The organism is Leptolyngbya sp. KIOST-1 (assembly GCF_000763385.1).
In the GTDB taxonomy this organism is placed as follows: domain Bacteria; phylum Cyanobacteriota; class Cyanobacteriia; order Phormidesmidales; family Phormidesmidaceae; genus Nodosilinea.
In genome coordinates this window covers 3599910-3830595 of the sequence record NZ_JQFA01000002.1, presented here as the reverse complement: position 1 = coordinate 3830595, position 230686 = coordinate 3599910, and the positions used below count along the sequence as shown (strand labels likewise).

General features: G+C 56.5%; 207 protein-coding genes, 3 tRNA genes, 1 other RNA gene, 6 pseudogenes and 3 riboswitches (2 of these 220 only partly in view). Of the genes and pseudogenes, 108 read left to right on the top strand and 109 right to left on the bottom strand.

Going from position 1 to position 230686, the window contains the following annotated elements; all coding sequences use genetic code 11:
* Positions 1 to 817: the 5' portion of a hypothetical protein gene (locus tag NF78_RS16930; RefSeq protein WP_156119809.1), read on the bottom strand. Its footprint begins 164 nt before the window's first position; only the first 817 of its 981 coding nucleotides appear in the window; its start codon is at positions 815 to 817; its stop codon lies beyond the left edge, outside the window.
* Positions 818 to 1263: 446 nt separating this feature from the next.
* Between NF78_RS16930 and mobF the strand changes: the two genes are divergently transcribed.
* Together mobF and NF78_RS16920 are read left to right on the top strand one after the other, a co-directional pair.
* Positions 1264 to 4605, top strand: coding sequence for a MobF family relaxase (mobF, locus tag NF78_RS16925; RefSeq protein WP_052050576.1), 3342 nt, complete (start codon positions 1264 to 1266; stop codon positions 4603 to 4605).
* Between the two features lie 143 nt (positions 4606 to 4748).
* On the top strand, positions 4749 to 5660 hold the full coding sequence (locus NF78_RS16920; protein ID WP_035988151.1) for a DUF5996 family protein: 912 nt from the start codon (positions 4749 to 4751) through the stop codon (positions 5658 to 5660).
* A 141-nt stretch (positions 5661 to 5801) separates the two neighbouring features.
* Here NF78_RS16920 and NF78_RS16915 read toward each other — a convergent pair whose 3' ends face one another.
* Positions 5802 to 7946 carry a peptidase domain-containing ABC transporter gene (locus NF78_RS16915; protein WP_035988149.1) on the bottom strand — a complete coding sequence of 715 codons (2145 nt, stop codon included), beginning with the start codon at positions 7944 to 7946 and terminating at the stop codon, positions 5802 to 5804.
* A gap of 1117 nt (positions 7947 to 9063) precedes the next feature.
* Here NF78_RS16915 and NF78_RS16910 point away from each other — a divergent pair.
* The 4 genes from NF78_RS16910 (at position 9064) to NF78_RS33545 (ending at position 15516) form a co-directional block, all read left to right on the top strand.
* The gene (locus tag NF78_RS16910) at positions 9064 to 10479 is read left to right on the top strand and encodes an HlyD family efflux transporter periplasmic adaptor subunit (protein ID WP_052050575.1); all 1416 of its coding nucleotides are present in this window, start codon (positions 9064 to 9066) and stop codon (positions 10477 to 10479) included.
* 175 nt (positions 10480 to 10654) lie between these two features.
* Positions 10655 to 13540, top strand: a complete 2886-nt coding sequence (locus NF78_RS16905) for a helicase-related protein (RefSeq protein ID WP_052050574.1) — start codon at positions 10655 to 10657, stop codon at positions 13538 to 13540.
* 57 nt (positions 13541 to 13597) lie between these two features.
* Positions 13598 to 14686, top strand: a complete 1089-nt coding sequence (locus NF78_RS16900) for an IS481 family transposase (RefSeq protein ID WP_052050573.1) — start codon at positions 13598 to 13600, stop codon at positions 14684 to 14686.
* Positions 14687 to 14724: 38 nt separating this feature from the next.
* Positions 14725 to 15516 carry a transposase gene (locus NF78_RS33545; RefSeq protein WP_412768526.1) on the top strand — a complete coding sequence of 264 codons (792 nt, stop codon included), beginning with the start codon at positions 14725 to 14727 and terminating at the stop codon, positions 15514 to 15516.
* A 6-nt stretch (positions 15517 to 15522) separates the two neighbouring features.
* Here NF78_RS33545 and NF78_RS16890 read toward each other — a convergent pair whose 3' ends face one another.
* The 7 genes from NF78_RS16890 to NF78_RS16870 all read right to left on the bottom strand — a co-directional run bounded on the left by NF78_RS16890 (position 15523) and on the right by NF78_RS16870 (position 23907).
* Positions 15523 to 16314 (bottom strand): IS5 family transposase, encoded by a 792-nt coding sequence (locus tag NF78_RS16890; RefSeq protein ID WP_035988147.1) that lies wholly within the window; start codon positions 16312 to 16314, stop codon positions 15523 to 15525.
* Positions 16315 to 16699: 385 nt separating this feature from the next.
* Positions 16700 to 17659 carry an isopenicillin N synthase family dioxygenase gene (locus NF78_RS29675; protein ID WP_072016106.1) on the bottom strand — a complete coding sequence of 320 codons (960 nt, stop codon included), beginning with the start codon at positions 17657 to 17659 and terminating at the stop codon, positions 16700 to 16702.
* A gap of 21 nt (positions 17660 to 17680) precedes the next feature.
* Positions 17681 to 18406, bottom strand: coding sequence for an amino acid ABC transporter ATP-binding protein (locus tag NF78_RS29670; protein WP_072016105.1), 726 nt, complete (start codon positions 18404 to 18406; stop codon positions 17681 to 17683).
* 7 nt (positions 18407 to 18413) lie between these two features.
* Positions 18414 to 19076 (bottom strand): ABC transporter permease subunit, encoded by a 663-nt coding sequence (locus NF78_RS16885; RefSeq protein WP_035988145.1) that lies wholly within the window; start codon positions 19074 to 19076, stop codon positions 18414 to 18416.
* Positions 19073 to 19855: a substrate-binding periplasmic protein gene (locus NF78_RS16880; RefSeq protein WP_197064862.1), complete on the bottom strand. Its 783-nt coding sequence runs from the start codon at positions 19853 to 19855 to the stop codon at positions 19073 to 19075. The genes NF78_RS16885 and NF78_RS16880 overlap by 4 nt, the downstream gene beginning before the upstream one ends.
* Before the next feature lie 225 nt (positions 19856 to 20080).
* Entirely contained in the window at positions 20081 to 21799 is a 1719-nt protein-coding gene (locus NF78_RS16875; protein ID WP_035988140.1) for a hydantoinase B/oxoprolinase family protein, read from the bottom strand.
* A gap of 41 nt (positions 21800 to 21840) precedes the next feature.
* Positions 21841 to 23907: a hydantoinase/oxoprolinase family protein gene (locus tag NF78_RS16870; RefSeq protein WP_035988138.1), complete on the bottom strand. Its 2067-nt coding sequence runs from the start codon at positions 23905 to 23907 to the stop codon at positions 21841 to 21843.
* A 754-nt stretch (positions 23908 to 24661) separates the two neighbouring features.
* On the opposite strand from NF78_RS16870, the gene NF78_RS30435 reads away from it, so the two are divergent.
* Positions 24662 to 24916: a DUF4113 domain-containing protein gene (locus NF78_RS30435; protein WP_035988135.1), complete on the top strand. Its 255-nt coding sequence runs from the start codon at positions 24662 to 24664 to the stop codon at positions 24914 to 24916.
* Complete coding sequence (locus tag NF78_RS16860; RefSeq protein WP_035988133.1) at positions 24894 to 25118, top strand: hypothetical protein; 225 nt, start codon at positions 24894 to 24896, stop codon at positions 25116 to 25118. The genes NF78_RS30435 and NF78_RS16860 overlap by 23 nt, the downstream gene beginning before the upstream one ends.
* 73 nt (positions 25119 to 25191) lie before the next feature.
* Here NF78_RS16860 and NF78_RS29660 read toward each other — a convergent pair whose 3' ends face one another.
* Positions 25192 to 26499: a bifunctional 3,4-dihydroxy-2-butanone-4-phosphate synthase/GTP cyclohydrolase II gene (locus tag NF78_RS29660; RefSeq protein WP_225885324.1), complete on the bottom strand. Its 1308-nt coding sequence runs from the start codon at positions 26497 to 26499 to the stop codon at positions 25192 to 25194.
* Between the two features lie 531 nt (positions 26500 to 27030).
* On the opposite strand from NF78_RS29660, the gene NF78_RS16855 reads away from it, so the two are divergent.
* The 6 genes from NF78_RS16855 to NF78_RS29650 all read left to right on the top strand — a co-directional run bounded on the left by NF78_RS16855 (position 27031) and on the right by NF78_RS29650 (position 34507).
* Positions 27031 to 28500 (top strand): sodium:solute symporter family transporter, encoded by a 1470-nt coding sequence (locus NF78_RS16855; protein ID WP_035988131.1) that lies wholly within the window; start codon positions 27031 to 27033, stop codon positions 28498 to 28500.
* Between the two features lie 60 nt (positions 28501 to 28560).
* The gene (locus NF78_RS16850) at positions 28561 to 29064 is read left to right on the top strand and encodes a hypothetical protein (protein WP_156119808.1); all 504 of its coding nucleotides are present in this window, start codon (positions 28561 to 28563) and stop codon (positions 29062 to 29064) included.
* A 21-nt stretch (positions 29065 to 29085) separates the two neighbouring features.
* On the top strand, positions 29086 to 31215 hold the full coding sequence (locus tag NF78_RS16845) for a LysR family transcriptional regulator (protein WP_156119807.1): 2130 nt from the start codon (positions 29086 to 29088) through the stop codon (positions 31213 to 31215).
* 45 nt (positions 31216 to 31260) lie between these two features.
* On the top strand, positions 31261 to 31791 hold the full coding sequence (ssuE, locus tag NF78_RS29655) for an NADPH-dependent FMN reductase (RefSeq protein WP_072016166.1): 531 nt from the start codon (positions 31261 to 31263) through the stop codon (positions 31789 to 31791).
* A gap of 59 nt (positions 31792 to 31850) precedes the next feature.
* Positions 31851 to 33173, top strand: a complete 1323-nt coding sequence (locus tag NF78_RS16840) for an LLM class flavin-dependent oxidoreductase (RefSeq protein WP_035988126.1) — start codon at positions 31851 to 31853, stop codon at positions 33171 to 33173.
* A gap of 323 nt (positions 33174 to 33496) precedes the next feature.
* Positions 33497 to 34507, top strand: a complete 1011-nt coding sequence (locus NF78_RS29650) for a YeiH family protein (RefSeq protein ID WP_072016103.1) — start codon at positions 33497 to 33499, stop codon at positions 34505 to 34507.
* A gap of 109 nt (positions 34508 to 34616) precedes the next feature.
* Here the strand turns inward: NF78_RS29650 and NF78_RS16835 are convergent, their stop codons facing one another.
* The 4 genes and pseudogenes from NF78_RS16835 to NF78_RS31240 all read right to left on the bottom strand — a co-directional run.
* The gene (locus NF78_RS16835) at positions 34617 to 34922 is read right to left on the bottom strand and encodes an IS66 family transposase (protein WP_197064861.1); all 306 of its coding nucleotides are present in this window, start codon (positions 34920 to 34922) and stop codon (positions 34617 to 34619) included.
* 50 nt (positions 34923 to 34972) lie between these two features.
* Complete coding sequence (locus NF78_RS16830; RefSeq protein WP_052050570.1) at positions 34973 to 35557, bottom strand: IS1634 family transposase; 585 nt, start codon at positions 35555 to 35557, stop codon at positions 34973 to 34975.
* 66 nt (positions 35558 to 35623) lie between these two features.
* Positions 35624 to 35992: a hypothetical protein gene (locus tag NF78_RS28380; RefSeq protein ID WP_156119805.1), complete on the bottom strand. Its 369-nt coding sequence runs from the start codon at positions 35990 to 35992 to the stop codon at positions 35624 to 35626.
* A 245-nt stretch (positions 35993 to 36237) separates the two neighbouring features.
* Positions 36238 to 36405, bottom strand: a pseudogene (locus tag NF78_RS31240) (ISKra4 family transposase); the annotation flags it as partial.
* A gap of 34 nt (positions 36406 to 36439) precedes the next feature.
* Between NF78_RS31240 and NF78_RS16825 the strand changes: the two are divergent.
* The gene (locus NF78_RS16825; protein WP_035984475.1) at positions 36440 to 37258 is read left to right on the top strand and encodes an FHA domain-containing protein; all 819 of its coding nucleotides are present in this window, start codon (positions 36440 to 36442) and stop codon (positions 37256 to 37258) included.
* Between the two features lie 83 nt (positions 37259 to 37341).
* Here NF78_RS16825 and NF78_RS16820 read toward each other — a convergent pair whose 3' ends face one another.
* From NF78_RS16820 to NF78_RS29640, 3 genes are read right to left on the bottom strand one after another with little or no spacing between them, the layout of a single operon-like run.
* Positions 37342 to 37551: a hypothetical protein gene (locus tag NF78_RS16820; protein WP_035984476.1), complete on the bottom strand. Its 210-nt coding sequence runs from the start codon at positions 37549 to 37551 to the stop codon at positions 37342 to 37344.
* A gap of 11 nt (positions 37552 to 37562) precedes the next feature.
* A complete protein-coding gene (locus NF78_RS16815; protein ID WP_052050568.1) occupies positions 37563 to 38219 on the bottom strand; it encodes a hypothetical protein in 657 nt (218 codons plus the stop codon).
* 41 nt (positions 38220 to 38260) lie between these two features.
* Positions 38261 to 38491 (bottom strand): helix-turn-helix transcriptional regulator, encoded by a 231-nt coding sequence (locus NF78_RS29640; RefSeq protein ID WP_072016101.1) that lies wholly within the window; start codon positions 38489 to 38491, stop codon positions 38261 to 38263.
* A 149-nt stretch (positions 38492 to 38640) separates the two neighbouring features.
* Between NF78_RS29640 and NF78_RS31880 the strand changes: the two genes are divergently transcribed.
* Positions 38641 to 39150: a nucleoside triphosphate pyrophosphohydrolase gene (locus NF78_RS31880; protein WP_197064860.1), complete on the top strand. Its 510-nt coding sequence runs from the start codon at positions 38641 to 38643 to the stop codon at positions 39148 to 39150.
* 120 nt (positions 39151 to 39270) lie between these two features.
* On the opposite strand, the gene NF78_RS16805 is transcribed toward NF78_RS31880, so the two are convergent.
* The 5 genes from NF78_RS16805 to NF78_RS16785 form a co-directional block, all read right to left on the bottom strand.
* A protein-coding gene (locus tag NF78_RS16805) for an IS1 family transposase (protein WP_156119804.1) occupies positions 39271 to 40267 on the bottom strand; the annotation gives its coding sequence in 2 pieces (ribosomal slippage) (positions 39271 to 39906 and positions 39908 to 40267; 996 coding nt in all).
* Between the two features lie 36 nt (positions 40268 to 40303).
* Positions 40304 to 40939 (bottom strand): hypothetical protein, encoded by a 636-nt coding sequence (locus NF78_RS16795; RefSeq protein ID WP_156119803.1) that lies wholly within the window; start codon positions 40937 to 40939, stop codon positions 40304 to 40306.
* A gap of 180 nt (positions 40940 to 41119) precedes the next feature.
* On the bottom strand, positions 41120 to 41641 hold the full coding sequence (locus NF78_RS31235; protein WP_156119802.1) for a hypothetical protein: 522 nt from the start codon (positions 41639 to 41641) through the stop codon (positions 41120 to 41122).
* 3 nt (positions 41642 to 41644) lie between these two features.
* A complete protein-coding gene (locus NF78_RS16790; protein ID WP_035988118.1) occupies positions 41645 to 42748 on the bottom strand; it encodes a helix-turn-helix domain-containing protein in 1104 nt (367 codons plus the stop codon).
* Positions 42741 to 43070 (bottom strand): type II toxin-antitoxin system RelE/ParE family toxin, encoded by a 330-nt coding sequence (locus NF78_RS16785; protein WP_035988116.1) that lies wholly within the window; start codon positions 43068 to 43070, stop codon positions 42741 to 42743. Before NF78_RS16785 ends, NF78_RS16790 begins: the two co-directional genes overlap by 8 nt.
* Positions 43071 to 43441: 371 nt before the next feature.
* Between NF78_RS16785 and NF78_RS16780 the strand changes: the two genes are divergently transcribed.
* The 13 genes and pseudogenes from NF78_RS16780 to NF78_RS16725 all read left to right on the top strand — a co-directional run bounded on the left by NF78_RS16780 (position 43442) and on the right by NF78_RS16725 (position 55393).
* The gene (locus tag NF78_RS16780; protein WP_035988114.1) at positions 43442 to 46126 is read left to right on the top strand and encodes a type I restriction-modification system subunit M; all 2685 of its coding nucleotides are present in this window, start codon (positions 43442 to 43444) and stop codon (positions 46124 to 46126) included.
* Entirely contained in the window at positions 46123 to 47442 is a 1320-nt protein-coding gene (locus tag NF78_RS16775) for a restriction endonuclease subunit S (RefSeq protein WP_035988111.1), read from the top strand. Before NF78_RS16780 ends, NF78_RS16775 begins: the two co-directional genes overlap by 4 nt.
* Before the next feature lie 49 nt (positions 47443 to 47491).
* Positions 47492 to 47704: a hypothetical protein gene (locus tag NF78_RS16770; protein WP_035988109.1), complete on the top strand. Its 213-nt coding sequence runs from the start codon at positions 47492 to 47494 to the stop codon at positions 47702 to 47704.
* Positions 47701 to 48087, top strand: coding sequence for a type II toxin-antitoxin system VapC family toxin (locus NF78_RS29635; protein ID WP_072016100.1), 387 nt, complete (start codon positions 47701 to 47703; stop codon positions 48085 to 48087). The genes NF78_RS16770 and NF78_RS29635 overlap by 4 nt, the downstream gene beginning before the upstream one ends.
* 5 nt (positions 48088 to 48092) lie before the next feature.
* Complete coding sequence (locus NF78_RS16765) at positions 48093 to 49883, top strand: type I restriction endonuclease subunit R (RefSeq protein WP_263970624.1); 1791 nt, start codon at positions 48093 to 48095, stop codon at positions 49881 to 49883.
* Positions 49884 to 50829: 946 nt separating this feature from the next.
* A complete protein-coding gene (locus NF78_RS29625; RefSeq protein WP_318655477.1) occupies positions 50830 to 51180 on the top strand; it encodes a BrnT family toxin in 351 nt (116 codons plus the stop codon).
* Positions 51181 to 51261: 81 nt separating this feature from the next.
* Positions 51262 to 51855, top strand: a complete 594-nt coding sequence (locus NF78_RS33025; protein WP_263970623.1) for a hypothetical protein — start codon at positions 51262 to 51264, stop codon at positions 51853 to 51855.
* A gap of 84 nt (positions 51856 to 51939) precedes the next feature.
* Positions 51940 to 52012: transfer RNA gene (locus NF78_RS16755), tRNA-Phe, on the top strand.
* Between the two features lie 218 nt (positions 52013 to 52230).
* Entirely contained in the window at positions 52231 to 52737 is a 507-nt protein-coding gene (locus NF78_RS16750; RefSeq protein ID WP_035990053.1) for a hypothetical protein, read from the top strand.
* Positions 52738 to 52802: 65 nt separating this feature from the next.
* Positions 52803 to 53950, top strand: a protein-coding gene (locus NF78_RS16740) for an IS3 family transposase (RefSeq protein ID WP_156119801.1) whose coding sequence is annotated in 2 segments (ribosomal slippage) — positions 52803 to 53058 and positions 53058 to 53950 — 1149 coding nt in all. Because the reading frame shifts where the segments join, the coding sequence is not laid out codon by codon here.
* Positions 53951 to 54053: 103 nt separating this feature from the next.
* A pseudogene (locus NF78_RS16735) lies at positions 54054 to 54323 on the top strand (integrase core domain-containing protein); the annotation flags it as partial.
* Between the two features lie 63 nt (positions 54324 to 54386).
* Positions 54387 to 54674 carry a hypothetical protein gene (locus NF78_RS16730; protein ID WP_156119800.1) on the top strand — a complete coding sequence of 96 codons (288 nt, stop codon included), beginning with the start codon at positions 54387 to 54389 and terminating at the stop codon, positions 54672 to 54674.
* Positions 54675 to 54709: 35 nt separating this feature from the next.
* Positions 54710 to 55393 (top strand): M48 family metallopeptidase, encoded by a 684-nt coding sequence (locus NF78_RS16725; protein ID WP_035988100.1) that lies wholly within the window; start codon positions 54710 to 54712, stop codon positions 55391 to 55393.
* Positions 55394 to 55491: 98 nt separating this feature from the next.
* Here the strand turns inward: NF78_RS16725 and NF78_RS16720 are convergent, their stop codons facing one another.
* A complete protein-coding gene (locus tag NF78_RS16720) occupies positions 55492 to 55713 on the bottom strand; it encodes a hypothetical protein (RefSeq protein ID WP_035988098.1) in 222 nt (73 codons plus the stop codon).
* A 581-nt stretch (positions 55714 to 56294) separates the two neighbouring features.
* Here NF78_RS16720 and NF78_RS16715 point away from each other — a divergent pair.
* The 12 genes from NF78_RS16715 to NF78_RS16675 all read left to right on the top strand — a co-directional run bounded on the left by NF78_RS16715 (position 56295) and on the right by NF78_RS16675 (position 66286).
* Positions 56295 to 58409 carry a DNA phosphorothioation system restriction enzyme gene (locus NF78_RS16715; RefSeq protein WP_081972664.1) on the top strand — a complete coding sequence of 705 codons (2115 nt, stop codon included), beginning with the start codon at positions 56295 to 56297 and terminating at the stop codon, positions 58407 to 58409.
* Positions 58410 to 58481: 72 nt separating this feature from the next.
* Complete coding sequence (locus tag NF78_RS16710) at positions 58482 to 58718, top strand: hypothetical protein (protein WP_035988096.1); 237 nt, start codon at positions 58482 to 58484, stop codon at positions 58716 to 58718.
* 61 nt (positions 58719 to 58779) lie between these two features.
* Entirely contained in the window at positions 58780 to 59562 is a 783-nt protein-coding gene (locus tag NF78_RS16705; protein ID WP_035988095.1) for a DUF4058 family protein, read from the top strand.
* Entirely contained in the window at positions 59559 to 59729 is a 171-nt protein-coding gene (locus tag NF78_RS31875; RefSeq protein WP_197064859.1) for a hypothetical protein, read from the top strand. Before NF78_RS16705 ends, NF78_RS31875 begins: the two co-directional genes overlap by 4 nt.
* On the top strand, positions 59726 to 61801 hold the full coding sequence (locus tag NF78_RS16700; protein ID WP_035988093.1) for an AAA family ATPase: 2076 nt from the start codon (positions 59726 to 59728) through the stop codon (positions 61799 to 61801). The genes NF78_RS31875 and NF78_RS16700 overlap by 4 nt, the downstream gene beginning before the upstream one ends.
* A gap of 21 nt (positions 61802 to 61822) precedes the next feature.
* Entirely contained in the window at positions 61823 to 62116 is a 294-nt protein-coding gene (locus NF78_RS29620) for a nucleotidyltransferase family protein (RefSeq protein WP_072016099.1), read from the top strand.
* A complete protein-coding gene (locus NF78_RS33540) occupies positions 62113 to 62310 on the top strand; it encodes a HepT-like ribonuclease domain-containing protein (RefSeq protein WP_072016098.1) in 198 nt (65 codons plus the stop codon). Before NF78_RS29620 ends, NF78_RS33540 begins: the two co-directional genes overlap by 4 nt.
* Positions 62311 to 62371: 61 nt before the next feature.
* Complete coding sequence (locus tag NF78_RS16695; RefSeq protein ID WP_156119798.1) at positions 62372 to 62719, top strand: DUF2281 domain-containing protein; 348 nt, start codon at positions 62372 to 62374, stop codon at positions 62717 to 62719.
* Positions 62720 to 62722: 3 nt separating this feature from the next.
* Positions 62723 to 63184, top strand: a complete 462-nt coding sequence (locus tag NF78_RS16690; protein WP_035988088.1) for a hypothetical protein — start codon at positions 62723 to 62725, stop codon at positions 63182 to 63184.
* A 141-nt stretch (positions 63185 to 63325) separates the two neighbouring features.
* Positions 63326 to 63778: a DNA phosphorothioation-associated protein 4 gene (locus tag NF78_RS16685; protein WP_035988086.1), complete on the top strand. Its 453-nt coding sequence runs from the start codon at positions 63326 to 63328 to the stop codon at positions 63776 to 63778.
* A gap of 26 nt (positions 63779 to 63804) precedes the next feature.
* Positions 63805 to 64758: an HNH endonuclease gene (locus NF78_RS16680; protein WP_035988083.1), complete on the top strand. Its 954-nt coding sequence runs from the start codon at positions 63805 to 63807 to the stop codon at positions 64756 to 64758.
* A 76-nt stretch (positions 64759 to 64834) separates the two neighbouring features.
* Positions 64835 to 66286 (top strand): hypothetical protein, encoded by a 1452-nt coding sequence (locus tag NF78_RS16675; RefSeq protein ID WP_052050567.1) that lies wholly within the window; start codon positions 64835 to 64837, stop codon positions 66284 to 66286.
* A 92-nt stretch (positions 66287 to 66378) separates the two neighbouring features.
* Here the strand turns inward: NF78_RS16675 and NF78_RS16670 are convergent, their stop codons facing one another.
* The gene (locus NF78_RS16670) at positions 66379 to 66606 is read right to left on the bottom strand and encodes a helix-turn-helix domain-containing protein (RefSeq protein WP_035988079.1); all 228 of its coding nucleotides are present in this window, start codon (positions 66604 to 66606) and stop codon (positions 66379 to 66381) included.
* Between the two features lie 111 nt (positions 66607 to 66717).
* On the opposite strand from NF78_RS16670, the gene NF78_RS16665 reads away from it, so the two are divergent.
* The 5 genes from NF78_RS16665 to dndD are packed head-to-tail and all read left to right on the top strand — an operon-like array spanning position 66718 to position 69152.
* Positions 66718 to 67023, top strand: coding sequence for a hypothetical protein (locus NF78_RS16665; RefSeq protein WP_035988077.1), 306 nt, complete (start codon positions 66718 to 66720; stop codon positions 67021 to 67023).
* An 11-nt stretch (positions 67024 to 67034) separates the two neighbouring features.
* The gene (locus tag NF78_RS28375) at positions 67035 to 67292 is read left to right on the top strand and encodes a hypothetical protein (RefSeq protein WP_052050566.1); all 258 of its coding nucleotides are present in this window, start codon (positions 67035 to 67037) and stop codon (positions 67290 to 67292) included.
* A 44-nt stretch (positions 67293 to 67336) separates the two neighbouring features.
* Positions 67337 to 67657: a nucleotidyltransferase domain-containing protein gene (locus tag NF78_RS16660; protein WP_035988075.1), complete on the top strand. Its 321-nt coding sequence runs from the start codon at positions 67337 to 67339 to the stop codon at positions 67655 to 67657.
* Positions 67654 to 68055 (top strand): HEPN domain-containing protein, encoded by a 402-nt coding sequence (locus NF78_RS16655; protein ID WP_052050565.1) that lies wholly within the window; start codon positions 67654 to 67656, stop codon positions 68053 to 68055. Before NF78_RS16660 ends, NF78_RS16655 begins: the two co-directional genes overlap by 4 nt.
* Positions 68052 to 69152 (top strand): DNA sulfur modification protein DndD, encoded by a 1101-nt coding sequence (gene dndD / locus NF78_RS16650; protein ID WP_225885323.1) that lies wholly within the window; start codon positions 68052 to 68054, stop codon positions 69150 to 69152. The genes NF78_RS16655 and dndD overlap by 4 nt, the downstream gene beginning before the upstream one ends.
* On the opposite strand, the gene NF78_RS16645 is transcribed toward dndD, so the two are convergent.
* From NF78_RS16645 to NF78_RS16620, 6 genes are all read right to left on the bottom strand, one after another.
* Positions 69075 to 69746, bottom strand: a complete 672-nt coding sequence (locus NF78_RS16645) for a phosphoadenosine phosphosulfate reductase family protein (protein ID WP_225885322.1) — start codon at positions 69744 to 69746, stop codon at positions 69075 to 69077. The two genes, dndD and NF78_RS16645, sit on opposite strands and share 78 nt — an antisense overlap.
* Positions 69747 to 69904: 158 nt before the next feature.
* On the bottom strand, positions 69905 to 70237 hold the full coding sequence (locus NF78_RS16640; protein WP_052050564.1) for a DUF4870 domain-containing protein: 333 nt from the start codon (positions 70235 to 70237) through the stop codon (positions 69905 to 69907).
* 270 nt (positions 70238 to 70507) lie between these two features.
* The gene (locus NF78_RS16635) at positions 70508 to 71341 is read right to left on the bottom strand and encodes a DUF1963 domain-containing protein (protein WP_035988073.1); all 834 of its coding nucleotides are present in this window, start codon (positions 71339 to 71341) and stop codon (positions 70508 to 70510) included.
* Positions 71342 to 72144: 803 nt separating this feature from the next.
* Entirely contained in the window at positions 72145 to 72513 is a 369-nt protein-coding gene (locus NF78_RS16630; protein WP_035988072.1) for a zinc ribbon domain-containing protein, read from the bottom strand.
* A gap of 5 nt (positions 72514 to 72518) precedes the next feature.
* Complete coding sequence (gene fmdA, locus NF78_RS16625) at positions 72519 to 73751, bottom strand: formamidase (RefSeq protein ID WP_035988069.1); 1233 nt, start codon at positions 73749 to 73751, stop codon at positions 72519 to 72521.
* A 177-nt stretch (positions 73752 to 73928) separates the two neighbouring features.
* Positions 73929 to 74705, bottom strand: coding sequence for an SDR family oxidoreductase (locus NF78_RS16620; RefSeq protein WP_035988067.1), 777 nt, complete (start codon positions 74703 to 74705; stop codon positions 73929 to 73931).
* A 730-nt stretch (positions 74706 to 75435) separates the two neighbouring features.
* Between NF78_RS16620 and acpP the strand changes: the two are divergent.
* From acpP to NF78_RS33015, 3 genes and pseudogenes are all read left to right on the top strand, one after another.
* A pseudogene (gene acpP / locus NF78_RS32485) lies at positions 75436 to 75645 on the top strand (acyl carrier protein); the annotation flags it as partial.
* Between the two features lie 247 nt (positions 75646 to 75892).
* Positions 75893 to 76150, top strand: a complete 258-nt coding sequence (locus NF78_RS33020; RefSeq protein ID WP_263970622.1) for a hypothetical protein — start codon at positions 75893 to 75895, stop codon at positions 76148 to 76150.
* Positions 76147 to 76434, top strand: coding sequence for an REP-associated tyrosine transposase (locus tag NF78_RS33015; RefSeq protein ID WP_263970621.1), 288 nt, complete (start codon positions 76147 to 76149; stop codon positions 76432 to 76434). Before NF78_RS33020 ends, NF78_RS33015 begins: the two co-directional genes overlap by 4 nt.
* Positions 76435 to 77000: 566 nt before the next feature.
* On the opposite strand, the gene NF78_RS16605 is transcribed toward NF78_RS33015, so the two are convergent.
* A complete protein-coding gene (locus NF78_RS16605) occupies positions 77001 to 78473 on the bottom strand; it encodes a PLP-dependent aminotransferase family protein (protein ID WP_035988064.1) in 1473 nt (490 codons plus the stop codon).
* 220 nt (positions 78474 to 78693) lie between these two features.
* Here NF78_RS16605 and NF78_RS16600 point away from each other — a divergent pair, with 220 nt between their 5' ends.
* The 4 genes from NF78_RS16600 (at position 78694) to NF78_RS16585 (ending at position 81353) form a co-directional block, all read left to right on the top strand.
* Positions 78694 to 78990, top strand: coding sequence for a hypothetical protein (locus NF78_RS16600; protein ID WP_035988062.1), 297 nt, complete (start codon positions 78694 to 78696; stop codon positions 78988 to 78990).
* A gap of 162 nt (positions 78991 to 79152) precedes the next feature.
* Entirely contained in the window at positions 79153 to 79974 is an 822-nt protein-coding gene (locus NF78_RS16595) for a YdcF family protein (RefSeq protein WP_035988061.1), read from the top strand.
* A 39-nt stretch (positions 79975 to 80013) separates the two neighbouring features.
* Positions 80014 to 80802: a PhzF family phenazine biosynthesis protein gene (locus NF78_RS16590; protein ID WP_035988059.1), complete on the top strand. Its 789-nt coding sequence runs from the start codon at positions 80014 to 80016 to the stop codon at positions 80800 to 80802.
* Positions 80802 to 81353, top strand: a complete 552-nt coding sequence (locus NF78_RS16585; RefSeq protein ID WP_035988057.1) for a GNAT family N-acetyltransferase — start codon at positions 80802 to 80804, stop codon at positions 81351 to 81353. Before NF78_RS16590 ends, NF78_RS16585 begins: the two co-directional genes overlap by 1 nt.
* An 18-nt stretch (positions 81354 to 81371) precedes the next feature.
* Here the strand turns inward: NF78_RS16585 and NF78_RS16580 are convergent, their stop codons facing one another.
* On the bottom strand, positions 81372 to 82688 hold the full coding sequence (locus NF78_RS16580) for a TetR/AcrR family transcriptional regulator (RefSeq protein WP_052050563.1): 1317 nt from the start codon (positions 82686 to 82688) through the stop codon (positions 81372 to 81374).
* Positions 82689 to 82862: 174 nt separating this feature from the next.
* Here NF78_RS16580 and NF78_RS16575 point away from each other — a divergent pair, with 174 nt between their 5' ends.
* Positions 82863 to 83723: an acyl-CoA desaturase gene (locus NF78_RS16575; RefSeq protein WP_035988055.1), complete on the top strand. Its 861-nt coding sequence runs from the start codon at positions 82863 to 82865 to the stop codon at positions 83721 to 83723.
* A 119-nt stretch (positions 83724 to 83842) separates the two neighbouring features.
* On the opposite strand, the gene NF78_RS16570 is transcribed toward NF78_RS16575, so the two are convergent.
* A complete protein-coding gene (locus tag NF78_RS16570; protein ID WP_035988053.1) occupies positions 83843 to 84163 on the bottom strand; it encodes a (2Fe-2S) ferredoxin domain-containing protein in 321 nt (106 codons plus the stop codon).
* 248 nt (positions 84164 to 84411) lie between these two features.
* Here NF78_RS16570 and NF78_RS16565 point away from each other — a divergent pair, with 248 nt between their 5' ends.
* On the top strand, positions 84412 to 84663 hold the full coding sequence (locus tag NF78_RS16565; RefSeq protein WP_052050562.1) for a hypothetical protein: 252 nt from the start codon (positions 84412 to 84414) through the stop codon (positions 84661 to 84663).
* An 88-nt stretch (positions 84664 to 84751) separates the two neighbouring features.
* On the opposite strand, the gene purQ is transcribed toward NF78_RS16565, so the two are convergent.
* Both purQ and purS read right to left on the bottom strand, forming a co-directional pair.
* On the bottom strand, positions 84752 to 85447 hold the full coding sequence (purQ, locus tag NF78_RS16560) for a phosphoribosylformylglycinamidine synthase subunit PurQ (protein ID WP_035988051.1): 696 nt from the start codon (positions 85445 to 85447) through the stop codon (positions 84752 to 84754).
* A 12-nt stretch (positions 85448 to 85459) separates the two neighbouring features.
* Positions 85460 to 85735, bottom strand: a complete 276-nt coding sequence (gene purS, locus NF78_RS16555) for a phosphoribosylformylglycinamidine synthase subunit PurS (protein ID WP_225885321.1) — start codon at positions 85733 to 85735, stop codon at positions 85460 to 85462.
* A gap of 84 nt (positions 85736 to 85819) precedes the next feature.
* Here purS and NF78_RS16550 point away from each other — a divergent pair, with 84 nt between their 5' ends.
* Positions 85820 to 86212, top strand: coding sequence for a Fur family transcriptional regulator (locus NF78_RS16550; RefSeq protein ID WP_035988048.1), 393 nt, complete (start codon positions 85820 to 85822; stop codon positions 86210 to 86212).
* Between the two features lie 221 nt (positions 86213 to 86433).
* On the opposite strand, the gene NF78_RS16545 is transcribed toward NF78_RS16550, so the two are convergent.
* Both NF78_RS16545 and glgX (NF78_RS16540) read right to left on the bottom strand, forming a co-directional pair.
* Positions 86434 to 87423 (bottom strand): glycosyltransferase family 8 protein, encoded by a 990-nt coding sequence (locus NF78_RS16545; RefSeq protein ID WP_035988047.1) that lies wholly within the window; start codon positions 87421 to 87423, stop codon positions 86434 to 86436.
* 178 nt (positions 87424 to 87601) lie between these two features.
* Complete coding sequence (gene glgX, locus NF78_RS16540) at positions 87602 to 89728, bottom strand: glycogen debranching protein GlgX (protein WP_035990034.1); 2127 nt, start codon at positions 89726 to 89728, stop codon at positions 87602 to 87604.
* 523 nt (positions 89729 to 90251) lie between these two features.
* Here glgX (NF78_RS16540) and NF78_RS16535 point away from each other — a divergent pair.
* The 5 genes from NF78_RS16535 to eno all read left to right on the top strand — a co-directional run bounded on the left by NF78_RS16535 (position 90252) and on the right by eno (position 97247).
* Positions 90252 to 91661, top strand: a complete 1410-nt coding sequence (locus NF78_RS16535) for a hypothetical protein (protein ID WP_035988044.1) — start codon at positions 90252 to 90254, stop codon at positions 91659 to 91661.
* Positions 91662 to 91835: 174 nt separating this feature from the next.
* The gene (locus NF78_RS16530) at positions 91836 to 92966 is read left to right on the top strand and encodes a saccharopine dehydrogenase family protein (RefSeq protein WP_035988042.1); all 1131 of its coding nucleotides are present in this window, start codon (positions 91836 to 91838) and stop codon (positions 92964 to 92966) included.
* A 719-nt stretch (positions 92967 to 93685) separates the two neighbouring features.
* Complete coding sequence (locus NF78_RS16525) at positions 93686 to 94633, top strand: hypothetical protein (RefSeq protein WP_156119797.1); 948 nt, start codon at positions 93686 to 93688, stop codon at positions 94631 to 94633.
* Positions 94634 to 94854: 221 nt separating this feature from the next.
* Complete coding sequence (locus NF78_RS32480; protein WP_035988040.1) at positions 94855 to 95289, top strand: DUF2188 domain-containing protein; 435 nt, start codon at positions 94855 to 94857, stop codon at positions 95287 to 95289.
* A gap of 659 nt (positions 95290 to 95948) precedes the next feature.
* Positions 95949 to 97247, top strand: coding sequence for a phosphopyruvate hydratase (gene eno, locus NF78_RS16515; RefSeq protein ID WP_035988038.1), 1299 nt, complete (start codon positions 95949 to 95951; stop codon positions 97245 to 97247).
* A 289-nt stretch (positions 97248 to 97536) separates the two neighbouring features.
* On the opposite strand, the gene NF78_RS16510 is transcribed toward eno, so the two are convergent.
* Entirely contained in the window at positions 97537 to 97722 is a 186-nt protein-coding gene (locus NF78_RS16510) for a hypothetical protein (RefSeq protein ID WP_035988036.1), read from the bottom strand.
* 93 nt (positions 97723 to 97815) lie between these two features.
* Positions 97816 to 100017, bottom strand: a complete 2202-nt coding sequence (locus NF78_RS16505; RefSeq protein WP_035988033.1) for an alpha/beta hydrolase family protein — start codon at positions 100015 to 100017, stop codon at positions 97816 to 97818.
* 146 nt (positions 100018 to 100163) lie between these two features.
* Here NF78_RS16505 and NF78_RS16500 point away from each other — a divergent pair, with 146 nt between their 5' ends.
* On the top strand, positions 100164 to 102668 hold the full coding sequence (locus NF78_RS16500; RefSeq protein WP_052050559.1) for a CHAT domain-containing protein: 2505 nt from the start codon (positions 100164 to 100166) through the stop codon (positions 102666 to 102668).
* 56 nt (positions 102669 to 102724) lie between these two features.
* Positions 102725 to 104029 (top strand): YegS/Rv2252/BmrU family lipid kinase, encoded by a 1305-nt coding sequence (locus NF78_RS16495; RefSeq protein ID WP_035988031.1) that lies wholly within the window; start codon positions 102725 to 102727, stop codon positions 104027 to 104029.
* Here the strand turns inward: NF78_RS16495 and mgtE are convergent.
* Complete coding sequence (mgtE, locus tag NF78_RS16490) at positions 104026 to 105414, bottom strand: magnesium transporter (RefSeq protein ID WP_035988030.1); 1389 nt, start codon at positions 105412 to 105414, stop codon at positions 104026 to 104028. The two genes, NF78_RS16495 and mgtE, sit on opposite strands and share 4 nt — an antisense overlap.
* A 571-nt stretch (positions 105415 to 105985) precedes the next feature.
* Positions 105986 to 106389, bottom strand: a transfer-messenger RNA (tmRNA) gene (gene ssrA / locus NF78_RS29605).
* A gap of 329 nt (positions 106390 to 106718) precedes the next feature.
* On the opposite strand from ssrA, the gene NF78_RS16485 reads away from it, so the two are divergent.
* Complete coding sequence (locus NF78_RS16485) at positions 106719 to 107159, top strand: hypothetical protein (RefSeq protein WP_035988028.1); 441 nt, start codon at positions 106719 to 106721, stop codon at positions 107157 to 107159.
* 124 nt (positions 107160 to 107283) lie between these two features.
* Here the strand turns inward: NF78_RS16485 and rpmA are convergent, their stop codons facing one another.
* From rpmA to phnD, 6 genes and pseudogenes are all read right to left on the bottom strand, one after another.
* Positions 107284 to 107562, bottom strand: a complete 279-nt coding sequence (rpmA, locus tag NF78_RS16480) for a 50S ribosomal protein L27 (protein ID WP_035988026.1) — start codon at positions 107560 to 107562, stop codon at positions 107284 to 107286.
* A gap of 148 nt (positions 107563 to 107710) precedes the next feature.
* Positions 107711 to 108016, bottom strand: a pseudogene (gene rplU, locus NF78_RS16475) (50S ribosomal protein L21); the annotation flags it as partial.
* A gap of 159 nt (positions 108017 to 108175) precedes the next feature.
* Positions 108176 to 108988 (bottom strand): phosphonate ABC transporter, permease protein PhnE, encoded by an 813-nt coding sequence (gene phnE, locus NF78_RS16470; RefSeq protein ID WP_035988021.1) that lies wholly within the window; start codon positions 108986 to 108988, stop codon positions 108176 to 108178.
* Complete coding sequence (phnE, locus tag NF78_RS16465; RefSeq protein ID WP_035988019.1) at positions 108988 to 109794, bottom strand: phosphonate ABC transporter, permease protein PhnE; 807 nt, start codon at positions 109792 to 109794, stop codon at positions 108988 to 108990. The genes phnE (NF78_RS16470) and phnE (NF78_RS16465) overlap by 1 nt, the downstream gene beginning before the upstream one ends.
* A complete protein-coding gene (gene phnC, locus NF78_RS16460; RefSeq protein ID WP_035988017.1) occupies positions 109791 to 110603 on the bottom strand; it encodes a phosphonate ABC transporter ATP-binding protein in 813 nt (270 codons plus the stop codon). Before phnC ends, phnE (NF78_RS16465) begins: the two co-directional genes overlap by 4 nt.
* Before the next feature lie 239 nt (positions 110604 to 110842).
* A complete protein-coding gene (gene phnD, locus NF78_RS16455; RefSeq protein ID WP_072016095.1) occupies positions 110843 to 111898 on the bottom strand; it encodes a phosphate/phosphite/phosphonate ABC transporter substrate-binding protein in 1056 nt (351 codons plus the stop codon).
* Between the two features lie 303 nt (positions 111899 to 112201).
* Between phnD and NF78_RS16450 the strand changes: the two genes are divergently transcribed.
* The 4 genes from NF78_RS16450 (at position 112202) to NF78_RS16435 (ending at position 116075) form a co-directional block, all read left to right on the top strand.
* Positions 112202 to 113155: a GDSL-type esterase/lipase family protein gene (locus NF78_RS16450; protein ID WP_035988014.1), complete on the top strand. Its 954-nt coding sequence runs from the start codon at positions 112202 to 112204 to the stop codon at positions 113153 to 113155.
* A 120-nt stretch (positions 113156 to 113275) separates the two neighbouring features.
* Positions 113276 to 114343 carry a DUF4268 domain-containing protein gene (locus NF78_RS16445; protein ID WP_035988011.1) on the top strand — a complete coding sequence of 356 codons (1068 nt, stop codon included), beginning with the start codon at positions 113276 to 113278 and terminating at the stop codon, positions 114341 to 114343.
* An 11-nt stretch (positions 114344 to 114354) separates the two neighbouring features.
* On the top strand, positions 114355 to 114846 hold the full coding sequence (locus NF78_RS16440) for a YchJ family protein (RefSeq protein WP_035988009.1): 492 nt from the start codon (positions 114355 to 114357) through the stop codon (positions 114844 to 114846).
* 383 nt (positions 114847 to 115229) lie between these two features.
* Positions 115230 to 116075: a lysophospholipid acyltransferase family protein gene (locus NF78_RS16435; protein ID WP_225885320.1), complete on the top strand. Its 846-nt coding sequence runs from the start codon at positions 115230 to 115232 to the stop codon at positions 116073 to 116075.
* A 19-nt stretch (positions 116076 to 116094) separates the two neighbouring features.
* On the opposite strand, the gene NF78_RS16430 is transcribed toward NF78_RS16435, so the two are convergent.
* The 3 genes from NF78_RS16430 to NF78_RS16420 form a co-directional block, all read right to left on the bottom strand.
* Positions 116095 to 116166, bottom strand: a tRNA-Thr gene (locus NF78_RS16430).
* A 12-nt stretch (positions 116167 to 116178) separates the two neighbouring features.
* A tRNA-Tyr gene (locus NF78_RS16425) sits at positions 116179 to 116260 on the bottom strand.
* Positions 116261 to 116485: 225 nt separating this feature from the next.
* Positions 116486 to 116863 (bottom strand): hypothetical protein, encoded by a 378-nt coding sequence (locus tag NF78_RS16420; protein ID WP_052050558.1) that lies wholly within the window; start codon positions 116861 to 116863, stop codon positions 116486 to 116488.
* Positions 116864 to 116953: 90 nt separating this feature from the next.
* Between NF78_RS16420 and NF78_RS16415 the strand changes: the two genes are divergently transcribed.
* A complete protein-coding gene (locus NF78_RS16415) occupies positions 116954 to 117277 on the top strand; it encodes a DUF6439 family protein (protein ID WP_035988004.1) in 324 nt (107 codons plus the stop codon).
* 43 nt (positions 117278 to 117320) lie between these two features.
* On the opposite strand, the gene NF78_RS16410 is transcribed toward NF78_RS16415, so the two are convergent.
* From NF78_RS16410 to NF78_RS16390, 5 genes are all read right to left on the bottom strand, one after another.
* Positions 117321 to 117770, bottom strand: a complete 450-nt coding sequence (locus tag NF78_RS16410) for an ATP-binding protein (protein WP_035988002.1) — start codon at positions 117768 to 117770, stop codon at positions 117321 to 117323.
* Between the two features lie 488 nt (positions 117771 to 118258).
* Positions 118259 to 118921, bottom strand: a complete 663-nt coding sequence (nblB, locus tag NF78_RS16405) for a phycobilisome degradation protein NblB (RefSeq protein ID WP_035988000.1) — start codon at positions 118919 to 118921, stop codon at positions 118259 to 118261.
* A gap of 191 nt (positions 118922 to 119112) precedes the next feature.
* Entirely contained in the window at positions 119113 to 119577 is a 465-nt protein-coding gene (locus NF78_RS16400; RefSeq protein WP_035987998.1) for a CBS domain-containing protein, read from the bottom strand.
* Between the two features lie 60 nt (positions 119578 to 119637).
* Positions 119638 to 120669, bottom strand: a complete 1032-nt coding sequence (locus tag NF78_RS16395) for a M42 family metallopeptidase (protein ID WP_035987996.1) — start codon at positions 120667 to 120669, stop codon at positions 119638 to 119640.
* A 100-nt stretch (positions 120670 to 120769) separates the two neighbouring features.
* Positions 120770 to 122485: a choice-of-anchor I family protein gene (locus NF78_RS16390; protein ID WP_052050557.1), complete on the bottom strand. Its 1716-nt coding sequence runs from the start codon at positions 122483 to 122485 to the stop codon at positions 120770 to 120772.
* Between the two features lie 355 nt (positions 122486 to 122840).
* On the opposite strand from NF78_RS16390, the gene NF78_RS16385 reads away from it, so the two are divergent.
* Complete coding sequence (locus NF78_RS16385) at positions 122841 to 124298, top strand: phospholipase D-like domain-containing protein (RefSeq protein ID WP_225885319.1); 1458 nt, start codon at positions 122841 to 122843, stop codon at positions 124296 to 124298.
* A 365-nt stretch (positions 124299 to 124663) separates the two neighbouring features.
* On the top strand, positions 124664 to 125233 hold the full coding sequence (locus NF78_RS16380; protein WP_225885318.1) for a hypothetical protein: 570 nt from the start codon (positions 124664 to 124666) through the stop codon (positions 125231 to 125233).
* A 309-nt stretch (positions 125234 to 125542) separates the two neighbouring features.
* Here the strand turns inward: NF78_RS16380 and NF78_RS16375 are convergent, their stop codons facing one another.
* Positions 125543 to 126961 (bottom strand): amidohydrolase family protein, encoded by a 1419-nt coding sequence (locus tag NF78_RS16375; protein ID WP_035987991.1) that lies wholly within the window; start codon positions 126959 to 126961, stop codon positions 125543 to 125545.
* A 181-nt stretch (positions 126962 to 127142) separates the two neighbouring features.
* Here NF78_RS16375 and NF78_RS16370 point away from each other — a divergent pair, with 181 nt between their 5' ends.
* Entirely contained in the window at positions 127143 to 127376 is a 234-nt protein-coding gene (locus NF78_RS16370; protein WP_081972736.1) for a nucleotidyltransferase family protein, read from the top strand.
* Positions 127366 to 127698: a DUF86 domain-containing protein gene (locus NF78_RS16365; RefSeq protein WP_035987988.1), complete on the top strand. Its 333-nt coding sequence runs from the start codon at positions 127366 to 127368 to the stop codon at positions 127696 to 127698. Before NF78_RS16370 ends, NF78_RS16365 begins: the two co-directional genes overlap by 11 nt.
* A gap of 48 nt (positions 127699 to 127746) precedes the next feature.
* Here NF78_RS16365 and NF78_RS16360 read toward each other — a convergent pair whose 3' ends face one another.
* Positions 127747 to 128778, bottom strand: coding sequence for an aromatic ring-hydroxylating oxygenase subunit alpha (locus NF78_RS16360; protein WP_035987986.1), 1032 nt, complete (start codon positions 128776 to 128778; stop codon positions 127747 to 127749).
* 104 nt (positions 128779 to 128882) lie between these two features.
* On the opposite strand from NF78_RS16360, the gene NF78_RS16355 reads away from it, so the two are divergent.
* Complete coding sequence (locus tag NF78_RS16355; RefSeq protein ID WP_035987984.1) at positions 128883 to 129128, top strand: type II toxin-antitoxin system HicB family antitoxin; 246 nt, start codon at positions 128883 to 128885, stop codon at positions 129126 to 129128.
* Positions 129128 to 129349: a type II toxin-antitoxin system HicA family toxin gene (locus NF78_RS33535; protein WP_035987982.1), complete on the top strand. Its 222-nt coding sequence runs from the start codon at positions 129128 to 129130 to the stop codon at positions 129347 to 129349. The genes NF78_RS16355 and NF78_RS33535 overlap by 1 nt, the downstream gene beginning before the upstream one ends.
* 25 nt (positions 129350 to 129374) lie before the next feature.
* Here the strand turns inward: NF78_RS33535 and NF78_RS16345 are convergent, their stop codons facing one another.
* The 4 genes from NF78_RS16345 to NF78_RS16330 form a co-directional block, all read right to left on the bottom strand.
* A complete protein-coding gene (locus tag NF78_RS16345) occupies positions 129375 to 130439 on the bottom strand; it encodes an aromatic ring-hydroxylating oxygenase subunit alpha (protein ID WP_035987980.1) in 1065 nt (354 codons plus the stop codon).
* Between the two features lie 213 nt (positions 130440 to 130652).
* Positions 130653 to 131489, bottom strand: a complete 837-nt coding sequence (locus NF78_RS16340; RefSeq protein WP_052050556.1) for an ABC transporter permease — start codon at positions 131487 to 131489, stop codon at positions 130653 to 130655.
* Between the two features lie 182 nt (positions 131490 to 131671).
* Complete coding sequence (locus NF78_RS16335; protein WP_263970620.1) at positions 131672 to 132472, bottom strand: ABC transporter ATP-binding protein; 801 nt, start codon at positions 132470 to 132472, stop codon at positions 131672 to 131674.
* Positions 132473 to 132517: 45 nt separating this feature from the next.
* Positions 132518 to 133603, bottom strand: a complete 1086-nt coding sequence (locus NF78_RS16330) for an ABC transporter substrate-binding protein (RefSeq protein WP_035987975.1) — start codon at positions 133601 to 133603, stop codon at positions 132518 to 132520.
* Positions 133604 to 133841: 238 nt separating this feature from the next.
* On the opposite strand from NF78_RS16330, the gene NF78_RS16325 reads away from it, so the two are divergent.
* Positions 133842 to 134561, top strand: coding sequence for a GntR family transcriptional regulator (locus NF78_RS16325; RefSeq protein ID WP_035987972.1), 720 nt, complete (start codon positions 133842 to 133844; stop codon positions 134559 to 134561).
* A 320-nt stretch (positions 134562 to 134881) separates the two neighbouring features.
* On the top strand, positions 134882 to 135076 hold the full coding sequence (locus NF78_RS16320) for a hypothetical protein (RefSeq protein WP_035987968.1): 195 nt from the start codon (positions 134882 to 134884) through the stop codon (positions 135074 to 135076).
* A gap of 54 nt (positions 135077 to 135130) precedes the next feature.
* On the opposite strand, the gene gntK is transcribed toward NF78_RS16320, so the two are convergent.
* The 3 genes from gntK to rsgA all read right to left on the bottom strand — a co-directional run bounded on the left by gntK (position 135131) and on the right by rsgA (position 139993).
* Complete coding sequence (gene gntK, locus NF78_RS16315) at positions 135131 to 136693, bottom strand: gluconokinase (protein WP_035987966.1); 1563 nt, start codon at positions 136691 to 136693, stop codon at positions 135131 to 135133.
* 196 nt (positions 136694 to 136889) lie between these two features.
* Complete coding sequence (locus tag NF78_RS16310; RefSeq protein ID WP_035987964.1) at positions 136890 to 138242, bottom strand: GntP family permease; 1353 nt, start codon at positions 138240 to 138242, stop codon at positions 136890 to 136892.
* A gap of 692 nt (positions 138243 to 138934) precedes the next feature.
* Complete coding sequence (rsgA, locus tag NF78_RS16305) at positions 138935 to 139993, bottom strand: ribosome small subunit-dependent GTPase A (RefSeq protein ID WP_035987962.1); 1059 nt, start codon at positions 139991 to 139993, stop codon at positions 138935 to 138937.
* A 436-nt stretch (positions 139994 to 140429) separates the two neighbouring features.
* On the opposite strand from rsgA, the gene NF78_RS16300 reads away from it, so the two are divergent.
* The gene (locus NF78_RS16300) at positions 140430 to 140759 is read left to right on the top strand and encodes a hypothetical protein (protein WP_197064858.1); all 330 of its coding nucleotides are present in this window, start codon (positions 140430 to 140432) and stop codon (positions 140757 to 140759) included.
* A gap of 169 nt (positions 140760 to 140928) precedes the next feature.
* A riboswitch (TPP riboswitch) is annotated at positions 140929 to 141024 on the top strand.
* Between the two features lie 111 nt (positions 141025 to 141135).
* Positions 141136 to 142671, top strand: coding sequence for a sodium:solute symporter family transporter (locus NF78_RS16295; protein ID WP_052050555.1), 1536 nt, complete (start codon positions 141136 to 141138; stop codon positions 142669 to 142671).
* A gap of 66 nt (positions 142672 to 142737) precedes the next feature.
* Here the strand turns inward: NF78_RS16295 and NF78_RS16290 are convergent, their stop codons facing one another.
* Entirely contained in the window at positions 142738 to 144180 is a 1443-nt protein-coding gene (locus NF78_RS16290; RefSeq protein ID WP_197064857.1) for an arylsulfatase B, read from the bottom strand.
* A gap of 252 nt (positions 144181 to 144432) precedes the next feature.
* Between NF78_RS16290 and NF78_RS33265 the strand changes: the two genes are divergently transcribed.
* Positions 144433 to 145425, top strand: a complete 993-nt coding sequence (locus NF78_RS33265; RefSeq protein ID WP_081972661.1) for a helix-turn-helix domain-containing protein — start codon at positions 144433 to 144435, stop codon at positions 145423 to 145425.
* Positions 145426 to 145606: 181 nt separating this feature from the next.
* Here the strand turns inward: NF78_RS33265 and NF78_RS16280 are convergent, their stop codons facing one another.
* Positions 145607 to 146098 carry a DUF4383 domain-containing protein gene (locus NF78_RS16280; RefSeq protein WP_052050681.1) on the bottom strand — a complete coding sequence of 164 codons (492 nt, stop codon included), beginning with the start codon at positions 146096 to 146098 and terminating at the stop codon, positions 145607 to 145609.
* Positions 146099 to 146244: 146 nt separating this feature from the next.
* Here NF78_RS16280 and NF78_RS31230 point away from each other — a divergent pair.
* Positions 146245 to 146655 (top strand): annotated as a pseudogene (locus NF78_RS31230) (IS1 family transposase); the annotation flags it as partial.
* A 36-nt stretch (positions 146656 to 146691) separates the two neighbouring features.
* Here NF78_RS31230 and NF78_RS16275 read toward each other — a convergent pair.
* Positions 146692 to 148176, bottom strand: a complete 1485-nt coding sequence (locus NF78_RS16275; RefSeq protein ID WP_035987956.1) for a glutamate synthase subunit beta — start codon at positions 148174 to 148176, stop codon at positions 146692 to 146694.
* A 259-nt stretch (positions 148177 to 148435) separates the two neighbouring features.
* Between NF78_RS16275 and NF78_RS33530 the strand changes: the two are divergent.
* A pseudogene (locus tag NF78_RS33530) lies at positions 148436 to 148702 on the top strand (DUF4258 domain-containing protein); the annotation flags it as partial.
* Entirely contained in the window at positions 148692 to 148925 is a 234-nt protein-coding gene (locus NF78_RS16270) for a YgiT-type zinc finger protein (RefSeq protein WP_035987954.1), read from the top strand. The pseudogene NF78_RS33530 and the gene NF78_RS16270, both read left to right, overlap by 11 nt.
* Positions 148926 to 148994: 69 nt before the next feature.
* On the opposite strand, the gene NF78_RS16265 is transcribed toward NF78_RS16270, so the two are convergent.
* From NF78_RS16265 to gltB, 4 genes are all read right to left on the bottom strand, one after another.
* The gene (locus NF78_RS16265; RefSeq protein WP_035987952.1) at positions 148995 to 149648 is read right to left on the bottom strand and encodes a peptidase M15; all 654 of its coding nucleotides are present in this window, start codon (positions 149646 to 149648) and stop codon (positions 148995 to 148997) included.
* Positions 149649 to 149662: 14 nt separating this feature from the next.
* Positions 149663 to 149986, bottom strand: coding sequence for a helix-turn-helix domain-containing protein (locus NF78_RS16260; protein ID WP_035987950.1), 324 nt, complete (start codon positions 149984 to 149986; stop codon positions 149663 to 149665).
* 15 nt (positions 149987 to 150001) lie between these two features.
* Positions 150002 to 150358, bottom strand: a complete 357-nt coding sequence (locus tag NF78_RS16255) for a type II toxin-antitoxin system RelE/ParE family toxin (RefSeq protein WP_035987948.1) — start codon at positions 150356 to 150358, stop codon at positions 150002 to 150004.
* Between the two features lie 120 nt (positions 150359 to 150478).
* Positions 150479 to 155116, bottom strand: coding sequence for a glutamate synthase large subunit (gltB, locus tag NF78_RS16250; protein WP_035987946.1), 4638 nt, complete (start codon positions 155114 to 155116; stop codon positions 150479 to 150481).
* A gap of 594 nt (positions 155117 to 155710) precedes the next feature.
* Between gltB and NF78_RS16240 the strand changes: the two genes are divergently transcribed.
* Entirely contained in the window at positions 155711 to 156832 is a 1122-nt protein-coding gene (locus tag NF78_RS16240; protein WP_035987943.1) for a hypothetical protein, read from the top strand.
* Positions 156833 to 156860: 28 nt separating this feature from the next.
* On the opposite strand, the gene NF78_RS16235 is transcribed toward NF78_RS16240, so the two are convergent.
* From NF78_RS16235 to NF78_RS16215, 5 genes are all read right to left on the bottom strand, one after another.
* Positions 156861 to 157982 (bottom strand): hypothetical protein, encoded by a 1122-nt coding sequence (locus tag NF78_RS16235; RefSeq protein ID WP_156119796.1) that lies wholly within the window; start codon positions 157980 to 157982, stop codon positions 156861 to 156863.
* Positions 157983 to 158102: 120 nt separating this feature from the next.
* Positions 158103 to 159353: a SpoIID/LytB domain-containing protein gene (locus NF78_RS16230; protein WP_225885317.1), complete on the bottom strand. Its 1251-nt coding sequence runs from the start codon at positions 159351 to 159353 to the stop codon at positions 158103 to 158105.
* 247 nt (positions 159354 to 159600) lie between these two features.
* Positions 159601 to 161331, bottom strand: a complete 1731-nt coding sequence (locus tag NF78_RS16225) for a glycosyltransferase (RefSeq protein ID WP_156119795.1) — start codon at positions 161329 to 161331, stop codon at positions 159601 to 159603.
* Positions 161332 to 161652: 321 nt separating this feature from the next.
* The gene (locus NF78_RS16220; protein ID WP_035987939.1) at positions 161653 to 162321 is read right to left on the bottom strand and encodes a hypothetical protein; all 669 of its coding nucleotides are present in this window, start codon (positions 162319 to 162321) and stop codon (positions 161653 to 161655) included.
* Between the two features lie 148 nt (positions 162322 to 162469).
* Complete coding sequence (locus NF78_RS16215) at positions 162470 to 162886, bottom strand: nuclear transport factor 2 family protein (protein WP_035990002.1); 417 nt, start codon at positions 162884 to 162886, stop codon at positions 162470 to 162472.
* Between the two features lie 106 nt (positions 162887 to 162992).
* Here NF78_RS16215 and NF78_RS16210 point away from each other — a divergent pair, with 106 nt between their 5' ends.
* On the top strand, positions 162993 to 163892 hold the full coding sequence (locus NF78_RS16210; RefSeq protein ID WP_035987937.1) for an ABC transporter ATP-binding protein: 900 nt from the start codon (positions 162993 to 162995) through the stop codon (positions 163890 to 163892).
* A gap of 46 nt (positions 163893 to 163938) precedes the next feature.
* Here NF78_RS16210 and NF78_RS16205 read toward each other — a convergent pair whose 3' ends face one another.
* Together NF78_RS16205 and NF78_RS16200 are read right to left on the bottom strand one after the other, a co-directional pair.
* Positions 163939 to 165153: an MFS transporter gene (locus tag NF78_RS16205; protein WP_035987935.1), complete on the bottom strand. Its 1215-nt coding sequence runs from the start codon at positions 165151 to 165153 to the stop codon at positions 163939 to 163941.
* A gap of 66 nt (positions 165154 to 165219) precedes the next feature.
* Complete coding sequence (locus NF78_RS16200; RefSeq protein ID WP_035987933.1) at positions 165220 to 166527, bottom strand: hypothetical protein; 1308 nt, start codon at positions 166525 to 166527, stop codon at positions 165220 to 165222.
* 672 nt (positions 166528 to 167199) lie between these two features.
* Here NF78_RS16200 and NF78_RS16195 point away from each other — a divergent pair.
* Entirely contained in the window at positions 167200 to 168006 is an 807-nt protein-coding gene (locus NF78_RS16195) for an SDR family NAD(P)-dependent oxidoreductase (RefSeq protein ID WP_035987930.1), read from the top strand.
* Between the two features lie 66 nt (positions 168007 to 168072).
* On the opposite strand, the gene NF78_RS16190 is transcribed toward NF78_RS16195, so the two are convergent.
* Positions 168073 to 168519: a Fur family transcriptional regulator gene (locus NF78_RS16190; protein WP_035987927.1), complete on the bottom strand. Its 447-nt coding sequence runs from the start codon at positions 168517 to 168519 to the stop codon at positions 168073 to 168075.
* Between the two features lie 448 nt (positions 168520 to 168967).
* On the opposite strand from NF78_RS16190, the gene ilvD reads away from it, so the two are divergent.
* Both ilvD and NF78_RS16180 read left to right on the top strand, forming a co-directional pair.
* Positions 168968 to 170863 carry a dihydroxy-acid dehydratase gene (gene ilvD, locus NF78_RS16185; protein WP_035987925.1) on the top strand — a complete coding sequence of 632 codons (1896 nt, stop codon included), beginning with the start codon at positions 168968 to 168970 and terminating at the stop codon, positions 170861 to 170863.
* Positions 170864 to 171088: 225 nt separating this feature from the next.
* Positions 171089 to 171883, top strand: coding sequence for a hypothetical protein (locus tag NF78_RS16180; protein ID WP_035987922.1), 795 nt, complete (start codon positions 171089 to 171091; stop codon positions 171881 to 171883).
* 779 nt (positions 171884 to 172662) lie between these two features.
* Here the strand turns inward: NF78_RS16180 and NF78_RS16175 are convergent.
* Positions 172663 to 173568: a M48 family metalloprotease gene (locus tag NF78_RS16175; protein WP_035987920.1), complete on the bottom strand. Its 906-nt coding sequence runs from the start codon at positions 173566 to 173568 to the stop codon at positions 172663 to 172665.
* 144 nt (positions 173569 to 173712) lie between these two features.
* Here NF78_RS16175 and NF78_RS16170 point away from each other — a divergent pair, with 144 nt between their 5' ends.
* Positions 173713 to 174315, top strand: a complete 603-nt coding sequence (locus tag NF78_RS16170; RefSeq protein WP_035987917.1) for a Uma2 family endonuclease — start codon at positions 173713 to 173715, stop codon at positions 174313 to 174315.
* Positions 174316 to 174444: 129 nt separating this feature from the next.
* Positions 174445 to 174714 (top strand): UPF0175 family protein, encoded by a 270-nt coding sequence (locus NF78_RS16165; protein WP_197064856.1) that lies wholly within the window; start codon positions 174445 to 174447, stop codon positions 174712 to 174714.
* A gap of 157 nt (positions 174715 to 174871) precedes the next feature.
* On the opposite strand, the gene NF78_RS33525 is transcribed toward NF78_RS16165, so the two are convergent.
* The 8 genes from NF78_RS33525 to NF78_RS16130 form a co-directional block, all read right to left on the bottom strand.
* Complete coding sequence (locus tag NF78_RS33525) at positions 174872 to 175108, bottom strand: S24 family peptidase (protein ID WP_225885357.1); 237 nt, start codon at positions 175106 to 175108, stop codon at positions 174872 to 174874.
* Positions 175109 to 175202: 94 nt separating this feature from the next.
* Positions 175203 to 175556, bottom strand: coding sequence for a hypothetical protein (locus NF78_RS16160; RefSeq protein ID WP_156119794.1), 354 nt, complete (start codon positions 175554 to 175556; stop codon positions 175203 to 175205).
* Positions 175557 to 176439: 883 nt separating this feature from the next.
* Complete coding sequence (locus NF78_RS16155; RefSeq protein ID WP_035987909.1) at positions 176440 to 176907, bottom strand: DUF1348 family protein; 468 nt, start codon at positions 176905 to 176907, stop codon at positions 176440 to 176442.
* Between the two features lie 105 nt (positions 176908 to 177012).
* Entirely contained in the window at positions 177013 to 177456 is a 444-nt protein-coding gene (gene cynS, locus NF78_RS16150; RefSeq protein ID WP_035987907.1) for a cyanase, read from the bottom strand.
* A gap of 291 nt (positions 177457 to 177747) precedes the next feature.
* Positions 177748 to 178632 carry an ABC transporter ATP-binding protein gene (locus NF78_RS16145; protein WP_035987905.1) on the bottom strand — a complete coding sequence of 295 codons (885 nt, stop codon included), beginning with the start codon at positions 178630 to 178632 and terminating at the stop codon, positions 177748 to 177750.
* Entirely contained in the window at positions 178629 to 179468 is an 840-nt protein-coding gene (gene ntrB, locus NF78_RS16140; RefSeq protein WP_035987903.1) for a nitrate ABC transporter permease, read from the bottom strand. The genes NF78_RS16145 and ntrB overlap by 4 nt, the downstream gene beginning before the upstream one ends.
* Before the next feature lie 127 nt (positions 179469 to 179595).
* Positions 179596 to 181167 (bottom strand): ABC transporter substrate-binding protein, encoded by a 1572-nt coding sequence (locus NF78_RS16135; RefSeq protein WP_225885316.1) that lies wholly within the window; start codon positions 181165 to 181167, stop codon positions 179596 to 179598.
* A gap of 293 nt (positions 181168 to 181460) precedes the next feature.
* On the bottom strand, positions 181461 to 182249 hold the full coding sequence (locus NF78_RS16130) for a response regulator (RefSeq protein WP_035987899.1): 789 nt from the start codon (positions 182247 to 182249) through the stop codon (positions 181461 to 181463).
* Positions 182250 to 182692: 443 nt separating this feature from the next.
* Between NF78_RS16130 and NF78_RS16125 the strand changes: the two genes are divergently transcribed.
* Both NF78_RS16125 and NF78_RS16120 read left to right on the top strand, forming a co-directional pair.
* Entirely contained in the window at positions 182693 to 183916 is a 1224-nt protein-coding gene (locus NF78_RS16125; RefSeq protein ID WP_035987896.1) for a PAS domain-containing sensor histidine kinase, read from the top strand.
* A 144-nt stretch (positions 183917 to 184060) separates the two neighbouring features.
* A complete protein-coding gene (locus NF78_RS16120; protein WP_225885315.1) occupies positions 184061 to 186361 on the top strand; it encodes a glycoside hydrolase family 10 protein in 2301 nt (766 codons plus the stop codon).
* Positions 186362 to 186386: 25 nt separating this feature from the next.
* Here NF78_RS16120 and NF78_RS16115 read toward each other — a convergent pair whose 3' ends face one another.
* Positions 186387 to 186818 carry a pentapeptide repeat-containing protein gene (locus tag NF78_RS16115; RefSeq protein WP_035987892.1) on the bottom strand — a complete coding sequence of 144 codons (432 nt, stop codon included), beginning with the start codon at positions 186816 to 186818 and terminating at the stop codon, positions 186387 to 186389.
* Between the two features lie 303 nt (positions 186819 to 187121).
* On the opposite strand from NF78_RS16115, the gene NF78_RS16110 reads away from it, so the two are divergent.
* Positions 187122 to 187529: a GNAT family N-acetyltransferase gene (locus NF78_RS16110; RefSeq protein ID WP_035990000.1), complete on the top strand. Its 408-nt coding sequence runs from the start codon at positions 187122 to 187124 to the stop codon at positions 187527 to 187529.
* 40 nt (positions 187530 to 187569) lie between these two features.
* Here the strand turns inward: NF78_RS16110 and NF78_RS16105 are convergent, their stop codons facing one another.
* From NF78_RS16105 to NF78_RS16090, 4 genes are all read right to left on the bottom strand, one after another.
* Complete coding sequence (locus NF78_RS16105) at positions 187570 to 188517, bottom strand: pseudouridine synthase (protein ID WP_035987890.1); 948 nt, start codon at positions 188515 to 188517, stop codon at positions 187570 to 187572.
* A 298-nt stretch (positions 188518 to 188815) separates the two neighbouring features.
* A complete protein-coding gene (locus NF78_RS16100; RefSeq protein ID WP_035987887.1) occupies positions 188816 to 189526 on the bottom strand; it encodes a J domain-containing protein in 711 nt (236 codons plus the stop codon).
* Positions 189527 to 189569: 43 nt separating this feature from the next.
* On the bottom strand, positions 189570 to 190637 hold the full coding sequence (locus NF78_RS16095; RefSeq protein ID WP_035987885.1) for a bifunctional transcriptional activator/DNA repair enzyme AdaA: 1068 nt from the start codon (positions 190635 to 190637) through the stop codon (positions 189570 to 189572).
* A 102-nt stretch (positions 190638 to 190739) separates the two neighbouring features.
* Positions 190740 to 191198 (bottom strand): protein tyrosine phosphatase family protein, encoded by a 459-nt coding sequence (locus NF78_RS16090; protein ID WP_156119793.1) that lies wholly within the window; start codon positions 191196 to 191198, stop codon positions 190740 to 190742.
* 67 nt (positions 191199 to 191265) lie between these two features.
* Here NF78_RS16090 and NF78_RS16085 point away from each other — a divergent pair, with 67 nt between their 5' ends.
* From NF78_RS16085 to NF78_RS16075, 3 genes are all read left to right on the top strand, one after another.
* Complete coding sequence (locus tag NF78_RS16085) at positions 191266 to 191847, top strand: thioredoxin family protein (protein ID WP_035989996.1); 582 nt, start codon at positions 191266 to 191268, stop codon at positions 191845 to 191847.
* A gap of 6 nt (positions 191848 to 191853) precedes the next feature.
* Positions 191854 to 192762 carry a phosphate/phosphite/phosphonate ABC transporter substrate-binding protein gene (locus NF78_RS16080; RefSeq protein ID WP_225885314.1) on the top strand — a complete coding sequence of 303 codons (909 nt, stop codon included), beginning with the start codon at positions 191854 to 191856 and terminating at the stop codon, positions 192760 to 192762.
* Positions 192763 to 193099: 337 nt separating this feature from the next.
* A complete protein-coding gene (locus NF78_RS16075) occupies positions 193100 to 195145 on the top strand; it encodes a protein kinase domain-containing protein (RefSeq protein WP_052050552.1) in 2046 nt (681 codons plus the stop codon).
* A gap of 27 nt (positions 195146 to 195172) precedes the next feature.
* Here NF78_RS16075 and thiC read toward each other — a convergent pair whose 3' ends face one another.
* The 9 genes from thiC to glnT all read right to left on the bottom strand — a co-directional run bounded on the left by thiC (position 195173) and on the right by glnT (position 205973).
* Positions 195173 to 196543, bottom strand: a complete 1371-nt coding sequence (thiC, locus tag NF78_RS16070) for a phosphomethylpyrimidine synthase ThiC (RefSeq protein ID WP_035987881.1) — start codon at positions 196541 to 196543, stop codon at positions 195173 to 195175.
* A gap of 174 nt (positions 196544 to 196717) precedes the next feature.
* A riboswitch (TPP riboswitch) is annotated at positions 196718 to 196813 on the bottom strand.
* Between the two features lie 168 nt (positions 196814 to 196981).
* Positions 196982 to 197164 (bottom strand): hypothetical protein, encoded by a 183-nt coding sequence (locus NF78_RS28370; RefSeq protein ID WP_052050551.1) that lies wholly within the window; start codon positions 197162 to 197164, stop codon positions 196982 to 196984.
* An 89-nt stretch (positions 197165 to 197253) separates the two neighbouring features.
* Positions 197254 to 199323: a glycogen debranching protein GlgX gene (gene glgX, locus NF78_RS16065; protein ID WP_035987879.1), complete on the bottom strand. Its 2070-nt coding sequence runs from the start codon at positions 199321 to 199323 to the stop codon at positions 197254 to 197256.
* A gap of 182 nt (positions 199324 to 199505) precedes the next feature.
* The gene (locus tag NF78_RS16060) at positions 199506 to 200171 is read right to left on the bottom strand and encodes a hypothetical protein (protein ID WP_035987877.1); all 666 of its coding nucleotides are present in this window, start codon (positions 200169 to 200171) and stop codon (positions 199506 to 199508) included.
* A gap of 139 nt (positions 200172 to 200310) precedes the next feature.
* Complete coding sequence (locus NF78_RS16055) at positions 200311 to 201459, bottom strand: aromatic ring-hydroxylating oxygenase subunit alpha (protein ID WP_225885313.1); 1149 nt, start codon at positions 201457 to 201459, stop codon at positions 200311 to 200313.
* A 101-nt stretch (positions 201460 to 201560) separates the two neighbouring features.
* Complete coding sequence (locus NF78_RS16050; RefSeq protein ID WP_035987875.1) at positions 201561 to 202334, bottom strand: ABC transporter ATP-binding protein; 774 nt, start codon at positions 202332 to 202334, stop codon at positions 201561 to 201563.
* A gap of 152 nt (positions 202335 to 202486) precedes the next feature.
* Entirely contained in the window at positions 202487 to 203323 is an 837-nt protein-coding gene (locus tag NF78_RS16045; protein WP_035987873.1) for an ABC transporter permease, read from the bottom strand.
* 140 nt (positions 203324 to 203463) lie between these two features.
* On the bottom strand, positions 203464 to 204516 hold the full coding sequence (locus NF78_RS16040) for an ABC transporter substrate-binding protein (RefSeq protein WP_035987871.1): 1053 nt from the start codon (positions 204514 to 204516) through the stop codon (positions 203464 to 203466).
* A gap of 95 nt (positions 204517 to 204611) precedes the next feature.
* Complete coding sequence (gene glnT / locus NF78_RS16035; RefSeq protein WP_035987868.1) at positions 204612 to 205973, bottom strand: type III glutamate--ammonia ligase; 1362 nt, start codon at positions 205971 to 205973, stop codon at positions 204612 to 204614.
* A gap of 84 nt (positions 205974 to 206057) precedes the next feature.
* Positions 206058 to 206198, bottom strand: a riboswitch (guanidine-I (ykkC/yxkD leader).
* Positions 206199 to 206396: 198 nt separating this feature from the next.
* Between glnT and NF78_RS16030 the strand changes: the two genes are divergently transcribed.
* The 3 genes from NF78_RS16030 to NF78_RS16020 all read left to right on the top strand — a co-directional run bounded on the left by NF78_RS16030 (position 206397) and on the right by NF78_RS16020 (position 209569).
* Positions 206397 to 206819 (top strand): Npun_F0494 family protein, encoded by a 423-nt coding sequence (locus NF78_RS16030; RefSeq protein ID WP_035987866.1) that lies wholly within the window; start codon positions 206397 to 206399, stop codon positions 206817 to 206819.
* A 149-nt stretch (positions 206820 to 206968) separates the two neighbouring features.
* Positions 206969 to 208459, top strand: a complete 1491-nt coding sequence (cobQ, locus tag NF78_RS16025; protein ID WP_035987864.1) for a cobyric acid synthase CobQ — start codon at positions 206969 to 206971, stop codon at positions 208457 to 208459.
* Positions 208460 to 208642: 183 nt separating this feature from the next.
* Positions 208643 to 209569, top strand: a complete 927-nt coding sequence (locus NF78_RS16020; RefSeq protein WP_052050550.1) for a carbohydrate ABC transporter permease — start codon at positions 208643 to 208645, stop codon at positions 209567 to 209569.
* Positions 209570 to 209646: 77 nt separating this feature from the next.
* On the opposite strand, the gene NF78_RS28365 is transcribed toward NF78_RS16020, so the two are convergent.
* From NF78_RS28365 to trmD, 3 genes are all read right to left on the bottom strand, one after another.
* The gene (locus NF78_RS28365; protein WP_052050549.1) at positions 209647 to 210033 is read right to left on the bottom strand and encodes a hypothetical protein; all 387 of its coding nucleotides are present in this window, start codon (positions 210031 to 210033) and stop codon (positions 209647 to 209649) included.
* A 498-nt stretch (positions 210034 to 210531) separates the two neighbouring features.
* On the bottom strand, positions 210532 to 211011 hold the full coding sequence (gene ispF, locus NF78_RS16010; protein ID WP_035987863.1) for a 2-C-methyl-D-erythritol 2,4-cyclodiphosphate synthase: 480 nt from the start codon (positions 211009 to 211011) through the stop codon (positions 210532 to 210534).
* Between the two features lie 124 nt (positions 211012 to 211135).
* Entirely contained in the window at positions 211136 to 211864 is a 729-nt protein-coding gene (gene trmD, locus NF78_RS16005; RefSeq protein ID WP_081972658.1) for a tRNA (guanosine(37)-N1)-methyltransferase TrmD, read from the bottom strand.
* A gap of 177 nt (positions 211865 to 212041) precedes the next feature.
* Between trmD and NF78_RS16000 the strand changes: the two genes are divergently transcribed.
* A complete protein-coding gene (locus NF78_RS16000) occupies positions 212042 to 212860 on the top strand; it encodes a cyanophycinase (RefSeq protein WP_035987861.1) in 819 nt (272 codons plus the stop codon).
* Positions 212861 to 212868: 8 nt separating this feature from the next.
* Here the strand turns inward: NF78_RS16000 and NF78_RS15995 are convergent, their stop codons facing one another.
* A complete protein-coding gene (locus NF78_RS15995) occupies positions 212869 to 214980 on the bottom strand; it encodes a serine/threonine-protein kinase (protein ID WP_035987858.1) in 2112 nt (703 codons plus the stop codon).
* Between the two features lie 240 nt (positions 214981 to 215220).
* Positions 215221 to 216099 (bottom strand): EamA family transporter, encoded by an 879-nt coding sequence (locus NF78_RS15990; RefSeq protein ID WP_052050548.1) that lies wholly within the window; start codon positions 216097 to 216099, stop codon positions 215221 to 215223.
* A 235-nt stretch (positions 216100 to 216334) separates the two neighbouring features.
* Here NF78_RS15990 and NF78_RS15985 point away from each other — a divergent pair, with 235 nt between their 5' ends.
* From NF78_RS15985 to NF78_RS15975, 3 genes are all read left to right on the top strand, one after another.
* On the top strand, positions 216335 to 217045 hold the full coding sequence (locus tag NF78_RS15985; protein WP_263970618.1) for a DUF456 domain-containing protein: 711 nt from the start codon (positions 216335 to 216337) through the stop codon (positions 217043 to 217045).
* A 625-nt stretch (positions 217046 to 217670) separates the two neighbouring features.
* A complete protein-coding gene (locus NF78_RS15980; protein ID WP_072016094.1) occupies positions 217671 to 220481 on the top strand; it encodes a caspase family protein in 2811 nt (936 codons plus the stop codon).
* A gap of 193 nt (positions 220482 to 220674) precedes the next feature.
* Positions 220675 to 223440: an AAA family ATPase gene (locus NF78_RS15975; protein ID WP_035987855.1), complete on the top strand. Its 2766-nt coding sequence runs from the start codon at positions 220675 to 220677 to the stop codon at positions 223438 to 223440.
* 541 nt (positions 223441 to 223981) lie between these two features.
* Here the strand turns inward: NF78_RS15975 and NF78_RS15970 are convergent.
* Positions 223982 to 224206 carry a photosystem II protein, Psb35-related gene (locus NF78_RS15970; RefSeq protein ID WP_035987853.1) on the bottom strand — a complete coding sequence of 75 codons (225 nt, stop codon included), beginning with the start codon at positions 224204 to 224206 and terminating at the stop codon, positions 223982 to 223984.
* Between the two features lie 475 nt (positions 224207 to 224681).
* On the opposite strand from NF78_RS15970, the gene NF78_RS15965 reads away from it, so the two are divergent.
* Positions 224682 to 225242, top strand: coding sequence for a pentapeptide repeat-containing protein (locus tag NF78_RS15965; RefSeq protein ID WP_052050547.1), 561 nt, complete (start codon positions 224682 to 224684; stop codon positions 225240 to 225242).
* Positions 225243 to 225312: 70 nt separating this feature from the next.
* Here NF78_RS15965 and NF78_RS15960 read toward each other — a convergent pair whose 3' ends face one another.
* A complete protein-coding gene (locus NF78_RS15960) occupies positions 225313 to 226044 on the bottom strand; it encodes an MlaE family lipid ABC transporter permease subunit (protein ID WP_035987850.1) in 732 nt (243 codons plus the stop codon).
* A 729-nt stretch (positions 226045 to 226773) separates the two neighbouring features.
* On the opposite strand from NF78_RS15960, the gene NF78_RS15955 reads away from it, so the two are divergent.
* The 4 genes from NF78_RS15955 to NF78_RS28360 form a co-directional block, all read left to right on the top strand.
* Positions 226774 to 227772, top strand: coding sequence for a hypothetical protein (locus NF78_RS15955; protein ID WP_035987847.1), 999 nt, complete (start codon positions 226774 to 226776; stop codon positions 227770 to 227772).
* 84 nt (positions 227773 to 227856) lie between these two features.
* Entirely contained in the window at positions 227857 to 228234 is a 378-nt protein-coding gene (locus tag NF78_RS15950; protein ID WP_225885312.1) for a hypothetical protein, read from the top strand.
* Between the two features lie 94 nt (positions 228235 to 228328).
* Positions 228329 to 228805, top strand: a complete 477-nt coding sequence (locus NF78_RS15945; protein ID WP_225885311.1) for a hypothetical protein — start codon at positions 228329 to 228331, stop codon at positions 228803 to 228805.
* Positions 228806 to 228887: 82 nt separating this feature from the next.
* Positions 228888 to 230686 carry the 5' portion of a hypothetical protein gene (locus tag NF78_RS28360; RefSeq protein ID WP_052050546.1) on the top strand. The gene runs 298 nt beyond the window's last position, so 1799 of the gene's 2097 nt are visible here — the first part of the coding sequence; its start codon is at positions 228888 to 228890; its stop codon lies off the right edge, out of view.

Sequence of the window (230686 nt, the reverse complement as noted above, 5' to 3'; positions counted from 1 at the left end):
ACCCCAGCTCTGTGAAATAAGCACTCAGCCGCGACCTAAGGATCGACGACGCCCCGCCGCTGATGATCACCTCGGTATTCACCGCTGCGAGCTGGGGCATGACCTGGTCTTGCCAGTAGGTCAGCACCGCCTGCCAGTAGGTATCGAGGCAGGCCGTCATCGGGTCACTGAAGTCAAACAATCGCCCCCGCGCCACCGAGAGCTGTTGGGGTTGGTCGGATGCGATCGCCGCCATTAGAAAGCCATAATCGGGCTGCGTTACCCCGGCAGATCGCGCTGCCTTCTCAAACATCGACCAAAATCCCGGCCCGTTGGAATTTGACCCCGCCGCTCGCAACGAGCCGCCGTCGAAGCACAGCACCGACAGATTGCGGTGACCCATCATCACAATCAGGGTGCGGCGCTGGTTGATGTCCTGCCCCACCGCCTCTAACTCACCCTTCCGGTTCAAGTACAGCCCAAACCCCTCAGGGAACGCCTGCATCGTCAGCCCTACCTGCAACGGCTCTCCCCGAAACCGAAACCCGCCCTGGCAGATGGCCTCCACCTGAGTACGGATCGCATCGCGAGTGCCCAACTCGGTCAAGGGCAAGGCCAACCACAGAATCGCCTCAAAGGAAGATGGTAACGACTCCAACTCAGCCACTACCCCCAGCGCCGCTGCAATCTTGTAGGCCGCCAACTCAGACTTATTGGCGCGAATACTGTTGGACTCCAAGCAAGTCTTCGCCGACTCCCCCACCAGCACCACCTGATCATCCAACTCCAGCCAGGCTGAATCTTGGGGACGAGTACTGCCTCGAAATTGGGTTAACACTGCTTGGGATAAATTGGGAGCAACTTCTGCACCCATCCAGAGAGGCAATGTAGCTCCTCCTCCCACCCGATAGAAGACCTTCGAAGCTGACGATCCGAGGTCAGCCACCATCAAAACCTTTGGTTTTTCATTTAAAGCGTGCGGCATAGGCCGTTCCAAACGCGACATCCCCACCATAGACCACCCTTGCAGAAATGGGAATATATGGGATGTCAATATTCGTAAATTTTGCCCAAAATGCCAAAACAGGGATAGTATGGGAATTAAGTTTCGGGTCCTGTATCCGAGTGCTGCGCCCCTGTCGGGGGCTTCGCGGAGAGGCCACACAGTACGCCAAGGTTTTGGCAAAAACCGGGCAATGGCTCTCCCTAAAGGGTTTCTACCGCTTTTGAAGACGCTATCGCTTTCGCTTCAGGGTGGCGTCATGTTTTTAACCCAGCTTCTCCATGCTTTCCACGAGCAACCTCTCTGCGGCTCAGGCGGAGACCTATTACACCCACGAGGACTATTACTCGGCAGAAGAAGCCGCTCACCCGACAAAGTGGGTGGGCAAAGGAGCTGCGTCGTTGGGTCTGGCTGGGGTTGTCAATCAACAGGAGTTCAGCCAGATGCTTTCTGGGCAGGCTACGGATGGGCAGTCCCTAACCGGAAAAGTGGTTGACCCAGAAAAGCGGCGGGCGGCAACAGACTTTACCTTTAGTGCCCCCAAGAGCGTCAGCATTGCGGCCCTGGTGCAGCAGGACGAGCGGGTGTTGGAGGCCCATCATCAGGCGGTGGCCAAGGCTTTATCAGTACTGGAAGAGCGGTATGCCCAGACCCGAATTTCGACGGAGGCGGGGCGGACGAAAGTGACGACCGGCAGTATTGCCGCAGCAGTGTTCACCCATTCCACCAGCCGGGAGGCGGAGCCGCAGCTGCACAGCCATTGTGTGGTGATGAATGCGACGCAGTTGGCGGATGGGCGGTGGTTTAGCTTGAGCAATGAACGTGCGATCGCCAACCAAAAGCTCCTGGGCCAGATCTATCAGAATGAGCTGGCAGTCATGCTCCAGCAGCAGGGATACCAGATTGATCCCAAGGCTCACGGTCAGTTTGAGTTGGTGGGGTATTCGCCGGAGTTGCTGAAGGCCTTTTCGACCCGTCGACAGCAGATTCTAAAGCTGATTGAAGAATGGGAGGCGACGGGGTCTGAGAACAACCGGGCGATGCGGGAGACGGCCACGCTGGTGTCGCGGAAGCGGAAGCCCAAGGAGGTGGACGAGGGGCTGTTACAGCGGGGGTGGAGTGCCCTGATTCAGTTGAAGGGGTTGGAATTACCGGAGCTACCAAGAGGCATAGCCCAAGCAATCATCGATCAGCCATCGGCTACCTCTGTAATTGATGCTGCGATTCAGCACTGCGGGGAGCGGGAGTCGGTGTTTCGGCAGACGACGCTGGAGCGGTTTGTGTTTGAGCACGAGTTGGGGGTGCAGAGGTTTGAGGCGATTGAGGGCGCGATCGCCGACAGCCCGGAACTGATCCGGGTTGCCGACGGCAAGTTCACTACTCAAACTGCCCTCAATCTTGAACTCAACACGATCCGCTTAATGCAGCAAGGTCGGGGACAGGAGGATGCGATTGTCCCCAGTGGTACCCAGATAGAGAGCCTGGTGAGCCACTCGTTGAACCCGGAACAGCAAAACGCGGTGGTAATCGCAGCGACCACACCCGATGCGGTGATGGCGTGGCAAGGGGTAGCCGGGGCAGGTAAGACTTATGCGTTGAGTGTGTTGAAGGATCTGGCTCAGGCCGAGGGATACATCATTCGAGGGTTGGCTCCTAGTGCTGAAGCGGCCCATGTTTTGGGAGAGTCGCTGGGGATTGAAACCACGACCGTAGCGGGCCTGTTAGTCTCTGATACGCCTGATCAAACACCTCAACCAACACTCTGGATTGTGGACGAGGCGGGGCTGTTGAGCATGAAAGATGCTTATGCCCTGTTGCGACGGGCGGCATTGGAACGGGCCAGGGTCTTGCTGGTAGGCGATACCCGTCAGCTATCAGCGGTTGAGGCGGGTAATCCTTTCAAGAGCTTGCAGGCGGGCGGGATGGCGACCGCTTATCTGGAGACTCATCGGCGGCAGCGGAATGGGGTGCTGCGATCGGCTGTGGAGCTAGTGGCTCAGGGGCAGGTCAGTGAAGGCATTGAGCTATTGGCCCAAGCGGGCTACGTCAAAGAAGAGGCTCAAGCTCAGTCGAGGATTCAGCAGGTGGCCACCGATTACCTTGCACTGACGGTAGAGGAGCGGGAGGCCTCGCTGGTGCTGGCGGGGACGAATGTGGAACGGTTGGCTCTGACTCAGGCGATGCGATTGGGGTTACAGGATGAAGGGGCTTTGGGCGCGGATGGCTTTGTGATGCAGAGCTTACGCCGCAAGGATTTGACCACGGCGCAGGCCAGTTATCTCAAGGCCTATGCACCAGGCGATGTGCTGGTGCCGATTCAGGATTATCGGAAGCAGGGGTTGATCAGAGGCGAGCAGTACCGAGTGATCGCGGTGAATTCTGAAGATCAACAGGTGGTGCTGGAGACTCCGGGGGGATCGGTGCTGCTAGTTGATCCGGCAGCGTGCCCTCGTAAGACGGCGTACACAACACAAGCCATTTCGGTGGCGGTGGGCGATCGATTCAAATGGACACGCAATAACCCCAAAGCCGGAATTCGCAATGGACAGGGATTTGTGGTGATGGGGCTGGAGGTTGATGGGACAGCGGTGATTCGAGATGGGGCAGGCCAAACCTCCACTATCAATCTCAACGGGAATCAATATATCGACTACGCCTGGGTGAGCACCACCTACAGCAGCCAGGGCAAGACGGCGGAGCGGGTGCTGGCCCTGCTGGGCGAAACGACCAATCGAGAAGCGTTTTACGTGGCGATTTCTAGAGCCAAGCGGGAGGTGACCCTGTACACCACCAGCCAGGCCGACTTGGTGCGGTTGGCCCAGGTGTCGCGGGCCAAGGAGAACGTGAGTGATTACGTGCCTTTAACTCAACAGGTTATTAACCATGGACAATTACTCGAACGGGAACAACGGCAACCAGAACCTATCCCCGGCTTTGACCCCAGAGCAGTGGGAGAACGTATTGGCCAGCGTGTTGCAGAGCAGCTTAGAGCCGCTACGGGCCGAGACTTGCATGAACACTCAGCGGGTGCTGCACCTGGAAGATCACGTTCAGACTCTTGGAGAGGATTTGGCGATGTGGCCGCGACATTGGAACCAGAGCTTGGGGCGCTTGGTCGCGCAATTGCAGCGTATCGTCAGCGACGAAACTTCGTCCGATGCGCAGGCGACCTTGCAGGAGCAGTTGCGGCGGCTAATTGCGGCCTTGAGCAGTTGGAACGGGCAGCTCAAGACCGAGCTGGCCTTGCAGCAGCAGTTGATCGCCTCACTAGAGCAGTTGGAAGGACGGTTGGAAGAGAGCAGCACAGGGTAGAGGCCCAGGAACTGCCAAAGGTGAATTCGAGGGAGCAGCTCTTGGCGCAGTGGGAACAGTATTCGGCGGGGCTGCCGTTAGTGAGTTTGGAGTTGCGGGTGGCGCAGCGGGCATTGCGGGATGGGTGCTCGGCTAAGGAGGTGGCGCTGATGCTGGTGGCGGGGAGTGAGACGGTGAGGCTGATCTATGACAAGCAAGGTAGGAAAGAGGCGATCGCCTTTGCCCAGCACATAGTTACTGTTGCTAGTCCACACCGCACCTCATCTACAGTTACGAAGCACAACAGCCGTGGACTAGAGTTAGGCGATTGAAGCGGCTGTGGAGCCTTTTAGTTTTGAATCATAGCTGAGGTGGGTAGAACGATCGCCTTCTCAACCCCTATGGTGAAGTAGCATAGCAATCAAGCTGCCTGGCAAGCTTTTCTGAGTTTGCTTGACCTTTTTTGGAAACCGCTATGCCGCATCTCTGGCCGCCGCTGAGTCTGGACGACTGGCAAGACACCTGCACCACGTTGCACCTGTGGACGCAGATTGTGGGCAAAATCCGCTTGGTGCAAACGCCGTGGATTAACCACTCGTGGCATGTGCCACTATACGTGACGGCGGGGGGGCTGACGACGGGCACCATCCCCCACGATGACCAGATTTTTCAGATCGACTTCGACTTTTTTGACCACCAGTTGCGCATTGTCACCAGTGCGGGGCAGAAGCGATCGGTGGCCCTGCAACCGCGAACCGTGGCGGACTTTTACCGGGCGGTGATGGCGGCTCTGGGGGAGTTAGGGGTTGCTGTGCGCATCCATACCACCCCGAACGAAATTCCAGACGCGATACCCTTCGAGCAGGATGATACCCATGGGGCCTACGATGCCGAGGCGGCCCAGCGGTTTTGGCGGGTGCTATTGCAATCTGACCGGGTATTCCGCGAGTTTCGCTCCCACTTTTGCGGCAAGGTCAGCCCGGTGCATTTTTTCTGGGGCAGTTTTGATCTGGCGGTGACGCGGTTTTCGGGGCGGTCTGCGCCGCCGCATCCGGGGGGCGTACCCAATCTGCCGGACGATGTGGCTCAGGAGGCTTACTGCCAGGAGGTCAGCAGTGCTGGGTTTTGGCCGGGTACCGGCCTGGGCTACCCAGCGTTTTATTCCTACGCCTACCCAACACCGGAGGGGTTCAAAGACGCCACTGTGAAGCCGGAGGCGGCGTTTTTCCATGAGGGATTGGGGGAGTTTGTTTTGCCTTATGAGGCGGTGCGTAAGGCGGCTGACCCAGACCAGGCGCTGCTAGGGTTCTTGCACAGCACCTACGAGGCGGCGGCAGATTTGGCAGGGTGGGATGTCGCTGGGCTAAAGCAGACCTGGTTTAAGTGAGGGTGGTTTGTGGGGCTGGAGGTGAAGATTAAGGTGTGCGATTGCCCATGAAGTTGGAGGGCTGATTATGCTGATTTTTTCCATTTAATAACGAGTTGTGCCGCTGGAGCACTGATGAGGAGAAAATATAAAATGATCTCGTCATGGATTAAGAAAACTTAAGTGGTCACCTTCCATAGTCTGCAAATCTTTCGGGGTGCCTTGAAGCTTGACGCTGCCCTGCTCAAGGAAAACAACCCAATCAGCCCGCTCAATCACTCTAGGGCGATGGCTTATCAAAATTGTAGTTTTCCCTTGACGTGAAGCCAAGAGCTGATCCAGCATTTCTGCTTCACTGATGGGATCAAGCCCAGCTGTTGATTCATCTAAGATAAGAATAGGCGGATCATTCACAATTGCCCTTGCTACTGCGAGTCTTTGCCTTTGACCACCTGATAAGTTAGCTCCAAATTCCCCCAAAACAGTTTGATACTTATCTGGCAATTTACTAATAAATTCATCTGCTCCTGCAACTTGGCAAGCGTAAACGATTTTCTCAAAGGTGATAGTTGGAGAGCCGAGCCGAAAGTTCTCGATAATTGAACGGCTCCAAAAATGAGGTTCCTGGGGTATAAGCATAACCTGCTGGCGTAAGCAGTCTAGTGCCAAGTCTTCTAGATTAAAGACTCCAATCCGAATGTTGCCAGATTGGTAGGGATAAAGTCCTGAAACTAGTTTTACTAGAGAGCTTTTGCCACATCCGGAGCGCCCGACAATGGCAGTCACCTTGCCACCTAGAATCGTTAACGAAAAATTATCGAGTAAATCGATTCGACCTGCGTGATGAAAGGTTAAATCAGTTAGAGATATATCTACATCATCTCGAATTTGGACAAAGGCTTTACTGTCGGTTTCATCACTTTCTGATGGAGTATCAATGACCTCAGATAATCTTTGAGTAGCTGTTTTAGCTTGTGTAAATTCATCAGAAAAATCAATTACAGCACCGAAAAAACCAAGGAAGCTGCCGCTCATGCTACTGAAGGCAAGGAGCTGGCCAATACTCATTTCTCGCCCGATTACTAAACTGCTACCAAACCAAAGAAGTACAACACTGCCGATGCCAGAGACTAAACTGGAGAATGTGCCATTGATAATGCCGATCTGTGCCGTGCCATAAACTAGTCGGGAAAGACGGCCAAAACGGCTTTGAAGCTCTTCCCAAAATTGCTGCTGCGCGGCTGTAGTTTTCAGTGTTAATGCTCCTTTGAAGATTTCGACTAATATACCTTGATTCTCTGCGTCTAACACCATGATGGTACGAATTTTTTGCTGTAAAGCAGGCAGAAATATAAATGTAGTAATAGTGCTAACTACAGCCAGAAGAAGTACTACTATCACTAGCTTCCAGCTATAAAATACCATCAGTCCTAAGGAAATCAGGGCAATGAAGAACTGACTAGGTAAGGTAATGACGGTTTGTGAGACGAGCTGGTTTATTTGCTGAATGTCTTGTAGACGGCTAATAACCTCTCCGCTCCGTCGGGCTTCGTAGTAACTTAGAGGTAGGCGAAGAATCTTACGCCCAAACTCCATGACCAGACCCAATTCTAAACGTTGGGCAAATTGAGTGATCAGATTAGCTTGCACTACGCTGAGAGCACTACTGACCAGGTTCATAACGATGATGGCGATCGCAACTCCCCTAAGTAAATGAGAGTCACCGCGAATCAACACATCATCAGTTAGAATTTGGATCAGAAACGGGGAGGTCAGCGACAGTATACCGAGCACCAAATTGATCAGTAAAGACTCAAATAGAATGCCTCGATAGGGAAAAATTCGCTTGAAGAAACGCCCAATCCCATGAACTTTATCTTCTACCTGCTGAGAGAACCGGTCTGGATCAGGTTCAAGTAACAGCATCATGCCATCAGTCCAACCTGCAACTAACTCTTGCTCTTCTAGATGACGAATTCCTACGGCTGGATCGGCGATAATATACTTTCCACGTCTTTTACCATACAACACCACATAGTGATTACCCTTCCAATGAATGATTGCCGGAAGAGTTACTTCACTCATTCTTTGAAGAATGGCGGGTGAAGCCTTGACAGAACGGGCATTAAAGCCCAATGCCTCCGCGCCTCTCCGAAGCCCTAAAAGAGTTGTACCTTGCTTGCCTGTGCCTACGATTTCCCGAAGTCGGCTCAGCGCATATGCTTTTTTGTAATGCTTTGCCACTGTTGCAAGACAAGCCGCGCCGCAATCTTCTTCGCTATGTTGCTGTACACACTGGTATTTCATAGATGGTGTTGCATTACTTTAGTCTCTAGTTTTCCCATAAAATATAGAAAGGTACCTAAGTAACTAGGTACCTTTCAAAAGGAGATGAGACAGAGAAAAAGCTTTAGCTTAAACTGGAAGATGAAGCAAATACATCAACGTGCCATTGCCCTGCCAGTTTGTGGATCCCTGCTATTACACTTTGCTCTTTCTTTCTCACTTTTAACTTTGTTACACTGACCTGAGTTGGAATAGTAAATCTGCTTGTACTGATTGAATGTGTACTTAGCTACCTGACCCCAAGCCCATCTCTGCCATCCTCCTTGAATTTGAGCTTCCTCATCACTAGACAGTTCTACAAATAGTGAATCGTCTTTGAAGGTTTGCATATATCCCTCTAATGATTGTCCAAAGTTACTTGTAAAAGCGTGTTGACTAGTATCAGGATGTCCTTAAAACTTCCTTCCACCAGTGTAATCCCCACTATAGATTACGCTCTTGTCCTAAGAGTAGCTACTAAACACAGACATCTACATTGTAAGATTCACGGATTTTAGCAGTAATTAGGTTTATTTTTCCTTTATAAAGAAGCCACTTGTGCCGCAGTTTCACTACAGGAGCTATGCCTCAGCATTTCAAAATGCCTTTTGCGTAAGGGGTTTATAACTTTACATTTGCCTGCAAAATATGCTTAAGCAAATATACTTAGGTGATATCATTTCATTTTGAATGCTCAAAAGGCGTTAATCATTGTTTCGGCTACTCAGACAAGTAAGAGTCCTCCGGAAGTTGTAGCCTTTATGAAACAGCGCTTTGGAGCTCAAGGCACTGGCCTGCTAAAGTAGGACGGTTTTTAGAACGCCTGCTGCACAAGGGTTCTGAGCAACGAGAAATCAAGGATCATACTTTTAGAGACCAGTGCCGAGCTCAATAGCTCAGATGAGCTAAGTGGGTGAGCCTAATTAAACGTAGCCCTGAATCGCTGAAAGCCTTGCCGTGCCGTGATTGTCATGTTGATTATTTAGGTCTACCTACTTATCCATAAGTGGCCGTAGGTGGCCGAAACGATGACAGAGGCTGCTCGAAGATACCTGAGATGGGTACTCTAGTCTCAGAAGACTGCCACATCTCAACTCCTATGACTAATTACTCCAGTTCAGAATTCTCTTATCTCAACTCAAAAGAAAAAATTGAAGCGGGAGGAGCGGAAGCTTCTCTGCAAAAAGATTCTCAGATTACGGAGCAAGAGTTTGTCATTCCTCTAGATAACGATGAATTTATTCCGTCAGTAAGTCGCTGGGTAACGTTGGGGGGTGCTTTCCTGCTGAGTACAGTTGGAATTGGGGTTGGTTTAGCAGCCATAACACCCTTCCCAGACACTGTGCGAGCATCTGCTTCAGTCCGCCCGGATGGAGAGGTGAAAATTGTGCAAGCAGCAACAGAGGGTATCATTGAAAAACTAGAGGTAGAAGAAACTCAGAAGGTTGAGCAAGGGCAGGTCATTGCCCGCATTGATGATTCACGCTTACGAACCCGCAAGAGCCAGTTAGAAAACAGTATTCAGCAAGGGCAGATCCAAATCCAAATGCTAGATACTCAGAGAATGAACTTAAGTTCTCAAATTGCTGCTGAGCAGAATCTGATGGCTCGAAGTATTACATTAGCCCAAGCTGAACTAATTCGGATTGAGCGCGAATACACTGATAAGCAAGCAGTCGCAGTCAAAGAGGTTCAGGAAGCAGAGGCACATGTAGCGTCTGCTAAAGGAGAATTTGAAGCATGGGAGAGGTTAGGCAAAGAAGGGGCCGCAGCACAAGTAGAGGTGGAAAGTAAACGTCAAGCTTATATCGCAGCGCAAGCTAGATTAGAACGAGTCCAAACCACTCTCAATCCTACGTCTGCCACAGTTTCTGTTGCTCAAGAACAGATCGCTCAATCTAGAGCGAGAGGCGAATCCATATCAGCAACTCTACAACGAGATGTAGGAGCATTGCTTCAACAAAAAGTCCAGATTCAAGCTCAAGTCAGCAAGGATCAAAAAGAAATTCAACAAGTTATTAATGAATTGAAAGACACCATTGTTCGTGCTCAGACAGATGGAACTATTCTGAAAATGGACATTCGTAATGAAGGACAATTTGTTCGTCCGGGCGAAGTAATAGCCCACATTTCACCTCAAGATACTCCTTTAGTAATCAAAGCACGGGTATCGCCTCAGGATATTGGCAAGGTTAAAGTTGGGCAAGAAGTGAAGATGCGCGTATCTGCCTATACTTATACAGATTATGGAACCTTAGATGGCAACGTTATTTCTGTAGCTGCTGATGCCACAGCGCCACAAGCGCAACCCCAAGAACCTTCTAAGGCCAGTCCTGAATCTTCTGTTTCTCCCTATTTTGAAATTACGATTCAGCCTAAACAGACTTATTTGAGAAAAGGCGATTATAAGCATGAGATTCAGGCAGGGATGGAGGTGCAAGCAGATATTATTTCTCAGAAAGAAACTGTTCTAACTTTCATCTTAAGAAAGGCAAGATTATTAATGGGAGTTTAAAATTTAGTTGTTGAATTGGTTTCTTGGTGGATGGCGCAGCACAACAAATCGTTGCAGCAGCAAAATGAAAATGATTAATAAAGATGGAACAATGTTGATATTTGACTAATGTATCAGCCTGGGAACCCTGGAGCTTGGATAGCTAGGAAAGCACCTAGGGAGGGAAACAGCACCGATGGAAACTGGTGAGCAACTCAGCCTGCTACGTCAAATCGAAGACGTTCAGGCAAACCCCAATCTCAGATTGCCTGCCCACGATCGCTTCCCTCACAACCATAATCGCCACACCGTTAAGTCGGTCGTCTTTCCAGACCTGCTTAGCTCCCATCGCCCCCTCATCATCAGCGGTTACACCTCCCTGAGCATGATGATCGAGTTTCTGGCCGAATGCCACCAGAAGTTGCAAGCAGACGAAAATGCCTTCGACACCATCCAAATCCTGATTGGCAACGAGCCACATCCTACCCAGCGCACCACCTTTCGCCTCAAAGACAGCAACCTGGCGACCGAAGTTCAACGCTACTGGCTAGAGGAGCGAGGAATTTCCATCTTCCTCTGTGCCAAAGTGATTGTGGCCATCGAACTCCTCCGCAGCGGCAAGGTAGAAGCCCGACTCTCCAATCAATCCCGCCCCCTCCATGCCAAGATTTTCCGAGGAGATGAGGCCATTACCCTCGGATCAAGCAACTTCAGCCAGTCCGGCTTAGAACTCCAACACGAGGCCAATAGCCGCTACCAGCGGGAAGCAGAACCCGAGCGCTATCAAGAAGCCTGCCAGATGGCCGAGAGCTACTGGGAGCTAGGGCGCGACTACCAGGCAGAACTCATCGAACTGCTGGAACTGCTGTTGAGCGTCGTCACCTGGCAAGAAGCCATGGCCAGAGCCTGTGCCGAACTGCTGGAAGGTGATTGGGCCATTCGGTATACCCAGGGCCTACAATACAGCGATGAAGCCGCCCTCTGGCCCTCTCAATACCAGGGAATTGCCCACGCCCTGTGGGTGATTGAGAACGTTGGTAGTGTCCTGGTGGCTGACGCCACCGGTTCTGGCAAAACTAAAACCGGTGCCCATCTAATTCGCAGCGTGATGCAGAAGATGTGGAGTACCGGTCGCATCAAGACGGAAATTCCCATCCTGCTGTGCCCGCCGAGCGTAGAAGCCTCCTGGCAAGAGGAGTCCCAACGGTGTGGACAGAATACCCTCACCTGTTCCCACGGCCTGTTGAGCAACACTACCGAAGACAAGCGAGAGGATGTCCTGCGCCTCATCCGCCGTGCCCAGGTGCTTGCTGTTGATGAAGCCCATCGCTTCTTAAACCTCAAATCCACCCGGACTCGACAGCTGTTCAACAATATTGCAGACCATGTGCTGCTGTTCACGGCTACCCCCATCAATCGTGGCCCCTTGGACTTAATTGCCATTGTCGATTTGCTGGGGGCCGACAACTTTGATGATGACTTGCTAGATACCCTCAGCCGTATTCGGCGGCGTCGAGGGGAAGACATTGCCCAGGCCGAGCTAGAGAAAATCCAGCGGGCCATTCAACGCTTTACGGTACGGCGAACCAAGACCATGCTGAACCGGATGATTGAGAGCAATCCAGAGGCATTTAGAAATAAGCATGGGGTGCCGTGCCGCTATCCCAAGCATGTCACCGATGTCTATATCTGCGATCGCAATACCGCCACCGCCAATAAAGACCGCCAACTGGCCGCACAAATTCGGGAAACCGCTGCTCAGCTCAAAGGCATCCAGTACGTTCAAAAACCGATAGAAGTGCCCGACTTCTATGGGGGAACCCACGAACAATATCTGGAAAGTCGGCTGAGCAGCGCCGCTGCCCTGGCCATGTACTACGTCATGGCGAGCCTGAGATCCTCCCGAGTCCGTCTTATCGAGCTGATTAGGGGGACAGAATTTGCCAAGACCTGGGGCAAGATTTCGACCAGGGTCAAGACTCAGGAGACTGGCAATGTGATCAGCGGCCTACAGGAGAAAGCCGGTAAACCGGCCCAGCAAACCCTGGATATTCCAATGCCCGAGTGGCTGACCGATCCAGAGCAGCATGAGGTGGCTAGCCAGGACGAAATTCGCCTGTATGAGCGCATCGAAGCGCTGGTCAACCAAATGTCGGATGGTCGAGAAGCGGTCAAAGCCAAGAAGCTGACGGACTTATTGAAAAAACATGGCATCGTCATCGCCTTTGACAAAAGCCTAATAACTCTAGCGGATATTCATGATCGCCTCCGTCAGCACCAGGGTTGTGAGGTGATGATTGCGACGGGCACCAGCAAAGCGGAAAGAGACAAGGCTAACCGGGCCTGTCAACTGGGGTCTCAGCGAAAAGGCGTCATTCTGCTCTGCTCCGATGCCATGTCAGAGGGCATCAACCTGCAACAGGCGTCGGCAGTGGTCAACCTCGATATGCCCACCGTGGTGCGGGTGGCTGAACAACGGATTGGGCGCATTGACCGGATGGACAGCCCCCATCCTCAGATTGAGGTGTTCTTCCCGAAGGACAGCGAGGAGTTCATTTTGTCCTCCGACCAGCGGTTTGTGGATCGGATGAGATTTTCCTCAGAGATGTTGGGGGCCAATATTCCCCTGCCGAATGAACTGTTAACCGGGGAGCTACAGCTATCCGATACCATCACTCGCTTAAATGAGGTGATTGAAGCTGACACCCCGGCAGATCAGCTCCTGGATGTGTTTACTCCAGTGCGATCGCTGGTTGAAGGAGAATCAGCCCTGGTTCAGCGGGATATTTACGAACGAATGCGAACCAGCGATGCTCGGGTAATTGCCTCGGTGCGAGCACTGCAACGGAAGCGAATTAGCATTGTGTCGGCCCGACGTCCGTGGGTATTTTTCGCGATCGCAGGGACTGAATGGGGTGCCCCTCGTTGGGTTTACCTGGATAGCCCCCAGGCCAAACCCGTAACGGATCTGGAGGAGGTCAGCCAGCACCTCCGCAATGTGCTGACTGATGAAGTCGATAATCTACCCAAAGACAAGTTGGAACAGGCGGCTAGGGTTCTCCAAGACTTCCTGCAACTGTAATAGTCAAGACTTTATCTGACACTCCATGTAAACTTGTACTGACTTAGGAGTGTCACAATGAATACGCAAGAGAAGATTGTCAAGAACAAACTGGGCTTGCTCAACCTGGCTAAGACCTTAGGCAATGTGTCCCAAGCCTGCAAAGTCATGGGCGTCTCGCGCGACACCTTCTACCGCTACCAGGAATTGTACGAAAGCGGTGGTGAATTGGCCTTGCAAGAGATTGATCGTCGCAAGCCCTGCGTGAAGAACCGGGTCGAGGCGGCCATTGAAGAGGCGGTGGTGGCGTTTGCGATCGAGCAACCGGCCTACGGTCAGATTCGCGTGTCCAATGAGATGAAAAAGCGTGGCCTGTTCGTCTCGCCCGGTGGGGTGCGCTCGATCTGGCTGCGCCATGACCTGCAAACCTTCGCCAAACGCCTTAAAGCGCTGGAAGCCAAAGCGGCCCAGGAAAACCTGATTCTCACCGAGGCCCAGGTGAAGGCACTGGAGAAAGCCAAGGAGGAGAAAGAGGCCCATGGCGAAATCGAAACCCACCACCCGGGCTATCTTGGGGCTCAGGACACGTTCTATGTGGGCCATCTCAAGGGCGTGGGGCGCATCTACCAGCAGACCTTCATTGATACCTATACCCGAGTAGCCACCGTCAAACTCTATGACCGCAAGACGGCACTGGTCGCCGCTGACGTGCTCAATGACCGGGTGATTCCCTTCTTTGAGGCCCATGACGTGCGCCTGTTGCGCATCCTCACTGACCGAGGTACTGAATACTGTGGCAACGTGGCTCACCACGAATACCAGTTGTACCTGGCGATTGAGGACATTGACCACAGCCGTACCAAGGCCAAATCACCGCAGACTAATGGCATTTGTGAGCGGTTCCACCGCACGATCCTCGAAGAGTTCTACCAGGTGGCATTCCGCAAGAAGGTCTATCACAGCATCGAGGAACTCCAACAGGATGTCGATGAGTGGCTTGAGTTTTATAATCAAGAGCGACCGCACTCAGGACGCTATTGCTACGGCAAGACGCCAATGCAGACCTGGAAAGACAGCTTGCATCTGGCCAAAGCAAAACAGCTTGACCAACACGTAGAAGATGACGATAAAAATCAAACACGACCTGACACCCTTCTACGTGTCTGATATACCCCAACTGTCAGATAAAGCCTGATCTATTACAAATGCTGGTTCAAGTCCGACGCTGGTTGGGAAATCGGCCCATTGTGGTGGTGGCCGACAGCAGCTTCGCCGCTCTAGACTTTTTGGCGTCGGTGAGCCATCTCCCCCATCCTGTTCATGTCGTCACTCGACTTCGCTTAGATGCCGCCCTTTATAAACCCCCTCCGCCTCGGGACGCCCACACCATCGGCCGCCCTCGTAAAGTCGGGCAACGCTTGCCCACCCTAAAAACTCGGTTGGAGGATTCCACCACCCGCTGGCAGTCCCTTACCCTGGAGGGCTGGTATGGTCAGCAAACCTACACCTTAGAATGGGTCTCGCAAACGGCCGTGTGGTATCACACTGGACTTCCTCCTGTCCCCATTCGTTGGGTCTTGGTGCGTGACCCGCTGGGCCAGTTGGAGCCTCAGGCCTTTCTCTGTACTGATCTCGAGGCGACCCCCGCCCAAATCTTGCTCTGGTTTCGGCATCGCTGGCAAGTCGAAGTCACCTTCCAGGAGGTGCGGACTCATTTGGGGGTTGAAACTCAGCGGCAGTGGTCTGACTTAGCGATTCGACGCACGACTCCTGCCCTATTGGCCCTGTTCTCGCTGGTCGTGCTCCTCACCCAGCGACTGCACCCCCAATTTACCTTCCCCCTACCTCAAACCGCCTGGTACACGAAGCAACGCCCGACCTTCGCCGATGCCTTGGCCTTTGTTCGCCGATATTTGTGGGCTTCCCGGCTTTTTCAGACATCACGAGATGACCTTGAGTACGTTAGAGGATATTTGGAAACACGGAGAGGGGTATGAAAAGCCTCACGCGAGTCTCCGTAACATGAGGCGAATCATAGCGAGATGAATCAGCGCCTCCGAGGATTCAGGCAGCCGCTCGTAATCCACATTGAGCCGCCGACACCAATGGAGCCAGCCGTAGGTGCGCTCCACAACCCAGCGCCTCGGTAGCAAGACAAACCCCTTGGTCCCCTGAGGGCGCAGCACCACGTCCAGGACGAGGGCAAAGCAGTCAATCACCGTCTTGAAGAAGTCCACCCCCGAAAACCCTCCATCCACCCAGATGAGCCCCAGGCGAGGCAGACGCTCGCGCTCCTGGTGAACGACCGATAGCAATTGTTTGGCTCCGTCCCGCTCTGGGACGCTGGCGGCGACCACCGTCACCGCTACCAGCAACCCCATCGTATCGACCAGGGCAAACCGCTTGCGACCCTTGATTTTCTTACCCCCGTCATAGCCCACCGATTGACTCACCATCACCGCACTGGGCACGCTCTGGGAGTCGAGGGCTCCGGCGCTCGGCGTCGGCGCTCGGTCTTCGGCCACCCGCACCCAACTCATCAGATGGTCATGCACTCGCTTCCAGGTCCCGTCGTGTTTCCACTGCCGGAAGTAGTAGTAAACCGTGGAATAGGGCGGAAAGGACTGGGGCAACAGCGACCAGGCACACCCCGTGGCTAACACGTACAGCATGGCGTTGATGACCTCATACAGGTCAACGGTGCGCGGTCTGCCGGTGGCTTTCGGGCCGGGAAGCAAAGGGGATAGGAGATCCCACTGGTCACGGGTAAGGTTGGTGGAATAGTCTGATGTCATGGCTTCCAAGGGGCTACAGTCTTCATTTCTGAGCCTAATACCGAGGAAGCCTTTTCTACGATCCAGGTGTCCGTGTGCTAATTGATACTTTCCAAATATCCTCTTAAAGTCCCTCGCCCTATCTTCGACACCTGGACCGAGCTACTTTGCCATGCCGCCTGATTGGATAAAGTCGAGCTAAGAAGGTGTTTGAAAAGTGATTTGCAGTCGCTTTAGTCACCTACCGATCCCCCCTGCTCCCCTTGAAAAGTGGGTATCTCCCTAAATTCCCCTTAAAAAGGGGAATTTAGGGGAGATACCCACTTTTGCTACAAGACATAAGACTTTCCAAACGTCCTCTAACCTAAATGAGTATTATCAGTCTTTCAGGTTAGCTACCGTTAAACTAGCTGAGCTCAATCGTTGCTTGTAGCAAACCAACTATATAGTCTCCGGCTAAAATACTGGGATAGCGAGAAGGATTTTCGGGACTTTGACAACAGGGGAGACAGGTGATTGAAGTTCGACTATTTGGGTGGCAAAAAAAGGCAATTGAATAGCGAGAACTGTCAGATTCCTCAGTTTGCGGTGGGACTACTCTATGGGGGTTAGAGCAATATTGATCATTGGTCCAGCGCTGAAGAAGATTGCCTACATTCACCACCATGGTGTTAGGCATATAAGGAACAGATACCCATTCTCCCGAACGCAGCTTCACCTCAAGGCCACCTGCTTGATCCTGGAAGAGTAAAGTAATACTGCCGTAATCCGTGTGGGCACCTGCACGTAACTGACCATCTTTTAGTGGACGATTAATGGGGGGATAAAAGATGAACCGTAACTCATGATCTTCTTCGTCATGAGTTTCCACAAAATATTGGGAATCGGGTAGATCAAGAGCAAGAGCCAATGCCTCCAAGATATTATTAGCAGCTTTCGTTAATTCTGGATAGAGAATACCAATATTATTCCTAAAAGCTTCTTGTCCTAAAGGCCACTCCCATTTATTACCACACGCTTTACCAATATCGAGCATCTCCTTAAAGTCGCCTGGACCACTTAAGTCTAAGGTTTCCTTTTCTAGGCCCACATAACCACTCTTTTCATAATAGTTAGCATCACCTGACCATGAAAGTTGCTTCTTTTGGTCTAGCGATAAATCAAAAAACTGCTTTGAGTTACTGAAAGAATGTGCAATGAGGGATTGATCAATGCCGTGATTCTTCAGATACATAAAGCCAGTTTCCCGAAAGGCAAGATGGATCTGACTAGCAATAAGTTGGCGTTCTTCGAAACTGCCCTGAAGGAATAGGTTGAAATCAATCACCTGAACTTGATGGGTGGATGATTGTGTCAAGCTAAGCATTCGACAATGACTCCTCGAGTTCTACATTGCTGATTCAATAACAGACAGAAACTTTCGAACACGCTCATGTTTTGGTGAACTCAAAAGCTCGACACCTCCTGTCTCTAAGACTTCACCTTGATTCAAAAAGACAATTTGATCGGCAGCACGACTAGCAAACCCAATTAGGTGAGTAATAATTAAAATTCCAATATTTCGCTCTCGTAGAGATTGTAGATGAGACAGGATGACACTTACTTGCTCGACGTCTAAGGACGATGTCACCTCATCTAGCAGTATGTAAGAAGGTTCTAAAACTAATGCTCGAACTAGTGCGGTTCGTTGCCGCTGCCCAAGGGAAGCTTGATTTGGGTAGCGATCACAAAATTCAGTCAAACCTAGTGATTCAGTTAGACTCTCTGCTTGCTTACGAGCAAAAATTCCTTTTCGATTAAGAGGCAGCATAATATTCTGGCGGAGGGTTAAATGGGGCCACAAAAAATGTTGCTGGAAGACAATGGTTACGTGAGGCCAAGGAGGCCTAATTTTTTGGCGTTTGGCCAAGGGAAAATCATAAGTTGTGTCATCAAGCGAAATAGTACCCTGATCAGGATAATCGAGTAGTGCAAGAGATTTTAACAAGGTTGTTTTTCCACTTCCACTAGGACCAATTAAAGCTGTAATTTGGCCCGGCTTCACGCTTAAGCTGACATTATTTAAGATGATTTTCTCACCATATTTTTTGGTTATCTTGTCAGCTTTAAGCATGGCGAAATCAGGACTCGGATAAATTACGGGTAAAGGTATTCCTAAACCAATAGGCAAAGCCATTTAGAGGTAAGCAAACCGCCAAAAAGAAGATACCTAGAGCAGTATAAATTTCTACAGGCTTATAAATAGAGGAGTTAATTCGCTGAGCTACACGAAATATTTCTTCCACAGAAATCAAACTAGCGAATAACGTTGCCTGTAGCATATTGACCTGAGTGATAATCAGTGTCGGCAAAGTTTGCCTAAAAATGATTGGAACTTGAATGAAAAACAAAGTATCCAATCCGGAAATTCCACAAACCTTGGCCGCAGTATTATATTGCTTTGGAAACTCTAGGAGTGATCCCCTTACAATATCAGCGACTGCAAAAAGGTTCACAATCGAAAGAACAAATGCAGCTGTGTAGAAGGGATTTACAACAATATTAAAAACAGCTTGAGCTGGAAAATGCAACCAAAACAAAAAAACAAGTATGGGAATTCCTGAAAGGATAAAGGAGCCCAGGCGAGCAATAACTGCCAGCCAAGAAATTCTAGCGCTTAGGCCCCCTAAAACAGTTCCGGCAATCAAACCGAATGACCAGATGATCAAACAGAGTTGAAGGGTCACTTTAAGGCCGGATAAGAACCCTTGCTGATAGTTAACAAGAATCTCTAATACAGTCATGAATCAGAGCGATAAGGAAAAGCTACAGGGTACATCAGTCCATCTTCAGGAATATATTTCTCCATCAGCGATGCAATATTGCCACCATTTAACTGACTTTGCAGAGCAGTATTCAGCATAGACTCAAATTTAGGCTGATTATTCTTAAACATCATAGAATTGCCGAATACTGCGATTGGCTGGTCCTGGGCAGCATTTTTTAAGGTTCCGGGATTCTGCTGGAGAAATTCGTAGCCAATATAGGGCTCAATCACAGCTACATCAGCCTTTCCTTGAGAGACATTCAGCATCATCTGGGAAACATCTGAAATTTGACCTAATGAAACAGTTTCTGCTTTAGGAAACTTTGTTTTGGCAACTAATTCAGAAATTTCACCGTCAATGATGGCAATCTTAACATCGCTCGAATTCGCTGCCTTGATGTCATTGTTGAAGCGATTTTCATCGCTTCTAACGTAAACTCCTAAGCCTGAATAAAAGAGGGGAATTGTAAAGTCTACGACTTTTCCACGGCTAGGGGTTTCCCAAATGCCATTGCCAACAATATCGTAGCGATCGCTCAATAGACCTTCAATCATAGTGCCCCAGGCCACTTCTTCAGTCCATTCCACTTCAAGCTCTAAGTCTTCTCCAGCTTGGTTAAGAGCATCGATAAAAACCCCTGACAGTTCACCTGTGTTGGGATCTTTAAAGCTACCAGGAGGATAGACAATGTAAGCTGCCCTGATCTTCCCAGATTCAAGCACCCGGTCATAAGTACTTGCTTCATTAGCTTGCATAGGGGTAGCCTGAGCTTGGGCTATACTACCCTCTGAGACCTTCGTAGGTGAGGTACTGCAGGCTTTGAGAGTGAAACTGGCGAATAGGATCAAGCAAAATAATCCTAAGGCTTGCCATACCTTACCTAGTTTTATCAGTCTCATTTTTCAATCACTCCTTGTAGATATAACTTTGGGCCAACCGGATATTACTTCTCTGTTCCGCAATAGAAAAGGTGAACGTAATCAGGCAATATCAAGCTGGTAAGTGTTGGCAGCGGCTTGTGGCGAGATAAATCCCAACTTTAGGTCTTCACGAACTTTGGTACGATCACGTAATTGCGGCTCACCATAGCCTCCACCTCCTCCCGGTCTAAGGATGACTCGATCCCCTGCCTGTACGGGCACGTCAGCTACTTTTTGAGGAAGTTCTTCTTCAGTTCCGTTATTGCGGATGATCTTAAAAATCGATGCACCACCAGAATGTCCTCCAAAAATGCCGGGAGGCGGACAATCTTTACGGCTGGTAAATGCAGTTAAAAGACAATCAACCTCAACTAAAATCTCGGTTTCTAAAGCGCAACCTCCGCGAAACTGGCCAGGACCACCTGTATCGGTCTTTAGTTCGCGCCGCAGGTAGCGAACTGGAAAATTTTCTTCTTCTACCTCGACATTGGGAATCATAGAATTACTGGAGGCAATGCAAGAGGCGTGCCAGCCATCTAAACTGGCTCTTGCTCCACCGCCAGTACCTAAACCATCTAGGACATTATGTATAAAAGGCTCACCTGTTTTGGGATGAGTGCCTGAGAAAAACAGTGCCGACCACATCATGGACCAAGTACCGATTCCACGTTCGGGTTGAGCCTTTGATAGAGCTTGTAACAGCAAATCATAGACCCGTCCCCCTCCTTCTGTGGTAGATCCGCCGATAGGAGCTGGAAAACGAGGATTAAAGAGGCAGCCTTCCGGGGCTGATACACTGATAGGCCGAAAGAATCCATGATTTCTAGGAATTGAAGGATCTAGAAACAGCATTAATCCTGCCCAGGAAGACGCCACCGTATTTGAGAAAGAGGCATTAATGAACCCTGCTGCCTGATTATCTGTTCCATCAAAGTCCAAATGAATATCGGAACCAACGATCGTCAATTTCAGGCAAAGCTTATAAAGACGTGCTTCATGACCATCATGGTCAATGTAGTCAACAGCTTCGTAAACACCGTCAGGTAATTTCTCAATTTCAGCTCTAGCTAAGACCTCGGCGTGATCTAGGATGTCATTTTGAATCTGTTTAAATTGGATAGCACCATACTTAGCAGCGACCTCAGCAATCCGTTCGGTCCCCCGGCGCACCGTTGCTAATTGAGCTAAGATGTCCCCCCGTTGTTGATAGGGTAGGCGCACGGCTCGAATAAACATATCAAGAACTGAGGTCTGCAAGATGCCCTGGTCAACAAGCTTGATGCCGGGGAATCGAATCCCTTCCTGATAAATACTGCTAGCTTTGGGGGCATAGCCTCCTGCTGTCATGCCTCCGATATCAATCTGGTGGGCCGTACATCCTGAAAACCCAACCATTTCGTCTTCGACAAAAATTGGAGCTAACAGGCTTAGATCCTGTGGATGAGTACCACCCAGATAAGAATCATTGATGATGTAGACGTCACCCTGCTTAAACTCATCTGGCACTCGTTGGTTAACAATCTGCTGTAAAGCTTGGGATACACCCCCTTGGTGGTGGGGAATAAATTGCCCCATGGTCAGCAATTCCCCTTTATAAGTAAAGGTGGAAACAGAGAAATCCTGGCATTCGCAAAAAATGGACGTGTGGGCAGTTTTGAGGAGAGTAATCCCCATTTCCTTACCGATGGCCTCTAGACGATTGCTGACGATTTCGAGGGTGATTGGATCAGTTCTTGATTGAGTCTTCTGAGTATCTTTGGGACCAGAAACTGCGACCATAATGAAAACAAAACTTGTAGAACAATAATTGGGCTGAAAGGCTAAGCGGCTAAAATAATAAAGTTTCCGTGGTCATCGATGGTAAGTGACTGTTGCGGTCGAATTACGATAGTAGTGTCATCTAACTCGATGATAGCTGGCCCTTCAAATTGGTGACCACATGCCAAAAGACCACCGTCATAGACAGGAACAAGCAAGTAATCATTAGCTTCCTTAAAGTATGCCTTCCGCTCCGATTTTAGGCAGTCTTCGAGGGCGAGGGAAGAAGGCTCTCCCATTTTAAATTGGGGCTTAATAGTTGACCCTAGGGCACTCAGGCGCAAATTAACTAGTTGAATGTCAGCAAGCTCATTTAAGTAGCCATAAATTTCCTCATACTGGACTTCGTAAGCTTGCTTAAGTGCGGCTAAATCACACCCCGGACTTGTTAGAAGAACCCGAATTTCATGAGATTGCCCAAGATATCGCATGTCGGCCTGTCGCTGAAAAGACATTTGTTCAGGGCTAACACCAGATTTTTTCAATTCTTTGGCTGCTAGCATCTCCATATCTTGGAAAATCTTTTCTAGGGCAACTTGATCACTATCTTTTAATAAGCTGAATGGACTACGGACAAAATCTAATTGAATATCAGATGCTAGCAACCCCATAGCTGAATAGGTTGATGCTTGCCGTGGCACAATTACTTTCTGAATGCCCATTTGAGCTGCTACCGCAGGTGCATGGAGTGCCCCTGCCCCCCCAAAGCAAAGTAAAGTAAAGGCTTGTGGGTCATATCCCTTTTGCAAGGTAATCACCTGGATAGCATTGATGATTTGCTCATTCGCCATTTGGAATAGTCCACTGGCAAGCTCTGTAGAAGTCAGATTGAGAACTGCAGCCATCCGTTCCAGAGCTTCAGTTGCTAAAGCCTGATCGAGCGAAATTGTGCCCCCTAGAAAGAATGTAGGATTGAGGTAACCTAGGAGCAAATTGGCATCAGTAACCGTGGGTGCAGTGCCTCCTTTGCCATAACAAACTGGGCCGGGTTCAGCTCCTGCTGACTGAGGTCCTAAATGGAGACCATTTGCCTTATCTAACCAGGCTAAGGATCCACCACCAGACCCAATACTATGAATATCGATAAAGGGGGTGATAATGTCCCAACCTGTAAAGCGAGTTTGTTGAGATAGGTAGGTTGAGCCGATAGGCTTACCAGCATAGATCAAGCTCAAGTCACAACTGGTACCCCCCATGTCAAAGGCGATCAATTGTGGCTCGTTCAGCAATTCATTGAGTAAGACGCCTCCAATAACTCCTCCAGCTGGCCCTGACAAGAGGAGATTGACGGCACGCTGGGCTGCTTCTTGAGCATCAATCACGCCTCCATTAGATTGCATGATTTGAGGCGCAATTGCTAAGGATTTGGCTGCTAGCTGATCGGACAGTTTCTTAAGGTGAGCATTCACACGAGGTTGTAGATAAGCATTTACCGCAACCGTGCTAGCCCTCTCATAATCTCGAATTTCGGGACATAGTTCGGAAGACGATGAAATTAATAGATTAGGGAGACGCTGCTGCAGAGCCCAGACAAGCTTCTGTTCGTTGCTTGGATTGCGAAAGGCAAAAATAAGAGATATCCCGACTGATTCGATTCCAGTCTGCTCTAGCTGAGTAACGATCGCATCAACTTCTTCTTCAGAAATAGGATCAATAGTCTCGCCATCACGATTGACCCGCTCATTCAATTCAAAAATCAAATTTCGAGGAATTAGCGGCTCGGGAAATTCAGCTCGCAAATCATACATATTCTCACGCCAGGTGCGACGCATGACCAACGTATCTTTAAAGCCTTTTGTCGTTATAAATGCTGTCTTTTCACCCTTCTTTTCAACCAAGGTATTTAGTGCAATGGTGCTACCATAAACAAATCTGGCAGTTTCTGACAGCAGCTCATTCACCGAAATATCTAGTTTTCCTGAGACCTTTAAAAGGGCATGCAGCATTCCATCTGTAGGGTCTTCAGGAGTTGTGGGAGCCTTTTCAGTTGTAATGCTGCCCTCGGCATCAACAACAACAACATCTGAAAAAGTGCCGCCAACATCAATTCCAATGAAATATTTTTGCATTTGACCTAAAATCTAGAGCTCAAGCTTATTGGTTAAAAAGACCTATGACAAATAGGCTTATTGATCACTATATTTTGAGTGGAGTCTAGGGTTAAAGGAGTGAAGATTCTGTAGCGTCGACTACTAAGGCCGACCTTTACCCTGATCTACTTGAATTCCCGTTAACAATCAAGCAATCGCTTGGCCATACTTGCACCATAAAATTCAATCTATTTCTGGTTTTACCATTTCTAGTTTCTGCGTTAATGCTCTTTGATTCGCAGACTTTTGTCCATGCGTATGCGATCAAGCAAATTTTAGGTTTAACCAAAATACCCGAAGATAACACTTCAAGTTCTGACAAAAAATAAACATGACAACCTCTTTGGTGGTAAAAACCTTAGCCCAAGGAGCATCACCTATCTAAAGTAGGTCGTAAAAACCGAATCTAAGAATCTTTCAGGACTTAGATGAGCGAAGTTTTAGGCTAGTTGCTATGACAATCTATAATAGATGGGGAGATAAGGAGCTGTTGTATTGATAAAGACATTTCAATTTCAAGTCCCTTGCAGGATAGTCTCATTGAAGTATTTCACGGATGTATAAAAGACAGAACTCCTATGCATGGCTCTCCTATGAGACAGTGGCAAAGTCGGGAACCCGCAGAAGAAAGGTATGTCCTGATTTTTGTCCCTTTGAGATCCTATATAGCCAGGCGCAATATAGCCTTGTACATCGCATCAGATAAAGCCATCAATACCGTTCTCAGTCACTAATGGACAACCTCAACCGCAAGCTCAGCCCTGATGCCGTCAAGTTTGGTGCCCTGGGCCTGAAGCCCCGCTGGGCCATGCGTTCAGAGTATTTCTCGAAGAGGTATACGACCCACTGGGGAGAACTGCCGACTGTGAGGGTCTGGAAGCCTGTTTACAGGGCCTTAATTTTAAGCAGGACACTTTTACAGGACAGCACTCGACAACTTGAGGCGTTGGGGCTAGAAAAGAGCGATGAGCCCCATCTCCCCCGATAAAGTCATCAGCACCATCCTCAAGCACGATGCGACGGTAACGAGCTACAAGATTGCGCTGCTGCGGGCCATCAATGATGTGGTGCTGACCTACCCCGACCTTAGAACCTACCAGAGCGATGTCGCGGTGCCCCTCAAGCTGCTAGCCGAGTTCTGGGTTGCTTACCACTGGCCTCTCATAGGCATCTATGGCACTATTCAGTAGAGGAGAATAGTAGCAAAGTAGAAGATTGATGAAATGGCTTTCCTGAAATCACTAAAACGTATTAAGTGAAAGCCTACGCGACATCAGCAGCTCTGAACTTACTAGATAAAATATTTTCTACGTACTCTGTGTTTAGAAGTAAGTGCCCTAGCTTGTTAGCCTTAGTAACCAGATAAGATGCATTATGAGGATTTACTTCTGAAAGCAAAGGAATTCTATCAACAACATTTAAGCCAAAACCCTTTAGCCCACTTATCTTTCTGGGATTATTAGTTAAAAGTCTCAGCGTATTAATGCCGAGATCAATTAAGATTTGAGCGCCAATACCATAGTTTCTAAGATCGGAACCAAAACCAAGTTCCTCGTTGGCTTCTACGGTGTCTAAACCATTGTCTTGCAAAGAGTAAGCCTTCAACTTGTTAATTAATCCAATGCCTCTACCTTCTTGTCGTAAATAAAGTAATACTCCGCTTCCCTCTGCATTAATTATTTCTAATGCTGTGTGCAACTGAGACCTACAATCACAACGAAGGGAACCAAAAGCATCTCCTGTTAAGCATTCGGAATGGACGCGAACTATGACGTCACTCTCGGAGAATTTTGTTTTATCCCCTTTTACAAGCGCAACATGCTCAGAGTTATCAATGAGATTTCGGTAGGCATAAGCTTTAAAGTAACCAAACTTAGTAGGGAGAGCCGAAATGGCTTCGCATTGAATTAACCTCTCAGTTTGCAAGCGATAATTTATCAGAGCAGCAATGCTAATAACTCTGAGCCCATGCTGCTTTGCATACTTAAATAGTTGAGGAAGCCTTGCCATACTACCATCCTCATTTTGAATCTCACAAATCACAGCGGCAGGATTAAGTCCTGCCAACCTCATTAGATCAACGCTAGCTTCAGTATGGCCAGCTCGGACAAGGACTCCTCCTTGCTTGGCTTTTAATGGAAAAACATGACCAGGCTTTCTTAAATCCGACGGATGAGTATTAGGGTTAATACAAGCTTGAATCGTTCTAGCACGATCATGAGCAGAAATACCTGTAGTAACGCCGGAGGAAGTTCCAGCATCTACACTAACCATAAAGGCTGTTCCATGCGGATCAGAATTTTCAAGAACCATTGGATTTAGGTTTAGTTCTTGAAGCCTTTTTTCCTCCATCGACAAACAAAGCAAACCCCTGGCATGAGTTGCCATAAAGTTTACTATATCCGGCGTAGTAAACTGAGCCGAGCAAACCAAATCCCCCTCATTTTCCCTGTCATCGTCATCGACTACAATAATCATTTTCCCTGATTGAAGATCTTGAATAGCTTCAAAGATTGAATCCAACCTTTCATTGCTACCCATACCTAGCTCTAGCGATGAAGAGGGAGTCATGACTATATTCTCACAAGGTGAAAACCAATTTTGATATGCAGTAGCTTAACGAAGCTCCAGCACTGATAGAGTATCCATACATACATATTCTTAAATTGAATATCACGATTTGGAATGCCTTGGCCTTAAAGAACAGTCTTCACGAAATTTTCGAGATTCCGAGTGCGTTTACTGTGTATTCGAATACGTTCCCTAGAACGAATTTAGCGGCTCATTCCAAAACGTAATAGACGGTATTCCAAAATGTATATTTACTTACAGCGTTGCTTTTTCTTGCTGCTAATGTCTTCTTAACTCACCACAATTCGGATTTGAACTCTAACTCAGGTTTATGGTTGTGGCAGTTTAATGATTGAATGTTTTGCCTTAGAAGCAGATACTTTTTCCTGATTTTTGATTCTGATTCAAGAAAGAGCTGATTCTAAAATCATTATCTGATTCTTCTCCTAGGCATATTATTTTGTGTCAGTGGAAGCAAATTGAGTCGTTCGCATTTCATCATCCACTTCGCTATAAGCAGGAGGCAGTGTTATGGGGATAGAATTAGCAGCTAATCCATCTTTAGTACCCATCCAAGGGATAGCTATGCTGCTCTTGCTAGGTCTAATTTCTCTTGGTGTAGCGATCTACGTAAAATCGAAGTTAGTTCGAAATACCCACGATTTCATTATTGCTGGAAGGAAGCTAGGATTTGGATTTGGTGTTGCAGGCTTGATTTCCGTCTGGACTTGGGCCATGGCGGTGATGATGTCTGCTGCAATGACATATAACTTTGGCCTTTCAGGATTATGGTGGTTTACCGTCCCTAATGGCCTCGCTGTGATTGCTATTATTCCTTTTGCCAAACAGCTGAGGGAGAAAATGCCGCATGGATATACGGTGGGCGAATTTGTGAACTCTAGATTCAACGGCATGAAATTTGCCAGAATTGTAGTCACTATTGGCCTCATTTTTGGCTCTCTGATTGAAATAATTATCAATCTGAAGGGAACTTCACTGGTTATTTCAACTGTTTTTGGAATGAATCAACTGACGGTTGCAACAATTGCCATCGCAATTGTTCTTGTTTACAGTATGACAGGTGGCCTATGGGCCTCCATGTCTACTTCAACGCTCACAACGCTTTTCATTACTGTTCCTGCTTCTATCGTAATTGTGTCTGTCCTCGGGAGACTAGGTGGGGCTGAACCAGTTTGGAATGAAGTTGTTAGTAGAGGTCAAGAACTACTTTCAGTAACTAGATCTGATGTTCCTTCTGCTTTCGGGATTACACTTGCGCTTGGTTTGTTGACCGCAACTCTAGCTGGGCAGTCATTTTGGCAAGTTGTATGGGGTCTCAAGCAGAAAGAGGTTGGCCGAACTTTTCTATGGGCTGGTGCTTGGTTTTATCCGATTCCTATATGCCTTGGGATTCTAGGCTTAGTAGGGATTGCACTCAACGTTGACTTAGCAACTGATCTCGGAAACGATGCTGCTGCAGTTGGTCCCTTTGTAATCTCTCACATTGGACTTCCAAACTGGTTAATTTATGCCTATGTCTTCGTGATTCTCTCTGCTTGCTACTCCACTATGGATGGAGCCTTGTCATCTCTAAGTTCCATTGCTGCTGTAGATGTAGTAAAACCTATCTCTCCTAACGTTCAAGAGAAAACACTTCTTAAATTGACAAGAATCTCAATGTTAGTTGCTGCTCTAGTCGCTTTATTGGTTGTCTTATCGGGTGTTGATTTTGTGACTATCGTCTTGACAACATATGCCATTAGAACAGCAATTTTAGTGCCACTAATGCTTGCCATATTTTGGCCGAAGATGACTGCTAGTGGTTTCGTGTGGGGAACAGTTTTAGCAATTTTGATTGGCATGCCAGTCAGGATGTGGCTTGGAGAACTTCCCGGAACTTTGGTAATTTTGGCAGTCAGTACTTTGATTCCAATAGTTCTTAGTATTTCGAACCAGAACCCTTTTGACTTCAATTCACTGAAGGAGGTTGAGGATATTTAGGGTGTTCCAATTTCGATTTCACTGAATTAATGGCCAGCTTTAGAACAAGGGAGTTTAGCTGTGTATTCTCGTCTGCAAAGGAATTCTCTAAAAATGGCTCTGTACGCGATTATTGGATTGACCGTAGTTACAATCTGCATCCTTTTTAATCCTGGAAGTGCTGCTCTAGCCTCAGGTCCAGAAACTGCAGGAAGTGCTTATTCTTGGGTGACAATCTTTATGATTGTCATGGGAATACCTATCTTCCTCAAGTACATCAGTTCAATGATAACTGTTCTTCAAGAGGCATCTGCTTCCTATACTGAGACTGAAGATGAGGAGGAGAATATTGCTTACTTTGCATCTCCATTTTGGGGTGCTGCAGTAGCTGGAGTAATTGCGGCGCTCGTTATTTGGTCTTACGGGGTCAGTCACATTTTCCTCTATTTAGGACCGATTCTCTGTCTAGCTAGTCCCGTAGCAATCATTTACTGCATGTCTCAGGATATTCAATCATTCAGGAGAATGCATCCTAGTTCAAATTCACTCGGAGAGGACGTAATAGCGCAAACTGCCGAAAGGTAGTTTTTCTTGGAGGAGTTCGAAATGGCGGACTCCTCCTGCCTCCTGATACTCAAACAGGATGTTCAATTCGTATTGTCAGCTGGTCATAGAGAAATGAACATAGGCGATATTACTTTCAACCATATAAGGATATTAAAAGCAGTTGATGATTCTCGTGGGTTTTCCCAAGCTGCTAAAGAGTTGGGCTATAGTCAAGCACTCGTAAGCAAAAAAATTAAGCAGCTAGAGGTTTTCTTTGGCACTTCTCTAGTTACTAGAACGCCTGGGGCCATTAAATTGACAAATAGTGGTAAGAGGCTTATTTCGAAGACTATGCCTATCTGCAATGATCTTGAATCTCTAAAAAATGACATCTCGAAACCAATTGACTCTTTAGGTGAGGAAATTGCAATTGGGATAACTCCACTTCTTTCGGCTTCTTGGATAGACAAGTTCTTTCATCGCTTTGCCATGTGTTTTCCCAACAAGGAAATACACACCATAGAGACTGCATCTAATGACTTTTCCTTATGTTCCACTGGAAAACCAAAAAAGATAGACCTGATAATAAATAGCACATCGGCATATCAGGAGAACCATCCCTGCAATCGACTGCAGACTTACCGGTTCGTCTTCGTCAATCTGAGCGAAAATGCTCCCGATATTCAGGGTGGGCCAATTAGCCTTCGGGAAATTGACTTTGGGAAGTTAACTCTCCTAAGTGATATTTGCCACGAGCTTAAGAGAAGCGGAATTGAAATTTCTAAAGTTGAAAAAAGCCCTAAGTTAATTGATGAGTATAAATACTTTTGGGATTTTATTTTAACTGAGAAGGGTTGTACCATTATCCCTGAGTTTTGCCTGGAAGATGTCCGAGGATTGAGTGAACAAGACTGGACTTATATACATGACCTTAGTGAATTTGGTGTATACATTCATGTGCCACCGCTTAGTGAGCTCTTAGTCCTGGCAGAAGGTCTAGTACGTAGTTTTAGGCTTGAGCAGAAGGATCCCCAGAGCTATGAAGACAAGCGTATATTTCTTTCGGGAAATCACTCAAAAAGAGCTGAGATACTTAGAATTGGGGTTCAAATAGACTCTATTGGGCAATTGATAGCTTCTTATGGTGTCAAGTACATAAATAGAACCTTGAGAAGTGTTTCTCAATCGTCAAATGTTTTGAAGGACTTAAATATATTTAGAGAATTTGAGATTGATATTAAATGCTATCCTTCGGGAGAATTGATGAATCGCCAGATGAGAAAAGGCGAGCTAGACATCTGCATAATGGATGATATGTCATTGCTAAACAATGGCTCTTCTTTTTTTGATGGTTTGAACTTTTACTCTAAGCTAATTTCAATTGCTTCTTACAATCTTATTGGCAAAGATATATGTATTGTAGTTCCCAAAAAATCAGACATCAGTTCTGTAAAAGACCTTGCAGGAAAAAGAATTTCTACATTGTTCGGCTCTAATTCCCATAGATATTTAATTACCCTTCTGGATATTTATAGTATTGATGTGAATTCCCATTGTTTCTTGATCAATGAAGATCCTAGAACAGCTAGTAATAGCCTCTCAAACGGAAATATTGATGCTCATGTTTGCTGTGAAACCTACGCTACCCTTTTAGAAAACCATAATTTTTCAAAAAGGCTGAGCCAAGATGATAATGACGGTATCAAGATACCTTCTTTGAGAGGAATAGTTTGCCGATCGCATTTTATTCGTGACAACCCTGAGGTTGTAATCTCATACTTACATGATCTGGTTATAGCAAATCAATGGTTCCTGCAGAACCAGATAAACGGCATACAACAACTCAACCATCTTACAAGCATTAATTCGAATCAGACTCTTCGTTTCTACTCCAATGAATTTGGAACTCGTATAGACCCGACTCTGAAACCCCAGTGGTCTTGGCTCTTAAAAACTCTCAATAGGAGATTAGAGGGCAAATATGGAATCGCGAAATTTGATGTTGACTTTTGGATTGATGATTACTTACTGAGGTTGATCTACAACTCGCTGGGGCTAGATTATCACTTCCAACAAGTGGCCTTTTCAAGCGAGTTCTCTCGCAGCTATTTTACAGACGAAAAATTTGGCGAATATATGGACATCTTGAATTCTAATGGAGGAGGGCATAGTCTTGTCACCCTAGCATAAGTGAGTTGACTATTTTTGCTGATTTTTCGCGCAGGTTTTTTTGCAATGCACAAAATTTTGACTATCGCTGGAAGTCCATCGCAAAATTCTAGGTCTTCCTCGGTCTTAGAACTTTCTCGACTGATTTTAGAAAAGCAAGGCTTAGATGTATCTTGCCTTTCAGTTAAAGATATTCCTCCAGAGGACTTAGTATACGCAAATTTTGAGAGTGCATCCTTGAAGAAAGCTCAAAATATGATTGAGCAAGCACAAGCAATAATTGTTGGCACTCCTGTATATAAGGCTTCTTATACCGGAGTGCTAAAAGCATTACTTGACTTAATGCCTCAATATGCATTTTCAGGAAAAACGGTTTTGCCTATCGCTACTGGAGGCACTATCACTCACCTACTCTCAATTGACTACGCTATGAAACCTTTATTTAGTGTTTTAGGAGCAACTCATATCTTAAGGGGGATCTTTATTTTGGACTCACAGATGCAGAGAGGTGAGGGTGGGCAACTAACTTTAGATGATGACATTGAGATTCGTCTAAAAGACTCATTAACTGAACTTGCATCTTTCATAACTTGTTAAACAGTCACACCTGAATTCATCAACAATAGCGGTTTTGCAGTTATTTACCGGGGAAAAACATGGCAGGGAAGAAAAAAATTCACCTTCTTGGATTTATACAGCATGGTGTAAACAGTCATGCTACCGGAATGTGGCGGCATCCTAAGGATAAAATTAACTGGGATTGGAGTCGCCCGCCATACTGGCAGCATATGGCTCAAACCATGGAGCGTGGAATGTTTGACGCAATGTTCATTGCTGATGAGTTAGCTCCTTACAATAACTACGAACAGAGTTCCGATGCTTGTGTCAAGTATGCCGTCCAGTGTCCAACTCATGAGCCTTCTACCATAGTACCAATTATTACTACAGCCACGAAACATCTTGGGGTTGGCTTGACCTTGTCAACCGCCTTTGAGCATCCTTACTCTATGGTTAGACGTCTCTCTAGTCTAGATCATTTGTCTAGTGGACGCATTGCCTGGAATATAGTTAGCTCTTACTCCAAGAGCGAATGGGATGCATATGGTGCAGAGATGACTAATCGTTCAGATCGCTATGAACGGATGGAGGAATATATGGATCTCTGCTGCCAGCTTTGGGATTCTTGGGAACCTGATGCCATCATTGCTGATAAGGAAACTGGAATTTTTGCGGATCCTTCCAAGGTTCATGAGGTGAACTTCAAAGGTAAGTATTTCTCTAGTAAGGGTCGCTCCTTCTGCTATCACTCTCCCCAGGGTCGCCCAGTGTTTTGGCAAGCAGGTTCCTCGGCTCGTGGTCGCGATTTTGCTGCGAAGCACGCAGAGGCAATATTTGCGGTTCACCCCACCGTCGATCGGATGAAGCAGTACTCCGATGATTTGAACCAGCGATTATCTAATAAGTTCAACCGAAAGCCGGGCAGTGTAAAGCTGATTTACGGATTACAGTGTATTGTTGGAGAATCCGAATCTCATGCTCAAGAAAAGTATGAACAGATTCGTTCTTGTATACCGCTCGAAGGTGCTTTGGCTTGGATTTCCGGGCACTTTGGGCCTGATTTTTCAAAATATGATCTTGATGAGTATGTTCAGAACATTGAGATTCCTGGAATCCAGGGTCTCTTTGAAAGCATAATCTACGCTAAGGGTGGTGATCCGATAACTGTTAAGGAGGCAGCACTTTACTATGCAATGGGTATGGGTATGCCCGTAGTTGTGGGAACCCCAACTGATGTTGCAGACAAAATTGAATACTACACCGATGAGGGCGGAGCAGACGGTTTTATGCTAGTCGCTTCTTATACCCCTGGTTGTTTTGAGGAATTTGTTGACTTGGTGGTTCCAGAACTACAGAGGCGCGGTCGATTTCGTACTTCCTATGCGGGGACTACTCTCCGTGAAAACTTGCTTCAATACTAGCTTGTTTTCCAACCTCTTAGCTGAGGGTAAGTTAAACGCTAACCCTCAGCTAAATAGTTATTTTTGGAAGATGAAATTTTTTTCAACAGTTTCAAGCGCTATGTTTTATAATTTTGTAAGTTTTAATTCTATCAATAAATATGATCTTGTTTATTGTTTTACTTAAATGCTTGCTGCATGACCATCCCTCAAATAGCCTAAAAGCTCAATAATTTTTCATTTAGAGCTTTAATTTATTCGCCTCTTTCTCGAAGGAAAATGATTAGAGCCAGGAATAATTGATTCCGGTGCTAAAGGTATCTACTAAATAGTTTTTCATTCTGATGCTAAAAGTAACAACAAACTTTTTAAGAACTCACTTTTCTGGATTAGTGCTATCCTCATGGATCGCAGGTGTGTCTATAGTAATTTGCACTAATTTTAGCTATCTTTTTCTGAGTCCAATTTTAGTCTCTGGTTTTGTCGGAGTTTTTATTAGGAATTCTTTTGGAATCTCAAAAAATGATTTACCTGGAGTCTTTTTTTCAGCCCAGAAGGTTTTACGATTGGCTGTTATCCTCTTAGCTTTAAGAATTAGTTTCTTTCAGATACTAGGGATCGGATTGTCAGGATTGGCATTAATTTACTTCTGTTGTCTTAGTAGCTTCCTGTTTACCTGCTGGCTTGGGAATAAGCTCGGAATTGACCGCAAGCTTACTCAGCTTATTGCTAGTGGAACTTCAATTTGCGGCGCATCTGCAATTTTAGTGGCGAGTCCAATTATAGACAACTCGGAGGAAGACATTGCTTACTCAATAGCACTGGTAACTTGTCTGGGAACTTTGGCGATGTTAGGTTATCCAATCTTAGCCGGTTTCCTTGGGCTGACTCCCACTGTATTTGGTCTATGGTGTGGAACATCTATTCACGAAGTTGCCCAGGTTATTGCTGCATCCTTCCAAAGGGGTGAAATCAGTGGGGAGATAGCCACCATAGCAAAACTATCTAGAGTAATGCTTATTTTTCCTTTAATAGCTTTTCTCGGTTTTCAAAGTAAAGTGTTACAGAAATCTGGAAATAGTAACTTTAGACTGCGTTCTTTCCCTTGGTTTGTTTTATTTTTCTTTTTGTTGGTTGTAATTAATAGCCTGGGGCTTGTCCCGCCAACAGTTATTGATCCCATTCAAACCTTAAATCAATTTCTGCTATCTATGGCTATGGCTGCGATGGGGCTTCTTACCAGTACAGATGCTTTGAAGAGGATAGGTTTTCGCCCAATTTACTTAGCAAGCTTATCATGGCTTTTCCTCGGAAGTGTAAGTTTGCTTCTTTTAAGATTTCATGCACCAAATTAGAGGTTTAACTGTGCTGCTTTAGAGTTAGGAGAAGCTCATTATATCCCTCTTGTATTCAAGTCGCAAGAGAATTAAAGACTATGCCTTTCCTATACATTTTGGTAATTGCTCAACTCAGTAGCCAATCAGACTGGTTTGAGGTAAGGGCGCGAGAAATGGCCTCGAAGGCAGGGATGCCCTGACGGCGAGCGGTGTTGACCAGTGAGCGCACCTGGGCGAACAACTCTGCGCCCCAGTCGGAGCGAAAGCCATGGGTGACCTTGCGAAAGACCACACTCCAGCGCAGCGCCTGTTCACTGGAATTATTGGTGGGCGGCACCGTCTCATCGTCGAGGAACAGCAGTAGATGCTCCCGAATCTTCAAGTAGCGTTTGAGTAATCGCTGACCCTCGGGTGACTTGGGCTTCAGATTCAAGATCTCCCGCAGGCTGCCTCTCAAGCCGACATTCCGCAGGTTGACAGGAGCTAATTAAGGAGATAGTAGCGGCAGGCTGGAAAGCCCATGAGGCGAATGATTTTGCTACGTTCTTCCGAGAGGTTGCTGACCTGTTGAGCGGTCCCGACAGAGACCAGGTGAATCGCTTGAAATTTTTGTAAAATCCAGCGAAAGGTCGGATTGCGAGTGGGGCGCTGCTTTTGGTCGAGTACCGCGTCATCGGCTTGGGCAAGCTGGGCTCTGAGTTTGCGCTGACCCAGACTGTAGACCAGCAAGGTCAAGGCCATAACGAGGGCGAGGGCCTCGACCCGTTGAGGCTTTTTGACAAAGACACTGCTGGTGAAGAAGAGGGGGTCTTTGAGAAAGCGAAAGCCGCGCTCAACGTGCTGCTGAGCTTTGTACTCTTGCAACAGGCGCTGGGCCGGGTAGGCGTCGTCATCCAGGACGTTGGTGGCCAGAATGAAGCGACGATAGCGCTGTTGGCACTGGGCCTCATACTCAGCAGTGCGTTCCAGGGTCGCCTGCCATTGATAGCCTAACGTCGGTGAGTCTGAGGGTTGAGAGCGCTTGGGCCGACCGGGGGAACGCTTAGCGGCGACCGAGACCAGCGCCACCTGAGTCAGGGTATATGTAATAGTTTAGACTTCATCTGACAGTTGTGCAATAGACCCATACACCAGTCATTGTTTTGTTCCAGATGAAGTTTCCCCACTTACTGTTTCAATGACCTGGTTAAGGCTATTAATTTGTTCGTTGATTTCGTCAATCTGAGGACTGTTCCGACACTGGTTAACCTCTCGAACACCGCCGCTTATGACTTCGCCGATATTCGAGATTCCCTTGCTGGTGCCGCTTACAACCCAACCTGCGAGAGTAGTGACTGGGAAGGAGTTTAACCCTCGACCCACAGCATTCGTAGTTTCGCTGAGACTTTGAAAAACTGTCTCGGTGATTACTGCTCCTGTCTCTGTATTTCTATGCCTTTCAAGATAAGCGGACTTCTGCCGTTCAAAGGCGCAGATGACAGCCTGAGCCTCATCAATGGTCATTTGAAGGCCTTTCCATGAAACAGGCCTCACCTCTGGAGGTATAACCATACCCTTCCGCTGCCGCTGAATCTCACGTTCTGCAATTTTTATATAATTCATGGGTTGAGTAGACCTATTTTGGAGTCGTCGCTCCAGATAAATCAATACCGCCATCCAACACAAAAGCCCCGGTTTGCAGCCAGGGATACCAGTGGTTTTACCACCTGCTCATAAGCATTCCCTAGCCGCTGTACATCGGGAGCATGTCACCTTTGTAACCCAATGGCTCCATTGAGATAAGCACAACGATGGGCCAGCACCTGGGGAACATTGTCCTCATTCCACTGGGCCCCTGAGATTTTGACTCTGCGGCTGATTTGCTTGATAGCCGATTCAACCGCCCCTGAGCCAATCGAGCAGATTTGCTCATCCTGAGCACATTGGTGATACATTTTTTACATTGATGCGATGTTACAAAGCTTAAAAATGGAAAAAACTTCAACGGAAGTAGTTGATGGAAATGCCTGTGAAGTCGTTGCATCTAACCAAAGTAGTATTCAGGAATTAGAATACTACTCTAGAATTGGCAAGCCCAGTAGGCATGCATTGATCGTTTGCGATAGTAATACGATTCGGATTTTTCCCCTGGAAAAGGAAAAGCTAACCATTGGTCGCCATAATAGCAACGATATTGTTCTGCAGTATAAGGGGGTTTCTCGCCACCATGCCGTCATTCAGGCTATAGGTGAAACCTGCTGGATTGCCGATGGCAATGAGCAGGGAAAACCAAGTATGAATGGCCTGGCCATCAATGGTGTAGTGCGTAAGTCTCAACAGCTTCAGGATGGTGATCTAATTGTCATTTGTCGGGGTGTTTATTCACTATTTGTCAAACTTGAGGATGGCGATCGCAGTCCACTTGGTTATAAAAACTTTAAGAAGTTCCTGCTTGCCTGCATGCATCAGGAGCAATTATCTGATTTGCCTGCAAAAGTCCTATCGCAAACCATATCCCCAGAGTTCGTAGTATGCCTGGACGAAATAGGCACTATTTTATCCTTTAAAGAGGCTTTAGATATTCAAGATCTAAGCCTTTTTCGCCTATTCAAGCACAATATAGGTCGGCCTATTGACCACGTACTTGCTTCTGCTGATGAGTACAAGGTTATTAAGGCTATACAAGACATCAAAAGCATGAAGCCTGTTGATGCCCGTCAAATAGGCGACATCTTGGGCGGCTTGTTCGTAAGAAACATTTGCACTCACACGCAGGCAACAGTTTTCTAAATGAGGGCTTAACTGGCGATGGGCAGGCACCGCAAGCCGTTCCGCTTGACGAGTAGTGACGCTCAACTGGCCCAAGGTACTTTTCAACTGTCGTGTGCGTCCGGCTGCTGTGCCGCTAACCGTGCGGATAAAAAATGGCCGAGTTCTGGGCTGACATGCGCCTGAATTTGCTCACGCACGGTCATCTCAATGCCCTCTAGAGTCTGCATGTCAGCCGGATCGCTCTCCTCGTAGAGCAATTGAGCGATTGCTGCGAGATGAGTTTTGAGTTGGGTGGCTTTCTCAGGGGTCATCAGTTAGGCCTTTAGGTCAACACTTGCATCCTCACCTGTTTCAGCCGACCTTGCAAACCTGACATGCTCCCCTGTACATCTAACAGTTCATCCATAGTGCTTACCCCTAAGTCACTGACAAAAGACTCTATTCGGTAGAGTGGTTTGTCGCTATTGAAGCAACGGGCCGCGATCGCAGGTATGGCAACCTCTACCTGGTTCCCCTTGCCCCGACTGACTCCCGCCAGTTGGTGTTCAAGAAATGGCGCAATCAGCCGGAAGGGAACGTAACGACTGAGGTGAGACACCACATCACCCAAATCTTGAAGAGCGATCGCTCCTCTTAAAAGCGTTTTATCGGTATCTCGCAAGCGGATGATGGGCTCCGTGATGATTAGCTCCAGGGCATCGAGCTTTTGAGCCACTTGGTCTTGGGTGCCAAAGGAGAGCTTGAAGAATGTGTGGGGAAACCAGGCGTTAGCCAGCATCTCCACGATCAGGTCTTGAAAGCTGATCGGCTCTGTCGCCTCAAAGCGGCGACGCCTCATAATATCTAGCAGTGATAGAAAGAAGAGGTATTTGTAGGAGTTGGTGGTTTTGGCAAACAGACGGGTTAGTGCAGCAACATTGACCTTGTTTGAGTCAGGTAGCTGATGAACAGCCCCAGAAGGAAGTCGATTGTCATTCATGCCCACAGACTCACTACAGGGGTTGCCCCTAGGGTAGGCAGCTAAGAGCTGAAGTTATCGGGCAGTTCACTGAGTGTTACACCCAGGGCATCGCATAGCGCCTTCATCTGGGGTACCGTGAGGCTGGCCACGCTCATACCTCTCTCCCAGTTGCTCACTGTCTTACCGCTAACCCCCACAATTCGGGCCAAGGCTTCTTGAGAGAGGCCAGCTCGCTCTCTTAGATGCTTCAGCGTATGTGGGGAAGAATGCTCAAGCGGACTGGCGGACATTGGAAAGCGACTTCTAGAAACAGGGTTGACAAAAGGGCTTCTTTTCTAGAAACTGATTTCTAGTTCCGCCCTGAAACGGGCCAAAACACTGGAGAGGCACTGAAAAGTAGTGTCTCATCTCAATTTGCCCTGGCTCAAGTTATTACAGCATGAATATCAGCCCATTCCATGTTTGGGCGATTGTGCGCTTTCTGCCCGACATGCAGCGGGTGGTGGTCAATCGCTTTCGTCGCCGCTCGGATGCGGAAGAATGTCTACGGGTACTGCGTCGCGCTGCTACTGGTCGTGACTACACACTGCTGTACTATCCCCCCGGAGAGGAAGCTACATTTATGGTGCGCAAGGAATATAACAAGCTGGTGCGCGATCGCATCCCTGAAATCTTAACCAGCCAGCAGGTCAAGTTTGGCGTTGAACCCATGACCCAGACCCAGTACTGCCAAGCTCTACGCCAAAAGCTGATCGAGGAAGCCCAGGAGGCGGCTGAAGCTGGTGAAGACAACCTAATAACTGAACTCGCTGATCTGTGGGAAGTTATCGATGCCACTCTGGCGGCCTACGGCATCCAGCGGAACCAGGTTCTGGCCTGTCAGATGCAGCGACGCATAGAGCGGGGGGCTTTTAGCCGAAAGCTGCGGCTGCTGTGGACAGAGGATTAAGCTAAAAATGTGACCAGAAAGTTTCCTCTTTAGGGAGAATTAGTTGGCCCACCATAAGGAGTTAAGAGGCGTTTCTCACCACGCTGCCTACCTACCCGTCTACGACGCGGCACTGGTCTGTTAAGAGGAGATACATTGAAACCCTCTCAGGCAGAGAAGTTCCTGGGTGGATAGCAAGCGACTACACAAGCCGATCGCCATGGCCGGAGTCGTCCGTTTGCCCAGTCCCCAGTGTGGCCTGACCCAGTTGTGGAGGATCCGCTGAACATCCAAGGTTCGTTGCAATCCATCACGAGTCTTAGCATAGAGGTTTTGACGCCGACGATAAGCGCTGCATCGCCGCCTCAGGGCGGCATTGTGAGCCTCGTTATGGTTGGCATGCACCTCGGCTAGCGGGCTAACCGCGGTGTAGGGATGCTCGGGTCTCACCCACACGACCCGCCTGAGACCTTGAGACCCTTTCACTTTCATGGCGACTTCCAGGCCATACCGCCAGACTTTTCGGGTGCGATACCGACTGGGACACTCCCTCAGGGCCAAATAGACGCTAGCCAAGTCCCACAGTGCTTTAGCATAGCGGTGTTCTCCATCGGTAAACCAGCGAATGAACGGGCAGCGTTTGGCCCACTGCCAGGCCTGTTGGGTTCCCCGTTGAAACAGCAGTTCGTCTTTGTGCCCGGCCATCGCTGAGACCCAGTAGCGGCTCTGGCGCTCAATAAAGTGAATCGTCCACCCTTGGGCGCTACTGGGGGGGACGGTTCTCGCCCACGCGAGTGTAGACTTCATCGCCTTCCAGCGTTACCTCTCGACCACCTGGGGCCGGCGGTGACCAGGCATCCGCTTGACGGGCTAAGCGCTCTTCCCACCGCAAAATGGTAGAGTGCGACGCCCCAAACAAGCGACCGGTTGCTCTCACTCCCAGGCCTTCGCTGCGACCATTGAGGGCGGTCGCAACCACTGAACTCGGGGTGCGCAGGCGAGCCATCGGGGTGCCGGTTCGGTCGTTAAAGCACTTGCTGCAACCCTTACAGCGATAGCGCTGAAGCACAGTGCCGTCCGAAAGCGACTCTCGCCCGTTTTTCACGACTTGTTGGCTTTGGCAGTAAGGACAATCCATCATGCTGAAGTAGTTACACTACAGTCATTCTACCTATCAACGCCTAACAGACCAGTGCCCAGGCATGTCAGATTCATCTAGCCATGGATCAAATCCTATCGCTTTGAGCGCGTAGAAATATCGATAAACAATCGGCTTATCAATGGTCTTGTGGCTAAGGAATATTCTTACTTCGTTTGGAGAGGGAATTTTAACCAATGGAACCGCCTGTAATTCGCGAGCTTCTGGAGAGGCAAGGTTGGCGATACTAGCTAACCTATCACCAAACTCTTCAGCAAATGGCCGAATTATCAAGCTTCTAAAGACATCAACACAGTCATCTTTCTTGTTTCTCGCTCCCCTGGGAAAGCCAAACTGAAAAAGAATATTGTCGTCCTGTTGTGCGGACTTAATAAATTCAAATCTCAGAATCAACTCTTCATCTGAATTATCCGGAAAAGAAAGTTTTGAATCATATCCTAACGCTGCTCTTATCCATTGCTCATGATTGACACTTGAAGCATCAATTTGATTCAAGACCTGCTGAACCAGTTCATCGTTATTTAGAAACTGAACAAATCGATCCAAGTGGTGGCTAAAGATATTGCTATCTTCATGGAGAAGAGCATCGCGACGACTCTTAAATGCTTTAAGCGATCTTGAAACAGATTCCTTGGGCAGAGTTGGATTCATGGTATTTTTTGCTAAACAACTTTGACTGATTGCTGGCAGTATGAACAGATATTTACATCATTCCACTCCTCTGAGACTTTAATTCGTCTATTGGGCTCTTCCGGATCTGTGGTTGAAAGTGTGCTGGCTGATACATTTTACTTTCCCTGCATTCGCTGAAAGCCTTGCTGCGCCTGAATATTAGCCGAGCTTATCACCCTGAACCCGGAAGAGCCGTCTATTGCAGCAGAGCATGTGGATAATTTTCATGTCTGGAGGTTCTGGCCCATGTATAGGACGAGGAGGGCGCATTGACCGTGAGTAGTTTATTTCGATTGAAAACATACCTTTGGATTGCTTGTTATTGCTAGCCAATCCTGAAAAGGCTTGCTCAACCTGGGGAAGGACATATTCCCTTATGGCATATCTCTTCAAGTATTCAAGCGTTTCCTCAGTTAACGTTTCCGAGGCTTCAGAAATTTCCTCGCAATAAGGGCAGCAGAGTTCATCCAAACCGTTAGGCAACGCTGCATCTTCTTCGTCCATCTTTCCGAGTTCAAACCCTAAGCGTTTGAATTGAGGAGCTAGAGCCCATGCCAAATCTCCATCTCTAACATCTGTTTTGTAATCTCTACCACAGCTTGGGCATGTGCGTCGTAGAAACTGATCTTTGTCAGTTGAGATGGATAAGCTAAAACTTAAATCTTCATTGGACTCTTCCAAGATTTAACCTCCATTTAGACAAAAGCTTTCTTTCAATCCATTCATCCAGCTGCGATCGACAATTCCATCATGCTGCAAGCGTCCAACTACAATGCCTGGATGTATGTCAACACATTCAGAAAACTGCCTGACTGCCTCCTTAGAATGGAGAGTCTTTAATTCATTAGCATACTCAGGAGGAATTAGGTAATCTCTTGCCCAAGCATCTGCTTCCTCTTCTTGCTGAGATTTTAATCCTGTATTGTCACTTAGCTCATCTAGAAAAATGTCTTTCTTGTCATGCAAAAGAATATGAGCAGCTTCATGGAATAAGGTGAACCAGAATCGATCGTTTTGTTTGCCGTATAGGGATAGTTGAATCAACGCCTTATGGGGGTTGAGCCACCGCGCCATACCACTAACATGTGCCCCTGGTACTGATGGCACTAGCACCAATATCACCCCAGAGTTCCAGCACAGCTCATCCAATCTAGGCCTAAACTCCTGCGGAGGCAATGTCGTTAGGGAGCGAATTTCTCGCACGGATTTTTGAAACTGAGATTTGTTGAACTTGGGGCAATCAATTTTTTCGGCCACTAATTCTCCGCATCGTATCCATGCTGAAATGGCACCAACATTACTCTGATCTTCTCGGGTACGCCGAAAGGCAACTTCCATTCCAACATAAATCTTGCGCCATTCATCAGGAGATGCCACACCAAAATAACGTAGCATCTGACGAACAAGGGCAGGCTTATTTTTTTCGACCATTCGGCACTTGGGAATAATGCCTTGATTCATTAGCGCCTTAACTGGCAACTCATCGAGCCAAGTAATGTACTGCTGAAGCCGTTCTTGCTCTTCAATATTTGCCAATTGTGCTCTATATTGAGCCTCACGCTTGAGCCAAAAAGATGCTGTACTGCCCAAAACATGCTCCAGCTTCAGGGCTGCTTCCTCAGTAATTGGAGCTTTACCATTGATCAATAAGCTGATGTGCTTAGTGGTGTAGCCCATGCGATCTGCCAACTGGGCTTGAGTCCAGTCACGTTCTTCCAAGAGATCAGCAATGGTATCCCCAGGAGTAGAAACCCATTCAGGGGCAAAGGGGCGTGTAAGCTCAGTCATGATAATCCCCAATAAAACAAATGCAGACTTGCGTTACCTTTGCCCAGTCAATGCTGCCATCCTCGCGCTGAGGTACTGGCTCATTCTCTGGTTTGAACACAAGTCGTTTACCTCCTGCTAAATCAACAGCAAACTGACCGTCTCGATCGCCGCGCAAAGGATGCGGTCGGCCAGCAATCAGCTCCTTGACCGACGAAGCCGCGTCAATATCAGCGAGCCGCGTCCGTAGCTTGCGTGCGCATGGGGCACCCAGCTTCTTTTGCGCTAGCTGAGGTCGCTCACAGAGCTGCCTCAACTTCTCGTCAGTGAAGGTAATCTCCATGCCTATCTATCATAATAAAGTTTACCGGTTTGGTAAATAATTTATTTGACTGGGTGGTTTTTGCTGCGGCCCGTGCGCCCGTCAAGCCCTCACTGATGGGGCTGTGCTGTTTGGCTGGTGCCTGAGACAGGGCCATCAGTCCCTTGTGCTCTGGGTTCCTTTGGGCGTGCCTCTCTCTAGGGGTAGCCGCAATAGTGGTTTACATGAGTTGAAGGAACTAGAATGGCTGGATGGTAATCCCTGTAGGGGGTTGTCTGGTCTTACCTCGACTGGGCTTAACCCTAGAGCGGATGCTTCAGCCGCCAGACTTTCCCTTCTCAGCTCGAATCGGGGTAATTGGCGGGGTAACCCACCAGAAAAGGACTACGAGCTTGCAGCACGACAAAATCACCCTTGCCCAGCTAGAGAGTTTTTTGTTCAAGGCTGCCGACATCTTGCGCGGCAAGATGGACGCCTCGGAATTCAAAGAGTTCATCTTTGGGATGCTGTTCCTCAAGCGGCTGTCGGATGAGTTTGATCGCAAGCGCGATCACATCCGGCACACCTTTACCCACCTGGCTCCAGAGCAGGTGCAAGAGCTGCTAGAAGACCCGCAGTCTTACGGGGATACGTTTTTTGTGCCGTCCCGTGCCCGCTGGCACGAGCCCTGGATACAGGTGGATGACGATGGCAACGAAGAGCAGGTGCCGCCCCTCAAGCACCTGAAACAAGACATCGGCAACATGCTGAACAAGGCTTTGGCAGCGGTGGAAGACGCCAACGATGCCCTGGCCGGGGTGCTGAAGAACAACATCAACTTTAACGAGGTCAAGGGCAAGACCAAAATCCCAGACCAAAAGTGGAAGGATTTGCTCGACCACTTCAACCAGCCCAACTTTGTGCTGGTGAACGACAACTTCGAGTTTCCTGACCTGTTGGGGGCCGCCTACGAGTATTTGATCAAGTACTTTGCCGACAGCGCCGGAAAGAAGGGCGGCGAATTTTATACCCCGGCGGAGGTGGTGCGCCTGCTGGTGCAGTTGGTGAAGCCGGAGGCGGGCAACACCATTTATGATCCCACGGTGGGGTCGGGCGGTTTTTTGATTCAGTCGCACCAGTATGTGGAGGAGCAGGGCCAAGACCCCGATGACCTGTTCCTCTACGGCCAAGACTCCAATGGCACGGTCTGGTCGATCTGCAATATGAACATGATTCTCCACAACATCAGCCGGTTCACCATTGAGAACGGGGACACCTTGGAGGATCCGCTGATTTTGGATGATGAGGGTGCCCCCCGCAAGTTTGACCGGGTACTGGCCAACCCGCCCTTTTCGCAAAACTACAGCCGCGCCACCATGCGGTTTGCCAACCGCTTTAAGGAGTTTGCCCCCGAAACCGGTAAAAAGGCCGACCTGATGTTTGTGCAGCACATGATCGCCAGCCTCAAGCCCGACGGCCATATGGCGACCATCATGCCCCACGGGGTGCTGTTTCGCGGCGGCAAAGAAAAGCTGATTCGCGAAATTTTGATCCAGGATGATGTGATCGAGGCGATTATTAGCCTGCCGCCGGGATTGTTCTACGGCACGGGCATCCCCGCTTGTGTGCTGGTGGTGAACAAGGCCAAGCCCGACCACCTGCGCAACAAAGTGCTGTTTATCAATGCCGATCGCGAGTATGCCGAGGGCAAAGCCCAAAATAAGCTACGTCCCGAAGATATTGAAAAAATCGACGTGGTGTTTACCCACAAGGCCGAATACCCCAAGTACAGCCGCCTGGTAGACAAGGCCGAAATCGTAGGCCAGCACGACTACAACCTCAACATTCGCCGCTATGTAGACAATACGCCCGACCCCGAACCGGAGGATGTGAAGGCCCACCTGCTGGGCGGTGTTCCCCAACCCGAAATTGATGCTCTGGGGGCTGAGTTTGCCCAGTTTAGGATAGACCCTGATCTTTTGTTTGCCCCCTTGCGACCGGGCTATGCCGCCTTTGGGGATGAGATAGCGAGCAAGCCAGCGATTAAAACTGTGCTAGAAGCCAGTCGCCCCCTGCAAGATACGGTGAGCCAGCACTACGTCACCCTAGAAACCTGGTGGCAAGTGGCCCGCGACGACTTTGCCCAACTGCGGGAGGGCAAACCCATGCCAGAGGTGCGTCGGGAGTTGCTGACGGGGCTAAAGGAGCAACTGATCCCCCTAGGGGTGCTGGATGAGTTTCAGTCGGCAGGGGTGTTTGTTAACTGGTGGCTGCAAATTCGCTACGACCTCAAAACCATTATCAATACGGGCTGGCACCATACGCTGATTCCCGATGAGTATTTGATTGCGGCATTTTTTGCCACTGAGGTGGCTACCATTGAGGCGCTAGAGAGCAAGCTGAGCGCGGCCCAGGGCGAACTGGCTGAAGCCGTGGAAACAGGCCAGGAGGTAGCCAGCCACGAACCGGAGGAAGGCGAAAATGTGACCGCTACGGTGATTAAAAAGGCGCTGAAAGACCTGATTGACGACCTGAAAGATGCCCAGGGCGATTCGGCTGCCCACGAACGGCAACAATACCAAACCGCCTACGATGCCATTAGCAAAATTGAGGGCCGCATTACCAAGCTGAAGGCCACCCTTAAACAAGAGCGGGATGAACTGACCCTGAAGCTGCGGTTGAAGCGGGTGGGCAGTGAAGAAGCCAAGGCTGAAACCCAAGCGCTGATTGCTAAGGTGAATGAGCAACTGGCTGCCCTAGACCCCAACCAAAAGGCCGATAAACGCAAAGTTACCACCCTTACCAAAGACAAAGCTATTTTAGAAACTCGCCTAGCCCGCATGGATGCGTTGATTGACGAAATTGGCGGCCAACTGACCGAGGCTGAAGCCAAAATGCTAATTTTGCAAAAGCTTTATGACTGGGCGAAGGAACAACTGACCCGCTACCTAAATGCGGAGAAACGGGTGCTGGTAGCCAGTGTAGAGAACCTATGGGATAAGTATGCCGCGTCGAGCCAACAGCTAGAGGCCGAGCGAGAGGTAACGCTGAGAACTTTGAATGAGTTTATGGAAAAATTGGGGTATTTAGAATCATGAATTCATGGCCTGCTAAAAAATTATGTGATATTGCTGACATCAGAGTGAGCAATGTTGACAAAAAAACTAGCTCAATTGAACAGCCTGTCAGGCTATGTAATTACATGGATGTTTATACCCATGATTACATTGTAGACTCGCTCAATTTTATGGAAGCTACGGCAAGCCCTAATGAAATTGAAAAATTTGGCCTTAGAAGTGGCGATGTTATTGTCACAAAAGACTCTGAAAGCCCAGATGATATAGGAATTCCATCAGTTGTTTTCGGAAAAGTTGATGGATTAGTTTGTGGTTATCATCTTGCCTTGATAAGGCCGGATGAAAGAGAAATAGATCCAGTTTTCTTGTCCAAGCAGCTATCTACCTCAGGTGTAGCAAGATATTTTGCAATTCATGCTAGCGGCTCAACACGTTTCAGTCTTTCTATCGGCACTATTGAACAGACAGAAATTCTAGCACCTTCAAAACCTGAACAAACTCAAATTGCTACTGTTCTCTCGACGGTTGACCGCGCGATCGCCCAAACCGAGACCCTGATTGCCAAACAGCAGCGCATCAAAACCGGGCTAATGCAAGACCTGCTAACCAAAGGCATCGACGAAAACGGCAACATCCGCAGTGAATCCACTCATCGCTTCAAAGACTCTCCCCTAGGCCGTATCCCCGAAGACTGGGAATGTACAACGATTGGTCAAATACTTGAAAAATATGGTGGAAAATTACAAACTGGCCCCTTTGGAAGTCAATTACATGCTTCAGAATATGTTGCTGATGGGGTGCCATTCGTTATGCCTCAAGATATTCAAAGCCCCGATATTTCCGAGAAAAATGTTGCGCGAATTCCAGAAGATCGGGCCAATGACTTAGAAAGGCATAGGATGTTGCCGAATGATCTGATATTTGCTCGGCGCGGCGATCTGTCCAGATGTGCCTTCATTAAGCAGGATCAGAAAGGATGGGTTTGCGGCTCTGGGTGCTTTTTGATGAGACCGCCTCAGAAAGCCCTCTCATCGAAATGGATGGCTGAAATATATAGATACTACACGACACAACTACAAATCGGCATACAGGCTGTTGGCTCAACAATGGTGAATCTAAATATTGGAATCATGGCTTCGCTAAAAATTTCTCTGCCAAAGTATGAAGAGCAAGTTTTGATTGAAGAGCGTCTTAGAGAAATTGAACAAGCAGAAAATATCCTTGAAGAAAGTTGTTCGAAAATCAAGCGACAGAAATTAGGATTAATGCAAGACCTTCTTACTGGCAAAGTACCCGTTACCCCCTTGCTAGAGCCGACACCCTTTGGCCAAGCCTAACCCCAGGATTTCGTTAACATTTCTCACATTAGCCTAGGAGCTATTTATTATGATGAGTCGCGAAAAGTTAAAGCTAGAAATTGACACGCTTGATGAAGCCTATCTTGACATTTTGCATCGTATTATTTTGGCTTTCAAGCGACCAGCCATTAACCCAAATCAACCCGATAATGACGTTGATTTTAATCCACTGAAAGGAAGTGTGTTATTCGAGCAGGATATCATTTCGCCCATTGATGTTGAATGGGATGCTGATCAATGATCATCTTAGATACTCACGCCTGGATTTGGTGGATGAATGAATCTAGCGCTCTCTCCCGAAAAGCCATCAATGCGATTGCTAATGCTGACCAAATTGCAATTCCTGCAATTAGCTGCTGGGAACTAGCCATGCTGGACTCCAAAGGCAGGATCAGTTTATCTATGGATGTGCAGGTCTGGCTTGACATTGCATTCCAACGTCCTAGGGTGATTCTATTACCTTTAACTCCTGAGATTGCCGTACTATCCACCCGTCTACCAGGAGATTTTCATGGAGATCCTGCTGATCGATTAATTGTAGCGAGTAGCTTAATTCATAAGGCTTCCTTAATTTCAAAAGATGAGAAGATCCGGCAATGGCAGTATTTGCCAGTAATTTGGTGATAGAAATGCCACATTCAGACAAAACCCCACCCGCCATCAAAATCGACGAACGCAACCACGTCGAAAAGCCCTTTCTCGACCAACTGGCCGGGCTAGGGTGGGAAGTGCTGGATCTAGAGCGCAGCCAAACCCCAGCCGACACCCACCGCGACAGCTTTACCGAAGTGGTGATGCTGCCCGTGCTCCGGGCGCAGCTCAAAGTCATTAACCCCTGGCTAGAAGACGACCAGGTAGAGGAAGTCGTTAAACAACTCACCGCCAGCTTCCCCAGCAACAGCCTGCTCGACAATAACCGCCACATCTTCACCCTGCTGCAAGAAAACACCAGCGTTTCCCAAAACCGCCAAACCGGCGACCCCAGCCCCACCGTTAAATTCATCGACTTTGAGCGCTGCGCCAACAACCGCTTTATCGCCGTTTGCCAGTTCAAAGTGCGGATTTTGGGCACCGAGTACCACATCATCCCCGACATCGTGCTGTTTCTCAACGGCTTGCCTGTGGTGGTGGTCGAGTGCAAATCGCCTAAGGCCAAAGAACCCCTTCCTGAAGCCATCGACCAAATGCTGCGCTACAGCGAGCAGCGGGGGGCCAAGGGCGAAGGCAGCGCCCCGCTGTTTTACTACAACCAGTTTGTGGTCGCTACCTGTCGCAACCAGGCCAAAGTGGGCACCATCACCACCCACAGCGAAAAATACTTCTATCGCTGGGCCGACCCCTACCCCCGCACCCTCGACGACCTGGCCCACGGCAGCAGCGCCCCCAACGACCAGCAGCGCCTGGTGGCGGGCATGCTCGACCCCCACAACTTGCTCGACATCCTCCGCAACTTTATCCTCTTCTCGGTCAGCGACAAGGGCGAAACCATCAAAATCGTCGGGCGCTACCAGCAGTATCGCGCCGTCAAAAAAGCCATTGATCGTCTGCTAACCGGCACCACCCCGCGCGATCGCAGCGGCATTATTTGGCACACCCAGGGCTCGGGCAAATCCCTCACCATGATGTTTATGGTGAGAGTCATGTATCGCCATCCCAACCTCTCTCAGTGGAAGGTGGTGTTTGTGACCGATCGCACCCAGCTAGAGCAGCAGTTGGCGGAAACCGGCCAGAACATCGGCTTTACCGTCAAACCCGCCGACAGCATTGCCAAACTCAAGGCCCTGCTGCGCACCGATACCTCGGATCTGGTGATGGCAATGATCCACAAATTTCAGGAGCGTGACCTGGCGGAAACCTTTCCAGAGCTAAACCCCAGCACCCACATTCTGGTGATGACCGACGAGGCTCACCGCTCGCAGTACGCCCTGCTGGGGGCCAACCTCGACAAAGCCCTGCCCAATGCCACCCGCTTTGGCTATACCGGCACCCCCATCGACAAAACCGAGAAAGTATTTGGCGACTACATCGACAAGTACACCATGCGAGAGGCGATCGACGATAAAGTCACCCTCGAAATTGTCTACGAAGGCCGCACCCACAACGCCGAAGTGCCCGACCAGGCCGCCATGGATGCCGCCTTTGAGGATGTCTTTAGCGACTACAACCTGCAAGAGCGGATGCAAATTTTGGGCTATGGCTCCCGTGATGCCTACCTAGAAGCCCTGCCCACCATCCAGGCCAAAGCCGCCGATATGGTGGCCCACTACCTGCAACATATTTTCCCCAACGGCTATAAGGCCCAGGTGGTGACCACATCCCGCGAGGCAGCGGTGCGCTACAAAACTGCCCTTGATGAAGCGATCGCCGCCCAACTGACTCCCCTAGAGCAGGCCAACCCCTGGTTGACTGACAAAAGTTGAATTTAGGCGACGGAGAGGCCTGCTAAGCGGTGGTTTCGGAGATTGAAGAGGTCAAGGGGGAGTCAGCGTTCTAAGCTTAGATACCACTCAAAAGCGTAAACGCTGTGAAAAAAACTCCCCTCTCTACAATGCCTTGAACGCCTGGCTGGGTCAATCAGTGCCTTGGGCAAGGGAATAGTGGGTGTAGCGCACCACCCCCGCCAGCTCAAATTCCATAATCTGGTTCAGCAACTCCGTTGTCGCCGCCGTATCGAGATTCCGCATCGCTTAAGTCCTTCCCTGTCAAAGTGAAACTGAAACCCCTGGTTTACCAAAAATGGCGCTCTGCGGAAACCCATCGACGGCCCAAAGCCCTATCCTTGTCTCCTCTGACATCCCAATGCCACCCGCCGCAGGGTGATGTCCATGACCTTTGTTGACAAACTATATCAATAAGCATTGAGCCTGATTCAGGACTCATTGTCAAGAGAAGCGGTTGTTTTTCCCACAAGGAATGGGCTTCGTGGGTTATGGGGCAGCGACAAGAGAGGACAACGATGGCTTGATATCGGCTCCCCTTGGGTCGTCTGAATGCCCTCGACTGGGGTGGGCAAACGCCGTTTGCCCCTACGGTGGTCTCCGGTCTTAAATCGGGGTTGTGCGATGCACCATTGCCAAGGCTATTGCCAGGAAAATGGTGCATCGCTGCGCGGATGCACCCTACGATTTTCAGCGTTGGGGGTACCGGGTCAGCGGCAGGGACGATTGGTGTTAAGTGGTGAAGTTGGGGCGATCGCACCCCTGCCCCAGACAGGCAGAATTCCGAGCGTCTTAATGAAACTTGCTGCCGATTGTGTAGGATAACCTAAATTCGGGTTAAGAGATTTCCTGCAAAAGCTAGCTACCTGTCCCCGACCGGAAGGGGTAGGGGTGGGGTAGGTTATCTCGTACGAGAGGCGTTGAATTTTTGATTCATACCTGTGTTCAGCAACGCCTCACCGCCTTGCCCCCTCCTCAGATCCCTGAAACTACCGCGTCACGAGCTGTTCAACAGCTTTCAGCCAACTTTTGTCAGTCAACCAGGGCCAACGTTGCGAAGCATGGGATTAGCTTTGATGAAGCTGTCACGGTTTTTTACGACGAAAGCGCTCGCGTGATCTTCGACCCTGACAACTCATTCGATGAAGATCGGTACCTAATCTTGGGAATGAGTGAAGCCTCTCGACTGCTGTTGGTATGCCATGTCTATAGACGAAACGATGAGGTGATTCGGGTTATTTCGGCCCGAAGGGCTACCAGCAGAGAAGAACGACAGTAGTTTCCGTCCCCTTGCGGGGAAGTGGTTTGAAAGTCACCTGTTCTGAAAACATTATTCAGAGCGGGTTTTAGAGGGGACCTAGTGGCCGACCATGGCTACGAGCTGTACCCGCAGTACACCATCGGCCTGCACGCCTGGTTTTTGCAGCAGATTCAGGCGTTTGACCCGGCGCTGTCGGCGCAGCTGCACGATGGCGAGACAGACAAAGCCTTTAACCTTTCTGGCCTGAGCGGTCAGTTTTCGACCCAGAGCCGCAGCCTGCAACTGCAAGCGGGGAAGACCTACCAGTGGACCGTCAACGGATTGACGAAGCCGGTGGTGGCGGGGTTGGCCCAGTGGCTGAAGCAGCTGCCTGAGGTGGTGGCGCTCAAAAATGCGCCGCTGGTTCCCACCGGGGTCGGAGGCTTTGCCCGCGACTACACCGTTTATTTTGAGGCCGGTGACCAGGTGGCGATCGATGTCACCTCCGACGACTTCGACACCCTGGTGATCCTGATGAACAAAGACGGCGTCATCATCGGCGAAAACGACGATGGTCCCGACGGCACCACGAACTCCCTGCTCTTCGCTCGCATCAAAGAGTCCGGTACCTACACAGTGCGGGTGCAGGCCTACGCAGGCCAGGGCACAGGCAACTTCTTTCTCAAAGTGGCCCGCCTGCGGGAGGTCCAGTAGAGATTTCAGTATTTTTTCCCCGGAGCCTTGTCAGGGGTGACACCAGCTTGCTATCTTAAGTGAGCGCTGGAAATTGCGCTCCCTGCCGGGATAGCTCAGCTGGTAGAGCAGAGGACTGAAAATCCTCGTGTCGGCGGTTCAAGTCCGCCTCCTGGCATTCAACCAAACCAAGTGAAAAGCTCTGAATCTCAACGGTTCAGGGCTTTTGCTTTGGGGCCTCGTATTTTTTGCGTTGTCCATTTTTGGACACCTTTAGGCGAGTTTGGGGGACGGATTGGGGGAAAATTGGGGGAATTTTTTGGGGGAATCTCCGGACAATTGCCACGGTATCCGAAGAGGGGATAGTACGAATGCTCTTTATTCCCCGGTGCTGCCATGTACTCGGTCACCCCAAGAAGCAAAGGCAAAAAAGGCTCAGTTCAGTTCAAAAACACTAAAGGACGGCTGCAAATCGTCTTTTCCTACCCCTTTGAGGTGGATGGGGAGGTGCAGCGCAAGCGGTTTTACATTTCCACGGGCTTTGACGACACCCCCTTAAACCGCCAGCGGGTAGGCGACACCGTCAGGGCGATTCAGCGAGATATCGACTATAGAGAGGTGGATCTGAGCCTACAGAAGTACCAGACCGTTGGATCGCTAACCACGGTTTCCCCCATTTCCCCCAATCCGCCCGCAGCCCCTGAGATAGGGCTGGATGAGATTTGGGAGAAGTACGCCCAGTTCAAGAAACCTCAGATCAGCCCCAGCACCTACGCCAAGGACTTCACCAAGCAGAAAAATCACATCAGCCGGTTCCCCAGTCGGTCTCTAGACGAGGCTATTCTGATTCGAGACCATCTGCTGGCGAAGCTGACCCCGGATGCGGCTAAGCGCTGCCTGTGAAGTGACCCCCGATTTTCGGACACAAGGCTAAGAGCAGTATCCTTGTTCCACAGGAGGGGGCAACTATGAGCGCAAACCGACGACAGTACACAGCTGAATTTAAGGCCAAAGTGGTGTTGCAAATGCTAATGGGAGAGAAAACGTCAGCCGAGATTTGCCGAAGCCACAAACTCCATTCCAGCGTGCTTAATCGCTGGCGAAAGGAATTTTTAGATCACGCGACCACGATATTTGAGGCCGATTCAGGCCATGAGGCTGACCAACAACGGATTGCCGAGCTGGAGCGATTGGTGGGCCAATTGACGATGAAATTAGAGATTGCAAAAAAAGCCTCGCAGTCCTTGAATCTGGACAAAAGCGGCAGGTTGTGATGCAACTGATTGAGACATATCCGATTACCACGGTATGCCAGGTACTTGACTATCCCCGCAGTCAGGTCTATTACCATCCCCAATCTGCTAACGATGAGGATGATTTGAAAGGTTCGATTCTGACACTGGTAGGTCAGCATCCGACCTACGGCTACCGTCGCATCACGGCGATGCTAAACCGCCAAGGCCATGGGGTGAACCACAAACGAGTCGCTCGATTAATGCGGGAGTTAGGCCTGACGGACAAACCACCGGTCAAGCGGAAACGCACCACCAACAGTCAGCATGGCTTCCAACGCTACCCGAATCGAGTGATGAATCTGGCGATCGAGCGTCCTGAGCAGGTCTGGGTGGGCGATATCACTTACATCCGATTGCAACAGGAATTTGTCTACCTTGCCGTTTTGATGGACGTCTTCACCCGTAGCATCCGTGGTTGGCAGTTGGCTCGAAGCATGGACCAAAGTCTCACCATCGCAGCCTTGACTCGAGGCTTAGAAAAAGGTGTTCCTGAGATTCATCATTCTGATCAAGGCGTGCAATACGCGGCTAATGACTATATCAACTTGCTGAAAGAGAAGGGAGTCCAAATTAGCATGGCAGAAGTCGGACAAGCTTGGCAGAACGGCTATGCCGAACGATTAATGAGAACCATAAAAGAGGAGGAAGTTGATCTATCGGAATATCGAAACTTTACAGAGGCGTATCAACAGATCGAACACTTCTTGGAGGATGTGTATATGAAGAAAAGAATCCATTCCTCTCTAAGTTATCTAACACCTGAAGAATACGAACAAAAATGGAATGAACAACAAAAGAAAAAGCATGATATAAAAGAGTAGATCTCTTAATTCCCTTGATCTACTGTCCGAATCTAAGGGTTCACTTCAGAATGAACTGGCCGTCGCGCTGAGGCAGCAGGGCTACCAGATTGAGCCGAAGGCTCAAGAGAAGGGAGTCCAAATTAGCATGGCAGAAGTCGGACAAGCTTGGCAGAACGGCTATGCCGAACGATTAATGAGAACCATAAAAGAGGAGGAAGTTGATCTATCGGAATATCGAAACTTTACAGAGGCGTATCAACAGATCGAACACTTCTTGGAGGATGTGTATATGAAGAAAAGAATCCATTCCTCTCTAAGTTATCTAACACCTGAAGAATACGAACAAAAATGGAATGAACAACAAAAGAAAAAGCATGATATAAAAGAGTAGATCTCTTAATTCCCTTGATCTACTGTCCGAATCTAAGGGTTCACTTCAATGCCCTTCTTTCGCATGTTCAAACGTGAATGTTTTAGCGAGGTTGAGCTGGGGGATGATACCATCTCCCAATTAGTATCGTTGACTCAGCAGGTGATTATCATCGTGGAGCGAGAGCTACAGCTGGCCGGGTTCTGGGAGAGCATTCCTGCACGCAAGCGCCTAGAAACCGAACTGCAAGTGACCTTGCTTTCCCCAGAGTTCAGTGCGGTGCCCGATCGGTTTGCCAAGCGCAGCACTCTAATTACCAAGATTATGGAAATTGCCGAGAAGAATAACGACCGTATTCTCTACGCCGAGTAACCCTTCGACGCTTAGCACCGGGTGCCCCGCCGATCATGCAGCTTGACTACGACATTGTCTACTCCCCTCGACGCAAAACCCTTACCATTACCGTAGAGCGCGATCGCTCGGTAGTGGTTAGAGCCCCAGTGGGCACCTCCCCCGAAAAAATCAACCAGTTGGTCAACTCTCGCCGTCAATGGCTCTACGAAAAAATTAACCATCCCCAAAAATACCAAGTCCCCCTCCATCCCCCCGGCAAGGAGCTAGTCAATGGTGAGTCACTCCTCTATTTGGGGCGCTCCCACCGTCTAGAGCTGGTCGATACCGTCAGTGATATTCAGCTCGAAGGCGATCGCTTATTAGTGCCCAGTCATCTAGCTAGGCAGCGAGGCAATGTCTTTCAACAGTGGTACATTCAGCAGGCCAAAGCCGTCATTTTGCCCCGCGTCAACCTCTATGCCAAACGGCTTGGCGTCACGTTCAATCACGCCAAAATTACCAACAGCAAATTTCGCTGGGGCTCCTGCACTCCCAATGACAACGTCACCTTTAACTGGCGATTGATCAAAGCTCCTATGTTCGTTATTGACTACATAGTCGTACACGAGTTGGTACATTTTCTGGAGCCCAATCACACTCCGCGATTTTGGGGCATTATTCGCTCTCAACTTGCCACTATGGATAAAGCCAAACGATGGCTCAAAGAGCATGGTGCCCTCCTAGAACAAACCCTTTAGAGCCGAGTTGTTAAAAGTTCAAAAAGTGTATCTGCGGTTTGGATCTGCCAATACATCAGCAGTAAGTTGGGCGAGTCATGCTACGACAAGATTAACCCTTATCGCTCTACACCTCTAACCCGGCTAATACGTTGGGAGGGTTGCCCCACCTGGAGCGCCTGAATCGCCTGCACTTGAGCCACCGTCCCTCGGGCGTACTGCTCAATCGTGGGTAGGGTCACCCCCTGCAAATCTTGTTGGAACCGGGCATACGGCCCCTGGTGCAGCAGTGCCGCTACGGCCTCTCCCTGTTCCCCTGCCCCCAGCGCTGCCGCCGTCACCTTCTGGTCGAGCTGAATGCAGCCAGATCGCTGCTCACATAATCCCGGTAGAGATCGGGATAGCTCTGAGCTTCCATCGTCACCAAGCAAACGTATTCCAGATACCCCTGCTGAGGCCACAGGGGCCTCAACAGGGAGACTATCATGGGGCTGTAGGGGCCAGTCTGCCATTGGGGTAAAATTGGGGTAAAGTGTAGGGGCACTCGGCTGAAAGTACTGCGAATCCGTGGTTTATAGAGGTCTGCAAAACCTCCACCCCCGGTTCGAATCCGGGTGTCGCCTTGGGAAAATCCGACTAGATCTAGCCTTTGAACGCCTTCGAGGCTGGTATGGGTGGCTTTGATTGCGCTTGGCTTTGGGATCGTTGGCCAAGGGCTGGCCTGGCGGATTGGGGTAAATTTGGGGTAAAGTTTGCGGTGCTTTGGGACAGTGGAGCTGGGTGAGCCGAGGTGGAACTAGTGGGCGGCGGCGCTGGTGGGACAAAACACCGTGTAAAGAAATTTCCGCAAGTGGCGGCGATCGCCTAACCAGGGAATTTGGCTTGGCTAGACTTCAGACAGTGCCTGCCTGAAGGAGCCTACGTGAGTCTGAAGGATCTGACGATTCAGGACGAGTACCGGAGCAGCGATCGCGATATCGTCCAGGATTTCTACATCCCGTGTCTGGAGCAGGCGACGGTGTACAACCGGGCGGTGGGCTATTTCTCTAGCTCGTCAATGGCCTGCGTGGCCCAGGGGCTGTCGGCGTTTGTGCGATCGGGCGGGCAGATGCGCCTGATCACGTCGCCGCAGCTGTCGGAGGAAGATGTGCGGGCCATCGAGCAGGGGCTGAAGAACCGAGAGCAGGTGGTTGAGGCGGCGCTGCTGCGGGAGCTGGAGGTGGAGCTGCCCCAGGTGGTGCAAGACCGGCTGGCGGCGTTGGTGTGGCTGCTCAGTAGGGGACTCTTAGAAATTAAGCTGGCGATCCCCAAAACCCTGCGGCGGCGGGGGATTTACCACGAAAAGCTGGGCCTTTTTGTCGATGGTGAGGGCCATGTGGTGGCTTTTACAGGGTCGGCCAATGAGAGTGCCAGTGCGCTGATTGACAACTTTGAGTGTTTGGATGTGTTTTGCTCCTGGGATGCGGGGGTGAGGCAGCGAGCGTTGCAGAAAGCGAGAAACTTTCAGGATTTGTGGAATGACCAGACGAAGCATGTGGAGGTGATGGCGTTTCCACAGGCGGTGGCGCGATCGCTGCTCAAGCTCTGTCCAACTCAACCGCCCACTCAAGAGCCCAGAGTTGCCAGTGGGCAAGGTGATTACAAAATAGATGATTCTTTACCGACAGAGATGTCTAGAGGGGATGTTCCCAACCTACCGCCGAGCATCACTCTGCGCCCCTACCAGCAGCAAGCGATCGCCAACTGGTTTGCCAATAAAGGGCGCGGCACGCTGAAAATGGCGACGGGCAGCGGTAAGACGATTACGGCGCTGGCGATCGCAGCGGCACTCTACGACAAAATTCAGCTGCAGGCACTGATTGTGGTGTGTCCGTACCGCCATTTAGTCACCCAGTGGACGAGGGAGTGCCGCAAGTTTGGCCTAGAGCCCATTTTGGCCTACGAGAACGTCAGGCAGTGGCAAGATCGACTGTCGAGCCAGCTCTACAGCGTGCGATCGGGCTATCAGCCCTTTGTAACTGTGCTCACGACCAATGCCACGCTGATGGGTGATGGGTTGCAGTCGCAGTTGCCCTATTTTCCCGAAAAGACGTTAATTGTTGGGGACGAAGCCCACAACCTGGGGGCTAAACGGCTAGAGCAGAGCTTGCCCCGTACGGTGGGGCTGCGGCTGGCGCTGTCAGCAACGCCGGAGCGCTACTTTGACGAAGCGGGCACCGAGGGCATTTTCAACTACTTTGGGCCGGTATTGGAGCCGGAGTTTACCCTGGCCGATGCGATCGCCCAGGGTGCCCTTGTCCACTACCGCTACTACCCTGTGTTGGTCGAGCTGACGGAGGAGGAGGCCCAGCGCTACGCTGCGCTCACCCAGAAAATTGGCCAGCTAGCCTCCATGGGCGACAGTGAGCTGGAGGAGAAACTCAAGGGACTGCTCAACCAGCGATCGCGGCTGGTGGGTAATGCGGCCAATAAATTGCAGGCGCTGCGATCGCTGATGGGCGATCGTCTCGACACCTCCCACACGCTGTTTTACTGCGGCGACGGCAGCGTGGAGGACGAGGTATCTCAGGAGAACTACCGCTACGTTGAAGCGGTCACGGTGCTGCTGGGCAAAGAGCTGGGCTACCGGGTCAACACCTACACTGCCGATACATCCCTGGAGGAACGGGAAGACCTGCGGCGGCAGTTTGAAACCGGAGAACTCCAGGGGCTAGTCGCCATCCGCTGCCTGGATGAAGGGGTTGATATCCCCGCTACTCAGACGGCGGTGATCATGGCCAGCAGCGGCAACCCGCGCCAGTTTGTGCAGCGGCGGGGCCGGGTGCTGCGGCGTGCCCCCGGCAAAGATCGGGCGACCCTTTTTGACATGATCGTCGTGCCCCCGGCCCTGGAGGGCGAGTCGCTGGCGGTGGAGCGGGGGCTGCTAAAAAAGGAGCTACGGCGCTTTGTGGAGTTCGCGCACCTAGCCGACAATGCGGGGGAGGCCAGAGTGCAGCTCCTCGACCTGCAAAAGCGCTACGGCCTCTTGGATATGTGAAGCCGGGCTGTGAAGGGGAACCCTACAATGGGGTAAGGCGGCTGGGGCGTTGTTAACGATGGAGTGAGCACAATGATTCAATCTGAGATTTTACAAACGATGCAACAGGCTTCCATTCAGGAACGCATCAACTTGATTGAGTTGTTGTTGCAATCTTTAAAGGATGAACTAACTCAGGTGCAGCCTGCTCAAGCGAACGAGCCCACAGCTCAACGCCGAACGTTTGGTTGCATGAAAGAGACAGGGCAAATTCAGGGAGATATTGTGTCTCCAGCCCTGGCTGAAAGCGAGTGGGAAGTTTTACAGTAAACCTGCTGCTTGATACCCATATTTGGCTTTAGAAGCATCGTCTGAGCGGCCAGGATGACCTATGCGATCGCCCTTTCCAGGCATGAACCCCTACCTTGAAAATCCTGAGCTGTGGTCATCTATCCACAGCCGGTTGATTGTGGCGATCGCCGACGACCTGGTGGAGCATCTCAGTGAGAAGTACCGGGTTGAGATTGAAAAGCGCACCTACTTTTTCAGCGATGAGGACTCGGTTTTAGTCGGCATTCCAGACGTCGCCGTGGTGACCCATCAACGGACTCAGGCCCCTACGGCCACCGCCACCCCAGCGCCGACCGTGCAGCCTGAACAGGTCAAAGTGCCGATGGCGGAGGAAGTGACGGAGCGCTACCTCGAAATTCGCGAGGCGGCGACGGGAACCGTGGTTACCGTGCTTGAGCTACTGTCGCCTAAAAATAAGCGCCCTGGGGAGGGGAGGATAGCCTACCTGCGGAAACGCAACCAGGCTTTAGCCAGTGCCTCACACCTGGTGGAAATTGACCTCCTGCGGGGCGGGCAACCCCTGCCGATGTCGGGCGAGCAGTCCAGCCACTACCGAATTTTGGTATCGCGGGGCGATCGCCGTCCCCTGGCCGACCTATACCGATTCAACCTCCAGCAGCCGATTCCCCCGATACCGATACCGCTAATCGTCCAGGAACCAGAACCCATGCTGGCCCTACAGCCCCTGCTACAGTACGTCTACGACAAAGGGCGATACGCTATGGCCATTGACTACAGCCAGCCGCCAGTGCCGCCCTTAGCCCCGGCAGATAGCGACTGGGTTACAGAGCAGCTCCAGATCAGGGAAGACGGAACCCAATGAGTAAACTGACCGCTAAGGACGTGCATCGGCCCATCGACACCGCTTCCCCCGAGGTGCGGCAGATTATTCAGCAGGTGCTCGAAATCGAGAAAGACCGGCTCGATCGCAACGATCGCGGTCTGGTCAATGCCGACATTTTGCGGATTGTGAAGGAAGCGGTGCAATGAAGCTGTTGAGCCTGAAACTCTACAATTTTCGCCCGTTTCATGGCGAGCACGGGCTGAGCTTCGCCAAGACCGCCGATCGCAACATCACCGTCATCCACGGCAACAATGGCTCGGGTAAAACCGCCCTGCTCAACGCCTTTACCTGGGCGCTGTACGAACGCTTCACCGCCGCGCTGGCCTCGCCCGACCAGCTGGTGAACCGGCGGGCGCTGGCGGAGGCGGCAGAGCAGGAGCGGGTCGATTGCTGGGTGGAGGTGGCCTTTGACCACGACGGTAAGCAGTACCGGGTGCGGCGATCGTGCCAGGCCACCCGGCGGGGGGATGACGTCACCCAGTCGGCCAGCGAGGTAGCGATGCAGTTTGTGGGCGACGATGGCCGCTGGTCTACCCTGCCCGCCTCGAAAAACCCCGACGATGTGGTGGGGCGGATGCTGCCCAAGAGCCTGCACCAGTACTTTTTCTTCGATGGGGAGCGGATTGAGCAGCTGGTGCGCACCGACAACCGAGCCGAGATCGCCGAGGCCACCCAAAAGCTGCTGGGGGTAAAGGTGCTCGACAATGCGATCAAGCACCTCAACGCCGCCCGCAAAACCCTGGAAGATGAGCTGTCGGGCATTGGCGACGCCGAAACCAAAAGCCTGCTGGCCCAGCGCCGGGAAAAAGAAGCCACCCACGACGCCCTGGAAACCCGCCAGACCGAGATCGATCAGGAGCTGGCCCACCAGGCCACCCTGAAGCAGGAGTACAGCCTGCGCCTGCGGGAGTCGGGGGAGTTTGAGTCGCTGCAGCGGCGGATGGATCAGCTCACGGAGCAGGAGCGGGAACTGCGCGATCGCCTCCAGGACGCCAAAAAGGTGCTCAAGCAGGCGATCTCGAACCGGGGTTATACGGTATTTTTGCCCTCGGTGATCGAGACCTTTCGGGCGATCGTGCGAGACAAGGAAGAGAAGGGCCAGCTCCCCGCCGATGTGAAGCCCAAATTTGTGCAGGAGCTGCTGGAAATGCAGCGCTGTATCTGCGGCATGGAGCTGCACCCCGGCACCCCCCACCGCGAGGCGGTGGAGGCCTGGCTGCAAAAGACCGGGCTGGCGGATGTGCAATCGACGGTCTATCGCCTGGAGGGGTGGGTGAACCAGCAGGAAGACCAGCAGGAGGACTTTTGGCGCGAGGTCGATCAGGAGCAGGCCACCATCAACCACTGCAAGCAAAAGCTCTCGCAGATCGAAATTGACCTGGAAGATCTGCGCGACCAGCTGCGCACCAGCCCCCGCGAAGACATTCGCCAGCTCCAGGAGCGCATTGATGAGGTCGATGGCACCTGTGAGCGCCTGATTTTAGAAAAGGGCCGCAACCAAGAGCGCATTGCCCTGCTGGCTACCGAGACTAGCCAGCTGCGGAAACAGATGCGCGATCGCAAGCAAAACCAGAGCAAGCAGCAGCTGGCGGTAAAGCGCATTGAAGCGGCCCAGGATGCGATCGATCGCCTCAAGGAACTGAAGCAAAATCAAGATATTCTGTTTCGCCAGGAGCTGCAAGACACCCTCAGCGCCCTTTACAGCGACATTTCGTTCAAGGCCTACATTCCCCGCATCAGCGAGAAGTATGAGCTAAACCTGGTGGAGCGGGTGGGCAACCAGGAGGTACTGGTAGGCGCTTCGACTGGCGAAAACCAGATTCTCAGCCTGTCGTTCATCGGCAGCGTGGTGGAGCGCATTCGCCAGTGGAGCGAAAATAAGCTGGTGATGGGGCCAGACAGCAGCACGTTCCCGCTGGTAATGGATTCGCCCTTTGGTAGCCTGGATGAGATCTATCGGCGGCAGGTGTCTAAGCTGCTGCCAGGGCTGGCGGATCAGCTAATCGTAATGGCTAGCCCGACCCAGTGGCGCGGCGAGGTGGAAGAAGAAATGCTGCCCCGCATTGGACGAGAATATGTGCTGGTCTACAATTCTCCCAGGGATGATCTGCAGGGCGCTACGACGATGCGCCTGGGCAGCGAAACCTACCCGCTGATTCGGCAAAGCCCTGATGAGTTTGAGTTCACCGAAATTGTGGAGGTGCATCGCCAGGGCTGAGGGAGTATTTGAGAGGTAGTCATGGGCAACTTAATGCAATCTCTAAGGTCGAATCGAGATCGGGTGATCGCGATCGCCACTAAATATGGTGCGTCTAATATTCGAGTATTTGGCTCTGTGGCACGGGGAAGTGACTCTGCTAGCAGTGATGTTGACTTGCTTGTAGATATGGAGCAAGGGCATAGCTTAATTGATCGTATTGCTTTAATACAGGATTTGGAAGACCTTTTAGGGCACCCTGTAGACGTTGCTACTCCTCGAACACTCCATGAGCGAATTAGAGATCAGGTTATGGCGGAGGCGGTACCACTGTGAGGGGAGATGCGCTATACCTAAGCAATATTTTGGAATGCATTAATCAAATTGAGCTTTATATATCCGATGACAGGGAAGCCTTTATGAGAAATCGTATGATACAGGATGCCGTTATTCGCAACTTTGAGGTTATGGGAGAGGCCGTTAAACGACTGTCAGAAGAATTGCGAAACTCTAATCCTGATATTCCCTAGAGGCAAATTGCCGGTTTTCGAGATGTTCTAATCCATGATTATTTATTCGGAGGGTACCGCAATGACCAACAGAGAGTTAATACTGCAAGAACTAGAACAAACACCAGATCCCATTCTGGGAGAAGTGCTTGATTTTTTGCGCTACTTGAAGCAAAAAAGTAGGCAAACAAAAACTATTCGAGTCATATCTGGCGATCGAGAATCGATTGTTTCCCTTGAAGATGCCTCAAGGTCTGAGGCGCTAGGAGAAATGTTCTCGTCACAATACTTTCTTAGCCCAGTTTCACAAATTCAGCGTGAGCTGAATGAGGCTTTAACGGCAAGCGGCTATAACTCGAAGGATCAAGTTGTTGAACTTGTGCAGGAAGTAAAGCGAGAAATGTGGCATGAACAACACGTTAATGATTAGGCTATGCCAGATTCCATAGAAAAATATGGTCGCATTTTTTTGGATACTAACGTTTATATTGTTGGCGCGGCTGACCCCAGTTGCCCTGAGGGGAAGATTCTGGAGTTCTTAGGGTTTGAGGAGAAAAATGCAAATGCTCCTGAGGTGGTGATCTCTAAGGAACTGGTGGAGCAGATTCTTAGGGTGGGCAAACGTTTAAAGGGCAAAGACTGGGCGGGCAAACTAATGGCTAGGGTTTGGCAAAACTTCAATCTTGTTTATGTTTTGTTGGATACGCAAGAAATCCCTGAAGCAGAGGCTTTGCAAATACCACGGGAAGATATTGGGGTTTACTTAACTGCAAAGCAAGGAAAGGCAGAGTGCTTTGTGTCATCAAATCATAAGCTAATTGCCTCAATGGTAGAAAACAGTAAGACATTTAAATGTTTGACCCCAGAGAAGTTTGCTCAAGCTCACCTAAACTAAACCATTTCGATAGGCTAGAGTATGGCAGAGAGTAGGATTCGGATTGCGAAGGATAGGTTGGAACTGGTGAGGGCGTTGAGGGATGGGAGTGATATGATTACTGGCTCTCGCAAATTAGAAAAATTTAGTTGATCAATACAAATGGCGCTGGCAAGGGTTCACATTGCAGAAGACAAGGCAGAGCTGGTACGAAATTTGCGCTCCAGCGATGGTGCGATCGGGCCTTTTCGTACCTATGCAGACATTGTGACCTTTGCTGCTGCGCTAGGTTTCTATAGCTCTCGGCGAGTACCGCTGGGCACCTATTCTAGAAAAGATCCGGATGCCGTTCTTCAAGAGCAAATTCGCAACGCTGAGATTATTAATTTGATCGCCTTGGCCCACACTCAAGACCCAGAAATTCTGCATGATGATGAGGTGCATGACTACATACGAGTTGAAATTTTTGAGCAATATGTGAATGGTGGCCTAGAGATTTTGGCTTCTGAGTTGAGCGGCAGCGTAGACTACTCAGACCAGGTTCTTCTAATTCTAAAGCTGAGAAAACAAACCCAGCAGGCTGACAAAGATTTTGATTTGTCTAAGTTTCTATAGGTGGAGGGGGAATTTGCCTCAAACCTATGGAGAAAGACTTTTTATTTTACGCCAAGAGATTTGCCAAGCTCAGAGTAGACAAGGCTCGGGGAACAGCTCCCCACAAGCCGATCTTGCTACTGACGGTGCTGGATCTGTGCGAGAAGGGGCTGATTAACCGCAATGAGATCTACCTGTCGCCGGAGCTGACGGCAAATTTTCTCAAGTTTTGGCACCAGTTTGTCGATAGCGACCACCACTCGAATATTGCTCTGCCGTTTTTTCACCTGACGGGGGATAGGTTTTGGCACCTGATGCCGAACCCTGGCTTTGAGGCGGCGATCGCAGCCAGGGTGAAGTTTCGCACGCTGCCTGTGCTGCGATCGGCGGTGAAGTATGCCTACCTGGATGGGGAACTGTTTGCGCTGCTGCAAAACCCCCAGAGCCGCACGGAGCTGACTACGATTTTGATTCAGGCGTGGTTTCCGGATCGGGGGGGTGAGATTGCGAAAGCGTTTAAGTATGACGAGTTTGAAGCGGTGCAGCGATCGCTGTTTGACTCGGGCGGGGCAACCTACAATGTGGAGGATCTGCGGGATGAGGACAGGATTTTTGTTCGCAATGCGGCGTTTCGGCGGAATGTGGTGAAGCTGTATGACCAGCGGTGTGCGTTTTGCAAGGTGCGGGTGGTGGGGTGGGATGGGGTGAATATGGTGGATGGGGCACACATTCAGCCGTTTGCGGAGTTTCGGGATGATCGCTTTGTGAATGGGCTAGCGCTCTGCAAGAACCACCACTGGGCCTTTGACCACGGCTGGTTTGGAGTAGACGATGATTACCGAATTTTAATTCCGTGGGATAGGTTTACAGAAGAGACTTTGGAGAAGAGTCAAGAAATACAAGAATTCAGAGGGAAAGAGATATTTTTGCCAAGAAATGGACAGTTTCCACCTAGCCTGAAGAGCTTAAGATGGCACAGAGAAAAATGGATGATACGATAAGAACATAAATTCTGCATACTAAAATAACTTAAAGAATATCGGCCTAGTAATTAAGAATAAATTAAATGGGAAACTCATGAGTAATTCCAAAAGTGCAGATGACTCAAGCAATCTTGTTCCTAGCTCAGACTATTCATCTCAAATATCGGCATTTGAAAATAATCTTCTAGGATTCATAGGGCGTTATGGACTCCCAACAGAGCAAGTTTTGGTTGGAGTTCCCGAGCGGCTAAGAGTGTTTCGAAATGTCGAAGATGTTGTTGAGAGGATCGAAGCTGATCAACGCCAAAGATCCATTTATATATCCAAATTTATTGCCGCTTCTGCAGCAGGCTTATTTGACGCTGCATTAAATTATCTTTGGGATGAAACCATATATGAGTTGAGAAGAAGGGTTGCACAGTATGATCTTGAGTATTTTTTTGATGCTGCGGTTGGTAGCAGTTCAGATCGTCGCAAAAAACTCAACACAGAGGAAGACTTACTCAAAATAGATGACAGTGAGCTTATAAAAGGGGCTCAAGAGATAGGACTAGTTTCTGACTTGGGCTTTAGGCATCTTGATTATGTTAGATATATGCGTAATTGGGCAAGCGCCGCACATCCCAATCAAAACGAAATTACAGGCTTACAACTGATTGGAATGCTTGAGACTTGCATTTTGGAAGTGATAACTCTTCCATTGTCAACAGTGGTTGGAGAAATCAAAAAACTGTTGTCAAATATCAAAAATAACAAAATATCAGAATCAGAGGCCAAACAAATTCTTATATTCTTTGCGGATCTCCCAATGGAGAGAGTAGTAACCCTAGCCGAAGGATTCTTTGGGATATATACAAAGGAAGACACAACTACTCAAACACGACAAAATATTCGGTTTTTGGTGTCTGATCTCTGGAGCCGTCTTGACGAACATACACGTCAAAGATTTGGCGTTAAATATGCTAGATTTGTTTTTAATAATGATCAAGACAAGCAAAAGCTCTCTAGAGAGTTTTTAGAAACCGTATCCGGCCTTTCTTACATCCCTGACAATATAAGAACAGCTGAAATACAAGCCGCAATAGAGAATCTCCTGCTTGCTCACCGAGCGGTTAACAACTTTTATAATGAGCCTCCTTTCGCAAGGCAGTTACAACGATTAGTGGGCAATGAAGGCAAAGTTCCGTCGGCGATCAACAATGAATACGTTCTATGTCTAGTTGAGGTTTTCCTCACGAACGGGAACGGTGTTGCATGGAATGCAGAGCCTATATACATCGACTTGTTTGACAACTTTAGTCCTGAGCAAGCACTCATTGCCGTTCTGTCTTTCAACGAACTTGAGATTTCAAGCAGACTTCAGCTTCCTCTATGTCAGGAAAAGTTTAGGAAACTCTTGAATTTGATGATCCATAAGATATCGATGCCTGCTGCCCAGGAACTTATTAAGGAGATAAATAGGTACAGTGGCCCGTTGGAAAAAATGAGGAACGACTCGGCGATGAAAAGAAGGATAGAAGTTTTGAAAAAAATAATTTCAGCATAGATTTTCAAGCATAAGGCCGGACTACCCTTGAATTAATTGGTGAGCCAGAAAATAGAGCAGATGCTGCCAAGCCTTCCAGGGAATACAGCGTATTAGATTTCGTTGCCTAGATAAAACTTGACAAAAAACTCAGCGGCTTCGGGGTTCATAGATTTTAGTGCTCTGACAATTTCAACAACGGTTTCTGCCGATGGGTCACGTTTCTCGTTTGCCCATCGGTAGACATTGTTGCGCTCGACATCCAGCACGGCGGCAAGGCTGTACTGGCTGATGTTGTAAGTCTCAAGCACCTGCTTGAGGGCGGCTCCTGCTTTTCCCATGCCCCTATCTTTTCAGAGGATGATAATCTCTCCAGCATCTAAAGGGTTGACGTAGTCAAAACTGACGCTACAATCTTGGCATCCATTTTGACGCCAAAGCAGGAGCTTGCTATGTCCTCTAGCCCCACTGCCCGCTACAGTGCCCGCATCCTCAACCCTGAATCTTCTGGGCCAGTTCACCTCGAACTCACCCTCAAGCTCCACAGCTACCCTCACCCCGATCGCGAACCTGTCAAAATCCTTGTCATTGGCAGCAAGCGGGCTGTAAGTTCCATTGTCGTTGCCCTCCACCAGCATGGTTTTGCCGAAATCTTTGAGTGGACAGACTTCCTCAGCGCCCCCAACGCCGATCGCCCCCTCCAGTTTGGCCCCGATGAGGTCATGAAAGCGTTGGTGAAGTACTTGCCCAGGGAATAGGGGCCGAGCCAGTGGCCAAACTGCTCGACACCGAGCGGCAGTACGCCACCATGGGCCGCCGGGTCGGCATCTTTGAAGCCATCGAAAAATGCTTTGACAGCAGCTCGCGATCGCGCGACGAGGCGATCGCCCAGGCCTACCACCGCCACGACCTCAAAACCGCCGCCGCCGAGGGCGATGTCGAGCAGGTCAAAGCCCTCACCGACTGGGGAGCCATCCGGTTTGCAGCCAGTCCCAGAGCCGCCGAGCCCGAGGCCGACTACGGCTAGGATAAAATGAAGGTGCCGTTGATCCTGGAACTTTGCAACCGGCCATGATGTCAAACCACGATCAAAGCATCTTGATAGAGTTTGCTGATAAAATTCGAGAGCAATTTCCCCAAGCGAGTATTTGGGCCTTTGGCTCACGGGCGAGAGGAGACGGGCAACCCGAGTCAGATTTGGATATCTGTGTTGTAGTTGAGGAGCTAGACCGAAAAGTCTGGAAAGAAATTAGCTATATTGCCTGGGACGTAGGCTTTTGCCACGATGTCATTATTACTACTGTGAAATACTCACGCCAGCAGTTTAATAGTAGGCTTTATTCAGCGAGCCCTCTAGTTAGTAATATCCTCAAAGAAGGTATTGCAGCTTGAATTATTCAGAAGAAGATATTTCTGCTTTAGTACAGGCACGACTACAGCAAGCACAAAAAGCTTTAGAAGCAGGTGAGCTGCTGTTTGAGCAAAACTTTTATGCTGATTCCATAAATCGCTTTTACTATTCCATGTTTTATGCTGTTTTAGCACTGCTAGTAACTCGCCAACTGGGTACATCAAAGCACAAAGGAGCAATTGCTCTCTTTGATCGCGAGTTTGTAAAAACTGGTGTCTTCAGCAAGCAGATGTCAGCGGGTCTGCATTTTGCCTTTGAACAGCGGTTAGAAGCTGATTACGCCGATCTGGTTGATTCATCTATAGATGATGCTAGAGAATGTCTTTCCTATGCTGAAGATTTCCTGAGTCAAGTAAGAGAGTATCTGCAAGGCTCATGATTCTGCTGGAGCTGGTTCTACAAAACTTTGGCCCCTATCGAGGACGGCAGGTGCTAGATCTGAGTCCCGGTACAGAGGGTTGCCCCATCATCCTTATTGGCGGCATGAATGGGGGCGGCAAGACCACCCTGCTCGATGCGCTGCGGCTGGCGCTGTACGGGGCGCGATCCCAGTGCTCCACCCGACGCGGCCTTAGCTACAGCGATTTCCTTAGCCAGTGCGTTCACTATGCGGCCCCTGATGATGCAATTGCTGGCGTTGAACTGGCCTTTGAGTACATTCTCAATGGCGTCCCCAAAACCATTCGGGTGCAGCGCACCTGGAGCCGCCAGCCCAAGGGCGGCAAAGACACCCTGGATGTCACCGTCGATGACTGGGCCGACGATGTGCTGGTGCAAACCTGGGATGAATGGATTGAGACCGTCTTGCCCCTGGGCATTTCCAGCCTTTTCCTATTTGATGGCGAACAAATCAAAGAACTGGCTGAGCAAGCCATTCCCCCGACCCCAGTGGTGGAGGCGATTCGCGCCATGCTGGGCCTAGAACTGGCCGATCGGCTGGCCCTGGATCTGGACTTACTCACCCAGCGCAAACAAAAAGCCCTCGCCAATACCCAAGAACTTCACGACCTAGAACGCATTGAGCACCGCCTAGCCGAGCAAAAAACCGCCCGGGAGTCAGCCGCAACTCAGCTTGAACACCTCAAAACCCAGGTTGAGCAGGCTACCGCAGTCCTTCAAACTGCTGAAGCCAACTTTAAAGCCCGAGGGGGAGACATTGCCAGCGATCGCCCCCAGCTAGAGGCCAAACTTGCCGCCCTGCAACAATCTGCTAACGACATTCGTGACCAACTCCGCGCCTGCGCCGCCGCCGAACTACCCCTACTGCTGATTCAGCCCCTGCTGAAAAAAGTTCAGGCTCAGGGCCAAAAAGAACTGCGCCGCCAGCAAATTGAAATGTCCCAAGACCTAATTGCTGAACGCGATCAAAAGTTATTAGACGTTCTGGCGACGGCTGATCTAAGTCCCAAGCTCCACATCCGCCTGCACCAGCCAATCCCACACATGGCAGACCCGCCAGTGCAGCAGCGGCGCTAGGGTATCGGCCACCGCGCTAGAGGTAGTCTGCTGAAACCAGCCCTGGCCGCACTCGCCGCCATCGCGGCTACAGCTCAGGGCAATCCGCTGGTCCCGCGCCGCCGATTCGCCAATGCGCACCCCTGTGAGCATGAGAAACTTCTCGCCCCGCTCTTGGCGCAGGGTTTCTAGCTCCCGCTCCATGGCCATCACCTTGAGCTTGGGCGTACACCAGCGGAAGGTATTGGAGGGCGGCGGCACCCCCCGCCCCAGCATGTAGACAAAGTAGCGATGGTCGAGCTTGGGCAGCACAACGCGGGTATCGAAGCCCTTTTCGCGCAGCTTGGCTAGCAGCGCCAGGGCCGCATTGTGCAGCGGCGGCAGCTCCTGGCGGGTATCGGCGTAGAGCACCGTGACACTCTCAGGCCGAGGCACCAAGCCCCTGTCGAGCAGATCGGCAACTAATGTAACGGTGGCTGAAGAATCTTTACCACCGGAGAAGGCGATCGCCCAATGCCGGTACAAAGACCCATAGTGGCGCAGCGACTCCGCCGATAGCTCAATGCTGCGATCGAGGGAGAGGCGGTCATTCTCGAATAGGCTTAGAGTTCTCATACGGGCCGAGCACCACAGCAGCACACTCCAGGTAGCGCCATTCTAACCGTAAAGGGGTAGCCAAACGCCACAGCATACCCGGCAGGGTGATCCCACCAAGTATCCCATCGGGGCAAACGGTGGGTTGCCTTCGCCTCTTGCAAAACAGAACCACCAAACTATTCCTTAATTAAGGAAATAGTCAGGGGATATTGCCAGGCAACGCCATCGCTCGCCTTCACCGCCGCCATGATACAAAAGACCAGATCCAGCACGATTACGATGGGGAGTAAAAGTATCCCAATCAAAACAAAGACTAAAAGCAAAGAGACCAGGAAATAGATCATCCAGCTAATTTGCCAGTTCAAGGCGAGTCTAGCGTGGCGCTTCACCTCGGGTTCTTGAGTGGTGAGGTAAATGATCAGGGGGCCAATGAATCCTGTCAATAGACCCAAAATGTGGGTCAGGGCCATCATGCTGGTGTTGTTCGCTTTGGAAGGGGGATGCTGCATGGAATGCGCTCCTTGCTATGGAAATACGTTGGATCTTTTGATCCCTGCCTAACTCAGAAACACTCCCGAGAGGTGTCTTTCCGTAGAGTACCCTCGGGCTCAGCCGAGACCCCATCGATCACCAAGACTGCCGGTACAGCAGCCACACTATAGCCACACTATTACTGGTACTGGCCGAAAACCAAGATGTGACCGTGGCCCAACTAATGGACTTGGGCCAAAAATGACAGGCGGATGCCGTCGATTTTTGCCCCTGTACTGAGATGCCCCCTAGTCACTGCACTGAAAAAATTCAACGTTGCTAAAATCGCAAGCTCTTAAATCGTCGTCTTTAATATAAAAGAATAGGTAGTCGTCATACCCCTGAAATCCACTAAACTCAAGCAAAAGCCTGCCCTCGGCCACATCCACAACCTCCTCCTCAATAGTGCCGTGGATGTCAGGGTATCCACCCAGCTTACTCCCTAGCTGATCTAATTCTCTTCCATCGGGCTGGGTTTCGTAGTAATAGTCGGTTATCCATCTATCGAGCTTCTCACAGAGATCCCTGGGAACATCTTCATGGCTGTATAGATAATTAGATGATTGGAGATACCAGAAGAGATCACGGCGCTCAGAAAACTTCAGCTCAAAGATGTAGTCATAGGATCTTCTGAAGGTTTCCGCCAAGTCAATAAAGCTGAAGTCTGTCACCAACAGTTCTTCATCCTCAAGAATCTCTGGGAAATAAACCACCTGAAAGTCCTTGTTGGGGACGGCCTCATAAAATTGAAGACCACCCACATAAAACTGAAGCATACCTTTAGTCGGGAAGTCAAAACCGGCAATAGGAGGTACGTCAGCGCAATTTATCTGGGCCAATAGGGGCATCGGAGCCCCATTGACAGAGCTAGTGGGATAAGCCTCATGGCTAGGGAAATAGGGGTCGCCACCGATCTTGCTGTGCCAACGGCTCAAGGGATAGTCAGGGTGACTTTCGTCAACTTCTATCTCAGAAATCTGGATATATGGAATCAGGTTTTCCCTAAGTAAGGGCTTGACGACCTCAAATTCAGCAGGAAGATCATGCAAAATCTGGGGTTCAGACTGAGGCTGATTCAGCATAGGTCAATCCCACTTTATTGTAGGTAATCGGTGCTTCGGGAATGAGCTTGCAATCCATCAAATGGTGGCGGAACTGGGGCTGAGATCCACGGGTTTTAGATCTGCGGTCAACGCCAGCGTTGAACCTGACCTCCTAGCTCTAAAACCCTACGGACTCGTTAGGTCTGGATTGAAAAAGCATTGGCCCCAATTGTAGTTCAGCCTGAACTCAGAACCCATGAATTCCAGCTTGATTTAATGATGTTGCCATTTTCTCCTGCGATAAAGCAGGTCGTTGACAGGGGACTTGCTTTAGTGGCGCAGAAAAGTCTTGACAGGGTTGCTGTGCAAAGCATCTCAAAGGAGACAAGGTGGGTTGAGCGGGGCATGTCATGGAAGGCTTAAATTCCCCAACCAAGGCCAGGCTCATGGAAACACCCCGCCTGTAAGTGGGAAGGCATAATCAAACATAAGACCATGTAGGTTGGGTTGAGGCACGAAACCCAACGCCCGCAAGAGTTACGCTATCGCTAACCCATCCCACATTTGAATCGGCTCACCTACTTATCGTCAACCGCAAGCTCACTTGAGTTAATCGGTGCAGCCCAAAGACCAATCGCATGCACCGGGTAGCCCTGCAACACTCGCTATACCACCTGCTTGTAGTCCTGAGCTGAGCGATCGCCCCATCGCTCAGCTCAGGGCAGCTTGTTTGTGGATGAGAGCAGGCACGAGGCGGAGTAGCCGATGGTAGCTGTGGACAGGCTGCATCGGCATCGAACGGACGTAATGTCCAGATTGAGCAGGTGCCAACTTTCGCCGGGTTAGTGGCTAATCATCCAGGGTCTGGCGGAGGGAAACCACTTTTTGCCGTCGGCGGTGTAGAACACCTGGGGCTGGCTGACTGCCCCATCGCCACAGCCGCAGCCCGGCCCATGGCGGTGCTGGTGCCGTTCCTGCGCCTCGGCCCGCTGCTCTGGGGTTGAAAACAGCGGCTCATGGCGACTGCGATCGCTGCGTTCTCGGGCCTCTCGCTGGGCCGGGTCCAGCCCCAGCAGCGCCGGGGTCAGCACGATCACCCGCGCCGAGGGGGAATCGCACTGGGGGCAGGGCTGGGGCTGGGCACTGTCTGAAACCATCGCCAGCTCCTGAAACAGGCCATGGTCGCGGCACTTGTAGTCGTAGAGGGGCATGGGCGCTACTCCTGGTCGGGGGAAAGGGGCACATCCATGGTGCCACTGGCCTGGGCCTGGGGCCCGTCTGCGCCGGGCTTGATGTCAAAGTCGAAGATGTCGGTGGGCAGCCACAGGGTGGCGCAGGCGTTGGGGATATCGACCACGCCGCTGATGTGCCCCTCCACCGGAGCGCAGCCGAGGATGGCGTAGGCCTGGGCCCGGCTATAGCCAAACTTGGTCAGATAGGCGATCGCATTCAGGCAGGCCTGGCGATAGGCGATGTGGACATCGAGGTAGTGCTGTTCGCCCTGCTCGTCCACCGAAATGCCCTCAAAGATCAGGTAATCGTCGTAGCGGGGCTTGATCGGGCTGGGCTTGAAGATCGGGTTTTTGATAGCGTACTTGGCCATGCCGTCTTTGATCAGGTTCACCCGCAGGTGAATCCACCCGGCCATTTCGATCGCCCCGCAGAAGGTGATCTCCCCATCCCCCTGGCTAAAGTGCAGGTCCCCCACCGACAGGCCACCGCCCTTCACGTACACCGGGAAGTAGACCTTGGCCCCGCGGGAGAGGTCTTTGATGTCGCAGTTGCCGCCGTGCTCTCGGGGCGGCACGGTGCGGGCCGCTTCGGCGGCGGCGGCTTTGGCCTGGTCGGCGGGCATGCGGCCCAGGTGGGCGGTTTCGGCGTAGGGCAGGGTGGCCAGGGGCGGCACCCGGTCGGGCTCGGTTTCAAACAGGGCCCGCTCCCGCTGGTTCCACTCCGCCAGCATCTCTTTGGAGGGCAGACAGCCAATCAGCCCGGGGTGGATCAGGCCGGCAAACTCCACATTAGGAACGTGGCGAGACTTGGTGAACATGCCGTTGAAATCCCAGATGGATTTCTGGGCCTCCGGGAAATGTTCGGTCAGGAAGCCGCCCCCGTTCTGTTTGGAGAAGAAGCCGTTGAACCCCCACTGGCTGGCCTCAAAGGCCCCAATGTCCAGAATATCCACCTCCAGCAGGTCCCCCGGCTCGGCCCCCTCTACGCCCACCGGCCCGGAGAGAAAGTGCACCTGGCTCAGATCGACATCCCGGACGTCGTCGGCGCTGTCGTCGTTGGCAATCTGGCCGCCGGTCCAGTCGTAGCACTCGACGATGAAGTCATCCCCCGGTTTGACCATGGCCACCATGGGAATGTCGGGATGCCAGCGGTTGTGGATCGCGTCGTTCTCGTAGGGAGATTGGGTCAAATCGATTTTGATCAGGGTATCCGCCATCGCTATTGGGCCTCACTGTCGGTCGATGGCGCACAACATACCACGGGGAAATTTTGGGAAAGTAGCAAATATCACCCTTTAGGGCCTCCAAAACCGCGATTCGATGGCTGGATTGGGAGATACCTTCACCGTTTCTGCCGCTGAGGCCGTTGGCCGCCCCCAGGCGCAGTGGTTCGCCTACAGCCCCGGCGTCGTCTGCTCAAACAGCGCCTGAAAATCGGTGGTGACCACGGCACCGGGGGTGCCCTCCGGTTTAGAAATCACATCGAAGGCCTTGTTGCGGGCGGCGGGCAGCAGCAGCGCCTGCACCACCACCGCCGCCACATCGGCGCGGGGAATGGCGGTGGGGATGCCGTCGGGAGGCTGCGTCAGCATCGTGTCGTCTTTGCTCACCAGCAATTCCCGCTGTCCCCCCGGTTGGTCCTGGAGCCCTCCGGCTCGGATGATGGTGTAGTCAAGGCCAGAGTCGATCAGGTAAGCTTCGGCCTTGCGCTTCCAGATCAAAATGTTGCCGTTGGCCATGCGGTTGAGGGGGTGTTGTTCGTTGGTGCCGCCCATGGAGCCGACGAGCACGATGTGCTTCACTCCGGCAGCTTTGGCGGCATCGATCTGGTTGAGCTGGCCCTGGTAGTCGACCTGCTCGGGGGTGCCGCCCTCGGGGTAGACAAACTCGGGTCGCTGCCCAGGCTCTGGGGGGGCCACCATTTGAGGGATAGCGCTGGTGAGAATGACCAGCGCATCGCAGCCCGCCAGGGCCGGGGCCAGTTTTTCTGGCTGGGTGATGTCGCCCAGGTAAATCTCTACTGCATCGCCAAACAGATCGTTGGCCTTTTGCCCAGAGCGAGCAAAGCCCCGGACGGTGAACTGCTCAGGGCGCTGCTGGAGCTTTTGAACGACTAACGCGCCGGTGCGCCCCGTGGCACCGGTCACCAAAACTTGCAGAGGAGTGGTCATTGGATTTGGGAAGGGATTGCTTAAACATCATGACCCAGGGGCTGTCGCTTTTACCGCTGCTAACCAGCAGTTTCCCAGGGTTGTGCCGCAGCCACGATGGTCAAAGACCGGCCCCTCGGGGCGGCAGTTGGCCCAGATTAAGGAAATTCAAGAACCGATGAATTTCTAGACGCGCTGGGGTACTTTATGGGTGCCTGCGCTATGTAAGGAGAGCGAGTTGAGTTGCCAAGAGAGGAAGTTTTTATGCCAAGCTTAGAGGGGTTAAGGTGGCATCGAGAGTCTTGGGAGATCAACTAAATTAAAGTTTATCCAGAACCATGAAAATTTCGACCAGCAAAACAATTCTTAAATAAAAAAATTGGAAATCGACATTTTCCTGTTTTTAAAGGATTAAAAAATGAACGATGAATATGAGCTCAAAGTTCTTAGCTCAGTGGCATTGAAACTAATTGACGAAATAGTTGAGGGCAGCAAAAATAACTTGGATGGTCTTAAAATAAGCCGTGAAGAGATTGTTTTTGATATAGCTCGAAAAATTTATACCCAAAGCGGTCGGAAAATTCCGTTTTCCCAAATACGTGATTTGTTTGACTCTCGCATAGAGATGAGGGAAGAATCTGATGCCAGAAAAAGGTTGGAAACAGCGACCCCACAAAATCCCTCTGTTCGCGACAGTCAAATCGAAATAGATGAAGAATTATCAGTCCAAAAAAATGAGATCAGGAAAAATATTGGAAGGTTTGGTGGTGACGAAGAAAAGACCCAAGTTTTTCTGAGAGTTAGAAAGATAATCTCTGAACAGCTTGGGGTGGAGGAGGAGGAAGTAAATCTTGATTGTCATCTTTCTAATCATTTGGGTGCGGATGATTTGGACATGGTCGAATTAATTATGGCACTTGAGGAAGAATTTAATATTGAGATTGGTGATGAAGTGGCTGATTCTCATTTGGGTATAACTCCTAATTTTAGTTTTTCAAGTTGGGGGTCAGGATCTAGCCCAACTTCTTCATATTCAGCGGGGGCGGAATGTATTGTGAGAAACTTCGTGAATTTAATTCATGAGAAAACTTGCACATAATATTTCGTTTTAGCAATGTGGGCTGGGTGTATCGCAGCGGAACCCAACACAGGTGATGACTCCCCCATCCAATAACCCACTCCACCGGCAAAAACTTTGCCCGTCGCCCATGCACTACCGCTGCGCCAAAACCTCAGGGGCAACCTACTTCTTCACCATCGTCACCTGCGATCGCCAACCCCTCTTCCACAGCACCGAAACCATCGCCCTACTCCGCCAAGCCTTCCACACCGTAAAAGCACAATCACCCTTCACCATCGACGCCATCGTCGTCCTACCCGATCGCCTCCACAGCAGTTGGACCTTGCCGGGCGGAGATGCCGATTTTCCTCTCGCTGGCAGCGCATCAAAGCTCGATTTAGCTTGAAATGTTCTGACACGTATCAGCAGCAACGCTCCATTTCTCGCCAAAGCAAAGGGGAACAAACCATCTGGCAACGGCGATTTTGGGAACATCAAATTCACAACGAAGCCGACTTTAGCCAGCACGTTGACTATATTCACTACAACCCCGTAAAGCATGGCCAGGTCGGTGCGCCGAGAGATTGGCCCCATTCGAGCTTTCATCGCTATGTTGCCGATGGGGCTTATTCTGCCGATTGGGGTGCGATGGAGTCCGTGGAGTTTGATGAGAAAATTGGTCGGGAGTAGGGCCGTTTGGGATGGGGATGTTGGGTTCCACTGCGTTTCGCCCAACCTACGGGAACCCTAATTTTTGGCTTTAACGCTGCGCTAGAGCACCGGTTTAGTATGGCCGCAATCTTGAATCTGCCACCGCAGGGTCTACAGATCCCTACCGATTCCTTGGCAGAACAAAGGTTTAAACCGATGATCGATCCTTTCCGTCGGGTCCAGGGCGGCCAATGTTCGCGTTAGCGCCCCAGTAGGGGCGACGCCCCTCGTAGGCCGTAGGGCGAAGCCTGTGCGAAGCAGGACGCGCGCAGCAGGGGGGCTGGGGCCAGCGAAATGGCCCCAGTAGCAGCTTGGGCTACCGCCGCAGTTGTGGCTCGCATGCCCCGAGCCTCCCTGCCAAACAAATACTGTACCGACGCTCTGGGGACTGTCACCAATTAGCGGCTAAACGCTCAAAAATTAAGCGTTACAGCCCCTAGCGTGGCGTTTGGATCGGGCGTGGCAAGGCTTGATATACCGGGCTTTTCGCCCCAATTGATGCCACGCCCTGGGCCAGCAGAAATATAGCAGGCCAAACTGTCGAGCTAATGGTCTTCACGCAGCAGCTGTTCGGCTAGCTGCTTTTTGGCCAGCAGGCCCAGGGTTTGCAGAGCCTGCTCCAGTTCGTCTGACCAGGCCACCGCCGTATTCAGCCGAAAGCAGTTGCCGTAGCACTGGCCCGAAGCCGAAAACATCACCCCAGGGGCGATCGCGATCCCCGCCGTCAGGGCCTCTTTGTACAGCCGCAGGGCGTCGAACCCCTTGGGCATTTCCAGCCACAGCACGTGGCCCCCCGTGGGGCGCGTCACGCAGGTTTCGGCGGGGAAATAGGCGCGAATGGTCTGCTGTATCCGCAGCATCTGCTCGTGGTAGGTGCGACGCAGCTGGCGCAGGTGACGATCGTAGCCGCCGTTGGCCAAAAAGGCCGCCACCGTGAGCTGGGCGGGCACCGCCGTGTGCTGGTTGATCATCGACTTGCGGTGGGCGATGTCGCTGTGGTGGCGCCCACCGGCACACCAGCCCACCCGCAGCCCCGGCGACAGGGTTTTGCTCACCGAAGCGCAGTAGAGCACCCGGTTTTCGGTATCAAACGCCTTGATCGCCTTGGGGCGAGTGCCAGCAAAGCAGAGGTCGCCGTAGACGTCATCTTCGATCAGCGGTCGGTCGTACTGGTTGAGCAACTCCACCAGGCGTTTCTTTTTGCGATCGTCCATACAGCTGCCCAGGGGATTGTTGAAGTTTGACACCAGCATGACCACCTTAACCTCCCCGGTTTGCAGCGCTTCTTCCAGGTGGGGCAGGCTGATGCCCTCGCGGGGGTGAGTGGGCAGGGCGAGCGCTTTGAGCCCCAGGCATTTCAGCGCTTCCAGCATGGCAAAGTAGGTGGGTGACTCGATCGCCACGGTGTCGCCGGGCTGGGTGAGGGCCTGGAGGCAGAGGTAGATCGCCTCGTTGGCCCCGTTGGTGACTACCAGTTGGTCGGGGTGGACCGAGCACCCCGCATCGAGCATGCGTTTGGCCAGCTCGGCCCGCAGGGTGGACAGGCCCAGGGGACTGCCGTAGCCGTGGGCCAGGGTGGGCTCCTCCCGCAGCACTTTGCCCATCAATCGGTTGAGCTGGGCCAGGGGCAGCATGGCCAGATCGGGCAGCGCCGCCCCCAGCTGAATCAGTCCCGGATCGCGCATCAGGCTCATCACCTCGAAGGCCAGGGAGATGTCGATGTCGGTGGCGTGGCGGGGGGGCGCGGTGGGGGTGGGCTCCTGGGGCAGCTGTAGGGTGGTCTGCTTGACGTAGTAGCCCGACTGGGGCCGCACCACCACCAGACCTCGGTCCTCCAGCAGGCGGTAGGCTTCCATCACCGTGGAGGTGCTGACCGAGAGCTGGGCCCGCAGCTTGCGAACCGAGGGCAGGCGATCGCCCGGCTTGAGCGTACCGTCGGTAATCAGCTGCTGCAGGCGATTGGCCACCTGCTCGTAGAGCACCTGCTGGGGGGAGAGGGGGAGGGGGGAGAGGGGCATGTTGGGGGGATGGGTGGGCGGGTAGGGGAGGGGGGGGATGGGTGCGGGAGTAACAGTTTTGGGGGGAGGGGAGCAGAACAGTCGGGATAAATTAAACTGTTACCAAAACAATTTACGCCAACTGCCTCTGTTCGGCCAGGGGCAGATCGCAGAAACTGCTACCAGGCCGAATCGATTCGTGCTGCTCCCCAGGCTTTGCCGTTTTTATGAGGACAGCGCCATGAAACCGAACAGTTTGTATGCTCAGCTTGAGCTGATTCCAGAGACTCCAGAGCAGTCAGTTCAGTCCGACTATGCCATGGGTCGAGTTTGGGCCAGGGCGAAAGCGCGTCTGCGCCCCCTGTCCAACCGCCTGGTGGGTTACCTGTGCGGAGATGCCGATGTGAGGGTGACGGTCAGGCGCGATCGCCAGGGCCAGACTGCATTTGTGGTCTACGACGCGGTGACCCAACAGCGCCATACCTTTGACTCTGAACAGGATCTACGGGCGTGGGCCGACCGGCGCTACTACGAGTAGTCTACCTGCCGCTGAGTTTGCGGTGACTACATCCTTATATGAACTTTGCTTGGCGCAGTGAAGAATTTACGGTCTTAAAAGCGCCAGTGAGTAGGCTAGATTTGAGAATTTTTCCATAAATTTTCTCAAATCTATGATTACTCCTCTTGTCTAGAACTCCCCATGCTAGAACTACTGCGGAGCGTTTTTGGCCTCTACTGGCCAAAATTGACCTGGAAATTGTATTACTGGTTTATTAGCCCCAAAAAAGTAACGCTGACGCTGCTGGCGATCGCCGTAGTCGCCCTGATAGTCAGCAGACCCAGGTATCGGCGGCGGATGATGGGGGCCTGTATGGCTCTGCTGGTCGCCTACTTGTTCCTGCTCTCGCCGCTGTTTTCGGCCCCGGCTACGGCCCTGCTGTCGAGCTTCGTGCCCGCCGATTCGGGGCAGCCTGCCGATGCCGTGGTGGTGCTGGCCCGGGCTGGACGCCTCCAGGGCGATCGCTACGAGACCGCTTTAGATATGGTCGCTACCGGGCGATCGCCCAACCTGTTGATCATGGGCCGTTCTCAGGGGGCGGATGTAGTCAAAGCCCTCGATCAGCGCCATCTGTCGCCCCATCTGGTCAGCGCTGTTTGCGTTCAAACCACCAAGCAGGAAGCAGAGTCTGCCGCCGCCGCCCTGGGAGCGAAGGGTCTGCAAAACATTGTGCTAATTACCGATACGCCGCACATGCTGCGGGCTTGGCTCACATTCAGGGGGCTAGGATTTACGGTGATGCCCCACGTGGAGCCCCTGCCTGCCACCGTGGGCTATCGGGAGCGATCGCTGCTCGCCATCAGAGAGTACCTGGGCCTGGCGAGCTATGCCCTACTGGGTCGCTTGCAGGGGCAGTCCCCCAACACTCTGTCCGAGGTCGCCAAAGCCGTGGCCGACGATTTTCCGGCCGACCGCTGCTTCATGACCGCTGACCAACTGCGGCAGGTGTTTATGCTAAGTTGACGACTTTGAACTGACTACTTTGAAAAGGGGCGTAGCGCCATGGCCATTCCACTGACTCAGGTCGATGCCTTTACCGATGTCGCCTACGGCGGCAACCCCGCCGCCGTGTGCGCCCTTCCTGCCCCCCGCCCCGACGGGTGGATGCAGCGGGTGGCCCAGGAGATGAACCTGTCCGAAACCGCCTTCTTTTACCCCGAGGCCGAAGGCTATCGGCTGCGCTGGTTTACCCCCACGGTGGAGGTAGACCTCTGCGGCCACGCCACCCTGGCTACCTGCCACGTGCTGTGGAGCGAGGGACATTTGCCCGGCGATCGCCCCGCCACCTTCTACACCCGCAGTGGGGTGCTCACCGCCCGCCGCCTGGGCGACTGGATTGAGCTAAATTTTCCCGCCAACCCCTCTCAGCCCATCGCAGAACCGCCCGGCCTGGCGGCGGCCCTGGGGGCCAAGCCCTTGGCGGTGGTGGAAAATTCCCTGGGCTATCTGGTGGAGCTAGACTCAGCGGCGACGGTGCGCGATCTCCAGCCCGACTTTGCCGTCCTGGGGCAATTTCCTGTCCACGGCCTGATTGTCACCAGCGTGGGCGAAGCCCCCTACGACTTTGTCTCGCGCTTTTTTGCCCCCAACCTGGGCATTGATGAAGACCCGGTGACCGGGGCGGCCCACTGCTGCCTCAGCCCCTACTGGCGCGAAAAGCTGGGCCAAACTACGTTTCTGGCCCACCAGTCGTCGACCCGGGGCGGGGTGGTGAAGGTGCGCGATGAAGGGGATCGCATCCACCTCAGCGGCCAGGCGGTGACGGTGCTGCGGGGAGAACTGCTGCACTGATGCCGGTTGAAGTCACCACCTGGTACCTGGAAATGCTGGACCCAGCCCAGCTGCGGCCCAAGCTGATCGACCATCCCCAGCTAGAGATTCGCCAGGCCACGGTTCCTTGTCCCGAGTTCAGCCGCTTTCTCTACGCCAGCGTGGGGGGTGCCTGGTACTGGTGCGATCGCCTGGGCTGGAGCCGCGATCGCTGGCTGGCCTACCTCGATCGCCCTCAGGTGGAAACCTGGGTGGCCTACCTGGCGGGCACCCCCGCAGGCTACATCGAGCTGGAGGCCCAGCCCGCCGCCCAGGTGGAGATCGCCTACTTTGGTCTGCTACCTCAGTTCGTGGGTCAGGGGCTGGGGGGCCACCTGCTGACGGTGGGGGTGCAGCGGGCCTGGCAGGTCGCCCACCGCCGGGTGTGGGTCCACACCTGTAGCCTGGATGGCCCCGCCGCCCTGAAGAACTACGAGGCCCGAGGCTTCAGCCTCTACGATACCCGCACCGCCCCCAAGGACTTACCCCCCCAGCCCCCCGGGCCCTGGCCCGGCTGGGCAGCAGGGGCATAAGGCCGCATCCGATGCCTCCTAACCTTCATCGATACCAGTGGCCGGGGTAGCCGGGCTGACTTTCCCTCCCCCGGCCTGCTGATCCAGCCGCAGCGCCTGGGCCAGGGCCGATCGCGCCTGGGCCTTTTGCACCAGCGGCTCCAGCTCCTCCACCGAAAGCCCGCTGAGCAGGCTGAGGTCCTGGCGGCTGAGACCCCGCAGCAGCATCTCCACGCACCAGGTGGCCCGGGCCTGGTCAACCCGCAGCGGTTCGCCGGAAGGGGCCAGAATATCGGCGGTCACCTCTGCCCACAGTTGCCGCACCCTGCGCGGGGTCATGGGCTGGTCGTTGGGCCCCAGAAACAGGGCCGGGGAACTGTCGCTGCGGCCCTTGAGCCAGCGGGTGAGGGGATTTTTGCTGTAGGTGCCGTAGCGCTTGCCCAAGATCCACTGGTTGAGGGGCACCTGGCGGTGGTGGGGGCCCACCAGCAAAATGTGCTGGCTGCTGTCGTAGAGGGCACTGCTGCGGGTCAGCAGCGGCACCTCGGCGGCCGCCACCCCCGCCCCCAGCAGCACGTAGACCAGGGCGTAGGGCTGGGGGCCAGCCTTGCGGGCCGCCTGCATAATCTGGTGGACAATCGGGGCGGGCAGGTCGATCCAATGGGCGGTGTCGAGGGGATCTGGGGTGGGGGAATCCCCGGTTGGGCGATCGCCCCCCGCAGACAGATCAGCCGCCGGGGTCCGCAGGCTCAGCAGCCAGCCCACCACACTCGCAATAAACGCGTCCCGGTTGGGCCAGAGGCCAGAGCCCCCCTCGGTGGTCCCCTCGGCGTCGGTATCGGTAGTCCCCGAGGTAGTGCCGTCGATCGCCGCATAGCCCAGCAGCAGCGCCATCACCAGCCCCGCCACCTCCCCTGGGGGCAGCACAGAGCCGCTGCCCAGCAGGGTCTCCAGGTACTCCGCCATGTAGTCGCGGATGGTGTGGAGCCCCTGCCCCATGGCCTGGCTGTGGGCGGCGGAAAACTGGCCCGCCTCGCCAATCACCGATCGCACCAGCTCCGACAGGGGATCCAGGGCCTCCAGACACTGGGCCAAAAAATCCCGCAGCGCCTGCTCGACCGGGGTTTGCCCCACCGCCACCGGGTCCACCGGGGATGGGGGCAACACCTCCGCCTCGGTCATCACCGCTGCAAGCAAGCCATGCTTGCTACCAAACTGGCGAAACAGCGTCACCTCGTTCACCCCCGCCAGATCGGCCACCTGGCGGGTGGTGGTAGCCGCTACCCCCTGGGTAGCAAAAAGCTGAAAGGCCGCATTTACAAGCCGCTGCCGGGCCGATTGTCGCTGGGCTACCATGGCAAAAAGAAAGCATTACTTGCATTTTACCAGGGGAGTTGTTAGGGTGGTGGATGTAAGCGACACTTGCAATTGCTTTCCCGGTTGGGGAGCATGGGTCAAGGGCTTACCCATCGTCTTGGCCAGAACGGCCTGGGGCGATCGCTTCAACCCTACGGCTGAAAAGGATTTGCTATGACAACAACGTTAAAACCCCGCCCCAAACTGCCGGGTATCGCCAACCTCGACTGGACCCTGGTGGGCTTTTTTGCCGCCCTGCACGGGGTGGCTCTGCTGGCCCCCTGGTTCTTTTCCTGGTCGGCCCTGGGGGTGATGATCGCCCTGCACTGGCTGTTCGGCAGCATCGGCATCTGCCTGGGCTACCACCGCTTGCTTACCCACCGCAGTTTGCAGGTGCCCCGCTGGTTGGAGTACACCTTCGCCACCATTGGGGCCATGGCTCTCCAGGGTGGCCCCATCTTTTGGGTGGCGGGGCACCGCCAGCACCACCTCTACACTGAAGACGCCGAAAAAGACCCCTACGCCGCCAGTCGGGGATTTTGGTGGAGCCACATGCTGTGGATGATCTACCGCAACCCGGCGATTTTCAACGGCCAGATTTACAGCCGCTACGCCCCAGATATTGCCCGCGACCCCTACTACCGCTGGCTCGATCGCAACTTTCTGCTGCTGCAAGTGCCGATTGCGATCGCTCTTTTTGCCCTCGGCGGTTGGCCCTTCGTGATCTACGGCGGCTTTTTGAGAATCGTCACCCTCTGGCACTCCACCTGGCTGATCAACTCCGCCACCCACATGTGGGGCAAGCGTCGCTTTCATGTCGAAGATGGCTCCCGCAACCTCTGGTGGACGGCACTGCTTACCTACGGCGAGGGCTGGCACAACAACCACCACGCCTACCCCAATGTGGCCCCCGCCGGCTGGCGCTGGTGGGAGATCGACGCCACCTGGTACGCCATCTGGACCCTGGAAAAACTGGGCCTGGCCCGGCGCGTAATCCGGCCCCCGGCGGAGGCCCTGGCCCAAAAGCAGCGGTAAATGACTCCCCTAGAACACCGGTACAGATCCCAGGCTTCTAACCTTGGATGTCTCAAAAGTCTTGGCCAATCCGCCCAAGAGCCCTGGGATCTTGCCGTACTGTACCAATGCTCTATTGCCTAGACGAGATCGGAAGGATGAAAGCGGGGGTGGAGGCGATCGCGCACCGGTTCCCCCTGGTTCAAATGCTGGTCCACAATTCTCGGCACATCTTCGGCAGTGACCCGGCAGTACCAGGTATTGCCGGGCATCACTTTGACGGTAGGCCCAGCGCTGCACTGGCCCATGCAGTCACTCTCGGCCACCAGGATTTGAGAGTTCTGGTACTCCCTAAACGTTGCCAGCACCGCCGCCGAGCCACCGCGATCGCAGGATCGGTGTCGGCACACCTGTACCAACCAGCGTTTTGGTAAAGCGGGGGAAGCCGGGGAGCCTGCCATGGAACCTCGCTATGCGACCGGTTTTTAGCCTGCCCCAGACGGTAACACAACCAGCCGTGTCATCATCGACAGGATTTGTTGTCCCTGGGTAGATGGCAGATGCGGTGAAATCTCAGACTATAGATGCAGCCAACATCTCACAGGGGGATGTAGTACGGGAATCCTTAGCTAAGGCTTTCCTATGCTCACCCTGGTTAGCCATCGGGCTAGGGGATGCTCTGGTCCATTGGCGTGCATCACAAGAGACAATGATACGGTTCTTAAAAATTTTCTGCCAGACATTGGTGGTGCTGCTGCTACTGTTTGTGGCGCTGCCCGCGGTGCTGAAACTCTTTGACACTCCCTCTTTTGCCATTGGCAGCCACCCCTTTATGTGGTTGAGCTGGCGCAACGAGGACAGCGGTAGCGGAATTCGCTTTAACCTACTGCCGCTGGTGCTTTTGGCCTTTAGCATCGGCCTCTTCACCAGCTGGATGCCCCAGCGCGATCGCCTGGAATAATTTCCCAACCTACCGTGCGACTTGGGGCGGGCACATCTGTGGCTAATTCTCCGCTAGCCCCAGAACCAAACGATGGCAACACGCCTTTCTAAGCAGCCACTAGCGCCTGCACCAGGCTCTGGAACAGGGGCAGACCATCGATGCCACCGAGCACTGGGTCGGCGGCCCGCTCGGGGTGGGGCATGAGGCCCAGTACATTGCCCTGGCGGTTGCAAATGCCCGCAATGTTGCCCAAAGACCCGTTGGGGTTGTGGTGGGCCTCTACTCCGCCATCGGGACCGCAGTAGCGAAACACAACCTGATCGTGGGTCTCAAGCTCGGCCAGGGTAGCCTCATCGGCGTAGTAGCAACCCTCTCCGTGGGCGATGGGTAGCGTAATCACCTGACCAGATTCATAATTTGCGGTCCACAGCAGGTTGGTGCGCTCCACCTTGAGGGGAACGCGATCGCAGATAAACCGCATATCCCGGTTCCGCATCAGCGCCCCCGGCAGCAGCCCTACCTCAGTCAAAATTTGAAACCCGTTGCAAATGCCCAGCACCGGCTTACCCCGGTTGGCGTGCTCCACCGTGGCTCGCATGGCGGGGGAAAAACGCGCGATCGCCCCACAGCGCAGATAGTCCCCATAGCTAAAGCCGCCCGGCACCACCACCAGGTCCAGATCGTCCAGATCGCTATCTTCGTGCCAGATCATGCGCGTGGGCTGGCCCAGAATGTCGCGGGTGACGTAGGCGACATCGCGATCGCAGTTAGCGCCAGGGAAAACAATGATGCCGAATTTCATGCTTACCTTACTTCAAGCCGTGGCTAGCGTTTGCAGTTCAAACCGATAGTTCTCGATCACCGGGTTGGCCAAAAGCTGATCGCACATGCGATCGAGCTGCTGGCTGGCCGCCGCTTCAGAATCGGCCTCCAGGGTGAGTTCAATGTACTTGCCAATCCGCACTGGGCCGACGTTGCTGTAGCCCATGTGGGCCAGTCCCGACTGCACAGCGGTCCCTGCCGGGTCGAGGACAGAGGGGCGCAGGGTCACATAGATGCGGGCGCTGTAGTGGGGCACGGCAGACTCCAAAGGCAGAGAAAATCGCGATCGTCAACAGTCCCCATCCTACCGTATCGCTCAGTTGATAAACTTGAGGCAGTACAAGTGAGCAGTATGGTACGACGCACCCGCAGCCAAGAGAAAGTTTTAACCGTTTTAAAGGGCCTGAGTAAGCCCATTTCGGCTCAAGATCTCTACGTGGAAATGCGTCAGGAGGGCAACACCATGGGCCTGGCCACGGTCTACCGGGCGCTGGATGCTCTCAAGCTGGAAGGGGCGGTGCAGATGCGCACGCTGCCCTCGGGCGAGTCGCTCTACAGTCTGCCTCAGGAAGACCGCCACCACCTCACCTGCTTGCAATGCGGCATCACTATCGCGATCGATGAGTGTCCGGTGCACAGCCTGGAAAAAGACCTGCACCAGGCCCACCAGTTCAAAATTTTCTACCACACGCTGGAGTTTTTTGGTCTCTGCCCCCGCTGCCAGGGCAGTCTATCTACGCCCTAGGGCATGCCATCGATTCTGGCCAGAAGCCTGGTATTACAAGCATTGCCACGCCTGTCCCCAAAAAAGACTAGTGCTCTGTCAAACCTAAGTTTGTAGGTTGGGTGGCGCCCTAGCAGAACCCAACAAGGGTTCCTGTCGTTGGGTACGCTCCGCTTTACCCAACGACAGGAACCCTAATTTTTTTTAGCTTTGACGCTGCGCTAGCTTTTTCGGATAGGCTTTTATGCCGTTAGCTCACGGGACAGCAGTCGACTGAATTGCTTGAAAACCGATGTTTTGACTCGGCGAACGCCACGACGCACAAGGGTAGTCGTGTAATTGAGGGCGTTATTTCTCCAGCCCTTCCATGCGGTCTGATCCAAGTAGTGAAAAAATCTGTCGGCTCGGGGATGAACACAGTTTTTTCCCCAGGGTTTAGGTCTAGTTGTGTAGTGGATAATAAATGGGTGTTGCAGTAGTTCCAGGTACGTAGTCTTGTCGTAAGGACTGTCTTGGTACGAGTCGTAGGAGTAGATCGCGTAAATTTGATTCCATTTGGGGTCAAGCTCGCCCCACTGATCTGCCAAAACCATATTTATGGCGTCCTGGTCGGGATACGGCAAATCTGGGTGATCATTGATAAACTTCAGCGCCGAATCGGCGACATGGTTTTGTCGCCACTTTTCAAGGTCCATGACCAAGACCCCCGAATTTAGATACCTGTGACCTATCTTTTCTATTTCTGAACTCTCTGGAATTATAGATTCAAAGTGTTCGACGACATCTAGATCCTTACCAATGGCCTGATCCTGGACGGCCAGCAAGGCATTGCCTTTCAGATCCTGATTCCAGAGTTGTTCCAGGTCCTGTTCTACTACAGTATCGGAATCCAAATAAATTACCTTCTTGTACTGCGGCGGAACAATAGCCGGCAATAGCAACCGATAATAAGTTGAAATGGGATGGTTGCTGGCCTTGCACTTCATCAGTGTGGCTTTAATCTGGTCTGCGGTAGGCTTAATCCAATGGACATCAATCCGGCTTGAGTCGAGGGTTTGAAGCAGCTTTTTTTGGTTGACAGCACTGATACCGCCGTCCAGGATAAACAAGACCATCCGGCGCTGAGGATTTAGATTTTTAAAGGCCGAAAAGGTTGTTACAGCCAAAGGCATGGCGAAGAAATCGTCGGCTGCACAGGCAACAACAATAGGTTCTTGCATAGAAGTAGACATAGCTTATACCTGAACGCTAATTAGTCGAATCACAGGAGTTAAATCACAGGTCTTTTTTTGGTTTTACTGTCCTTCTGAGCTTGTTTTGCGATGCACAACGATCATTGAGCGGCCATGGGCTTTGAAGGATATTAACTATTGACCGCATCTAACCAGCTAGAGTGCTAGGCAAGATTGCTCACAGACGTTTCAAAACCATCAGCGATCGCGCCGCTACCGGAATAGCTTGCTCAGCGGTAAAGGTCCGCTCTTCGGTTACAAACCGAGGTTCTTTGGTGTCAATTTCAACGATCCATGGATACTCCCGAAACAGCTTCGGCAGCTGAAACTTAATGGTTTCGTAATGGGCGTTGAAAAACATGAAAAAGTCATTGTCGCTGATGCGCTCTCCCTGACTGCCGGGACTGGGAATTTTGTCCCCGTTTAAAAACACACCCATCGACTTGATATAGCCAATATCCCACTGATCCTGGGTCATTTCGGTGCCGTCAGGGTTGTGCCAGCTGATGTCGGTCACGCCAATGCCGTGAATGGCTTGCCCCTGAAACCACTTGCGTCGCCGAAAAACCGGGTGCTGTTTGCGGTAGTAGATCAGCTCCCGACAGAAGTTAATCAGATCCTGGTTGCCCTCGGGCAGGTTCCAGTCAAACCAGGAAATCTCGTTGTCCTGGCAGTAGCCGTTGTTATTGCCCAGCTGAGTGCGCCCAATTTCGTCGCCACCCAGCAGCATGGGCACCCCCTGGGACAGCATTAGCGTGGTCAAAAAGTTGCGCCGCTGCTGTTCCCGCAGCTTCAGCACCTCGGGTTTATCCGTTGGCCCTTCCTCCCCACAGTTCCACGAGGAGTTGTTGCTTTCGCCATCTCGGTTGTCTTCACCGTTATCCTCGTTGTGCTTGTCGTTGTAGCTGACCAAATCGTTGAGGGTAAAGCCGTCGTGGGCCGTGACAAAATTGATGCTGGCGTTGGGCTGACGACCATTCATTTGAAAATACAGGTCGGGGCTGCCGGTGAGACGGTAGGCAAACTCGCCCAGAGTCTCATCTTGCCCGCGCCAGAAGTCGCGCACGGTATCGCGGTACTTGCCGTTCCACTCTGACCAGTTGACTGGAAAGTTGCCCACCTGGTAGCCGCCTGTGCCCACATCCCAGGGCTCGGCAATCAGTTTTACCCCGGCCAACACCGGATCCTGGTGAATCAGGTCAAAGAAGGCGGACAGGCGGTCCACGTCGTACAGTTCCCGCGCCAGGGCCGAAGCCAAATCAAACCGGAAGCCGTCCACGTGCATATCAATTACCCAGTAACGCAGGCTGTCCATAATCAGCTTCAGCACCTGGGGGCTGCGCATGTGGAGAGAATTGCCGCAGCCGGTGAAGTCCATGTAGTAGCGGGGATCGTCTTCCACCAAGCGGTAGTAGCTGGCGTTGTCCACCCCCCGCAGCGACACCGTGGGGCCAAAGTGGTTGCCCTCCCCGGTGTGGTTGTAGACCACGTCGAGAATGACCTCAATGCCCGCCTGGTGGAGAGCTTTCACCATCTCCTTAAACTCTTGTACCTGCTCCCCCAAGACGCCACTGGAGCTGTAGCCTGAGAACGGCGCAAAAAAGTTGATTGAGTCGTAGCCCCAGTAGTTGCGCAGCCCCTTATCCACCAGGTGACCGGGGCGCGAGAGAAAGTGGTGGATGGGCATCAACTCCACGGCGGTAATGCCAAGCCGCTGCAAATGTTCGATGGCAACCGGGTGAGCCATTCCGGCATAGGTGCCCCGCAACTCCTCGGGAATGTCAGGGTGCAGCCGGGTAAACCCTTTGACGTGAACTTCGTAGATTACAGTTTCGTGCCAGGGAGTCCGCAGCAGGGTGTCCCCTTCCCAGTCAAAGGTTTCATCCACTACCACCGACTTGGGCATCAGCGGCGCGCTGTCGAGATCAGAAAAGGAAAGATCTTCCTCTGGACTGTTCCAGTCGTAGCCAAAGAGTTCGGGGCCGTTGCCAACTTCTCCAGAGATGGCTTTGGCGTAGGGGTCAATCAGGAGCTTGTGAGGGTTGAAGCGATGCCCCTCGTGGGGGGCGTAGGGACCGTGTACCCGGAAGCCGTACTCCTGCCCTGGGCCAATGCCGGGCAAATAACTATGCCAGACAAAGTTGCTGACCTCCGTCAGCGGCACCGTGGTCTCTTCGCCATTTTTGTCGAACAGGCAGAGGTCTACCCCGGTGGCGTGCTCAGAAAAGAGGGCAAAGTTGGTTCCCTTATGATCCCAGGTGGCTCCGAGCGGATAGACGTTACCAGGCCAAACTGCAACATGCATAGGTTGAAGCTTTTTTTGAAGGGATTTTTTGAAGGGATGCAGAGTCTGGGCCTGAGACATAGCCCAGACTCTGGTGAAAACTCACCGCAGGATCTATGCAGACGACCATAGCAAAGCCCCTTCCCAAAAAAGATCTACCCTGGGAGAGACACGCACGCTCTCCCTCTGAATCGGTGACTACAACGGCGTTCAAATTAGCCAGAGCGCTACCCAAAATGGTCAGCAGGTACTATCAGCAGGTACTAATAGGGTGTGTGCTCGTCTGGCGTGACCACCCTGCCTGGGGCCAACGGTACTTTAGACCTCCCTACAGCAAATCCTTCAGCATTGCTTAATTAGGACCGCTTACCCAGCGCAAACACGCGCAGGTAACTAATCCCCACGGTTGATGCTGAAGCCATGGGAAGGCTTGATAATCAAACCTTAATGAGGCGGGGGCTAATGGTCTGTTCTGCGGTAAGGGTGCCCAGACAAATTTTCCTGCTGACTCCACAGTTAATACTGATAACTATATCCCCGGCCCATGGTTAAGTTTCGATCTTACTTCGAGCGTCATTACCCAAAATTAGAGCGGATCATTGCCACGATCGCTCTAATCAATCTGGGGCTAGTTTTTTTCGATCTTTCCTACATCAGCCTGCGGCCCGTCTACCGGCAATATACACCCGTTGTTGTCCGCATCTATGACCCGGTAAAGGGAATTGTTTCCCATCCGCAAACCGAGGCCTACCAGGACCAAGTCAACGCGCTAATTCAGCAATTGGCGGCCCCAAACTCGGAGCGATCGCAGGTCGAAACCTCCCTGTCTAGCCTACGCAGTCTGAGCCAGCCGCTAACGACAGAACGGGTTTTCACCACCCCCAACGGCGACCATTCCCTGGCCACGCTGCAGCAGCTGCTGCAGCAAAGAACCGGACAACCCTCTCCCCAGGCCGCCTTTGATCAATTCTGGAGTACAGAGTACCTGAACCAGCAGGGCTGGCAATCGGAGCTGGCGTTCTGGAATAGCCAGATTCGCCCCTACTTGGAGGCCAATTACTTTCGGCAAATTACTGGGCTGGGGATGCCCGTTGACTATTTCTGGCTGATTGATCTGCCCTTCGTGCTGATTTTTGGCATCGATATCGTCAACCGGATTCGCATGTCCCACCGGCGCAATCCTCACCTGAGTTGGGTAGAAGCGGCGTTGCGCCGCTGGTACGACCTGTTTCTGCTGCTGCCATTCTGGCGTGGGCTGCGGGTCCTGCCCGTGGCGCTGCGGCTGTATCAGGTCGACATGCTCAACCTGGAACCGTTGCGAGCAGAGGCCCAGCGGGACGTGGTTGTGACCGTTGGGGCCGACATTGCTGGTATTGCCGGCATAGAGATCATTGAGCAGATGCAGAGTTCTATTCGCCAGGGCGAACTGCTGGACTGGGTTTCGTGGATTGATCCCGATGTCACGACCCACAGCGAGGTTGAAATTGTGGCCGAGGAGGAGATAACGGCGATCGCCAATCAGCTCTACATCGTTGGCGTGCAGGATATTTTGCCCCAGGTTCAGCCCGACATTGAAGACCTGGTACAGCACAGCATCGCCCAAACTCTGGAGCAATTGCCGGGCTATCCCAAAACCAGCGGTTTGCCTGGTTTAGAGCAGCTTTCGACCCAGATCAAGCAGGGTTTATCCCACTCACTGGCCCAGGGTCTGTACCACACCCTCACCAGCAGCCTGGCAGATCCCAAAGCCGAAGAAATTACCGCCCGTCTACAGCACAATTTGCGCGCCGCCGTTGCCCAAGCGCTCAGCCAGCACAATACCCGGCAAAATATTGAGCAGCGTTTGATCAGTGCCCTGGAAAAATTCAAGCTCAACTACGTGAAGACCCTAGCCGAAGTTGGCGGCGAGCAGTTGGCCGATCGCACCGAGATTCTGCGCAAGCAGATCAGTTGATGGGAAAATTGCGATTGGCCCCACGCCAAGACCCACCGGGGGGCAGTGTAACTATTCATACCCCAGGATTGATGCTGCTGGGCCAAAACTTTTTTACGCTTTATGCAGTGATCCCGTCTGGCTTACCCGGCATCTTTAGTCCGGGTGGGGCTTTGTAGATACTAGCACCGCACTATGCAACGAGTACTGATAATTGGCGGTTGCGGCCGCATTGGCAGCAGCATTGCCCGCGATATTCTGGCCCACACAGCAGAGGTCGAAGTCACCATCACCGGGCGTAACCCCCAGCTAGGAATGGCCGCCCTGGAACGGCTGGGGGCCAAGGTGCAGTTTCAGGTACTCGATTTGGCCAACCCACAGGAGGTGCGATCGGCGGTGGAAAAAGCCGACCTGGTCGTGCATTCGGCCGGGCCCTTCCACTACCGCGATGGCGGGATTTTGCGGGCCTGCATTGAGTGTGGGGTTGACTACACCGACGTGAGCGACGAGCGCAGCTTTACCCGCAAGGCCCTGGCCATGCACCCCGAGGCGGAAGCAGCTGGGGTGACAGCGGTGATCAACACAGGGGTGTTTCCCGGTATCTCCAACAGCATGGTGCGCCAGGGGGTAGAAACCCTGGACGAGGCGGAGTCTATTCAGCTCAGCTACATTGTCGCCGGGTCGGGTGGGGCTGGGGTGACCGTCATGCGCACCACGTTTATCGGTCTCCAGCGCCCCTTTGAAGCCTGGATCAACGGGGCCTGGCAGCCAATCAAACCCTACACCGAGCGGGAAACCCTCGAGTTTCCCCCCCCCTACGGTCGCGCCAACGTCTACTGGTACGACATGCCCGAAGCCATTACCCTCCAGCAAACCTTCCCGGTCAAAAGCGTGATTACCAAGTTTGGGGTCGTGCCCGACTTCTATAACCACGCCACCTGGGCTATGGCCCACTGGCTGCCGCCAGCGGTGCTGCGCAGCCCTCAAACCGTAGAATTTTTGGCCAATGTCAGCCACTCCATGACCGATGTCACCGACCACTTCAGCGGTACGGGAGTGGCGATGCGCTGCGATATCAAGGGACAGCAGCAGGGCAGGGAAACTCACTACGTCAGCACCTTTGCCCACGCAAATGCAGCGATCGCGACCGGCCTCGGCACCGGCAGCATCGCTGAACTCATGCTCCAGGGGCGGCTCAAGCGGCCAGGGGTTTACCCGGTCGAACAAGCCCTTTCGACCGATCTCTTTAAAGAAACAATGACATCGCGGCAACTGACCATTCACGAAGTTGTTCGGCAGGCTGAGTCCGCAACTCAAATACCTTAGTACCCTGCGGCATACGTCAGCCAACTGTTCCTGAAACCTGAAACCCAGCACCTGAAACCCTCAGCAATAGTTGCCCTATTTCTGACAACCCGTACTAGACAAATTAAGCAGCAGCTGATCGGTAGAGCACCTTATTTTTTGCAGGGTATGACATCATTTGGCCTGGCGCACCAGGCTGGGCCCCAGGGTTGCGCTGAGCTATGAACACCACAACTTTCTCTACAGAAGCGTTGAATTAGGACTACCTAATCACCGGGTTTACGACATCATCTGGCAGATGATATCGCTGTTTCAGTAGCGTAAATTCAAGCTCCCAAGGGGGTGCCTCCCATTTTCACAAGGTTGCCGACCTTATCCCCCAACCCCTTCTCCTCCAGGTAAAAGGGGAGCCGAATTTCTAAAGTCCCTCTCCTTGAGGGAGAGAGCTTTAGGGTGTAGCTTGCTTCCCGCAGGGTGAGTTACATAACTGGGATGCACCCTTCCAAAGTGATCAGCTTCGCTGACCATGGCCTCTTAAAAATGTGGCCCTTTAAAAATGCTCTATCCTTAGGCCGCCAATATTGTCCCTGGAAGGATTTTATGGCGGTTTTTCCATCTACCTAATTGCGGATTAACCCGCCATCTCCACCCCAGGATTGAGGGGGATCCATGAAGAAAGATTTTAATGTCTAGTTAACCGACATATTTCTTTATTATCTTTTCTCGGAAAGGGGATGGACATGTTCCAGCCAGGCAAACTACAAAACTACCTAACCCAAATCAGCGAGCAGCGATCGCCCGTTGAAGACACCTTAAAGCGCAATATTTTTATCTACGGCATGTGGCTGCTGGCCATCCCAGCGCTAATCTACGGCGCTATAGAGCGAGGGTTCTCAGCCTTTTCGCAGTCAGCCATTAATGCCCACGACATCTCCTACTGCATGATTGGCCTGATCATTCTGATGGCCTGGGTCTGTATTGGTTTGGCTGAAGATAGATCCGAATCAGAGGGCTTGCCAGGTACCCAACTTGTCCAGACGCAGACAATACCATTTGACTCAACCTGCATTGCTCAGCAGAGCTATCGCCTGCCTTTTCCCTCCCTGTGTCAGATCTATCATCTGCTCAACCTCAAGCATTTGGAAGATGTCCACCGCTTCAGCCTCGGTAACCTGAAGGTGATCAAAGTCAGTCATTTTCAAGAAACCCAGGCAGGCGGACATCTGCGGTTCAAAACAGTGCTGGATTCGCCCTTCAACGTGCTGAGACTGTGGCGCGACCCCAGCGTGGATGTCGATTTGACCATTCACTCGCCTCACCAGATCGAGCTAAAAGTACCCGCCTACGGCCAGAAGTTTATTCGGGTGCTGTTCAATGTGATTCCTGTAAATAGCGAAGAGCACTACCTGTGCATTCAAATGTTTAGCGATTTGAGATGGCCAAAGGAACTGCTGAAAGCCATTCTGCTGCTGGCCGCCAGCCTGACCCTGCTAGAAGATCTGCCCTACCTGCAACACCTGGCCAAACGCAACTACAAGCAGATGGTCAAACAGCCCCAGCGGCGGCGAAATCCTAGCCAGGCTATGCAGCTCTTTCACCGGTATGTCGATCTCTATGCCGATCAGCACAGCACAGCGCATTTAGGCAGTCTTCCGCAGCCCCAGCGCTACAGGCCAGCCTTGCCCTAGTACTTGACCAACCTGATTGTGACAGGCTCCAACGGTCTAACGGTGCAAGGTACACGGTGTACGGTTTAAGGGCTGCCGTGAACCGTACACCGTGCACCGTGAGCCCCACCAACCTCTCATAATTGCCTTGGCAGACTACTAGAGGCAGTCGTCGAGGTTTTTAGCCAGAATTAGCCAGCATTGATGACACGCCTAAACCCTATTCTCAACTGTTATCAACCATGCCCTGGACCTACAGCGATTACCCTGTCTCCATGAAAAACCTCACCGCTGAGGTGCGGCGCAAGGCGATCGATATCGCCAATGCTCTGCTGAGCGACGGGTACGAGGACGGCCGGGCGATCGCGATCGCCACCGCCCAGGCCGAAAAATGGGCCCAGCGGCGCGACAAGCAAATCGCCAAGAAAAATACCGGCGGCACCACCGGAAAAGCGGTTGCCCCCGAATCTGAGAAGGGCGATGGGGAAGCCATCCATGTAGTTTGTGATCCCGAGGGCACGGGCTGGGTGGCCACCCAAGATCAAAAACGCATCGCCCAGGGACAAGCAAAAGACGATGTGATTCACAAGTGCGACGAAAAGGCTCGGGCGCAAAAGGTAGAGCTGTACATCCACGATCAACAGGGTGATGTAGTCGAGGCCAGGGACTATACCTGAGGCCAATGTAACCTCCTGAACCGTTATGGCTAACTGGGCAAACAACACGCATCCTCTGCAGGTAAGCCGATTCTGGCGTTGCTGAACACAGGTACGAATCAAACAAGTAGCGACTCCCGTAGGGGCAAACGGTCGTTTGTCCTTACTCAAATTCATGACCCAATCAGCAACGCCCGATTCTTAGGGGAATCTAAGAATTGACAGGCCATTAAAGCAGAGCCAGTACTATGCAAAGAAGGTCGAGGGCAAAGAGCGTCGAGGGCAAAGAGCGTCGGGGTTGAGCCAAGTGGGTTTGTTCGCTCAGATCCCGGCTCAGATTAAAGGAGCATTGCGATCGCTGGCATCAGGCTCAGATACGCCAGTTTGGGGTGCCCATCGTCTCATCTGTCGTCTCTTTTCAGGAGCCCATCCACTAGTACCCCGTGGCATCAGTCAGCTAACTGTTCCTGATACCTGAAACCCTCAGCAATGGTTGCCCTAATTCTGACAACCCGTACTAGGGCCCCAGAATCGGCGGCGCTCCCGACCGTAGCTGTGGTGACGTTAGAAACGGCCTTTCACCCGGTAGGATACTACAGGATCATTAAACGCTTCAGCCCATGCGCTCTGGGGGGCAGGGTCTGCAACGGTCTATCAGAATTACCAACGGAGTAGTAGTCATGGTCGCAATTACATCGGTTCACGGCAGGCAGATCCTCGACTCGCGGGGCAACCCCACGGTTGAGGTCGATGTGGTGCTGGAGGGGGGCGCAAAGGGCCGAGCGGGCGTGCCCTCTGGAGCCTCTACCGGCATTCGTGAAGCCCTCGAACTGCGGGATGACGACAAGGCTGTCTACGGCGGCAAGGGGGTGCTCAAGGCCGTGGCCAATGTCAACGACACCATTGCCCCGGCCATTGTGGGCATGGATGCGATGGATCTGGCCGCCGTCGATCACAAGATGCTGGCCCTCGACGGCACCGACAACAAAGGCACCCTGGGCGCCAACGCGATTCTGGGCGTGTCGATGGCGGTGGCCCGGGCTGCGTCGATTGCCGCCGATGTGCCCCTCTACGTCCACCTGGGCGGCCCCGACTCGGTGCTGCTACCGGTGCCCTGCTTCAACATCATCAATGGCGGTGCCCACGCCGACAACAGCGTTGACTTCCAGGAATTCATGATTGCCCCGGTAGGTGCGCCCACCTTTTCTGAAGGGTTGCGCTACGGGGCCGAGGTCTACCACGCCCTCAAGTCGGTGCTCAAAGCGGCGGGCTACAGCACCGCCATTGGCGATGAGGGTGGCTTTGCCCCCAACCTCAAGAGCAATGTGGAAGCGATCGAGGTGATCCTGAAGGGAATTGAGAAGGCGGGCCTGAAGCCGGGGGATGACATTGCGATCGCCCTCGACCCCGCCGTTAGTGAGCTGTACCAGGAAGACGGCAGCTACCTGTTCTACAAGTCCGACAACAGCCGCAAATCCACCGACGACATGATTGCCCTGTGGGAAAGCTGGGTCAACCAGTTCCCCATTGTCTCCATCGAAGACGGTCTCGGTGAGCAGGACTGGGCGGGCTGGCAGGCCATGACCCAGCGGCTGGGCGATCGCATTCAGCTCGTCGGCGACGACGCCTTCGTTACCAACCCCGCCATCATTGCCCAGGCCATCAAAGACGGCGTTGGCAACTCCACCCTGGTCAAAGTCAACCAGATCGGCTCCATCACCGAAACCCTGGAGGCGATCAAGATGTCCCACGACGCGGGCTACACCTGCATGGTCAGCCACCGCTCCGGCGAAACCCCCGACGATTTCATCGCCGACCTGGTGGTGGGGGCCATGACTGGCCAGATCAAGTCTGGGGCTCCCTGCCGGGGCGAGCGGCTGTCGAAGTACAACCAGCTACTGCGGATTGAAGAAGAGCTGGGCTCCAGAGCCCAGTACGCCGGTCTCAACACCTTTAAGCGCAAAACCCTGGCCGCCTAAGGGATCGAGCCACAGCTGCGGCAGTAAGCCCAGGGTGCTGCTGGGGCCATTTCGCTGGCTCCAGCCCCTCTGCTTCGCACGGCCTTTGGCCTAGGACCAGGGGCGTCGTCCCTCCTGGGGCGCAAACGCAACCATTGAGTCGTGAATCTGTAAACTTGCCATCCGCTCATCGCCCCCTTAAATTCCCCAATTCTGGAGGACTTTGAGATTTCGACTCCCCCCAAAATTGGGGGGCTGGGAGGGCAAATCATACCTGCATTCAGCAACGCCGGATTCTAAACCATCCGGCCTAGGGATCAATCGGGCAGTGCCCGGCTGGCCCCACGATGCGAAACGAGCCGCCGCCGTCGCGCAGCTCCATCTCCAGATGCCCCTGAAACCCCGACAGCACCAGCGCTAGCAGCGCCCCCATCAGCACCAGCCCCGCGGCCCCCGCCACCCCTTTCACCCCCTGCTGAAACGCTTCGCTAAACATTTCCGCCCCCTCGGCAATGGCTAAACAACCCTCTAGTCGTTAGTAAGCGCTGGCGGGGAAATGAGACCGGGAGCCAGGGAGGGCAAACTCTGTCTAGGGTCGCAAATACTGCCGAAAAAACTCGATTTGGAGCTGTGCCGCCTGAGTCTGATAACCCGATCCGTAGAGGCTGTGGCCCACCCCCTCAAACTCGTACAGCATCACTGGCACCCCGGCTAGATCAATCACATCGTGGAAGTTGCGGGCCACGTCAATCTGTAGAAAGTCTTCGGAGCCGTGGAACAGCAGGGTGGGGGTGCGAATGGCGGTCGCACGGTACAGCGGCGAGGCCTCGATGTAGCTGTGGGGGGCCTCCATGGGCGTCTGCCCCATCAGAAACGACAGCAGGGACGAATAGCCCAGCTGCCACTCGGTCAGGGTGTCGAGCAGAGAGCACTGGGGGTTGGCGGCGGCCACCAGCTGAGGAAACTGGGCCATCAGCTGGGCGGCGTAGTAGCCGCCGTAGGAGCAGCCCGTCACCCCCACCTGGGCCGCCGTGGTCCACCCCCGCTGAATCAGCTGGCCAATGATGTCGGCCCCCTCCCCCACATCGAGGTGGCCAAAGTTTTGCCCGTCGGCCAGGGCCCGGTAAAGCTCTGGGCCAAACCCCTCTCGCCCCGCCAGCGGCACCACCAGCACCGCCAGCCCAAAGTTGGGCAGCAGGTTGAGGGGCATTTCCACCTCGGTGGCAAACTCGTGGGTCATGGAGAACCCCGGCCCTCCCTGCTGCCACAGCACAATCGGCACCCCCTGGGGTGGAAAGGCGCTGCCTGCTGGCTGCACCAAAAAGCCCTGGCGACTGCCCTGCCCAGTTGAAAAGCTCACCGCGTCAACCCGCACCCGGTTGCTGTCGGCCACAGCGGCATTGACGGTCGTAAGCGATCGCGGCGTCCCCTCCCCCGCCAGATCGATCGCATATAGCTCCGGCGGCTGTGTCACCGACGAAAAGCCGTAGACCACCGTGTCGCCGGTTTCGGTGGTCACAATCGACGCTGGATCCACTGACCCCGGCGGCAGCGGCAGGGGGGCGAGGGTGCGTTCGCCCAGGTCGTACAGGTACAGGTGCCGGTTCAGCCCCTCAGTCGCCCAAAACAGCAGGCGATCGCGGCCCAAAAACTGCCCCTCCGACTCCGTTGGTCCCCGCAGGGCATCGGCTGCGATCGTGTCGAGTCGGGTGCCCTCCAGGTCGTACAGCTCAAAGTAGGCCGACTCAGAGAAGGCGTAGGAGGCCTGGGGGCGGCCGCTCAGTCGCGTGGGGCGGTAGCGCTTGACCAGCAGGCGACGGCCATCGGCGCTCAGGCTGGCCTCGGCAAAGGGGTCGCCGCCGTGGTCTGGGGCCGTCAGCTTCAGCCGCAGGGGCTCTGGCCGCGAAAAGTCGAACACCTGCACCGTGCTGTGGCGGTAGAAGGGATTGGCGTCTGGGGCGAGGCGGCCCAGGGCATCCTGCACCAGCGGCGTGCCCAGGCTGGGGGTATTGGGGGTGCGATCGTTCAGCCGCCGCTCCTCTGCCGCCGCCATCACCAGCGCCACCTGGTCCCCTGTCGCCGACCAGGCGGGGGGACGAATCTCCAAATCCTCGGGCAGGCGGGCCACCTCGAGCCGCCGCAGGGAGGGCAAAAACACGATCTGGATAATATCTTCGGTTTCGCCGTAGATCCGCACCGCGAACTTAGAGAAGTCGGGGGCCATACCCAGCACTTCGCCATCCTCCGACCGGGTCGGGTAGACGCGGGTGCGCGAGGCGATTTCAGTCACCCGATTCACGGTGATCGTTTCCCACGGCCCAAAAGGGTCCTGCTGCACGTAGCGCAGGGTGTCGTTGTCGATCCACCGCAGCGGCAGGTCGGGGCTGATCAGGTCGTATTCCAGGGCCAGGGCCTCGCTGAGTTCCCCGGTGCGAATGTTGAGAAAGTACAGCTGCCGATCCGCTGGCAGGGCCCGACTGCTGACGGCAATCACCAGGGTGGTGCGATCGGGGCTGAGGGTGCTGAGCACCTCGATCTGCTGCACCCCCAGCAGCGCCTCCAACCGCATCTGTTCCGCCTCGGCCATGGGCGGGAGATCCAGCCCCTCCAGCCCCACCGGAACGATTTCTCCGATCGCGGGGGCCGCAACCACGAGGGCGGTAGCCGCAACCAGGCCCAGGCCCAGCGATCGCCGCACCGCGCTTTGCCCCGCGCCCCTGGGCAACTTAGGAAAACCCTGTAGCGAGGTCCACTGTCCCAGAAAACTTAAATTACGCCAGGAATGTGCCACCGGGCCCCTGTAAATAAAGACAAGCCATCATAGCGCTATCCCCTCAGTCAACGGGCGATCGCGCCTGAGTTTGTTAACAACCTGCCACCCCCAGCGCCGAGATGTGCCCAGCAAGCTACCGTGAGAGAAGACTATCCCTACCGCCCGTGACCCAGGCCGTGACCCAGGAATTTCAGATTTCAATCACTCCCGTTTTGGGAGCCGATACCTACTGGCTCCGCACCGAAGCGGTCGCCACCGGAGTTCCCCTGGCCGAAGCCCAGGTCACCTGGCCCCTGGAGACCTGGCTGGCCCAGGCTGAGGCGCTATTTCAGGACCCCCTGCACGCCCTGCTATCGGGGTCTGCGGCCCCAGTTTCCAATCTCCATGGTCCCGATCGCGATCGCCTCGGGGCCGACCATCCCTGGACGCAGCTGGGGCAGGCCCTCTACCAGGGTCTGTTTCAGGGCCGCATTCGCGACAGCTGGGTGGCGGCCCAGAGCGTGGCCCAAAACCGTCGCCAGCCCCTGCGACTGCGGCTGGGGTTCAAGGACAGTCGGGTGCAGCGCCTGCCCTGGGAACTGCTCTACGGCGACGATCGCCCCCTGGCCACCGGCCTCGATGTCACCCTGTGCCGCTACTACCAGGGTCAAACAGTCGCCGACCTGGCCGCCATGGCCCCCCTGGCCCCAGCCAGCGTTCCCCTGCGCGTGCTGGTGGTGATCTCCGCCCCCGACGACCAGGAGCGATTGGCCCTGCGCCAGGAGGTACAGAGCTTGATGGACAGTTTGCAGACCGCCGACCCGAAGCATCTGGGGCTAGCCGTCACCATTCTGGAGCAGCCAGGGCGGCCCGAACTGGTGCAGGCCCTGGAGCAGGGCAACTTCCAGGTGCTCCACTATGCTGGCCACAGCGACGCGGGCGAAACCGGCGGTGACCTGTTTTTGGTCAGCCCCCAGACCGGCCTCACCGACCGCCTCAGCGGCGAAGACCTGGCCGGGCTGCTGGTGAACAACGGCATTCGCCTGGCGGTATTCAATTCCTGTCGGGGCGCCTACACGGCCCAGGACGATGCCCAGGCGGGCTGGCGCGACCAGAATCTGGTGCAGGCGCTGGTCAACCGGGGGGTGCCGGGGGTGATCGCCATGGCCGACCGTATCCCCGACGATGTGGCACTCACCTTTACCCAACTGCTGTACCGCAACCTGCACCAGGGATACCCGATTGACCTGTGCCTCAGCCGAGTGCGCCAGGGGCTAATGTCGGCCTACGGCTCCGATCAGCCCTTCTGGATGCTGCCGCTGCTCTACCTGCGACCCGACTTCGACGGCTATCTATACACAGGGCATCCCGACGACCTCAAGGGCCTCGACGCGATGGGCCAGGACGACCTGACCAACGTCGCCCTGATGCCCCCCGACTACAGCACTGATCCCGAGATCTCAAGCCTGGCCGCCGAAATCCTCAGCCGTCAGGCCAGCGACGCCGAAACGGAACGCCTTGTAAATCGGCCCGATGGCAGCGGTTTACCCCTCTACGACTGGCTTCAGGAGGGCGATCCCGCCGAGGCAGCAGCAACCGATGCCGCCGTTGCCAACCTGGTACAGCAGCTCTCTCAGCCCAGGACTGCCAACGGTGATGGGCGCTCGGCCTCAGGGGACCATCCGCCCCTGGCCGCCGACCCCACCGAAAATCTGCTGCCCCAGCCGGACGCAAGGCCCCGCACTAGCGGGTCAGACGCCCTTTGGCCCTCTCACTCCCCCACAGTCAATGGCGCTGCGGCCCAGCCGCTGACGAACTCGCGCCGCTGGCCTAGCAACCTGTGGGTCTGGGGTGGCCTGGGCCTGGCCGGGCTCGGTGCCGTGCTCTGGCTTTCCCTCACCAGCCTGGCTATCTTCAATCGGCCCGTGGCGGCCCCCCCGGCGCTCCCTGAGATCGATCCCCCGGCGGCCAGCGGCGACTCGCCAGCCCAGCCCGGCACCAACGCCGCCCTGCTGTCCAGCGCGATTGGTGCCCTGGCCCTCGATCGCACCCCTGCCGCCAGAACCCTGATAGAGCAACTGCTCGATCGCAACGATCTGGTCTCAGCCGCCTCGGCCCTGGCCACCGCCTCTGACCCCCAGCTGCAAGATCCAGACATTGCCTACGTGCGGGGCCGCCTGGCCTGGCAGCAAATCAGCGGCGACCCCGCCCTGGGCACCACCGCCTACGACGTGATGCGGGCCTGGAGCACAGCCACCGAAGCTCGCCCCGATTTTCTCGAAGCCTGGGTTAGCCTGGGGTTTTCTCACTATGCTCTGGGCGACTACGGCCAGGCCATTCAGGCCTGGGAGCGGGCGATCGCCATCGATCAGGGCCAGCGGCGCGACATCGATCCGGCGGCTGGCCTACGGCTGGCCAATCCCTTCACTGTCAACGCCTACGCGGGCCTGGCCATGGCCTTCCAAAAAGAAAGCGCCATCGGCCTGCTACCCGAGGAGCGATCGCCCCTGCAGCAGCAGGCCGAGAGCTATTACCTGCAAATCCTCACCCTGGCCCCCGCCATGGTCAACCCCAACACCCTGGCCACCAACTGGCTTTGGAGTGGCCCTGGGCTGATCGCAGACTGGCAGACTACCATTGCCCAGCTGGCCATTGGACACCGCGACCCCCAGGGCGAAGGCCTCAACTAAATGCCCGCGCAGGCCAGAGCCGGGTGCTAGCATTGGTGAACACTTGAGATCCCCCCATGCCCAGCACCCTCGCTATTCTCGCCCACGCCAACCAGTTAGACACCGTTGTGGCCTGGCTTTCCAAGCATCAGCGGGTTCTGACCCACTTTCAAATCATTGCGGCGGCGGATCTGGCCGAGGCAATTGAACAGAGCTGGGAGGCCACCGCCATCGACCTGCTGCTCCTCAAAGACGCGAGCCAGGGCGGCGACATTGAGCTGTCGGCCCAGATCCTGGCGGGCAATGTGGCCGGGGTGATTTTCTTTACCGATCCCGAGGCGATCGCCACGGGGTTCCCCAGCTTTACCCTGGTGCTGCGGGCCTGCCAGATTCAGGGCATTCCCATTGCCCTCAACGACATATCGGCCACGCTACTGCTGCGCGGGATGGTTGAAAGCCAGATTGCCTACCTGATTTTTAACCCCGTGGCCGGCCAGGGCAATCCCAACACCGACCTGGCCCTGATCAAAGAGGTGCTGGAACCACAGATCCTGGTCAATGTGATCATGACCCAGCCCGAGCTTGAGCCCGCCGACCAGGCTCGCGAGATTATCGACCATATCCTTTCCAAAAATGAGCACGACCTGGGCCGCAGCCTGATCATTGCCTCCGGCGGCGACGGTACCGTGTCTGCGGTGGCCGGAGCCACCATCGGCACCGGCATTCCCCTGGGGGTCATTCCCCGGGGCACGGCCAACGCCTTTTCCGTAGGGCTGGGCATACCCACCAACCTGCGAGCCGCCTGTGAGACGATTCTGGCTGGCAACACCCACGTCATCGACGCCGCCCGCTGCAACGACATCCCAATGATTTTGCTAGCCGGGGTGGGGTTTGAGGCCGGCATGGTCGACGGGGCCAGCCGTCAGCTCAAAAACGAGTTGGGCAACCTCGCCTACGTGCTCTCTGGGGTGCGGCAGCTGGCCGCCGCCGCCCCCTTCACCGCCACCCTAGAAATTGAGGGGGAAGAGTCCACGGTGACCACGCCCGCCATCACCATTGCCAACGTGGCTCCACCGACCTCGGTGCTGGCCCAGGGGCTGGGCGAAGTAATTCCCGACGACGGGCTGCTGGAGGTGACCATCGCCACCAGCACCACGCGCCTCCAGGGTATCAATGCCCTGGCCTCCCTGATGGCCGCGGCCGCCTGGGGCAATCCTACCCAGCGTGACGATATTACCTCCCTGCGCACCAACCGGATCAAAATCACCACCGACCCCCCGCAAAAGTTGGTGATCGATGGTGAAATTCTAGAGGCCAACCCCATGGTGTTTGAGTGCCTACCCCAGGCGCTGACCGTGTTTGCGCCCTTAAAAACGGTCTAGCTAATGCCAAGGAACGCCGTAGCAATGCTGAGGTAGATAAAGATCCCCAAAATATCCACTACGGTAGTGATGAAGGGCGCCGACATCAGCGCCGGGTCGAAGCCCATGGCATTGAACAAAAACGGCAACCCGGCCCCCGTGGTGGCGGCAATGATGGCGATGCACAGCAGGCTGATGCCGACGGTGATGCCGATCTCCACCTGGCCCATGAGCACGTAGGCCAGCACAATCACCGCGATGCCGAGCAAAATGCCCAGCATACTTCCGGCAACGGCCTCTCGCAGAATCACCCAGAGGGTCTTGCGGTGCTTGAGTTCGTCGGTGCTGAGGGCGCGAATCACCACCGTCGAGGACTGGGCTCCTACGTTGCCGCCGGTGTCGATCAGCAGCGGCGTAAAGAAGGCCAGGGCCACCACCTCGTCGAGGATTTCCTCAAAGTTGCTCATCACAAAAATGGTCAGGGCATTGGTCAACAGCAGCACCGCCAGCCAGGGAATACGCTTACGGGTGATCGACAGCAGATTCGACTGAAAATAGCTCTTCCCCTCCGATCGCACCGCCCCCATCGTGTAAATGTCCTCGGTCGCCTCAATCTGCAGCACATCCATGGCATCGTCTACGGTGATGACACCAACCAGGGTGCGCTCGCGATCGACAATCGGCAGCGCCGCCAGGTCGTAGCGCTGAATCAGCTGGGCGGCTTCTTCTTGATCAGTATCGGTCTGGGCATAGATCACGTCCCGGTTCATTACCTGCTCTAGGAGTTGGGACGGATCCGCCAAGAGCAAATCACGCAGCGAAATCACCCCGGTCAGGGTCTGCCCTGCATCGGTCACGTAGATGTAGTAGCTGACTTCGCGATCGCGGGCCAGCACCCGCATCGCTTCACTCGCCTCAGCCACCGTCAGAGATTCCCCCAGGGAAATATACTCCGGGGTCATCAATCGACCGGCGGTCTCAGGCTGGTAGCCCAGCAGTTGGGCGGTGGTCTGGCGCTCCTCGGGAGTAAGCTGGGCCAAAATCCGCCGCACCATCTGAGGCGGCAGCTCATCGAACAGCCTGGCCCGATCGTCGGGGGCCATCGTATCGACAATGTCAAGAATTTCTTGGTCCTGAAACTCTTGAATCAGTGACTCCTGCACCTCAGTGGAGCAATATTCGTATACCTCGACCGCCTTGGCCCGGGGCAGCAGTCGAAAGGCGACCAGCTGCATATTCTGGGGTAAACCCTCAATGGCATCGGCAACATCTACCGCCTTAACGGGTACCAGCAGCGCCTTCGCCCCCTCCAGGTTCCGCTGATCAATCAGCAGGAGCAGCTGCGCAGTGACGATATCGCGGAGTTCCCTGGGCGATCGCGATTCTGTGGTCTGGGTGGATTCCATGGCCTAGCTCTAACGTTCTGACGGTGTCAGAGTACGTTAAAACAGTAGCCGAGGCTAGTGAGATTAGATACCAACCCTGGGGCGGGTTATTGTCGCGCTGAAATACGGCCCTGGCCCAGCGGTTGTTGTCCAGGGCCAACGTCGTTCAGGAACTGTGGTGCTGTTCTGGCCGGTACTCTCGCAGCCAGCAGCGCTCCAGGAAGCGCACCTGGTGCAAGTGCCAAAACCGCCAGGGATTATAGACAGTTTTGTAATGGCGTGAAAAAACGGGTTGATAAAGATAGGGCAGGATGGGAAACCGCATTGTTCTGAATAGGTCTGATAAATAGTGACGAAGCTGAGATAGCATTCGCGAAATGGCTTATTCTGGGGGCAACACAGCCTTCGACCGGGCTGCTTACTCAGTATAGGCAGATGCAAAAAGAGACCCAACATTGGGTCTCTCAGTTGGAAAGATATTTAATAATCGAACACAGAATTTATACTGCGCTCAGATAAATAGAAGCCCGATCTGGAACAACAGCGAAGCTGAGGGCCAATCGGGCTAAATGCTATGGGTCTTGGTATGGGGTAATGGAGCTGACGGGAGTCGAACCCGTGTCCGCTCTGAGTATTAACACACCACTCATTCACAGGCTTAGCCCCTCTAACCCTCAGGGCCGGAACCGCCACTTATCCCGGACGGCGGGATGCTCTGGCTAAGTCTTTGTCAATGGATTCACCAGAGGAAATTCATTGACGCATCCGTTGGGGTTTGTCCATAGCTCTTAACGGAGTCAAACTATGAACGCTCGCTAACTAGGTTAGATCTAAAACAGGTTTAGATTAAGCGGCAACAGGTGCAGCTTTACGAGCAAAAGGAACGATAGTGTTCGCAGTTACGTTTGGTTTGAGCCTTGATTTGCGAGAGTGGACTCCCTCTCGGCCTGCATCACAGCGTGACTTTCGTCAAAACGTCGAAACCGTTACAGCCCCCTGTATAGAACCCTCTGGATTAATTATAGATCATTGGTATAGGTATATGGGGATGTAGGCGTACGGGAGGTGCCCCTGCCCATGGCCTGCGCTGTCCCCAGGTCTAACCCAGCCTGGCCCAGTATGAATCTCTTATGGAGCCAATAATCTTTCGTAAACTCGATAGGGTAACACTCAAAGTATAATATTTACTTAATAGTTCTGTTCATGGCGGGGTTGCCCATCGGCACCATGCGCCCGGGCAAGCTCTAGATTATTAACTTCCTTTCATAGTTACCCCAACATTTCGCCCCCTGGGCGGCTGTTTGCAGCAATAAGGACTTTTCCCTATGACCACGACCAACGACTCTAGCAACGGTAGTGCCGATACCCCTGAAAAGGAAGCCAGTAACAGCCGTTCTAGTCGGGGCAACCGCACCAAGCGTAACGCCTCCGCTGGCGGCGGCTTGGTGAAGGCTAGCCCTGATAATGGCGACGTTCTGGTGCTGGCTGACAACACCCGCGTTGTCGAAACCGACACCCTGCCCAACCACCGCCCCATTGCCCTGGCCACCTTTGAGGTGGTAGGCACCCTCGATCGGGCTGGCGCTCGCCCGATTGGTAGCAACACCTTTGAGATTGCCACGACCGAAACACTGCCCGGACACCGCCCGGTGGCCGTGAGCACCCTACACATTGCCGATATTCACACCCTGCCCGGCGATCGCCCCATTGCCTCCAACGACGTCGTTGATCCTCCGGTCTCGATTCTGATGGGCTACCTCGACTAAACGCTAACTCAGCAATAAAAAGCTCCTCAGTGACGAGGAGCTTTTTTATTGCTGAGGTCAGGATTGAGTACCTGTAGGAGCGCAAGAGCTGGCGCAGCCGACAGGTGCCCCCGGACTTTGCCCCCTAGGCCTGTGCCGCCACCGGAACCGAAGCGGGGTAAACGCTGACTTTCTTGCCAGTTTTGCCGCGCCGCTCAAAGGTGACAACCCCATCCACCAGGGCAAACAGGGTGTCGTCGCCACCGCGACCGACATTCTCACCGGGGTGAATTTTGGTGCCCCGCTGACGGATCAAAATATTGCCCGCAGTGACGACTTCGCCACCGTAGCGCTTCACGCCCAGGCGCTTAGCGTTTGAGTCGCGTCCGTTCCGGGTACTGCCTGTGCCTTTCTTGTGAGCCATGACCTTTTTCCTTAACCTACCTAGTATCTACTCTAGCGCTAAAGACCTAACTGTCGGCGGCGCTCTCCACTGTCTCGGCCCCGGACTCGTCGGCCTCGGCGGCTGAAGCGGTGGCGGCGGTGCCTGCGACGGCCTTGCCGTTCACCTCAATGGTGTTGATCATCACGCGGGTGAGCTCCTGGCGATGACCCTGCTTCTTACGGGTCTTCTTCTTGGGCTGCATCTTGTAGACGATGATCTTTTTGCCCCGCAGGTGGCTGACCACGCTGCCGGTGACCGTCGCCCCTTCAACCACAGGCTGACCCACCAGCGCTTCGCCGTCGCTATCGACAAACAGCACCCGATCCAGGGTAACCGTATCATCCACCTCTAGGGCCAGGCGGTTGATGTCGTAAAAGCGGCCCGGCTCCACCCGCAGCTGCGTTCCACCCGCTTCAACAATTGCGTACGTCATTTCTTTACCTCATAACCGCCGTACAGGTGCCAACTGACCCCAGCAGGGCTCCCCGCAGGGAGGCGTTAGCCTTAGGAACCTGATCCGAGCGTATAAACACAGTCTTCCATTATTCCGAGTCGATCCCCGCTCTGTCAAGGGGGAGTTCAATCCGTAGGGTTAAATCAGCAGGCGTCGCACCTGGGCAGACACCCACTCGCTGACGAAAACGGTCAAAAACACCACTACCAGAATCATGCTCACCTGGCTCCAGCGCAGGATGTTAATCGACGCCTGGAGCTGGATGCCGATGCCCCCCGCGCCGACCAGTCCCACCACGGTGGACTCGCGGATGTTGATGTCCCAGCGGTAGACGCTGACGCCAAAGATGCTGGGCATCACCTGGGGCCAAAAGCCATAGCTCAGCACCTGGGCGGCACTGGCCCCGGTGGCGGCCACCGCCTCCACCGGCTTGGGGTCGATTTCCTCGATCGCTTCGTAGAACAGCTTGCCGGTGAAGCCAATCGAGCGCAGGCCAATAGCCAAAATTCCGGCCAGTACCCCCGGCCCCAGCACCACCACCAGCAGCAGCGCCCAAATCAGAGAATTGACCGAACGGGAGCCCACAATAACCAGCAGGGCAACGTAGCGCACCAGGGGGTGGGGGGTGGTGTTGCGGGCGGCCAGAAACGCGGTGGGAATCGCGACTGCAACCCCCAACAGCGTTCCCAGGGTGGCAATGTTGAGGGTGTCCCAGAGGGGCTGCCACAGAGTATTGAGATACCCCCAGTTGGGGGGAATGCCTCGGGCAATCATATTGCTGGCCTGTTCCGGGGCATCGGCCACAAAGCTCCAGTTGGTGTTGTCGGCAATCACCTGCCAGCAGAACAGCACCACGGCCACGCCCCCCAGCCTGCCCAACCAGCTCAACAGCGCCTGGGTGCGGTCGCGCTTTTGCCAAATTTTCTGACCGTTTTTTTCTAAAACCGGCATTACTGCAACCTCTCGCGCACCGCACTGGACACCAATTCCGTCGCCATCACCAGGGCAATGATCAGCAGCAAAATGGCCGACGCCGTGTTGTACTCATACCGCTGGATGGCGGTGTTGAGGGTGGCACCAATGCCCCCCGCCCCGACAATGCCAATCACGGCCGACTCCCTGAGGTTGATGTCAAACCGATAGAGGGAGAGCCCTACGAGCCGGGGCAGTACCTGGGGCAGCACCCCATAGGTCAGCATCTGTATCCAGGAGGCCCCGGTGGCACGCATCGCCTCCACTTGGTCAGCGTCAATTTCCTCAATGTCCTCTGCCAATAGCTTGGAGACAAAGCCAATGCTGCCAAACACCAGGGTCATCACCCCCGCCAGCGGCCCAAACCCCAGCATCACCACAAACAAAATGGCGATGATCACCTCTTGGAAGGTGCGCGATAGGGCAATGACCAATCGACACACCAGGTAGACCGACAGGGGCACCAGGTTGCGGGCACCGCCAATGCCAATGGGCACCGAAATCACCACGCCGATGGCCGTAGCCACCACCGTCATCACCAGACTTTCAATCAAGCCATTGATAATGTTGGTGCGACGGCTCACGAAATTGGGCTGGATAAAGCCCGCCAGAATCTGAACCCCCCGCTCCATCCCCCGGGCAATCCGGGCTGGGTTTACCTCCACGGACTGCACCGCCAGCACGATATAAACGATCGCGCCAATCAGCAAGCCCCAGCGCAGCCAGGGGTTCTTAATCAGGTTAGGGGGCGACCATCGCCGCCCCGCTACGGTGGCCTGGGTCATGGCTGACGCTCCCCGGCTGTGCCAGCCAGCATCGACGACGGCGCTTCATCGGACTCTGTCGCCGCGTTCCAGTCTTCTTCCCCATAGATTTGGGTCAGGGTGCGCTCCGTAAGGCCGCTGGGGGGGCCATCGTAGACAATTTCTCCCGCCTGGAGGCCGACAATCCGCTGGGCAAACCGCTGGGCCAGAGGCACATCGTGAATGTTGATGATCACCGATAGCCCCCGCTCCTGGGCCAGCTCACAGATCAGTCGCATGATCTGGCGGGCGGTTTTGGGGTCGAGGCTGGCGGTGGGCTCGTCCACCAGCAAAATGTCAGGATTTTGCAGCAGCGCCCGGGCAATGCCCACCCGCTGCCGCTGTCCACCGGAGAGGGCATCGGCGCGCTTGTCCGGAAACTGGCCCAGACCAACCCGGTCTAGTAGCCGAAAGGCTTCGTCCACCGTGCCCTGGGGAAACTTACGGAACCAGCTTTGCCAAAAGTTGACGTAGCCCAACTGGCCCGACAGCACATTCTCCATCACGGTCAGCCGCTCCACCAGGGCGTATTCCTGAAAGATCATGGCCATGCGCCGCCGCGCCCGCCGCAGTTGGGCCGAGCCCAGACGGGTGAGCTCCAGTTCCTTCAGGTAAATCTGACCGCTGGTGGGCTCCACCAGACGGTTGATGCAGCGAATTAGGGTGCTCTTACCGGCACCAGAGGGGCCAATCAGGGCCATAACCTGACCATCTGGCACCTCCAGGTTGACCGATTGCAGGGCAATATCCCCGGTGGGATAGCGCTTAGTGAGGGACTCAATGCGGAGCATAGGGCAATAGGGAGTGACAGCAGAGGCGTAACCGACGGTAGTCGGGGCAATACCCATGGACGGGTTCTGCTAACAAAACCCGTCCATGAATAGCACTGAAATAAGATCTAAAAAATTTTTCAAGGCTTTGATCTGCCGTAGGGTGGGCACCGCCCACCAGCCTTAATTCAGCGACGTTCACCCATCCATAAGTACAGCGGGCAGCTCCAGGTCAGAACTGCCCGCTGGGTTGAGTCGGACTAGCTCAGAGTGTATTCAACGCCCTGAATTTCGTTGATTTCGCGAATCACCTGCCAGTACTCTTGGTAGGTGATTTCAATGAACTGGGCTTCCCCAGGCTCATCGTCACTGCCACCGAACTCGGCCTCCAGGCCAGTGCCGCTCCAGTCAAAGGTAAAGAAAGCCTCTTTGACCAGCTCAGCTAGCTCTGGGTCAAGGTTGTAGACGTAGCCGTAGCCAGTGGTGGGAAACGTTTCCGAGGTGTAAATCGTCCGCAGTTGGTCACAGTCCGCTGCACCCCGGGCGCACATCCGGTTTTTCACCGAGTTGGCGATCGCCGCCGCCTCAAAGTCGCCGTTCTTCACTCCCAGGATAGAGTTATCGTGGGCTCCAGAAAAAGCTGTTTGAAAGTCGCGATCGGCTACCAGGCCCGCTTCGCCCTCCAGTAAGGCTGACGGAGCCTGAAATCCAGAGTTAGAGGTCGGAGAGGTAAAGGCCAACTGACGACCGGCCAAGTCGTCTAAAACCTGAATATCGCTATCAACACGGGTAATGATTTCCATCTCATAGCCAAAGCTGCCATCGGCCGCTGCCATGATGGCAAAGGGCCGGAACCCGGCCAAGTTCACAGCAAAGGGTACCCCGCCCGTATTGACCCCAGCTACATGGAGCCGACCAGCCCGCAGCGCTTCAAGCTGTGCGGCATTAGAGTCCACAGCAAAGAACTCCACGTTTTTGCCGGTGACTTCTTCCATATGCTCAATGAAATCAGCCCACACATCTTCGTAAACCGCCGGGTCTTCTACGGGGGTGTAGGCAAAGACCAGGGTGTCAGGGTTGACGAACTCGGAAGGATCCGTAGGCGGATCGGCAATCAGGTCACCATCTTCATCGCAGAAGCGCTCGTCCATGGTGTCAGGACGGCTGCAACCAACTTGTGCAGCGGGGGTATCGCCATTGGCAGGGGCATCTCCCCCTGCCACATCGGTTCCATTTTGGGCGCAGGCCACGGCAAAGGCCGTAACGACCAACAGCGAGAAATAAAGAAATAGCTTGCGCCAACTGAACTTAAACATTGTTTTGGCTTGGTAGGGGACATCCACAAACTCCTTAACAACCTATCCAGCCAGGTTTAACTGTCCGCCAATGGGAATTTAAGTGATCGTTAATTACGTCGTTAATTAACGAGATTGCCAGCGTTACCTCCCTTAGCCCATCTAGGGCGCTGTGCTAAGGGCAGGACAACCAGATGCCAAACCTCAAACTTTTAACTGTTGCCAGTCTGCCAACCTGACCGTTTTATCCTGATCCCTCGCGCCGGGGCATGGAAAAGAAACTGGGGGTTAGACCTAAACCGGGCACAGGTACAGAGCACAGGTATGGATGTTTGGCTTTTGGCGGCGCAACTCATGGTCAGCGGTGCGCTCGATGGGGGAGAGAGAGGTGTAGTTGACTGGGGGGCTGAACCCAGTGCGATCGCGGGGCTGTCTCCCACATCGGCTCTGGACCCGCCCCCCCCATTTGCTCCAGCGGCACCGCCTTCAGCCCCCTCAATGGAGGCTGTCGTCAACCGCTGGCCCAGCCCCAGCCAGGTGATGACGCCCATGCGTCGCTCCCCCGCACAGGGCAGCCCCAATCTGAGACCCGTGACCGGCTCCCAGCTCTACCAGCTGCGGGCCGCCGCCCTGGACGCCGGGGACCTCTACGCCCAGGCGGCTCCCCATCGGTACATCGAGCAGTGGCAGCGGGCCTATGGGTCGCCTACCCACACCGATTGGCAGCTGCTGCTGGCCGCCGAAGCCGCTGCCGTGGCCCGTCGTCAGGGGCAGGCCGACCTGGCGGTGGTAGTGGGCGATTCCCTGGCCCTGTGGCTGCCGGTGGATGGGCTCCCCCACCAGCTCTGGCTTAACCAAAGTATTTCTGGCGAAACGACGGCCCACATGCTCCAGCGGCTACATTACTTCGCCGAGACTCGGCCCCAGACCATCTATGTAATGGCGGGGATCAACGACCTGAAAAATGGGGTGTCCGAGGCCACCGTGGTGGACAACCTGTACCAGATGATGCTCCGCCTCAGGCAGCAGCATCCCCAGGCGCGGCTGGTGGTGTACTCAATTTTGCCGACCCGGTTAAGGGACGTTTCGGGCGATCGCATCCTGCGCGTCAACCAGCGCCTGGCGACGCTAGCCACCTACCAGGGAGCGACCTTCGTTGACCTCCACCCCAGCTTTAGCGATAGCCAGGGCCTGCTCCGCCTGGATCTGACCACCGATGGGCTGCACCTCAGTCCCCAGGGGTACAGCCTCTGGCAGGCGGCTCTCGTCAGTCCCTGATCCAGCGGACGCGCTGCCAGGCAGAGTCCACCCGATCGCGGCCTCACTTTTCCCTGCGCCTGTGGGGTACGACCGCGCCATAATAGGATCAGCTACTGCCCTTTGCCCGAGCGAATACCTGTGCCTAAGCGATCTGCCAAACCCAAGCTGGGACGACTGCAGAAACTCGACCCCACCGACTACTGGCAGACCCAGGCCGATTTTCTGCAGTGGCTGATGGAGCCAGAAACCCTGGAGCTGCTGGGCGAAACCGTCGGCCTGGACCTGGTGCTTTCGGAGACCGACGCCGCGCCATCACCAGACTGTGCCCTGCTGACAGTTAAAGGCGATGAGCCAGTGCTGCTGACTGCCCACCTGGGCTCTCCCACGGCGGCCGACCTGGGCACCCTGTTGGCCTGGGCGGCAGCGGCCGACGCCGCGACGGTACTGTGGATCGGGCCAGCCTTTGCCCCAGAGGTATGTCACACCCTCGACTGGCTGGACCAAACCAGTGAGGTGACCTGGCTGGGCGTCGTAGTAGAGCTGTGGAGCATTGGCAACGCCGCCATGGCCGCCAACTTTATCCCCACCTGCGGTGCGGTGGGCGAGGATCCTGACGACGAAGGCCGGGACATAGCCCAGGGCGACGAGGTGGCGGCAGAGATACCCAGCCCGCCTGAGCCCGAACCCCTGAGCGAGCTACAGCAGGAAAATTTAGATTTTTGGAGCGGTCTCTGCGATCGCCTGGATCGCCAGGGCAGCCTGGTCAAACCCGGCTCCCCCTCGATCGACGTGACCATGGGGTTTGCCATTGCCCGGGCCGGGTTTCGCCTCAACGCCATCCTCGATCGCGACCACAACAGCCTCTACACCGAGCTGCTGCTGTCGGGGATCGACGCCCAGCCCCACTTTCACCTGCTGGCCCACGATCGCGAGGCGATCGCCGACGACATTGGCCTCCCCCTGATCTGGGACGGCACCGGGGACCAGACCTGCATGGTGGCCAGCACCCTGACGGAGGTCAACCTGGGCGATCGCAACCTGTGGCCCACCTACCAGGCCTGGTTTTGCGACTGCCTGGAGCGGTTCTACGAAGCGTTCTTTGAGCGCATTAAGCAGCTCGATGCCAACAGCTATGAGGCTTTGCCCCGCCATCGAGCCGCCGCCCTCAACGATGCGCTGATTTTGCCTGCGCGCCCCCGGCGGTAGGGGATGGACGCATGGGTAAGGGCACGGCGGTAACGGCGGCTGACGACTGTCCCTGCGGCAGCGGGGAGCGCTTTGGCACCTGCTGCCAGCCCTACCTACTGGGGCAGCAGAGCGCTCCGACGGCGGTGGCGCTGATGCGATCGCGCTATACCGCCTACTACCAGGGCAACATTGACTATTTAATCGCCACCCACCACCCTGCCCAGCGGTACGGGGGGCAGCGGGCGGCGATCGCCCAAAGCGTGGCCAACACCACCTGGCTGGGGCTGCGGGTTCTGGCCACCGAGGCCGGGCAGGCGAGCGATCGCCAGGGCGTGGTGGAATTTGTGGCCTACTACGAAGACCCCAAGCCGGGTCAGGTCCATGAGCGATCGCGCTTTAGCTGCCAAAAAGGCCGCTGGTTCTACATTGATGGCGATGCCCTACCGCCCCTGGTGCCCAAACGCAGCGATCCCTGCTGGTGCGGTAGCGGCAAAAAGTACAAGCTCTGTCACGGCAGCTAGAACAGGGATAAAGAACCCTGGTTTCTTGCCCTGAAGGCCAGTTAGGCCTTAGCGCAGCGCCAAAGTATCAAGATGGCCATTGCGCCTAGGACGTGTCATCAATCGTACCGATACTCTAAGCCCTTAGAGAGTTAAGACTTCTTGGAGAGTTGCTCTATTTAGCGACCTCAGACGGCATACTCAGGGCACCAGCCCCAGCCTGGTCTGAGCTGGTAGTCCGCAGCCAGTACTCAGGGTTCTGCCCACCCTGGTCCTTGGCTAGTTATCCCTTAGCAGAACCCTGGCTTCTGTTTTCTAGCATGATTGACCCGTCTAAGGCCCGCTCTGATGTAGACGTTGTGCTCACTCCCGAGGCAATTGTCCGGGTGAAAGAGGGGGTGGCCATGGCACAACATCCCGCGGTGCGCCACTGCATTGAGCACGATTTGGCAGAGCTGAGCGCGATCGCCGAAGGCACTGCCGACAACAGGGTGAGCGGACGATTTCGGCGCTGGGTGATGCGCCGGTTCATCAAAACCTTCTTTCGGGTCCGCATTGAAACCTCGGAACACATTCCCACCGAACCCAACGTCCTGGTGGCCAATCATCTCAATCACCTGGATCCGTTTTTACTGTTAGCTTTCTGTCCCCCTCGCCCCTACTACTACATCCTGGGCGATGCCCGCACCCTGTTTAACAAGCGCTGGAAGCGTGGGCTACTGGGCTGGGCTGGGGGCGTGATCCCCCTGGAGCGCTGGTGGAAGGAAGAAATCGCCGTTATGACCGCTGCCGATCAGGGCCGCGACGAGCTGAAGCCCCTGGCCGATGAAATTCGTACTTCTGTCCCCAACGGCAGCTCAATTCACCAGATGCGTCAAATTGACCAGGCTGTGCAGGCGCTCCTAGCCCGAGGTGACGGCATTATGCTCTTTCCCGAAGGCCGTCTGGGGGAACAGGAAGGACAAATGCATCCGCTGAAGCGGGGTACAGTCCTCTATGCCATGCGATCGGGGGTGCCCATCTACCCGGTGGCGATCATCGGCACCCAAACGCTTTACCTGCGCAAGCGACTAACCCTGCGCTTTGGGCCAGCCGTACGAGTTCCCCACCAGCAGCGCCCCAAGCGAATCGATATCGACGCCGCGCTGGCGGAGGTAGAACAGGCCTTTGCCGCCCTTCTACCCGTCAATTATCAGGAACCAGCGGGGCCAAAGCTATTTCAGCACTGGCTTAACCACCTATTTTGGTAGTCGGCTGGATATTTAGGTAAGCCCTTAACGAGACTTGAACTCGTGACCTCTCCCTTACCAAGGGAGTGCTCTACCGCTGAGCTATAAGGGCAACTATCGTGGATGGGCCGGGCTGGATTCGAACCAGCGTAGGCGTAGCCAGCGGATTTACAGTCCGCCCCCATTAACCACTCGGGCACCGACCCGCCCTATCCACGATTTATAATCCTAGCACGGTAGGGGAATTAGTTTTGGGCAGTCTAAAAAGTTTTTGCCCACAAATTTTGTCCCAGCGGCTGAATGTCCCTCGGGCGGGCCCTTAGCTCTGGCCAAAAACCCACCACCATCGGCAATGCCACGCCCGCCCCCAACAAGTCTAAAGGCTGAATCCAAAATTCTGGGGCCAGCCAACCGTTAGGCAGAGTTTGCCCCTAGCGAGCGTAGACCAGCCAGGCCAGCGCCCACCCTATCAACAGGCCTAAGCCCCCAAAGCGCACCGCCTGCCAGAAGGGTTCCTGCAGGTGCTGCCAGCTGATTACCCGGCTGGCCAACTCCATTTCAAACTGGTCGGCGGTTTCCTGAAGATGGGCGACCTCCTGAGCAGACCGCTGGGCATCGGCGGTGGGCACGTCGCTCTGCAGATGCTGAAGCTGCAACAGGTTAGCGATCCCCGTCTTGAGCTGGTGCAGGCGCAGCTCCAGCCCCTCAAGCTGCTGCATGAGGTCGGCCAGGGAGGGGGAGGAGTCGGAGAGATCCCCCAGGGAGCCCCGCTGACTGTGGTATCGCTTTTGCCGATGGCCTGAGTTCATTAGTGCAGAATGTATAGAAGAGATGCGATCTGCCCTCAGGGTGCCGGGCAGGTTCTATGCTCTAGTTAACCCCAACTGGTTTCGGGAAACATGACTTTTTCGTTTGATCCCTCCACGACGCCCCATGCAACAGCACAGGCAGCTAAATCGGCCGCCGAGTTGACCGACCTGGAACTGGCGCAACTTCTGGCAGAGCGCCTGGCCATTAAACCGGCTGACTGGCACCGGCTGAACCGCGATCGCCAGGTCCGCGCCAGGGAACAACTGGCCGCAGCGCTAGTCTTTTTGCTGAAGAACAATTCGGACGAGGCCCTGGCGCGGGTCGAGCAGGCTATGGGGTGGCTGAATCACAGTCTCAAAGCGCCCCCTTGCCCTACCCACGGAGAGCGGAAAACTCGGTTGCCAAACGACTAATGCTCTGTTAACCCCAAGTTTGTAGGTTGGGTGGCGCGCTGGACTAGCGAATTAACGGTAGTCGACGCGGCTGCCGCACAACCTTGGTGAGATGCAACTCACGCCCGTCGTTATACCAGGTCACCTGATCGAACACCTGGTACAAAATGTAGAGGCCGCGGCCACAGTCCCCAGGGTGGGAGCTGCAGTTGCTATCCTTAGCTTCATCGCAACCGCAGGGGTAGTGAAACCCATTTCCTTGATCGGAGATCACCCACCACAGATGAGAGGCCGAAGCAGTGTACTTCACTGAGATACACTTGGCCGGGTCAAGGCGATTCCCGTGCTTAGCCGCATTCACCAGTGCCTCTTGCAGCCCAAGCCTCACCTCAGCTTGCCAGGGGGGAGGGACATCTTTCAGCAAAAGCTCAATCACGGGCTGCAAATACAGCGTAGATACAAAGCTCAGGGTGTCCCATTTTTGCTGTTGCGTAGGTGGAGAAGTTGCAATCACTCAGGCCATCTCCAATGTCTTGAGTTGAGTAGTTGTAAGAGAATCTGACCAAAGGGACAGATATTAATCAATCAAAATGAATCTTTAACGACCAATAAAGTATTTATATTTTCTATGGGTTGCTCAGAACCTGCATTTGTGCATAAGCCCTGGCAATATAGACCTAAAGGAATTTGGGTTAAAGACTTGATATGAGCCAAAACCCGAAACCCAGCAAGCGCTACGGCTATAGCGCTACGGCCACTATTCCACTATAGCAAACTTTGTTAGGACGTCATCAACAGTTGTTAATTCCAGGCAAAACTGCCCTGCCGCCACTTTTTTATTGGTCTGAAAACTTTGCTTGGGTCTGTCAAAAACTTAGGCAAATAAGGAACGCGCCATATCGAGCAAGGCTGCACTTTGCGGCTTTGAAACACAATATGAGGCTAAGGTTACGCAATATTAAGTAGCTTAAAAGAGGAATTTGCCCGGTTGTAGCTGCTCGATTAACGGCCTAAATGCTGCCGGGCGGCACCAGCCACGATCTCTGAGTCATCGCTAGTGAGCTGCTGGAGAGCGGCATGGGCATCCGGCTCAGAAAACTGAGCTAAAGCCTGCACCAAACGATGGCGAACCTGCCAGTCGGGGTGGTTGGTGTGGTTGAGCAACAGGGGCAGGGCGCGGCGATCGCCCAATTCACCCAGCGCTCCAATGGCCGCCGTGGCAATCAGCTCATTGTCGGAGCCCAGCGCCTCCTGGAGCAACTCAAAGGCGCTGGGCTCACCCAACTCGCCCAGGGCCGCGACAATGCTAAATTTCACCAGCCATTCCTCAGTACTGTGATAGAGCGCCGCCAGTTCGGGATAGGCGCTTCTCAACCTGAGTCCGCCAATGGTATCGGCAGCGGCCGCCTGCACATCGGGTTCGGGATCCTGGGTGAGCGATCGCAGCAGCAGCGGTTCTACGGTGGCCAGGTCCTGCTGGCCCAGGCTGGAAATTTGGCTGATTGCTGCATAGCGAACCCGGGCATTGCCGTCGTTAGCGGCGATTTGCACCAGCTCAAATGCTTCTTCTGGGGCCAGTTCACGCAGTTGGTTAACGGCCCGCAGCCGATCCCCGTAGTCTTCGGAGTGCAGCAGTTCTCGAACCGAGTCTGGGGTAATAGCCATTTTGTAGAAGTGAACACAATTCTGCTCTCTCTACTATCGGCCATTTTGGGGACGGGGGATAGGGGGGTGGGGTGTAGGGGGTAGGGGGTGGGAGGGTGGATGAGTGGGAGGGTGGATAGGTGGGAGGGTGAGTTCTTGCTCGCTAACTTGCCTACTCGCCTACTCGCTAACTCGCCCACTCGCCCACTCACCTACGCATAGCTATTTGCCATCTCCCGCACAATGTCGCCCCGGGTGAGGATGCCAACTAGCTGGCGATCGCTATTTACCACCGGGAGGCGGCGCACTTTTTTGTCGTGCATCAGGTGGGCGGCTTCGCGCACCGATTGATCGGGGGCGATGGTGACGACGTGATCGCTCATCACGTCTTTGACCAGTTGGCCCAGGGCTTTGTGGATTTCCTGGCTGTACTGGGACGGATTTTTGAGGTAGATAACGCTGTCGAGCAGCATGATGTAGGCGGGCATATCAATGCCAGTGGTCTGCCACATTAGGTCTGACTGGGAGAGAATGCCCACCAGATCGCCGTCGGCGTTGAGGACCGGCAGGCCGCCAACGTGGTTATCGGCCATCAGCTGAATGGCATCCTTGAGCACAGTGTCGGGGCCCACGGTGATCGGGTTGGGGGTCATCATGTCTGCGACGGTTTTGGCCATAGATCTGCCTGAAAACGTTTATTTAATTCTAGAAAAGGTTTAGGGCTAACCCGGGTGCTGTCACAGGTCGTTACAGTAGTGCTCCAGAATGTCGGCGCAGCGGGCGATCGCCCCCAGATGGGCAATTTCATAGCCGTGGGTGTTGTGGGTGGGAAAGCTAAGGCAGGCCGCCCGCGACACGTGGCCAAACTTCATGGCGATCGATCCATCGCTGCCAAAGCCGCTGATTACTGCCATCTGTACCGGAAGGTTGTGGGCGACGGCGGCCCGGCGCAGGTCGGCGTTGAGCCCTTCATCGTAAAGACCATAGGCATCTTGACTGAGCAGTACAGGTATTTCCCCCGCCTGAATTGGGTATTCCGCCGCCAGGGGGCAAATCTCCAGGGCAATCAGAGCCTCCAGACGGTGGCGCTGGGCAAAGTACAGGGCACCGATCGCGCCCACTTCTTCTTTGGCCGAGGCCACCAGATACACCGTTGCTGGCGGCTGCTTTAACCGCTCCGCCAGGCGAAGCAAAATCGCCAGAGACGCCTTGTTGTCGAGGGTGTAACTCGCAATATGGTCGCCTAGGCGGAAGGGGCGCTTGCGGTGTTTGCCAACCACCGCGCGAGTGCCGGGGCGGATGCCGGCGGCGGCCAGTTCGTGGGGCGATCGCTTGGTTTCAATCCAGGCTGTCTCCCAGGTGACGGGCTGGCTCTCCTGCTGGGTCTTCTGGGGCGACTCGTGGGAGACGTGGCGCGAGCCAAAGCTGAGAATGCCGCTGATGGTCTCTTGATCCCCCAGCAGATCCATCACGCCTTCGCCGTAGACCCAGGGGAAGGAGCCGCCCAGCTTGCGTACCGAGACCCGACCATCGGCGTAGATGCTCTTGACCAGGGTGCCGATCTCGTCCTTGTGGGCGGTGATCGCGACGGCGCGGCTATCGTCCCGCCCCGGAATTTTGACGATCACGTTGTCGGCCTCATCCCGCCAGTGCTCGACCCCCAGCTTCTCCAGGGTATCCATCAAATACTGGTTGATCTCGTCCTCTGCGCCGCTGGGGGAGTGGCAGAGAACGAGGTCAGCGATCTGGGCAAAGAGGGCGTCGTGCATAGGAAAGGGCTGGAGTGTAGGGTTCAAGGTTCAAGGCGCAGCGGGCTCTTGAACCCGTTACCTTAAACCTTAAACCCCTTTTTCCCCCAGAACCCGAGGCTCAGTTCAGCTCGTCGATCGCAAACAGGGTCGTGGTGCCCGACACCTCGTGGCCGACCATCAGCAGGGGCCGACCCTGGGGGTCGGGGCTGTCGGCAGCGGAGATGAAGTGCAGGCCTTCGGCCCCCAGATCGGTGGCGGTGGCCCCCTCGGCGGTGGTAGCCACGCTGAAGTCGCGGTTGTTGATGTACTTCACAAAGGTGGTCTCCTCTGGCACGGTGATGTCGTAGACCATGATGCCGCCGACCCGCTCCAGGCCCACAAAGGCGTAGGTGCGATCGCCAATGGTGCCCACGGCAATGCCCTCCGGTTCTGGCCCTTTGTTGGGGGAGCGGCGCTTGAGCTGCACCTCGCGATCGCGGTGGTCAGCGTTAAAGAAGTCCGGCGTGGTAGCCAGCACGGTCTCCTCCATCTGGCTGCCCGAGTCCCACACTAGCTCCAGGCCATCATCGGTGACCCGGTAGACCCCAAAGGAGCGCGCCCCAAAGGTGTAGATCTGGTTGTAGACGCACTCGGCCTCCACGTAGGCGCGCACGTTGGCGTAGCCCGCCGCCACGGCCTCGGCGGTGGTCAGTGAGGGGTTGCAGGCGTTGGCCACGCCCATGGTGGAGGTCACCAGCAGCTGGCCCAGCTGATCGCTGGCCTGGAGTTCGGCGGCGTTGGGAAAGGCTACCGGATCCAGCCGCAGCCGCCCTAGGGCAAATTCCTCCGACCACCACTCGTCCTCTTCGTAGTCGCGGGCGTCGCCCTCGTTGGCAGTGAGGATGTAGGTCTCGCCGTTGGTCTCAAAGATGCGGATGGTGTCGGGGTGGTAGATACCAAACACGGGCCAATGACGAATGTTGACCTCCCCCTGGCGGCTGGCGTCAAAGCCGTTGCCTGCCCACTCGCCGTTCTCCGACCAGTCTTTAAAGCCCAGGGGATGAATGGCCGTAACCGTGGCCGTCTCGATATCGATCACGCCAATAGCATTGTTCTCCTGCAAACTGACGTAGGCGGTGCGGTTGTCGGCGGACACCTCCACCCACTCGGGCTCAAAGTCTTGGGCGGCGCTGGCCCCAGGGCCAAAGATACGGATGCCCTGGGCCCGCAGTTCGTCCTCGCGACCGTTGAAGGCGCGGAAGTCGGCGGTGCGCACGTTGGCCTGGGTGACGTTGGCCGCCCCCGGAGCCAGGTCGATGATGCTGACCGAGCCCTCGGGGTCGCGGGCGTAGTCCTCCACCGGCTCGCCCTCGTTGGCCACCAGCACCCAGCGCCCGTTGGGCGAAAAGGTCAGCGCGTCGGGCAGAGCCCCCACTTCCACCACCGAGAACCGGGTGCCGTCGGTATCGTAGAGGGCCACAAAGCCATTGTCGGCGCGATCGCTGGCCTCCACCGCCACCGCCACCACGCCATTTTTGACCGCCACGCTGTTGGCGTCGGCCCCCAGGTCAGACACATCAATGGTGAAGAGCAAAGTGGGGTTGGCGGGGTTCGACAGATCCAGCACATCCACCTCCCCGGAGGCAGCGTTGATCACGAAGCCGCGCTGGGTAGCGGGGTCGTGGGTGACAATTTCGGCCGCACTTTGGCGGTAAATGCCCGACTGGTAATGCCCCAGCACCGACATCCGAATTCTGGCTCCCTCGGCTTCAAATACGTGGGGAGGCTCAGCCAGGGCGGCAATGGGCAACAGGCTGGTGAAAGCCAGCAGGCAAGCGGTCAGGGTTAAACGCATGGGACTTTACAAAAATTGACAACATCCGCCCCAAAACCTACACCACCATTTTTAAGTGCAAGCTAAAAGAGATTTAAGGCTTCCAGCTTGACGACCCTCTCGTTTGCCCCGTGTCCCAGCGGTGGCTGACTGCAGGTATGATATGCCCCCCAGCCCCCCAATTCTGGGGGGAGTCAAAATCTCAAAGTCCCCCAGGGTTGGGAGATTGAGGGGGCGATGAAAGGCTGTCAAGTTTACAGATTGATGACTAAATTCAGCAACGCCACAGCCCTACGGCGTTTGACTGAATCTTCAGATGCAAGTTAGTGGATTGGGCCGATGGGGATGGCTAGAAATAACGAGTTTCCTACCATCTGTGCATCTACCAAAATCTTCTCAGCCACCGTCGTCCTGGGCCAAGTCCGCCTGGGTGCGGGGGGCGATCGCCTTTGGGTTTGGCCTGCTGTTGTTCGTTGGCATCAGCAGCCAGTTCCGCAGCGAGGCGACCCTGCCCACCCTCGATCCGCTGCCCCAGGACCCGTACATCCAGGCGTACTTTAACCAAAACCAGGCGGCCACCTATACCGACCCCTACCGCCACATCACCCGCCACGGCGACAATTTGGAGCAGGTGGTGATCGATGCGATCGCCTCGGCTCAGACCTCCATTGATGTAGCCGTGCAAGAATTTTCGCTGCCGGGCATCGCCCATGCCCTCAGCCAGCAAAAGGCGGCTGGAGTCGAGATTAGGGTGGTGATCGAAAATACCTACAGCACGCCGATGGCGAAGCGGGGCAACCCGGCCGCGATCGCTCAGCTGGACGAGCACTACGCCGACAAAGCCAACGACCAGTTTGCCTTCATCGATGCCAACAATGATGGGGTGCTGAGTGGTGAAGAATTGAGCGATCGCGACGCCCTCACTATTCTGGCCGAGGCCAACATTCCCCTGATTGACGACACCGCCGACGGCAGCAAGGGCAGCGGACTGATGCACCACAAGTTCATGGTGGTGGACGGTCGGACTGTCGTCACCGGCTCCGCCAACTGGACCCTGAGCTGCACCCACGGCGACTTCACCAACCCCGACAGCCGGGGCAACGCCAACAGCATTCTGGTGATCGACAGTCAGCCCCTGGCCCAGCGGTTTGGTCAGGAGTTCGCCCTGATGTGGGGTGACGGCCCCGGAGGTGCGCCCGACAGCCGCTTTGGCCTGCAAAAGCCCCACCGCACATCGGCCCTGGTCTCCACCCCTGGCTCAGTGCTGGAGGTCCAGTTTTCACCCACCTCCAAAACCAAGCCCTGGGCCCAAAGCGTCAACGGCCTGATCGCCAAGTCCCTGGGCCAGGCCACCCAGAGCGTGCACCTAGCGCTGTTTGTGTTTTCTGAGCAGGCCATTAGCGACCAACTGCGGCCCATGGCCGATCGCGGTATCCCCATCAAAACTCTGATCGACCCCGGCTTTGCCTACCGCAGCTATAGCGAAGGGCTGGACATGCTGGGCCTTACCCTACCCGACCACAACTGCAAGCGCGACGCCAGCGTCCCCTGGGCACGCCCCATTACCACCGTGGGCACCCCCGCCCTGCCCGACGGCGACAAGCTGCACCACAAATATGCGGTTCTGGACGGCACCATTGTGCTCACCGGATCCCAGAATTGGAGCGATGCCGCCAACACCACCAACGACGAAAACCTGTTGGTCATTCGCAATGCCACCGTAGCGGCCCACTTCGAGCGCGAGTTTGAGCGGCTGTACGATGGCGCCAGTCTGGGGATGACGGAGCAGTTGCAGGGGGCGATCGCCCGGCAGAAAAGTAAATGTGGCCTCTAGTGCAGCGTCAAAACTAAACGTTGGGGTTTCCGTAGGCTGGGTGGAGCGGAGCGTAAGCCAGCAGCAGTCAGCCCTGTCGGGTTCTGCTGGCGCGCCACCCAACCTGCCCATTTAGGATTGACAGACCCTTCGGTGGCGGGTAGCTCCGGCCAGGGTTTCCTGGTCTTGCTCCAGCTCATCCAGTCGCTGCGGGCATACTTGGGGTTCAAGTCTTCGCCGTTGCCGTCCAGGACATAGCTCTGGACGGCAACGGCGCTACTTTTGCAGTGGCCTACCTTTGCGGACAGCTAAATTATCCTGAGGACTATCCAGAGGACGGGGTTCTGGGCGATACTTAAAGCAATATCCTGAGGATTGTCCAGAGGATGGCGATGAACCCCGGGGAAATTGACCGATTTCCGGTCAGCCAACTACAAAGCCGCTATGCTCTTGCCCGCAGCGCTGTCTATAAGCGTATGCAGGATTTGAGGATTGTGCCTGAAAAAATTGGACAGCGCTCCTACATCACCGCCCCCCAGGTGCAGTTGATGGACGAACTGCACCGCTTTATCAATCAGGGGGGTAGCGCTGCTGAATTTATCGAATCGCGAGGACTACGCCCGCGATCGGGCAATAACGGCAATGGGGCGGCAGGCACTGGCTCTGACCTGGTAGGCCCTAACGACTTTGGCAACATGCTGGGGGCCCTGGCCGAGCTGATGGGCCGCATGGGTTTTGGCCAGCCCGACCCGACCCAGTATTTTGAAACCCTGGAAAACGCTGCCAGAAACGGCTGGCTGTTTAGCACCAGCGAATTGGCAGGGCTGCTAGACCTGTCGCCTCGAGAAATTGAGGGGTTCGGCGATCGCTTCTCTGAGGCCGGGTTTATTTTCAGCCGCTCAGGGTACCGAAAAAACGGCGAAATTGCCTGGAAGGTCACCAAGCGTTTAAAATAAAAAGACCAGCACTGCAACTGCTGGTCTGATTCCAACTGATTTAGTTTCTTTTTTTCCTTTGGTGATGTTGGTGGTAGCACTGGCATCACCTCTCTTTTTGAGGGGTGACGGGTTGTTAGCCGCTCTGGCTTGGCGCTTGGCCTTTGGAGTTTGCCAGCGGGAGCTAAACCCACCAGTGGGGGCGCTGTCTCCCTGGACCCTTCAACCTTGGTCTTATCCTAGCACGTCCTGAGGACATTCCTGAGGACATTGACAAAGAAATTCCTGAGGACATTCCTGAGGACACCAATTGGGGTGATGGTAGGCTGCCTACAGGTCGCCTACCGATCGGAGCATCACGTTTCGATAGTGAGCTTCAGCCCACCGATGCTGAATTGGGAGATCTGGGGCAGCAACGGACTGGTGCCGTAGGTGGTGGTGCAGAGCAGCGGTGTCAACCGTGAGCAGTTGTCCCTGATGGACGAGCTGTCGCCCCTGCACCCAGGCCGATTCTAAGACATCGGTGGGGCGGCCCAGCACCAGCAGTTGCAGCGGGTTGGTGCGGGGCAGCAGGTCAGGATGGTCGAGATTGTAAAGGACGAGATCGGCGTCCATTCCGGGGGCCAGGGTGCCGGTGCGATCGCCCAGGTTCACCCCCTTTGCGCCGCCCGCCGTCGCCATCGCCACTGCCTGCTCCGGTGTCAGCCAGTGCTCGTAGTCCTCATCGGTGACATTGTGCAGAATGGTGCCCAGCTTGATCGCCTCCAGCATATTCTGAGCGTCGTTGCTGGCGGCCCCGTCGCAGCCAATCGCCACATTGAGGCCCGCCTGCAGACTCTTCAGGACAGGGGCTAACCCACTCCCCAGGCGCAGGTTGCTGACTGGATTGTGCACCAGAGTGGATCCAGATCTGGCGAGGATGTCAATATCTCCCTCATCAATCCAGACGCCGTGGGCCACGCTGGTGCGGGGGGTGAGACAGCCCAAATTGTGCAGGTGCTGCACCGCGCTGATGCCGTAGCGCTCCTGGGCCAGGCGGTGCTGGGCACGGGTTTCCAGCAGGTGGGTGTGGTAGCAGAGATCGAGGCGATCGCTCAGCTCCCCACAGCCCGCCAGCAGTTCATCCGAACACCGATGGAACCCCGTCGGCCCCACGCCAATGTAGATGCCGCTGGCCGGGTCGTGAAACTCAGCCACAATTTCCTCCATTAGCCCGATCAGCTCCGCCGAGGATCTGGGCGAGGCCCCCTGGGGCAGCAGGCATCCTTTCGGCAACCCCGAGGCAAACGGCAAGTCCTGAATCAGGGGGGCGATCACGGCGCGGATGCCCACCGCTTTGTAGCCCCGCACCAGGGCGTCCACCGTCTCCAGCTCCTGCCCTGGAATCACGTAGGCGTGATCCATCACGCAGGTGCCGCCCGACATCAGGGTATCCACCGCTGTACTCACCGCGCCCCAGTAAAACTGGTCAAGCTGCTGGGGGGTGGAATCGAACACGTGGGCCAGCCACAGCTCCAGGGGCAACTGCGGAATCAGCCCCCGCTGCCACACCTGGGAGGAGTGGGTGTGGCCATTGACAAAGCCGGGCAGCAGCAGCCGGTCGGTGCCGTCGATGAGTCGCTGGTGGGGGGCGACGGGCAGGGTGCGGGCGGGGGCGACAGAGTGGATGCGATCGCCCATCAGCAGCACATCTACTGTTTCGAGGGTGCCGTTTTGGAGGGTGAGGACGGATTGAATCAGGGTTTGCATGGGAGTTTTGGATTTTAGATTTTAGATTTTGGATTTTGGCGGGTGGAGGGGGCCGGTGGTTGGAGAGTCGGCTAGAGGGTTGGTACAGTAGAGCTAGAAACTGGTGCCAGGGATGTCCACAGGCGTTAGTCAGAACGAGGTCGTCAGCCAGATTAGGGCTCACAGAGCGACCCTCGAAGCGATGGGGGTAAAGTCGCTGGGGCTGTTTGGCTCTGTTGCTCGCAATGAGGCTGGTGCCGACAGTGATGTAGACATTCTGGTGGAGTTCTCCAAGCCATTGGGGTTTTTCCAGGTCTTTGATATCCAGTACTTTTTGGAGGATTTGCTGCAGCGCTCCATCGATTTGGGTACAGCAGATTCCTTAAAAGAACACTTACGCGCTCCTGTTCTCAAGGATGTGATTCGTGTCTTCTAGAGAATGGCGATCGCGAGTGCAGGATATGTTAACGGCCATCGAAACCGTTCAGCAGCGTACCCAGGGTCTTGACTTTCAGACGTTCAAGGACAATCCCGTTCTTGTTGAATCGGTGATTTACCAGCTCATCATCATCGGTGAAGCTGCTGCTAGTATTCCGCCAGAAATTAAGCAGCAGGCACCAGAATTGCCGTGGCGGAAAATGACCGATATGCGTAACGTCATGGCCCATGCTTACTTTCGAGTAGAGCAAAGTATCGTCTGGGAAACCGCCTGCTACAACCTAACACCCCTCATTCAGCCCTTGCGCCGCCTGCTGTAGTCTCAGCCGAATTTCTCCGATTAGTCTTCAAGGACAACAGCTGCAACTCTAAACCTCTGTCAAAATTCGCCCCTCCTCCTGAACCGGCCCATGGGCTTTGATCAGCGCCGCCAGCTGTCGCCGCATGACGATGCCGGGCTGATCTGACGGCATGTGTTGTTCACAGGACACGTCCACCGGAGTGTCGTAGTCGGTGGACTCCAGCACCACTTTGTCTTCCTTCACCACCTGGCGATCGAAGGCGATGATGTCGGCGGCTTTGGCGTCGGCTTCGCTGTCGTTGCGAATGCAGAACTGCACGATTTGGGAGGTGCGATCGCCCACCGGAGTCGCCGCCGTAAAAATCAAATGCAGCAGCCCGTTGGGGTAGGTGATCTTCAGCGTGCGGCTGAAGGGTACGTACCAGGTCGATTCCACCTCCCGCACGGTCAGGCTGTCGGGAATGTTGAGCAGCTGCTGCTGGAGGGGCGGGTTGACCACCGGCACGGTGGCGTAGGCCTTGAGGCCCAGCTCCAGGGGCACCAGCTCCGACTTCACCGGCTTCGGCTGTTCCGTCACCCCAAAGGACTCGGCGTGGACGATGCTGAAGTGGGCATTGTCGAAGGAGTTCTCCATCACCCTCAGGCCGCTGCACTGCCAGGGCTCGTAGAACTGGGGAATCAGCCGATTCCCCGGCGCGTCCGCTTCGGGGATTTCCGGCAGGGGCAGCAGTGGATCGTCCGCTAGGCAGACCCAGACGTAGCCGTAGCGCTCGGCACACTGGAACGCCTCGACCTGGTAGGTTTTGGGGATGGCCGCACCGGAGTCGAGCTGGGGGACTTTGGTGCAGGAGCCAGATTCGTTGTAGGCCCAGCCGTGGTAGGGGCAGCGCACGCAGCCGTTTTGCACAATGCCCATGGAGAGTTTGGCGGAGCGGTGACAGCAGCGATCGCGCAGAGCAGCGGGCTTCCCCTCCTCGGTCAGCCACAGCACCAGGGGTTCGCCCAGCAGCGTAAAGGGCTTAGGGCCGTCGGTGAGGTCAGCGATCGGCATCACGGGATACCAAAAGCGTCGAAAAACGGGATGTTGAGTAACAAGCATAGTGGGTTCGAGTTAAACAATAGCGTGACCGATCACGGGCGGAACTGGCTGGGAACGTAAGAGACGTGGCGTATGATCAACCTATGGCCTAAGGGTGATGACCTATGCTGACGCGCTACATCCAAACTGCTATGGGGCAGGCGGTTTATGAATTGCTAGACGATGGCAGCTTCTACGGCGAAATCCCCGCTTGCCCTGGGGTAATGAGCAATGCCGTTACCCTAGAAGCTTGCCGCGAAGACCTGCAGAGTGCTTTGGAGGAGTGGCTGATTTTGGGACTGCACCTTGGCCATCGACTGCCCGTTCTCAACGGCATTGACATTAACCCCGCTGCGGCTGAGGTAGCCTGATGCCCGCCTTGGGCCCCATCAAGCGCAGCGACCTGATTCAATGCCTGAAGCAATTGGGCTTTGAGGGGCCATATTCCGGCGGCAAACATCAATTCATGGTAAGAGGTAGCCTTAGGCTTACCATCCCTAACCCCCATCAAGGCGACATTAGCAAAGCTCTGTTAGCCAAGATCCTTCGCCAAGCCCAGATTAGCCGCGACGACTGGGAGCAATTGCGCTGATAGTTTACCCTCCAAAGGGTCTGCCCTAGGCCGTTACCGTTTCCAAGGGGGCTGGGGTAGGTGGCCGATTCTCCGGTCGTCGTTGTTCCGTTTCGCCGTGCTCCTTCAGCAGCCGCGCCAGGCGATGGCGCATGAGAATGCCGGGGCGATCGCTGGCCATGTGCTGCTCCTCCGCCAGACTCAGGGGCGCGTCGTAGTCGGTGCCCTCCAAAATCACCCGGTCTTCGGAAGTCACCTGGCGATCGAAGGCGATGATGTCCGCCGCCTTGGCCTCGGCTTCGGTGTCGTTTCGCAGGCAGAACTGCACCACCTGGGATTGCTGGTCATCGATCGGGGTGTAGGCGGTGAAAATCAGGTGCACCAGGCCGTTGGGGTACTGAATTTTGAGGGTGCGGGCGAAGGGTATGTACCAGGTGCGGGTGTTGGTGCGGATGGTCTTTTCGCCCTCAATGCCCAGGTTTTTCTTTTGCAGGTCGGGGTTGAGCACCTCCAGCCAGTGCTTCATCACAAAGCCAAAGTCGGTTTCGGTGACCTCATCGATCGGCGGTGGTTGGGGGTTCGACATATCGCCCCAGGAGCTGGCGTGGACAAAGTGCCCGTGGGCGCTGTCGAAGGAGTTCTCAATGGCCCGCAGGCCGCCAACTTGCCAGGGCTCGTAGAATTCGTGGATGAACCGAAAGCTGGCGTTGGCAAACTCAGGAATGTCGGGAATCGGCTGGAGAGGACTGTCCTCCAGACAGACCCACACGTAGCCGTAGCGCTCCTGACATTGAAACGACTCCACCCGGTAGGTCTTGGGAACTGCGGCACCGGGATCGAGCTGGGGCACCACGGTACAGGTGCCCTGGGCGTCGTACTCCCAGCCGTGGTAGGGGCAGCGCACGCAGCCGTTGGTGACGATGCCCTTCGAGAGCTGGGCGGAGCGGTGACAGCAGCGATCGCGCAGGGCAGCGGGTTTGCCGTCGCCGTCGATCCACAGCACCAGGGGTTCTTCAAGCAGGGTGAATGCCTGGGGGCCGCTGAGCAGGTTGTCGAGGGGCATCACGGGATACCAGAAGCGCCGCAGCACGGGCTGTTGGGTAGTTAGCATGGGAAGGTCTCCAAGAAAGGTAGGGGGTAGGGGGTAGTAAGGGGTAGGGTGCATTGCTTCGCGAATGCACCAAACTCATTTGTAAGGAATTTCGTCAACGTGATAGGTGGGTGATTCCTCGCGGCGGTGCATTGCGGCCAAGGGCGAGGGTTGGGGACACAAGCAGAGGGTAGGGGCCGCGAATGCACCCTACGGGTTGCACGGGTAAAGGGGCTAGTTCTCGTGCTTCATGGCGCTGGCGTGCCAGTCTTTGAGCAGGTAGTTCGACAGGGCCGAGAGCAGGGCAAAAATGGCGATGCCCGACACCGTGATCAGCAGCAGAGCCGCAAACATGCGGGGAATTTGCAGGTTGTAGCCCGCCATCAAAATCTGGTAGGCCAGCCCCGACTGGGTGCCCCCGGTCCCGGCGACGAACTCCGCTACCACCGCTCCAATCAGGGCTAGACCGCCGCTGATTCGCAGCCCCGCCAGGAAGTAGGGCAGGCTGGTGGGCAGGCGCAGGTGCCAGAGGGTCTGCCAGCGGTTGGCTTTGTTGAGCTTAAACAGGTTCGCCAGGGAAGGATCCACGCTGTTCAGCCCCAGCACCGTGTTCGACACGATGGGGAAGAAGGCGACAATCCAGGCGCAGACCACCAGGGCAGCGAAGGTGTTGTCTCGCAGCCAGATGATGATCAGCGGCGCGACGGCGACAATCGGCGTGGTTTGCAGCAGCACCGCGTAGGGGAAGAAGCTGCGCTCGATCCACTTGCTCTGGGCAAAGAGGATGGCCACCAGCAGGCCCGAGGCGGTGGCCAGGGCCAGGGCGGTGAAGGCGATCTTCATGGTCACAAACCAGGAGGGGAGCAGCGTCGGCCAGTCTCGCCCCAGGGTTTGCAGAATCAGTATGGGGCCGGGGAGGATGTAGTGGGGCGTGTCGGTGAGGCGCACGGCCAGTTCCCACAGGGTGAGCAGTACCAGGCCCACGATGATGGGAGCCAGCACGTCGGGGGACAGCAGGGACTTGACCCACTGGGGCTGGGTTTGGGTTTTTTCTAGGGCGGGGGAAAGCATGGGAGTACCAATTTTGGATTTTGGATTTGGGAGCTTCCGCCCTCTCCCCAGGGGAGAGGGGCTGGGGGTGAGGGCCTAGGCGTAGGCTGGCTGAAGCGATAGCAGAACCCAACAGAGGGGTTGGCTGCGTTGGGTTCCACTGCGTTCCACCCAATCTACGAGTGAGGGCTACTGGCGAGAGCCTACAGCGCCAGCGCCAGGGATTCACCCATCGCTTCAGACAGACTGTGGGAGACCTCGCGGCAGTAGCGGTTGAACTGGGCCGAGGTGCGGTAGTCGGGGTCGCGGGGGTGGGGGCTGTCGATCGCAATCTCCGCCACCACCCGCCCCGGCTTGGAGGCCATGACTACGACTCGGTGGGCCAGGTACACCGCTTCATAAATACTGTGGGTGACAAAGAGAATGGTGAGGTTGCGCTGGTGTTGCAGGGTGAGCAAATCCTGGTTGAGCTTGCCGCGAGTCATCTCATCGAGGGCACCGAAGGGTTCGTCCATCAGCAGCACGCTGGGGCGGGTGACCAGGGCGCGGGCAATGGAGGCGCGCATTTTCATGCCGCCGGAGAGTTCGCGGGGGTAGACTTGCTCAAAGCCCTGGAGGCCCACCTGGGCGATCGCCTCCGACGTCAGCTCCAGCGCCTCACGTTTGGGCACCCCCGCCAGCTTCAGCGGCAGGCGAATGTTGTCCATCACCGTGGCCCAGGGCATCAGCGCCGCCTCCTGAAACACGTAGGCCAGCTTGTGGTCGCTACTCTGCCAGGTCAATCGTCCGGTGGTGAGGTCACCCAGCTCCGAAATAATCCGCAGCACCGTGCTCTTGCCGCAGCCCGATGGCCCCACCAGGCTAGTAATCGTCCCCGGCTCTACAGCAAGGTTGAAGTCTTGCAGGGCCACGGTGCCGTTGGCGTAGGTCTTGCCCACCTGCTCCAGGGTGAGAATGGGTTGGGTCTGCATGGCGATCGCATGGGATAACGTTGAAACAATCATCGGCCAAACCTCCGGCCTAGAGGGTCGTGGGTGAACAAATTGACACTAGCTCTGGTAGGCTTCAGGGCCTTTGTTGATAAAGTCCAGGGAATAGGCCTGCCGGTAGTCCACCGAGGGGTCAAAGGCACCCAGGTCGGCCATCACCGTGAAGATTTCTTCCCAGCGATCGTCGGTCATCGCGCCAATGCCCAGGGTCTCCGCATCGCCGCTTTTGATAATGCCGTACTCCGCCATTTTCTCCAGACCAAAAGCGATCTGCTCGTCGGTCATCTCGGGGTTGTCCTGTTTAATCAGTTCGTTCCCCGGTGCAGGGTTCTCCAGGTAGCTGTACCAGCCCTTGATCGAGGCATCCACAAAACGCTGCACCAGGTCGGGGTTGTTCTCCACAATCTCGCGGCGGGTTTCGATGGTGGTGGTGTAGTTGGGGTAGCCGTGGTCGGCCATCAGCAAAATCACTGGCTCAAAGCCTCCCTCCCGCTTCACCGCAAACGGCTCCGAGGTGATGTATGCCTGCTGCACCAAATTTTCGTCCGCTACAAACGGCCCCACGTTGAAGGTGTACACCCCCATCTGCGACTCATCAAGGTCGTACTTGGCTTTGATGAAGGGCCAGAAGGTGGTGTGGGCACTGGTGGACATCAAAATGGTCTTGCCCTGCAAATCCTCAAACGACTCAATTCCCACGCCGGGGTGGGCCAGTAGCCCCTGGGGGTCTTTCTGGAAAATAGCCGCCACCGTCACCTTGGGCACCCCCTCCTGAATGGAGTTGATGGCGTCGATCGCGTAGCCCATCTTGAAATCCATCGCCCCAGCCATCAGCAGCTGGTTGCCGTTCACCTGGGGGCCACCCATGCGAATGGTGACATCCAGTCCGTGGTCTTCGTAGATGCCGGTGGCCACCGCCTGGTAAAAGCCACCGTGCTCGGCCTGGGCAAACCAGCTGGTGCCAAAGGTGACCCTATCCAGCTCACCGGAGGCCGCAGCCGGAGCGGCATCCGAGGAGGCCGTGTTCTGGCTACCGCCAGCGCAGGCCGCCAGCATACCCGCCCCCACCGCCAGGGAGCTGTAGCGCAAGAAGCGTCGTCGATTGAGTGCCAGCCTAGAAGAGTCAGGAGTCCAGAGAAATGTCATAGCCAAAAGGTCACATCAAGAAGAACAGCAAACAACTCGAACCCGTTGCCGCACCCATTTCGGAAAAAATCCTTTCCGCTCTAGTTTCCAGAACTGGGTGGGTTGCGTATACTAGACATACACCACTGAATACTTCCTTGAATTCAGCGTTGTATACAAAAGACGTTAGGGCTTGTATACAGCAATTTCCGTATCGCTAGATACTGTTACCTATTCTTCTTGTCATTGGAGTTTCCCGGTGGGCAAAGCAAGGTCTCAGGTTCCCCAGGCTCAGGCAGCCAACTCAGGCCCTAAAAAGTCGGGCAGCAGCGTCGATCGCATCTACGACCGGCTCAAGCAAATGGCCATGACCTACCAATTTCGCCCCGGTGAACCGCTCAATGAGGTCGAGCTAGCCGCCGACCTGGGCGTCAGCCGCACGCCCCTGCGGGAAGTGCTGAACCGACTGGTGGCCGAGGGCTTGCTCGATTTTGTGCCCCGCAAGGGCTTTTCCTGCAAACCGCTGGACACCAAGCGCGTGTTTGACCTCTACGAAATGCGCTGCGGCCTGGAGATGATGAGCGCCAAGCTGGCCACCCAGCGGGCCAGCGACGACGACATTGAGGCCCTGGTCCAGTTCTGGAAAGCCGCCACCGAGAAATTCTGCACCTTTACCCCCGTCGACTGCGCCCGCTGCGACGAAACCTTCCACGAGCGCCTGGCGGAACTGTCGCAAAACAGCGAGCTGCTGCACATGCTGCAAAACGTCAATGCCCGCGCCCACTACCTGCGGCTGATCTCCATGGAGCAGGAACCCTACCGCCGCAACACCTGCGCCGAGCACCAGCTGATCTTGCAGGCCATCCAAGACCGCAATGTGGAGGCGGCGGTAAACTGCATGGCCGCCCACGTCAGCCTCCGCCAGGAGCAGCTCGTAGAGGTGATTAAAGAAGGCGTAGCGCGGATATACATGAGCTGAGTACGGATACAGTTCTGGGTTCTTTTTGCCGAACAGTTGTGTGAATTCAAACTGTTACGGGAGCTATTTGCCGCGACTGCCTCTATTGCGATCGCCGCCAGTCAACGAGAATTGAGCTATCGAAAAGAGCGATCGTGGTTTTTACCCAAATGATCGGCGTTCCTCCCTGTAGCTTTCTGATCGGGCGAAGGCCGATCGCCATTGACACCTATCGCCCCCGCTGCTGATCTGTGAGGCATGGGGGTGGTTGGACTGCGCGATTTGTAAAGCTCTCTGCTCCGAAATCGCCTGGCAAACCCTACAACACCGAAGGAGCCCTCATGCTCAGAACCTCTAGCCCCATCGCCGAAACCCCTGCCAATCGCCCCACCTGGGGCCAGCGCCTACGAGCCGCCGTAGTTCAGTTCTGGCGCTTTAGCCGCTTCTATGGCGACTATCACTCTCTGCCCCCGACGGAGCGGCGACGGTTTGTGGTCAAGCGGCAACCTCAGGGGAACCCATCTGCTCCCGGGTAATCGGGGTTGGATGGATTGGCTGGCTGCCTTTGGGGATGGTGGGCGGTGCCCACCCTACCTTGAGGGTAAGTCGATGTCGCCTAGCTCGGCTTGCAGGGCGGCGATCGCATCGTATTCCCGCGCCAGCACTTCGGTCAGGTGCTCAAACACCGGCAGTACCTTTTTGTAGACGGTCACATTTTCGGGGATGGGCTGGTGCCGATAGGTTGCGCCAATCATGGTGCTGACCATATCGAGCGACGGCACCCGCCCCAGACCGTGGAGGCCCAGTACGGCAGCCCCCAGGCAGGAGCTTTCGTAGTGCTCGGGAATCTTCACCTCACGGTTGAAAATGTCGGCCATCATCTGTCGCCACAGGGGCGACTCGGCAAAGCCCCCCGTGGCCTGAATCAGGGTGGCGGGGCCAGCAAAATCCTCCAGCGCCTTCAGCACCAGGTACAGGTTGTAGACAATGCCCTCCAGCACGGCCCGCACCAGGTGCGACTTGGTGTGCTTGACGCTGAGGCCAAAGAACGAGGCCCGGGCATTGGCGTTCCACAGGGGCGATCGCTCGCCCATCAGGTAGGGGTGAAACAGCAGCCCTTCGGATCCGGCGGGCACCGCCGCCGCCATCTTGGTCAGCAGGCCGTACACATCCTGGCCCAGGCGCTTGGCGGTGGCCACCTCGGCATCGGCCAACTGGTCGCGCACCCAGCGCAGGGCAATGCCGCCGTTGTTGACCGCGCCACCGATCACCCAGTGGTGCTCGGTGAGGGGATAGCAAAACAGCCGCTCCTGGGGGTCGGTGATGGGGCGATCGACCACCGCCCGCACCGCGCCGCTGGTGCCCACGGTGACCGCCACCAGCCCCGAGGCGATCGCCCCTACTCCCAGGTTTGACAGCACCCCATCGCTGGAGCCCGCAATGATCGGCGTTTCCTCCCGCAGGCCCATAGCGTTGGCCATTTCGGGTTTGAGCCCGGTAAGTACGGCGGTGGTGGGCACCAGTTCAGAGAGGGATGAGGGGCTGACTCCGGCGATCGCCAGCGCCCCCGGATCCCAGTCCAGCGTCTCCAGGTTTAGCAGCCCCATGGCCGTAGCGATGGAGTGATCGACCACGTAACGGCCCAGCAGCCGGTAAAACACGTATTCTTTGATCGAAATAAACCGCGCCGCCGACTGAAACAGCTCGGGCTGCTCGTGGCGCAGCCAGGCCAGCTTGACCAGGGGCGACATGGGGTGAATCGGCGTGCCCGTTCGCCGGTAGACGGCGTGGCCCTCCATATCGGCCTTGATGCGCTTTTCCCAGCCGGCGCTGCGGTTGTCGGCCCAGGTGATGCTGGGGGTTAGGGGCTGACCGGCAGCATCGATCAAAATCAGGCTGTGCATGGCTGAGCTAAAGCAGAGGCCCAACACCTGGGAGGGGTTGAGCACGTAGGCTTCCATCAGCTTCTGCACCGTTTTGACCACGGCAGTCAGAATTTCTTCGGGATCTTGTTCGGCGGTGGCCACATCGGGGGTGTAGAGCGGGTAGGTAACGAGGGCTTTACCCACCACCTTGCCCGCCTCGGTAAACAGCACCGACTTGGTACTGGTGGTGCCGATATCGACCCCAATGATGTAATTTTGATCGGCCATGGTGGTGTGTAGAAATAGGTGTTTAGTTGTAGAAGGGGTGTCGGGGGGCGGATGCGAGGTATCGGGTGTCGGGTATCGGGTGTTGGGTGCTAGGTGTTGGGTATTGGGTGCCGGGTAGTAGGACTCTGCGTCGTAAGTCGGCCAACTGTTCCTAAAACCCGAGACCTGAAACCCGAAACCCTTCCCCAATCGTCGTTTACAAAAAGAACCCCACAATCAGCATCACCACCAAGCCCACGCCGCCGATGATGGTCTCCATCACCGTCCACGATTGCAGGGTTTGCTTCTCGCTCATGCCCAAAAATTTGCCCACCAGCCAAAAACCCGAGTCGTTGACGTGGGAGAGCACCGTGGCACCGGAGGCGATCGCAATTACAATCGCCGCCACCAGCGGAGCCGAATAGTTGGCCGTCTCCACCGCCGGGGCCACCAGGCCCGCCGCCGTCACCATCGACACCGTGGCCGAGCCCTGGCTGACCCGCACCACCGTGGCAATCAAAAACGCCAGCAGAATAATCGGCAGATTCGAGGCAGCCATGGCTCCGGCCAGGGCTTCGCCCACCCCGGTTTCGATCAGGGTGCGGCCAAACACGCCGCCAGCCCCGGTGACCAGGATAATCAGACCAATCGGCTCAAAGGACTTGGAGGCAACGCGCTGGATGTCGTTGCGGGTGTAGCCCCGCAGGGTGCCCAAAAAGTAGAACGACAGCAGCGTCACCAGGGCCAGGGCGGTGAACGGGTGGCCAATGAACGCCATCCAGTCGCGTAACAGGTTGCCCTCGGGCAGCACCACCCCCAGCACGGTGTTGAGCAAAATCAGCACCAGGGGCACCGCTATCAGGGTCATGACCATGGTGAAGCTGGGCAGATCTTTTGCTGGCGTGCCCTGGGGCGGCGGGGCCGCTTCTTCCATCTCGGCGGGCACGTCCAGGTGAATTTTGCCCGCAATTTTTTTGCCAAAATAAACGCCGCCAATGGCCATGGCCGGAATTCCGGCCAGCACCCCCATCAGGATTACCCAGCCCAGGTCGGCCCCAATCAGCGAGGCCACCGCCACCGGTCCCGGCGTCGGCGGAATGAACGAGTGGCCTACCGCAATGCCCGCCACCAGTGGAATGGCGTAGTAGAGCAGCGATCGCCCCGTGCGCCGCCCCAGGCTGTACACCAGCGGAATCGACAGAATCAGCGCCACATCAAAAAACACCGGAATGGCGATCACCAGACCGGCCAGACCCAGAGCCCACTGGGCCCTGTCCTCCCCAAACTTTTTTACCAGGGAGTTGGCAATCTGCTCGGCCCCGCCCGAGACCTGGAGCATTTCACCAAACATCGCCCCCAGGCCAATCACAATGGCGATGTAGCCGAGAGTATTGCCCATCCCCGTCTGAATCACTCCAGCAATTTCCGCCGGGGGAATGCCGCCAATGACGGCGACGAAAAGGCTCACCAGCAGCAGGGCCAAAAACGCCTGCAGCCGCAGCACAATCACTAAAAAAAGCAGCAGGGCAATGCCCAAGACCGCAATAAACAACAGCGAAAAGGTAGACATTTCCAAAGACCCTTTAAGTTATGGTCAAGCGTCATCCAGGCCTGACATCTACGGACTATTCGAGCCCTTGCGACTCTCACTTGAATGCGTGAAAACTAACAATCAAACAAAAAACAATCCCCCAAAGGAGAGAGATAGTAATCTAGGGTTAACTGGCTGAGGAAGGACGGTGTCTTGCCCGTATGGGATCAATACCTGCCCTAAAACTTTCAAAATCACCATAGATCACCATGGGTCAACTAGTTGCTTTTCTCCTTGGGCTTGCAGCGACCCATCCAGCCCAAAGCCAGGCTTGACAGAGATCAAGCATCATCGCAAAATTGCAGCACCGCCCCATCCGTTAAGCAGCCATCTATCTAACAGAAAAATCTAGAGACGAATCAGACTAAATTTTTTCGACCAGATGGTTGTCAGGAGGTTAATGCTCTCTTTTTTTGCCCACAACTCTCATCTTAAAAATAAAGAACTGGAGAGCAAGAATTTTGTTCACAAAAATAAACTGTGCCGCAAAAAAGAGGGCAGTATTTTCATTTTTTCAAATACTGTTCACTGCTTTTCTTTCTTAAGTGGGTTGACGGTTGAAACCAAACCTGGGCCATAAAACCCTGATTTAAAGACCAATCCCTGGTAGGGGCGCGGCAGTGCCGCGCCCCTACAAACGTCCCTCCACATGAGAGCAGGCTCGGGCATCATTACCGCTGCGGGCGATCGCGCATCGCCTTGTGAATCGTCTTCCAGCGGCGCTTGCTGTTAGCTGCGGCACGGGCATCCTGGCGCTGGTCGATCCACTGCTGCTCGCGCTGGAGCTTGTGGTAGCTGTGCAGGCGACTCCGACTCAGATCGCCTGCCTCAACGGCAGCCTCCACCGCGCAGCCCGGCTCTCCCCGGTGCCGACAGTCGCGAAATCGGCAGTCTTCCGCCAGTTCCTCAATATCGGCAAAGGTGGCCCCCAGCCCCTCGCTGGTCGTCCAGAGCTGGAGTTCGCGCATTCCTGGCGTATCGATCAGCAGCGCCCCCGAGGGCAGGGTTAGCAGGTGCCGCCCGGTGGTGGTGTGCCGACCGCGACTGTCGTCATCGCGCACGGCCTGGGTCGCCTGCTGCGAAACGCCGAGAAAGTGGTTCGTCAGCGTAGACTTGCCCACCCCCGACGAGCCAATCAGCGCCACGGTTTGCCCTGGCCCCAGGTAGGGCGCGAGCTGCTCTAGTCCTGCCCCTGTGGTGGCACTGACAGCGTGGAGGGCCACGCCGAAGGCAATCGCCTCTACCTGGCCCAGGCGATCGGCTAAATCCTCACAGGCATCAGCCTTATTCAAGACGATGACCGGCATGGCCCGACTTTCCCAGGCGGCCACCAGATAGCGCTCAATGCGGCGCAGGTTAAAGTCGCCGTCAAGGCCGCACACCAAAAACACGGTGTCGACATTGGCCGCCACCACCTGGCCCTCGGTTTTGCCGCCCGCCGCTTTGCGCACAAACTCGCTCCGGCGGGGCAGCACCGCCTGGATAATGGCGGTACCCGGCTGTCGCTGTACTACCACCCAGTCGCCCACCGCTGGGTAGTTTTGCTCCCCCTCGGCCTGGTAGCGAAATTGCCCAGACACCATTGCCGCCAGTTCTCCGGTGGGGGTCAGCAACTGGTAGGCACCGCGATGCTCTAGCACCACTCGGCCTGCCTCAAAGCCTGCCTCTGCCCAGGGGGCAAACGCGCGATCGCAGGTGGTGCTCCACCCGCCCAATTCAGTTAAGTTCAAGGGTTTTTCCTCAAATGAAGCCTACGGAGGGCAAGGCTTCACGGGGTCGGCCCCTGGGAGGTGCCGCCTAGCCTTGCCGGAGAATCATTGGGTTGCCGCGCAATACCGACTCAGCCATAGGTCACCTTCCTGGCGCTAACGTACGGGGTGCAAGCTTTACTGCTGGGCCTGCTTACCTCCAGACTACAGCGTCTGGGCTGGCGATCGCGGCGGCCGAGCAACGTTGCAGCAAATCTACAACTTTTGAGCAATTGACTAAACTGTTTTCAGGTTGGGGAACACTTACCCCTAGAACACTTTCTGAATGAAACCAGCGACTGTTTAAGGGATAGCGATGATCAACGTTACTGCGGCTATGTTGTTGGCGATTGGCATAACCCTGGAATCTTTTGGGGAAAATTACGCGCTAATAGCGGCGATCGGCATCGTATTCGCTATGGCGTTCTTTCTCTTGATGTATCTCCAATATCCGGTCTTCTTCATCGGTTCTGCCCGATATCCCCTGGCCAGAAAGTGTTTTCCGGCCATTCGCTGGGCTATCTTTGGCATTTACTTCGTCGATCTGTCTACCACCCTCATGCGTCACCACGGTGGGCCGGATCTCAGCGTGTCTATTCATGCCTACAGCATTTGGGCCGGGGTCTACCTGGTCACCTATAGCCTGGCTATCCTCACCGGGCCACCCAAGCAGCGCCGCCGCAAAAAGATCCTCAACCGCTACGGTCGCCGCCGTTGGTTTGGTCAACCCGTCCCGGTTCCGGCCTAGGGCAAAGAAGCCTGAAGGGGCGTTATAGCCTGACGGAAAGTTCTGGCTGAGCGGCTGGGGTGGTTGACGTGCATCCATCTATCCGCGCCATAGAACGCCTTCAGCAGCTACCAGGGGGTGGGATAAAGGTGGGGCGTTGGCGATCGCAGCGAACTCCAGTGGTAGGATGCTATCAAGCTAGGGGTGTCCGAGCAATCGGGCTGAGATCATACCCTCGGAACCTGACCTGGTTCATGCCAGCGGAGGAAAGCGTTGCTTGAGGCTACGCCCCATTGAATTGGGTGCCCGGCCTTACCGACCCATGTTCTGCGAGTCTCCTGTTCTCTTAACCGCCGCCTCTAGCAACCACCCAACCCGCACGAGGTGAGTTGTGACGATGACCTTTATTGCGACGGCGATCGCGACCCCGGCGATCAGCGCCACGGCGATCGCCGTCGCCCTGATTACCGTGGCCAGCTTTGCGCTGATTGGGCTGCTCCAGGCCAGCCGCCACAGCCTCAGCCTGGAAGACTATATGGTGAGCCGCAACAGCGTGGGCACCCCGATGGCCCTGGCGACGATTGTGGCCTCGGCCATGGGGGCCTGGATTCTCTTTAGCCCGCCAGAGGTGGGGGCCACCAGCGGCATTGCGGGCATCGTGGGCTACTGCATTGGCCAGGCGACCCCGGCGGCGCTGTTTGCCTTCATGGGCACCCGCATGCGGTTTCTCATGCCCAGGGGCCACTCCTTAAATGAGTATGTGCTGCACCGCTTTGGCCAGGCCATGTACCGGCTGACCCTGGGGATTGTGGTGTTCTACATGTTTGTGTACCTGACGGCGGAGTTGACGGCGATCGCAAAAGCCGTTGAACTCATGGCTGGGGTCCCCCTCTGGCTCACCGCCCTGCTAGTGATGGCGGCGGTGTTTGCCTACACCCTGGTGGGCGGCCTGGCGGCGACGATCTTTACCGACGCGATTCAGTTTGTGGTGATTGTGCCGCTGCTGCTGCTGAGCTTTGCGGTAGCGGTGTTGGCCCTGGGGGGCTGGGGCAGTGCGATCGCCCCCGTCACCCAGGCGGCACCGCAGTTGCTCACCCTGGCCAATGGCCCTGGCATTAAGTTTGGGGCCACCCTGGTGATCGCGGTGATTGCCGCCGAAATGTTCAACCAGACCAACTGGCAGCGGATCTACGCCTGCAAGACCGACCAGGTGGTGCGGCGATCGTTCCTCGGTTCGTTTCTGGTGATTTTGCCCATGCTGCTGCTCGCCGGGCTGCTGGGCATTGTGGCTATGCACTTTGGCTTTAACGACGATCGCGCCTTTTTCTCGCTGATCCAGGCGCTGAACCTGCCCGGTTGGGTGAGCCTGGCGGTGCTGGTTCTGGTGCTGGCCCTGGTGATGAGCAGCCTCGACTCGCTGCTAAACGGCATTGCCAGCGTGTTTACCACCGACCTGCTGCGGATTTTTCCCAACCGATCCTCCAGCGGCATTCTCCGAATTACCCGGCTGCTGACGGTGGTCGTGGGAATTCCGGCCATCCTGATCGCCTCGCGGGGCTACAACGTGCTGTACCTGTTTTTGCTGGCGGATCTGGTCTGCGCCGGGGCGCTGTTTCCGGTGCTGTTTGGGCTGTATTCCAGAAGGCTGACGGGGACGATGGCGTTTTGGAGTGCGGTGGTGGCGATCGCAACGGGTGCCCTGTTCTTCCCCCGGCCCGACTTTAGCCCCTGGAATGGTCTGCCCTTGGCGGGCGATCTGCTGGTCAGTTTTGCTGCCCCCATCGTGGTCTCGACGCTAATTTGCCTGATCTGGATCCAGATCAAGGCCCAGAGAGGCAAAACGGAGGCCTTTGACTTTGGCATTCTCCGCCGCGACATCCGCGCTTACGGCGAAGGGGAAGGGCTGCCCCTAGAAGGGTTGCCCGACAGATAAAGATCTCACAGGTAGGGGCGCAGACCCTGCGCCCCTGCGAGGAATCACTCTTTAGATGAGTAATTTCTACGGTTGGTTTTCGATCGCCTCCGCATCTTCTGGTAATGCAACGGATGTAAACAGCAAACTCTTAGCCGCGCCCAATGCTTCTGTTAAAAACAGTGACGGTTCAGCTTCGCCAGCCATTTTTTCAATCCGTTGTTTCAGTTCGGCCACAATTCTAAGATTCTGGTAAGCCAGGTTGGTTTCCTCCGACGGGTCCTGGGCAATGTTGAACAGTTCTACCTTGGAGGGCAGTGCGGTTTTCCACACCAGCTTCCAGTCCCCTGAATGGACAGCCGCGCGCAAGGGTTCAACATCGAAACCAACGGCATCGCGATCGATGTTTTCTCCATTTGCCAGGGCTGGCCAAACGTTCAACCCATCCAGAGGTTTCGCCGGATCGGATGATGCGCCAGCTAAAGCGGCGAACGTCGGGTACCAATCAACCATGTGCATCGGCTGATCGGCCACAGAACCGGGTTTGAGCTGTCCTGGCCAATTGGCGAGGGCGACAACGCGAGTGCCGCCTTCGTATAGCGATCCTTTGCCATCTCGAAAAATACCGTTATCGGCAGGAATGGTGCCGCCAGAGGTATCGACTTCACCCGTAACCTGGGCAGAACGGGGGCCACCATTGTCACTCTGGAAAACAATCAGCGTGTTGTCTCGCATCCCACGCCGTTCTAGCGCCTCCACCACCTGACCAATTTGCTCGTCCATCACAGAAATCATGGCCGCATAGGCACGACGATTTGGGTCGGTGATATTTGCATACTGCTCAAGCGCCTCTTCGGGTGCCTGGTAGGGCGCATGGGGAGCGGTAAATGCTAGATAAAGAAAAAGGGGCGTATCGGTGTCGTGCTCGCCGATCAGCTTCACTGCATCCTGCCCCAGCAGTGTGGTGACATAGCCCTCTTCATTGACCAGTTCGTTGTTGCGATACCAATCCACAACACCGTGGGCTGAGTGGGTGAAATAGTCGATTTCACCGAGAATAGGACCATATTGGTAATCAAACCCGCGCTGCCGAGGCCAATACTTGCGATCGGCATGGCCAAGGTGCCACTTGCCCACCAAGGCAGTCTCGTAGCCCACCTCCTTTAGAGCCTGCGGCAGCAACCACTCATCGGTAGACAGCCCGTAGGTGCCTGCTGAAGGAATAACGAGAGTTTGCAACCCGTAGCGGAAAGGGTAGCGTCCAGTCATCAAAGCGGCTCTGGAGGGAGTACACCAGGGATGGGTATAGTTCTGCTCGAGGGTGACTCCGGCTTGGGCCAGCCGATCGAGGTTGGGAGTCTTAATATCGGAGCCATGAAACCCAACATCTTTCCACCCCAGGTCGTCGGCCAAAATATAGACGATATGGGGGCGCGGCGGTTGCTGAGCGACAGCCTCCGGGGGCAACCATCCACGCCCCGCTATCAACAGCGCCACCATGAAGGCGATGATAAAGCCCAGTTTTTTCACGTTATCAGTAACTCCCGTTCATACTAGTGATTTTTGGTGACGGTTTACGCAAGCCAGAAACCAAATTGCGCCGGGGTGCAAAATGAATTCTTGTGCCGTCATAAGGCATCAGCATAAAATCCAGCTAAAATGATGGCTATCCAAAAATTGCAAGATAGCGAAAGTGAATATTAAGAATCCTGAAGAAGTCTAGCCGGAAATCTATGTTTCAGTGGTGTTTTCTCGAAGAAGGTTTCACTACTTTGGTAAGACATGAAATCGCTCCAGGACCCCAGTCCTCAACCTTTGCAAAACACGCCTCCGAGCGCTATATCGCTTCATCAATTTCAAGATATTGACGAACTAGCAGTATTTTTGCCTGAGGATGTTCGCCTGACGCCCTTGGAGTGCGGACCTTTTAGATGTGAATCAGCGGCTCTCAATTTAGGCACGATTCACTTTAATTTCAATCATGTAAGCCGCAACCTTAAAGCGGTTGGCCAAAAACAAAGAGGTTTTTTAAGCTTTTCAATGATTCTCCAAAGTAGTGGGCAACACGGCATAGAAAGCAGCCGATTCATCACGGAAGATTATCTATTTGGATTTGATGCCAACCGTGAGGCAGATCTGATCTTTCCTGGGGGCTGTACCTATTGCGCCGTTTACATACAGCCAGACACCTTTGATGCCTGTACCCAAACTATGGATCGCCTAGAATTAGACAACAAGTTTTTAAGCTGTAATTATGCTTATATGCCAGATTCATTTCCCTTCTTGCGTACCTACCTGAAGCAAATTTACAACTTACTGGTTCGGCGGTCGCCACTATTGCAAAAGCCAGACTTCCAGCAACTCATTGTGCAAGACTTTCTGCCTCTATTTATTGCGTCATTGCCAACCCAGCAGGAGCACTGGACTTCAGCCAAATTCTTTCGCCGTTCTAAACTGGTTAAGCAGGCCGATGATTACATGCGATCGCATATGGATCAGGCCCTGACCCTGACTGATCTATGCGAGGCCCTAGGCACCAGCACTCGAGCCCTCTGCTACGGATTTCAGGAAATGTTTGGCATCAGCCCCATGGCTTACTTAAAAATCTTGCGGTTGCAAAGCAGCTATCGAGTGCTAAAGGCAAGTGCCCCAGGGGCAAGGAATGTGACTGATGTGGCAACCCAATTTGGCTTTTATCATTTAGGGTACTTTGCCAAAGACTATAGGCAAATGTTTGGCGAACTCCCTTCAGAAACCTTGAGTCGAAACAAGTAGGTTTTGTGTTTCTCAGTTCTTAGTGAGTAGTTAATATACCCCTGCTTGAAAAGCTGAGGCTGAGAACACAATAAGCGCACGGTCAAACATTGCCGTGCGCTTAGGGTCAGAGCTGACGCTTATAGAATTGACTCAAAGGGCCAGATGATGGCCGCGCTTTTAGCCCGACTACTGGGCCCGACTACTGGGTAGACGGAGCCGTTGATTCGGGATGGTTGGGGTGCCAGACGAAGGCGAAGTAAGCGGCGATCGCCCCAGTTAAAGCATTAAACCAAACGTTGTTGCCAAAGATGGGCATGATGCCAAAGAGGGTATTGGAGAGCGGAATCAACCCCATAACGGCAAGCAGCAAATAGCTGATGGCAAAGAAGCGATTGTATCGAAAGGCTCCTTCTTTACCCGTAGCCGAAAACAGCCCAAAGCCGCCAATGGCTAGGTGCACCATGTTGTGCAGTAGGTTGGTCGGAAAAAGCCCAAACAAATAGCCAAAACCTCTTAGGTAAGCGGCCATATAGTCAGCCCCACCGCTAATAGGAACTGAGCTTGTGTCTAGCGGAACGCTAGATCCCATGCCTTGGGTAGGGAGGTTTATCAGAGCGGGAATAAAACCAGCAATGCCTAAAAAGGTAAAGATGATTCCCAGTGCCAATGCACACTTCTGCTCGCTGTTCATACTGTTCATACTAAGTCACTACTCCTGTAGAAGAAATCGGCGGCAATCTGTAAGTGCATCTTAAAAACCACAAGATGCCCCTTCCTCCTGCTATGGAGCTAGGTTGGTAAATGCTTGACCCCTCTGTAGGGATACTTAGCCGAAGCGGAAATAGCTGCAAGCCCGAGGATTCTGATAGAATCCTCGGGCCTGGACTTGAAGTCGCCACAAAAATCAAAGGGTCTCAAGGTCTGCGGCCGGTTGTCTGGGTGAGGCCAGAGCATCCTTACACTGCGCTCAGCCCGCTGGCTGAGGTGCATGCCAATCATAACGAGACTCATAATGCAGCACTGAGGCGACGATGCAGCGCCTATCGTCGGCGTCAAAACCTCTATGCCAAAACCCAAGCCGGATTGCAGCGGGCCTTAGATGTCCAGCGGATCCTCCACAACTGGGTCAGGCCCCATTGGGGTCTTGGTCAACAAACGACTCTAGCGATGGCGATCGGCCTTTGTCATCGTCCGCTATCTACTCAAGAAGTCCTTTGTATGAGAGAGTTTCCACGTATCTCCTCTTAACAGACCAGTGCCCCTTCATCCTTCTGCCTTCCAGTACTAGGGCAGTTCGGTGGTGCCCATCAGGTAGCGATCGCACTCCCTTGCCGCCCCTCTACCCTCATTGATCGCCCACACCACCAGGCTCTGCCCTCGACGACAATCCCCAGCCGCAAACACCCCCGGAATCGACGTGGTGTACTGCTCGTGCTCGGCCTTGACGTTACTGCGGCCATCTTTCTCCAGCCCCAGGGCATCGATCAGCGACTGCTCGGGGCCGAGGAAGCCCATGGCCAGCAGCACCAGCTGGGCGGGGATCACCTTCTCGGTGCCGGGCACGTTCTGGGGCACGAAGCGCCCGTTCTCGTCCTTGCCCCACTGAATCTGCACGGTATGAACGGCCTTCACGTTGCCCTGCTCGTCACCCTCGAACTTGGTGGCGGTGGTCAGGTAGGCGCGGGGGTCATCGCCAAACATGGCGGCGGCTTCCTCCTGGCCGTAGTCCATTTTGTAGACCTTGGGCCACTCGGGCCAGGGGTTCGCTGCCGATCGCGTCTCCGGCGGCTGGGGCATGATCTCCACCTGGGTGACGCTGTTGCAGCCGTGGCGAATGGAGGTGCCCACGCAGTCGGTGCCCGTGTCGCCGCCGCCGATGATCACCACGTCTTTATTGGCCGCCGAGATGTAGTCGTTGCCGGGGTAGCCATCCAGCACCGCCTGGGTGTTGGCGGTGAGAAATTCCATGGCAAAGTGAATGCCCTTCAGCTCGCGCCCCTCAATGGGCAGGTCGCGGGGCTTGGTGGAGCCGGTGCAGAGCACCACCGAGTCAAACTCCTTCAGCAGGTTTTCAGCAGAAATGTCCTTGCCCACTTCGGTGTTGCACACAAAGGTGACGCCCTCGGCCTCCAGCACGTCGAGCCGACGCTGGACGACTTCTTTTTTGTCCAGCTTCATGTTGGGGATGCCGTACATGAGCAGCCCACCGGGGCGATCGGCCCGTTCGTACACGGTGACCCAGTGGCCCGCCGAGTTGAGCTGGGCGGCGGCGGCGAGACCAGCGGGGCCGGAGCCAATTACGGCAACTTTCTTGCCGGTGCGCTGTTTCGGCGGGTTGGGGACAATCCAGCCCGACTCCCAACCCTTTTCGGCGATGGAATACTCAATATTTTTAATCGTCACCGGGGGGCTGGTGATGCCCAGCACGCAGGAGCCCTCGCAGGGGGCGGGGCAGACGCGCCCGGTGAACTCGGGGAAGTTGTTGGTCTTGTGCAGGCGTTCCAGGGCTTCTTCCCACAGACCTCGATAGACCAGGTCGTTCCACTCGGGGATCAGGTTGTTGATGGGGCAGCCGCTGGCCATGCCGCTGATGGTCATGCCGGTGTGGCAGAAGGGGGTGCCGCAATCCATGCAGCGCGCCCCCTGGGTGCGGAGGTTTTCCTCCGGCATGGGCAGGTGGAACTCGTCCCAGTTGCGAATGCGATCGGCGGGGGCGACTTCTTGCGCCACTTCCCGCAGGTATTCCATAAAGCCAGTCGGTTTTCCCATGGTGGTTGTCCTGAAGGTGGTTGTTTTATTGCTGGTGAAAATTCGATTGCTGTAGGTTGGGTGAAGCGTCAGCGGAACCCAACATTGCGGAGTCTGGGCGTTGGGTTTCACTCCGTTCCACCCAACCTACAATTGCTCTGGGACTAGGCTCTGCTGAAGCTCTGCCTCACCCTAGGCGCTAGAATGGCTGCCATGGCTGTAAGTATCGAGAGCATACCGTCAAAAGTTTACTGAAGACCAATTCGAGTTTTCTAAGCATGCGGTTGATCAGTCCATTGTGCGTCGGATTTTGGTGCGGGAGGTGAGAGAGGCGATCGCGAGTGATCACATTATCGAAGACTATCCAGATGATAAATACGGGCCAAGCTGTTTGATTTTGGGATTTACTCAATCCCAGCGTCCTCTTCATATTCAATGCAGTTATCCCTCCCGTCCAATCATTAAGATCGTTACTTTGTACGAACCTGAAGCCGAAAAGTGGAACAGCGATTTTACGAAAAGGAGATCGGTTGAAGATGAAAACTGAATGGCAAGAAACCCTAGTCGAAAAGAATGTCACGTATACCCTGAATATCAACGGTCAATTTATCTTGATTGAAAATGTTCCTGCTCGAGTCAATGAGGAAACCGGAGAGCAGTTTTTTTCTCCATCCACGGTAGAACGTTTGCAAAAGACGATCTTGGGGGAAGCAAAACCCGATCACTTTGTTCAGGTTCCTGTCTACAACTACTCAGATAGTGCAGCATAGTTTTGAGCTTGATCTAAGCAGTTAAGGTCTTGCAGAAAGCAAAGCGCCTGCTGCTCGGCCGTTCACACGCTATTTAGGCTTCAGATCCATCAAGAAAGGTTTGTAGAATTCGCTGTGATCGCCTTCAAAGTTATACATGCCCTGCTTTGTCAAATACCCCTTCTTTCCAGTAGCAGGGTTGGCAACCTGGCCGTAGGTACTCTTAGGGTAGTTAGGATCTTCGTGCCAAGAGATATTAAAGGCAGCGTACTTTGGGAAGAAGATCATTTTGGCATAGTCAGCAATGTTGTCATGAATCCACCAGGCAAGGGCTGGCCAGTCGTGCGTAGATTCATAGTAGGGAATAAATGAGGTGACAATTATACAAGCTGTAGCTCCCATAAAACCTTTTTCATCTCGTCTGTCCCAAATATGGGCTGCGTAGTTTGCCTCACTGCTTGCACAATTGTATTGATTCTTGTTTTCTGCTCCTTTGGCATTAACCTCGCAGGATCGGTAAGCAGAACGAATAGTGATTCGTCCCAAAGCATCCTGAATAGGCTCTAGAACTTTTTCACAAAGATTTCGACCAGCCTCAATCGCTAAATCCGGATCGTCTGGGATATTAGGGATACCTTCAATTTGGGAAATCTCAGAATAGAGAAATTCCCGCATAAAAAAGCTCTTGGAGAGTCGAACTCTGCCAAGTTCTTCAAGGGCTTTAACGGTTTGAGGCTTATTCATACCTTACTCTGAGGTTATGAGGCAATGACTCGCGTTTGTGCTTGCGGCAAAGATTTTGGCTTCACCACGATTTCTACATCACGTCCAAGGGCATTTAGAAACCGAAATAACCGAGTCGTTGAAAAACCTGATAATTTGCCGTTGATCAAGGCTGACACCTTGGGTTGGTCGATGCCTAAAAGCTCCGCTGCCTCAGCTTGCGTCATGTTTTGGTTAGTAACAATGCCGCTGATCTTACGAGCAAGCTCTGCTTTGACCAGCAATTCATCGGAATTGTCTAGCTCTAAATCTGCAAATACATTGCCACTACCTGTCTGAACACTAATAGGTTGAGTCATTTCCTCCTGCTCCTTCTAACCACTGTAATTTTCTGAGTAATGCTCTTGAGCACGTTTAAGTCTTATACCGATCAGTTCGATATCTTGCTTTGGGGTGGCAATGCCCTGTTTAGACTTCTTTTGAAAGATGTGTAAGACGTAAAGCACACCAGCTAGTTTTACGGTGTAAACGGCTCGATAGGTGTCTCCGTCGAAGTTTTCTACAACTTCAAGCACCCCAGCTCCCTTAAAACCTTTGAGAGGCTTGGCTGAAGGGTGTTTTTCTCCACATTGAGCCAAGTACAAGGCGTAGCCAAGATCTTGCCGAACCTCTTCTGGAAACTCCTTTAAATCTTCAAGAGAGCTGCCGACCCATTCAACTGGCTTTAACAAAGCACTTACACCCTCACTATGCTAATTCTGGCATAGAGCGTCAATTAAGCCTTGTAGGGTAGGGGTAATGCCGACCAAAAATCAGGCGGTACCCCTCACCCTGCAATTCATCCCTAACCCCTAACTCCCTCCGATGCGGGCGACGTCGCGGGCGTTTTCTTCAAACGCTGCCGTGAGGGCATCGTCGCCGGTCAGCCCATCGGCCAGAGCTTTTTGGATGTGTTGCAGCACCCGCTTGTAGTCGCGGGGCATCACCTTCACAAACTTGGGCACGGTGTTCTCCCAGTCGGCCAGCAGCGTGCTCCCCCGCTTGCTCTGGGTGTAGTCAACATGGCGCTGGATCAGATCTTGCAGGTCGCGGATGTCCTCTGGGTTTTCCAGCCGCTCCAGATCCACCATTTCAGTGTTGCAGCGGGTGGCGAAGTCCCCGGTTTCATCCAGCACGTAGGCGACGCCGCCGCTCATGCCCGCTGCGAAGTTGCGCCCCGTTACTCCCAGCACGATCGCCTTGCCGCCGGTCATGTATTCGCAGGCATGGTCGCCCACCCCTTCCACAACGGCGGTAACGCCGGAGTTGCGTACGCAGAAGCGCTCGCCAGCTAAGCCACGAATGTAGGCTTCGCCGCTGGTAGCCCCGTAGAAGGCGACATTGCCGGTGATGATGTTTTCGGCAGGCACAAAAGTGGACTGCTTGGGCGGGTAGACCACCAGCTTGCCGCCGCTGATGCCTTTGCCCAGGTAGTCGTTGGCTTCGCCTTCGAGTTCGAGGGTGACGCCCCTAGGCACAAAGGCTCCAAAGCTTTGCCCAGCGCTGCCCTGGAAGTGGAGGTGAACGGTGTCCTCCGGTAGTCCTTCCCAGTGGCGCTTGGTGATTTCGTTGCCGAGGATGGTGCCGACGACGCGGTTGACGTTTTGGATCGGCAGGGTGGCGCTGACCTTTTCGCCCCGCTCAATGGCGGGGGCGCACAGATCCAGCAGGGTGGTCATATCCAGAGATTGCTCCAGGCCGTGATCCTGGGCCATCTGACAGTAGCGACCCACCTCGGGGCCAACCTCCGGCTGGTGGAGGATGGGGGAGAGGTCGAGGCCCTTAGCTTTCCAGTGGGCGATCGCCGCCTTCGGCTCTAGCACGTCGGTGCGGCCCACCATCTCATCCAGGGTGCGGAAGCCCAGCTGGGCCATCCATTCCCGCATTTCCTGGGCAATGAAGGTCATGAAGTTGACCACGTGGTCGGGGTCGCCCATAAAGTGCTTGCGCAGCTCGGGATCCTGGGTGGCGACGCCCACCGGGCAGGTGTTCAGGTGGCAGACCCGCATCATGATGCAGCCCATGGAGACCAGGGGCGCGGTGGAGAAGCCAAACTCTTCGGCCCCCAGCAGGGCGGCGATCACCACGTCGCGCCCGGTCTTCATCTGGCCGTCGGTCTCCACCACCACCCGGCTGCGCAGGTTGTTGAGCACCAGGGTTTGGTGGGTTTCCGCCAGGCCCAGCTCCCAGGGCAGCCCGGCGTGCTTGATGGAGGTCTGGGGGGAAGCCCCGGTGCCGCCGTCGAACCCGGCGATCAGAATCACGTCGGCGTGGGCCTTGGCCACCCCGGCGGCGATGGTGCCGACGCCCACCTCCGACACCAGCTTGACGTTGATGCGGGCGTCGCGGTTGGCGTTTTTGAGGTCGTGGATCAGCTCCGCCAGGTCTTCAATCGAGTAGATGTCGTGGTGGGGCGGCGGCGAGATCAGGCCCACGCCGGGGGTGGAGTGGCGGGTTTTGGCGATCCAGGGGTAGACCTTGCGGCCCGGCAGTTGTCCGCCTTCGCCCGGTTTGGCCCCCTGGGCCATTTTGATCTGGATCTCCTTAGCCTGGGAGAGGTAGAGGCTGGTGACGCCGAAGCGACCGGAGGCCACCTGCTTGATGGCGCTGTTTTTGGAGTCGCCCTTTTCGTTGGTCCAGGTGTAGCGCTCGGGGTCTTCGCCGCCCTCCCCGGTGTTAGACTTGCCGCCGAGGCGGTTCATGGCGATCGCCAGTGCCTCGTGGGCCTCCTTGGAGATCGACCCGTAGCTCATGGCTCCAGTCTTGAACCGGCGGGTGATCGCCTCCACGGGTTCCACCTCATCAAGGGGAATCGGCTCCCGCTGCTTGAATTGCAGCAGATCCCGCAGGCGGAACAGCTGCTTCTCCTGCTCGTTGACCAGGGCGGCGTAGCGCTTGTAAGCCTCGTAGTCCCCCAGCCGCACCGCCTTCTGCAGGGAGTGAATGATTTCGGGGCTAAACAGGTGGGCTTCCCCTTCCTTGCGCCACTGGTAGTCGCCGCCGACATCCAGGGTGACGCGATCGCTGGGGCGATCGGGGAATGCGTGGCGGTGGCGCTTGAGGGCTTCCTCGGCCAGCACGTCGAGGCCCACCCCCTGAATGCGGGAGGCGGTCCAGGTAAAGTACTGGTCAACGACGGCCTGGTTGAGGCCCAGGGCTTCGAAGATCTGCGCGCCGCGATAGCTCTGGATAGTGGAAATGCCGATCTTGGAGGCAATTTTGATCACCCCTTTGGTGACGGCCTTGATAAAGTTCTGGCAGGCTTTCTCCAGCTCCATCGGCGGCAGAAGCTGGTCGGCAATCATGCCCTCAAAGGTGTCGAACACCAGGTAGGGGTTGATCGCGCCGCAGCCGTAGCCGATCAGCGTCGCGAAGTGGTGGACCTCGCGGGGTTCGCCCGACTCCAGGACGATGCCGACGCGGGTGCGGGTGCCGTTGCGGATCAGGTGGTGGTGCAGGCCAGCGACGGCCAGCAGAGCGGGGATGGGGGCGTGGGTGGCGTCGAGGGTGCGATCGCTCAGAATAATTAGACTAGTGCCGCTGGCAATAGCCCCATCCGCCGCCTCACAGATCCGATCCAGCGCCGCCTTTAGCCCGGCTTCTCCCTCAGCCGCTGGGAACACGATCGGCAGCGTCACCGAGGGGAATCCGCTCTCGCCAGCGTTTTTCAGCTTCGCCAGCTCCGCATTGGTGATGATCGGCGTCTTCAAGTTGATCAGCCGACAGCTCTCGGGCTCGGGCTTCAGCAGGTTGCGCTCGCTGCCGATGGTGGTATCGGCGGAGGTGATAATCGCCTCGCGGATGGAGTCGATGGGCGGGTTGGTGACCTGGGCAAACAGCTGGTGGAAGTAGTCGTACAGCAGCCGGGGCTTGTTGGAGAGCACGGGCAGCGGCGTGTCGGTGCCCATGGCCCCGATCGCCTCGACGCCGTTTTCGGCCATCGGTTTCAGCAGTAGCCGCAGTTCCTCGAAGGTGTAGCCGAAGGCGGTTTGGAGGGTAGGAAGGGGCGCACTGCTGTGCGCCCGTACGGGGGAATCGGGGTTGGGTTGGGGCGCACTGCTGTGCGCCCGTACGGGGGTATCTGCTTCCGGCAAATCGGCTAGGCGAATGAGATGGCAATCCAGCCACTCCCGGTAGGGATTTTCCGTGGCGATCTGCTGCTTGATCTCTTCGTCGGAGACAATTCGGCCCTCGTCCATATTCACCAGGAACATGCGGCCCGGCTCCAGGCGGCCCTTGTAGGCGACATTCTCCGGGGCGATCGGCAGCACCCCCGCTTCCGAGGCCATGATCACTAGGTCGTCTTTGGTGACGGTGTAGCGGGAGGGACGCAAACCGTTGCGATCGAGCACCGCGCCCATCATGGTGCCGTCGGTGAAGGCGATCGAGGCGGGGCCGTCCCAGGGCTCCATCAGACAGGCGTGGTATTCGTAGAAGGCCTTTTTCTCGGCGCTCATGGACTCGTGGGCGGTCCAGGGCTCCGGAATCATCATCATCACGGCGTGGGGCAGCGAGCGGCCCGCCAGGGTCATCAGCTCCAGGGTATTGTCGAAGATGCCGGAGTCGCTACCTTCCTTATTAATCAGCGGCTGGGCGCGATCAAGGCTGTCGCCAAACAGCGCCGACTCAAACATGGATTGGCGCGCATACATCCAGTTGATGTTGCCGCGCAGGGTGTTGATTTCGCCGTTGTGGGCCACGTAGCGGTAGGGGTGCGCCCGCTCCCAGCTGGGGAAGGTGTTGGTGCTAAAGCGCGAGTGCACCAGGGCTAGGGCGCTTTCCATGTCGGTGTCGGCCAGGTCGGGGAAGTAGAGCCCCACCTGCTCTGTGGTGAGCATGCCCTTGTAGACCACCGTGCGGCAGGAGAGGCTGGTGGCGTACAGGTAGGGGTCAATTCCGGTCGAGTGAATGGCGGAGTGCGCCCGCTTGCGAATGATGTAGAGTTTGCGCTCAAAGGCCTGGTCGTCGGCCAGGTCACTAGACCGCCCAATGAACACCTGCTGCATAAACGGCTCGCTGGCCTTGGCGGTCTCGCCCAGGGAGGTGTTGTCGGTGGGCACGTCGCGCCAGCCCAGTACTTTTTGGCCTTCTTCCTGCACGACGCGCTCAAACAAGCGGCGACCCTTCTCGCGATCGCCCGCATCCGGCGATGAGAAGAAGAAGCCCACCCCGTATTGACCGGGTGCAGGCAGGGTAATGCCCTCTGCCGCCGCCACCTTGGCCATAAATTTGTGGGGCATTTGCAGCAAAATGCCCGCCCCGTCGCCGGTATTGGCTTCGGCCCCCACCGCGCCCCGGTGTTCCAGGTTGACCAGAATAGTCAGTCCCTGCTGCACAATGCTGTGGGACTGAGCACCTTTCATATGGACAATGAAACCTACGCCGCAGGCATCGTGCTCGTACTGCGGGTGGTAGAGACCTTGGGCTTGGGGCGGTTGGGTTGGGGTCATTGATTTATCGGGCAAAACGATGGAACTCAAACAGGGGACATGCATAGACCATGCCTAGCTATTCTGGGGTGAGGCACAGGCCGCTGGGCAGTCTCTTAAGAAAATGATCAGATCAGCAATCTAGAACTTTGCGAAACATGACAAAGTTCAGAAGGCTTTGATTTCGCAAATTTCTGCTAAATCGAATACAAGTACAAGAAACAATACGCTATGACGGCGATCGTTAGTATCCTCTGGGCTAACCTCTGTGTCTAAAACATGTAGAGTACAAGCAGCCCAACACTTTTACGAACACAGGAATGGTTCGATGGTCGTAGAGGTAATAATTACAGCCACAGTGCCGCCAATAGATAAAGATCTAAAGTATTTAAGACTTGCGGCATCCGAGTTAACCAGCAGCCAAGACAGCGTCACAGTCAACGTTGAGGAAGAGATTGGGATTTTTTTCTTAACGACTACCTTTAAGATGAAAACAACTGCCCAGTACAAGGTAGTTGACCACATATGCAAGCAGTTCGAATACTCAACCTTTGACCTGGAGGGTTATCAAGAAATGTGCATTTCATTCTCTCGATAGCAACGCTTTAACGACCCATGAGTGAGTACCAGTACTACGAGTTTCAAGCTATCGATCGCCCCTTGACTACCAAGGAGCAGGATACCCTGCAAGCGCTCTCCAGCCGAGCCCACATTACCCCCAGCCAGGCCAGCTTTGTCTATAACTACGGCGATTTTCCGGGCGGCCCGGAGGCTATCTTGGCCCAGTACTTCGACGCGATGTTCTACATCGCCAACTGGGGCACCTGGCAGTTTATGTTTCGCTTTTCCAAGGGATTGGTCGATCGCACATGGTTTGCGCCCTACGAAGTTGGGAATGCGATCGCCGTTTCTACCACCACCCACCACCTGATTCTCAATATCGAGATTCAGGAAGAAGGGGGCCTGATGGGATGGGTTGAGGGCGAAGGCTGGCTGCCCCGGCTATTGCCCCTGCGCGATGACCTGATGGCCGGTGACCTGCGGTTGCTGTATTTGGCCTGGTTGCGGCTGTGCCCTAACCTAGCCGGGGTTGACCTGGAGGAAGACCCCCTAGAGCCGCCGGTGCCCCCCAACTTAGGAAAGTTGACTCCGCCCCTGAAGGCCTTTGCGGAACTGGTGGAGTTGGATACTGACCTGGTCGCAGCGGCAGCCCAGGCAAGCCCTAGCCTCCAGCTCGCTCCCGCTCCGCCGCTGGAGGAGTGGCTACCCAAGCTACCCAAGGCAGAGCGCGAGAAATTTTTGATCAAGCTGGTGCGGCGCGAACCCCACGTCGATCTGCAGTTGATCAACCGCCTGAAAGAACTGGCCGGGGCAGAATTGGCTACGCCCTCTGTGGCAGTGCAGGGGCAGCGGCGATTGTCGGCACTGGTGGCGATCGCAGACGATGTGGAGTCCAGGCGTAAACAGCAGGAGCAGGCCGCCGCCCAACAGCAGCGGATCAAAGAGCTAGAGGCCCTGGCCCCCAAGGCAACCCAAACCTGGGATCGGGTGCTGGACCTAATTCAGGTCAAGCAGGCCTACGCCTACGACGAAGCCACCAAGCTGCTCAGAGACCTGCGGGACCTGGCCCAGCACCAGGGCCAATTGCCCGCCTTCCGTCAACGCTTTGAGCGACTCAAGGACAACTACAGCAACCGCCCCGCCCTGATGAAGCGATTACGATCAATCAAGGTGTAGGTTTGGTCAGCGTTTCACCAGCGAGGCTTTAGCGGCTGCGGGCATTTGTCAGCGTCAAAATTTCTGCGTTGAGCTGGTCGAGGGCCTGCATCAAATACCAAATCTCCCGCTCGATTTCCTCGGCAGGGTTGGCAAAACTTTCTACCCGATAGCCGCCGCACCAGGTAGGGCGATGGAGAACCTGAGTGAAAGGATCTACCAACGCCAGCATGGCCAGCAAAAAATCGCGGCGGGTGACGGGAGCGCTGTCTTCGAGAGCGATCGCAGGTATTGTGGTCCAGGCGATGGCGCGAGCAGGCTGGGAAATGGGGGACGCGATCGCCTCCCTGGGCAACCCCTGGGGAGCGGCCTTTGTTGCGGTAGTGGAGGGCAACCCCGCGATCGCCACATTTGACTTGGTGACCTCCAGGGTGGCCAGCGATCGCCGCACTTCCCGCAGCATGGCCAGCAGGTCCTGTATGTGGCGATCGGCCTCTCTCAAAAAGTCCTCGTGCTGGGCGATCGCCCGGGTGGGATCCTGTAGTTCCCGGTGGAGGACTTCGACGTGGGCAAGAAATTCGCCTCGGGCGAGGGGCCGGTTGTCCTGAGCAGCGTCCAGGTAGGCGGCCAAATCCAGCTCTCCAAACCGCCAGAGCAACTGCTCGTAGGTGGCGTAGGTGGATGGGTCGCCCGCGCGAATCAGCTCCAGCACCGCTTCGGGCTCGGCGTCGTCGATGGTCAAAATGCTAAAGCTGATGCCAGTGGGGGGGCGTTGGGCTGGCGCTGGTGCAGATAGCGCCTTGGTCTGGAAGGGGGCCATCTGACGGTGAGCGTCTTCGATCTGGCGGGGCACGCGACCGCGCAGGTAGGCCATATCGCTACCCAGGGCATCGCAGGCAGTGGTGATATGGTGCGATCGCACGTCCCAACCCTCCTTCAGATCGGCCCACAGGGCTGCCATCACGCGGTTGTACTCTGTCCCCAGCAGCGGTGATTGAGGATTTCCTTCCAGAAGCGATGACCAGGGCAGGGGGTTTTCGTCGCTAGGCTCGTCCGGGATGGTGAGGGTCTGGGCAGGCACTTTCTGCTCAGTACCGGAGTCTGCCAGGGCCATTGCCTGAACCCCCAGCAGTAGCGCTAAGCATCCCCCCGCCGCCTGTCGCCAAGCCATACCGTCCCCTCCCTTAGAAACCAATCAAGTTCTCCCAAGTGTTGTCTTCACAACGGGACGGGACGTTTCAGCAAAGTTGACAATTTGTTAACTGACACCCAGCGGGGACGGTCCTTTGCCCTACTCAACTACCAGGCGCGAAAGGCTGGTGCCGGGGTAGTAGGTGCCGAGGATCTGGTTGTAGTTGTAGCCCTTGGCGGCTAGCTCCATTGCTCCGGTTTGGCTCATGCCGTTGCCGCCGTGGGCTGCCTGCACGATCGCCTCGGTAGCCGCATACAGCGACTCAACAATGCCGCCGTTGTAGCTGATGAACTCGCCCGTGGTGGCAGCGACCGCCGCCTGGGTGGTATTGGTCTCCTTGGCAATGCCCAGGTAGGCCTGGTAGCGCTGGGTGTTGTCGAGGTCGTAGGCGCGCTTGGCGTGGCGCACGTGGTGGACCAGCGCGTAGGACCGGGCCGCAACCGCCTGGGCCTTGAGCGCCTCCAGGGGCCAGTTGACGTACATTTCGCTGCCCACCACGCTACTGAGGTAGTCGTGCATCAACACAAAGTTGACCGCCATCAGGCCCGAGCCATCGGTGATCAGCAGTACCCGGCCCTTGTACCAGCTGTTGCCCACATACACAAAGCCACCCTCGCCGGGCTCCAGCCACACGGTGCTGGAGAGGGTGCAGCCCCCGGCAGACATGCCCGACCCCTGGGGGCGCAGCACCACACTGCGCTGGGCAGGCAGGTTGCAGTAGTTTTGGCCGCCGAGATCCATCAGGTAGCCATCGACGGAGGTGGCGACCTCCAGGCTGGAGGAATTTCTGGCGATCGCCACCCGCATTTCCAGGTTGGTGTCGATGGTTTTGCCAGGGTCAAAGTTGCTGACGGCACTGGGGGCGGGCGGCGAGGCGGGCCGGGGCAGCGATCGCGAGTTGGTCTGCGGAGTAGTCGGGCTGGGGGCAGCGGCGACAGGCTGAGCGGCTGGGGTGGGACTGGCAGCGGCTGGCGCTACTTCGGCCTCGGCAGGGGTCGCCGCACTGGGGGGAACCGCCGCCTGCACCAGCAACCGTCGCGCCCGGTACAGATCGACAATCGACTGGCGTACCATGCCGGTGGTCTCCCACAGGGCTGGGCGCAGAACCTCGGGTTTGCCACTGCGTCCGCTCAACGGGGCGGCAGAAACCTGCACCAGCAGCAGGCTGGCAAAGGCCAGACCGCCAAACACCTTGATGCGGGCCGAGGGGCTAGTTGCCCCCTCCGCCAGGGGTCGCTGGGCGAAGGACTTGGGCCATGGCAGCGACTTGAGGTGAAGCGGCTTCAGTTTGACCGACTTGAGTCGCACTGGCCTCAGCTTGGGGAGCCGAGCCTTCCAGGGATCTCTCATGGTGGTTTAACCTAATCTCCACTCTGCACGCACTAGACATCGCAGGTAAACGCACTTGCCTATACAAGGATAGTCGTTAACAAATACTTCGGTCAGGACACATTCGTAAACATATACCTAAAGGTAGATATCTCGATCGGTCTAGGAACAGAGGTCGATTGTTGTTTTTTGATTAGCAATACAGGTTGAAACCCTGATCTACAGGGGCATTCGGACAGGGATGCCGGCAAAAGCAGCTGGCCAGCAACTACTCTAACCCGCACAAATAATGGGTGTAGTGATGGCTGCCGCGACTGGCCTGGGTTACGGTGGTGCAGCCATACTTGCTCAGATCTGAACCGCTGTGCAAAAACCACAAATCGAAGGGGCGTGGCAGGGTGTCCAGAATCTCGGCCAGGGTTTCCTCGGGGGGAATGGTGGGGTTGCTGGGCAGAGTCCAGAGGAAAAACCGGGGCGGCACCGACCACCGACTGTCGGGGGCATCGGGGTGAAAGTGGCGCTGGATCTCCCAGCCAATGCTGAGAAACTCAATGCCGATGACCGTGGGCTGGGGTTCAATCGGATTGGGAAACCCCACCAGCGCGGGATGGGTGGACTCAGCCTGCACCGTGCGAACGAACTGGGCAGGGGCGTAGTATTTGGCAAAAGCTAGGTTGCTGACGACGAACAGAGCACTGAGCAACCCCGCCATCCAGACCACCTGCACGCTGCGGCGACCCGACAACCGCCAGGGCGTCCAGGGAATACGAATCGACGTCTCCGGCGTTGCTGGCCAGTAGACCGCCAGCAGCCCCCCCAGCAGCACCATGACGCCGGGATGAAAGACAAAGTTGTAGCGGTGGCCCCGGGTGATATCCATGGCCAGGCCATAGGTGACCGCAAAAAAAATGGCGATCGCCGCCAGCACAAACCCACCCATGACAAACAGCCCAAACCGACCGGCCTCGGTGCGACAGATCAGGGGGCGAGCCTGGACCAGTCGCGCCACCAGCCCCAGCAGCACCGGCAGCAGCAGCAGCACCGACAGCACCACAGCCCCAATGCCGATCGCGCCCTGGGCGTGGGTAATCGGAGTGATCACCTTAAAGATGAGCCCGGCCAGCATCTGCGCGATCGGATCCAACCACTGCATGGGCTGGCTGAGGTCAATGGCCAGATTGGTGGACTGGCTGCTGCCGTAGAAGTTGAGCAGCACCGGCAGCCACACCAGCCCCGAGGCCAGAGTCCCCAGCATCACCCAGTACAGCCGTCGCCAGGGGCGCTGCCCCAGAACGGCGGGATTGACCCGCCCCTGTCGCCAGGCCAGCGACGCCAGCACCAGCGCCTGGGCCAGCAGCGCCAGCGCCGTGAAGTAGTGGGTGGCAATGGCCAGTGCATTCACCCCTACCCACAGCAGCCCAAAGGCGGGGGAAATGGGCGCAGTGACGGGTTCTTTGGTGGCAGCACCGTACAGACTCCAGGCGCCAACGGCAAAGCAGGCCAGCCCCACCGAGACAACCAGGGTAGCCATGCCGTAGTGCCGCGCCTCCTGGGCCATCGCCACCCCAAAAGGCGACACCGCCATCAGGGCGGCGCTGATTTGGCCCGCCAAAACCGATCGAAACCCCAGCCACCCGGCCAGGTAAACCGCCGGGGCGCTCAGGGCTCCCAGCAGGGCGGGCAAGGCGCGCGCCGCCCAGGGCGAGGCCACCCCCTGCACCGGGGGAAAGAGGTTCATCCAGAGGTGGGCCAGGGCGAAGTAGGCGGGGGGGTGGTTGTCCTCCTGCATTAGGTAGCCAATGGCGTTGCCCATCGTCGCCTCGGGGCGAGGTCGCAGGGGAGTCAGCAACTGCTCCAGGGATATCACCTGATCGAGGGGCACGGAGTAGCTGCTATTGCCCAGGGAGAAGATGGTCGTGGCCACCTCGTCCATCCACAGGGGCTTGCTGACCAGAAACGACAGGCGAATGGCCAGGGCCAGCAGGAACCACATTGTCATCCAAACTGCGGCAGGGGGCACGCGCCAGGGCTTAAACAATCGCATCAAATCACTAGAAATGCCAGACGCCGATAATAGCCCCGCAGAGCGATTTAATCGCATCTATCCCTGGGGGGAATAGGTGCGATCGCCGCATGTTATGCCCAAAACCAAAGGGCCTCAACCGATTCCCGGTTGAGGCCCTTATTAGTCTTGCTCCCGGATGAGGGCAAGACAGGCCAGAGGCCCATCCCACAAGAGGCTACCTTCTTGGGCAGTGGCTGTGGGGATAGCCCTGTGGGATAGGGGTAAAAGGTTCTCGGCCAGAGTTGATGAACCGCCCTAAACCTCGGCCACGGAGTTGAGGCCCACAATATCTTCGTAGGCGGCTGCGATGATGCAGACCGACAGGGGCACGGTGACAAGCAGACCGATGCCCACCACAATGGCCCCGGCCATATTCAGCAAAAGAATCAGCAGCAGCAGGCCAAAGAACGAGAACCACTTTTTGGTGATCAGTTTGCGGCTAGTTTCCATGGCCTGCCAAAAATCAGCGCTCTTGTCAATCACCAGGGGCTGAGCAAACAGGTACGCTACGGCCAGGTAAATGCCCGGCAAAACTAACAGCACAAACCCAATGGCAGTCAAAATACCCGAAATCAGAGCCGTCAGAAAGATAGGTAGAAACTTGTTGAAACCCTGAAAGAAGTCACCAAAGACCGCATCGCGCCCCCGAGCCAGCTGAAACGCAACAAAGTAGTAGCCCGCCGTCAGCGCTGGCGTCACGACATTAAAAGCAAAGTTGAGAATACCCCCAGGCACAGGCTCATCACTCCGAGATCCCAGGGGGTAGGGCAAAGCCGAAATGATCACCTGAATTACAAACAGCAGCAGGGTAAAGAGAATAAACAAAGGGGCTTTTTGCTTAAAAATTTCCCAGCCGCGATTAAAATAATCGCCAATTTTAACGTCGTAGTCCCGCGCGGTTAAATCAGAGCTAAAACTACTCATCGCCTTCTCCAAAATCCCCAAAGATTAAAACCAGAGTATCGGCTGGACGTTAACCGGGGTTAAAGTTGCGGCAAAAATTTACTTGAGAACATCTACCCCCAGTCAGACTTTCACTCAGATTTATGGTTGGCGCTAGGTATCTGAGGGCTCAATCGACTACCGGGCTGCCGTGGTGGTGAATCATGTACCACTGCCCTGCCATCCGCTCAAACCCGTTGGTGGCCATCGATCGCGCCTCCAGACGCCGACTGGCCAGGCGATCGCTCCCAGAGTTGCCGCCGCTGATTTGCAGCACATTTTCAATCAGCACCACGAAGGCCAGGTCGCCGCTGACCTCGACGGTGAGAATGTCGGTGTCAATCTCCAGGTAGCTGGTGTTCTTAAAGATGCGCTCCCAGGCATCGCGGATGTCGGGCCAGCCCTTGAGGGCATCGCGGCCGGGGTGAATGCAGAGGCAGCCCATGCCTTTCGACCAGACGGCCTCCATCGCCTCGATATCCTTCTTCTCAAAGGAACGGTAGAAAGCCTTGTTTGTGGCCAAGACCAGTTCGCGATCGCCAGCCATAGGGTCCTCACTGATAAGATACAGGGGCGTTTCCCTGCCTCCTGTCTTGAGCATAACCAACGGCAGGGGAAGGCAGCCACCTTCGGCCCCAAAGTTGCCCCCCCGCATGTTAAAGCTTGAAAACCTTTGTAAGCGTTATGGCTCTAAGTCGGTGCTGCACAACCTCAGCCTTGACCTCCAGCCGGGCGAAATCTACGGCCTGCTCGGCCCCAACGGCGCCGGTAAAACCACCACCATCAACATTATTTGCGGGTTGCTGCGGGCCGACAGCGGCTCGGTCACGATTGGCGATCGCCCCGCCGGAGAGGCCACCAAAGCTCTGGTGGGGGTGACGCCCCAGAGCAATCTGCTCTACGGCAGTCTCACCTGTAGCGACAATCTGTTCTTTTTGGGCCGTCTCTACGGGCTGTCTCGCCGGGACTGCCTGCGGCGAATCGAGGTGTGTCTGGAGGCGGTCAACCTGCTGGAGCAGCGGCACACCCCGGTGGAGCGCCTCAGCGGCGGCATGCAGCGGCGGCTGAGCATGGCGGCGTCGATGCTGCACCGCCCCAAGCTGGTGATTCTTGACGAACCCACCACCGGCCTGGATATTGAAGCGCGCCAGGAACTCTGGGGGCTGATTCGCCAGTTTAAGGCGATGGGGGTGACGGTGCTGCTGACCTCCCACCTGCTGGATGAGGTGGAGCGGCTGTGCCAGCGGATCGGCATTTTGAGCCAGGGGCAGATGCTGGCCGAGGGGACGCTGGAGCAGCTGCGATCGCGCATTCCGGCCCAGGAGATTGTCACGGTGGAGACCCGCGACCCCCAGGGGGCGATTGCCCGCGCCCAGCAGCTCGGCTACCCCCACCGCACCTACGGCGGCGACCTGGCCTTTTGGGTGCCCGAACAGCTCGACCTCAAGGACTTGATCGATCGCTTTGAGGGCATTCCCCTCGACTCAATCGCCCGCAGCCCGGTGAAGCTGGAGCATGTCTATCTGGAAGTGACGCGGGGCATGGCGGGGTGAGGAGATGGGGCAATGGAGACGTGAGGGGTATTCGACACCCACCCTTTCACCCCTGACCTCTGACCTCCGACACCCCACGCAACTGTCCGCTGGCACCCACACACAGCCCCGCCAGCAAAAACGCCAGGGCCGCCACCAGGGTAATCACGGTTGGGCCTAACCCACTGTTGACAAACAGGCCGCCGCCCAGGCTGGCGGCCAGCGCGCCGCCGCTGAAGTAGGTGCCGGTGCCCAGGCCGGCGCGGGCCGGGGGCACCATGGTCAGGGCAAAGGGCAGGGTACCGTTGGAAACCAGGCTGAGCGCCGCCCCAAATAGAGCCGCCAGCACCATGCCCACCGCTGTACTGGGAATTGCCCCTACCAGCACCGCCAGGCTAGCCATAGCGCTCAGTCCCAGGACCATCGCCCGGCGGTTGCCCAGGCGGCGGGCCAGCTGCCCGGCCGGAATCGCCGTCAGGGCCAGGGCGAAGAACAGGGCCCCCAACACCAGGGGTGGATTGGCGTCGGGCACCCGTGCGCTCAGGGTGGCGGGCAGGGCGCTCATCACCAGCCGGAAGCCCAGACCCACCCCAACCCCGGTGCCAAAGACCAGCCCCAGGCTGGCCCAGGAAATCGCGATCGCCGCCGGATCCGTGTTCTCGGCCGGTGCCACCATTCCCTTCGGCCCTGCCCACCACAGCACCAGGGCCGCCAGCAGCAGCACCACTGACCCCAGGGAAAACGCCACCATTGGCCCCAGACCCAAAATCAACGGGCCCGCCAGCGGCCCCATCGCCCCAGACACTCCGCCCACCAGGGTGAGAATACTGGCCGCCTGGGGCAGCTGCGTGCCCATGGCGTAGCGCCCCAGCAGCGACAGGGCCGGACTGCGAAACACCGCCATCGCCATGGCCCAGGCCACCAGCAGCAGCGGTAGCCCCCAGCGCAGCGCCCCCTGCCCCCACACCAGCGCCGTCGGAATCACCACAAACAGGCCCGCCGTCAGCACCACCCCCAGGCTGATGATCGGCAGACGGGTGCCGATCTGGTGCTGGAGGCGATCGGAAAAGGTGCCCATCAGCGGTTCTATCCCCATGGCCAGCAGGTTTTCCACCACCAGCAGCCCCACCGCCCACCCCTGGGGGAACCCCAGCCGGGTCAGCAGCTGCACCAGGTAGAGGTTGTAGATCACCCAAAGCAGCGTGATCGCCCCCTGCATGGCGGCGAGGCCCCACACCGGCCCCCACAGAATCGATGGTTTAGCGGTGGCTGTCTCAGTCATAGGCTGTCTGGGTTGGGCGGCTTGGACTACAGAGCGATCGCGCCAGTTGACGTCTCACGTTCGGTATCACGACCTTAGCTCTTCGACCACCATCGCCGCCAGCTTTGCCGCCGCCCCGGCCTCCCCGCGCACCGATCGCAGGTCCTGCCGGATCGCCTCCAGGGCGGCGGGGTTACTCAGGTAATCCACCACCTGGGCGGCCACTTCCCCCGGCTTGAGCGGGCCGATCCGCTCGGGCACAATCTCCCGCTTAGCCCAGATATTGGGCCAGGCGAACAGTTTGCCTTCCTTATATATCTGTCGCAGCACCAGCCGATTGATGAGTTTGGCTAGGCTGTCTCCCACCAGGGGCAGGTTGGCCAGCAGCCCCGGCACGCCGTCCCAGGCTTTCATCACCTCCAGCTTTTGGGTGGGCAGCAGCACCATCATGGGAATGCCCAGGGAGCCCAGCTCGGCGGTGTTGGCCCCCACGGTGGTGAGGCAGAACTGCATCTGGCTCATCAGGTCGTAGGCGGGGCTGGCCTGCCACAGCAGCACCTCCAGCCCGCTGGGGGTACGCAGCCTGGGCAGGGCCGACTCCGGCTCCACCAGTGCCGCCGTGGCCGCCCCTTCAACCAGGCGAATATCGGGGTTGTGGGCCGCATCGGCAAACTGGGCCAGCGCCTCTAGCGACAGCATCGGTGCCACCGGAATCACAAACTGGGTGCTGGGCCGCAGCCGGTGAATGGCCTCGGCGGTGCCCAGGCAGAAGGGCAGCCCCACGCTGAGCTTATTTTTTTTGGAGCCGGGCATGAGGCCAATCAGGTCGTGGGCGGGGGGTAAGGCAAGGCGTTGGCCCCCAAGGGCCAGTCCCTGACTATCGCTCACCGCCTCGCGGTCGATCGCGTCCCCCTGCACGTCGGCCATCAGGTCGCCGATCACCGCGCACTTCTGGCGAAACTCGGGCGGGGCCGACTCCACAATGTTGGCGGTCATGCAGCCGAAGCGATCGATCCAGTTGTGCCAGCGGGCCTCCCACTCGGCGTAGATCACGGTGCGGTAGCCCAGGCGGCGGCCCACCACCACCGGGTAGATCTGGTCGCCGCCCAAAAACAGCACCACCCCGCGCTCGCGCCAGTCCCAGCGGTCGGCGGTTTTGCCCGCCAGCAGAAAGGCGAAAAAGTGCTCTGGCCCCTGGACGCGATCGACCCCCGGCAGCTGGCGGGCCATCTCGGCCTCGCGACCGGAGGCATTGGCGCAGGGGGACAGCACCACGGAGATGCGGACCTGGCTGGGGTCAGGCAGGTGTTCGCGCAGCGATCGCACCACCGGGCGCACCCAGGTGGAAATTTCCCCTGGCCCGTTGGAGAGGATCAAAATGTCGCTGGGTTCCATCGGCCTTCCCCTTTACTACACCGGCTTGACTACCCTGGCCAGGGGTCCGCGACCTGGCCTGCTCTCTAGCTTAGGCCCCCACCGCTGCCTGCAGAACACTTACAGAACGATACGTAGCTTAGGACACCGAGTCGTGCTCTCAGGTTGGAGTTCCCGCCGGGTCAAATTCTTATGGAACCAAGCCGGTCTCCAGAACCCTTATGCAGCCGGAATTCTTTTGAGACAGAAAAACTTGCCTTCGGGAAAGGCGGGGTTAGGTTCAGGAAATTTATGAGAAAAGGGATAAGAACTTTTACAATCCGCCGACTTTGTTCAGGATCGTTGTCGCTCCCTGATCCCGGTGCTAACGTCTGAGGCAATGGTTCGGATGGTCTTTCATTCAGGAGAGCAAAATCCATGCCCCAAACGCACAGCACCCGTTCCCAAGGCGTTCGGTAAAGGCCCCGCAGTAGGGCTGCACCCGAGAGCAACGACCCTGCCCAGGGCAGTATTGACTTCAGCCCCCGGCTTGTCGAACGCCATCGCCGTTATCCACACAAGCTCAGCCCTTTTGTAGCCAAGTCTGCTCAATTCACCCGTGCTGCTGGTACCGACCTGGTTGGCCAGGCGTGCCCAGCACTCCAAACTCTGATCACGCTGACGGCACTGCGCCGGATTCAGCAGGAGGTTTCTATGCATTTTTGCGGAAAAACAGCTCTGATTACCGGGGCCTCGCGCGGCATCGGCCGTGCGATCGCCCATGCTCTGGCCCGCCAGGGGATGCAGCGCATTTTGCTGGTGGCCCGCAACGCCCAGCGCCTGGAGGCCGTTGCCGCCGAGGTGCGGCAGCTGGGGGCCGAGGCGATTGTGCTCCCCGTCGATCTGTCTGACCCGATTCAGGCCAATGTCGTCATTGCCCGCGCCTGGCAGCACCACGGCCCGGTGCACCTGCTGGTTAACTGCGCCGGGGTGGCCCACCAGACCCCATTTCTGCAGGCCAAGCTGCCCCAGGTGCAGGCCGAAATCTCCACCAACCTGATTGGGCTCTACACCGTCACCCGCCTGGTGGCTCGCCGGATGGCGGCCCGCCGCGAGGGCTGCATTGTCAACGTGTCCAGCCTGATGGGCAAGGTGGCGGCTCCAACCATGGCCACCTATTCAGCCACAAAGTTCGCAATCGTTGGTTTTACCCAGGCCCTGCGGAGCGAACTGGCCCCCCACCGGGTGCGGGTGGTGGCGCTGCTGCCCTCGCTGACCGATACCGATATGGTGAGGAGCTTTGACTGGTTTCGGGGGGTACAGCCCGCAACGCCCGACCAGGTGGCCGAGGCCCTGGTGCGGGGGCTGCGCCGGGGGCAGGCTGAAATTTTGGTGGGCTGGCAGAGTCACGCGGCCCTGTGGGCCCAGCGGCTGGCCCCCTGGCTGGTCGAGCCGATGATTCAGCTGCTGGCTCCCTCGCAGGCGGGCCGGTCCCAGCGGCGACCGATGCGCTCCACCTAGGGGCCTGGTCTCAGGCCCCAGGGATAGCTGGCCAATCAGCTCTTTACCGCAGCCTGAGGGCGATAGCTATTCCCTGGGCCTGGTTGTGGTGCCAAAGAAGTCGATGCGGTAGTCGGTGATGGTCACCCCGGTGTGGGCCTCGATTTGCTGAATCAGATCGGCGGGCAGGGTGACCTGGATGTCGATGATTTCGTTGGTGTCGAGGCAGTTGACATGGCTGTGGGAGTCGCTCAGGTGGCCGTAGAGGCGACCGTCGGCCCGCTCGACGCACTCGATAATGCCCTGTTCTGAAAGGGCATCGAGGTTTTGGTAGACGGAGGTGTGGCCAATTTCGCGGCCCTGCTGATTGAGGCGATCGTAAATTTCGCGGGCGGAGAGGTGACCCTGGTGCTGCCAGAGCAGCTCTAGAATGTAGCGCCGCTGCCGACTGAGCCGCATGCCAAGGGTCTGGCAGCGCTCAATGGCATCTTCCAGGGACGTAATTGGGGGGATAGGGGCGGCCTGCTCTGCCATAGACTTGAGGGTAATTCATAGTCAGTACCACTTTAACTTGTTTGGCAGAATCGTGTCCACAACGGCAGGCAGAGGCGGCCTGCCCAGCGATGGTTATGGAGCCGCGATCGCTCTACTAGACTTGCTCTACTAGGCTTAAATATCTGGCGGTACCCCCGGGATCGGTTGGCCAAATCATAGACCAGTTTGGTCAGCTGAATGGTTTAAAATTCAGATTCAGCCGGTTGCCTGCGGGTTTCCCCAGGGCTTTCCCCAGGGCGGCAACCAGATGCTAAAGATTTATCGGCGATCGCGCCTGGGTCTCTTGAGTCATGGCAAGCCGCCAATTGAACTCGCTATTTCAACTACAGAGTCAGCTATTGTGGGGGTTACGGGTTATGCCCTCCCCTGCACCTCCACCCGTCAACATCTGACGTTAACCAAACCCTTAGATCTCTGAGGACGTGCCATGCCGACCTATCGCTCCAAAACCTCGACCTACGGCCGCAATATGGCCGGTGCCCGTGCCCTCTGGCGCGCCACCGGAATGCAAACGGAGGACTTTGAAAAGCCCATCATTGCAGTCGCCAACTCCTTTACTCAGTTTGTGCCGGGCCATGTGCATCTGAAGGATCTGGGTCAGCTGGTGTGCCGTGAGATCGAAGCGGCTGGGGGCGTCGCCAAGGAATTCAACACCATCGCCGTGGACGATGGCATTGCCATGGGCCACGACGGCATGCTCTACAGTCTGCCCTCGCGGGAAATCATCGCCGACTCCGTCGAGTACATGGCCAACGCCCACTGCGCCGACGCTCTAGTCTGCATTTCCAACTGCGACAAAATTACCCCCGGCATGCTGATGGCGGCCCTGCGGCTCAACATTCCGGCGGTGTTTGTCTCCGGGGGGCCCATGGAGGCGGGCAAAACCAAGCTCTCGGAGCACAAGCTCGACCTGGTGGATGCCATGGTGGTGGCCGCCGACAACCGCATCAGCGATGAGGTGGCGGAGGAGTACGAGCGCTCCGCCTGCCCCACCTGCGGATCCTGTTCGGGCATGTTTACCGCCAACTCGATGAACTGCCTGACCGAGGCGATCGGCCTGTCGCTGCCGGGCAACGGCACCACTCTCGCCACCCACTTCGATCGCAAGGACCTGTTCCTCACCGCCGCTCGCACCATCGTCGACATCACCCGCCGCCACTATGAGCAGAATGACGAGTCGGTGCTGCCCCGCGCGATCGCCAGCTTCAAAGCCTTTGAGAACGCCATGATGCTGGACATCGCCATGGGCGGCTCCACCAACACTATTTTGCACCTGCTGGCGGCAGCCCAGGAGGCGGGGGTGGACTTCACCATGGCCGACATCGATCGCCTGTCGCGGCAGGTGCCCCAGCTCTGCAAGGTAGCCCCCAACACCCAGAAATATCACGTCGAAGACGTGCATCGGGCCGGGGGCGTGTTCAGCATTTTGGGCGAGCTGGAGCGAGCCGGGCTGCTGCACAGCGACGTGCCCACCGTCCACAGCCCCACCCTGAAAGACGCCCTGGAGCGTTGGGACGTAACCCGCACCGACAACGAGGCTGTCCACACCTTCTTCCGGGCGGGCCCGGCGGGCATTCCCACCCAGGTTGCCTTCAGCCAGGACACCCGCTGGCCTGACCTCGATCTGGACCGCGAACAGGGCTGCATCCGCAGTGTGGAGCATGCCTATTCCCAGGAGGGTGGCCTGGCGGTGCTCTACGGCAATCTGGCCGTCGACGGTTGTGTCGTCAAGACCGCAGGCATCGACGCCACCATGTTCGAGACCGATCAGCTGCGCTACACCACCAGCGTTCCAACCTCAACCCTGCGGGTGTTTGAGGGGCCTGCCCGCGTGTTTGAAAGTCAGGACGCAGCCGTAAATGCCATTCTGGGCGATCGAATTCAGCCCGGCGATGTGGTGGTGATCCGCTACGAGGGTCCGCGCGGCGGCCCCGGCATGCAGGAGATGCTCTACCCCACCTCCTACCTGAAGTCCAAAGGCCTGGGTAAGGTGTGCGCCCTACTCACCGACGGGCGCTTTTCCGGCGGCACCTCCGGCCTCTCCATCGGCCACGTGTCGCCGGAGGCCGCAGCGGGCGGCAACATTGCCCTGGTGGAAGAGGGCGATCGCATCGTTATCGACATCCCCAACCGCACCATAAACCTGGCGATTTCCGACGACGAACTGGCTCAGCGCCGCGCCGCCAAAATGGCCAAGGGCGATGCCGCCTGGCAGCCCGCCCAACCCCGCCAGCGCCGGGTGACTGCTGCCCTCAAGGCCTACGCGCTGCTGGCCACCAGCGCCGACCGGGGGGCAGTCCGCAACTTGGAACTATTGGGGTAGTAACAGACATTACTTCAAACCCAGATGTTTAGACAAAGGGGGGATAGCGACGGCCGTCGGCCCTTCCCCCCTCTCTCGATCTCTGCCCTTTGGAGCCCCAAGGTCCATACCGTTAGCCGTTTGCTCCGGGTTAAAAACTAGCTAATTTTCAAACAAGGGTGTTGCAGTGCCGCCATGATCAATGGGGCTCTGCCGACCGCGTTTGTTTAGTATGGACGCTATTAAATGAGTATTAATAACAACGACCTCGACCCTAACTTAAATCCTGACCGCAATCCCGACCCGGTGACGGGTGAACCGGGCTCCCACCCTGTCGGCACCGGAGTTGGGGCGGCGGGAGCGGGTGTCATCGGTACCGCCGTGGGCGTGATTGCAGGGGGCCCAATTGGCGGTGCCATTGGAGCTGTGGTCGGCTCGGCGGCGGGCGGTCTGCTCGGCAAAAGCGTGGCAGAAACCCTGGACCCCACGGTGGAAGACATCTACTGGCGCGACAACTACCACACCCGCCCCTACGTGGATTCGGCCTACACCTACGATGACTACAGCCCCGCCTACCGCACCGGCTACGAAGGCTACTCCACCTACCGTCCCCAGGGCATGACCTACCAGCAGGCCGAACCTTACCTGCGCCAGCGCTACGAGCGAGACTACCCCGGCCGCCGCCTGGGCTGGGACAAGGCGCGCTACGCCAGCCAGGATGCCTGGTACCGGGTAGAGCACGGTGCCCCCGTCTATGCCGACGACGACTACTGGCGGCAAAACTACAGCAGCCGTCCCTACATTGAGTCTGGCTACACCTACGACGACTACAGCCCCGCCTACCGGATTGGCCAGGAGGGCTACTCCACCTACTATCCCCAGGGCATGACCTATCAGCAGGCCGAGCCTCACCTGCGCCAGCGCTACGAGCAGACCCCTCGCTCCAACCGCCTGGGGTGGGATAAGGCCCGGTACGCTATTCAGGATGCCTGGTATCGGCTAGAGCACGGGGCTCCCAGCACCGATGAGGCTTTCCGATAGGCCGACGTTAACCAACAGTAACTGTCAGAGTCAAAGGGTAGGGGGACGCTTTCGAGTTCCCCTACCTTTTTGGTATGGCACACCCTTCATCGCTTGTGGGATAGCCGTCCCGGCTGTCTACCTTGCAGGGTCAACGTTTTACCGTCTGATGAATTCTTGGTGCACCGACCGGTTCAATAAGTCAGCGTTGCTGAACTGAGTCATGAATCTGTAACCTTGACATCCTTTCATCGCCCCCTAAATCCCCCAATTCTGGGGGACTTTGAGATGGGGACTTTAAGATTTCGACTTCCCCCAGAATTGGGGGGCTGGGGGGTATATCATACCTGCATTCAGCAACGCCCAATAGGTCTAATTCCAAATCCCGCTCGACTACCCCCAAGTCTCTAACTGTCGTTACTTCCACACCCTTGGAACTCGCTAGGTAGAACTATTCCAGCGCTCTAAGGCGTGTTACCCGCTGTGACCAAAGGCCCGGTCGCTCCAAGCTTTGCCACGTCCGACTCAAACAACAGACTAATGCTCTGTCAAGCCCAAATTTGTAGATTGGGTGGTGCGCTAGCAGAACCCAACAGGGCTGACTGGCGTTGGACTCCACTCCGCTTCACCCACCTACAGGAACTAACCCAAACGACAGGCTATGGGCTTTCTTCAACCCTTGATTCTTAGGCGTTTAGCAGCTGTAACCATCCCTAGAACAGTTGTGACACCTGACCAATGCGCTTGAAGCAATGGCCAGGCTTTGTTGTGTCATCCCAGTTCTCAACTGTGTAACGGTACTAGGCTTGGGCGCTCAGCGCCTGGCTATTCGCCGGGGCGAGGGTAGCTTTTTCGGCCATGGCCTTCAATCGCTGAATGCGGTCCTCAGTGGAGGGATGGGTCATAAACAACGTCATCATTCCCTCCTTTGAGAGGGGGTTGACGATAAATAGCGCCGAAAAGGCCGGGTTGCCGTGGATGGGCACCTTTTGGCCCATCTCCTCTAGCCGTTCCAGGGCTCGCACCAGGGCCAGGGGATTTTCGGTGATTTCAGCGGCCCCGGCATCGGCGGCGTACTCCCGCGTTCTGGAAATCGCCATTCGCAGGAGGCCAGCGGCCATGGGCGCAATCACCAGCAAAAACAAAATGGCGATCGGGTTGTTGCCGCGCCGTCCTCCCGCCCGGGCCACCGGAAAGTACAGCGCCCCAAAGGTGAGAATGCGGCCCAGGAAGGTGAGCGACCCGGCCAGGGTGCCTGCCACCGCCTGGGTGAGGGTGTCGCGGTTGCGTACGTGGGTCAGTTCGTGGGCAATGACGGCATCGAGTTCGTCGTCGGGCAGCAGGTCAATTAGGCCCTGAGTGAGGGCGATCGCCGCGTGGTTTGGATCCCGTCCGGTGGCAAAGGCGTTAGGCGACTCCGACGGCACCAGGTAGAGGGCCGGGGTGGGAATGCCGGCGCGATCGCACAGTTTTTCCAGCCGCGCAAACAGCTCGGGAGCCTCTTCTCGCGGGGTGGGCTTGGCCTTAAACGCCGCCAAGGCCGCCTGGTCGGAGTAGTACCACGAGCCAAAGCTGCTCACCGCCGCAAAGCCCAGCCCGTAGTACAGCCCGGTCTCGTTGCCCACCAGCAGGTAGCCCGCCAGCACAATCAGCCCGCTGAGCAGCGCCAAAAGTGCCAGGGTTTTGAACTGATTCATTGCTGCCATAAAAAGCCCCACCGTACATACTGTTTTTTTAGGATCCCAAAGGATGGCGTGACTGAGGTCTACCCAGGGAAGGAAAAGGACGACAGAGCTGGTGGTTCATTCGGTTAGGCTATGATTAGCCCATTGCGGAGACTGGGGCAACCGATGACCACGCTGTTGATTCAGACAGAAAGCGTACCGCTAAAGGTCAATTTCCCGACCAGCGCTGAAATGACGACAGCGGAGTTTTATGCGTTCTGTCAGGCCAATCGCGATCTGCGCATTGAGCGATCGGCTACAGGAGAGGTGATTGTCATGCCGCCTGCCTTTTCTGACACCGGCAACCGCAACCTCAAAATTGCTCAGCAGTTGGCCAACTGGGCCGACGCCGATGGTACCGGCGAAGCCTTTGACTCCAGCGCTGGATTTACGCTGCCCAATGGTGCTACTCGCTCTCCCGATGCCGCCTGGGTGCGCTTAGAGCGTTGGAATGCGCTAACGGAAGCGGAGAAGGCTTCCTTTGCACCGCTGTGCCCAGACTTTGTGGTGGAGTTGCGCTCTGCCAGCGATGCCCTCAGTAGACTTGAGGCCAAGATGGAAGAGTATTTGGTCAATGGTGCGTCTTTAGGCTGGTTAATCGATCGCAAAACCCGCCGGGTTCACATTTATCGCCTCAATCAAGCACCGGAGATTTTAGAGAATCCCGACGCCGTCTCCGCAGATCCTCAATTGCCAGGCTTTGTGCTGCAAATGGCTAGAATTTGGTAGCAACTTGTCCTGAGTTACTATGCAGTGCGTCAGGTACCTCTATTGGTAATGGGGCTGATTAGGAATACTCTCAGAATTAGAAACGCTAAACTGAAGCCAAGATACTTAGCTCCAAGTGGGCCACTAACCATGTATGAACCACTAACCATGTATGAAATCGTTGTGGCTTTGCCAGAGGAAACCGCCGCTGCTCTCAATACATCGCTAGCGGCGATGGGTGAGGAGGTAAGATTGGCCGCAGCTGTGAAGTTGTTTGAATTGGGCCGTCTTTCGTCTGGAGCCGCAGCGACCCTGGCCGGAATACCGAGAACCGTGTTTCTGACGAAATTAGCCGATTATAGCGTTAACACCTTTAATTTGAGCGAAGCTGAGCTGACTAACGACGTAGCCAATGCTTGAGTTAATTCCTGATACTTTAGTAACGGCTCTTTAAATCATGAATAACGTATCTTACGACTCCAACGATCTGACATCTATCTGAGTCAAGGTGACCAGGATATGCAAGAAGATGCTCAGGATTAGAACTATCTGGCAGCAGCGCTACTTTACCATCTGGCTATTGCATATAACGTTTTATCGTCGGATTATTATCCACGTATGCAATCACGATTTCTCCATTTTCAGGACTGCCAAATCCTGTAAAGAACTCAACAATTAGCATATCATCTGGCAAGATCCCAGATTGATCCATTGAATCGCCTTTAACGCGAACTGCAATCAGTTGATTTTTAGGGCTTGACTTCCTTGATTCAAAGACATCTTGAACAAGATTAAGCGTTTCGGCATTACTGATTTCGTTCGGCTCTTCCGGATCTGTGGTTGAAAGTGTGCTGGCTGATACATTTTACTTTCCCTGCATTCGCTGAAAGCCTTGCTGCGCCTGAATATTAGCCGAGCTTATCACCCTGAACCCGGAAGAGCCTTTCGTTCTCGCTAAAGCTGAAACTAGCTGGGATAGTTACGTCATCGAAAATGAGTAGATTCTGCATTTGCAGAATACTTATCAGCTCTTCTGCGCTAGACGACTGGTGTATCAGTTTTTGTTTCCAGAGTTCCTGAAGTAATCGATTCGCAGAATCTTTGATTTCTGATGGAACGTGAATCGCCTGCAAGTCTCCGACACGACCCGGATAATTCTTTTTTCTACCTTGTCCTCTACCAGCACCACCTCGCTTGCTGATCGCAGGCTTGCTAACTTGGCGTGCATCTTTGTCTTTGCCAGAATTATCTTGGTAAGTCATGAGTATTTTGGCTTCCAACACAGCCAACCCGCAAAGCCCCTGTATGGGTTGAGCTTCTGCGTTCTGCTGAAGCTCAACCGCATACTCTCTATGCTATTGCCTGCCGAGCACACACAGAGAACTGTTTACAGGGATCTATCCATCCGTATTGAGGCGTCAAGAACACCCCTAGAGAATCATAATTGATTCTTCGTGATTATTCAAATATTCCCCCCAGCACTTGCATGGACTCTGAGAGCCTTGGTTCTCAAGGCTCTGCCCTGAAAAACTACTGCCTTTGAGCACACAACTAGAAATTTGTTTTTATACCATTTATCAATCTCATTTGAAAAAGCATCTTTTTTCAAATGGCGAGCCATGAATTTTCTTATGCCAAGTTGATTTTTAGGAATTTATCAAAACCCTAAAGCAATTGCTGAACAAGAATTTGATATTTTAGTTTTCCTGTACTATCATCGACCTTATAGTGCATCTGTTCTGCAAGGCGATTGAAGAACTGCCGACTCTCACTCGTCTACCACTTAGCTCTGTCTATCCACAATTGAGGATCAACTCTAATGCCAAAAATCTCTACCAACTCTCGACATGATAACAGTGACCAAAAGGGCTTTGTCCTTTCCGTGAACCAGCTCTCAATTCGTTGGAAGGGGGTGCCTGAAATACTTGTTGTTCTTGCTCTAATGGGAGGAATTAGCGGAACCGTTCTTCCAGGGGAGGAACAACCGTTCGAAACTTTCCCTTCCAACTGTATTGAGGTGCAATCTAACACTTAGATTGTCAATGCAAAGCATTTTGGGCAGACGATCTACGAGGTGTTTTACAGGAGAAATCTATAAAGTGCTCAACTGCCGCTGCCCAAATACTTTTGAGATTAGTTCTGGCTTTAAACCGGCGAGTCAATCAGTCCTGGGTGATCTGCCGGGCGGGGGCCGGAGGTATCCCAGAAGAAGCGGCGGTCTGAATCGGCGATCGGCTTGTCGTTGATGCTGGCTTCGCGGCGGCGCATCAGGCCGTTTTCGTCGAATTCCCAGTTTTCGTTGCCGTAGGCGCGGTACCACTGGCCGGCGTCGTCGTGCCACTCGTACTGAAAGCGCACGGCAATGCGGTTGTCGCCGTAGGCCCACACCTCTTTGACCAGGCGGTAGTCGAGTTCTTTGTCCCACTTGCGGCGCAAAAAGGCGCGAATGGCGTCGCGGCCCTGGAAGATTTCGGCCCGGTTGCGCCAGTGGCTGTCCTCGGTGTAGGCCAGGGCCACGCGATCGGGATCGCGGCTATTCCAGGCGTCTTCGGCCATGCGGGCCTTGGCGATCGCGGTCTCTTGGGTAAATGGAGGGACGATGGGGGTGGGCATAGGGGTGAATGGGTGGATGGGTAGGGTTCCCGAATAGGGCATAGGAAAGGCTGCCAGCGATCGCCAACAGCCCGGAGATTGTGAGTCAGGACGCGTAACTGGGGTCTACCACTTTTTGTAGGGCAGGAATTTGCCGCACATGACGACCTTGACGCGATCGCCCTTTGGATCCTCCACCTTCTCCACATCCAGGGTGAAGTCGATGGCGCTCATGATGCCGTCGCCAAACTTTTCGTGGATAACGGCCTTCATGGGCATGCCGTAGACCTGCATGATTTCGTAGAAGCGGTAGATCAGCGGGTCGGTGGGAATGACGGGGTCGAGGCTACCTTTGACCGGGTAGTCGGCCAGGGCTTCGGCCAGGGAGGCATCGGCCCCGAGGATTTCGACCAGCTGGGCGGCTTCTTCGGGGGAGGCGCTGGCCTGGCGGTAGAACACAGAGGCGATCCACACTTCGTCGTAGCCAGTTTTGGCTTCCAGATCGGCGAAGCTGAGGCCCGCCGCTTTTTTGGCGGCCAGCAGTTTTTCGGTAATAGGAGAAACAGCCATGATTGGATCCTCTTAAGTACGTCTGATGGTCAAACTTGTGATGCTGGTAGGGTGGGCATCGCCCCTCCATGTCTGGCATTTGCTCAGTTCGGTAGGGTGGGCATCGCCCACCTGTGAGCCTAGAAATGACGGGTTGCCCTGGCCCGGTGGGAGGGGCGGTGGCGGGAGGGTAGAGCTTGCCGGTTGGGAAAGGTGGAATGGTGGGCAGTGCCCACCCTACGGAATCTCCAGGGTCTAACCCCCATCTCCGCTTCACCCATCACCCATCCACCCATCTACCCATCTACCCATCTACTTCCCCACCCGCTCAGCCTCCACTGCCCGGGTTTCGCGGAACAGGTGGCTCTCCATCTCGGCCTTGAGGGCGTGGTAGGCAGGGTGCTGCTCGATGGTTTCGCGGTTGCGGGGCCGGGGGAAGGGCACCTCCAGAATTTCGTCGATACGGGCGGCGGGGCCCCGGGTCATCATCACAATGCGATCGCTCAGCAGCAGCGCCTCGTCGATGCTGTGGGTAATCATGATCACGGTCTTGCGCTGCTGTTCCCAGATGCGCTCGATCTCATCCTGCAGAAAGCCCCGGGTGAGGGCGTCGAGGGCGCCAAAGGGCTCATCCATCAGCAGAATCTGGGGGTCGATGGCTAGCGCCCGGGCGATGCCGACCCGCTGGCGCATGCCGCCGGAGAGCTCGTGGGGGTGCCTGCTTTCGGCACCATTGAGGCCGACCAGCTGGATGTACTCCTTGATGATGCGATCGCGCTTTTTCTTAGAGATCTTGGGATCCACAGTTTCCACCGCAAACCGCAGATTCTCCTCCACCGTCATCCAGGGCATCAGGGCGTAGTTTTGAAACACCATGCCGCGATCGGGGCCGGGCCCGGTAATGGGCGCACCGTTGAGCAGAATTTCACCGCCCGTGATTGAGCTGAGGCCCGCAATCATGTTCAGCAGAGTGGACTTGCCGCAACCCGAGGGGCCAATGATCGACACAAAGGTATTGGGCTCGATGTCGAGGTTGATGTCCTGAATCGCCAGGAAGTCGCGGCGGGTTTTGCCGGTCAGTCTGCTAACCAGGTCCTTTTTGCCAGGGAAAACCTTGGTCACATTGCGAATCGATAGCTGAGCCGTCTGCGATCGCGTCGCTACCGGGTCTATGGTGTGAGCAGGGGCAGTATTCATGAGTTTCGACCAAATGCAACAAATTTCTCCAGGGCAGCAAACAGGCTATCCAGCACCAGGCCCGTCAACCCGATAATGAAGATGGCCACCAGAATGTTGGGAATCGACAGATTGTTCCACTCGTTCCAGATGAAGTAGCCCAGGCCCGTACCCAGCAACATCTCCGCCGCCACAATCACCAGCCAGGCAATGCCCATGCTGATCCGCAGTCCCGAGACAATGTTGGGCAGCGCCGCCGGAATAATCACCTTGACGATGGTGCGCAGCCGCGAGGCCCCCAGGGTTTTAGACACATCCAGGTAATCCTGGTTGACGTTGGCTACGCCGAAGGTGGTATTGATCAGCGTTGGCCACATGCTGGAAATAAAAATGATGAAAATGCCGGTCTTTTCTGAATCGCGCAGCAGGTAGAGGCCCAGGGGCAGCCAGGCCAGGGGCGAAATCGGCTTGAGCAGCTGAATGTAAGGATTAAACGCCTTAAACGCCACGGGGGAAATGCCGATCAGAATGCCCAGGGGCACCGCCACCAGGGAGGCGGCGATGTAGCCAATCGCCACCCGCCGCAGGCTGATCAGCAGATTCCAGCCGATGCCCATGTCGTTGGGACCGTTTTTGAAAAACGGATTCGACACCCACCACCAGAACTCCCTGAGCGTGGCGCTGGCGGTGGGCACCCCCCGGGTAAACCACCCGGAGCTGGCCCCCACCTCCCATACCAGCAGGAACAGCCCCAGGGAGAGCATAAACAGCCCAAAGGCCCGTACATTTTCATTGCGCCAGGGGGGAGCCTGTCTTTCGGCATTAGCTAATCCAGGCGGAGCAGAACTGACTGCCATGACCTATATCCTCAAAGTGCTACGGAACGAACGATGATAGCTACCTCGCGAACCCTGCAAGGGGTTGCAAGGCCGCGCTTGCGGGGTGACGGCGGAGTGACCCCGCAAAGCATTTGGCGATGCGCCTCTACTTGCCAAACTCGTCGATCTGGCTTTTTACGTAGTCCACGGGGGCATCGGGATCAAAGGTGTCAAAGGCCAGGGTTTCGACGCGATCGGTGTCGAAGGGGGGCTGTTCGCCCAGCTCTAGGGCCAGCTCGCGAGCTAGATCGGTCAGAAATACCTCCTGACCTACGGCCTCAATGTCGGTGTTGCTGACGGTTTCGGGGGTATTGCCATCCCCGAACAACTCCCAGCGCACCAGCTGTGAGGAGATCCACTTGGCGAAGCTTTGCCAGGGGTAGGGGTCAAAGTCGATCCGATCGGGCACCGACAGGGTGTTGCCCTGGCCGTCCTCAAAGTTGCCGGTGAGCACGGCCTCCACCACCTCCACCGGCTGGTTCAAAAAGGCGCGATCGGAGATGGCGGCGGCAATCTCGGGTCGATTGGCCGCATCCTGGGCGTAGACCGCGGCCTCAATGATGGACTTGTTCAGAGCCCGGAAGGCGTTGGGGTGAGCGGTGATCCAGTCGTCGCTGGCGGTGAACGCGCAGCAGGGATGGCCATCCCAGAGATCCCTAGTCAGCATGTGGATATAGCCAGCGCCCTCAAACACGGCCCGCTGGTTGAAGGGGTCGGGCATCAGCATGGCGTCGATATCGCCCGCAATCAACTGGGCGATGCTGTCCGGCGGCGGCACCGGGCGAATCTGCACATCCACGTCAGGGTCGAGGCCGCCAGAGGCCAGGTAGTAGCGAATCAGCAGGTTGTGCATGGAGTAGGGGAAGGGCACCCCAATTACAAAGCCACGGAAGTCTTCGGGGCCGCTGACATTGCCCCGGTGGCGCTCGGCAACGGTAATGGCCTGACCGTTGATATTTTGGATACTGGCCAGGCGTACGCCGAAGGCGGCGGAGCCCAGGCCCAGGGTCATGGCGATGGGCATTGGGGCCAGCATGTGGTAGGCGTCGAGTTCGCCTGCGATCGCCGAATCGCGCACCGCGCCCCAGCTGGGCATTCTCACCACGCTGGCGTTGAAGCCGTACTTTTCATAGAACCCCAGCGGCTCCGACATGATGATCGGCGTGGCGCAGGTGATGGGAATAAAGCCCACCTGAATATCGGTCTTCTCCAGGTTGCTGGTGTCAACGGGGGCTGCTTCGGCCTCCTCCACCGTGGGGTCGTTGCCGCCGCCTGCACAGCTTGCCAGGGTGACCAGGGCCGCCCCCACAGCCATATTCTTGAGAAACTCGCGCCGGGTGGCGCCGCTGGCCCGTACCGAATCGGCAAAAAACAGGCCTGCTTGGGGACCAAAGGCCGCCGCAAAGGCATTTTCCAGACCGCCGGCCTGCTTGCAGAGGGCCAGAATCAGCTTTTCGCGCTGGGGGTCGTTGCGCCCCACCCGCTTCAAAAACAGCGCCTTGCGTAGCTCGTAGGCGTTGACGGTGTCGGCGGCCCGCAGCTGATTTTGCTTGTAAATTCCCATTTTAACCAGGTCGTCAACCATGTCGACGGGATCCTGGGGCATGGTGGCCATGAACTGCGAGTGACTACCCAGGTGTACGGTGCCACAGGTGCCGCAGGGTTGTCCCGGCAACATCAGGGAGGGCGATGTGCAACTCAAACTGCCCCAGTCGCTTAGCGACTTTGCTACTGCTGAAATAACCATAGATGGATAGTTGAACGCGACAAAAACCTTTCCCCAACCCCACCTGAGAACTTGCACAGCAGAAAATAAAGGAGGCTAAATCTCCACAACCGCTGAAATTATGAACGCGAATTAACTCAGGTTAGTAAATACGTTATCAAGCCCCCGTTCAAAATGCATTGGATCATTTTTTGAACATGGTGGGACTTTCTTTTGAAGATGGTTTTTCAACCCAAAATAAAGGTCTAATTTGTTGTTTCTGCTACAGATTGCTGTCTCCAGGTCTGGGGAGAAACCCCCTGGAATTGGCGAAACTGCCGCGTGAAATAGCCCGCATCGCTGTACCCCGAAGCCTCTGCGATTTGTCGCACCGACTGGGTGGTTTTGGCCAGCAGAATCTTGGCCTGGGCCATTCGGCGCTCAATAATCCACTGTTTGATGGTGCGCCCGGTGTGGGACTGCACCAGATTGGTCAAGTAGGCGGGGGAATAGCCCGCCTGCTGGGCCACGTCATTGAGGCTAATGGGCTGATGGTAGTGGGCCTCGATAAAGTGAAAGACGCTGGCCAGCTTGGGATCGCTGGGGAAAATCGGGTGGGGTGGCTCTGGATGCGCCCCGGGGGGTGATTCTGGGAGGGCTTCTTGGCTATACAGCTCATGAAGCTCAGCCTGGCGCTGCAACCGGCTGTTGATAGCGGCCAAAAACTGCTCGACGGTGCAGGGTTTGGTCAGGTAGTCGTCGGCCCCAAGTTCCATGCCCCGGCGGAGGTCGGCCATGGTGACCTTGGCGGTGAGAAAAATCAGCGGAATCAGCGCCGTCTGCCGCACTTTGCGCAGGGTTGAGAGCACCGAATAGCCATCCATATCGGGCATCATGATGTCGCACACCACCAGATCGGGGTTGTGCCGCTGGGCCATGGCGACTCCAGTGCTGCCATCGCTGGCCCCCACCGCCCGAAATCCCTCAAACTCCAAACATTTGAGAAAAATATTGCGGGTTTGAGCTTCGTCTTCAATGATAAGAACGGTTTTCACGACAGCTTAAACCTGACTATATCGATTGTGCAAAACGGCCTACCCTAACCCCATCTCCAGTTTCATTAAAGCCAGTTCATGGGATAAATTGTTTATTGTCCTGCCCAAACTAAAAGAGGGGGAAATTTTGCTCAAAAACCGATCGTCATATTTGCTTGCCAACTCAAATACGGCTGTGAACGATCAATTTGAAAGTCCTTAGCGGCACCTAATATCCTTTAGTAAACCTTAAGCCGCTCGTCCGTTGTATACGTCGATACACTTTGCCGAGCCGTCGGGGCAGCGGAAGCTAAAAGGGTTCTAAAATCTCGCCCTGCTCTGCGGGCGGACGCTATCTGGTCCAGTCTGGTTGGCATTATCAGCCAACCGTTCCTGCTACCTGACGCCCACAACCTGAAACCCACAGCAACGCTGCTACCTTTACGCCGCACAGTACTAGCGCCATGACCCAAACTTACTGGCTACCCTCCCAACCGGGGTCTCCTGTCGTCGCTGCGCCGTTGGGCCAGGAGCTGGAGCACCTGCGCCGCCAGCATCAGCTCATTCTCAATGCCGTGGGGGAGGGCATCTACGGGCTCGATCTCGACGGCAATGTGACCTTTGTTAACCCCGCCGCCGCCGCCATGATCGGCTGGTCTACCGAGGAGCTGATCGGGCGATCGATGCACGCGGTCATGCACCACTCGCTGGCTGATGGCAGCCCCTACCAGCGCGAGGCCTGCCCCATCTATGCGGCGTTTCAGGACGGCAGCGTGCGGCACATTACCAATGAGGTGTTCTGGCGTAAGGACGGCACCAGCTTTCCGGTGGAGTATGTCAGTACCCCCATGCGCGACGAGGATGGGCAACTGATTGGCACGGTAGTCACCTTTCGCGACATTACCCAGCGGCGCTGGGCCGAAGAGATTTTGCAGCGAACCAACGAGGAGCTGGAGCAGAAGGTGCAGGAGCGCACCGCCGAGCTCCAGGCGGCCAATCAACAGCTGCGGCAGCTCAGCGACATGCGATCGCGCTTTGTCTCCATGGTCTGCCATGAGTTTCGCAACCCGCTCAACAACATTGCCCTGACCGTGTCGTCGCTGAACCGCTACGACACCCAGCTACGCCCGGACGAAAAAACCGACTACCTGCTCACCATCAACGCTAACGTCGAGCGGATGACCCAGATGATCGACGACATTCTGGTGATCGGCAAAATTGAGGCCAAGGTGCTGGAGGTCAACCCGCGCCCGCTGGATCTGGTCGCCTTTTGCCAGGATTTGCTGGCCGAGGGCGACTACTGCCGCCCCCAGGCTCCAATTCAGTTCGTCTGCCGCAGCCGCCAGGTGCTGGCCTGCCTGGATGAGCGGCTGCTGCGATCGATCCTCAGCAACCTGCTGTCCAACGCCATTCGCTACACTCCGGGCGATCGCCCGATCTGGCTGAAGCTGGCCAAGCAGCGGGGACAGGTTAGTCTGCGGGTGCAGGACGAGGGGATTGGTATTCCGGCGGGCGATCGCAAAACCCTGTTCGAGCCCTTTCACCGCGGCCAAAACGTCAGCAACATTCCGGGGACAGGGCTGGGGCTGAGCATCGTGAAGCAGTTTGTCCAACTCCAGCAGGGCACAATCAAAGTTGCCAGCCGGGTGGGGGCGGGCACCACGTTTACGGTTAGCCTGCCCGCCTGATGGGTTTACTGAAGAAGTAGCACTGGGCCTGGGGGGATTGCCCTGGCTTAGGGTAGGTCTTGCGTTTTCTCAGATTCCACAGCTGCTGACCCACCCGCGCTAGCCTGTGCCACAATTATCGCCGTGTGATGGAGAAATGACATTGTGACGCAGTGGGCGAGGCAGTGGCGGGGGCTGATACTGTGCGGGCTGATCGGATTGCTCGGCGCGGGCGTGCTGTCGTGGCCCAGCTATGCCCAGGTCGACCCCGCCATCCCTGAGCAATCGGCGGAGGGCGAGGTATCCACCGACCTTACTCCCCCCAGCGACAGTTTCGAAGGCGCGGTTCCGTCCGCCCCCGCCGCCCCACTCCGACCCGGTCGGCGGGTGGACCACGGGCCCTTTTTGCCGTCGCCACCCCCCTCCCAACGGCTTCAAACTCTGCCGTCCGACCGTTCAGACCGTGGGGTTGTCAATGCCACTGACCCTGCCAGGGGTAACGCTACCGGGCAGGAGGCCAGGCCCGGTCGACGCCCCGAGCATGTGCCCAGGCCGCCCCTGCCCCCCTCCCAGCGGCCCAGGGTACAACCTGCCGTTCCCGCAGAGGCGGCCGGGGAGACCGGCAGCCCGGCCGCGGGTGACCCGGCCGAGCAGATCGCCCCCGCCGTGATCGAGCTATCGCCCACCGGACGGCCCCCTAGTCCGGTGGTATTTCTGGCTATGCAGCAGGAGCTAAAAAACCTGATTGGACGCTTTGAAAGTGCTCTGATTATGGCCAGTTCCCGCCATGCACCTACGGTGCTGACCCTGCCCACTGGCCAGCCCACGCTGACCGCCGCCGAGCGGGCGAAGGTCGGCGGTCGGGGCACGCTGCTGCATCCGGCCCTGGGAGAGGCTCAGCAGCTGTTGAGTGAGTGGGATGGGCTACTGGCGGCGGGACAACACGCTCAGGTGCGCGATCGCTGGCTTACCGCCCGCGCTGCCCTGTGGGACAACTTTGCCTCCGATCGCCCCATTGACCAGGGCGAAATTCGCGCCGTGTGGCTCGATCGCGGCACCATTGTACAGGCCCGATCGCCCGAGGGGCTGAGGGCAATTTTCGACAAACTGGCCGCCGCTGGCATCAACACCGTCTTTTTTGAAACCGTCAACGCGGGTTACACTGTTTACCCCAGCCAGGTGGCCCCCGAGCAAAACCCCCTCACCCGCGGTTGGGATCCACTGGCGGCGGCGGTGGAACTGGCCCACCAGCGCGGCATCACCCTGCACGCCTGGGTGTGGGTGTTTGCGACAGGCAACCAGCGCCACAACCGTCTGCTCAACCAGCCCGCCGACTACCCCGGCCCGGTGCTCGCTCGCCACCCCGCCTGGGCAGGCTACGACAACAGCGGCAACCGCATTCCCAGGGGCCAGGACAAGCCCTTTCTAGACCCCGCCAACCCCGAAGTCCGCAGCTATCTGACCCGGCTGATGACCGAAATCGTCACCCGGTATGGGGTCGATGGCCTGCACCTCGACTACATTCGCTACCCTTTTCAAGACCCAGGGGCCAACCGCACCTATGGCTACGGCGAAGTAGCCCGCTGGCGCTTCCAGAGCATCAGCGGGGTGGACCCGATTACCCTCAGCCCCCGCCCCAACGGCCTCGATCGCAACCAGCAAATTCAGCAGCAGGTGCTGTGGCAGCAGTGGACCGAGTTTCGCACCCAGCAGGTGACCTCCTTTGTGGAAACCATTGCCAGCACCCTCAGGCGGCAGCGCCCCGGCCTGGTGATGTCGGCGGCGGTGTTTGCCAACCCCGAGCACGAACGCCTGCAGCGGATTCAGCAGGACTGGGGCACCTGGGCCCGGGCCAGCTACCTCGACTGGATTGTGCTGATGAGCTACGCGGCCGATACCAGCCGGTTCGAGCGACTGATCTCCCCCTGGCTGGTGAATGAATCCTTTGGCTCTACCCTGGTGATTCCGGGCATTCGCCTGCTGAATCTGTCCAATTCGGCTGCGGTAGACCAGTTGCAGGCCAGCCGCGACCTGCCCACCCCCGGCTATGCCCTGTTTGCCGTCGCCGACTTCAACACCGAGCTGAATGCGGTACTGGCTCAAACCCAGGGGGTCGGTTCGCCCAGCCCCACAACCCCCTACGCCATGGCCGCCAGCCGCTACGCTGCCCTCCAGCGGGAGTGGAGCTGGCTGTTGGCCCAGGACCGCCTGTGGATGCATCGGGGCAGTCTGGAAACCTGGGTTACTACCGTCAACGACCTGGGCAACCAGTTTGAAACCCTGTCCCAGGCACCGACGCGCCGCAACCTGGCCGATGTTCGATCCGGCCTCACCCGAGTTAAGGCATCGCTGAATCAGGGGGTACTGGTGAACACAACTAACAGCGGCTACCGGGTGCGATCGTGGCAGCACCGGCTGCGGGCGATTGAGCAGCTGCTGGCCCATGGGGAGAGAACCCAGCCCTAGAGGGTGGGATCGCCAGAACTTTGTCTCAGTCGCCGCCCACGCTGATGGGGGTGCCCACGACTACGGCTCCGGTCAGGTCGGCATCGAGGAACGAAGCGCCATCGACGTCGGCAAAGTAGATGGCCGCATCGGTCAGGTTGGCCTGATCGAGGGAGGCGTTGTCGAGCTGGGCGTTGGTCAAAAAGGCGCTGGTCAGGTTGGCCCCGGTGAGGTCGGCACGGCTGAGATCAGCCCCTTCCAGGTTGGCTTCAATCAGGATAGCCCCCTGCAAATCGGCATCGCGCAGGTCGGCCCCAATCAGGTGGGCCTGGGTCAGGTCGGCACCAGACAGGTCACAGCCCTGGCACAGATTGGTTTCGAGCAGCTGCTGCACGTGGGCCGGGTTTTCGGCCTGTACGGGCATGGCAAGGCCAACAGGAATGGCGACAGCGATTCCGGCCAGTAGAGAGAGTTTCATGGAGGTGTCCTCCGGTATAGATAGCCTGCACCAGCGCTGGGGTCAATCGCCCCGAGCGGCTGGCATGAGTCATTGATTGCGATCGCACCCACAATTTGCCTTAGAAGCCGCGTGTGCCTCACCCGGAGGTGAGCAGGCAGACAAGGGCTGATTTACGATGCATTTGTACTTGAAGTGTATGACCCGCGGTAGTCCTTGCCATCGGCAGTAAGATAGGTCTTATGCCCGCCACTCCTAGATCGTAGCCTTTCCCCTGGGCCGATGGGTCAGGAAACCCGTACTGTAACGAATCGCAATTTCCCCATGCTCACCCCCATTCACCAGCTCACCCCAGACCAGGTCGAGCAGCTGCACCAGATGTACCAGCAGGAGTGGTGGAGTAAAGACCGCGCCCTGGCCGATGTGCCCACCCTGCTGAGCAACAGCGACCTGCTCTTTGGCCTCTGGGATGGGGAAGCACAGCGCCTGGCGGCCTTTTGCCGGGTGCTGACCGACTGGGTGTACCGGGCGATCGTATTTGACGTGATTGTGGCGGCAGACTACCGCAAACAGGGGCTGGGGGCAAAGATGATTGAGCTGGTGACCACGCACCCGCAGCTGGCCCAGGTGGAGTGCATTCAGCTGTTCTGCACCCCGGAGATGCAGCCGTTTTACGAGAAGTACGGCTTTACCCAGGCGGAGCAGATGTTGATGGTGCGGCCTCGGGGGTGAGTGGGTGGGTAGGCGAGTAGGTGGGTGGATGGGTGGGTGATTAGAGTGATCGCAGGGCGGGTGGGGGTATGCACTCAATGACTAGAGGCTCCTGGGTGCGAGGATGGGGCAGCGCCAGGCGGTAGGCGTGCAGGTGATAGCCCATGTCGCCAGGGACAGGAATTTTGCCGTCCTCACCCGGTTGAATTGCTAGTGGTACACCGCCCACGCCGTAGAGCGGATCGCCAATCAGGGGAAACCCCGCCGCCGCCAGATGAATGCGAATTTGGTGGGGTCGCCCGGTGCGAATGGTGACTTCCACCAGGGTGGAGTCGGCGGTGCGGTGCAGCACCTGCCCATCGCTGTAGGCCGGTAGGCCAGTGGGCGAAGCCCCATACACATACCCCAGCACGGGATGACCGATTTTGCCAATGGGTGTAGTCAGGGTGAACACATCGGGCAGATCGCTGGCTCCCACCAGCGCCCGGTAGGTCTTGCGAATGGGGTGCGGTGCCTGGGGATCGTGGGCGGTAGCTGTGGATTCGCGCAGCTGCCGACTCAGCACCGATCGCGCCAGGGGCGATCGCCCCAACAGCATCACCCCCGAGGTGCCTCGCCCCAGCCGATGCAGCGGAATCGGCGGATTCTCGGGGTAGTGCCGCTTGAGCTGGTGCAGCAGCGTGTGGGTGAGAAAGTTGCCTGCGGGGAGCACCGGCAGCCCCGCAGGCTTGGCGATCGCCATTAAGTCCCCATCCTCATCCAGCACCTCAAACCCCAGCGGCACCGTTGGCTCCTGCCACGGGGGGCGATGGTAGGCCAGGATTTGTCCCACCGCCAGGCGATCCTCCGGGGCCAGGGGAACGTTGTTGCGGCGAATTTTGCCGGAAAGGATGCGATCGCGCCATTCTGCCCGTGTGGAGTGGCGGTAGCGATCGGTGTAGAAATCTAGCACCGATTGGCCAGCGGTGGCGGGGGTGATGCGATCGGTGTAAACCCATCCCTGATTCATGCCTACTCTGTTGTGGAGAACCTCTTAGATGGTGTATCACTGCGCGGATGCACCCTACGGGTTGAGTGATATGTTTCCTGGATCTGCCGACAGGTTACTTTGCAGAACAGAGGTTTAAACTGGCCCATCAGCCGATCCTTTCCGTTGGGTCCAGGGCGGCGGCACGGCCCTGGTCGAAGGGGGTCTGGGGCCAGCGAAATGGCCCCAGCGGTAGGCTTGGTTTTCTACCAACAACCCACGCCCAACATAAGGCAGATGGGAATCGCAAAAACCTATTAGGGCAAACGACCGTTTGCCCCTACACCAACCGCTTCACCCGCTCTTTGGTCTCCGCCCGGATCTGCTTCACCCGCCGAAACAGCTCTGTGCCGGTGTGAATGTAGCTCTCTTCGTAGCTCATGGTGAACCGCTCCAGCTCGTCCAGCCCGTCCTCCAGTAGCCCCAGGCAGTGGTACAGGTCGGCGGCCACCCCCGCCGTACTGGCCGGGTTCGCCATCGAGTTAAACTTGCCCTGGGCCTGCCCCAGCCAGGTGCGCCCCTGCTCCAGGTAGGCCATAAAGCCCTCCATCAGCTCATCGTCAAAGGGGTCCGCCGAGAGTTTGCGAATTTCGGCCCGCAGGGGCGACATGACTTTGCCCAGCAACCGATCCACCGGGCCGTACACCAGCTTTAGCCAGGCATCTTCTCGCGCCTCAGACGACTGCGTTGCCTCCCGCGCGTGGCGATAGGCCGCCTGGGCGTCGGCGGTGCGCTGGGCTCGGCTGGCGGCGCTGGCCACCGGGTCGGCGGCTACAACTCCCTGGCGCTGCTGGTCGTAAGCTGTCCGCCGCGACGGGTCGCCAATCACCTCGTAGGCGGTGTTGATGCGGGCAATGCGATCGTGGGAGGCCTGCTGGCCTTTGCCGTCGGGGTGAAACTGCTTGGCCAGGCGGCGGTAGGCGCGCTTGATCTCGGCCTGGGTCGCCGTTTCGTGAATTTCGAGGGTTTGGTAGTGGGTCTCTGGTGGCATAGGGCCATTGTAAAAGAGACCGGTGGCAGAGGGGAGGGGCTACCTAGTTTCCCGGTAGCTGCCCCGTGCGCTCCAGCTCCAGCAGCAGCCGTTTGCGCCACAGCCCCCCGCCATAGCCCGTCAGCGAGCCATCTTTGCCGATCACCCGGTGGCAGGGCACCACAATGCTGATCCGGTTGGTGCCGTTGGCCCGCGCCACCGCCCGCATAGCCGTGGGCTGGCCAATCCGCTGGGCCAGCTCGTCGTAGGCGATAGTGGCCCCGTGGGGAATGCGCTGCAGCTCCTGCCAGACCGTGACCTGAAACGGGGTGCCCTCGAGAGCCACGGGCACCGTAAAGGTGGTGCGCTCTCCAGCGAAGTACTCGCCCAGCTCGGTTTTCAGCCTATCCAGGTGGGGATGACTGACCGGCAAGACCGCACTGTCAAACCGCTGACGCAGGGTGGCATAGTGGCGCTCCAAACTGCGGCAGTCACAGTAGTCCAGCAGGCAGAGCCCCTCGTCCACCGCCCCGGCCACCACCAGCCCCAGGGGCGTTTCAATCAGCTCTACCGCAATGTAGCGCTGGGTTTTGGCCTGACCCGGCGGCACCCCAAAGGTCTTGGCAAAGGCCTCCCGAAAGCCACTGTAGGAGTCGTAGCCGTGGGCAAACACCACGTCATCCAGCGGTTCGCCCTCGCGAATTTGAGCAAAGGCTCTGGCCAGCCGTCGCGATCGGCACCAGTCGACAAAGGTCATGCCGTAGTGGTCCTGGAACCACCGCCGCGCCCGCTCTGGGGTAATGCCCAACTCCTGCCAGTCATCGCTCGAAAGCTTTTGCCCAGAGCGGGCCTCAACCCGCTCCATCAACTGACTCACCCACGGGGGAGGCTGCCCCAGACTGATCTCAGGACGGCAGCGCTTGCAGGGGCGATACCCGGCCAGCACCGCCTCCCGCAGCGACAGAAAGAACTCCACATTTTCGCGCTTAGGGCACGATGAGCAGGAGGGCCGACAAAAAATGCCGGTGGTGCGTACCGCCACAAAAAACAGGCCATCGTAGCTACCGTCTTTGCGGTAAAAGGCCGTTTCCATTTCGGTTTGGGAGGGAACAAAGCTCAAAGTCATCTGCATGGGTCATGCCCCAATTCCTAGGGCCATTGTGTCAACGAGTGCCGCTGCCGTCCACCGAAAAAGCGATGGCCTATTTCATGGCGATGGCCCACTGGCGATGGCCTATTCATGTCGAGCGATCGCCTGGTCGATGAAAGCCTGCCAGGTGGGGTTGGGCCGCCAGATGCGGTGCAGATCGGCCAGGGCCACAGGTTCATCGACCCCCTGGCGCAGCACTCGATAGAGGTAAACAAAGGCAGAAACGCGCATATTTAGAGCGCAGTGCACCAGGGTTTTGGCGTCGCGGTTGCGCTCCATCACCTTAAAAAATATCTCTAAATCAGTCAGGGTCGGCGCTTCCCACACCACCGGAATGTGAAAATGGGTCATGCTCAGACTTTTGACCAGCTCCGCCTCGTGGGGAATGGCATTGTCCGAGGTGGAAAGGGCCAGGTTGACCACCACCAGATAGCCCGCCTGGGCCAGGGCCTCAAACTGCTCCGGCGACGGCTGGCCCGCCGTCGCCAGGGTGGGCGAAATGGCCAGGTAGTTGCGAATATCGGACACCTCGGCGGCGGTCATAGCCAAATCTCCCAGCTTGATTCAGTACGATAGAGAAACCCAAAAACACACCCTGGAGACTCAACCCATGGCTATGGTGGAATCTACCATGCTGCCCCTGGGCACCGCCGCCCCCCCCTTTGAACTCACCGATGTGGTCAGCGGCGAAACCATTACCCTGGGCACCTTTGCCGATGCTCCAGCGCTGCTGGTGATGTTTATCTGCCGCCACTGTCCGTTTGTGAAGCATGTGGAGCAGGAGCTGGCCCGCATTGGCCAGGACTACGGCCCTCAGGGGGTAGGGATTGTGACGATTAGCGCCAACAGTGTGCAGACCCATCCCCAGGATGGCCCTGAGCACCTCAAGGCCCAGGCCGAAGCACTCGGCTTCACCTTTCCCTACTGCTTTGATGAGACTCAGGCGGTGGCCAAGGCCTACACCGCCGCCTGCACCCCCGACTTCTTTGTCTTTGACCAGGCCAAGACCCTGGCCTACCGGGGCCAACTCGACGACAGCCGCCCCGGCAACAACCTCCCGGTCACGGGCAAGGACCTGCGCGCCGCCCTCGATGCTGTGCTGGCGGCAGAGGCCATGCCCGGCGACCAGAAGCCCAGCATAGGCTGCAATATTAAGTGGGCACCGGGCAACGAGCCCGACTATTTTGGCTAGAGACTTGTGGCTAAGGACTTTTGGCTAACGACCATGGGCCGATGGCAGCGGTTTTTGAGATTGGGTCTGGTCAGCCTGATGGCGGCGCTGCTGCTGCAGGCCAGCGGCTGCGGCGGAGGCGGTGGGACCAACCAGCCCCTGCGGCTGACCATTGGGCTGGTGAGCTACGACGACGGTGCCAGCTCCCTGGAGAAGTACGATCGCTTTCAGACCTACCTGGCCGAGCAGCTCCGGGCGGTAGTGGAGCTGGAACCGGTATTCAACGAAATTCGTGCCGTGGAGCAGGTGCGGGCGGCCCGCTGGTCGCTGGTGTTTGCCCCCTCGGGCCTGGCGGCGATCGCGATCGCCGAAGCCAACTACCTGCCCATTTTTCCCACCCTGGGCACCCCCAACCAGAAGTCGGTGCTGGTGGTGCGCGACGACAGCCGATTTCTGGCCCTGGGGGAGCTGGCCAATCAGGCGATCGCCCTGGGGGAGCCGGGGTCGGCCACGGGCTACTACCTGCCGCTCTACGACCTCTACGGCCTCACCCTGAGCACCATTGAATTTGCGGCCACCCCGGCCACCGCCCTGGGGTGGATTGCCGAGGGCCGGGTGGCGGCGGGCGCCATGTCAGAGGAGGACTTTCAGCAGAACCGCCGGGGGTTCGCAGACGGTACTTTTCGCATCCTGCACGCCACCCGGGCGGTGCCGCCAGGAGCCGTTTTAATTAGCCCCCAGGTCGATCGCAACCAACAGCAGTACATCGAGCAGGCCATGAAAAATGCGCCCTCGGCCATGACAGCGGATGCGGGCTACAGCCCCAGTGCTCCACCGCCCGACCTGAGCCAGCTGATTACCCTGGTCGAAAAAGTGCGGCCCCTGGAAGCTCGCCTGAAGGAGCAGCCCGCCGTGCTCACCCTTGCCCCTCCGTGACCTGCCGCAGGTAGCGCCATCTGGCCGCCTGGATGGGCGGGAGCGACAGTCGCCGGTTGACCGTGCCAGTCAGAATTCGGGTAGGCTAAAATCAAGCCTGGTACTGTCTTTGGTCGCAGCTGTTTTCAATTGGTACTTTGGGTCAGTCCGTTGGGTCAGTCCGTTTGCCGCCGCAGCCGGGGCAAATGTCAGGAAATCAAGGGTGTTCGCTACTGCATCGTCAGCCCTCAAAAAATATGTCAGGAAACAGCTGTACGGCGGCTGAAGTGACTTTATGTTAGCGGTGCCAGACCGCTGCCCCCTGACGGTCGAACGTCTTTAGTATCCCTTGGAGCCGATGAGTGTAACCCACGGACATCGCACCCTGGCCGCCATCATGCTGACTGATGCGGTGGGCTTTAGCGCCCGCATGTCGGTACACGAGGAGCTCACCCTCGCTCAGCTTCAGCGCGACCAGGCGTTGATGGAAACCCTCTGCGATCAGTTTGAGGGCAAGGTGATGAAATCCACCGGCGACGGGCTGCTGATGTATTTTGCCAGTGCCGTGCAGGCGGTCAGCTGTGGGCTAGAAATTCAGCGGGCACTGGCCCGCCTCAATGCCAGTACCGACGCCGAACCAGCCCTGCTGCACCGGATTGGCATTCACCTGGGCGACGTTTTTTTTAGCCAGTCCGATGTCATGGGCAACGGGGTCAATATTGCCGCCCGTCTGCAAACCGAAGCCCACCCCAGCGGCCTCTGCATTTCCAAAATTGTCTACGACGTGGTTAAGGCCCGGCTCAATTTAGACGTCACCTTTGCCGGGCCGCTGCAGCTCAAAAATATTCAGGATCTGGTGCCCGCGTACCATGTCCATGCGCTGCCCAGGGCTGGCGCAGCGGAAAGCCCATCCCCGGTCAGGGACCCTGCCGTGGAACCGGGTTTCGAGGCCGAGGGCGATCGCCAGCTGGTTCCCCCCGGCAGCAGAATCGGCGGTCGCTACATTGTCCAGCGGGTGCTGGGCCAGGGCGGCTTTGGCCGATCGTACCTGGTCGAAGACTCCCAGCGGTTTGGGGAAGCCTGCGTGCTGAAGGAGTTTTTCCCAACCAAAAAAACGGCCAACAATCTGCAAAAAGCCCTGGATCTATTCAAGCGGGAGGCCAAAACCCTCTACCAGCTCGACCACCCCCAGGTGCCCAAGTTTCTGGCCTGCTTTACCCAGCGCAATCGGCTGTTCATTGTGCAGGAATACATCGACGGGGTGCCCTACTCGCAACTGATCAAGCAGCGTCGCCAGCAGAGCAGCGCCTTTTCAGAGGCGGAGGTGATTCAGTGGTTGATGCAGATGCTGCAGGTGCTGGACTACCTCCACGGGCTGAATATCGTGCACCGCGATATTTCGCCTGACAACATCATGTACTGCCGCGATCGCAACCTGCCGGTGCTGATTGACTTTGGTCTGGTCAGCGACGCCATCAGCACGCTGCTCTCCGACAACATGGCCACCCCCAACGAGGCCCAGCCTGCCACCATGGTAGGCAAATTTGGCTACTCGCCCCCCGAGCAAATTCAGCTGGGGCAGTGTTTTCCGTGCAGCGACCTCTATGCCCTGGGGGTAACTGCGATCGTGCTGCTGACGGGCCGCTATCCCCGCGACCTGATCGACCAGACGACCCTGGAGTGGTGCTGGCAGTCCCACGTTCAGGTGAGCCAACCGCTCAGGGCCATTCTCACCCAGCTGATTCAGCAAAAGCCAAAGGCCCGCTTTCAAAGCGCCGCCGCCGTGGTGGAGCGCCTCACCCCGCTGGCCGCCGCCGTTTCGCCCAGTTCGCTCCTGGTGGTTGAGCCGAGTTGGGAGCAGACTATCAATCGCTCCGAGGCCCCCACCGCGGCCGATCCCAGCATTGTCCCCTCCGAGTCGCACGACCCCTCGTTTATTGCCACCTGCCGCCAGGAGCTGGCCCGCTGCATTGGCCCTATGGCCAGCATGATTGTCGAAGAAATGATTGACCAGTATCCCCAGGCTACCCCTGGGGAGTTTGTCGAAATTTTGGCCAGTCAGCTTTCGGATGGTCGCCAGGCCAGTGACTTTGTCAGCCGTCTGCAGGGGGTAGTCAGCAGCCCTCCGATTAGTTCAGGTCCGGCCTCCCAGGGCTTTTCCGGACCACAGTCCGGCCAGGCACCGTCTGCGGCAGCCCCCAGCGGCGAACGCCCCAGCCCAGAGTTCATCCACCGCTGCCGACAAACCCTGACCCGCTGCATTGGCCCCATGGGCAACTACCTGGTTGACGACACCCTGGCCGATTTTCCCAATCTTTCGCCCCAGGAGCTAGTCACCCGCCTTGCCGCCGAAATCCCCGATGCCAAAAAGGCCGAGGATTTTCGACGGCAAATGCAGGACTGATTGACCCCTGCCCAGACCGGCGGCTCGTTATACGCTAGCCGCTTCTTTCGCCAGGAACTTTTCCAGTTCCGTCAGCGCGTCGGCATCGACCTTAGTCTGCATGGGGCAGAACTTGGGGCCGCACATGGAGCAGAACTCGGCGGTTTTGTAGATGTCGGCGGGCAGGGTTTCGTCGTGGTATTCTTTAGCGCGCTCAGGATCCAGCGACAGCTCGAACTGTTTGTTCCAGTCGAAGTTGTAGCGGGCGTGGGACATGGCATCGTCGCGATCGCGCGCCCCAGGCCGGTGCCGCGCAATATCTGCCGCGTGGGCCGCAATCTTGTAGGCGATCAGTCCCTGGCGCACGTCCTCGGCGTTGGGCAGGCCCAGGTGCTCCTTCGGGGTCACGTAGCAGAGCATGGCCGCCCCGCTCCAGCCTGCCAGGGCTGCGCCGATCGCGGAGCTGATGTGGTCGTAGCCCGCCGCAATGTCGGTGACCAGCGGCCCTAGCACGTAGAAGGGGGCTTCGGCACATTCCTCCATCTGTTTTTTGACGTTGTAGTCGATCTGGTCCATGGGCACGTGGCCGGGGCCCTCCACCATCACCTGCACGTCGTGCCCCCAGGCGCGGCGGGTGAGCTGGCCCAGGGTTTTGAGTTCCGCCATTTGGGCGGCATCGGTGGCGTCGTGCAGGCAGCCGGGGCGCAGGGAATCCCCCAGGCTAAAGGACACGTCGTAGCGCTTGAAGATCTCGATGATGTCGTCAAAGTGGGTGTAGAGGGGGTTTTGTCTGTGGTGGTGCAGCATCCAGCGGGCGAGGATGCCGCCGCCACGGGAGACGATGCCGGTGATGCGATCGCGCACCAGCGGCAAATGCTCAATCAAAATCCCGGCGTGGATGGTCTGGTAATCCACCCCCTGCTGGGCGTGCTTCTCGATAATGTGCAGAAAGTCATCAGGAGTGAGGTTCTCGATGTTGCCGTGGACGCTTTCCAGCGCCTGGTACACCGGCACGGTGCCAATGGGGATGGGCGACGCCTGAATAATGGCGGTGCGAATGGCGTCGAGATCGCCGCCCCCAGTGGACAGATCCATCAGGGTGTCGGCTCCGTACTTCACCGCCAGGTGCAGCTTGGCCACCTCTTCGTGGATATCCGACGAATTGGGCGATGCGCCGATATTGGCGTTGACTTTGCACTTGGCCGCAATGCCGATCGCCATCGGCTCCAAATTCGGGTGGTTGATGTTGGCCGGGATGATCATGCGCCCCCGCGCTACTTCATCGCGGATCAGGTCGGCGGGCAGGTTTTCCCGCTGGGCGACGTGGGCCATCTCTTCGGTGAGGGTGCCCTGGCGAGCGTAGTGCATCTGGGACCGGTTGGTGTGGCCCTGGCGCTTAGCAATCCATTCTGTTCTCATGGGTTTACCTCTGATGTGGCGCTAGAGGGTTGGCCTGAGGGGAAAAGGGCAGGTATGGCTGGGTAGGGCCGAGACGGATGGAGCGATCGCAGACAAACCCCAGCTACCTGCTGAAGATTCGCCCCGATTCCAGAAAATTCTCCAGAACGCTACTATGGTCGTCGTTTCGGCTGGCTACCGCAAGCAACGCTTCCCTCCGCTGGTATTAACCAGGTCAGGTTCTGAGGGTATGATCTCAGTCCGAAAGTTCGGACACCCCTAGCTTGCTGAAAGCTTACTACGAATGCCTGGAGGCAGGGGCGATTAGTTACGGTTCCTCATAAATATCGCGCCGATGCCCTACCTTAGATAACCCTCACTACCAGCGCTACCCCATCTAGTGGCTCATTGCAGCTGAAGCTCTTGCTTGAGGCTGCTGAGTGAAACCTCTCCTGACTCCTAGAGGGCTACATCGGCGTCAAAGGTATCAATTTCGTCCTCGATCGCTTCTAGAGCAGGCTCTAAATCTACCCCATACTTAAACTGCAAATATTGCAGAAAGTGATACAGCTCATCCAAAGCCATCCGTGGAAGCGGCGTCAGCTCTAGGGAAATAGGATCGGTGAGCGGTACAGTAGCCATGGCTAGCCTGAAATCGGGCGATTGAAGGCACCGTGAGGTAGCAGACCAGTGCCAGTACGAGTGAGCGGCTCGCTTTCCCACTAAAAGCCTTACCCCTGCGCTCGGCTCATGAGCACTACAGACGATCGCGCCCCGACCGGGTAGCGATCGCTCTCAAACACCGGGGCCTCTTCCGGGTAGCAAAAGTCCCTCGGCGGGGCCATCGATGTATCGACAATGCGGTGCCAGCGGTCACGCGGCCCCAGCCCCGGCAGCTCAAACATCAGCGGTTCCCAGTAGGCATTGAGCATGACGTGGATCTGCTCCTTGGCGTCGGGGTAGCGCAGGGTAAAGGCCAGGGTGCGTGAGCTTTCGGACCAGTCGGGTCGGTTGAGAGCGGTGCCGTGCCAGATGATGTGGGGCTCGTAGTGCCAGGTGTTGGTCACCCGCAGCAGGTGCTCCAGTTGAAACACCTTCAGATTCTGAATCAGGTGAATCAGCCCCTGGGTAAAGCGCAGCAGCGGTTGTTCCTTCTCCACTGCATCCCAGTTAAACCAGCTGATGTCGTTGTCCTGGCAGTAGGCGTTGTTGTTGCCGCGCTGGGTACGGCGCACCTCGTCGCCCATCAGCAGCATGGGCGTGCCCTGGGCCATAAACAGCAGCGTGAGAAAGTTCTTGATCTGCCGCTGGCGCAGCTGATCGACCTCGGGCGGGGCTGAGAACCCCTCTACCCCGCAGTTCCAGCTGTAGTTGGCGTCGGTGCCATCGCGGTTGTACTCGCCGTTGGCCTCGTTGTACTTCTGGTTGTACGACACCAGGTCGTTGAGGGTAAACCCGTCGTGGCAGGTGACAAAGTGAATGCTGCGGTTGGGCTCGCGGTTAGGCTTTTGGTAAATGTCGGGGCTGCCCAAAATCCGGGCCGCCAGGTCAGGTACACACCCCGTATCACCCTTGATGAACTGGCGCACATGGTCGCGGTAAGGGCCGTTCCACTCAGCAAAGCGATCGCCGATAAAGCTGCCCACCTGGTACAGCCCCGCCGCATCCCAGGCCTCGGCGATGATCTTGGTGCCGGCCAAAATCGGCTCCGACTCAATGTTCCACAGAATCGGCGGGTCCTCTAGGGGTTTGCCCCCCACATCCCGCGACATCACCGAGGCCAGGTCAAAGCGAAAGCCATCCACATGCATCTCAGATACCCAGTAGCGCAGGCTGTCGAGGATCATGCGGCCCACCACGGCGTGGTTGGGTGATAGGGTATTGCCGCAGCCGCTGTAGTTGGAGTAGTAGATGGGGTTGTCTTCGAGCATGTAGTAGGTCTTATTGTCGATGCCCTTAAAGCTCAGGGTGGGGCCTTCGTGGTTACCCTCCGCCGAGTGGTTGAACACCACATCGAGAATCACCTCAATCCCTGCCCGATGCAGCGCCTTGACCAGGTCGCGAAACTCGTTTACCGGCCCCAGGGGGTCTTTGCGGGAGCTATAGCCCCGGTGGGGGGCAAAAAAGCCCAGGGTGCTGTAGCCCCAGTAGTTCTCCAGGCCGGGCATAGCGTCCTGGGTGTCGAACTGGTGAATGGGCAGCAGTTCCACGGCGGTGACACCCAGCGCCTGCAGGTGGGGAATTTTTTCGATCAGCCCGGCGTAGGTACCCCGCTGCTCGTCGGGTAGCCCCGAGGAGGGGTGACGGGTAAAGCCGCCCACGTGCATTTCGTAGATGATGCTGCTGGAGTAGGGAATGTGCAAGGGGCGATCGCCCTGCCAGTCGTAGTTGCGAGTATCCACCACCACCCCCTTGAGGGCGGTGGCGCAGTTGTCGCCAGGGCCAATGGCGGCAGCGCGATCGTAGGTGTCGTCGCCGACGATGGCGCGGGCGTAGGGGTCGAGCAGCACCTTGGTGGCGTCGAAGCGGTGGCCGCGAGCCGGGTCGAAAGGGCCGTGGACGCGGTAGGCGTAGATCTGTCCGCTCTTGAGCCCCGGCACAAACAGGTGCCAGTAGTAAAAGGTGCGGTTCCACTTCGGGTCGAGGGTAATAACGCGGCTGGGCTGGGCCAGATCGTCGGCCTCAAACAGCAGCAGCTCGATGCCGGTGGCATGCTTGGAATAGAGGCAAAAATTCACCCCCACCGCATAGACGGTGGCCCCTAGGGGGTAACTTTGGCCGGGTAAGACTTTAGAGCTCATGGAGGTGTATAGCCAGGTCCAGCCCGGGATCTGGAGTTTCCCACCGGCAAAACTTCACTGCTGGACTGGAATTTTGGTTTAACCTACACCGAGAGTGAGCGAAATCGTCCTGTCTCAAGACTTAATTAAGCTCTGGGTGAATTTTTGATAACCATGTCCCCGGCGAAGGGCGCGATCGCAGCTCACTCCCAATCCATAGGGGTCCATTGGGGCGGGCTGCCCAGGCTGGCCTCGGTACCAAACTGGGGTTGCCAGGTGCCCTGGCGGCATTGCCAGGCCGTTGCCGAAAAAGCTGAGAAGGTCTCACCATCCTGAAGCGGGTCGCCCTGGAACGATTTTTCGCTGCGCGCCCCCCAGTGATGCACCACCACCGCCCAGTCCCCGGCCACCAGAGCCTGCCCCTGGCGCTGCTCCTGGTTTAGGTGCCGCCCCCGCACCGGGCCAGGGTGAATACGACACCAGTGTTCTACAAAGGGATGAGCCTTGCCACCGTCATCCTCGCAGGTGCCCTGTTCCACAAAATTGTCGGCATCGAGCCACTGGTAGCGGCTGGTGTCGGGCCACTGGCGGGGAGTCAGGGCAAAGCGATGGTGCCAGGTGCAGGTGGGAGGATCCTCTGTCCAGCTAAAGGTACCGGCAAAGCCCAGCAGGTCGGCGTCAAAGCGCGATCGCCAGTCCATGGACCGGTACCGCTCCGGCGTCAGCCGCCCGGCAAAGGGGGCACTGCGCACATCGGCAAAGTCAGTTTCAGCCTGGATCCACAGCACCGACTGGCTGGTTTCGACCGGGCCCTGGTCGAACTGAATAGAGCGGCGCTGCCAGACGCCGAGGAAGGGGTTGGGGGGCATGGGGAGGGGGGTGGGAGGGTAGGCGGGTGGATGGGTGAGAGGGTGGATGGGTGGGAGGGTAGAAGGGTGGGTGGGTGAAGGTGTGCCACCAGGGTTCCGCGTAGGGGCAAACGGTGTTTTGCCCAGCCTATTCATACCGCTAATCAGCCCCCCCAGCGGCGGCCAGGGCATTCCAAATCAGCTGCTGCTGGTGAATGATCCGCGATTCCAAACCATTCACTGGGCCAGGGGTGTAGGCACCGCTGGCGTAGCCCTGCTGCACGCTTTCGGTCAGCACCATGTCCTCCTGCATAAAGGCTTCAAATTCGGCTAGCAGAGTTTCCTTGGGCGGGCAAAACTCAGGGTCGCCGTAGATCTCCAGGGAAACCTGGCAAGACTCGACGGTGAGCGGCTCGATGTGCAGCCAGGCCAGCAGGCCGTTGGGCAGCCCCAGCAGGTGCAGGTTGGGGTAGATGCCGTAGGTAAAAAATCCGTCGCGGCTGCGGCCCTGGAGGGTGGGCAAGATGGAGTTTTCGGCCTGCCAGTCGGCGGTGGTGGGGGTGTAGAGCAGGTTGACGAAGGGTTCGAGCTGGTGCTGGTAGCGGCGAATCGGCCCCTGCACCAGGTGCAGGGTGGTGCGGTGGGCGATCGCCACATGGTAATCACACAGCGTATTGTCGTGGTAGTTCTTCCAGTTGCAGGCCACGGTGTATCGCTTGGCCACCAGGGGGTGGGTGGCGGCGGTGCGGTGCTGACCCAGGTGTTGGGGGATGCTGCCTAGAAACTCCACCAGGGGCGGGGCAGCGTCGTCAAAGCAGACGAACATAAAGCCCGACCAGGTCTCTAACCGCAGCGATCGCAGGGCGAAATCCTCCTTTTGAAATGACGGCGGGAACTGATCCTGAGAGGGCACCCCGGTCAGGTTGCCCGAGAGGTCGTAGACCCAGGCGTGGTAGGGGCACACCAGCTTTTGGCAGGGGTGAATGCCCGCCGGGGGCGACAAAATCGCCGCCCGGTGGGGGCAGAGGTTGTAAAAGGCCCTTAGTTCGCCCTCATGATCTCGAGTGATCAGTAGAGGAGTCCCCGCCACCGTCCTGGCCCACACCATCCCCGGTAGCAGCCCTTCGCTGTCGCCCGCGTAGAGCCAGGTGCGGCGAAAGATGGCCCGCTGCTCGATTGGGATCCAGGCAGGATTGGTGTAGTGGTCGGCGGTGAGCAAAAAGCGATCGGGCAGCCCGTGGGTCTCGGGGAGACCTGGCGACGACCCTTGGGGATCGGTTGTTGACCGCAGCGGCAGACTCGAAACCATGGCTAGATACTCTCCCCATCAGTACGCGCAGGGTGGGCACCGCCCACCATCAAACCAACACTTGTTTAGCTGTAGGGTGGGCAGTGCCCACCCTAACTAAATCAACCAACCAGGGCCGGAGCCGGTTTTCCCCGCAGCAGGTCCATGATGCCTTCGCGGGTGTCCTGAAAGGCGCGATCGCGGCGAATTGCATAGGTGCGATCGCCCGGCAAATCCACAAACACCTCCCGCTGAATGGTGCCGGGGTGAGCCGTCAGCACATAGATGCGCTGGGCCAAAAACACCGCCTCATCGACATCGTGGGTAATCATCAAAATGCTCACCCCGGTGCGGTTCCACAGGTCGAGCATAAACTGCTGCATGGTTTCCTTGGTCTGCACATCCAGGGCCCCAAAGGGTTCATCCATCAGCATGATTTTGGGTTGGGCGGCCAGGGTGCGGGCGATCGCCACCCGCTGCTTCATCCCCCCCGACAGCGCCTTGGGCAGCGCCTGGGCAAACCGGGTCAACCCCACCACATCTAAGTAATAAGACGCCTGCTCTCGTCGCTCCCGGCGGCCCACCCCCTGGAGCTTCAGGCCAAACTCCACATTCTTCTGCACCGTCATCCAGGGGTATAGGGTATAGCCCTGGAACACCATGCCCCGGTCAGCCCCCGGCCCCGTCACCGGCTGACCGTCCACCGTAATCTCTCCGCGGGTCGGACTATCCAGCCCCGCCACCAGCCGCAGCAGGGTAGACTTACCCGATCCCGACGCCCCCACCGCGCAGACGAATTCGCCCGTTTCTACGTGCATGTTGATGTCATCCAGCGCCAGCACCGGCCCCTGGCGAGTGTCGAACTGTTTGCGGAGGTTGTTGAGTTCTAAATGCATGATGGGTGAGGGGTAGGGGGTGAGGGGTAGGGGGTGGATGAGTGAAGGGTGAGGGGGTGGGTGAACCGTAGGGTGGGCAGTGCCCACCAGTGAACCGTAGGGTGGGCACTGCCCACCAGCCAGATCAGCGCGACAGACCAGTGGACTATTGCCTAATCCACCGCCCACTTGCAGGTGAGCTTCATCAAGTAGCGCAGGGATAGATCCAGGGTGAAGCCAATTACCCCCAGCACAATCAGACAGGCAAAAATATCGTCTGTGCGGAAGAACCGCTGGGCCTGGACGATCCGCCGTCCCAGCCCCGCCTCCGCCGCCACCAGTTCCGCCACCACCACCAGGTTCCAGGACGTCGCGATGTTGATGCGAAACGTGTCGATAATGTTGGGCACCACATAGGGGGTGATCACCTGGAACAACACCTGGAGCCGTCGCCCGCCCAGAGTATAGGTCGATTCCAGCAGATCCTTGGGCACAAACTTCACCGCATCCATAATCATCAGCACGTTAAAGAACACGGTGCCAATGAAAATCAGCATGATCTTCGGCTCTTCCCCCAGGCCCAAATAGATGATCAGCAGGGGAATAAAGGCCGGGGCCGGCATATAGCGAACCACCCCCACAATCGGCTCCAGCAGCGCACGAATGCTGGCAAAGGCCCCCATGGCAATGCCGATGGGCACCGACACCAGCGCCGCCGCCGAGAAACCGAGGGTCACCCGCATCAGGCTAGCAGCGGTGTCCTCCATTAGAAATCCATCGGTCCACAGCCGTCCTAGGGCCTGAGCCACCTCAATCGGCCCCGGCAAAAAGCGCGGATCGGTCAGGTTTAGACTGGCCAGCAGCCACCACAGGCCAAACGGCACCACGATCGACAGGGTCATCAAGCCCAGGCTGAGCGGTCGGGGAATGTCCTCCGCCAAGCGCCAAAAGACAGATGGCTTCAGGGTTTTAGCGCCAGGGGCAGCGGTTGGGGGAGCGGCGGTAGTCACAGCGGTTCTCCAGAGTTTAGGGCGTTAATCTGCGGCGGTAATTGGTGGCGACAATCTACGGCGGTAGCTGGCAGCGATGGCCCATGGTTCCATCCTCGACCGAGTGGTTACAGGGGGCTGCATCAGAGACTACGCCTGGGCTACTGCCCCTGGGCAAAGGCCTGAACAAACTGATCGTCAAAAATCGCCTCCAGGTCGGGGGCAGTGGGAATAAAGCCCACCTCCACCATGAAGTCCGTCATCACCTGGGCGGCGTAGGGCATGTGGACCATGTCTTCCCCATTGCTAAAGGCTTCGAGGTTGTCGTCCAGGGTGAACATACGGGTACCGGCGGTGTAGGTTTCAAACTCCTCAGCACTCACCCCAGCCCGTCGGGCCATGATGGCGGCCGCTTCCTCGGGGTTTTCCTCCATAAAGGCCAACACGTCAAACCAGGTGTTGATCAACGCCTGCACCTGCTCCGGTCGCTCGTCGATCAGGGTTTGGCTGGTCACCAACAGGTCGGGGATAGCGCCGGGATAGGCTTCCGAGGTGACAATCACCTGGCTACCCGGTCGGGTCAGCGCCGTTTCCCAAAAGGGTACCCAGCCCGCAAATCCTTCGACCTGCCCCGCCGCAAAGGCAGCGGCGGCGGCTCCGGTTTCCAGGTTCTGGATTTGCACATCGTCCCGGCTCAGCCCGGCATCCTGTAGGGCCAGGTTCATTAAAAAGTCGCCCACCACGCCTTCTTCCAGGGCGACGGTGCGGCCTTCGAAGTCAGCCATGGTTTCGATATCTTCAACGCCGATAATTTTGTCATTGCCGGCCGAGTTGTCGTTCACCAACACCACCACCATGCCGTTCGCCGAATCATCGACAAAGGAAATGGTGTCGTTCAGGGTTTGGCTGTTGGCGTCGAGTTGGCCTGCGGCCAGCGCCTGCATCGACTCCAGATAGCCGTCGAACCAGATCAGCTCCACGTTTGCGCCGTTGGCTTCAAATAGGCCCTCTTCTTCGGCGATCGCCCAGGGCCACCAGCCCGCCCAGTTGCTGTAGCCCAGGCGCACCGGCCTACCGTCGGTGGCCGTCGCGGGCGCGGTTTCTGCCCCATTGGTGGGGGCTCCGGTTTGGGACGCATCCGGCGTACAGCCAATGGCAATCAGCAGGCTACAGAAAAAGGCGGCGAGAAGGGGAAGAAAATTGCGTCGCTTCATGGTGTTACAGGCTCAGAACTACAAGAACTACACAACCGAAAAACTAGAATTGGCGAGCGATCGGGCTAACCAGCCAAAGGCCGCCTCACCCTGGGTTAAAAGAACTTCAGGTACCGCTTAATTTCCCAGTCAGAAATGTGGGTGTGGTACTCGTTCCACTCCTGACGGCGAAAATCGATGTAGGTCTGGTACATCAGTGGGCCCATTACGGCCTGGCTGAGCGGGTCAGCCTCAAAGGCGTCGATCGCCTCCTGCAGCGTGCGGGGCAGCATATCGATGCCCAGGGTTTTCAGGTCGCTCAGGGAATAGTTGTACATGTTTTCGGTGTGGGGGTCGCCAGGGTCAAGCCCCTCGGCGATGCCCTCCAGCCCGGCGGCGAGAATCATCGCCGCGCCCAGGTAGGGGTTGGTGGCAATGTCGGCGGCGCGGCACTCAACTCGCCCCCCCGCCAGGGGAATACGCAGCATGTTGGTGCGGTTGTTGTTGCCGTAGCAGATGTAGACCGGGGCCCAGGTAAAGCCCGACATGCTGCCCTGGCGCAGCAGCCGCTTGTAGCTGTTGACCGTGGGGCAGGTGACGGCGCAGATGGCCTTGGCGTGCTTTAGCACCCCGGCAATGAACTGGTAGCCCAGCGTTGAAAGCTTGCAGCCGCGCGGATCTTCGGCGTTTTCAAATAGATTCTGCCCGGTTTCAATGTCGGCCAGCGACATGTTGTAGTGGGCACCGCTGCCGGTGCGATCGCCAAAGGGCTTGGGCATAAAGCTGGCGAAATAGCCGTGTTTGCGGGCCACCTCTTTGACCATCAGCCGAAAGAAGGTGAGCCGGTCGGCCATGGTCAGGGCATCGCTGTAGGCAAAGTCGGTCTCGAACTGGCCGTTGGCGTCTTCGTGGTCAAAGGAGTACACGTCCCAGCCGAGCTGATTCATGTAGTCCACCAGTTCGCTCAGCCAGGGGGCGTTGTCGAGCAGGCTGGGCAGGTCGTAGCAGGGCTTGGCCAGGTGGTCGCGATCGCTCACCGGCCCAAAGCTACCGTCGGCATTTTCTTTGAGCATAAAAAACTCGGTTTCGATGCCCAGGTTAAAGGTAAACCCCATCGCCGCCGCCTTGGCCAGCATCTGCTTGAGAATGGTGCGGCAGCAGGCCTCAAAGGGCTGGCCCTTGAGGTATAAATCGCTGGCGAACCAGGCGATCTCGGGCTGCCAGGGCAGCACCGTGGCCGTGGCCGCATCGGGCATCGCCGCCACCTCCTCATCGCTGATCGCCTGGGGCACCCCGTCGAGGGCCGCGCCGGTAAACAGCTCCGAGCCCGCCATCATCTGGCCCAGATGGGCGATCGGCACCATTTTGGCCTTGCCCATACCGTGGATATCCACGTAGCTGGCCAGGGCGTACTTAACGCCCTTAGCCTCCAGGGAAGATTTCAGCGCCTCAATTTCAGGGGTGAGCGGGTGGGCCATAGGTGAGTCGGGGTGGATGGATAATTGGGTGGAAAAGCGGCATCAAAACAACAGCCCGAGAGAATGGCAAAGCGAACTTTGCTATCCTCCCGGGCTTTTATCCCGCCGTGTACCAGAGGCTAGGAGCCCTGCCATTGCAGCAGAAGCAGTACCTGTCTGGCGGCTTCTCTTGGACCAGACGTCTTGCCACTCGTGGGGCAAACCGGAACCCTAGAAGCCTTTTGGCCATTAGATGGCTATTAAAACTGGTTGATTGTCTAGGGGATTGAGCTGACCGTTGATGTACCTATAGGCTTAGCAATTGCTTAAGGATTAGAAAGTAACCGCTGCTACTAAACCGCCCTTTCTTCGGATCTTTAGCTTTCTTCCGCGTTTGTCGATGGATTAAACCTACAATTTAAGGCAGTCATCATTTCTGAACCCATGGCCCCAGTTATGTCGGACCCAGCCATTGCCCTGCGTTACCCCAGGCGATCGCTAAGGCGGGCCGAGCGCGCCTTTCGGTGCTCCCCCTTTCGGCTCGATCTGTTGGGGGACATGCGATCGCGCAGTATTTCCATTCGTCAAGTCTGTGGGCCAGCGGGCGTCAAAAGCCGCTACAGCCATCGGCCCCTAGCCGAGCTACGGGCCGAAAACGAAATGATGTGGCTGATCGCCGTTGGCCTGCTGCGCCGCGAAGTAGATGGCCAGGGCCTCACCGATAGCTTTCGCCTCACCCCCATGGGCCGCCAGGTATTTGAGCAGCTATCATTGCTTAGCCCTGCCCAGTATCGCCCCAGCCTGGGCGATCATTTCTATAATGCGTGGTGCCGCTGGGTACGATGGCCCTACGGACTCGGTCTTTGACCCGCCCCCAGCCGCCGATAGGGCTACTATTGTCCTGACGGGTTGTGTTGTTCCTGAAGAATCTGCCAAAGGAGAGGCTGTAGAGCAGGCATCAGCCCATACTACAGCCCCACAGTCAGCAACATTCTATTCAACTTTGGAGACGCTCCATGCGCGCCATCATGGTAGTGGGAACAGCCTCCCACGCAGGCAAGTCCCTAATTACCACAGCCCTGTGCCGTATACTCAGCCGCCGGGGCTGGCGAGTCGCGCCCTTCAAAGGGCAAAATATGGCCCTCAACTCCTACGTCACTACCAGCGGCGGCGAAATGGGCTACGCTCAAGCGGTACAGGCCTGGGCCGCAGGGGTTTCTCCCCAGGTGGAAATGAACCCCATTTTGCTCAAGCCCCAGGGCGATATGACATCCCAAGTCATTCTCAAGGGCCGAGCGGTGGGGCGCACCACCGCCACCCAGTACTACGAAAATTTCTTCGACCAGGGCTGGCAGGCGATTCAGGAAAGCCTCACCCGCCTCGCCCAAGACTTTGACTTTTTGGTTTGTGAGGGGGCCGGCAGCCCCGTTGAGGTCAACCTCAAGCACCGCGACCTCACCAACATGCGCATCGCCAAACACCTCAACGCCCCCACGGTGCTGGTGGCCGATATCGATCGCGGCGGCGTCTTCGCCCACATTGTCGGCACCCTAGAGCTGATGGAGCCCGACGAGCGCGCCCTGGTCAAGGGCATCATCATCAACAAGTTTCGCGGCCAGCGCGAGGTGCTTGAACCGGGACTACAGTGGATCAAAGAGCGCACCGGCATTCCGGTGCTTGGCGTGGTGCCCTGGATTGAAAACGCCCTGCCCGCCGAAGACTCCCTCAGCCTGCTCGATCGCACCCCCGGCAGCAAAAAGCAGGCCGACATCACCATTGCCGTCATTCGCCTGCCCCGCATTTCCAACTTCACCGACTTCGACCCCCTGGAGGCCGAGCCCAACGTGCGGGTGGTCTACCTCAGCCCGAAGGAAAAACTCAGCTACCCCGACGCGGTAATTATCCCCGGCACCAAGACGACGATCGCCGACCTGCTGATCCTGCAGCGCACTGGCATGGCCGAAGAGATTCAAAACTACGTGGCGGCGGGGGGGACCGTCATGGGCGTCTGCGGCGGTTTTCAGATGATGGGCCAGTTTTTGGCCGACCCCGAGGGCATTGAGGGCCACGAAGGCCGCTTCCCGGGGCTGGATCTCTTCCCCCTGCGCACGGTAATTACCCAACAAAAAATTGCCCGTCAGCGCACCGTTAGCTCTCGCTTTCCCCAGGAAGGGCTGCCGGTGTCGGGCTACGAACTGCACCAGGGCCGCACCCAGCTCATCCTCTCCGAAGGCGAAGACCAGAATGGCACTAAGTTTGAGTTTCTCTTCGAGGACCGCAGCCTGGGAGTAGTGGATGCCAGCCAGTCGCTGTGGGGCACCTACCTGCACGGCATCTTCGACAACGGCCCCTGGCGTCGAGCCTGGCTCAACCGCCTGCGCCAGCAGCGGGGGCTGGGGTCGCTGCCCACCGGCATCCCCAACTACCGCGAACAGCGCGAGGCGGTGTTGAATGAGTTGACCGAAGCGGTGAGCGAGCATCTAGATTTAACGCCACTGCTGGGGTAACCAAACTTGGGCATCCCTTCAGCTCAGATGTCGTTGATGTCTAGGGATAGCCTTTAGTATCGAGGCGGCTCCGCCGCAACTGCGCTGTCGATCGAATCCACCAAAGTTTGACTGTGAATTCAGGTGCAGCCACTCTAGCTATCCGCATTCGGTCAGAGTTAATCGAGCTTTATCAGTTGATTGATGATTACATCTTCTCGTCCTGCTTCGGCCAAACCTCGGATCACAGCCTTTAGCCTTCCCCAGTGGGTGATTCCCTACCTGTTTTTGCTCCCCGCCCTGGCGGCCCTGGGGATCTCGGTCTTTTGGCCAGCGCTGCGGGCGTTTTACCTCAGCTTTACCACCTTTGGGCTGGACCTGACGGCGGCCCCCACCTGGGTGGGCACCGCCAACCTGGAGCGACTCATGGTTGACCCCATCTTCTGGCAGACGGTGCGAAACACTCTCGTCTACCTGGCTGGGGTAGTGCCCATTTTGACCTTCGCGCCCCTGGGGCTGGCCATTTTGGTCAACCGACAGCTCAGGGGCATTCACTGGCTGCGGGTGGCCTACTATTCACCCGTGGTGGTGTCGATGGTGGTGGCGGGCATTGCCTGGCGCTGGCTCTACGCCGAGACGGGACTGTTTAACCAGGTGCTGAGAAGTCTGGGGCTCACCGAGAACGGTATTCCCTGGCTGACCAGTCCGGCCCTGGCCCTGTTTAGCGTCATGGCGGTGACGGTGTGGAAGGGGCTGGGCTACTACATGGTGATCTACCTGGCGGGGCTCCAGGGCATTCCCCAGGACCTGTACGAGGCGGCAGCCCTGGATGGCTCCGACGGCTGGCGTCGCCACTGGGATATTACCCTGCCGCTGATGCGGCCCTATCTGGTGCTGGTGGGGGTAATCTCGGCGATCGCAGCCACCAAGGTTTTCGAGGAAGTTTACATCATGACCCAGGGCGGTCCGCGCCACAGCTCCAAAACTGTGGTCTACTACATCTACGAGCAAGCCTTTCAACGGCTGGAAATCAGCTACGCCTGCACCCTGGGGCTGGCGCTGTTTCTGGTGATTTTGGCGCTCTCTGCCCTCCAGCTAGCGATAAACGACAGGACTAAACCCGTGGTCTAGCCCTGTACCGCGACGCTGCCCCTGGGCCCGATCCCGGACTCCTTCAGCAGAGCCTGGCCTACTTCAGGCGATCGCCCCTAAGCCACCTTAATTGGTTGGGCCAGGTCCAAGCGGCTGACCTGTACGTCATAGACTTCCACGTGGGTCGTCCCTTCGGTGTGCAGAGCCAGTTCAATCAGCTGATCGAGCAGCTCAAGGGTGTCCACCTGACCACTGAGAATCACCGCCGATCCCCGCTGCTTGACCGATAACTGCTTGACCGCAGATCGCCCTAACCGTTCACAAAAGCCGATCTGAATCCGCTTGGCCAAACCGTAGTGATCGTACTCGCCGCCGGGTCCTACGCGCTCAGGGGGAATAGCCGCCAGCCCAGCGATCGCCTGACTGATGTAGTCGGGACGGGCATAGCAAACCCCGCGAATGGTATGCCCCGTTGCCACTAACGATTCTACGACTTTAGCCATCTGCGCCTTACCCCTCTGCCTCTGAGAAAATACCAGCACCTACAGCTATGAACCCGCTACGGATTCGCCTCAAGGCAAGACCTGAATCAACGCTCACAGTAGATGCAAAGGCAATACCATCAAGTTCACGCTCAGTCGTCAGCAAACTTGAAGATATTATAAAGTACTTTACGCGTTCCCCAGCTAGATTAAGTAGCTTTTACAACCATTGCAGAACTTAATTCAGGTCAAGTTCACCAAGCCTTGGTACTGGCTCATAAAGGCTTTACAAAGTAGTTTGACCCAGGGACTTAGAAAAAGTTCCTGGGAGAAAAGTCGGGTGATGGTTTTTTCCCATGGGCCGCCGTGAACACCCTGAACGCCATCAGGACTGCTTTAAGGGTTGTTCCCAATTGGCCTCTGATGCTCAAGAACCAAGGGCTACAGCCCCTCGCCTGTATTTTGGGTCAGCGTAGCAACGCTGACGTCAACGGGATTTGGCCAGGCTGTTGCCACGCCCTAGGCCGCTGTCAGCAGGGCCACTGCGTAGGCCGCGATGCCTTCCTGGCGACCCACCGGCCCCAGTTTTTCGTTGGTAGTCGCTTTTACACCGACCTGATCTGGAGCGAGGCCCAGTTTGTCGGCTAGCCGCGATCGCATTGCCTCAATGTGGGGCTTGAGCTTGGGCTGTTCGGCCACCACCACGGAGTCAATGTTGCCGATCTGCCAGCCTCGCTGCTGCACCATGGCATTTACCTGGGCCAGCAGCTGCAGACTATCGGCACCCGCCCACTGGGGATCACCGGGGGGGAAGTAGAGGCCAATGTCGCCCAGGCTCAATGCCCCCAGCAGGGCATCCATGATGGCGTGGGTCAGCACATCGGCATCGCTGTGGCCGTCGAGCCCCAGGGTGTGGGGAATGGTGACGCCGCCCAGAATCAGCGATCGCCCCTCCACCAGCCGATGAATGTCGTAGCCATTGCCAATCCTGATCCCCATAATTTCCCGCCCCTATTTTCCTAAATTCTCTGGCTAAATACGTTCTCCTAAACGGTGCATTGCTGCGCTAATGCACCCTCACCCTCCTAATCCCCTCACCCTCCTCATCTACCCATCCACTCACCTACTCCCCCTCCCCACCCTCCCGCATCCACCGCTCGTACAAATCCGGTCGCCGCTGCCGGGTGCGCTCGATTTGCTGCTCGCGCCGCCATTGGGCGATCGCCTCGTGGTTGCCCGATCGCAATACCTCCGGCACCTCCCAGCCGCGAAAGCTGGCTGGACGGGTGTACTGGGGGTAGTCGAGCAGCGGCGTCTCAAAGCTCTCGTAGCGCAGGGAGTCGGTTTTGCCCACGGTGCCCGGCAGCAGCCGCACCACCCCATTAATCAGCGCCAGGGCCGGAATTTCACCGCAGGTGAGCACAAAGTCACCCAGGGACACCTCGCGGGTCAGCAGGTGGCCGACCCGCTCATCCACGCCCTCGTAGTGGCCGCAGACCAGCACCAGCTGATCGAGGTTGACCAGGTGGCGAAACAGATCCTGGGTCATGGCCTCCCCCTGGGGGGTGAGCAAAATCACTTCGCGTCGGGGCAGCAGCGGTAGCGATTCCACCGCCGCAAAGATCGGGTCGGGCTTCATCAGCATGCCCACCCCGCCGCCGTAGGGTTCATCGTCCACCCGGTGGTGCTTATCCGTTGTAAAGTCCCTTGGGTTGGTAAGATGAATTTCTGCAATCTGGCGCGCCAGGGCTTTACCAATCAGCCCTGACTCCAGGGGAGATGTGAAAAAGTCTGGAAACAGGCTGACAACGTCTATTCTCAGATGGGAAGCCCTGGGGATGCCAGTTGTCATAGCCTAGACTGCTGAGGCCCTAAGACCTGATGGGTGGATCTAACGTCATCCAAGTCCAAAACTGGAGTCTGTCCTGTAGAAAAACTACAGATCTGAAGCTGGACTTGGGATATAACGCTCTCTATCATGCAGTAATCGCGTCTAGGTAGCAATTCTCGTCCCTTTGTTGAGCGGCCCATGTCTTCCGTTAAGCACCACGCTATTCTGGCCATTGGCGGCGCAGAAGATAAAATCCACGGCAAGGAAATACTGCACACCTTTTTCGAGCGGTCGGGGGGGATAGGGGCGACCATTGGGATCATTCCCTGCGCTTCGCGGGATCCAGTGGCGATTTCGGCCCGCTACCAGCAGATTTTTGCCGATATGGGGGCTGCCGATACGGTAGTGATGGACATTCGCGATCGCGGTCAGGGCGAAGACCCCAGCTGGAAAACCGTGGTCGAACCCTGCACCGGGGTGTTTATTACCGGCGGCGACCAGGTACGGCTGTGCGGCCTACTGGCCGACACTCCCCTGATTGACGTGGTGCGCCAGCGGGCCCAGCTGGGGGAAATCACCCTGGGGGGCACCAGCGCCGGGGCCGCCGTCATGGGCCACCACATGATTGCCGGGGGCGGCAGCGGCGAGTCCCCCAACCGCTCCCTGGTGGATATGGCAATTGGCCTGGGCTTTGTGCCCGAGGTGATTGTCGACCAACATTTCCACAACCGCAACCGGATGGCCCGACTGATGAGCGCCATGGCCATGCAGCCCAACCGCCTGGGTCTGGGCATCGACGAAGACACCTGCGCCCTGTTCGAGGGCGACGGCAGCTTTCGGGTAATTGGCAAAGGAGTGATTGCCGTGGTAGACCCGGCCCACATGACCCACACCAACGAACCCGACATCTCCGCCGCCGATCCGCTCAGCATTCACGGGCTACAGCTGCACCTGCTGGCCCACGGCGATCGCTTCGACATTCACCACCGCAAGGTGCTGGAAGCCGCCAGGCGCTAGGCCGCAGGTCAGGATCCCGAGGGCGGCTCCAAGCGCCACCGCCGAATAAAGGGCTGACTGCCGCCGATGGTGATTATTTGACCGTTTGGCCGCACGGTAAAGCGCCAGATATCGGTGGTAAAGCCGCCGATGCGCTGCACCGGAGCCTGAGCCTGCAGATCCCACACCAGGATGGTCTTGTCGGCGTCGGCACTCCACAGGCGCTGCCCCTCCAGACGCAGGGTGTTGACGTAGCTGCGGTGGCCCTTGAGGGCGGCAATTTGGTCGTAGGTAGCCATATCCCAGAGCAGCACATTCTGGTCGGCGGAGGCGCTGATCAGGGTATTGTCGTCGCCGGTAATATCAATGCGGTTGACAAAGCTGGTGTGACCCGTCAGCGTGACCGACTCGCCCCCATCTTCCGACCCGCCCAGGTCGTCCAGATTCCAGATCTGGAGGCTGTTGCCACCGCTGATCAACCGGCTGTTGTCGCGGGTAAACAGCAGATCGTTGACGGTGCCGTCGGCCCTGAGGGTACGGAGGGCGTTATCCGGTGTTAGGGCAGCCAGGTTGGGCACTCCCGTGCTGTCCGTCAAGGGCCAGAACTGAATGGTCCCGGCACTGTCGGCGCTGACCAGGATGCGGCCACTGCGGTCTACCTCCAGGGCTCGGACGGTGGTGCCGTGGGCATTGTCGATCTGCCCCAGGGGGCGACCATCGGGCAGCGACCAAAAGCGAATGGTGCGATCGTCGCCAGCGCTGATCAGCGTGGTCTGATCGGTAGTGGTGGCAATGGCATTTACCACATTGGGATGCTCCAAGGTGTGGCGTAACGTCCCCGTCTCCACGTCCCAGATACGGACGGTGTCATCGGCGCTGGCTGAGATCAGGGTATTGCCATCGCGCAGCAGCAGCAGGTCGTAGATGTCGGCGGTGTGCCCGGTGAGCTCGTCCACAGCGCTGACGGTTAACTCCTGGAGGACAGGAGCTTCAACCCTGGGTGCTTCTGCCCCAAAGGGGGGCAGGCCCCGACTGAGGGCGTACCAGCCTAAGGGCACCGCCAGAGCCAGCCCGGTCAGGCCCGCCAATAGCCAGGGGCGCTGATCGAGCCAGGGGGGCAAAAAGCTGCTCGCCGGATCGGCCACCGTTTCGGCCTGGCCAGGGTTGAGGGTTGTTTTCGGCCAGGGGATCGGCGCATGGGCCGTCAGCCGGGGCAGTCCCGACGCCTGACGCGAGCGCACCTGGGCCAGCCGCTCCAGAATCACGGCCGTATTCTGGGGGCGATTGGCCGCCGCCGGGGCAATCAGGTCATTGACCAGATCGGCCAGGGGGGCTGAGATGTGCGGTGCCAGGGGTCGCCAGGCAAACGCGTTAGTGCGCGAGTTATAGATCGATGGGTCGTTGGGCAATCTGGCCGTCATTAAGTAAATCAATGTCCGGCCCAGGGCATAGAAATCGGACTGGGGCACCGCCTGGCCATGCTCCTGCTCTGGCGGGGTATAGCCCGCCGAACTCACGGTGGTAATGCCGCTGTCCCCCAGGTTGGCCATATAGGTCTGGGTCATTTCGCGGGCGGCGCCAAAGTCGACCAGCACCAGCTGGCCCGACGGCCGCAGCATGATGTTTTCCGGCTTGATGTCGCGGTGAAAGTAGTGGTGCTGGTGCACCAGATCCAGCACATCGGCGATCTGGGTGAGCCACAGCATGGCCTGCTTTTCACTGATGGGATGGTTGCCCTGCTGCACCATCCACTGCTTTAGGTTGGGGCCTTCGATCTTCTCCATAATCAGGCAGTGCAAGGGCTCGGCGCGACCGACTGGCGAGTAGAGAAAGTAGCCTTCCGGCTCCACCCGAGGCACGCCGGGGTGGTTCAGTTGGCTCAGCACCTGAGCCTCGCGGCGAAACAGCTCAACCACCTTGCCGTTGGCGTTATGGCTTTCCTTGAGCACCTTGAGCACTTTGGGAACGTTGCGCTCATAGGCTTCGTACACGCGACCAAAGCCACTGTCGCTGCTGATCAGGCGCATCACCCGGTAGCGACCCTGGAGCACCAGCGCTGACCCACAGGCCGCGCAGGCCGTACGGCTGCCGTTGTCGGGATGGTTGGGCTGGCGACACCCTGGGTTGATACAAAGACTCATGGCCGACGTTGAATGCACTCCCTGTGTAGCAACAGTGTTCCACGGAATGCAGGTGGTTTATCTCCACCGCCGCCCTTTCTTTGCATTTGCGCGACTGGCCAGGGGGCACGATCGCCCATCGCACCCTGAGGTGGCAAGTACTCTGCGGCGCAAGTTGGCCAACCATTCCTGCCCTTGGCCCCCGGCACCCAACACCCACAGCAAAGGGTGTTATATTTTTGCCCGCCAATACCAGGTGGATTAAACCGCCTTGGCGGCCGGTCGGCACAGGGAAATTCCCGCCGCCGCGACAGTGACCAGCCCAATGGCACCGACCATAGTCAGCGTCAGGGTTTCACCTAGCCATACAAAGCTAATCGTAGCGGCGATCGCAGGTTCCAGGCTCAGCAGCACCCCAAACACATTCACCGGCAGCCGCCGCAGGGCGCTCATCTCCAGGGAGTAGGGCAGGGTGCTCGACAGCATGGCGACCCCCAGCCCCACCAGCAGAATCGGGGGCGACAGCAGCGCCCGGCCTTCGGCAATTACCCCCACCGGCAGCAGCAGCAGCGCCCCCACCGCCATCGACAGGGCCAGTCCCTCAGCCCCGCGAAAGGCCTGCCCCATCCGGGCTGAGAGCAGAATGTAGGCCCCCCAGGCCACCCCGGCCAGCAGCGCCAGCACTACCCCCAGCCCGTCGAGGGCCGGGGTATTCAGCGGCGACAGCAGCACAATGCCCACGGCCGCCAGCCCCACCCACAGCCCGTCGAGCCAGCGGCGGGAGTGCAGCAGCGCCACCGTCAGCGGTCCCGAAAACTCCAGCGCCACGGCAACGCCGATGGGAATCCGCGCGATCGCGCAGTAGAACAGCGCATTCATGATCGCCAGCGACATTCCAAAGGCCACCAGCAGCCGGTAGTCAGCCCAGGCGTGGCCGCGCCACCGGGGCCGACACCAGGCCAGCAAGACCAGCGCCGACAGTCCCACCCGCAACAGCACCATCCCCAGCGGACCAACCTCACTGAATAGACTCTTGGCCAGGGTCGAGCCGAGCTGCGTGGAGGCGATCGCGGCAATCACCAGGGTGGGTGCCGGGGGGTTAAACTGGCTCGGAAGGGGGAGTAAAGACTTGGATGACAAGGAAGGGGCTCCTGGGGCGATCGCGGCGGGTAGGATTTTCAACTCTAACGCCTCCGGCTCCCTGCGCCTACCCACAGCATCGATACCCTCCCATGACCAGCGTGAATAGTGCGAGCCTCCGGGCTGGATGCCCGTACCTCCTCGGGCCCCAGTTTTGGCTATGATTCGCTGTAGACCACCCCAATGACCCGCTACCGCCCCACCGGGAGCGGCATCGCCTCCCAGGATTTTTTCTATGGCCGCCGTTTTCGCCCTCGCCCCCGCCCTGCCCCAGGGCCTCTCCCACATCTACCAGCAGATCAGCCAGTGGCTGGCCAGCCTGGGGGCCGTCGTCAGTCACGCCTGGCTGACCCTGGGCCAGACCCTCACCGACCTGCCCACGCAGGTGCCAAACATCGATGCTCCCGGGGTCTGGCACCTGGCCCTGTACTGGCTGCTGGTTCTGGTGATGGCGGTTGGCGTTGTCGGGGCCGTTGTGCCGGCGCTGCCGGGGATCACGCTGATTGTGGGGGCCATTGTGGTCTGGGGACTGGTGGCCGGATTTGTGGGGCTCAAATGGGCCCTGGGGGTGGCGATCGCGGCCCTCCTGCTCAGCTTTGCCATCGACTATCTGGCCGGCGTGCTGGGGGCTCAGCGGGTCGGAGCCAGCAGCTGGGGCCAAATTGGGGCGTTTATCGGCATGTTTCTGGGCCTGTTTGGCCTGCTGCCCCTCCTGCCCACCGGCATTCCCCTGCTGGGGCTACTGCTGGGCACGGTGCTGGGGGCCTTTATTGGCGAATTTTTGCACCGCCGCGAACTCCGACTGCTCCAGCGCATCCAGCAGTCGGTCAAGGTGGGCCTGGCCATCGTCGTCGGCACGCTGGTCGGCAATTTGCTCCAGGGCATTCTGGCCCTGATCAGCCTGATCGTGTTTTTGGTCACCACCTGGCCCGGCAACTGGGCCTGATTGGCTGTCGGCCGGAGTCGCTGGTTAGAGGGGTGTTCCTGGTCGAGGGTGTAGCCAATTGCAGCCAAAAACTGGTGATGCAGCCGCTCACTTGGCGAGGCCACGTGCTCCAAATTGCAGAAGCAGCTCCCCCTGCTCCAAACTCTGGACAATCCACTGATTGATAGGAAGGTTAGACATAGAGCTAATCGAGCCAAGAGCAACTTGCGCTAAATTGCGGAGGTACAGATTTACCTCTGTAATCCTACAGAGGGCGAGAGGGATCGGGTAAATTTAAATGTCACAAAATTGCTGATCTGTGCGGTTTTCCCGGTTGCGGTTGCGCTCCCAACCCGAGCAGCCCTCAACCTCTGCGTGATTCTACGAATTTATTCTACTTTTAGAAAAAAGGTATTTTGACTTACGTTTTGCTTAGGGGTCAAACCCCCCTTTAAAAGTATTCAACCCCCTGGCTAAGCTGATTTCATTGAGGCATGGGCATTCAGTTTGAAAATTTAATTTTCAAGCGTTTTAACCACTGATTTGCCAAAACTCTGCCCAAACCAACGGCCAATTTCGTGGTGTATTCATTGCCATTGGTCAATGGTTTAGATCAAGAACATGCCAAACCAGGGTGCAATAAAAAATGTCACGGGATGCGCTTATTGTCGGAATTAATGCCTACCAACACCTACCTGAATTACAGGCACCAGCGCGCGATGCCGATTCGGTAGCCCGTTGTCTGGAGGGCTTTGGAGAATGTCGTGTGGTGCGGCTGCCAGAGGCCATCATCGATCAGAAGCCTGCGATTAACCAGCGCGGATTAGTCACTACAGCCTTGCTAGAAGCCGCCCTGATCAAGCTGTTTAAACCGGCGGGTAAAACCATACCCCAAACTGCAATTTTCTATTATTCGGGCCACGGCCTCCAGCGACAGGCGGGCATTCAGGAGGGCTACCTGGCCACCAGCGACGCCAACCCTGGGGCCGGACAATATGGACTGTCTCTCCACTGGCTGCGGCGACTACTGCAAGAAAGTCCTGTGCAGCAGCAGGTGATTGTGCTCGACTGCTGCCACGGCGGCGAATTTTTTAACCTGTTGGAGGCCGATCCCGGGGCCAGATCCGGTATCGATCGCCTGTTTATGGTCGCCGCCCGCGAGTACGAAGCCGCCTACGAATCCCTCAGCGGCGATCACAGTGTTTTTACCCAGGCTCTGCTATCGGGGCTCAACCCATACAAGATCAAAGGCGGCATAGTCACCGGTCACTACCTCACCGATGTCGTCAATCGCCAGCTCAAGGGGGAGATCCAGCAACCCCTGTTTGAGAGCTCTGGCAGCGAGATTGTGCTGACCCGCGTATCGGGGTTGATCACCCAGGCCCAGGACGCACCGCCAACGCTGCTGGACCGGCTGCACAAGCTGCGCTATGGCTTTTGCCCGTTTCCCGGCGCGGCCGCTTTTGAAAGCGCCCGCAGCGAGTTTTTTTTTGGTCGCGACGACGTGATCCACACCCTGGTGCAGCGGGTACAATCCTCGCGGCTGTGCGTACTGACGGGCGCTTCCGGGGTGGGCAAAACCTCGCTACTCCAGGCGGGGCTCATGCCTCGGTTGACCAGCCCCCATCCCGAAACCACCTGGGACGTGCGCTACTCAGCCCTCAGTACCGCTCCGGTGACCCGGATAGCGGAGGTCTTTGTGGAGGCCCAGGCCACAGGGCTCCAGCGGGCCGAACAGTTGCGCCGGGCCGAATCTTTTTTGCAGCAGGGGGCCGAGGGGTTTTGCCAACTGGTGCAGGCGCTGGTGAGCGAGCGTGGCCCCAGTTATCGACTGGTGCTGGTGCTGGACCAGTTTGAGGAATTGCTAACCCCAGATTTGGCCTCAGAGCGCGATCGCCGCCTGGTGATCGCCTGCCTGATCGCCGCCATCGAGCAGGAGCATCTGCCCCTGCACCTGGTGCTGGGGCTGCGATCGCACCACCTGGTCGACCTGGCCGATGTGCCCAAGTTGCAGGCACTGGTTATGGCCCACAGCCTGCCGGTTCCAACCATGACCTATAACCAGCTCAAGGCCACCATTGTTGGCCCTCTGGAGAAACTGGGCCTGGGCTACGACGCCAATCTGGTCTACACCCTGCTGCTGGACGTCGTCAGTGCCCCCGCCGACCTGGCCCTGCTGCAAAAGGTTCTCAAAGACCTGTGGCTGCGGCGGGAGATACCTGCCACCGAGTCAGCCCCGCCGCGCCTCACCCTGGCCACCTACGTCGAGATGGGGGGGCTGCGCCAGCTGCTCAACCAGCAGGCCACCAGCATTTACCAGGGCCTCTCCCAAACCGAGCAGGCGATCGCACGGCGGATTTTTTTGAGCTTCTGCGACCTGGGCGACAGCCCCGTTCCCACCCGCCGCTCGGTAACGCTATCGGAGCTGGTCACCCCGACCCGATCCCAGCGGGTGGTACTGGCGACCCTGGACAAACTGCTGGCGGCGCGGCTGGTGGTGGCCCAGCCCGTCTGCCCAGGGCCACGGGATCTAGCGGCGATTGCGGTGCCCGGGTGGTCGCCATTGCCCTGGGGAACGGACCAAACGTTGCCTGAATTACCGCGATCGCCCACCCTGGGGCCAGATTACCGCCCTGAACCCAGCAGCGGCTCGCCCTGCTTTGACATTGCCCACGAGGCCCTGATTCGCAACTGGCCGTTGCTACAACAATGGCTGCACAGCGACGGCGCTCTGGTACGCCAGCAGCGGACTATTGAAGTAGCCGCGCAGGCGTGGCAGCAGCAGCAGCAGCCCCACCATCCCGACTATTTTTTGACCAAAACCCGCCTGGACGAGGCGAAACTCCTCAGGCAGGCCCACGGCGACCAGCTTTCGGTGCTGGCCCACGACTATATAGACGAGTGCGATCGCTACGCCAGAAACTGCTGTCGCAAGCGCCACCTGGTGCGGCTGCTGATTCCCCTCAGTATGGCCACTGGCATGCTGACCGCCTACGGCCACAGCTACATGACCCAGCCGGAGAGCCAGTTGGTTCTGGCCAAATCTCCCCGATCGCCCACTAGCGATGTTGCCCCGGCCTTTACCCTGACAGAACCTGCCCCCATCCAGGAGCCAGGCGCAGACCTGGGGCGACCTGCCTTTGGATCGCCCCAGGTTGGGACTGTGGGCACCCCGCGGCTGCCCCTGCCCAGTCCAACAGCCCAGAGCGTTGGCCAGACCGCCCCTATGCAGTCGGTCCGAGCGGTAGGCCAGGGCCGTCCAGCCGCGGGAAAAGGGGCCGCTCAGCCTGCGATTGGGGCCAGCTCCCCGGCCAATCTGCCCCCAGCCAACCAGATGGTCAAGCTCCAGGCGTGGTGGATTTCCCCTGACAATCCAGCGGTTGTGATTCAAATCTGGTGCACCAGTGGTACTCTCGCCCCTGTGTGCTTTACCTCCACCGCCGCCCGCGAGGACTAATACCCTGCAGCGTAAGCTGGCCAACCATTCCTGACACCCAACACCCAACACCCAACACCCACAGCAAGGGTTGTTATATTTCTGCCCGCCAGGACTAGGATCGCCGGTGCGCTGGGCTCCACCTCAGCCCTAGTCCTCAGCCCCGACAAAGAAAGCTATCCTAGTCTTCGTGGCTTGAGCAATGGAACGGAGTATGCAAATTCTGTCGGTGGCGCTGCAAAACTTCAAGACCCACCGCGATCGCTACTTCGAGTTTCAGCCGGGGACCAACGCCATCTGCGGCGAAAACGGGGCGGGCAAAACCAGTATTTTAGAGGCGATCGCCTGGGTGCTCTTCAACTACCAGGGCGACTACGCCAAAGAGGACCTGATCCGCAACGGCAGCGGCAGTGCCCAGGTGACGGTCACCTTTACCTCCAACTACGATGGTCGCACCTACCAGGTGCAGCGCTGCACCCAGCGGGGCTACGCTCTGTTTGACCCGCAGCTCAACGAGCGGCTGGCCTACACCCGCATCAAAGACGAGGTGCTGCCCTGGCTGCGTCAGCACCTGGGGGTAGGCCCTACCACCAACCTGCCCCAGCTGTTTGCCCGCACCCTGGGTGTGCCCCAGGGCACCTTTACCGCCGACTTTTTGCAGCCTGCGGAGCATCGCAAAGCGGTGTTTGACGCCATTCTCAAGGTGGAAGACTACAAGCTGGCCTTTAAGCAAATGAACGCCCTGCGCCGCTACGCCGAAGACCAGGTGGAGGCCACCCGGCGCGAGATTGCCCAGTACGAGGAGGCTCTGACCGGACGGGACGACCTGCACCAGCGCCAGCAGACCCTCCAGCAGGACATCGCCACCAGCGAACAACGCCTGCAAACGCTGAGCGCTTCCCTTGCTACCCTGCAAATCCAGCGCGATCGCCTCAAGGCCCAGGCTCAGGAAGTTCAAACCCTGGCCAACCAGCGTCAGGGGCTGCTGCACCAGCTTGAGACCAAACAGGCCAACCTGGCTCGGGTGCAGCAGTCGGTGCAGCATGCCGAGCAGGCGATCGCCCTGTGCCAGGCCCATCGAGCCGCCTACGACGGCTACCAGGCGATCGAGCAAACCTTCCAGACCCTGGCCCAGGAGCAGCGGCAGCGCCAGACCCTCCAGACCGAGTGCCAGGCCCTAGCGAAAAAACAGGCCCAAACGCAGGTGGAGCTGGCCCGCTGGCAAACCCAGCTGGAGAGCTTTGCAACCACCGAGCAGGAGCTGGTCCGGCTGCAACCCCAGATCGCAGTGCAGGGGGAGCTGGAAGCCCGCCGTCAGCACCTGCAGCGGCAGCTGGAAGAGCAGCAACAGGCTCAGCGCCAACGCCAGCAGGGGCAGGCCCAGGCGGACCAACTCAGCCAGCAGATTGCCCAGGTTTTGCAAGCCCGCGATCGCCTGCTGGCCCTACAGCCTGAGGTCGAGGCAATCGCCCCCCTGGAGGAGCAGCGCGATCGCCTGCTGCTGCAGCTCAATCGGATGGCGGCCGCCCGCCAGTTTGAGGCCGAAATTCGCGCGTTGGTAACGGAGAGTCAGCGCCAGGGGCACCGGCAGCAGACCGAGATCAAGGCCGTGCTCAAGGAACTTGCCGTTCTGGCCGAGAGCCTCCCCCTGCTTTCGGGAGCCACCCTGGAGCGGGTTGAGGCGACGCTTCAGGGGAGCGCGGTCCTGCACGACTCGCTGGTGACGGCCCTGAAGGTAATCCTGCGCGATCTGGCCGACCAAACCGATGAACAAGCCCTCAGGGCCACGCTCAAAACCGTAGAGGGCGATCTCAAACAGCGCTACGGGTGGCAGGCGGAGCTGGGCCAGCTGGATACTTTAACCGATCAAATTGCCCACCTGCAGCAGTCCCAGGCGGAATTGTCCGGCCACCTCGACGTTCTGGACAAGCAGCTGGATCAACAGGCCAACCTGACCACAGACCTCGCCGCCCTAGACCAGGACCTCAATGCCCTGGGTCGCCCGCGCGAAAAAAGCCAAATTCTGGAGCGGACCCTGCAGGACAAAGGCCGCATCGAACAGGCCCATGAGGCCCAGTCCCTGGCCCTGGACGATCTGAACCGCCAGGTACAGGACCTCAACACCCAGCTGGAGAGCTTTGCTGACCTCGACCAGCGCCTGGCCCAGGCCCAGAGCGATCGCGCCCAGTACCAGGCTGGTTACAGCCTTTACCTGCAAAACCAGCAGCTGGCCAACCAGCACCCCCAGCTCCAGGCCGACCTGGCCGCCGCCAACACCGCTCTGGCCCAGACCCAGCAGCAGCAGGCCGAGCTGGAGGAGACCTACCAGCAGGCCCTCACCAACTTCGACCCCGACGCCGCGGCCCAGCTCGAAACCACCTACAGCACCGTCAAATCGGAGGCCGACCAGCTGGCAGGTGGTCTGCCCCAGCAGCAGCAGCGGCTAGCGGATCTCAACCAGCAGATGGCCGGGCTGGAGGCGATCGCCCAGCGTCGCGACGCCGCCAAGCAGCAGCTCCAGCACCGGGAGCAGGTCAAGCGCTTTGTCACCTTCGCCCGTCGAGCCTACAACGAGGCGGGTCCCCGCATTACCGAGCAGTACCTGCGCAGCGTCTCTCAGCAGGCGGACCGCCTGTTTCGCGATCTGCTCAATCGCCCCAACGTGGGGCTGGAGTGGAGCCGGGATTACGAGATTCTGGTGCAGGATGGACCAAACCAGCGGCGCTTTGGCAACCTCTCAGGGGGAGAGCAAATGTGCGCCGCCCTGGCGGTCAGGCTGGCGCTGCTCAAGGTGCTGGCCGACGTGGATATTGCCTTTTTTGATGAGCCCACAACCAATATGGATCGTCCCAGACGGCAGGGGCTGGCCGAGGCCATTGGCCGGATCAAGACCTTTCAGCAGCTGTTTGTGATCAGCCACGACGACACCTTTGAGCAGTTGACCGAGAATGTGATTGTGGTAGAACGGGAACCCGCCTGATGCCTAATCCCCACTGTACAACCTCGATTCGAAGCAGGAAACTTGCGGAGGGGCAAAGGATGTTTGACCAGCCCTCCCAGGGGTAGGCGGGCGGATTTAGTAAGAGATTTCTTTAGCAGAGTAGAGTCCTTCTACGGGGGAAGGAAAACAGCCCGAATCTTGAGGCAAAAGGTGGCCCAGAGCGAGGTTACCAGTGCAGCGCCAACGCTAAAAATTAGGGTTCCCGTAGGTCGGGTGAAGCGCAGCGTAACCCAACGGCAGTCAGCCCTCTTGGGTTCTGCTAGCGCGCCAGCCAACCTTGCATATAGGCTTGACAGAGCACTAGAAAAAAAGCCGCTCCCAGTCGGAAGCGGCTTGGCATAGGAGCCTACAGGAAAACCTCGGGTTGCCTGCTCCAGGGAGCGCTATCGGCACCGGCCACAGACCTGATACAACTAGCGTCTCCAGATCCAGCCATTAGAAGGCTAGAAGCTCTAACCGTTGACTTTTGAGCCAAAGCGGCCATCAAGTGCATTTCATAAACCTCTGAAGAACCACGGCCCTAGAGGGAGTTGCTGGTAAAAGCATCGCCGCTGTAGGCAGGTACGCGATCTTCAGCGTCAGTAGACCGCCCTGTAATGGATTGGGCTAGTCGGTCAAAGGAGGTGGAGCGCCAGTTGCGCTCGTGGATGGGCTTGGTTTGTTCGCCTCGAAAATAGGCCTGAGAACCAATCAGCGCTACGGCAACCCAACCGACAACAAACAGCGAAATGAGTAGAGCAAACATTGAAGAACCTCCAGTTCAAGATGTTGACAGTCGCAGAGCGCGTTGCTAATCCAAGCCTTGTCCGCACAACCTGTGTCAACGCTTTTCTGCTCCAATGTTAACTAAGGTAAATCAAATGTAACAGAATATCAACATAGGTTGCAATAATTGGGATCTCGTGCTTGATTGCCCCGCAGCTGCCCGATCTCAAATCGCAGGGTCCTTTGAGATGCAGAGAATAGGGGGAGGGGTTGTTAAGTCTTTTGTTTCAAACGATACAAAGATTAAGCGTCTGCCGCCTCCAAAACCCGGCAAATCGCCTAGGATGAGATTAGCCAACTTGCGCCGAACTCTTTGTCGTTTGGGGATTTCAGCGCCTCGGCGGGTGCCCTTCATCTACCACCAACACAACCACAACCCAGTCGCAAGCGGATTGTGAGCAACGGCGATCGCAGCTCTGCGATCGCAGCTTTTACCTACGCTACATCAGACACCTATGCCGTCTCAGCGCCACCATACCTTAGAGATCTTGAATCAGAGTTACTGCCGAGGGCAGCTTCAGTTTGAGCACCTAGACCTGCGGAACCTCTCTCTCCAGGGCATCAAGATGCCCTTTGTGGAGTTCATCGGCTGCAACCTCCTGGGGGTGAATATGTCTGGAGTATTTATGCCTGGGGCCGTATTTTCCTATAGCTGCCTGCGAAGAACCAAGCTGAACTGGGCTAACCTGATTGGCACCGACTTTTTCTTAGCCGATCTGTCCGGGGCGCAGCTCAATCGGGCCTTGCTGTCTGGGGCAAAACTGATTGGGGTCAATTTCCACGGTGCCAGCCTCAAGGAAGCGGTGCTCGCTGGCAGCGATTTGCGTGGGGCCAACCTCAAGGGAGCTAATCTCAGCGGGGCTAACCTCAGCAACGCCAACCTCCAGGGGGCCGACCTGCGCGGCGCTGACTTAACCAGGGTTGACATCCAGGAGGCTCAGCTATTGGGTACGCTGATGCCCGACTCTACCTATGTGGACTTCAGCCTTGAGTTGCTGCCCGCCGGTGCAGAATGACAATGACGACCAGCCGATCTGGCTACGGGTAAGCTCAAGTCCTTCACCCAGACCGTTGAAGGGGATTTAATTAATGCACAGACACCCCTGCTCCGCCAAATAGCACCAGCGACAGAAAAAAATCGACCACAAATAGCCCCACCCAGGTAGACACCACCGCAGAGGTAGCTGCTCGTCCGACGGAGCGGCTACAGGTAGTGGTCAGCCCCCAGGTGCAGCCGGCCAGGGCCACAATAGCTCCAAATAAAACCGATTTGATCACCACGGCAATCAGGTCGTTGAGCACCATTAGGGATCGCACCGAGTCTAAGAATTGAGCGGTCGGCATTTCGTAGAACAGGAAAGCCACCCCAGCCCCGCCGACAATGCCCAGCACCAGCCCCAGCACCGTGAGCACCGGAAGCATGACGCAGCAGGCGACCACCCTTGGAACCACCAGATAGTCGACCGGGTCAGTGCGCAACACCTTGAGAGCGTCAATTTGGTCGGTCACCTTCATGCAACCGATTTCGGCGGCGTAAGCCGTACCGACTTGCCCAGCCATAATCGCCGCCGTGAGGATGGGAGCCAATTCTCGACAGAAGGCCATGGCAAAGGCCCCACCGAGGGCATGTATGGCCCCAAACCGCTCCAGTTCTCGGGCAGTTTGAATCGTGAAGATCATGCCCGCAAAGACATTGGTGAGGAGCACAGGGGTTAGCGTCATTGGCCCTGCGGTCACCATTTGTTCAACGGTTCGCGGGCGGTTGATACCAGACCGCAAAATCCGCATAATTACCTGCCCGCCCAGAAAACAGGCCATCACAATGTGGTAGGGGCAGGATTTTGGCCGAACGGCCTGTATCGCTTGGGGGTCGCGCTGAGCACGGCAATCGGAACGGGGCGAATCTGAAAACGGAAGCGAAAGCCGCAGGGCTTTGTGGGAGGCCTTAACCATAGCTATCCATTGTTAAATGAGGCAGGCAGACGCCGATACACATGTTTAGCTTGCCCTTCTCTAATCCTTGGGTCGAAACCGAGGCAGAAAAACTACATCAAGCTAACCCGCAAGCCGCAACGTCATCCGTACAGTCACCAATAAACCATGCCTACCTGAAGAACTCAAATAGCTTTATTAAGGTACAGAAAGTTTCCTCGACGTTTGGGCAGCGCCAGCGGCAGGTAGCCCAAAAATTATAGATTTTGTACAGAATTCCCGCCTCAATTACTCGCTTTTAGAGGTTTCACTCCCTTCGCTGAGCAGATCAGGCGGCCAATTCAGTCCAGCCGTTAATGCAAAGGGGCAAAGCAGGTTCCATTCCCCCCAAAGCCTCTCCGATTGAGCATGGCTGGAAACTAGAACAGCTTCCCTAAAGATCTGGCGAGAAATTAGTACACTTTTGGTACATATCTGCCCCTAGCATGATACACTTGTACCAGTTCATCGATAATTTCCCTCCTCCTGTCGGGGAATTGTCTCCAGGCCTTGGTTCTTCCGGGCCATTGACTTCGACAGACGTTGAGGTTTGCTCTCCTTTTGGGGTACAGCACAATGGATTTACAGAGCATTCAAACCAAACTAATTCATCGGGTCAATGCCCTGGACCCGAGCGACACTGATGTTCGCGTGGACTGGGCTGGAGAACCTGCTCCAATTGGGGTCTCCCAACCGTCAAAGGCGGGCAGACGACCCAGAACCGATTTTTCTACTGCGGTAGAGACTCTGCAACGGCGGGCCACCACCGACCCAGACCGGGCTGGCAGTGGTTCTCCTCAGTCAGCGGAAGGCTATATTCAGCAGCTAGCCGCGATCGCCAACCAGATCAATCAGCGCTCAGCTGAGCAGGAACAGGCGATCGCCACCATGCAGACCCTCTATGCTCACTTGGCCCAGGTCTACCCTGCGGTGAATCCCCACGGCCAGGCCATAGCGCCGCCATTCCTGGATGTGCACCAGGCAGCGATCGCCTCAGCAGAAGTAGATAGCTGGGGAAATGTCGTGCTGGCCAGTCGCCCAATTCCCCCAGCCTCACCCTACCGAGGCGCACCTACCCACCCTATTGCCGGTGGCAGACCCCGGACTCGTCGCTCCAACCGCTCAATTCTGCGGGGCCAGAGCCTGTGGAATTCCCTAGCTAGCGATATAGAGGCTCTAAGCCACGAACCGGTTCAGCTGGTCGCTCAGCTTTTCCAAACTCTGGGTGGACTGGCCCGCGATATGGTCCAGAGAGGGATACCTCACCCTGCCACCTCCCACCCCACCGAGTCTCCCTTCCACCCGGCACCCCCTGCCTCTGGCCCCAGTCAACGAGGGGCATCCCTATCCCTTGTGGACAGCATGCTGTGGTTTGGGGGCGGCGTGATTGGTCGGCTGGCTCTAAATTTGCTGTTGGGAGCATTTCCCTCCCTCTGGTCCCTGGCCGTTGCAGCGATTACTGCAATGACTGCCTACGCTCTTTACCGCGCCACTCTAGCTCCGAAGCTTGCCTTTGGACCGGCCCTGCGGGTGGCGTTGCTCATTGTGGGGCTGGCGATCGGCGGCCAACTCTAGGCCCACCCCGCCGAAGCGATAACGTTTGAGGTTTTCAGGAGACAGGTTATGGTTTCGATGAATCAGTCTGGGGGTGGCCTAAGCTTGGCTACCGCAAAGCCCTTAATTGCCGGTGGGCTCATGCTGGCCATTGGCCTACTGGCCATTGATGGACAGAATATGGGGCGCTGGCTATCCACCACTCGCCCCCAAACCGCGCCGGGGTGCGAAAAGATTGTGCAGAGCAACGCCCAGCTGAGTCGCGAGCAGTTAGCAAAGCTTTTAGTCGTTCCAGAGCGTGACCCCAAGGAAAATGTGCGCAAAATCGTGGCCGAGCCCTACTGCACACTTCCTCAACTCCAGGTTCGCTCTGGCGTTGTCTCCGAACGAGAGGCCTACCCGATGGCCTGGGATCCCTCGGTCCAGCTCGTAATTCTTTACGAAAATGACGAATATGCTGGCTACCGCTTTCGGTTTCAGTAGTGGGCTGGGGTGGGTTACGGGCTTAGATGGGTGGCGATCGCCGCCTATCCCACAATTCTCCACAACCACGGTACCGTCCTGGAGTTTATCTGACATGCTGGGCCAACTGATGCGCGGCCTGAGTCTCATCCTTTTGCTGATCGGTTTGGGCAGCTGCCGAAATCTTTCAAGCGTAACCCCACGCCAGATCGTACTGAAGCAGGCTTGGGAAATCGAGTCAGGCGATCGCGTGGCGGGTCAGCTAGTCACCGGCAGTCTGGGCGATATCTCCGTGCGGCTCCAGGGCACTCGCATTCGAGCCCCCTTTGCGGGGCAGGTGGAATTGGCCGCCAGAGGGTTTCACTGCATCTATTTCTCTACTCCAGAGGTGCCTGCCTACCTGTTCCGGTACTGCGGGGTCAAGCGGCCCCGCCTTGGCCCTGTCCAGGCCGGTGAGGTGTTGGGCAGGGGTCAGCAAATTCACTTTGCCACTCTGCGTCGGCAGCCCGACGGAGCCTGGGCCATCGTCGAACCCTCCGATCGCGTCCTTGAAAAATCCCTTAACCACCCGACCCCCAGCCTGCGGTTTTAATCTCCCCTGAGCCTGCGGAACCTCCCCGCTGGAGCCTTTTCTAACCCTGTGTCTACCGCCAACTGCACTCAGTCTTTGCCCCATGAAGCTTCACCCCCACCTGTTAGCGGCTAGCTCCCTGCTGGCACTCCTCAGCCCTTCGGCCGTGCGGGCCGACGACGGTGTCCTCAGCTTTGAGCTTTCTCCCCCTCAGTGGGCTGAACCCGCTCCTGCCCCTGCAGCTATGGCTCCAGTCCCCGTGTTTGATCCAGCCAACCAGCCCCTGCCAATCCCTGCCAACGCAGGCAGCCCACCGATGCGGTATCACTCGCCCCAGCAGCTACCCGCTGGGGTATACCGGCGCGGCGTAGCGGTGGCCCTCAACAGCGAGACCTCTGCGACCGCCTTGCTGCCCCCGGCCCCGCCAGTGGTGACTGAAGCTGTCGCCGTGGCGACAGCCCCGCCCGAACCTGAGCCCGAGCCCGTCACCGTCGCCAAGGTCGAGCCCCAACCCCTGGCCCTCGACTTTGAAATGGAGCCATCCCCAGCCATGGTGGCCCTGGCCGAGGCCAAATTGGCGGCGGCCAAGGTTCCTGCCGATCCGCTGCCCACCCTGTTTGAGGGCAACTCCAACTCCCTGGTGGCCTGGGCGGTGGGCAGTGCAGAGGGCACCCGTACCCCCAATGGTGCAATCAACCCCGCCTACTTTGGCCACACCGACCCCGGCAATCGGGTCTGGAACATGGGCACCTTTTCCTACCAGCACGGCGCCAAAACCCCCGAAGAAGCCGATCAAAAACAGCTGGCCCGACTGCAAAACCAGGGGGACGTGCTGCGCCAGCGGGCCCTCAAACACGGCCTCAACTTGACCCTTGAGGAAACGCTGAATGGGCTGGATCTCGCGAATCAGTCTCCCCTGGCCGCCATTGGCCGAGTCGGCTATATCGAGCGCCTGGTCGAGGCCAAGACCAATGGCTACGAAGGGGCAGAGGCGATCCTGATTGCCCGCACCCGCTCCTACATCAACCCCAACACCGGTCGCTGGAATGCCCCTGGGCTTGGCAATACCGAGGCCAGCATTCGCCGCGATCAGCAACGGCGAGCCAACGCTGTCGCCCAGGCGATCGCGGCCTACGAAAGCCAAAATCCCGAACTTCAGGCCCAGTTCTGGACCCTCAGCCCCAGTGCTCAACCCCCCGAAGAACCAGTCCTGGCGCTCGCGGACAGCAGGGGAGAACCTGTGGATGACTTTCTCCGCATGTGGACTTCCCCCAGCGATCCTGTTGCCCAAGTTGAGGAAGGGGTAGACGAAACCTTGGTGAGCGAAGTCAGTTCGGAAGTAGCTCCAGGAGAGGGGCGGCAACCCTTACTGGTAGCCAGTGGAATGCTGAGCGACAGCGCCCTTGCCCATCTCTGGCGCTCTACGGTGGGTAGGGTAAATCCCTCTGGCATCGAGGGCTCCGTTCAGCCCGAAAGTGAGCCCATTGTGCCTGCGGCACCCAGCCAACACCTGCCCAAGGATTCTGCATCGCAGCAGGCTCAGCTAGACCATCCCGCCCCCGAGGAAAATCCCTCCGCTGCCGAGCCAGCCGAAGTCGCAGCAACTGCAGAACCAGAGGTTCCTCTCGAGGAGTCAAACGCGGCTGCACCGCCGACATGGGCTGATGCCCGCGAAGGCGGCCAGAACATGCCCGCCACCGAGGAAAATTCCCCTGGTGAAAGGTCCGTCGCCACCCTGGCCGGTGCAGTACCCGACAGTACCGTATACCTCCCCGAAACAGCGACACCTGAACCCAAGGCCAGCGCCCTCCCCTCCGCCGAGCACGTAGAACTGCCCCTAGCAGGTGATGATTCAACCCTGACCGCGATCGCTGATACGGCTTCCCTCCCCGCCACCCCTGC

Coding starts and splice junctions, on each gene's coding strand:
- mobF (WP_052050576.1), top strand. CDS start 1,264: ATGCTTTCCACGAGCAACCTCTCTGCGGCTCAGGCGGAGACCTATTAC.
- NF78_RS16920 (WP_035988151.1), top strand. CDS start 4,749: ATGCCGCATCTCTGGCCGCCGCTGAGTCTGGACGACTGGCAAGACACC.
- NF78_RS16915 (WP_035988149.1), bottom strand. CDS start 7,946: ATGAAATACCAGTGTGTACAGCAACATAGCGAAGAAGATTGCGGCGCG.
- NF78_RS16910 (WP_052050575.1), top strand. CDS start 9,064: ATGACTAATTACTCCAGTTCAGAATTCTCTTATCTCAACTCAAAAGAA.
- NF78_RS16905 (WP_052050574.1), top strand. CDS start 10,655: ATGGAAACTGGTGAGCAACTCAGCCTGCTACGTCAAATCGAAGACGTT.
- NF78_RS16900 (WP_052050573.1), top strand. CDS start 13,598: ATGAATACGCAAGAGAAGATTGTCAAGAACAAACTGGGCTTGCTCAAC.
- NF78_RS33545 (WP_412768526.1), top strand. CDS start 14,725: ATGCTGGTTCAAGTCCGACGCTGGTTGGGAAATCGGCCCATTGTGGTG.
- NF78_RS16890 (WP_035988147.1), bottom strand. CDS start 16,314: ATGACATCAGACTATTCCACCAACCTTACCCGTGACCAGTGGGATCTC.
- NF78_RS29675 (WP_072016106.1), bottom strand. CDS start 17,659: ATGCTTAGCTTGACACAATCATCCACCCATCAAGTTCAGGTGATTGAT.
- NF78_RS29670 (WP_072016105.1), bottom strand. CDS start 18,406: ATGCTTAAAGCTGACAAGATAACCAAAAAATATGGTGAGAAAATCATC.
- NF78_RS16885 (WP_035988145.1), bottom strand. CDS start 19,076: ATGACTGTATTAGAGATTCTTGTTAACTATCAGCAAGGGTTCTTATCC.
- NF78_RS16880 (WP_197064862.1), bottom strand. CDS start 19,855: ATGCAAGCTAATGAAGCAAGTACTTATGACCGGGTGCTTGAATCTGGG.
- NF78_RS16875 (WP_035988140.1), bottom strand. CDS start 21,799: ATGGTCGCAGTTTCTGGTCCCAAAGATACTCAGAAGACTCAATCAAGA.
- NF78_RS16870 (WP_035988138.1), bottom strand. CDS start 23,907: ATGCAAAAATATTTCATTGGAATTGATGTTGGCGGCACTTTTTCAGAT.
- NF78_RS30435 (WP_035988135.1), top strand. CDS start 24,662: ATGGACAACCTCAACCGCAAGCTCAGCCCTGATGCCGTCAAGTTTGGT.
- NF78_RS16860 (WP_035988133.1), top strand. CDS start 24,894: ATGAGCCCCATCTCCCCCGATAAAGTCATCAGCACCATCCTCAAGCAC.
- NF78_RS29660 (WP_225885324.1), bottom strand. CDS start 26,499: ATGACTCCCTCTTCATCGCTAGAGCTAGGTATGGGTAGCAATGAAAGG.
- NF78_RS16855 (WP_035988131.1), top strand. CDS start 27,031: ATGGGGATAGAATTAGCAGCTAATCCATCTTTAGTACCCATCCAAGGG.
- NF78_RS16845 (WP_156119807.1), top strand. CDS start 29,086: ATGGCGGACTCCTCCTGCCTCCTGATACTCAAACAGGATGTTCAATTC.
- ssuE (WP_072016166.1), top strand. CDS start 31,261: ATGCACAAAATTTTGACTATCGCTGGAAGTCCATCGCAAAATTCTAGG.
- NF78_RS16840 (WP_035988126.1), top strand. CDS start 31,851: ATGGCAGGGAAGAAAAAAATTCACCTTCTTGGATTTATACAGCATGGT.
- NF78_RS29650 (WP_072016103.1), top strand. CDS start 33,497: ATGCTAAAAGTAACAACAAACTTTTTAAGAACTCACTTTTCTGGATTA.
- NF78_RS28380 (WP_156119805.1), bottom strand. CDS start 35,992: ATGACCATTGATGAGGCTCAGGCTGTCATCTGCGCCTTTGAACGGCAG.
- NF78_RS16825 (WP_035984475.1), top strand. CDS start 36,440: ATGTTACAAAGCTTAAAAATGGAAAAAACTTCAACGGAAGTAGTTGAT.
- NF78_RS16820 (WP_035984476.1), bottom strand. CDS start 37,551: ATGACCCCTGAGAAAGCCACCCAACTCAAAACTCATCTCGCAGCAATC.
- NF78_RS16815 (WP_052050568.1), bottom strand. CDS start 38,219: ATGAATGACAATCGACTTCCTTCTGGGGCTGTTCATCAGCTACCTGAC.
- NF78_RS29640 (WP_072016101.1), bottom strand. CDS start 38,491: ATGTCCGCCAGTCCGCTTGAGCATTCTTCCCCACATACGCTGAAGCAT.
- NF78_RS31880 (WP_197064860.1), top strand. CDS start 38,641: ATGAATATCAGCCCATTCCATGTTTGGGCGATTGTGCGCTTTCTGCCC.
- NF78_RS16795 (WP_156119803.1), bottom strand. CDS start 40,939: ATGAATCCAACTCTGCCCAAGGAATCTGTTTCAAGATCGCTTAAAGCA.
- NF78_RS16790 (WP_035988118.1), bottom strand. CDS start 42,748: ATGACTGAGCTTACACGCCCCTTTGCCCCTGAATGGGTTTCTACTCCT.
- NF78_RS16785 (WP_035988116.1), bottom strand. CDS start 43,070: ATGGAGATTACCTTCACTGACGAGAAGTTGAGGCAGCTCTGTGAGCGA.
- NF78_RS16775 (WP_035988111.1), top strand. CDS start 46,123: ATGAATTCATGGCCTGCTAAAAAATTATGTGATATTGCTGACATCAGA.
- NF78_RS16770 (WP_035988109.1), top strand. CDS start 47,492: ATGATGAGTCGCGAAAAGTTAAAGCTAGAAATTGACACGCTTGATGAA.
- NF78_RS29635 (WP_072016100.1), top strand. CDS start 47,701: ATGATCATCTTAGATACTCACGCCTGGATTTGGTGGATGAATGAATCT.
- NF78_RS16765 (WP_263970624.1), top strand. CDS start 48,093: ATGCCACATTCAGACAAAACCCCACCCGCCATCAAAATCGACGAACGC.
- NF78_RS16750 (WP_035990053.1), top strand. CDS start 52,231: ATGTACTCGGTCACCCCAAGAAGCAAAGGCAAAAAAGGCTCAGTTCAG.
- NF78_RS16730 (WP_156119800.1), top strand. CDS start 54,387: ATGTTCAAACGTGAATGTTTTAGCGAGGTTGAGCTGGGGGATGATACC.
- NF78_RS16725 (WP_035988100.1), top strand. CDS start 54,710: ATGCAGCTTGACTACGACATTGTCTACTCCCCTCGACGCAAAACCCTT.
- NF78_RS16710 (WP_035988096.1), top strand. CDS start 58,482: ATGATTCAATCTGAGATTTTACAAACGATGCAACAGGCTTCCATTCAG.
- NF78_RS16705 (WP_035988095.1), top strand. CDS start 58,780: ATGCGATCGCCCTTTCCAGGCATGAACCCCTACCTTGAAAATCCTGAG.
- NF78_RS31875 (WP_197064859.1), top strand. CDS start 59,559: ATGAGTAAACTGACCGCTAAGGACGTGCATCGGCCCATCGACACCGCT.
- NF78_RS16700 (WP_035988093.1), top strand. CDS start 59,726: ATGAAGCTGTTGAGCCTGAAACTCTACAATTTTCGCCCGTTTCATGGC.
- NF78_RS29620 (WP_072016099.1), top strand. CDS start 61,823: ATGGGCAACTTAATGCAATCTCTAAGGTCGAATCGAGATCGGGTGATC.
- NF78_RS16695 (WP_156119798.1), top strand. CDS start 62,372: ATGACCAACAGAGAGTTAATACTGCAAGAACTAGAACAAACACCAGAT.
- NF78_RS16690 (WP_035988088.1), top strand. CDS start 62,723: ATGCCAGATTCCATAGAAAAATATGGTCGCATTTTTTTGGATACTAAC.
- NF78_RS16685 (WP_035988086.1), top strand. CDS start 63,326: ATGGCGCTGGCAAGGGTTCACATTGCAGAAGACAAGGCAGAGCTGGTA.
- NF78_RS16680 (WP_035988083.1), top strand. CDS start 63,805: ATGGAGAAAGACTTTTTATTTTACGCCAAGAGATTTGCCAAGCTCAGA.
- NF78_RS16675 (WP_052050567.1), top strand. CDS start 64,835: ATGAGTAATTCCAAAAGTGCAGATGACTCAAGCAATCTTGTTCCTAGC.
- NF78_RS16670 (WP_035988079.1), bottom strand. CDS start 66,606: ATGGGAAAAGCAGGAGCCGCCCTCAAGCAGGTGCTTGAGACTTACAAC.
- NF78_RS16665 (WP_035988077.1), top strand. CDS start 66,718: ATGTCCTCTAGCCCCACTGCCCGCTACAGTGCCCGCATCCTCAACCCT.
- NF78_RS16660 (WP_035988075.1), top strand. CDS start 67,337: ATGATGTCAAACCACGATCAAAGCATCTTGATAGAGTTTGCTGATAAA.
- dndD (WP_225885323.1), top strand. CDS start 68,052: ATGATTCTGCTGGAGCTGGTTCTACAAAACTTTGGCCCCTATCGAGGA.
- NF78_RS16645 (WP_225885322.1), bottom strand. CDS start 69,746: ATGAGAACTCTAAGCCTATTCGAGAATGACCGCCTCTCCCTCGATCGC.
- NF78_RS16640 (WP_052050564.1), bottom strand. CDS start 70,237: ATGCAGCATCCCCCTTCCAAAGCGAACAACACCAGCATGATGGCCCTG.
- NF78_RS16635 (WP_035988073.1), bottom strand. CDS start 71,341: ATGCTGAATCAGCCTCAGTCTGAACCCCAGATTTTGCATGATCTTCCT.
- NF78_RS16630 (WP_035988072.1), bottom strand. CDS start 72,513: ATGCCCCTCTACGACTACAAGTGCCGCGACCATGGCCTGTTTCAGGAG.
- fmdA (WP_035988069.1), bottom strand. CDS start 73,751: ATGGCGGATACCCTGATCAAAATCGATTTGACCCAATCTCCCTACGAG.
- NF78_RS16620 (WP_035988067.1), bottom strand. CDS start 74,705: ATGACCACTCCTCTGCAAGTTTTGGTGACCGGTGCCACGGGGCGCACC.
- NF78_RS33020 (WP_263970622.1), top strand. CDS start 75,893: ATGCACTACCGCTGCGCCAAAACCTCAGGGGCAACCTACTTCTTCACC.
- NF78_RS16605 (WP_035988064.1), bottom strand. CDS start 78,473: ATGCCCCTCTCCCCCCTCCCCCTCTCCCCCCAGCAGGTGCTCTACGAG.
- NF78_RS16600 (WP_035988062.1), top strand. CDS start 78,694: ATGAAACCGAACAGTTTGTATGCTCAGCTTGAGCTGATTCCAGAGACT.
- NF78_RS16595 (WP_035988061.1), top strand. CDS start 79,153: ATGCTAGAACTACTGCGGAGCGTTTTTGGCCTCTACTGGCCAAAATTG.
- NF78_RS16590 (WP_035988059.1), top strand. CDS start 80,014: ATGGCCATTCCACTGACTCAGGTCGATGCCTTTACCGATGTCGCCTAC.
- NF78_RS16585 (WP_035988057.1), top strand. CDS start 80,802: ATGCCGGTTGAAGTCACCACCTGGTACCTGGAAATGCTGGACCCAGCC.
- NF78_RS16580 (WP_052050563.1), bottom strand. CDS start 82,688: ATGGTAGCCCAGCGACAATCGGCCCGGCAGCGGCTTGTAAATGCGGCC.
- NF78_RS16575 (WP_035988055.1), top strand. CDS start 82,863: ATGACAACAACGTTAAAACCCCGCCCCAAACTGCCGGGTATCGCCAAC.
- NF78_RS16570 (WP_035988053.1), bottom strand. CDS start 84,163: ATGGCAGGCTCCCCGGCTTCCCCCGCTTTACCAAAACGCTGGTTGGTA.
- NF78_RS16565 (WP_052050562.1), top strand. CDS start 84,412: ATGATACGGTTCTTAAAAATTTTCTGCCAGACATTGGTGGTGCTGCTG.
- purQ (WP_035988051.1), bottom strand. CDS start 85,447: ATGAAATTCGGCATCATTGTTTTCCCTGGCGCTAACTGCGATCGCGAT.
- NF78_RS16550 (WP_035988048.1), top strand. CDS start 85,820: ATGGTACGACGCACCCGCAGCCAAGAGAAAGTTTTAACCGTTTTAAAG.
- NF78_RS16545 (WP_035988047.1), bottom strand. CDS start 87,423: ATGTCTACTTCTATGCAAGAACCTATTGTTGTTGCCTGTGCAGCCGAC.
- glgX (WP_035990034.1), bottom strand. CDS start 89,728: ATGCATGTTGCAGTTTGGCCTGGTAACGTCTATCCGCTCGGAGCCACC.
- NF78_RS16535 (WP_035988044.1), top strand. CDS start 90,252: ATGGTTAAGTTTCGATCTTACTTCGAGCGTCATTACCCAAAATTAGAG.
- NF78_RS16530 (WP_035988042.1), top strand. CDS start 91,836: ATGCAACGAGTACTGATAATTGGCGGTTGCGGCCGCATTGGCAGCAGC.
- NF78_RS16525 (WP_156119797.1), top strand. CDS start 93,686: ATGTTCCAGCCAGGCAAACTACAAAACTACCTAACCCAAATCAGCGAG.
- NF78_RS32480 (WP_035988040.1), top strand. CDS start 94,855: ATGCCCTGGACCTACAGCGATTACCCTGTCTCCATGAAAAACCTCACC.
- eno (WP_035988038.1), top strand. CDS start 95,949: ATGGTCGCAATTACATCGGTTCACGGCAGGCAGATCCTCGACTCGCGG.
- NF78_RS16510 (WP_035988036.1), bottom strand. CDS start 97,722: ATGTTTAGCGAAGCGTTTCAGCAGGGGGTGAAAGGGGTGGCGGGGGCC.
- NF78_RS16495 (WP_035988031.1), top strand. CDS start 102,725: ATGCCCAGCACCCTCGCTATTCTCGCCCACGCCAACCAGTTAGACACC.
- mgtE (WP_035988030.1), bottom strand. CDS start 105,414: ATGGAATCCACCCAGACCACAGAATCGCGATCGCCCAGGGAACTCCGC.
- NF78_RS16485 (WP_035988028.1), top strand. CDS start 106,719: ATGACCACGACCAACGACTCTAGCAACGGTAGTGCCGATACCCCTGAA.
- rpmA (WP_035988026.1), bottom strand. CDS start 107,562: ATGGCTCACAAGAAAGGCACAGGCAGTACCCGGAACGGACGCGACTCA.
- phnE (WP_035988021.1), bottom strand. CDS start 108,988: ATGCCGGTTTTAGAAAAAAACGGTCAGAAAATTTGGCAAAAGCGCGAC.
- phnE (WP_035988019.1), bottom strand. CDS start 109,794: ATGACCCAGGCCACCGTAGCGGGGCGGCGATGGTCGCCCCCTAACCTG.
- phnC (WP_035988017.1), bottom strand. CDS start 110,603: ATGCTCCGCATTGAGTCCCTCACTAAGCGCTATCCCACCGGGGATATT.
- phnD (WP_072016095.1), bottom strand. CDS start 111,898: ATGTTTAAGTTCAGTTGGCGCAAGCTATTTCTTTATTTCTCGCTGTTG.
- NF78_RS16450 (WP_035988014.1), top strand. CDS start 112,202: ATGGATGTTTGGCTTTTGGCGGCGCAACTCATGGTCAGCGGTGCGCTC.
- NF78_RS16440 (WP_035988009.1), top strand. CDS start 114,355: ATGGGTAAGGGCACGGCGGTAACGGCGGCTGACGACTGTCCCTGCGGC.
- NF78_RS16435 (WP_225885320.1), top strand. CDS start 115,230: ATGGCACAACATCCCGCGGTGCGCCACTGCATTGAGCACGATTTGGCA.
- NF78_RS16420 (WP_052050558.1), bottom strand. CDS start 116,863: ATGAACTCAGGCCATCGGCAAAAGCGATACCACAGTCAGCGGGGCTCC.
- NF78_RS16415 (WP_035988004.1), top strand. CDS start 116,954: ATGACTTTTTCGTTTGATCCCTCCACGACGCCCCATGCAACAGCACAG.
- nblB (WP_035988000.1), bottom strand. CDS start 118,921: ATGGCTATTACCCCAGACTCGGTTCGAGAACTGCTGCACTCCGAAGAC.
- NF78_RS16400 (WP_035987998.1), bottom strand. CDS start 119,577: ATGGCCAAAACCGTCGCAGACATGATGACCCCCAACCCGATCACCGTG.
- NF78_RS16395 (WP_035987996.1), bottom strand. CDS start 120,669: ATGCACGACGCCCTCTTTGCCCAGATCGCTGACCTCGTTCTCTGCCAC.
- NF78_RS16390 (WP_052050557.1), bottom strand. CDS start 122,485: ATGCGTTTAACCCTGACCGCTTGCCTGCTGGCTTTCACCAGCCTGTTG.
- NF78_RS16380 (WP_225885318.1), top strand. CDS start 124,664: ATGGCGATGAACCCCGGGGAAATTGACCGATTTCCGGTCAGCCAACTA.
- NF78_RS16375 (WP_035987991.1), bottom strand. CDS start 126,961: ATGCAAACCCTGATTCAATCCGTCCTCACCCTCCAAAACGGCACCCTC.
- NF78_RS16370 (WP_081972736.1), top strand. CDS start 127,143: ATGGGGGTAAAGTCGCTGGGGCTGTTTGGCTCTGTTGCTCGCAATGAG.
- NF78_RS16360 (WP_035987986.1), bottom strand. CDS start 128,778: ATGCTTGTTACTCAACATCCCGTTTTTCGACGCTTTTGGTATCCCGTG.
- NF78_RS16355 (WP_035987984.1), top strand. CDS start 128,883: ATGCTGACGCGCTACATCCAAACTGCTATGGGGCAGGCGGTTTATGAA.
- NF78_RS33535 (WP_035987982.1), top strand. CDS start 129,128: ATGCCCGCCTTGGGCCCCATCAAGCGCAGCGACCTGATTCAATGCCTG.
- NF78_RS16345 (WP_035987980.1), bottom strand. CDS start 130,439: ATGCTAACTACCCAACAGCCCGTGCTGCGGCGCTTCTGGTATCCCGTG.
- NF78_RS16340 (WP_052050556.1), bottom strand. CDS start 131,489: ATGCTTTCCCCCGCCCTAGAAAAAACCCAAACCCAGCCCCAGTGGGTC.
- NF78_RS16335 (WP_263970620.1), bottom strand. CDS start 132,472: ATGATTGTTTCAACGTTATCCCATGCGATCGCCATGCAGACCCAACCC.
- NF78_RS16330 (WP_035987975.1), bottom strand. CDS start 133,603: ATGACATTTCTCTGGACTCCTGACTCTTCTAGGCTGGCACTCAATCGA.
- NF78_RS16320 (WP_035987968.1), top strand. CDS start 134,882: ATGCTCAGAACCTCTAGCCCCATCGCCGAAACCCCTGCCAATCGCCCC.
- gntK (WP_035987966.1), bottom strand. CDS start 136,693: ATGGCCGATCAAAATTACATCATTGGGGTCGATATCGGCACCACCAGT.
- NF78_RS16310 (WP_035987964.1), bottom strand. CDS start 138,242: ATGTCTACCTTTTCGCTGTTGTTTATTGCGGTCTTGGGCATTGCCCTG.
- NF78_RS16300 (WP_197064858.1), top strand. CDS start 140,430: ATGGCGTTCTTTCTCTTGATGTATCTCCAATATCCGGTCTTCTTCATC.
- NF78_RS16295 (WP_052050555.1), top strand. CDS start 141,136: ATGACCTTTATTGCGACGGCGATCGCGACCCCGGCGATCAGCGCCACG.
- NF78_RS33265 (WP_081972661.1), top strand. CDS start 144,433: ATGAAATCGCTCCAGGACCCCAGTCCTCAACCTTTGCAAAACACGCCT.
- NF78_RS16280 (WP_052050681.1), bottom strand. CDS start 146,098: ATGAACAGCGAGCAGAAGTGTGCATTGGCACTGGGAATCATCTTTACC.
- NF78_RS16275 (WP_035987956.1), bottom strand. CDS start 148,176: ATGGGAAAACCGACTGGCTTTATGGAATACCTGCGGGAAGTGGCGCAA.
- NF78_RS16270 (WP_035987954.1), top strand. CDS start 148,692: ATGAAAACTGAATGGCAAGAAACCCTAGTCGAAAAGAATGTCACGTAT.
- NF78_RS16265 (WP_035987952.1), bottom strand. CDS start 149,648: ATGAATAAGCCTCAAACCGTTAAAGCCCTTGAAGAACTTGGCAGAGTT.
- NF78_RS16260 (WP_035987950.1), bottom strand. CDS start 149,986: ATGACTCAACCTATTAGTGTTCAGACAGGTAGTGGCAATGTATTTGCA.
- gltB (WP_035987946.1), bottom strand. CDS start 155,116: ATGACCCCAACCCAACCGCCCCAAGCCCAAGGTCTCTACCACCCGCAG.
- NF78_RS16240 (WP_035987943.1), top strand. CDS start 155,711: ATGAGTGAGTACCAGTACTACGAGTTTCAAGCTATCGATCGCCCCTTG.
- NF78_RS16235 (WP_156119796.1), bottom strand. CDS start 157,982: ATGGCTTGGCGACAGGCGGCGGGGGGATGCTTAGCGCTACTGCTGGGG.
- NF78_RS16230 (WP_225885317.1), bottom strand. CDS start 159,353: ATGAGAGATCCCTGGAAGGCTCGGCTCCCCAAGCTGAGGCCAGTGCGA.
- NF78_RS16225 (WP_156119795.1), bottom strand. CDS start 161,331: ATGACAATGTGGTTCCTGCTGGCCCTGGCCATTCGCCTGTCGTTTCTG.
- NF78_RS16220 (WP_035987939.1), bottom strand. CDS start 162,321: ATGAGTAGTTTTAGCTCTGATTTAACCGCGCGGGACTACGACGTTAAA.
- NF78_RS16215 (WP_035990002.1), bottom strand. CDS start 162,886: ATGGCTGGCGATCGCGAACTGGTCTTGGCCACAAACAAGGCTTTCTAC.
- NF78_RS16210 (WP_035987937.1), top strand. CDS start 162,993: ATGTTAAAGCTTGAAAACCTTTGTAAGCGTTATGGCTCTAAGTCGGTG.
- NF78_RS16205 (WP_035987935.1), bottom strand. CDS start 165,153: ATGACTGAGACAGCCACCGCTAAACCATCGATTCTGTGGGGGCCGGTG.
- NF78_RS16200 (WP_035987933.1), bottom strand. CDS start 166,527: ATGGAACCCAGCGACATTTTGATCCTCTCCAACGGGCCAGGGGAAATT.
- NF78_RS16195 (WP_035987930.1), top strand. CDS start 167,200: ATGCATTTTTGCGGAAAAACAGCTCTGATTACCGGGGCCTCGCGCGGC.
- NF78_RS16190 (WP_035987927.1), bottom strand. CDS start 168,519: ATGGCAGAGCAGGCCGCCCCTATCCCCCCAATTACGTCCCTGGAAGAT.
- ilvD (WP_035987925.1), top strand. CDS start 168,968: ATGCCGACCTATCGCTCCAAAACCTCGACCTACGGCCGCAATATGGCC.
- NF78_RS16180 (WP_035987922.1), top strand. CDS start 171,089: ATGAGTATTAATAACAACGACCTCGACCCTAACTTAAATCCTGACCGC.
- NF78_RS16175 (WP_035987920.1), bottom strand. CDS start 173,568: ATGGCAGCAATGAATCAGTTCAAAACCCTGGCACTTTTGGCGCTGCTC.
- NF78_RS16170 (WP_035987917.1), top strand. CDS start 173,713: ATGACCACGCTGTTGATTCAGACAGAAAGCGTACCGCTAAAGGTCAAT.
- NF78_RS16165 (WP_197064856.1), top strand. CDS start 174,445: ATGTATGAACCACTAACCATGTATGAAATCGTTGTGGCTTTGCCAGAG.
- NF78_RS16160 (WP_156119794.1), bottom strand. CDS start 175,556: ATGACTTACCAAGATAATTCTGGCAAAGACAAAGATGCACGCCAAGTT.
- NF78_RS16155 (WP_035987909.1), bottom strand. CDS start 176,907: ATGCCCACCCCCATCGTCCCTCCATTTACCCAAGAGACCGCGATCGCC.
- cynS (WP_035987907.1), bottom strand. CDS start 177,456: ATGGCTGTTTCTCCTATTACCGAAAAACTGCTGGCCGCCAAAAAAGCG.
- NF78_RS16145 (WP_035987905.1), bottom strand. CDS start 178,632: ATGAATACTGCCCCTGCTCACACCATAGACCCGGTAGCGACGCGATCG.
- ntrB (WP_035987903.1), bottom strand. CDS start 179,468: ATGGCAGTCAGTTCTGCTCCGCCTGGATTAGCTAATGCCGAAAGACAG.
- NF78_RS16135 (WP_225885316.1), bottom strand. CDS start 181,167: ATGTTGCCGGGACAACCCTGCGGCACCTGTGGCACCGTACACCTGGGT.
- NF78_RS16125 (WP_035987896.1), top strand. CDS start 182,693: ATGACCCAAACTTACTGGCTACCCTCCCAACCGGGGTCTCCTGTCGTC.
- NF78_RS16115 (WP_035987892.1), bottom strand. CDS start 186,818: ATGAAACTCTCTCTACTGGCCGGAATCGCTGTCGCCATTCCTGTTGGC.
- NF78_RS16110 (WP_035990000.1), top strand. CDS start 187,122: ATGCTCACCCCCATTCACCAGCTCACCCCAGACCAGGTCGAGCAGCTG.
- NF78_RS16105 (WP_035987890.1), bottom strand. CDS start 188,517: ATGAATCAGGGATGGGTTTACACCGATCGCATCACCCCCGCCACCGCT.
- NF78_RS16100 (WP_035987887.1), bottom strand. CDS start 189,526: ATGCCACCAGAGACCCACTACCAAACCCTCGAAATTCACGAAACGGCG.
- NF78_RS16095 (WP_035987885.1), bottom strand. CDS start 190,637: ATGCAGATGACTTTGAGCTTTGTTCCCTCCCAAACCGAAATGGAAACG.
- NF78_RS16090 (WP_156119793.1), bottom strand. CDS start 191,198: ATGACCGCCGCCGAGGTGTCCGATATTCGCAACTACCTGGCCATTTCG.
- NF78_RS16085 (WP_035989996.1), top strand. CDS start 191,266: ATGGCTATGGTGGAATCTACCATGCTGCCCCTGGGCACCGCCGCCCCC.
- NF78_RS16075 (WP_052050552.1), top strand. CDS start 193,100: ATGAGTGTAACCCACGGACATCGCACCCTGGCCGCCATCATGCTGACT.
- thiC (WP_035987881.1), bottom strand. CDS start 196,543: ATGAGAACAGAATGGATTGCTAAGCGCCAGGGCCACACCAACCGGTCC.
- NF78_RS28370 (WP_052050551.1), bottom strand. CDS start 197,164: ATGGCTACTGTACCGCTCACCGATCCTATTTCCCTAGAGCTGACGCCG.
- glgX (WP_035987879.1), bottom strand. CDS start 199,323: ATGAGCTCTAAAGTCTTACCCGGCCAAAGTTACCCCCTAGGGGCCACC.
- NF78_RS16060 (WP_035987877.1), bottom strand. CDS start 200,171: ATGCCCCCCAACCCCTTCCTCGGCGTCTGGCAGCGCCGCTCTATTCAG.
- NF78_RS16055 (WP_225885313.1), bottom strand. CDS start 201,459: ATGGTTTCGAGTCTGCCGCTGCGGTCAACAACCGATCCCCAAGGGTCG.
- NF78_RS16050 (WP_035987875.1), bottom strand. CDS start 202,334: ATGCATTTAGAACTCAACAACCTCCGCAAACAGTTCGACACTCGCCAG.
- NF78_RS16040 (WP_035987871.1), bottom strand. CDS start 204,516: ATGAAGCGACGCAATTTTCTTCCCCTTCTCGCCGCCTTTTTCTGTAGC.
- glnT (WP_035987868.1), bottom strand. CDS start 205,973: ATGGCCCACCCGCTCACCCCTGAAATTGAGGCGCTGAAATCTTCCCTG.
- NF78_RS16030 (WP_035987866.1), top strand. CDS start 206,397: ATGGCCCCAGTTATGTCGGACCCAGCCATTGCCCTGCGTTACCCCAGG.
- cobQ (WP_035987864.1), top strand. CDS start 206,969: ATGCGCGCCATCATGGTAGTGGGAACAGCCTCCCACGCAGGCAAGTCC.
- NF78_RS16020 (WP_052050550.1), top strand. CDS start 208,643: ATGATTACATCTTCTCGTCCTGCTTCGGCCAAACCTCGGATCACAGCC.
- NF78_RS28365 (WP_052050549.1), bottom strand. CDS start 210,033: ATGGCTAAAGTCGTAGAATCGTTAGTGGCAACGGGGCATACCATTCGC.
- ispF (WP_035987863.1), bottom strand. CDS start 211,011: ATGGGGATCAGGATTGGCAATGGCTACGACATTCATCGGCTGGTGGAG.
- trmD (WP_081972658.1), bottom strand. CDS start 211,864: ATGACAACTGGCATCCCCAGGGCTTCCCATCTGAGAATAGACGTTGTC.
- NF78_RS16000 (WP_035987861.1), top strand. CDS start 212,042: ATGTCTTCCGTTAAGCACCACGCTATTCTGGCCATTGGCGGCGCAGAA.
- NF78_RS15995 (WP_035987858.1), bottom strand. CDS start 214,980: ATGAGTCTTTGTATCAACCCAGGGTGTCGCCAGCCCAACCATCCCGAC.
- NF78_RS15985 (WP_263970618.1), top strand. CDS start 216,335: ATGGCCGCCGTTTTCGCCCTCGCCCCCGCCCTGCCCCAGGGCCTCTCC.
- NF78_RS15980 (WP_072016094.1), top strand. CDS start 217,671: ATGTCACGGGATGCGCTTATTGTCGGAATTAATGCCTACCAACACCTA.
- NF78_RS15975 (WP_035987855.1), top strand. CDS start 220,675: ATGCAAATTCTGTCGGTGGCGCTGCAAAACTTCAAGACCCACCGCGAT.
- NF78_RS15970 (WP_035987853.1), bottom strand. CDS start 224,206: ATGTTTGCTCTACTCATTTCGCTGTTTGTTGTCGGTTGGGTTGCCGTA.
- NF78_RS15965 (WP_052050547.1), top strand. CDS start 224,682: ATGCCGTCTCAGCGCCACCATACCTTAGAGATCTTGAATCAGAGTTAC.
- NF78_RS15960 (WP_035987850.1), bottom strand. CDS start 226,044: ATGGCCTGTTTTCTGGGCGGGCAGGTAATTATGCGGATTTTGCGGTCT.
- NF78_RS15955 (WP_035987847.1), top strand. CDS start 226,774: ATGGATTTACAGAGCATTCAAACCAAACTAATTCATCGGGTCAATGCC.
- NF78_RS15945 (WP_225885311.1), top strand. CDS start 228,329: ATGCTGGGCCAACTGATGCGCGGCCTGAGTCTCATCCTTTTGCTGATC.